At 60.0% G+C, this 230,686-nt stretch carries 204 protein-coding genes and 4 pseudogenes (2 of these 208 only partly in view); 112 read left to right on the top strand and 96 right to left on the bottom strand.

Features of this window, described 5'->3' with window-relative positions; all coding sequences use genetic code 11:
* A protein-coding gene (locus BLU01_RS07985) for a dermonecrotic toxin domain-containing protein (protein ID WP_092273110.1) crosses the window boundary here: on the top strand, positions 1-97 show its 3' portion. 2,306 nt of this gene lie to the left of the window's left edge; 97 of the gene's 2,403 nt are visible here — the last part of the coding sequence; its start codon lies off the left edge, out of view; the stop codon is at positions 95-97.
* A gap of 33 nt (positions 98-130) precedes the next feature.
* On the opposite strand, the gene BLU01_RS07980 is transcribed toward BLU01_RS07985, so the two are convergent.
* Positions 131-925 (bottom strand): IclR family transcriptional regulator, encoded by a 795-nt coding sequence (locus BLU01_RS07980; RefSeq protein WP_092273107.1) that lies wholly within the window; start codon positions 923-925, stop codon positions 131-133.
* A gap of 165 nt (positions 926-1,090) precedes the next feature.
* Between BLU01_RS07980 and hmgA the strand changes: the two genes are divergently transcribed.
* The 4 genes from hmgA to BLU01_RS07960 all read left to right on the top strand — a co-directional run bounded on the left by hmgA (position 1,091) and on the right by BLU01_RS07960 (position 5,871).
* The gene (gene hmgA, locus BLU01_RS07975; protein WP_092273104.1) at positions 1,091-2,395 is read left to right on the top strand and encodes a homogentisate 1,2-dioxygenase; all 1,305 of its coding nucleotides are present in this window, start codon (positions 1,091-1,093) and stop codon (positions 2,393-2,395) included.
* 3 nt (positions 2,396-2,398) lie between these two features.
* Positions 2,399-3,703 (top strand): fumarylacetoacetase, encoded by a 1,305-nt coding sequence (gene fahA, locus BLU01_RS07970; protein ID WP_092273101.1) that lies wholly within the window; start codon positions 2,399-2,401, stop codon positions 3,701-3,703.
* A 12-nt stretch (positions 3,704-3,715) separates the two neighbouring features.
* Positions 3,716-4,351 (top strand): maleylacetoacetate isomerase, encoded by a 636-nt coding sequence (gene maiA / locus BLU01_RS07965; protein ID WP_092273098.1) that lies wholly within the window; start codon positions 3,716-3,718, stop codon positions 4,349-4,351.
* A gap of 158 nt (positions 4,352-4,509) precedes the next feature.
* On the top strand, positions 4,510-5,871 hold the full coding sequence (locus tag BLU01_RS07960) for an MFS transporter (RefSeq protein WP_092273095.1): 1,362 nt from the start codon (positions 4,510-4,512) through the stop codon (positions 5,869-5,871).
* A gap of 170 nt (positions 5,872-6,041) precedes the next feature.
* On the opposite strand, the gene BLU01_RS07955 is transcribed toward BLU01_RS07960, so the two are convergent.
* Positions 6,042-6,845 carry a SirB1 family protein gene (locus tag BLU01_RS07955; protein WP_092273092.1) on the bottom strand — a complete coding sequence of 268 codons (804 nt, stop codon included), beginning with the start codon at positions 6,843-6,845 and terminating at the stop codon, positions 6,042-6,044.
* A gap of 182 nt (positions 6,846-7,027) precedes the next feature.
* Between BLU01_RS07955 and BLU01_RS07950 the strand changes: the two genes are divergently transcribed.
* Positions 7,028-8,047, top strand: coding sequence for a Glu/Leu/Phe/Val dehydrogenase family protein (locus BLU01_RS07950; protein WP_092273089.1), 1,020 nt, complete (start codon positions 7,028-7,030; stop codon positions 8,045-8,047).
* Positions 8,048-8,229: 182 nt separating this feature from the next.
* Here BLU01_RS07950 and BLU01_RS07945 read toward each other — a convergent pair.
* A pseudogene (locus tag BLU01_RS07945) lies at positions 8,230-8,469 on the bottom strand (YebG family protein); the annotation flags it as partial.
* A gap of 307 nt (positions 8,470-8,776) precedes the next feature.
* On the opposite strand from BLU01_RS07945, the gene BLU01_RS07940 reads away from it, so the two are divergent.
* The 3 genes from BLU01_RS07940 (at position 8,777) to BLU01_RS07930 (ending at position 11,385) form a co-directional block, all read left to right on the top strand.
* Entirely contained in the window at positions 8,777-9,277 is a 501-nt protein-coding gene (locus tag BLU01_RS07940; protein WP_092273082.1) for a phosphate-starvation-inducible protein PsiE, read from the top strand.
* 138 nt (positions 9,278-9,415) lie between these two features.
* The gene (locus tag BLU01_RS07935; protein WP_092273079.1) at positions 9,416-10,483 is read left to right on the top strand and encodes a type IV toxin-antitoxin system AbiEi family antitoxin; all 1,068 of its coding nucleotides are present in this window, start codon (positions 9,416-9,418) and stop codon (positions 10,481-10,483) included.
* Positions 10,483-11,385 (top strand): hypothetical protein, encoded by a 903-nt coding sequence (locus tag BLU01_RS07930; protein ID WP_092273076.1) that lies wholly within the window; start codon positions 10,483-10,485, stop codon positions 11,383-11,385. The genes BLU01_RS07935 and BLU01_RS07930 overlap by 1 nt, the downstream gene beginning before the upstream one ends.
* 112 nt (positions 11,386-11,497) lie before the next feature.
* Here the strand turns inward: BLU01_RS07930 and BLU01_RS07925 are convergent, their stop codons facing one another.
* The 3 genes from BLU01_RS07925 to BLU01_RS07915 all read right to left on the bottom strand — a co-directional run bounded on the left by BLU01_RS07925 (position 11,498) and on the right by BLU01_RS07915 (position 14,934).
* Complete coding sequence (locus BLU01_RS07925; protein WP_092273073.1) at positions 11,498-11,815, bottom strand: DUF3509 domain-containing protein; 318 nt, start codon at positions 11,813-11,815, stop codon at positions 11,498-11,500.
* Positions 11,816-12,193: 378 nt separating this feature from the next.
* Positions 12,194-13,495, bottom strand: a complete 1,302-nt coding sequence (locus BLU01_RS07920; protein WP_092281521.1) for a serine/threonine transporter — start codon at positions 13,493-13,495, stop codon at positions 12,194-12,196.
* A 62-nt stretch (positions 13,496-13,557) separates the two neighbouring features.
* Positions 13,558-14,934, bottom strand: coding sequence for an L-serine ammonia-lyase (locus BLU01_RS07915; RefSeq protein ID WP_092273069.1), 1,377 nt, complete (start codon positions 14,932-14,934; stop codon positions 13,558-13,560).
* Positions 14,935-15,069: 135 nt separating this feature from the next.
* Between BLU01_RS07915 and BLU01_RS07910 the strand changes: the two genes are divergently transcribed.
* Both BLU01_RS07910 and BLU01_RS07905 read left to right on the top strand, forming a co-directional pair.
* Positions 15,070-16,017 (top strand): LysR substrate-binding domain-containing protein, encoded by a 948-nt coding sequence (locus BLU01_RS07910; RefSeq protein WP_092273066.1) that lies wholly within the window; start codon positions 15,070-15,072, stop codon positions 16,015-16,017.
* A gap of 213 nt (positions 16,018-16,230) precedes the next feature.
* Positions 16,231-16,638 (top strand): HPF/RaiA family ribosome-associated protein, encoded by a 408-nt coding sequence (locus tag BLU01_RS07905; protein WP_092273064.1) that lies wholly within the window; start codon positions 16,231-16,233, stop codon positions 16,636-16,638.
* Between the two features lie 79 nt (positions 16,639-16,717).
* Here the strand turns inward: BLU01_RS07905 and fecA are convergent, their stop codons facing one another.
* The 3 genes from fecA to BLU01_RS07890 form a co-directional block, all read right to left on the bottom strand.
* Positions 16,718-19,054: a TonB-dependent Fe(3+) dicitrate receptor FecA gene (fecA, locus tag BLU01_RS07900; protein WP_092273061.1), complete on the bottom strand. Its 2,337-nt coding sequence runs from the start codon at positions 19,052-19,054 to the stop codon at positions 16,718-16,720.
* Between the two features lie 128 nt (positions 19,055-19,182).
* The gene (locus tag BLU01_RS07895) at positions 19,183-20,112 is read right to left on the bottom strand and encodes a FecR domain-containing protein (RefSeq protein WP_092273058.1); all 930 of its coding nucleotides are present in this window, start codon (positions 20,110-20,112) and stop codon (positions 19,183-19,185) included.
* Positions 20,109-20,597: a sigma-70 family RNA polymerase sigma factor gene (locus tag BLU01_RS07890; RefSeq protein WP_092281519.1), complete on the bottom strand. Its 489-nt coding sequence runs from the start codon at positions 20,595-20,597 to the stop codon at positions 20,109-20,111. The genes BLU01_RS07895 and BLU01_RS07890 overlap by 4 nt, the downstream gene beginning before the upstream one ends.
* Before the next feature lie 176 nt (positions 20,598-20,773).
* Between BLU01_RS07890 and BLU01_RS07885 the strand changes: the two genes are divergently transcribed.
* The 6 genes and pseudogenes from BLU01_RS07885 (at position 20,774) to BLU01_RS07860 (ending at position 27,202) form a co-directional block, all read left to right on the top strand.
* Positions 20,774-21,079 (top strand): DUF3649 domain-containing protein, encoded by a 306-nt coding sequence (locus tag BLU01_RS07885; RefSeq protein ID WP_092273055.1) that lies wholly within the window; start codon positions 20,774-20,776, stop codon positions 21,077-21,079.
* Positions 21,004-22,655, top strand: a pseudogene (locus BLU01_RS07880) (PepSY-associated TM helix domain-containing protein). The gene BLU01_RS07885 and the pseudogene BLU01_RS07880 overlap by 76 nt, the downstream one beginning before the upstream one ends.
* Positions 22,655-22,978, top strand: a complete 324-nt coding sequence (locus tag BLU01_RS07875) for a DUF3325 domain-containing protein (RefSeq protein WP_092273052.1) — start codon at positions 22,655-22,657, stop codon at positions 22,976-22,978. Before BLU01_RS07880 ends, BLU01_RS07875 begins: the two are co-directional and overlap by 1 nt.
* Entirely contained in the window at positions 22,978-23,541 is a 564-nt protein-coding gene (locus BLU01_RS07870; RefSeq protein ID WP_092273050.1) for an RNA polymerase sigma factor, read from the top strand. The genes BLU01_RS07875 and BLU01_RS07870 overlap by 1 nt, the downstream gene beginning before the upstream one ends.
* The gene (locus tag BLU01_RS07865; RefSeq protein WP_092273047.1) at positions 23,538-24,527 is read left to right on the top strand and encodes a FecR family protein; all 990 of its coding nucleotides are present in this window, start codon (positions 23,538-23,540) and stop codon (positions 24,525-24,527) included. Before BLU01_RS07870 ends, BLU01_RS07865 begins: the two co-directional genes overlap by 4 nt.
* A 245-nt stretch (positions 24,528-24,772) precedes the next feature.
* Positions 24,773-27,202 (top strand): TonB-dependent siderophore receptor, encoded by a 2,430-nt coding sequence (locus tag BLU01_RS07860; RefSeq protein WP_092273044.1) that lies wholly within the window; start codon positions 24,773-24,775, stop codon positions 27,200-27,202.
* Positions 27,203-27,411: 209 nt separating this feature from the next.
* Here the strand turns inward: BLU01_RS07860 and BLU01_RS07855 are convergent, their stop codons facing one another.
* Complete coding sequence (locus BLU01_RS07855; RefSeq protein WP_092273041.1) at positions 27,412-28,287, bottom strand: helix-turn-helix domain-containing protein; 876 nt, start codon at positions 28,285-28,287, stop codon at positions 27,412-27,414.
* 307 nt (positions 28,288-28,594) lie between these two features.
* Between BLU01_RS07855 and BLU01_RS07850 the strand changes: the two genes are divergently transcribed.
* The gene (locus tag BLU01_RS07850; protein ID WP_092273038.1) at positions 28,595-29,515 is read left to right on the top strand and encodes a DMT family transporter; all 921 of its coding nucleotides are present in this window, start codon (positions 28,595-28,597) and stop codon (positions 29,513-29,515) included.
* Between the two features lie 29 nt (positions 29,516-29,544).
* Here the strand turns inward: BLU01_RS07850 and BLU01_RS07845 are convergent, their stop codons facing one another.
* From BLU01_RS07845 to BLU01_RS07835, 3 genes are all read right to left on the bottom strand, one after another.
* On the bottom strand, positions 29,545-30,054 hold the full coding sequence (locus BLU01_RS07845; RefSeq protein WP_092273035.1) for a DUF2165 family protein: 510 nt from the start codon (positions 30,052-30,054) through the stop codon (positions 29,545-29,547).
* 180 nt (positions 30,055-30,234) lie between these two features.
* Entirely contained in the window at positions 30,235-31,209 is a 975-nt protein-coding gene (locus tag BLU01_RS07840) for a 2-hydroxyacid dehydrogenase (RefSeq protein WP_092273032.1), read from the bottom strand.
* Positions 31,210-31,390: 181 nt separating this feature from the next.
* The gene (locus BLU01_RS07835; protein WP_092273029.1) at positions 31,391-32,359 is read right to left on the bottom strand and encodes a LysR family transcriptional regulator; all 969 of its coding nucleotides are present in this window, start codon (positions 32,357-32,359) and stop codon (positions 31,391-31,393) included.
* Positions 32,360-32,684: 325 nt separating this feature from the next.
* Here BLU01_RS07835 and BLU01_RS07830 point away from each other — a divergent pair, with 325 nt between their 5' ends.
* The 4 genes from BLU01_RS07830 (at position 32,685) to BLU01_RS07815 (ending at position 37,673) form a co-directional block, all read left to right on the top strand.
* Positions 32,685-34,208: an efflux transporter outer membrane subunit gene (locus BLU01_RS07830; RefSeq protein WP_092273026.1), complete on the top strand. Its 1,524-nt coding sequence runs from the start codon at positions 32,685-32,687 to the stop codon at positions 34,206-34,208.
* 190 nt (positions 34,209-34,398) lie between these two features.
* Positions 34,399-36,594 carry an FUSC family protein gene (locus tag BLU01_RS07825; RefSeq protein ID WP_092273023.1) on the top strand — a complete coding sequence of 732 codons (2,196 nt, stop codon included), beginning with the start codon at positions 34,399-34,401 and terminating at the stop codon, positions 36,592-36,594.
* The gene (locus BLU01_RS07820; RefSeq protein ID WP_092273020.1) at positions 36,584-36,784 is read left to right on the top strand and encodes a DUF1656 domain-containing protein; all 201 of its coding nucleotides are present in this window, start codon (positions 36,584-36,586) and stop codon (positions 36,782-36,784) included. The genes BLU01_RS07825 and BLU01_RS07820 overlap by 11 nt, the downstream gene beginning before the upstream one ends.
* 25 nt (positions 36,785-36,809) lie before the next feature.
* A complete protein-coding gene (locus BLU01_RS07815) occupies positions 36,810-37,673 on the top strand; it encodes an efflux RND transporter periplasmic adaptor subunit (RefSeq protein WP_092273017.1) in 864 nt (287 codons plus the stop codon).
* 147 nt (positions 37,674-37,820) lie between these two features.
* Here BLU01_RS07815 and BLU01_RS07810 read toward each other — a convergent pair whose 3' ends face one another.
* Both BLU01_RS07810 and BLU01_RS07805 read right to left on the bottom strand, forming a co-directional pair.
* Positions 37,821-38,219, bottom strand: coding sequence for a DUF4440 domain-containing protein (locus tag BLU01_RS07810; RefSeq protein WP_092273014.1), 399 nt, complete (start codon positions 38,217-38,219; stop codon positions 37,821-37,823).
* Positions 38,216-39,586 carry an MFS transporter gene (locus tag BLU01_RS07805; protein WP_092273011.1) on the bottom strand — a complete coding sequence of 457 codons (1,371 nt, stop codon included), beginning with the start codon at positions 39,584-39,586 and terminating at the stop codon, positions 38,216-38,218. Before BLU01_RS07805 ends, BLU01_RS07810 begins: the two co-directional genes overlap by 4 nt.
* Before the next feature lie 109 nt (positions 39,587-39,695).
* Between BLU01_RS07805 and BLU01_RS07800 the strand changes: the two are divergent.
* A pseudogene (locus tag BLU01_RS07800) lies at positions 39,696-40,576 on the top strand (LysR family transcriptional regulator).
* 110 nt (positions 40,577-40,686) lie between these two features.
* On the opposite strand, the gene BLU01_RS07795 reads toward BLU01_RS07800, so the two are convergent.
* Both BLU01_RS07795 and BLU01_RS07790 read right to left on the bottom strand, forming a co-directional pair.
* Positions 40,687-41,511 (bottom strand): SDR family oxidoreductase, encoded by an 825-nt coding sequence (locus BLU01_RS07795; protein WP_092273008.1) that lies wholly within the window; start codon positions 41,509-41,511, stop codon positions 40,687-40,689.
* Between the two features lie 32 nt (positions 41,512-41,543).
* The gene (locus BLU01_RS07790; RefSeq protein ID WP_092273005.1) at positions 41,544-42,008 is read right to left on the bottom strand and encodes a multidrug transporter; all 465 of its coding nucleotides are present in this window, start codon (positions 42,006-42,008) and stop codon (positions 41,544-41,546) included.
* A 167-nt stretch (positions 42,009-42,175) separates the two neighbouring features.
* On the opposite strand from BLU01_RS07790, the gene BLU01_RS07785 reads away from it, so the two are divergent.
* A complete protein-coding gene (locus tag BLU01_RS07785; protein WP_092273002.1) occupies positions 42,176-45,019 on the top strand; it encodes an RHS repeat domain-containing protein in 2,844 nt (947 codons plus the stop codon).
* A gap of 95 nt (positions 45,020-45,114) precedes the next feature.
* On the opposite strand, the pseudogene BLU01_RS28255 reads toward BLU01_RS07785, so the two are convergent.
* Positions 45,115-45,204, bottom strand: a pseudogene (locus tag BLU01_RS28255) (alginate biosynthesis protein AlgA); the annotation flags it as partial.
* A 216-nt stretch (positions 45,205-45,420) separates the two neighbouring features.
* On the opposite strand from BLU01_RS28255, the gene BLU01_RS07780 reads away from it, so the two are divergent.
* Complete coding sequence (locus tag BLU01_RS07780; RefSeq protein ID WP_092272999.1) at positions 45,421-48,222, top strand: RHS repeat-associated core domain-containing protein; 2,802 nt, start codon at positions 45,421-45,423, stop codon at positions 48,220-48,222.
* A 110-nt stretch (positions 48,223-48,332) separates the two neighbouring features.
* On the opposite strand, the gene BLU01_RS07775 is transcribed toward BLU01_RS07780, so the two are convergent.
* From BLU01_RS07775 to yaaA, 13 genes are all read right to left on the bottom strand, one after another.
* On the bottom strand, positions 48,333-49,784 hold the full coding sequence (locus BLU01_RS07775) for a mannose-1-phosphate guanylyltransferase/mannose-6-phosphate isomerase (protein WP_092272996.1): 1,452 nt from the start codon (positions 49,782-49,784) through the stop codon (positions 48,333-48,335).
* Positions 49,785-50,036: 252 nt separating this feature from the next.
* Positions 50,037-50,690: an alginate O-acetyltransferase AlgF gene (locus tag BLU01_RS07770; RefSeq protein ID WP_092272993.1), complete on the bottom strand. Its 654-nt coding sequence runs from the start codon at positions 50,688-50,690 to the stop codon at positions 50,037-50,039.
* 14 nt (positions 50,691-50,704) lie between these two features.
* Positions 50,705-51,880: an alginate O-acetyltransferase gene (locus tag BLU01_RS07765; RefSeq protein ID WP_092272990.1), complete on the bottom strand. Its 1,176-nt coding sequence runs from the start codon at positions 51,878-51,880 to the stop codon at positions 50,705-50,707.
* Positions 51,881-51,891: 11 nt separating this feature from the next.
* Positions 51,892-53,457 carry an MBOAT family O-acyltransferase gene (locus tag BLU01_RS07760; protein ID WP_092272987.1) on the bottom strand — a complete coding sequence of 522 codons (1,566 nt, stop codon included), beginning with the start codon at positions 53,455-53,457 and terminating at the stop codon, positions 51,892-51,894.
* Positions 53,458-53,670: 213 nt separating this feature from the next.
* Entirely contained in the window at positions 53,671-54,801 is a 1,131-nt protein-coding gene (locus BLU01_RS07755) for a mannuronate-specific alginate lyase (protein ID WP_092272984.1), read from the bottom strand.
* Positions 54,802-54,811: 10 nt separating this feature from the next.
* Entirely contained in the window at positions 54,812-56,269 is a 1,458-nt protein-coding gene (locus tag BLU01_RS07750) for an alginate O-acetyltransferase (RefSeq protein ID WP_092272981.1), read from the bottom strand.
* Between the two features lie 10 nt (positions 56,270-56,279).
* Complete coding sequence (algG, locus tag BLU01_RS07745) at positions 56,280-57,869, bottom strand: mannuronan 5-epimerase AlgG (protein WP_092272978.1); 1,590 nt, start codon at positions 57,867-57,869, stop codon at positions 56,280-56,282.
* Between the two features lie 26 nt (positions 57,870-57,895).
* The gene (locus tag BLU01_RS07740; protein WP_092272975.1) at positions 57,896-59,383 is read right to left on the bottom strand and encodes an alginate export family protein; all 1,488 of its coding nucleotides are present in this window, start codon (positions 59,381-59,383) and stop codon (positions 57,896-57,898) included.
* Positions 59,380-60,885, bottom strand: coding sequence for an alginate biosynthesis TPR repeat lipoprotein AlgK (algK, locus tag BLU01_RS07735; protein WP_092281517.1), 1,506 nt, complete (start codon positions 60,883-60,885; stop codon positions 59,380-59,382). Before algK ends, BLU01_RS07740 begins: the two co-directional genes overlap by 4 nt.
* A 15-nt stretch (positions 60,886-60,900) precedes the next feature.
* Entirely contained in the window at positions 60,901-62,073 is a 1,173-nt protein-coding gene (locus BLU01_RS07730) for an alginate biosynthesis protein Alg44 (RefSeq protein ID WP_092272971.1), read from the bottom strand.
* A gap of 36 nt (positions 62,074-62,109) precedes the next feature.
* Complete coding sequence (gene alg8 / locus BLU01_RS07720) at positions 62,110-63,591, bottom strand: mannuronan synthase (RefSeq protein ID WP_371918768.1); 1,482 nt, start codon at positions 63,589-63,591, stop codon at positions 62,110-62,112.
* Between the two features lie 105 nt (positions 63,592-63,696).
* On the bottom strand, positions 63,697-65,013 hold the full coding sequence (locus tag BLU01_RS07715) for a nucleotide sugar dehydrogenase (protein WP_092272965.1): 1,317 nt from the start codon (positions 65,011-65,013) through the stop codon (positions 63,697-63,699).
* 803 nt (positions 65,014-65,816) lie between these two features.
* Complete coding sequence (gene yaaA, locus BLU01_RS07710; protein ID WP_092272962.1) at positions 65,817-66,596, bottom strand: peroxide stress protein YaaA; 780 nt, start codon at positions 66,594-66,596, stop codon at positions 65,817-65,819.
* A gap of 252 nt (positions 66,597-66,848) precedes the next feature.
* Here yaaA and BLU01_RS07705 point away from each other — a divergent pair, with 252 nt between their 5' ends.
* From BLU01_RS07705 to BLU01_RS07680, 6 genes are all read left to right on the top strand, one after another.
* A complete protein-coding gene (locus tag BLU01_RS07705; protein ID WP_092272959.1) occupies positions 66,849-67,973 on the top strand; it encodes a polysaccharide deacetylase family protein in 1,125 nt (374 codons plus the stop codon).
* A 358-nt stretch (positions 67,974-68,331) separates the two neighbouring features.
* Complete coding sequence (locus BLU01_RS07700; RefSeq protein WP_092272956.1) at positions 68,332-69,726, top strand: PhoH family protein; 1,395 nt, start codon at positions 68,332-68,334, stop codon at positions 69,724-69,726.
* A 236-nt stretch (positions 69,727-69,962) separates the two neighbouring features.
* Complete coding sequence (gene moaC / locus BLU01_RS07695; protein WP_092272953.1) at positions 69,963-70,436, top strand: cyclic pyranopterin monophosphate synthase MoaC; 474 nt, start codon at positions 69,963-69,965, stop codon at positions 70,434-70,436.
* Positions 70,433-70,675, top strand: coding sequence for a MoaD/ThiS family protein (locus BLU01_RS07690; RefSeq protein ID WP_092272950.1), 243 nt, complete (start codon positions 70,433-70,435; stop codon positions 70,673-70,675). Before moaC ends, BLU01_RS07690 begins: the two co-directional genes overlap by 4 nt.
* A gap of 2 nt (positions 70,676-70,677) precedes the next feature.
* Positions 70,678-71,130, top strand: coding sequence for a molybdopterin synthase catalytic subunit MoaE (gene moaE, locus BLU01_RS07685; protein WP_092272947.1), 453 nt, complete (start codon positions 70,678-70,680; stop codon positions 71,128-71,130).
* A 266-nt stretch (positions 71,131-71,396) separates the two neighbouring features.
* Positions 71,397-72,173, top strand: coding sequence for an ABC transporter substrate-binding protein (locus BLU01_RS07680; protein ID WP_092272944.1), 777 nt, complete (start codon positions 71,397-71,399; stop codon positions 72,171-72,173).
* Positions 72,174-72,281: 108 nt separating this feature from the next.
* Here the strand turns inward: BLU01_RS07680 and BLU01_RS07675 are convergent, their stop codons facing one another.
* The 5 genes from BLU01_RS07675 to BLU01_RS07655 all read right to left on the bottom strand — a co-directional run bounded on the left by BLU01_RS07675 (position 72,282) and on the right by BLU01_RS07655 (position 77,675).
* Positions 72,282-72,923 (bottom strand): helix-turn-helix transcriptional regulator, encoded by a 642-nt coding sequence (locus BLU01_RS07675; RefSeq protein ID WP_092272941.1) that lies wholly within the window; start codon positions 72,921-72,923, stop codon positions 72,282-72,284.
* A gap of 100 nt (positions 72,924-73,023) precedes the next feature.
* A complete protein-coding gene (locus BLU01_RS07670) occupies positions 73,024-74,151 on the bottom strand; it encodes an NAD(P)/FAD-dependent oxidoreductase (protein WP_092272938.1) in 1,128 nt (375 codons plus the stop codon).
* A gap of 148 nt (positions 74,152-74,299) precedes the next feature.
* Positions 74,300-75,247: an ornithine cyclodeaminase family protein gene (locus tag BLU01_RS07665; protein ID WP_269457999.1), complete on the bottom strand. Its 948-nt coding sequence runs from the start codon at positions 75,245-75,247 to the stop codon at positions 74,300-74,302.
* 149 nt (positions 75,248-75,396) lie between these two features.
* Positions 75,397-76,884, bottom strand: coding sequence for an ATP-dependent RNA helicase RhlB (gene rhlB / locus BLU01_RS07660; protein WP_092272932.1), 1,488 nt, complete (start codon positions 76,882-76,884; stop codon positions 75,397-75,399).
* A gap of 134 nt (positions 76,885-77,018) precedes the next feature.
* Positions 77,019-77,675: an alpha/beta hydrolase gene (locus BLU01_RS07655; protein ID WP_092272929.1), complete on the bottom strand. Its 657-nt coding sequence runs from the start codon at positions 77,673-77,675 to the stop codon at positions 77,019-77,021.
* Positions 77,676-78,143: 468 nt separating this feature from the next.
* Here BLU01_RS07655 and BLU01_RS07650 point away from each other — a divergent pair, with 468 nt between their 5' ends.
* The 9 genes from BLU01_RS07650 to BLU01_RS07610 all read left to right on the top strand — a co-directional run bounded on the left by BLU01_RS07650 (position 78,144) and on the right by BLU01_RS07610 (position 86,479).
* Entirely contained in the window at positions 78,144-79,175 is a 1,032-nt protein-coding gene (locus tag BLU01_RS07650) for an amino acid ABC transporter substrate-binding protein (protein ID WP_092272926.1), read from the top strand.
* A 65-nt stretch (positions 79,176-79,240) separates the two neighbouring features.
* Positions 79,241-80,422: an amino acid ABC transporter permease gene (locus BLU01_RS07645; protein ID WP_092272923.1), complete on the top strand. Its 1,182-nt coding sequence runs from the start codon at positions 79,241-79,243 to the stop codon at positions 80,420-80,422.
* A gap of 10 nt (positions 80,423-80,432) precedes the next feature.
* The gene (locus BLU01_RS07640; protein ID WP_092272920.1) at positions 80,433-81,530 is read left to right on the top strand and encodes an amino acid ABC transporter permease; all 1,098 of its coding nucleotides are present in this window, start codon (positions 80,433-80,435) and stop codon (positions 81,528-81,530) included.
* 11 nt (positions 81,531-81,541) lie between these two features.
* Positions 81,542-82,306, top strand: a complete 765-nt coding sequence (locus tag BLU01_RS07635; protein ID WP_092272917.1) for an amino acid ABC transporter ATP-binding protein — start codon at positions 81,542-81,544, stop codon at positions 82,304-82,306.
* A gap of 237 nt (positions 82,307-82,543) precedes the next feature.
* Complete coding sequence (locus BLU01_RS07630) at positions 82,544-83,203, top strand: FadR/GntR family transcriptional regulator (protein WP_092272914.1); 660 nt, start codon at positions 82,544-82,546, stop codon at positions 83,201-83,203.
* A 58-nt stretch (positions 83,204-83,261) separates the two neighbouring features.
* Positions 83,262-84,533, top strand: a complete 1,272-nt coding sequence (locus BLU01_RS07625; protein WP_092281515.1) for a CynX/NimT family MFS transporter — start codon at positions 83,262-83,264, stop codon at positions 84,531-84,533.
* Between the two features lie 111 nt (positions 84,534-84,644).
* A complete protein-coding gene (locus BLU01_RS07620) occupies positions 84,645-85,115 on the top strand; it encodes a nuclear transport factor 2 family protein (protein WP_092272911.1) in 471 nt (156 codons plus the stop codon).
* Positions 85,116-85,155: 40 nt separating this feature from the next.
* Positions 85,156-85,458, top strand: a complete 303-nt coding sequence (locus BLU01_RS07615; RefSeq protein ID WP_092272908.1) for a GIY-YIG nuclease family protein — start codon at positions 85,156-85,158, stop codon at positions 85,456-85,458.
* An 85-nt stretch (positions 85,459-85,543) separates the two neighbouring features.
* A complete protein-coding gene (locus BLU01_RS07610; RefSeq protein WP_092272905.1) occupies positions 85,544-86,479 on the top strand; it encodes a glutathione S-transferase family protein in 936 nt (311 codons plus the stop codon).
* A 140-nt stretch (positions 86,480-86,619) separates the two neighbouring features.
* Here BLU01_RS07610 and BLU01_RS07605 read toward each other — a convergent pair whose 3' ends face one another.
* Both BLU01_RS07605 and yejK read right to left on the bottom strand, forming a co-directional pair.
* On the bottom strand, positions 86,620-86,970 hold the full coding sequence (locus tag BLU01_RS07605) for a glutaredoxin family protein (protein ID WP_092272902.1): 351 nt from the start codon (positions 86,968-86,970) through the stop codon (positions 86,620-86,622).
* On the bottom strand, positions 86,970-87,971 hold the full coding sequence (gene yejK / locus BLU01_RS07600; RefSeq protein WP_092272899.1) for a nucleoid-associated protein YejK: 1,002 nt from the start codon (positions 87,969-87,971) through the stop codon (positions 86,970-86,972). The genes BLU01_RS07605 and yejK overlap by 1 nt, the downstream gene beginning before the upstream one ends.
* A 393-nt stretch (positions 87,972-88,364) precedes the next feature.
* Between yejK and BLU01_RS07595 the strand changes: the two genes are divergently transcribed.
* A complete protein-coding gene (locus BLU01_RS07595) occupies positions 88,365-88,646 on the top strand; it encodes an HU family DNA-binding protein (RefSeq protein ID WP_007905514.1) in 282 nt (93 codons plus the stop codon).
* Between the two features lie 187 nt (positions 88,647-88,833).
* Here the strand turns inward: BLU01_RS07595 and rlmF are convergent, their stop codons facing one another.
* From rlmF to BLU01_RS07565, 5 genes are all read right to left on the bottom strand, one after another.
* Positions 88,834-89,856, bottom strand: coding sequence for a 23S rRNA (adenine(1618)-N(6))-methyltransferase RlmF (rlmF, locus tag BLU01_RS07590; protein WP_092272896.1), 1,023 nt, complete (start codon positions 89,854-89,856; stop codon positions 88,834-88,836).
* Positions 89,857-90,088: 232 nt separating this feature from the next.
* Positions 90,089-92,935 carry a valine--tRNA ligase gene (locus BLU01_RS07580; protein WP_092272893.1) on the bottom strand — a complete coding sequence of 949 codons (2,847 nt, stop codon included), beginning with the start codon at positions 92,933-92,935 and terminating at the stop codon, positions 90,089-90,091.
* Between the two features lie 275 nt (positions 92,936-93,210).
* On the bottom strand, positions 93,211-93,618 hold the full coding sequence (locus tag BLU01_RS07575) for a DNA polymerase III subunit chi (protein WP_092272890.1): 408 nt from the start codon (positions 93,616-93,618) through the stop codon (positions 93,211-93,213).
* An 8-nt stretch (positions 93,619-93,626) separates the two neighbouring features.
* Positions 93,627-94,055, bottom strand: a complete 429-nt coding sequence (locus BLU01_RS07570) for a DNA polymerase III subunit chi (protein WP_092272887.1) — start codon at positions 94,053-94,055, stop codon at positions 93,627-93,629.
* A 60-nt stretch (positions 94,056-94,115) separates the two neighbouring features.
* On the bottom strand, positions 94,116-95,606 hold the full coding sequence (locus tag BLU01_RS07565; RefSeq protein ID WP_092272884.1) for a leucyl aminopeptidase: 1,491 nt from the start codon (positions 95,604-95,606) through the stop codon (positions 94,116-94,118).
* A gap of 319 nt (positions 95,607-95,925) precedes the next feature.
* Between BLU01_RS07565 and lptF the strand changes: the two genes are divergently transcribed.
* From lptF to pdxJ, 8 genes are all read left to right on the top strand, one after another.
* Positions 95,926-97,044, top strand: a complete 1,119-nt coding sequence (lptF, locus tag BLU01_RS07560; protein ID WP_092272881.1) for an LPS export ABC transporter permease LptF — start codon at positions 95,926-95,928, stop codon at positions 97,042-97,044.
* Positions 97,037-98,098, top strand: a complete 1,062-nt coding sequence (lptG, locus tag BLU01_RS07555; protein WP_092272878.1) for an LPS export ABC transporter permease LptG — start codon at positions 97,037-97,039, stop codon at positions 98,096-98,098. The genes lptF and lptG overlap by 8 nt, the downstream gene beginning before the upstream one ends.
* Positions 98,099-98,270: 172 nt before the next feature.
* Complete coding sequence (gene lepA / locus BLU01_RS07550) at positions 98,271-100,070, top strand: translation elongation factor 4 (protein ID WP_092272875.1); 1,800 nt, start codon at positions 98,271-98,273, stop codon at positions 100,068-100,070.
* 5 nt (positions 100,071-100,075) lie between these two features.
* Positions 100,076-100,930: a signal peptidase I gene (gene lepB / locus BLU01_RS07545; protein WP_092272872.1), complete on the top strand. Its 855-nt coding sequence runs from the start codon at positions 100,076-100,078 to the stop codon at positions 100,928-100,930.
* A 185-nt stretch (positions 100,931-101,115) separates the two neighbouring features.
* Positions 101,116-101,805, top strand: a complete 690-nt coding sequence (gene rnc / locus BLU01_RS07540; protein ID WP_092272869.1) for a ribonuclease III — start codon at positions 101,116-101,118, stop codon at positions 101,803-101,805.
* Positions 101,798-102,700: a GTPase Era gene (gene era, locus BLU01_RS07535; RefSeq protein ID WP_092272866.1), complete on the top strand. Its 903-nt coding sequence runs from the start codon at positions 101,798-101,800 to the stop codon at positions 102,698-102,700. The genes rnc and era overlap by 8 nt, the downstream gene beginning before the upstream one ends.
* Before the next feature lie 172 nt (positions 102,701-102,872).
* Positions 102,873-103,562, top strand: coding sequence for a DNA repair protein RecO (gene recO / locus BLU01_RS07530; RefSeq protein WP_092272862.1), 690 nt, complete (start codon positions 102,873-102,875; stop codon positions 103,560-103,562).
* A 47-nt stretch (positions 103,563-103,609) separates the two neighbouring features.
* Positions 103,610-104,356: a pyridoxine 5'-phosphate synthase gene (gene pdxJ / locus BLU01_RS07525; RefSeq protein ID WP_092272859.1), complete on the top strand. Its 747-nt coding sequence runs from the start codon at positions 103,610-103,612 to the stop codon at positions 104,354-104,356.
* Positions 104,357-104,483: 127 nt separating this feature from the next.
* On the opposite strand, the gene mltF is transcribed toward pdxJ, so the two are convergent.
* Positions 104,484-105,944 carry a membrane-bound lytic murein transglycosylase MltF gene (mltF, locus tag BLU01_RS07520; RefSeq protein WP_092272856.1) on the bottom strand — a complete coding sequence of 487 codons (1,461 nt, stop codon included), beginning with the start codon at positions 105,942-105,944 and terminating at the stop codon, positions 104,484-104,486.
* Between the two features lie 274 nt (positions 105,945-106,218).
* Here mltF and purL point away from each other — a divergent pair, with 274 nt between their 5' ends.
* Both purL and BLU01_RS07510 read left to right on the top strand, forming a co-directional pair.
* The gene (gene purL / locus BLU01_RS07515; protein WP_092272852.1) at positions 106,219-110,115 is read left to right on the top strand and encodes a phosphoribosylformylglycinamidine synthase; all 3,897 of its coding nucleotides are present in this window, start codon (positions 106,219-106,221) and stop codon (positions 110,113-110,115) included.
* A gap of 5 nt (positions 110,116-110,120) precedes the next feature.
* Positions 110,121-110,432, top strand: a complete 312-nt coding sequence (locus BLU01_RS07510; protein ID WP_092272849.1) for a Nif3-like dinuclear metal center hexameric protein — start codon at positions 110,121-110,123, stop codon at positions 110,430-110,432.
* A gap of 100 nt (positions 110,433-110,532) precedes the next feature.
* On the opposite strand, the gene BLU01_RS07505 is transcribed toward BLU01_RS07510, so the two are convergent.
* From BLU01_RS07505 to BLU01_RS07470, 8 genes are all read right to left on the bottom strand, one after another.
* The gene (locus tag BLU01_RS07505; RefSeq protein ID WP_092272846.1) at positions 110,533-116,259 is read right to left on the bottom strand and encodes a membrane-targeted effector domain-containing toxin; all 5,727 of its coding nucleotides are present in this window, start codon (positions 116,257-116,259) and stop codon (positions 110,533-110,535) included.
* Between the two features lie 89 nt (positions 116,260-116,348).
* Entirely contained in the window at positions 116,349-118,058 is a 1,710-nt protein-coding gene (gene nagE, locus BLU01_RS07500) for an N-acetylglucosamine-specific PTS transporter subunit IIBC (RefSeq protein WP_092272843.1), read from the bottom strand.
* A 29-nt stretch (positions 118,059-118,087) separates the two neighbouring features.
* Positions 118,088-120,634, bottom strand: a complete 2,547-nt coding sequence (ptsP, locus tag BLU01_RS07495; protein WP_092272840.1) for a phosphoenolpyruvate--protein phosphotransferase — start codon at positions 120,632-120,634, stop codon at positions 118,088-118,090.
* Positions 120,635-120,912: 278 nt separating this feature from the next.
* The gene (locus BLU01_RS07490) at positions 120,913-121,935 is read right to left on the bottom strand and encodes an SIS domain-containing protein (RefSeq protein ID WP_092272837.1); all 1,023 of its coding nucleotides are present in this window, start codon (positions 121,933-121,935) and stop codon (positions 120,913-120,915) included.
* Entirely contained in the window at positions 121,916-123,022 is a 1,107-nt protein-coding gene (nagA, locus tag BLU01_RS07485) for an N-acetylglucosamine-6-phosphate deacetylase (RefSeq protein ID WP_092272834.1), read from the bottom strand. Before nagA ends, BLU01_RS07490 begins: the two co-directional genes overlap by 20 nt.
* A gap of 33 nt (positions 123,023-123,055) precedes the next feature.
* Complete coding sequence (locus BLU01_RS07480) at positions 123,056-123,787, bottom strand: GntR family transcriptional regulator (protein ID WP_092272830.1); 732 nt, start codon at positions 123,785-123,787, stop codon at positions 123,056-123,058.
* A gap of 509 nt (positions 123,788-124,296) precedes the next feature.
* Positions 124,297-124,800 (bottom strand): L,D-transpeptidase family protein, encoded by a 504-nt coding sequence (locus BLU01_RS07475; protein ID WP_092272827.1) that lies wholly within the window; start codon positions 124,798-124,800, stop codon positions 124,297-124,299.
* 78 nt (positions 124,801-124,878) lie between these two features.
* Positions 124,879-125,430 (bottom strand): NUDIX hydrolase, encoded by a 552-nt coding sequence (locus BLU01_RS07470; protein WP_092272824.1) that lies wholly within the window; start codon positions 125,428-125,430, stop codon positions 124,879-124,881.
* Positions 125,431-125,576: 146 nt separating this feature from the next.
* Here BLU01_RS07470 and BLU01_RS07465 point away from each other — a divergent pair, with 146 nt between their 5' ends.
* From BLU01_RS07465 to purT, 5 genes are all read left to right on the top strand, one after another.
* Positions 125,577-126,176: a CoA pyrophosphatase gene (locus BLU01_RS07465; protein WP_092272821.1), complete on the top strand. Its 600-nt coding sequence runs from the start codon at positions 125,577-125,579 to the stop codon at positions 126,174-126,176.
* 50 nt (positions 126,177-126,226) lie between these two features.
* Positions 126,227-126,751: a gamma carbonic anhydrase family protein gene (locus BLU01_RS07460; protein WP_092272818.1), complete on the top strand. Its 525-nt coding sequence runs from the start codon at positions 126,227-126,229 to the stop codon at positions 126,749-126,751.
* Complete coding sequence (locus BLU01_RS07455) at positions 126,748-126,957, top strand: DUF1289 domain-containing protein (protein WP_092272815.1); 210 nt, start codon at positions 126,748-126,750, stop codon at positions 126,955-126,957. Before BLU01_RS07460 ends, BLU01_RS07455 begins: the two co-directional genes overlap by 4 nt.
* A gap of 589 nt (positions 126,958-127,546) precedes the next feature.
* On the top strand, positions 127,547-128,014 hold the full coding sequence (locus BLU01_RS07450; RefSeq protein WP_092272811.1) for a VUT family protein: 468 nt from the start codon (positions 127,547-127,549) through the stop codon (positions 128,012-128,014).
* Between the two features lie 100 nt (positions 128,015-128,114).
* Positions 128,115-129,296 carry a formate-dependent phosphoribosylglycinamide formyltransferase gene (purT, locus tag BLU01_RS07445; protein WP_092272808.1) on the top strand — a complete coding sequence of 394 codons (1,182 nt, stop codon included), beginning with the start codon at positions 128,115-128,117 and terminating at the stop codon, positions 129,294-129,296.
* Between the two features lie 100 nt (positions 129,297-129,396).
* Here purT and BLU01_RS07440 read toward each other — a convergent pair whose 3' ends face one another.
* From BLU01_RS07440 to BLU01_RS07430, 3 genes are all read right to left on the bottom strand, one after another.
* Complete coding sequence (locus BLU01_RS07440) at positions 129,397-130,713, bottom strand: MFS transporter (protein WP_092272805.1); 1,317 nt, start codon at positions 130,711-130,713, stop codon at positions 129,397-129,399.
* Between the two features lie 366 nt (positions 130,714-131,079).
* On the bottom strand, positions 131,080-132,315 hold the full coding sequence (locus BLU01_RS07435; RefSeq protein ID WP_092272802.1) for an HlyC/CorC family transporter: 1,236 nt from the start codon (positions 132,313-132,315) through the stop codon (positions 131,080-131,082).
* Between the two features lie 12 nt (positions 132,316-132,327).
* Positions 132,328-133,140 carry a cytochrome C assembly family protein gene (locus BLU01_RS07430; protein WP_092272799.1) on the bottom strand — a complete coding sequence of 271 codons (813 nt, stop codon included), beginning with the start codon at positions 133,138-133,140 and terminating at the stop codon, positions 132,328-132,330.
* A 210-nt stretch (positions 133,141-133,350) separates the two neighbouring features.
* Between BLU01_RS07430 and ffh the strand changes: the two genes are divergently transcribed.
* The 12 genes from ffh (at position 133,351) to BLU01_RS07370 (ending at position 144,438) form a co-directional block, all read left to right on the top strand.
* Positions 133,351-134,727, top strand: coding sequence for a signal recognition particle protein (ffh, locus tag BLU01_RS07425; RefSeq protein ID WP_092272796.1), 1,377 nt, complete (start codon positions 133,351-133,353; stop codon positions 134,725-134,727).
* A 250-nt stretch (positions 134,728-134,977) separates the two neighbouring features.
* Entirely contained in the window at positions 134,978-135,229 is a 252-nt protein-coding gene (rpsP, locus tag BLU01_RS07420) for a 30S ribosomal protein S16 (protein WP_045059142.1), read from the top strand.
* A gap of 5 nt (positions 135,230-135,234) precedes the next feature.
* Positions 135,235-135,771 carry a ribosome maturation factor RimM gene (gene rimM / locus BLU01_RS07415; protein WP_008014731.1) on the top strand — a complete coding sequence of 179 codons (537 nt, stop codon included), beginning with the start codon at positions 135,235-135,237 and terminating at the stop codon, positions 135,769-135,771.
* Positions 135,753-136,526: a tRNA (guanosine(37)-N1)-methyltransferase TrmD gene (trmD, locus tag BLU01_RS07410; RefSeq protein WP_178076548.1), complete on the top strand. Its 774-nt coding sequence runs from the start codon at positions 135,753-135,755 to the stop codon at positions 136,524-136,526. The genes rimM and trmD overlap by 19 nt, the downstream gene beginning before the upstream one ends.
* A 45-nt stretch (positions 136,527-136,571) precedes the next feature.
* On the top strand, positions 136,572-136,922 hold the full coding sequence (rplS, locus tag BLU01_RS07405; RefSeq protein ID WP_063322826.1) for a 50S ribosomal protein L19: 351 nt from the start codon (positions 136,572-136,574) through the stop codon (positions 136,920-136,922).
* Between the two features lie 100 nt (positions 136,923-137,022).
* The gene (xerD, locus tag BLU01_RS07400) at positions 137,023-137,919 is read left to right on the top strand and encodes a site-specific tyrosine recombinase XerD (RefSeq protein WP_092272793.1); all 897 of its coding nucleotides are present in this window, start codon (positions 137,023-137,025) and stop codon (positions 137,917-137,919) included.
* Positions 137,920-138,270: 351 nt separating this feature from the next.
* Positions 138,271-139,002, top strand: a complete 732-nt coding sequence (gene dsbC, locus BLU01_RS07395) for a bifunctional protein-disulfide isomerase/oxidoreductase DsbC (RefSeq protein ID WP_092272790.1) — start codon at positions 138,271-138,273, stop codon at positions 139,000-139,002.
* A gap of 133 nt (positions 139,003-139,135) precedes the next feature.
* Positions 139,136-140,440, top strand: a complete 1,305-nt coding sequence (locus tag BLU01_RS07390; RefSeq protein WP_092281511.1) for a homoserine dehydrogenase — start codon at positions 139,136-139,138, stop codon at positions 140,438-140,440.
* Positions 140,441-140,544: 104 nt separating this feature from the next.
* Positions 140,545-141,969 carry a threonine synthase gene (thrC, locus tag BLU01_RS07385; RefSeq protein ID WP_092272787.1) on the top strand — a complete coding sequence of 475 codons (1,425 nt, stop codon included), beginning with the start codon at positions 140,545-140,547 and terminating at the stop codon, positions 141,967-141,969.
* Between the two features lie 119 nt (positions 141,970-142,088).
* Positions 142,089-143,462: a transporter substrate-binding domain-containing protein gene (locus BLU01_RS07380; protein ID WP_092272784.1), complete on the top strand. Its 1,374-nt coding sequence runs from the start codon at positions 142,089-142,091 to the stop codon at positions 143,460-143,462.
* Positions 143,463-143,578: 116 nt separating this feature from the next.
* Complete coding sequence (locus BLU01_RS07375) at positions 143,579-143,986, top strand: response regulator (RefSeq protein WP_092272781.1); 408 nt, start codon at positions 143,579-143,581, stop codon at positions 143,984-143,986.
* Positions 143,987-144,150: 164 nt separating this feature from the next.
* Complete coding sequence (locus tag BLU01_RS07370; protein ID WP_092272778.1) at positions 144,151-144,438, top strand: DUF3509 domain-containing protein; 288 nt, start codon at positions 144,151-144,153, stop codon at positions 144,436-144,438.
* A gap of 170 nt (positions 144,439-144,608) precedes the next feature.
* Here the strand turns inward: BLU01_RS07370 and BLU01_RS07365 are convergent, their stop codons facing one another.
* Positions 144,609-145,532 (bottom strand): TIGR02285 family protein, encoded by a 924-nt coding sequence (locus tag BLU01_RS07365; protein WP_092272775.1) that lies wholly within the window; start codon positions 145,530-145,532, stop codon positions 144,609-144,611.
* Entirely contained in the window at positions 145,513-146,712 is a 1,200-nt protein-coding gene (locus BLU01_RS07360) for a CaiB/BaiF CoA transferase family protein (RefSeq protein WP_092272772.1), read from the bottom strand. Before BLU01_RS07360 ends, BLU01_RS07365 begins: the two co-directional genes overlap by 20 nt.
* Before the next feature lie 146 nt (positions 146,713-146,858).
* Between BLU01_RS07360 and BLU01_RS07355 the strand changes: the two genes are divergently transcribed.
* From BLU01_RS07355 to BLU01_RS07345, 3 genes are all read left to right on the top strand, one after another.
* A complete protein-coding gene (locus tag BLU01_RS07355) occupies positions 146,859-147,401 on the top strand; it encodes a YaeQ family protein (protein ID WP_028623872.1) in 543 nt (180 codons plus the stop codon).
* Between the two features lie 66 nt (positions 147,402-147,467).
* Complete coding sequence (gene recJ / locus BLU01_RS07350; RefSeq protein WP_092272769.1) at positions 147,468-149,177, top strand: single-stranded-DNA-specific exonuclease RecJ; 1,710 nt, start codon at positions 147,468-147,470, stop codon at positions 149,175-149,177.
* A gap of 358 nt (positions 149,178-149,535) precedes the next feature.
* Complete coding sequence (locus BLU01_RS07345; RefSeq protein ID WP_092272766.1) at positions 149,536-150,642, top strand: NADH:flavin oxidoreductase/NADH oxidase; 1,107 nt, start codon at positions 149,536-149,538, stop codon at positions 150,640-150,642.
* A gap of 207 nt (positions 150,643-150,849) precedes the next feature.
* Here BLU01_RS07345 and BLU01_RS07340 read toward each other — a convergent pair whose 3' ends face one another.
* Positions 150,850-152,487 carry a glucan biosynthesis protein D gene (locus tag BLU01_RS07340; RefSeq protein WP_092272763.1) on the bottom strand — a complete coding sequence of 546 codons (1,638 nt, stop codon included), beginning with the start codon at positions 152,485-152,487 and terminating at the stop codon, positions 150,850-150,852.
* Positions 152,488-152,900: 413 nt separating this feature from the next.
* Between BLU01_RS07340 and BLU01_RS07335 the strand changes: the two genes are divergently transcribed.
* Positions 152,901-153,086 carry a hypothetical protein gene (locus BLU01_RS07335; RefSeq protein WP_092272760.1) on the top strand — a complete coding sequence of 62 codons (186 nt, stop codon included), beginning with the start codon at positions 152,901-152,903 and terminating at the stop codon, positions 153,084-153,086.
* Positions 153,087-153,334: 248 nt separating this feature from the next.
* Here the strand turns inward: BLU01_RS07335 and BLU01_RS07330 are convergent, their stop codons facing one another.
* Complete coding sequence (locus tag BLU01_RS07330) at positions 153,335-153,487, bottom strand: hypothetical protein (RefSeq protein WP_408003129.1); 153 nt, start codon at positions 153,485-153,487, stop codon at positions 153,335-153,337.
* 202 nt (positions 153,488-153,689) lie between these two features.
* Here BLU01_RS07330 and BLU01_RS07325 point away from each other — a divergent pair, with 202 nt between their 5' ends.
* The 8 genes from BLU01_RS07325 to BLU01_RS07290 all read left to right on the top strand — a co-directional run bounded on the left by BLU01_RS07325 (position 153,690) and on the right by BLU01_RS07290 (position 163,251).
* Positions 153,690-154,436, top strand: coding sequence for a tellurite resistance TerB family protein (locus BLU01_RS07325; RefSeq protein ID WP_092272756.1), 747 nt, complete (start codon positions 153,690-153,692; stop codon positions 154,434-154,436).
* Between the two features lie 318 nt (positions 154,437-154,754).
* Positions 154,755-156,377, top strand: a complete 1,623-nt coding sequence (locus BLU01_RS07320; RefSeq protein WP_092272753.1) for a methyl-accepting chemotaxis protein — start codon at positions 154,755-154,757, stop codon at positions 156,375-156,377.
* On the top strand, positions 156,377-156,913 hold the full coding sequence (locus BLU01_RS07315; protein WP_092272750.1) for a chemotaxis protein CheW: 537 nt from the start codon (positions 156,377-156,379) through the stop codon (positions 156,911-156,913). Before BLU01_RS07320 ends, BLU01_RS07315 begins: the two co-directional genes overlap by 1 nt.
* The gene (locus tag BLU01_RS07310) at positions 156,910-158,217 is read left to right on the top strand and encodes a CheR family methyltransferase (RefSeq protein WP_092272747.1); all 1,308 of its coding nucleotides are present in this window, start codon (positions 156,910-156,912) and stop codon (positions 158,215-158,217) included. Before BLU01_RS07315 ends, BLU01_RS07310 begins: the two co-directional genes overlap by 4 nt.
* On the top strand, positions 158,214-158,897 hold the full coding sequence (locus tag BLU01_RS07305; RefSeq protein ID WP_092272744.1) for a chemotaxis protein CheW: 684 nt from the start codon (positions 158,214-158,216) through the stop codon (positions 158,895-158,897). The genes BLU01_RS07310 and BLU01_RS07305 overlap by 4 nt, the downstream gene beginning before the upstream one ends.
* Positions 158,894-161,194, top strand: coding sequence for a hybrid sensor histidine kinase/response regulator (locus BLU01_RS07300; protein ID WP_092272741.1), 2,301 nt, complete (start codon positions 158,894-158,896; stop codon positions 161,192-161,194). Before BLU01_RS07305 ends, BLU01_RS07300 begins: the two co-directional genes overlap by 4 nt.
* Positions 161,191-162,195: a chemotaxis response regulator protein-glutamate methylesterase gene (gene cheB / locus BLU01_RS07295; protein ID WP_092272738.1), complete on the top strand. Its 1,005-nt coding sequence runs from the start codon at positions 161,191-161,193 to the stop codon at positions 162,193-162,195. Before BLU01_RS07300 ends, cheB begins: the two co-directional genes overlap by 4 nt.
* Positions 162,196-162,249: 54 nt before the next feature.
* Entirely contained in the window at positions 162,250-163,251 is a 1,002-nt protein-coding gene (locus tag BLU01_RS07290; RefSeq protein WP_092272735.1) for a response regulator, read from the top strand.
* 275 nt (positions 163,252-163,526) lie between these two features.
* Here the strand turns inward: BLU01_RS07290 and BLU01_RS07285 are convergent, their stop codons facing one another.
* From BLU01_RS07285 to tssI, 6 genes are all read right to left on the bottom strand, one after another.
* On the bottom strand, positions 163,527-164,504 hold the full coding sequence (locus tag BLU01_RS07285) for a hypothetical protein (RefSeq protein WP_231987138.1): 978 nt from the start codon (positions 164,502-164,504) through the stop codon (positions 163,527-163,529).
* Between the two features lie 207 nt (positions 164,505-164,711).
* Positions 164,712-165,776: a hypothetical protein gene (locus BLU01_RS07280; RefSeq protein WP_231987137.1), complete on the bottom strand. Its 1,065-nt coding sequence runs from the start codon at positions 165,774-165,776 to the stop codon at positions 164,712-164,714.
* A 120-nt stretch (positions 165,777-165,896) separates the two neighbouring features.
* The gene (locus tag BLU01_RS07275; protein WP_231987136.1) at positions 165,897-166,961 is read right to left on the bottom strand and encodes a hypothetical protein; all 1,065 of its coding nucleotides are present in this window, start codon (positions 166,959-166,961) and stop codon (positions 165,897-165,899) included.
* A complete protein-coding gene (locus tag BLU01_RS07270) occupies positions 166,961-170,686 on the bottom strand; it encodes a toxin VasX (protein ID WP_092272732.1) in 3,726 nt (1,241 codons plus the stop codon). The genes BLU01_RS07275 and BLU01_RS07270 overlap by 1 nt, the downstream gene beginning before the upstream one ends.
* Positions 170,683-171,378: a DUF4123 domain-containing protein gene (locus BLU01_RS07265; protein ID WP_157720150.1), complete on the bottom strand. Its 696-nt coding sequence runs from the start codon at positions 171,376-171,378 to the stop codon at positions 170,683-170,685. Before BLU01_RS07265 ends, BLU01_RS07270 begins: the two co-directional genes overlap by 4 nt.
* Positions 171,375-173,441 carry a type VI secretion system Vgr family protein gene (gene tssI / locus BLU01_RS07260; protein WP_092272726.1) on the bottom strand — a complete coding sequence of 689 codons (2,067 nt, stop codon included), beginning with the start codon at positions 173,439-173,441 and terminating at the stop codon, positions 171,375-171,377. The genes BLU01_RS07265 and tssI overlap by 4 nt, the downstream gene beginning before the upstream one ends.
* 252 nt (positions 173,442-173,693) lie before the next feature.
* Between tssI and prfB the strand changes: the two genes are divergently transcribed.
* The 7 genes from prfB (at position 173,694) to BLU01_RS07225 (ending at position 180,630) form a co-directional block, all read left to right on the top strand.
* Positions 173,694-174,789 (top strand): peptide chain release factor 2 gene (prfB, locus tag BLU01_RS07255; RefSeq protein WP_101207550.1). Its coding sequence is split into 2 segments (ribosomal slippage): positions 173,694-173,765 and positions 173,767-174,789, totalling 1,095 coding nucleotides; the frame shifts between segments, so codons are not numbered across the junction.
* A gap of 101 nt (positions 174,790-174,890) precedes the next feature.
* Positions 174,891-176,393, top strand: coding sequence for a lysine--tRNA ligase (gene lysS / locus BLU01_RS07250; RefSeq protein WP_092272723.1), 1,503 nt, complete (start codon positions 174,891-174,893; stop codon positions 176,391-176,393).
* A gap of 100 nt (positions 176,394-176,493) precedes the next feature.
* The gene (locus tag BLU01_RS07245) at positions 176,494-177,210 is read left to right on the top strand and encodes a TetR/AcrR family transcriptional regulator (RefSeq protein WP_092272720.1); all 717 of its coding nucleotides are present in this window, start codon (positions 176,494-176,496) and stop codon (positions 177,208-177,210) included.
* Between the two features lie 154 nt (positions 177,211-177,364).
* Entirely contained in the window at positions 177,365-177,922 is a 558-nt protein-coding gene (locus tag BLU01_RS07240; RefSeq protein WP_092272717.1) for a hypothetical protein, read from the top strand.
* Between the two features lie 36 nt (positions 177,923-177,958).
* Positions 177,959-179,236, top strand: a complete 1,278-nt coding sequence (locus BLU01_RS07235; RefSeq protein WP_092272714.1) for a flavohemoglobin expression-modulating QEGLA motif protein — start codon at positions 177,959-177,961, stop codon at positions 179,234-179,236.
* Positions 179,237-179,383: 147 nt separating this feature from the next.
* Positions 179,384-180,304, top strand: coding sequence for an alpha/beta hydrolase (locus BLU01_RS07230; protein WP_092272711.1), 921 nt, complete (start codon positions 179,384-179,386; stop codon positions 180,302-180,304).
* On the top strand, positions 180,301-180,630 hold the full coding sequence (locus BLU01_RS07225) for a hypothetical protein (protein WP_092272708.1): 330 nt from the start codon (positions 180,301-180,303) through the stop codon (positions 180,628-180,630). The genes BLU01_RS07230 and BLU01_RS07225 overlap by 4 nt, the downstream gene beginning before the upstream one ends.
* A gap of 107 nt (positions 180,631-180,737) precedes the next feature.
* Here BLU01_RS07225 and BLU01_RS07220 read toward each other — a convergent pair whose 3' ends face one another.
* The 4 genes from BLU01_RS07220 to BLU01_RS07205 form a co-directional block, all read right to left on the bottom strand.
* Positions 180,738-182,492, bottom strand: a complete 1,755-nt coding sequence (locus BLU01_RS07220; protein ID WP_092272705.1) for a hypothetical protein — start codon at positions 182,490-182,492, stop codon at positions 180,738-180,740.
* Positions 182,493-182,691: 199 nt separating this feature from the next.
* On the bottom strand, positions 182,692-183,480 hold the full coding sequence (locus BLU01_RS07215; protein ID WP_092272702.1) for an OmpA family protein: 789 nt from the start codon (positions 183,478-183,480) through the stop codon (positions 182,692-182,694).
* Between the two features lie 55 nt (positions 183,481-183,535).
* Positions 183,536-183,949 carry a DUF4398 domain-containing protein gene (locus tag BLU01_RS07210; protein ID WP_092272699.1) on the bottom strand — a complete coding sequence of 138 codons (414 nt, stop codon included), beginning with the start codon at positions 183,947-183,949 and terminating at the stop codon, positions 183,536-183,538.
* A 375-nt stretch (positions 183,950-184,324) separates the two neighbouring features.
* A complete protein-coding gene (locus BLU01_RS07205; protein ID WP_092272696.1) occupies positions 184,325-184,669 on the bottom strand; it encodes a pilin assembly protein in 345 nt (114 codons plus the stop codon).
* Positions 184,670-184,898: 229 nt separating this feature from the next.
* On the opposite strand from BLU01_RS07205, the gene ppc reads away from it, so the two are divergent.
* From ppc to BLU01_RS07170, 7 genes are all read left to right on the top strand, one after another.
* On the top strand, positions 184,899-187,529 hold the full coding sequence (gene ppc / locus BLU01_RS07200; RefSeq protein ID WP_092272692.1) for a phosphoenolpyruvate carboxylase: 2,631 nt from the start codon (positions 184,899-184,901) through the stop codon (positions 187,527-187,529).
* A 290-nt stretch (positions 187,530-187,819) separates the two neighbouring features.
* Entirely contained in the window at positions 187,820-188,467 is a 648-nt protein-coding gene (adk, locus tag BLU01_RS07195; protein WP_092272687.1) for an adenylate kinase, read from the top strand.
* A 93-nt stretch (positions 188,468-188,560) separates the two neighbouring features.
* On the top strand, positions 188,561-189,235 hold the full coding sequence (gene tsaB / locus BLU01_RS07190) for a tRNA (adenosine(37)-N6)-threonylcarbamoyltransferase complex dimerization subunit type 1 TsaB (RefSeq protein ID WP_092272684.1): 675 nt from the start codon (positions 188,561-188,563) through the stop codon (positions 189,233-189,235).
* 277 nt (positions 189,236-189,512) lie between these two features.
* A complete protein-coding gene (locus BLU01_RS07185) occupies positions 189,513-189,821 on the top strand; it encodes a hypothetical protein (RefSeq protein WP_092272681.1) in 309 nt (102 codons plus the stop codon).
* Positions 189,821-190,681 carry a DUF72 domain-containing protein gene (locus BLU01_RS07180; RefSeq protein WP_092272678.1) on the top strand — a complete coding sequence of 287 codons (861 nt, stop codon included), beginning with the start codon at positions 189,821-189,823 and terminating at the stop codon, positions 190,679-190,681. Before BLU01_RS07185 ends, BLU01_RS07180 begins: the two co-directional genes overlap by 1 nt.
* A gap of 30 nt (positions 190,682-190,711) precedes the next feature.
* On the top strand, positions 190,712-191,533 hold the full coding sequence (locus BLU01_RS07175) for an isocitrate lyase/PEP mutase family protein (RefSeq protein WP_092272676.1): 822 nt from the start codon (positions 190,712-190,714) through the stop codon (positions 191,531-191,533).
* Between the two features lie 2 nt (positions 191,534-191,535).
* Complete coding sequence (locus BLU01_RS07170; protein ID WP_092272673.1) at positions 191,536-192,240, top strand: extensin-like domain-containing protein; 705 nt, start codon at positions 191,536-191,538, stop codon at positions 192,238-192,240.
* A 34-nt stretch (positions 192,241-192,274) separates the two neighbouring features.
* Here the strand turns inward: BLU01_RS07170 and BLU01_RS07165 are convergent, their stop codons facing one another.
* On the bottom strand, positions 192,275-192,895 hold the full coding sequence (locus BLU01_RS07165; protein ID WP_092272670.1) for an energy transducer TonB: 621 nt from the start codon (positions 192,893-192,895) through the stop codon (positions 192,275-192,277).
* Between the two features lie 94 nt (positions 192,896-192,989).
* Between BLU01_RS07165 and BLU01_RS07160 the strand changes: the two genes are divergently transcribed.
* Positions 192,990-193,772 carry a class I SAM-dependent methyltransferase gene (locus BLU01_RS07160; protein WP_092272667.1) on the top strand — a complete coding sequence of 261 codons (783 nt, stop codon included), beginning with the start codon at positions 192,990-192,992 and terminating at the stop codon, positions 193,770-193,772.
* Between the two features lie 90 nt (positions 193,773-193,862).
* Here BLU01_RS07160 and BLU01_RS07155 read toward each other — a convergent pair whose 3' ends face one another.
* Positions 193,863-194,513, bottom strand: coding sequence for a TetR/AcrR family transcriptional regulator (locus BLU01_RS07155; protein WP_092272664.1), 651 nt, complete (start codon positions 194,511-194,513; stop codon positions 193,863-193,865).
* Between the two features lie 94 nt (positions 194,514-194,607).
* Here BLU01_RS07155 and BLU01_RS07150 point away from each other — a divergent pair, with 94 nt between their 5' ends.
* From BLU01_RS07150 to BLU01_RS07140, 3 genes are all read left to right on the top strand, one after another.
* Positions 194,608-195,708, top strand: a complete 1,101-nt coding sequence (locus BLU01_RS07150) for an efflux RND transporter periplasmic adaptor subunit (protein ID WP_092272661.1) — start codon at positions 194,608-194,610, stop codon at positions 195,706-195,708.
* Positions 195,709-195,714: 6 nt separating this feature from the next.
* Positions 195,715-198,780 (top strand): efflux RND transporter permease subunit, encoded by a 3,066-nt coding sequence (locus BLU01_RS07145; protein ID WP_092272658.1) that lies wholly within the window; start codon positions 195,715-195,717, stop codon positions 198,778-198,780.
* 501 nt (positions 198,781-199,281) lie between these two features.
* Entirely contained in the window at positions 199,282-200,388 is a 1,107-nt protein-coding gene (locus BLU01_RS07140) for a Fic family protein (protein ID WP_092272655.1), read from the top strand.
* Positions 200,389-200,732: 344 nt separating this feature from the next.
* On the opposite strand, the gene BLU01_RS07135 is transcribed toward BLU01_RS07140, so the two are convergent.
* Both BLU01_RS07135 and plsB read right to left on the bottom strand, forming a co-directional pair.
* Entirely contained in the window at positions 200,733-201,422 is a 690-nt protein-coding gene (locus BLU01_RS07135; protein ID WP_092272652.1) for a DUF4197 domain-containing protein, read from the bottom strand.
* 130 nt (positions 201,423-201,552) lie between these two features.
* Positions 201,553-204,054 carry a glycerol-3-phosphate 1-O-acyltransferase PlsB gene (plsB, locus tag BLU01_RS07130; RefSeq protein WP_092272649.1) on the bottom strand — a complete coding sequence of 834 codons (2,502 nt, stop codon included), beginning with the start codon at positions 204,052-204,054 and terminating at the stop codon, positions 201,553-201,555.
* A 165-nt stretch (positions 204,055-204,219) separates the two neighbouring features.
* Between plsB and BLU01_RS07125 the strand changes: the two genes are divergently transcribed.
* Entirely contained in the window at positions 204,220-204,429 is a 210-nt protein-coding gene (locus tag BLU01_RS07125; protein ID WP_092272646.1) for a cold-shock protein, read from the top strand.
* A gap of 119 nt (positions 204,430-204,548) precedes the next feature.
* Here the strand turns inward: BLU01_RS07125 and BLU01_RS07120 are convergent, their stop codons facing one another.
* The 4 genes from BLU01_RS07120 to BLU01_RS07105 form a co-directional block, all read right to left on the bottom strand.
* Entirely contained in the window at positions 204,549-204,926 is a 378-nt protein-coding gene (locus BLU01_RS07120; RefSeq protein WP_092272643.1) for a hypothetical protein, read from the bottom strand.
* A 75-nt stretch (positions 204,927-205,001) separates the two neighbouring features.
* Positions 205,002-205,811: a putative RNA methyltransferase gene (locus BLU01_RS07115; protein WP_092272640.1), complete on the bottom strand. Its 810-nt coding sequence runs from the start codon at positions 205,809-205,811 to the stop codon at positions 205,002-205,004.
* Positions 205,811-206,962, bottom strand: a complete 1,152-nt coding sequence (gene dapE, locus BLU01_RS07110; protein WP_092272637.1) for a succinyl-diaminopimelate desuccinylase — start codon at positions 206,960-206,962, stop codon at positions 205,811-205,813. Before dapE ends, BLU01_RS07115 begins: the two co-directional genes overlap by 1 nt.
* A 198-nt stretch (positions 206,963-207,160) precedes the next feature.
* Positions 207,161-209,752 carry a glycosyltransferase gene (locus tag BLU01_RS07105; RefSeq protein ID WP_092272635.1) on the bottom strand — a complete coding sequence of 864 codons (2,592 nt, stop codon included), beginning with the start codon at positions 209,750-209,752 and terminating at the stop codon, positions 207,161-207,163.
* Positions 209,753-209,964: 212 nt separating this feature from the next.
* Here BLU01_RS07105 and tcdA point away from each other — a divergent pair, with 212 nt between their 5' ends.
* A complete protein-coding gene (gene tcdA, locus BLU01_RS07100) occupies positions 209,965-210,783 on the top strand; it encodes a tRNA cyclic N6-threonylcarbamoyladenosine(37) synthase TcdA (RefSeq protein WP_092272632.1) in 819 nt (272 codons plus the stop codon).
* A gap of 89 nt (positions 210,784-210,872) precedes the next feature.
* Here the strand turns inward: tcdA and BLU01_RS07095 are convergent, their stop codons facing one another.
* From BLU01_RS07095 to BLU01_RS07015, 17 genes are all read right to left on the bottom strand, one after another.
* Entirely contained in the window at positions 210,873-211,277 is a 405-nt protein-coding gene (locus BLU01_RS07095) for a SufE family protein (RefSeq protein WP_092272629.1), read from the bottom strand.
* Positions 211,274-212,479, bottom strand: a complete 1,206-nt coding sequence (locus BLU01_RS07090; protein ID WP_092272626.1) for an aminotransferase class V-fold PLP-dependent enzyme — start codon at positions 212,477-212,479, stop codon at positions 211,274-211,276. The genes BLU01_RS07095 and BLU01_RS07090 overlap by 4 nt, the downstream gene beginning before the upstream one ends.
* 250 nt (positions 212,480-212,729) lie before the next feature.
* Positions 212,730-213,764, bottom strand: a complete 1,035-nt coding sequence (dapD, locus tag BLU01_RS07085) for a 2,3,4,5-tetrahydropyridine-2,6-dicarboxylate N-succinyltransferase (protein WP_092272623.1) — start codon at positions 213,762-213,764, stop codon at positions 212,730-212,732.
* A 32-nt stretch (positions 213,765-213,796) separates the two neighbouring features.
* Positions 213,797-214,159 (bottom strand): ArsC family reductase, encoded by a 363-nt coding sequence (locus BLU01_RS07080; protein ID WP_092272620.1) that lies wholly within the window; start codon positions 214,157-214,159, stop codon positions 213,797-213,799.
* Between the two features lie 50 nt (positions 214,160-214,209).
* A complete protein-coding gene (locus BLU01_RS07075) occupies positions 214,210-215,319 on the bottom strand; it encodes a phage integrase Arm DNA-binding domain-containing protein (RefSeq protein ID WP_092272617.1) in 1,110 nt (369 codons plus the stop codon).
* Entirely contained in the window at positions 215,300-215,542 is a 243-nt protein-coding gene (locus tag BLU01_RS07070) for an excisionase (protein ID WP_028619149.1), read from the bottom strand. The genes BLU01_RS07075 and BLU01_RS07070 overlap by 20 nt, the downstream gene beginning before the upstream one ends.
* A 37-nt stretch (positions 215,543-215,579) precedes the next feature.
* The gene (locus tag BLU01_RS07065) at positions 215,580-215,807 is read right to left on the bottom strand and encodes a hypothetical protein (RefSeq protein WP_092272614.1); all 228 of its coding nucleotides are present in this window, start codon (positions 215,805-215,807) and stop codon (positions 215,580-215,582) included.
* 258 nt (positions 215,808-216,065) lie between these two features.
* Positions 216,066-216,308, bottom strand: coding sequence for a hypothetical protein (locus BLU01_RS07060; protein ID WP_157720149.1), 243 nt, complete (start codon positions 216,306-216,308; stop codon positions 216,066-216,068).
* Between the two features lie 67 nt (positions 216,309-216,375).
* Positions 216,376-216,807 (bottom strand): hypothetical protein, encoded by a 432-nt coding sequence (locus BLU01_RS07055; protein WP_092272608.1) that lies wholly within the window; start codon positions 216,805-216,807, stop codon positions 216,376-216,378.
* An 85-nt stretch (positions 216,808-216,892) separates the two neighbouring features.
* Entirely contained in the window at positions 216,893-217,354 is a 462-nt protein-coding gene (locus BLU01_RS07050; protein ID WP_092272605.1) for a hypothetical protein, read from the bottom strand.
* The gene (locus tag BLU01_RS07045) at positions 217,351-217,980 is read right to left on the bottom strand and encodes a hypothetical protein (protein WP_092272602.1); all 630 of its coding nucleotides are present in this window, start codon (positions 217,978-217,980) and stop codon (positions 217,351-217,353) included. Before BLU01_RS07045 ends, BLU01_RS07050 begins: the two co-directional genes overlap by 4 nt.
* A gap of 209 nt (positions 217,981-218,189) precedes the next feature.
* A complete protein-coding gene (locus BLU01_RS07040; RefSeq protein WP_231987135.1) occupies positions 218,190-219,497 on the bottom strand; it encodes a DNA cytosine methyltransferase in 1,308 nt (435 codons plus the stop codon).
* An 88-nt stretch (positions 219,498-219,585) separates the two neighbouring features.
* A complete protein-coding gene (locus BLU01_RS07035) occupies positions 219,586-220,401 on the bottom strand; it encodes a DUF2303 family protein (RefSeq protein ID WP_092272595.1) in 816 nt (271 codons plus the stop codon).
* A gap of 33 nt (positions 220,402-220,434) precedes the next feature.
* Positions 220,435-220,782, bottom strand: a complete 348-nt coding sequence (locus tag BLU01_RS07030) for a hypothetical protein (protein WP_092272592.1) — start codon at positions 220,780-220,782, stop codon at positions 220,435-220,437.
* Between the two features lie 91 nt (positions 220,783-220,873).
* Complete coding sequence (locus BLU01_RS07025) at positions 220,874-221,188, bottom strand: hypothetical protein (protein WP_092272589.1); 315 nt, start codon at positions 221,186-221,188, stop codon at positions 220,874-220,876.
* Complete coding sequence (locus BLU01_RS07020; protein WP_092272586.1) at positions 221,185-221,466, bottom strand: hypothetical protein; 282 nt, start codon at positions 221,464-221,466, stop codon at positions 221,185-221,187. Before BLU01_RS07020 ends, BLU01_RS07025 begins: the two co-directional genes overlap by 4 nt.
* A 250-nt stretch (positions 221,467-221,716) precedes the next feature.
* Entirely contained in the window at positions 221,717-222,100 is a 384-nt protein-coding gene (locus BLU01_RS07015) for a response regulator transcription factor (RefSeq protein WP_092272583.1), read from the bottom strand.
* Positions 222,101-222,515: 415 nt separating this feature from the next.
* Between BLU01_RS07015 and BLU01_RS07010 the strand changes: the two genes are divergently transcribed.
* Complete coding sequence (locus BLU01_RS07010) at positions 222,516-222,836, top strand: DUF1654 domain-containing protein (protein WP_092272580.1); 321 nt, start codon at positions 222,516-222,518, stop codon at positions 222,834-222,836.
* Positions 222,837-222,897: 61 nt separating this feature from the next.
* Here BLU01_RS07010 and BLU01_RS07005 read toward each other — a convergent pair whose 3' ends face one another.
* The gene (locus BLU01_RS07005; RefSeq protein WP_092272577.1) at positions 222,898-223,752 is read right to left on the bottom strand and encodes an XRE family transcriptional regulator; all 855 of its coding nucleotides are present in this window, start codon (positions 223,750-223,752) and stop codon (positions 222,898-222,900) included.
* A gap of 88 nt (positions 223,753-223,840) precedes the next feature.
* Between BLU01_RS07005 and BLU01_RS07000 the strand changes: the two genes are divergently transcribed.
* Positions 223,841-224,020 carry a Cro/CI family transcriptional regulator gene (locus tag BLU01_RS07000; RefSeq protein WP_092272574.1) on the top strand — a complete coding sequence of 60 codons (180 nt, stop codon included), beginning with the start codon at positions 223,841-223,843 and terminating at the stop codon, positions 224,018-224,020.
* A 193-nt stretch (positions 224,021-224,213) separates the two neighbouring features.
* Here BLU01_RS07000 and BLU01_RS06995 read toward each other — a convergent pair whose 3' ends face one another.
* Entirely contained in the window at positions 224,214-224,444 is a 231-nt protein-coding gene (locus BLU01_RS06995; protein WP_092272571.1) for a hypothetical protein, read from the bottom strand.
* Positions 224,445-224,793: 349 nt separating this feature from the next.
* On the opposite strand from BLU01_RS06995, the gene BLU01_RS06990 reads away from it, so the two are divergent.
* The 10 genes from BLU01_RS06990 to BLU01_RS06945 all read left to right on the top strand — a co-directional run.
* Complete coding sequence (locus BLU01_RS06990; protein ID WP_092272568.1) at positions 224,794-225,501, top strand: helix-turn-helix domain-containing protein; 708 nt, start codon at positions 224,794-224,796, stop codon at positions 225,499-225,501.
* Positions 225,494-226,864 carry a replicative DNA helicase gene (dnaB, locus tag BLU01_RS06985; protein WP_092272565.1) on the top strand — a complete coding sequence of 457 codons (1,371 nt, stop codon included), beginning with the start codon at positions 225,494-225,496 and terminating at the stop codon, positions 226,862-226,864. The genes BLU01_RS06990 and dnaB overlap by 8 nt, the downstream gene beginning before the upstream one ends.
* Positions 226,864-227,082 carry a DUF3310 domain-containing protein gene (locus BLU01_RS06980; protein WP_092272562.1) on the top strand — a complete coding sequence of 73 codons (219 nt, stop codon included), beginning with the start codon at positions 226,864-226,866 and terminating at the stop codon, positions 227,080-227,082. The genes dnaB and BLU01_RS06980 overlap by 1 nt, the downstream gene beginning before the upstream one ends.
* Positions 227,079-227,381, top strand: coding sequence for a nuclease domain-containing protein (locus BLU01_RS06975; protein ID WP_092272559.1), 303 nt, complete (start codon positions 227,079-227,081; stop codon positions 227,379-227,381). Before BLU01_RS06980 ends, BLU01_RS06975 begins: the two co-directional genes overlap by 4 nt.
* A 106-nt stretch (positions 227,382-227,487) precedes the next feature.
* Positions 227,488-227,919 carry a VRR-NUC domain-containing protein gene (locus BLU01_RS06970; protein ID WP_092272556.1) on the top strand — a complete coding sequence of 144 codons (432 nt, stop codon included), beginning with the start codon at positions 227,488-227,490 and terminating at the stop codon, positions 227,917-227,919.
* The gene (locus BLU01_RS06965) at positions 227,916-229,202 is read left to right on the top strand and encodes a tyrosine-type recombinase/integrase (RefSeq protein WP_092272553.1); all 1,287 of its coding nucleotides are present in this window, start codon (positions 227,916-227,918) and stop codon (positions 229,200-229,202) included. Before BLU01_RS06970 ends, BLU01_RS06965 begins: the two co-directional genes overlap by 4 nt.
* Positions 229,203-229,207: 5 nt before the next feature.
* A complete protein-coding gene (locus BLU01_RS06960) occupies positions 229,208-229,525 on the top strand; it encodes a hypothetical protein (protein ID WP_092281503.1) in 318 nt (105 codons plus the stop codon).
* 3 nt (positions 229,526-229,528) lie between these two features.
* Entirely contained in the window at positions 229,529-229,882 is a 354-nt protein-coding gene (locus BLU01_RS06955) for an antiterminator Q family protein (protein WP_092272550.1), read from the top strand.
* 213 nt (positions 229,883-230,095) lie between these two features.
* A complete protein-coding gene (locus BLU01_RS06950; protein ID WP_092272547.1) occupies positions 230,096-230,419 on the top strand; it encodes a phage holin, lambda family in 324 nt (107 codons plus the stop codon).
* Positions 230,416-230,686, top strand: the 5' portion of a protein-coding gene (locus BLU01_RS06945) for a hypothetical protein (protein WP_092272545.1). Its footprint extends 107 nt past the window's final position; only the first 271 of its 378 coding nucleotides appear in the window; it begins with the start codon at positions 230,416-230,418; the stop codon falls past the right edge of the window. Before BLU01_RS06950 ends, BLU01_RS06945 begins: the two co-directional genes overlap by 4 nt.

Genomic DNA, 230,686 nt, shown 5'->3' with positions numbered 1-230,686 from the left:
CAGCGGTCTGCCGCAATTGCATGAGCGGGCATGGGAGGAAATCCAGGAACTGCTCGCCGACCCCGACAGCGCCAGCAGCAAAACTACCTTGGCGTGATAACCGCCACTGCCCGCCGAGGTGTCGCGCTGTTCAACGGCTGACATCGTCGGGCTGATAACCCATCCGCCAACTCACGGCCCGGGTCGCTGCCAGCAAGCGCTGCGCCGCCGGGCCATCTTCATCGGCGTGGAACAGTGACGTCGGGCCGACGATGGTCAACACCGCCGCGACGTTGCCGACCGCGTTGAACACCGGCGCGGACAACGCATCGACGCCGGGCATCAGCAAACCGTGAACGTGGTGCAAGCCGCGTTGGCGAATCTGTTCGCGTAATGTCTCGTAGGCTTGATCGTCGGCCAAGGCGTGCGCCTCGCTGGCCTGGACCTCCAGTTCGCGCAACTCGCTGGTTTCCCGATCTGGCAGAAAGGCACTGAATACCAGGCCTGTCGACGATGTCAGCAACGGCAACACCGAACCCAATTGCGTGACCACCGTGACCGCGCGCACCGCCGGTTCGATGTGCACCACGGTCGCGCCCTGATTGCCCCACACCGCCAGAAAACATGTTTCGTTCAAGTCATCGCGCAGCTCGGCCAAGGGCAGGGCGGCGACTTTCAGCACGTCCATGCTGTTGAGCGCGGCGAGGCCCACGCGCAGGGCTTCGCGGCCGAGGCCATAGTGGTTGGTGGCGGCGTTCTGCTCGGCGAAACCGCTGGCGATCAACGCCTGCAAATAGCGATGGACCTTGCTCGCCGGCATCTGCACGTGTTCCGCCAGGCGCGATAACGAGGTCGCTGGCGACAGTTCGGCCAGGGCTTTGAGAATATCGGTGCCGACCTCGGCCGAACGGACTTTCTGTTTATCGGTGCTGCGCGGCTTTTCCATGGAGGCGGTGTGATCCCGGGACGAATGGGCGTCTTTATAGCTTGACGGTCAATCCCGATCAAATTACGTTATGCGTAATTTGATTACGATAAAAATAACCCGGGCGTGCCGAGACCTCTGCAATAGAGCGATGGGCCATTGCCTACTCCCCGTTCAGGAGGCTCCATGAACCTCGATTCAACGGCGCCAGCGCTGGCTTATCAGTCAGGCTTCGGCAACGAATTCAGCAGCGAAGCGTTGCCCGGCGCACTGCCCGTCGGCCAGAACTCCCCGCAAAAAGTCCCTTACGGTCTCTACACCGAACTGTTCTCCGGCACGGCGTTCACCATGGTCCGCAGCGAAGCGCGGCGCACCTGGATGTACCGCATTCAGCCGTCGGCGAATCACCCGGCGTTCGTCAAACTGGAGCGGCAATTGGCCGGCGGCCCGTTGGGTGAGGTGACCCCCAACCGGCTGCGCTGGAACCCGCTGGAGATCCCCAGCGAACCGACCGATTTCATCGACGGGTTGGTGAGTATGGCGGCCAATGCCGGCGCCGAGAAACCAGCCGGGATCAGCATCTACAGCTACCGCGCCAACCGTTCCATGGAGCGCGTGTTCTTCAACGCTGACGGCGAATTGTTGCTGGTGCCGGAACTTGGCCGGCTGCGCCTCGTCACGGAACTCGGCGTGCTCGAAATAGAACCGCTGGAAATCGCCGTGCTGCCGCGCGGTCTGAAATTTCGCGTGGAATTGCTAGATCCGCAGGCCCGCGGCTACATCGCCGAAAACCATGGCGCGCCGCTGCGCCTGCCGGACCTGGGGCCGATCGGCAGTAACGGCCTGGCTAACCCGCGGGACTTTCTGAGCCCGGTGGCGCATTACGAAGACCTCAGGCAACCCACCACGCTGGTGCAGAAATTCCTCGGCCAGTTGTGGGGTTGCGAGCTCAATCATTCGCCGCTGAACGTGGTCGCCTGGCACGGCAACAACGTGCCGTACAAATACGATCTGCGCCGCTTCAATACCATCGGCACGGTGAGTTTCGATCACCCGGATCCGTCGATTTTCACCGTTCTGACTTCGCCGACCAGCGTCCACGGTTTGGCTAACCTGGACTTCGTGATTTTCCCGCCGCGCTGGATGGTCGCCGAGAAAACCTTCCGGCCGCCGTGGTTCCACCGCAACCTGATGAACGAATTCATGGGCCTGATCAAAGGCGAATACGACGCCAAGGCTGAAGGCTTCGTGCCCGGCGGTGCGTCGTTGCACAGCTGCATGAGCGCCCACGGCCCGGACGGCGAAAGCTGCACCAAAGCGATCAACGCCGAACTGGCGCCGGCGAAAATCGACAACACCATGGCGTTCATGTTCGAGACCAGCCAAGTGCTGCGCCCGAGCCAATACGCACTCGAATGCCCGCAACTGCAAAGCAACTACGACGCCTGCTGGGCGACGTTGCCCGTCACTTTCGACCCGACCCGGAGATAACCCATGACTCAGACTTCCAACACTCGTAGCTGGGTTGCCTCCGCCAACGGTGACACTGATTTCCCCCTGCAAAACCTGCCGCTCGGCGTGTTCAGTGCCAACGGTTCGGCAGCGCGCAGCGGTGTGGCCATCGGCGAACATATCTTTGATCTCGAAGCGGCGCTCGACGCCGGCCTGTTTGACGGCGCGGCACGCACGGCAGTCGAAGCGACCCGTGGCGGTCAGCTCAATGCCTTCTTCGAACTCGGCCGCGATGCGCGCGTTGCGTTGCGCTCGCGCCTGCTGGAACTGTTCGCCGAGGACAGCACCCTGCGCGGCAAGATCGAAGCCCAAGGTGCGAAATTGCTGCCATTGGCGGCGGATTGCGTGATGCACCTGCCGGCGAAAATCAACGACTACACCGACTTCTATGTTGGCATCGAGCACGCGCAAAACGTCGGTAAATTGTTCCGTCCAGATAACCCGTTGCTGCCGAACTACAAGTACGTACCGATCGGTTATCACGGTCGTGCCTCGACCATTCGCCCGTCCGGCACCGACGTGCGTCGGCCGAAGGGCCAGACCTTGCCGGCCGGTCAGACCGAGCCGACTTTTGGCCCGTGCGCGCGCCTCGATTACGAACTGGAACTGGGGATCTGGATCGGTCAGGGCAACGAGATGGGCGATTCGATTGCCATCGGCGACGCGGCGGATCACATCGCCGGTTTCTGCTTGCTGAATGATTGGTCGGCGCGCGACATCCAGGCCTGGGAATACCAGCCGCTGGGGCCGTTCCTGTCGAAGAGTTTCATCACCAGCATCTCGCCGTGGGTCGTCACTGCCGAAGCGCTGGAGCCGTTTCGCCGCGCGCAACCGGCTCGTCCGGAAGGCGATCCGCAACCGCTGCCGTATCTCACCGACAAGCGCGATCAGGAGGGCGGCGCGTTCGACATCGAACTCGAAGTGCTGCTGCTCACCGAAAGCATGCGCGAGCAAAATCTGCCGGCCCATCGCCTGACCCTGAGCAACACTCAACACATGTACTGGACCGTGGCGCAAATGGTCGCGCACCACAGCGTCAACGGCTGCCAATTGCAGGCCGGTGATCTGTTCGGTTCGGGCACATTGTCGGGGCCGCAAAGCGGTCAGTTCGGCAGCCTGCTGGAAATCACTGAGGGCGGCAAAAAGCCGATCGAATTGGCCTCGGGCGAGGTGCGTAAATTCCTTGAAGACGGCGACGAAATCATCCTCCGTGCGCGTTGCAACCGCGAAGGGTTTGCCTCGATCGGCTTCGGCGAATGCCGTGGCAAAGTCGTGCCGGCGCGTTAACAGGAGCGGGTCATGCAGCTCTATACCTACTATCGCTCGACCTCGTCTTACCGGGTGCGCATCGCGTTGGCGCTGAAGGGCCTCGACTATCAGGCGCTGCCGGTCAACCTGATCGCGGCGTCCGGTGGCGAGCACCGGCAAGCGCCGTACCTGGCGCTGAACCCGCAAGGTCGGGTGCCGGCGTTGCGCACCGACGACGGTCAGTTGCTGATTCAGTCGCCTGCGATCATCGAGTACCTGGACGAGCGTTATCCACAGGTGCCGTTGCTGTCCAAAGACCTCGTTACCCGCGCGCATGAACGCGGCGTGGCGGCGCTGATTGGCTGCGACGTGCATCCGCTGCACAACGTCAGCGTGCTGAACAAATTGCGCCAGTTGGGGCATGACGAAACGCAGGTGGCGGAGTGGATTGCGCACTGGATCAGCCAAGGTCTGGCGGCGGTGGAGCAGTTGATTGGCGACGCCGGTTATTGCTTTGGCGATGAGCCGGGGATGGCGGATGTTTACTTGATCCCGCAGTTGTACGCGGCGCAGCGCTTCAACATTGCGCTGAATGCGTACCCGCGGATTTCCCGGGTTGCTGGATTGGCCGCGACACACCCGGCGTTTATCAAGGCGCACCCGGCGAACCAGCCTGACACGCCCTGAAGCTTCACCCCGCCCTCTGTAGGAGCGAGGCTTGCCCGCGAAGGCGGTGTGTCAGCTACATGGATGTCTGCTGGCACACCGCCTTCGCGGGCAAGCCTCGCTCCTACAAGGGATTGGCGATATCCCCGACACCATAAGAACAATTCAGGTACCTCGCGATGCATAACCAGATTGCAAGCTTTCGGGCGGCACTCGACGCCCGTCCTGTGTCCCGTTATCAGTGGCTGATCCTTTTGTTGCTGGCGTTACTGCTGGTGACCGATGGCTATGACGCGCAAGTTCTCGGTTATGTCGTGCCCGCCCTCGCGCAGGATTGGGGCTTGGAAAAATCCGCGTTCGGCCCGGTGTTCAGCGCCAACCTGTTGGGGCTGACCGTTGGCTCGTTGGTCGTCACACCGTTGGCCGATCGCTTCGGGGTGCGGCGGATTCTGCTGTGTTGCGTGCTGATCTACGCCACGCTCACGGTGTTGATGGTGTTCGCCGATTCGCTGAACACCTTGATGGCGGCGCGCTTCATCTGCGGGATCGGCATGGGCGGGGCGATGCCCAGCGCGATGGCGCTGATGTCGGAATACTCGCCGCCCCGCCTGCGCACCTTGATGGTGACCCTGGCGGCGTGCGGGTTTTCATTCGGTGGCGCGGCGGGTGGTTTTGTCGCGGCGGGTTTTATCGACAGTTTCGGCTGGCAAGCGGTGTTCCTCGCCGGTGGCGTGACGCCGTTGCTGCTGTTTCCGTTCCTGGCGTGGTTCCTGCCGGAATCGCTGCCGCGTCTGCTGCGCGATGCACCGCCGTATACCCGCTTGCGCAAAGTCACCGCGCGGATGCTCCCGGACTGGCAGCCGCCCGCCGCATCGATTGCGCAAAACCAGAAAGAGCAGGGCAGCAAACTGACGGTCGTGGAGTTGTTCCGCAACGGTTATGCGCGGCCGACGTTGCTGATCTGGGCGACCTTTTTCGTCAGTCTGATCCTGCTGTATTTCATGATCAGCTGGCTGCCGTCGCTGTTGCTGGAAAGCGGTTTGAAACTCAATCAAGCGAACCTGGTGACCTCAATGTTCCTGTTCGCCGGCACCGTCGGCGCGATCTGCATGGCGTGGTTTGCCGACCGTCTCAAAAGCAAAGTGCGCCTGCTCGCCGCTGTCCTGGCCGGCGCGGCGCTGTGCACCATTCTGCTCGGCCTCAACCACGACAATCCGCGTTATCTGGTGGCCAGCGTAATCGCCGCCGGATTCTGCATCATTGGCGGGCAACTGACGCTCAATGCCTTCGCCAGTAACTTCTACCCGGCGCATGTGCGCGCCACCGGCACCGGTTGGGCGCTGGGCGTGGGCCGATTCGGTTCGATCCTCGGGCCGCTGTTCGGCAGCATGCTGCTGGCGATGCACATCCCGGTGCAGCAGATTTTCTTCTTCTGCGCGATACCGGCGGTGATCGCGGCGTTGTTCATCATCCAGGTGCGCTCGCCTCAAGAACCAAGCGCACCCCCCGTAGGAGCAAGGCTTGCCCGCGAAGAACGATAACGCGGTATCCCTGAAGGACCGAAGCGCCTGATTCGCGGGCAAGCCTCGCTCCTACAGGGCTGTGCAAAACACTGTGGGAGCGAGCTTGCTCGCGAAGGGGGTCTGTCAGGCGATGTAAATGGCGACCGACCTGACGCTTTCGCGGGCAAGCCTCGCTCCTACAGGTGCGTTTAGTGGACGATGGAATTCGGCGGCAGATGCCCGAGCCGTTCAGTCAGGCGAATCCGCTGGATCGGGTCTTCGCTGAGCAGCAACGCGTGTTCCAGATCAAAGCGCTCGGCATTCGGGCAATCCAGGCGTTGATAGAGGCTGGCGCGGGCGAGGTAGTCGGAGGCGCTGCCGTTGCCCAGTTCGAGCACGCGCTCGGCATCGACCAGCGCGCCGATGTAGTCATCGTTGGCCAGATGCAACTGACGCAGGTTGCGTGACAGGCGTTGCAGCATCGATAGCGGGTTGGCGGTCAGCAAGTGCTCGGCGCTGAGTTTGATGTTCGGGCCATACTGGCGCTGCAGCAAATCGCGGCAGTCGTTGGGGTACAAGCGGCGCCCGCCGCACGGGTCGAGCAGATGATCGGCGCCCTGAACCCGCAACAGGAAATGCCCCGGAAAGTTGACCCCGACCATGGGGATTTCCAATCTGCGAGCCAGCTCCAGCGCAATCAAACCCAGCGCCAATGGCTGGCCGCGCCGACGCTCCAGCACTTTGTGGATAAGCGCCACTTGCGGACGCAGCGGCACAAAATCGTCCTGGGCAAACCCGAGGTCGTTCATCCGCCGCAATAACGGTTGGGCCAGTTCGCTGACCGGCAGCATCGGCAAGCCTGAGCTGACGCGCTGTTGCAGATCCTTGAAGTTCACCAGCACGTTTTGCGGATCCACCTCGGCATCGTGTTCGGCCGCAATCCACAGCGCCGCCTCGAACAGCGCGGGCGGCGAGCGTTGCAGGCAGTCGAAGAAACGTTGGCGCGGGGTCATCAAAATCTCCGTGGGATGCCTCGTTTTAGCCCCGTCGCCGACTTTCGTCCAGTGCTGCACACATGCTGTTGCAGGTTATGTCCGAAAGCCCTGAAAGCCGCGCGCGTTATTCCGGTGCGCTCCAGCAATTTTCAGGCGCAAGCCTATACTGGCGACTACAAGACGTATTCGGGAGCCCGACAATGTTCGCTCTCATGCAAAGCACTCGCCTTGAATCGCTTTATCTAAGCGTAGACCCGGTCACCGGGTTGAAGGCAGTCATCGCCATTCATAACAGCCGCCTGGGGCCAGCCCTTGGTGGATGCCGTTACCTTGCCTACCCCAGCGACGAATCGGCGGTGGAAGACGCCGTGCGCCTGGCCCAAGGCATGAGTTACAAAGCCGCACTCGCGGGCCTCGCGCAGGGCGGCGGGGTGGCGGTGATCCTGCGACCGGTGCACGTGGAAAACCGCGCCGCGCTGTTTGAAGCGTTCGGGCGCTGTATCAATCAGCTCGATGGCCGCTACATCACCGCGATCGACAGCGGCACTTCGGTGGCGGACATGGACTGCATCGCCCAGCAAACCCGGCATGTCACCAGCACCACGTCGGCCGGCGACCCGGCACCGCACGCGGCGATGGGCGTGTTCGCCGGCATCCGCAGCACCGCCATGGCGCGGCTCGGCAGCGATAATCTCGAAGGTTTGCGCGTGGCCATCCAGGGCTTGGGCAACGTCGGTTTTGCCTTGGCGGAGCAACTGCACGCGGCGGGCGCCGAACTGCTGGTCAGCGACATCGATCACGGCAAAGTGCAATTGGCGATGGAGCAACTCGGCGCGCACCCGATTGCCAACGATTCATTGCTCAGCACGCCGTGCGACATCCTCGCCCCGTGCGGCTTGGGCGGGGTGCTCAACAGCCACAGCGTCTCGCAACTGCGCTGCTCGGCGGTGGCCGGCTCAGCCAATAATCAACTAACGCACCTGGACGTCGCCGATCAACTGGAGCGCCGCGGCATCCTCTATGCGCCGGACTACGTGATCAATTCCGGCGGTTTGATCTATGTTTCGCTCAAGCATCGCGGCGATGAATTGGCGACGATCACCGCGCACCTGTCGAAAATCAGCTCGCGGTTGACCGAGGTGTTTGCTCACGCGCAAGCGGAAAAACGCTCGCCCGCGCGGGTGGCGGATGAGTTGGCAGAGAAGGTTTTGTATCGCTGACAGCGGTTTATTCCAGCCATGAAAAAGGCCCTGAGCCATTCGACTCAGGGCCTATTCAATTCGTACTCTGCTTACTTTGCAGCCTTCGCCGCTTTCGCAGGTTTCACCGGCTCGGCTTCTTCAGCCACATCCACCGATGCTGCCGCTTCCACCGCGGCTGGCGCTTCAACCGGCGCGCTCAGCAATTCGGACAAGGCGTCCGGCTGGCTCTTGAACGCCTTGGCGAACACATCGCGATTCTTCGCCATGTAAATCCCGGCTTCTTCCACTTGCTGCTCGCTCAAGGACGGAACAGCTTTGTGCAACACTTCAGCCAGCAATTCGGCCAGTTCGAGCATTTTGTCATGACGGTCAGCTTCGGCTTTATCCATGAACAAGCGCTCCAGATCTCGGCTGCTGCGGTATACCACTTCGACGGCCATTCACCACCTCACATGCCTTCACATTAAGTTGTCTTCGCGACTACTGTATCTATATACAGCGAAAAGGATAAGCGAATCCCTGCGCTTTGGGTAGTGGCTTTTCAATGTAGACCGAAATCAGTCAGTTCGCGCACTCCCTGTGGGAACCGAGCTTGCTCGCAATGAGGCCGGCAAATCCGCCACAAAAGTGTCCAATGGCAGCCCATCGCCATCTCACCCTCCAGCCTCTGGCCTTTTTTCTGCATGCAGAACAACCGTCACGTCCAACCCGCATGATCCGCTCGAAACGAGCTAAGGAAGTATCACCGTGAAAATCAACTGGGCCGAGAAACTGCGGCAGAACGTGCACCAACTCGCCGAATCGCTGGGCAACCTGTTCGTCGAGAGCTTCCATTACCTGGCGCTGTTCGCCATCGGTGCAGTGACCGCGTGGGCAGCGGTGATGGAGTTTTTGGGGATGATCGAAAATGGACACATCAAGATCGATGACATTTTGCTGCTGTTCATCTACCTGGAACTGGGCGCAATGGTCGGGATTTACTTCAAGACCAACCACATGCCGGTGCGCTTCCTGATCTACGTGGCCATCACCGCGCTGACGCGCCTGCTGATCTCCAACGTCTCGCACCACAACCCGCCGGACATCGGCATCATCTACCTGTGCGGCGGGATTCTGCTGTTGGCGTTTGCGATTCTGGTGGTGCGTTACGCCTCGTCACAATTCCCTTCGGTGAAAATCGAACACCCGCAACGCAAGATCGGCACCGGCTCCGGTGAGCATCCTGAGGTCGAGAAGGGCGAAATTTGATGTTTCCACGCCTTGCCCAAGGAGGGGTTCGGCGCTAGATTCCTGCAAGATGATATTTCCTGCACAGTAAATATCTGGTTTTTGCTGAATATTCCGCTAAATCGGCATATTTGCTGCGCAGTAAATAATGGAGGAAGCATGGACGTAGATAACGAGAGGCTTGTCGCTGAGCTTCTGGAGACATTGGCGGGTCTTCCCAATGTGAAGCTGTCTGAAAATTCCCCTCCTGGCGATCCAGAGGCTGCGCCATCCATCGATTTGACCATCGCGTCTGATTCCGTACATCTGTTTATCGAGTGCAGGCGAACCATCTTTCCTCGTGATGTGCAGCAGATCTTATGGGCGCGACATGCCGCCAAGGCCAAAGAACCTGTCGCAGACAAATCGACCATTTCCCTATTAGCCGCGGACTCGATTTCACCCGGCGCCAGAAAGTTACTGGAAGAGGCGCAAGTCGGATATTTCGCTGGGGGAGGGAGTCTTTGCCTTCCAACGCCAAACGCTTTTTTTTATGTCGACAGACCAGCTTCCAAATCTGAAAAAAAGTCGACCAGGGATTTTTATTCGGGGCGACGCGCGCAAGTTATCCACCATTTGCTCAATCATCCTTCTCAGTGGTTCGGGGTAAATCAACTCGCTACTTTGGCAAAGGTCTCAGCGGCAACTGTATCTGCAGTGTTGACCACTCTGGATCGTCACGAATGGCTTGAAACAAGAGGGCAAGGTCCGAGCAAAGAAAGAAAGCTGTCTGCCCCCGGAGAACTTCTGGATGCGTGGAGCAAACAACTAAGTGAATTTGCCGCCCCTGCCGTTCGCCGCTATTACGTTCCGGGGTACAAGGGTGAGCAGTTAGTTGAATGGGTGGCCAAAGCGTTCGTGGACAATTGCGCGGAATATGCGATTACCCATGAAGCGGCGGCCCAGCGTTATGCGCCTTTTCTCACTGGCATTTCCCAAGTGCGTTGCCTGCTGCAGCCAGGCTGGACGGCGGATTTATCTTTGCAGCGCCTGGGAGCAAGAGCGGTGACAGAAGGCGCAAATCTGATCGTCATTGAATCGAAGAGCGACGGTGACTTTCTGGAAACACGGGATATCGACTCGGTGACTCTGGCAAGTCCAGTGCGGGTCTATCTTGATCTTCTGAAAGGCGAGGGGCGGGCGCGTGAACTCGCTGAACACTTGAGAAAAGAAAGGATCGGTTTCTGATGATGAAACCTCAGACATCAGGTGGATACAGTGCCAATTACACACTCGATTGTGAGCGAGTGCTGGTCACGCTCATGCGGGGGCTGGGGCCGTGGAAGGAATCGGTTTTTCTGATCGGCGGGTTAGTGCCGCGCTATCTGGTGAGGGCCAGGCCACCGGCGGTGCCCGCCCATGCAGGTACCAGTGACGTCGATGTCGTCATCGATTTGGCGATTCTTACCGATACTCAGACCTATCACACGCTAGAGGAAAACTTCAAAAAGAATGGCTTCGAGCGCTCAGTCAATGAGCATGGGCGAAAGTTGTCGTGGCGTTGGCAAACCAGGACCGAACACGGCGTGCTGATGGTTCTGGAACTACTTGCCGACGCGCCCGAGATTTGCGGCGGGAAAGTTCAGGCGCTGCCAACGGAGGGGACGATTTCGGCGCTGAATATTCCCCATTCATCCATGGTCTTCGACCACCACGAGCAGATCGAAATTTGCGCAGAATTGCTCGGCGGAAATGGTTTGGCGACCGAGTGGATCAAGTACGCAGACGTCGTGAGTTTCACCTGTTTGAAGTCGTTGGCGTTCGATCAGCGAAACGAACGTAAGGACGCTCATGATCTTGTGTATTGCATTGAGCATGCGGATCTTGGACTGGATGCGGTAGTAAGTGCATTGATCCAGGCGCAAGGAGGCAAATATCCACATGTAATACGCCAAGCATTCGACATTCTGCACCGGCGTTTTGTGGGCGACGATCCAACTAATGGCTATAAGTTGGATGGCCCCGTCTCAGTCGCGAAGTTTGAGTTGGGAGCGGACGAAGAATTCAAAGAGGCCAGGTCGCTTCGCCAACGCGAGGTCAGCGATTTGATCGAGCAGCTGCTGATGCGAGTTACCCAACCAAACAACTAGCCTACTTTGCGTCGACTCACTTAATCGCCGCTTACCCACGCAATGAAACGACCCCGCAACGCAAGATCGGCACCGGCTCCGGTGAGCATCCCGAGGTCGAGAAGGGCGAAATCTAAAGGCGCATCGCCGGTTGCGCGTGCTCTTTGTTGATCGGCGGCGGCAGTCTGCGGTTGTCGCTGTCGGTCATGGCTTCGAGGATGGCCACGGCGCTGTGGCCTTGTTCGATGGCGATGCCGAACTGGATGCTTTGCACCAGGCGTTTGAGGCGCTTGGGATCGTTGCGCTGTTCGGCGCTGATCATCCGTTTGGCGACCACGTGGCCGCTGTTGGACAGGGTCAGCATGATGCTGCCGTCCAGCCCCTGAATGCTCAGGTTGATCTGATAGTCCGCTGCAAAGGCATCGGTAATGAGCTGAAAAGGGTTGTCCATGATGCGTCACCGCCTGATTGAACGTGCAGTTGTTGACCGGCCATGATCGGGTTGGTTCGCATTACCAGACCATTGGCATTCCTTGTTCATGCGCTTTCGTCCATGTCGCCAAAGGGCTGTAGCAAGGGCCATGCCGGGAAAACTGTCGGACAATAAACACGGCAAAAAAGAGGTGGGCACCGTCGCTAATGCTGAGTATTCACGCTGCAACGCGATCCGTGTAGCAGCTGGCGAAGCCTGCGTTCGGCTGCGTAGCATTCGTGAAATCAGGCGATGCGGTGCCTCAGTAGGACCGAGTCCTCAGGTTTGACGACTGCTGCGCAGCCGAACGCAGGCTTCGCCAGCTGCTACAGTCCGCCTTCTTTTTGCCTGCCCGATTCAGGGCATGAACGAGTAAATGATCGCAGACAGTGCAATCACGCCGATCAACACCACGAACACGTTCGAGGCCTGGCCCGAGTACTGGCGCAAGGCTGGCACGCGGCGGATCGCGTACATCGGCATCAGGAACAACAGGCACGCGATGATCGGCCCGCCAAGGGTTTCGATCATGCGCAGGATGCTTGGGTTGAAGGTCGCCACGGCCCAGCAGCTGAGGATCATGAACAGCGCGGTGACGCGGTTCAGCCAGCTCGCCGACATGACGCGGCCACGACCGCGCAGGCTTTTCACGATCAAACCCTGAAAGCCTTCGCTGGCGCCGATGTAATGGCCGAGGAAGGATTTGGTGATCGCCACCAGCGCAATCAACGGCGCGGCGTAAGCAATCACCGGCGTCTGGAAGTGGTTGGCGAGGTACGACAGGATCGAGATGTTCTGCGCCTTGGCGGCGGCCAGGTCGGCCGGGGACAGCGCCAGCACACAACTGAAGCAGAAGAACATCACCGTCACCACCATCATGGCGTGGGCGATGGCGAGGATGCCGCTGCTTTTGCGTTCGGCCTGCGCGCCGTAGCGCTGCTTCTGCTCGACGGCGAATGCGGAAATGATTGGCGAATGGTTGAACGAGAACACCATCACCGGGATCGCCAGCCACAGCGTCTTGAAGAACAGCGGCAGCGGCATGCCTTCACTGGCGGTGGCGAAAAATGCGCCGTTCCAGTTCGGGATCAGGCTGAAACCAAGCAGCAGCAACGCCGCGACAAACGGGTAAACCAGCACGCTCATGCATTTGACGATAACGCCCTGGCCGCAACGCACGATGGCCATCAACCCGAGGATCAGCACCAGCGACAGAATCGCCCGTGGCGGGGGCGCAATGTGCAGCTGATGCTCCATGAAACTGCTCAGGGTATTGGTCAGCGCCACGCTGTACACCAGCAGAATCGGGAAGATCGCGAAAAAATACAGCAGCGTGATCAGCTTGCCGGCGCCGACGCCGAAGTGTTCTTCCACGACTTCGGTGATGTCACCCGAACGTCCGGACAAGACGAAACGCGTCAGCCCACGGTGAGCGAAGAAGGTCATTGGAAACGCCAGCACCGCCAGAATCAGCAGCGGCCAGAAACCACCGACGCCAGCGTTGATCGGCAGGAACAAAGTGCCTGCACCGATCGCCGTGCCATAGAGGCCGAGCATCCAGGTGGTGTCGAATTTACTCCAGCCCTTGTGGGCAATTTCGGTTTTGCTTGTCAGGTCTACAGCAGGATTATCGGCAGCAGGTGTACGTACATCGGTCATCGTTTTGGCCTCGTTTTTATTTTTGCTCGGGCTCACGTGTTACGGACGGTCGGGAATGCGCCTCAGCACTCCACCCAGCTCACCGCCAGGCCGCCCCGTGAAGTCTCTTTGTATTTGTCCTGCATGTCGGCGCCGGTATCGCGCATGGTGCGGATCACCCGGTCGAGGGAAATGAAGTGTTTGCCGTCGCCGCGCAGGGCCATTTGCGTGGCGTTGATCGCTTTCACCGCCGCAATCGCGTTGCGTTCGATGCACGGCACCTGGACCAGACCGCCGACCGGGTCGCAGGTCAGGCCGAGGTTGTGTTCGAGGCCGATTTCGGCGGCGTTTTCCAGTTGCTCGGGCGTCGCGCCGAGCACGTCGGCGAGCCCGGCGGCGGCCATGGCGCAAGCTGATCCGACTTCACCCTGGCAACCGACTTCGGCGCCGGAGATCGAGGCGTTTTTCTTGCACAGAATGCCGACTGCCGCCGCGCCGAGGAAGAACGCGACGACGTCATCGTCCGACGCGTCCGGGTTGAATTTCATGTAGTAGTGCAGCACCGCCGGGATGATCCCCGCCGCGCCGTTGGTCGGCGCAGTGACCATGCGCCCGCCGGCAGCGTTTTCTTCGTTGACGGCGAGGGCGAACAGGTTGACCCATTCCATCGCCGACAGCGTCGAGGTGATGACATTCGGCTTGCCGATTTCCAACAGGCTGCGGTGCAATTTCGCCGCGCGACGCGGCACGTTCAAACCGCCAGGCAAGATGCCTTCGTGGTGCAAACCTTGCTCGACGCACTCGCGCATCACCGACCAGATGTGCAGCAAACCCTGACGGATTTCAGCTTCACTGCGCCAAGCCAGTTCGTTGGCCATCATCAGCTCGGAAACCCGCAAGCCATGCTGGTTGCACAGCCTGAGCAGTTCGGCGGCGCTGGAGAAATCGTATGGCAGCACCACGTCGCTGGTCGGCGCGATACCGGATTCGGCCTCGGCCGCTTCGATGATGAAACCACCGCCCACTGAATAGTACGTTTGCTCGAACAGCTCGCCGGTTTCGCCGAAGGCTGTCAGCGACATCGCATTGGGGTGGTAGGGCAGGCTTTCTTCGAGCAACAGCAGATCGCGCTGCCAGTTGAAGGCAATCGTGGTTTGGCCGGCGAGGGACAGTTCGCCGGTTTCGCGCAGGGTCTGGATGCGTGGATCGATAGACGTCGGGTCGATGCTGTCTGGCCATTCGCCCATCAGCCCCATGACGCAGGCGCGGTCGGTGGCGTGACCGACGCCGGTGGCCGACAAAGAGCCGTAGAGGCGGATTTCCACGCGCCGGACGTCGCCGAGTAATTGCTGGTCGCTCAAGGCTTGCGCGAAGGTCGCGGCGGCGCGCATCGGGCCGACGGTATGGGAACTGGACGGGCCGATGCCGACTTTGAAGAGATCGAAAACACTGATAGCCATGCTAAAGCCTATACAAGCAATGGAAGAGAAATCGCTGCCATTTTTGTAGGACAAGCGCAATGTCGGCGATACTGGCCACCTCGGTCCGACGTGACCAACGAAACTTCCTAAGACAGCCTTTAGCAGGACTAAACGATGAGTCGTCAATTGCATGCCCAGACTTACGTCTGGCTGCACGTGTTTTCCTGTGCCGCGCGGCACTTGTCGTTCACCCGTTGTGCTGAAGAACTGCACATCACGCCGGGTGCGGTCAGTCAGCAAATCCGCCAATTGGAGGAGCGCCTGGGTTTTCGCCTGTTCCACCGCCGTGCTCGCGGCGTCGAATTGAGCGCCGAAGGCCAGCGATTGGCTATCACCGTCAACGAGGCTTACGGCAGCATTGACGCGGAATTGCGACGACTGGACGCCGGAATGATTAGCGGGATTTTGCGTCTGCGCTCAATTCCATCGTTCCTCAGCAAGTGGCTGACCCCGCGTTTGCCGCGTTTGCAGCAACGTTTCCCGGACATTCAACTGCGTCTGGTGGCGGAGGACAGCAGCGTGCCATTGCACGAGGGCGACTTCGACCTGGCGATTGACCTGAACGACGGCAGCTATCCGGGGCTGTTATCCACAGCCTTGCTCGACGAGCAGATTTTCCCGGTGTGCGCGCCGAGCCTGCTGCGCGGTCGCCCGCCGTTGCACGGTCCGGCGGACTTGATGCACTTTCCGCTGCTGCACGACATTACGGCGTGGCGCGGCAGCTATGAGTACGCGGAGTGGGAGTTTTATCTGAATGCGATCGGCTTCGAAGGCGCCGACGTACGGCGCGGACACACCTTCAATCGCAATCACCTGACCATCGAAGCGGCGATTGCCGGCATGGGCGTGGCGATTGCGCGGCGCACGTTGCTCAACGATGAACTGGAGCGCGGGACGTTGATTGTGCCGTTTGGCCTGGCGGTGCCGAACCATAAACGCTATGTGCTGCTGTATGCGCCGGGCGCGCTGAGCCATCCGGGCGTGCGCGCGGTGCATGACTGGCTGGTGGAGGAGGCGGGGATGTTTCGGAGTCTGCATCCACTGGCGGAGCAGCAGATGTGAGCAATTGTGACAGAGAACTGTGGCGACCCAACTCCCGACCTTAACAGCGCTTTTGGCGGTTGTCCGGCTTTTTTTGCGAATCCATATTTATCTTTTTTTAGGGGTTGAAATGTTCTGCGAGCAGACCGATTGTGTAAGTAAGAGGCCACGGTGATGACGCCCAAGTGCCAGCCGACAGGCCTCTCGCGAGCTAGCTGAAATAAGGGATGAACTATGCAAATCCAAGTCAACAGTGATAACCATATTCAAAGCAGCATCCGACTGGAGGAGTGGGTACGTACTACCATTGAGAGCACGCTCGAACGTTATGAAGAGGACCTGACCCGCATCGAGGTCCATTTGCGGGACGAAAACGGCGACAAGCCCGGCCCACATGACAAACGCTGCCAACTGGAAGCGCGGCCTAAAGGCCACCAACCGATTTCTGTGACCCATAAAGCCGATACCCTGGAACTGGCCATCGACGGGGCGGCCGAGAAACTTGAACACGCGCTTGAGCATTTGTTCGGCAAACTGCGGGGCAAGCCACGTGCCGCTATTGAGCCGTTCGAGCGAGTTGCAGCCGATGCGCTGCTGGAAGACGAGTTTCTGGAGAACGAACAGGCCGCACAAAACGGCTGAGGCCTGATTCCCTTATCAACCATCCACTGACCAACGGGCCTGCTTATGCAGGCCCGTTTTTGTTTGTGCTGACCAACGCTTAGAACGCGACCGAAGTCTGCACATACACCGTGCGCGGCTCGCCGACATACTTGCCCTTGTTGTTGTCATCAAACGAGCGGGTGAAGTATTGGTGGTTGAAGATGTTTTTCACGCCCACCGCCACATTCAGGTCCGACAACTGCGGCCCGAAGTCATACGCCGCGCGGCTGCTGAACAGCATATACCCCGGGATCTTGCCGGTGCTGCCATCGGCACTTTCGCGCGAGGTATTGGCGTTGTCGGCGAACTGGTCGCTCTGATAGCTGCTGTCGACGTTCAATTTCCACGCGCCTTCGGTGTAACCGACGCCAATCGTGCCTTTGTGTTTCGACGAGAACGGTACACGGTTGCCCTTGTTCGGACCGTCTTCGCGAATAGTCGCGTCGACATAGGCGTAAGTGGCGTAGACATCAAAACCGGCCAGCGCCGGACTCAAGTCGTCGAGCGCATAGTTGATGCTGCTTTCGATACCTTGATGGCGCGTTTCACCGCGAGCGATTACCGAATCGTTGGTCTGGTTGCTTTCGTACTGGTTGTCGAAGTTGATCAGGAACGCGCCGATTTCCGCGCGCAACGCGCCGTTGTCATAGCGCGTGCCGAGTTCCCAGGTGCGGGCCTTTTCCGGTTTTACTTCGCCGCTGCTCACGCGGTTGGGCATCTGGCTGTATTGCACGCTGCCGAACGAACCTTCGGTGTTGGCGTAGAGGTTCCAGTTGTCGGTGACGTGATAAAGCACGTTCAGCGCCGGCAACGCGGTGTTGTAGTCACCCTTGTACTTCACGCCGGTGAGGTTGTTGTTTTGCTGCGATTCGATCATCTCGTAGCGAATCCCCGGCGTGATGGTCCACTTGCCGATGTCGATCCGGTCATCGATGAAAAACGCATTGGCCTCGGTGCCGCCACGGGTGTCACGGTCGTTGCGACTGTTGGTGGTCGGATAGGTGTTGTTGGCAATCGGCTCGCGATAACGCAATTCATGGCCGGCCTCGTTGATGTAGCGGTAGCCGACGCCGACTTCATGGCTGGTCGGGCCGAGGTCGAAACCCTGGGCGAAACGGGTTTCCAGACCACGCACCCAATACTCGCGCGGCGACAGCGAGAGGAACGTGCCCTGATCCAGATAACCGCTGCGCAGGGTTTTGGTGAAAAAGGTGTTGGCGGTGAATTCGCGGCGATCTTGCTGATAGCGATAGCCGAAATTGAACATCGTGCGGCGGCCCCAGAACTGATCTTTCGGGCGCGTGGACTGGTACGGATCGGCATCGTAATCGGCGACATTGAGGCCGCCGGGCATCTCGGCCTTGCCTTCGTAATACTGCGCCATCGCGTTGAAGCTGTTGGCGTCGTCGAGTTGGTATTTGCCCTTGAGGATCAAGTCGTCGATTTGCGTATCGCTGTGTTCGCGCCAGTCGCCGCCGCGGGTGCCGGAATACAGAATCGCGCCGCCCAAACCGTTGTCGGCGGTGCCGCCGGCCAGCAGGTTGCCGGTGGTTTTGAAGCCGTCGTGGCTCGACGAAGGAGCGGTTTCAGTTTGAAAACCACCCTTGACCGTCGGCTCATCGGGAATCGCGCGAGTGACGAAGTTGACCACGCCGCCGACGTTCTGCGGGCCATAACGCACGGCGCCGCCGCCACGCACCACGTCCACCGCGTCCATGTTGCCCATGCTGATCGGCGCGAACGACAACTGCGGCTGGCCGTAAGGCGCGAACGGCACCGGGATGCCGTCCATCAACACCGTCGAGCGCGAAGCCAGGCGCGGGTTGAGCCCGCGGATGCCGAAGTTCAGCGCCATGTCGTGGCTGCCGGTGCCGTTATTGTCCGGCGCGTTGACGCCGGGGATACGGTTGAGCACGTCCTTGGCTTGGGTTGCGCCTTGGCGCTCGAACTCTTCGCGACGGATCACATCGCGCGCGCCGGGGTGCTCGAAGACGTTGATTTGCGCAGCGTCGCCGAGCCAGTCGCCGACCACCGTCGAGGTGCCCAACTCCAGCGCCGCCGCTTGCTCCACCGGTTGCAGGCTGAAGGCATTGTCGCCCTCGGCCCGAGCTTGCAGGCCGGTGCCTTCGAGCAAAGCGTTCAAGCCCTGTTCGGTGGTGAAGTTGCCTTCCAGGCCACGGCTTTTCACGCCGCTGGTGACTTGCGAGCCGAAGGAAATCAACACCCCGGCTTCACGGCCGAATTGATTGAGGGCGTTTTCCAGCGACATCGGCGCGATGTGGTACGGCTTGGCGTCGGCGGCCTGCGCGGCGGTGATTGCCGCCAGGGTCAGGCTGGCGCCGAGCAAGAGTTGGCGCACAGTACGGGCCAGCGGAGTGAGGCGGGTGGAGGGCATGGACGACGATCCTGAGAAGAGGGAATCAAGGTGGCTTTCCTTCTCTGTCACGCCAGATCTGAAAAACGGCTCACGTGTTTCGAAAAAATTTTACTGACTGGCCCCTGTGGGGAGGGGCTTGGAGTTGTTCAGACGCGGGCTTCTACCGTCACCCAATACCGGGTAAAGCGCTTGACCTTCACCGGCAAGCTGATTTCCAGCAATTGCAGAATCCGTTCGCTGTCATCCAGTGGATAGGTCCCGGAAATCAACAGGTCGGCGACTTCAGCAGCGCAATTCAATTGGCCGCGACGGTAACGTCCCAGCTCATCGAGAAAATCCCCCAGACGCATGTGCGCCGCCACCAGCATGCCGTCAGCCCAGGCGCCGCTGTTGGCATCCAGCGGCTGCGGATTGCCGATGCCGCGCGGGCCGAAACTCAGCTGTCGCGCAGTTTGCAGCAGCGTCGGCGCACCGCCCTCGGGCGTCAATTCGACACGCCCTTGAAAAACCGCAACCTGGGTGCGATCGGCAAATTGCCGGACATTCAGCCGCGCGCCTTGCGTGCTCAACACGCCTTGTGCGGTCTGCACTCGAAACGCCTGCGCGGCGCTCAGCAGCAACTCGCCCTCCAGCAACCGAATCAAACCACCCTCGCGCACATCCACGGCGCTCGCGGTGTTGAGCTGCAACTGGCTGCCATTGCCCAGCGGTATTTTGCGGCGCTGGCCAACCGGGCTGCGATAGTCGGCCAGCAACGGCGTCAACGGAATGTGCTCGCGCATGCCCCAGGTCAGCGCCGAACCGGCGCCGAGAATCAGCAGCAGCTTCAACGCCTGACGACGACTGGTGGATTTCGGCGCATTAAGTGCCGCGTGAGCCAGCGGCGAGGACAAACCGCGCAGGCGCTGATTGACGCGCTGAATATGCTCCCACGCGCGTTGATGCTCGCTGTGCGCGTCGTGCCATTGTTGCCAGGCGTGTTGCTGGCGCGGGCTCAACGGGCCTTGCTGCATTTCCATCAACCAGTGCACGGCACGCTCGGCGACCTGCGCGGGAAAATCCTGCGCGCCGTTCATAAAGCGAAATAGCAGCGCATCGCCGCTTTGTTCAGGTGCCGTTTAACCGTGGCGATGGAAATCCCCAACTCGGCGGCAATCTGTGGATAGGTCAGGCCATCGAGCTGCGCCAGCAGAAAAGCGCGTTTGACCAGACGCGGCAAGCCGTCGAGCAACTGGTCGAGCTCGATCAGCGTTTGCAGGATGATCGCCCGCTCTTCCTCGGACGGCGCGACGCCTTCGGGCATCTGCGCCAAGGCATCAAGGTAGGCGCGTTCCAGATCCTGGCGACGGTAATGGTTGAACAACACGCGTTTGGCAATGGTGGTCAGGAAGGCGCGCGGCTCGAGGATCTGCGGGGTTTCGCGGGCGGTGAGTACGCGGATGAACGTGTCCTGCGCCAGATCGGCGGCACTGCGCGGGCAGCCGAGCTTGCGCCGCAACCAGCCGGTGAGCCAGTTGTGATGGTCGTGATAGAGGATTTCGACGGTATTGGCTGGCGACAACAGAACCACTCCGACACATGCGCATACATTAGAGAACAAGAATTGTTCGCATTGTAAGGAGGCGAACTGCATCCGGCAATCGGATCTCTTTTGCGTATGAGAATATTTATCATTAATATTGCGCGCTTGTTGGTCCGTGACGCTCACGGCGCCTCACCGGGTTTCAAGGTCGAGACATGAAAGGCAAGATTTCCATGCTTCCCGTTTCCTACAGATTGGCCGTCACTTCGCGGGTTTTGGCGGCAGTGGTGGGCGGTTACGTCGTGGCCGCGCTGGCCAGTGTCAGCCTCAGCCTGTGGCTGCCGATGGCGCGCGCCGAAGCGGTGGTCACCGGGATGATGACGTCGTTTCTGGCTTATCTGGTCGCGGTGCTCTGGTGTTTTGCCTGTCGCAGCGCCTGGCAGGCATGGCTCGGCATGCTCGTGCCGAGCGTGGTACTGGGCGCAGTTTCGGCCTTGGCGTACTGGATGGGCCACTCATGAAAGAGGGATTTCGCCAAGCGATGGCGTGGCTGCACACCTGGGTCGGGCTGATCTTCGGTTGGTTGCTGTTCGCGATTTTCCTCACCGGCACCCTCGCGTATTTCAAGGCTGAAACCACGCACTGGATGCAGCCGGAAATTCCCGCGCGCGCGGTGCCTTCCGAAGCCAGTGTGAGCCTCGCGCAACGTTATCTTCAGCAGCACGCGCCCAACGCCTCGCGGTGGTTGATCGACTTGCCAACCGCGCGCGAACCGGCGCTGACCGTGCGCTGGCAGCAAGCGCCGGCCGAACCCGGCAAACGCGGCCAATTCACCACGAAAATTCTCGACCCGCAAACCGGCGCCGAAGTGCAGGGCCGCGAAAGCATGGGCGGCGAGTTTTTCTACCGGTTCCACTTTCAGCTGCAAATGCCTTATCCGTGGGGTCGCTGGTTGTCGACCATCGCCGCGATGCTGATGTTTGTCGCGCTGATCACCGGGATCATCACCCAAAAAAAATCTTCAAGGACTTCTTCACGTTCCGCCCACGCAAGGGCCAGCGCTCCTGGCTAGACGGGCATAACGCGGTCGGCGTGCTGGTGCTGCCGTTCCACTTGATGATCACCTACAGCAGCCTGGTGATTTTCATGTCGATGGTCATGCCGGCGGGCATTCTCGCGGCGTACGACGGTAATGCCAGAGGATTTTTTGACGAAGTATTCCCGGCCTCGAACACCCCGGCGGTGGCGGGCCGGGCAGCGCCATTGGCACCGTTGGCGCCGCTGCTGGAACAGGCGCGCGAGCAGTGGGCGGGCGGTCGCGTCGCGGGCTTGTCGGTGAACAATCCGGGCGATGCGAATGCGTCGGCGGTGGTGCAACGCGACAGCGGCGACAGTGTGGTCCACAGCTTCGGGCGCGCGGTGACGTTCAATGCGGTCAGCGGCGAACTGCTCAGCAAGACGGCCGAACAAGCGCTGCCGATGGCGATTGCCGGGAGTTTTTACGGTTTGCACATGGGCCATTTCGCCGGCCCGGTGCTGCGCTGGTTGTACTTTATTTGCGGCATGGCCGGCACCGCGATGATCGGCACCGGGCTGGTGATCTGGCTCGGCAAGCGGCAGCTCAAGCACGCCAAAAGCGCAGTGATGCCGTTTGAATTGCGCCTGGTGGAAGTGCTGAATATCGCCAGCATGTCGGGCTTGGTGATCGCCGTGGCCGCATTTTTCTGGGCCAATCGCCTGTTGCCGATCGGCTTGGCCGAGCGCGCGGATTGGGAAGTGAACAGCTTCTTTATCGCCTGGGGTTTGAGCCTGCTGCACGCCATATTTCGTCGGGGCCGCGCGGCGTGGGTCGAGCAATTGGCGCTGGCGGCGTTGCTGTTTTGTACCGTGCCGTTGCTCAACGCGCTGACCACCGCGCATCACCTCGGCGTGTCATTGGCGCAAGGCGATTGGGCGATGGCCGGGTTTGATCTGACGTGTTTGGGCAGCGGCCTGTTCCTTGGCTGGGCGGCGTGGAAAATGCAGCGCTCGGGCCGCACCGAAACCACCACCCGCCAGCGCGCCCGTGCTGTCACCCTTGAGCATGAGGCGACCTGATGCTGTTGGCTCTTTTGCTCTGCTACGGCGGTTTCACCGCGCTGTGTTTATCGATGGATCGTCATCACGCTGACCTGCTTGGGCGCAAACCCACCGCTCGGCGCCGCCAAGTCATGCGCGTCGGCGGCTGGCTGTTGCTGACCTTGTCGCTGTGGGCCGGCGTGTCCGCCAATGGCTGGGGCCTGGGTTTGGTGGAATGGTTTGCGGTGCTGATGTTCAGCGCTCTGCTGCTGGTGTTGCTGCTGCCGTATCGCCCGCGTCTGGCGTTGTCGCTGGCGGCGTTGGGTCTGATCGCCAGCCCGGTTTGCGCAGTGTTGACTTGATGATCGCCAGCCCGCCGGAATCCCACGACGACGAACACCGCGGCGCGCGTGCGCATTTTCTTCAGGTGTTCCTGTCCCAGCGTTCGCAGATGGAAGCGCTGGTCAGTCGGCGGGTTGGCTGCCGGGCGACGGCGGCGGATCTGGTGCAGGATCTGTTCCTGCGATTCTGGCGGCGGCCGCTGGTGCAGGTTGAGGAATTGAGCACCTATTTGCTGCGCTGCGCCGGCAACATCGCCATCGATCATTTGCGCAGCGAAGGCACGCGCGTGCGCGTCAACGAGGGCTGGATGCCGGACGAGCCGGACAGTCAGGCCAGCGAACCGCAAGCCGCGCTGGAGGCGGGCAACGATTTGCGTCACGTCGAAGCGGCGTTGCGCGCGTTGCCCGAGCGCACGCGGCAGATCTTCCTGCTCAACCGCATTCACGGGCGCAAGTATGCGCAGATCGCCCAGGCTATGGGCCTGTCCCAAAGTGCCGTGGAAAAACATATGATGCGCGCCCTCGACGCCTGCAAGGCCAGCCTGCGGGAACCCGAACCGCGCACGCCAGGGAAAGCACCGTGAACCACGCCCAACGCGTCACCCCGACGCCCGCTCAGGAACAGGCGGCTTTTGCTTGGTTGAGTCTGTTGCATGATCAGCCGAGCAGCGGCGATCAGCTGACGTTCAGCCATTGGTTGCAGGCCGATCCGGCACACGCCGAAGCGTACGCGCAGGCGCAAGTGATCTGGGAATTGAGCGAAGCGCCGGCGCGCACGCTGGCCGACGAAGACACCGTGGCGCTGCAGGGTTATCTCAACGCGATGAACAATTCGCGGCGCTCCAGCGTGCGGCGCTGGGCCGGGGCGTTGGCGATGGCCGCGTGTCTGGTGCTGATGATCGGCGTTGGCGCGGGGTGGCAACCGCTGCGCTGGGCGGATGATCTGGGCGCCGATTACGTCTCGGCACCGGGACAAATTCGCACGATCACGCTGGCCGATCAAACCCAGGTCACGCTCGATGCCGACAGCGCGATTGCGGTGGATTTCAGCCGCGGCGAACGCCACGTCGAGCTGCGCCGCGGCGCCGGATTTTTCAACGTGACGCACACCGGCGAACCGTTTGTAGTGGATGCTGAAAAGGGCCAGGCGCGGGTGCTCGGCACGCAATTCGAAGTGCGCCTGCAAGCGCATGGCGCGCGGGTTACGGTGTTGTCCGGACGGGTCGGAGTGACGGCGGAGCGCAATGCGCAGCAGCAGATTTTGACGGCGGGTCAGCAGGTCGCCTATGGCGAAGGTGCGGCGGAAAAGTTGCAGACGGTCGACAGCGACGCGCAACTGGCGTGGCGCCAGGGTTGGCTGAATTACTACAAGGCGAGCCTGGCCGAGGTGGTCGAGGATTTGCGCCGGTATTACCCAGGGCGGATTTTGTTGCTCAACGATGAGCTAGCGGCGCGGCGGGTCAGTGGGAGTTTTCCGAGCAAGGACCCGCAAGCGGTGTTGAGTTCGTTGCAGGGCGTTTTGGGATTTGAGCAGCGCGAAGTTTTGGGGCAAATCATTATTTTGCGGTGAGGCATCCGGCGCCATCGCGAGCAAGCTCGCTCCCACAGGAGATATGCGCTTGCCGCAAAAATGTGGTTCACCAACAATCCACTGTGGGAGCGAGCTTGCTCGCGATGGCGGCCGACCAGACACCCCTTCACTCGAAATAAAAATAATTTCAAATTATTGATGAGGTAAACCCGAGCCCCATCCGTGTAGTGACTGAAACTGCGAGTCATTCGCATCCCGTTGCGGTTCTACACAGGTCATGAGCAATGAAGTCCAGGGCAAAGTCGGGTTCGGTCAAACAGTGGTTCGGCGCTTCGGCGCTGAGTTTTTCGGCATTGGCGATGCTGCCGCTGAGCGTCGCGTTGGCTGCTGAAACCGCCAGCACGCAACCGCGTACGCAGTTCAATTTCGCCATGGCCGCCAAGCCGCTGCCGCAGGCCTTGAGTGATTTCAGCCGCATCACCGGCATCAGCGTGGTCTACACCGACGAAGCGCCCTACGGCCTGAATGCGCCAGCGGTCAGCGGGCAAATGAGCGCCGAACAAGCCATGCAGCAATTGCTCAGCGGTTCGGGATTCACCTTCCGCCGCACCGACGCGCACACCCTGGCGCTTGAACCGGCGCCCACCGAAGGCGCACTGAATCTGGGCGCGACCACCATCACTTCGGTGCTCGACCAGACCATGAGCTATCAGCCGCCGCCCACCAGTTCGGTGATGCGCAGCTCGGCGCTGCTGCAGGAAACCCCGCAGACGATCAACGTGATCCCGGCGCAGGTGATCCGCGATCAGGCGCCGCGCAATCTCGATGATGCGCTGGCCAATGTCAGCGGCATCACCCAGGGCAACACGTTGGCCAGCACCCAGGATTCGGTGATGACTCGCGGTTTCGGCGACAACCGCAACGGCTCGATCATGCGCGACGGCATGCCGGTGATTCAGGGCCGTGGGATGAACGCCACCGTTGACCGCGTTGAAGTGCTCAAAGGCCCGGCGTCGCTGCTCTATGGCATTCAGGACCCAGGCGGCGTGGTCAACATGGTCAGCAAGAAACCCGAACTGACGCAATACAACGCGCTGACGTTGCGCGGTTCGACCTACGGCGACGGCAAGAACGGCAGCGGCGGCGGCCTCGACAGCACCGGCGCGCTGGGCGATTCCGGGTTGGCTTACCGCATGGTCCTCGACCACGAAGACGAAGATTACTGGCGCAATTTCGGTACGCACCGCGAGACGTTGGTCGCGCCGTCGCTGGCCTGGTTCGGCGAAAACACCCAGCTGTTGTTCTCCTACGAACACCGCGAATTCCTCACGCCATTCGACCGTGGCACGATCATCGACCCGCGCACCAATCACCCGTTGGACATCTCGCGCAAAGAGCGCCTCGACGAACCGTTCAACAACATGGAAGGGCGTTCGGACCTGTATCACTTCGAAGCCGATCACCAGTTCAACGACGACTGGAGCGCGCACTTCGGTTACAGCTGGAACCGCGAAACCTATGACGCCAGCCAAGTGCGTGTCACCGCCATCGACACCAACAAAGGCACGTTGACCCGGAGCATGGACGGCACGCAAAACGCGATCAGCACCGACCGCTTCACCACCGCCAGCCTCGAAGGCAAAGTCAATGTGCTGGGCCTGCAGCACGACCTGGTGTTCGGCGTCGATGACGAGTACCGCAAAATCTACCGCGAAGACCTGATCCGGCAGAAAAGCCTGAGCACCTTCAGCTACGTCAATCCGGTGTATGGCCGCGAAGTGGCGGGTACGACTGTGAGCCCGGCGGACAGTGCGCAGACCGATCAACTGCGCAGCGATTCGGTGTTTGTGCAGGACTCGATTCACCTCACCGATCAGTGGATTCTGGTCGCCGGCGGGCGCTTCCAGGAGTACGACCAGTACGCCGGCAAAGGCGTGCCGTTCAAGGCCAACACCGACAGCAACGGGCAGAAATGGGTGCCGCGTGCCGGGCTGGTTTATCGCTACACCGATGAGTTGTCGTTCTACGGCAGCTACACCGAATCGTTCAAACCCAACTCGACCATTGCGCCGCTGAGCGGCAGCAGTGTGGTGCTCGATGGCAGCGTCGCGCCGGAGGAAGCCAAGTCGTGGGAAATCGGCGCGCGGCTGGAAATGCCTGGGCGCATCACCGGCAACGTCGCGCTGTTCGACATCAAGAAACGCAACGTACTGATCGCCAACTCCGAAGGCCCGACGACGATTTACAGCGCGGCCGGTGAAGTGCGTTCGCGAGGTCTGGAAGTCGATGTCAGCGGCCAGCTCAGCGACCGCTGGAGCCTGATCGGCAGCTACGCCTACACCGACGCCGAAGTCATCGAAGACCCGGATTACAAAGGCAAGAAACTGCAGAATGTCGCGAAGAACAGCGGTTCGCTGTCGGCGGTTTACGACTTCGGCAGCATCGTCGGTGGCGACCAATTGCGCGTCGGCGCGGGGGCGCGTTATGTCGGCGAGCGGGCGGGGAACGCGGTGAACGATTTCGACTTGCCGGGTTATACCGTGGCGGACGCGTTTGCCACTTACGACACCAAGGTTGAAGGGCAGAAGGTCAAGTTTCAGCTCAACGTGAAAAACCTGTTTGATCGCACTTATTACACCTCGGCAGCGAGCCGGTTTTTTGTGTCGATGGGTGATTCGCGGCAGGTGTCGCTCTCCAGCACATTGGAGTTTTGAGGCTGGATCAAAAGCCACCCCTCACCCCAGCCCTCTCCCCAGAGGGGAGAGGGGGGAAGGGAGCTGATCTTCATTGCTTTCAAAGCCTGAGTTCGGCTCGATTTTTCAGGTCGATGTGGCTCCAAGAACACTTCGGTCAGTCCCCTCGCCCCTTTGGGGAGAGGGTTAGGGAGAGGGGTAGATCTCAATGACACCCCACCCCCCAATGTCTACCGCAAAAACGCCAACCGATACTCCCCAGGCGTCCCACCCAACATCTGGCGAAACCGATTGGTGAAATGGCTCGCGCTGGCAAACCCGCACGCCAGGGCAATCTCGCCCAGCGGATGCGAGGTCGAGCGCAACAATTCCCGCGCCCGGCTCATGCGCCGCGCCAACACGTACTGGTGCGGTGGCAAACCAAAGCTTTCGCGGAACATTCGCGCAAAGTGGTATTCCGACAACGCGCACAACGCCGCCAATTGCCCGAGGCTGATCGGCTCTGCCAATTGATTGTCGATGAGCTCGACCAATTGCCGCCGCTGATGCGCCGCAAGCCCGCCCTTGAGCCGCAAACCCTGACGCATGCCGACCTGGCTGAGCAACGCGTGGCTGAGCATTTCATGCGCCAGGCTGCTGGTCAGCAGCCGTTCGCCGGGCTCGTTCCAGTTCAGCGTCAGCATCTGCCGAAAGCGCCGCGCCTGCTGCGGATCGTCGAGAAAAGTGCACTCGCGCAATTGCACTTCGCGCGGTTCGCGGTCGAGCAAGGTGACGCAACCGAGGGCAAATTGTTCGGCGCTGAAATACAGGTGCGCGAGGCGGATATCACCATTGATCACCCAGCCCGACTGGTGCTCGGCCGGCAGAATGCACAGCTTGTCCGGGCCGCCCTTGGTGCCGGGCTGGTCGCGGCGAAACGTCCCGGTGCCGCCGGCGATGTAGCAGGACAGGGTGTGGTGGCTCGGCGCTTCGTAATCCTGCGCGTCGTGATGATTGCTCCACAAAGCTGCAGCCATGCCGTCACCGAGCTCGGCGCTATGCTCCAGACGAGCATTCGGCGAGCGGTTGAGGGCTTGAAAAACTTGCAGGGTTTCCAGTGCGGGCATGATCGTCTCTCCAACGTTTCGCATCCTACTCCGTAGACATCCGCGTGCCAGCCCGTCCGCCGACAAAAGCGCAAGTTTATGCAAGTGCGCGTTGGTTGGGCGAAGCACACTGAAATCCTGATTCGAGATTACTGGCGAGTGCAGGACCGGTGGCAAACGCGCTTTGTGGCGAGCGAGCTTGCTCGCCACCAATATCCCTGATGCCAGAAATGCTCTGCAGTCAAACAAAACACACCTGCCACAAAGCCGTCATTGCAAAAAAAGTTTGTCGCTCACCCATCAATAACGCTGCCCCGGAGCCATCGTCATGAACCTTTCCCTCTACCTGCTCACCGTGCTGATCTGGGGCACCACGTGGATTGCCTTGAAACTGCAACTGGGCGTGGTGGCGATTCCGGTGTCGATCGTTTATCGCTTCGGCCTCGCGGCGCTGGTGCTGTTTGTAATGTTGCTGCTGAGCCGGCGCCTGCAAGTGATGAACCGGCGCGGGCACTTGATTTGCCTGGCGCAGGGCTTGTGCCTGTTCTGCATCAATTTCATGTGTTTCCTCACCGCGAGCCAGTGGATCCCCAGCGGGCTGGTCGCCGTGGTGTTTTCCACCGCAACGCTATGGAACGCGCTGAATGCGCGGGTGTTTTTCGGCCAGCGGATCGCCCGCAACGTTTTGATGGGCGGTGCGCTGGGGTTGTTTGGGCTGGGGCTGTTGTTCTGGCCGGAGCTGGCCGGGCACACCGCCAGCCCGCAAACCTTGCTGGGTCTGGCGCTGGCGCTGCTCGGAACTCTGTGTTTCTCGGCCGGCAATATGCTTTCGAGCCTGCAACAGAAAGCCGGGCTCAAACCCTTGACCACCAACGCCTGGGGCATGGCTTACGGCGCAGCGATGCTGACCGTCTGGTGCCTGGTCAAAGGCATCCCGTTCGACATCGAATGGAATGCACGCTACCTCGGCTCGTTGCTGTACCTGGTGATCCCCGGCTCGGTGATCGGTTTCACCGCCTACCTGACGCTGGTCGGGCGCATGGGCCCGGAGCGCGCGGCGTATTGCACCGTGTTGTTCCCAGTGGTCGCACTAAATGTCTCGGCCTATGCCGAAGGCTATCAATGGACCGCGCCGGCGCTGTTCGGGCTGGTGTTGGTGATGCTCGGCAACGTGCTGGTGTTTCGTAAACCGAAACCGCCGCTCATCCTTAACGACGGCAACAGCAACAGCAACGGCAAGCTGGCTTGAGTTGATATAAACATCGGGCGCTGCAACAGTCAGCGCTCGATTCTAAGTGTCAGGTAAATCAATAACGGCAATATGAAATCGACAATATGCCGCGCCCAGTCCTTGGCATTCCAGGTTGTCGATTTGTCCATGTTGAACCATTCGACGCCGATGACTTGCAGGCACAGGTAATAGACAAATATCGCGATCAACAGCCCGATAATGCACAACTTTTTTGCTTCATGAAATTCGGCTGCAGATGTCTTCAGATTTTTGAACAGGTAATAGGTGCCGATCAGGCAATACGCGGTGTAAAGAACTTCCAGGGTAATGATGATCCAGTAAATCCGGTGGTGCAGCATCGGTGAGGTAATCGCCCGATAGCTGACGCTCTCCTGATCCAATGCGGTGTCCATGCTCAAGACGTGGCCGACATATTCATAGTTTGTGGAATAGTCGGTGAAGTTGCTGAACATCACCAATAGTCCAAAAATACTGAAAAATGCCATGAGTAATACTTTGCTGTATCTGACAAGCAGATCAGTGGTCAGGGTGTTCAATGGATATGCTCTCCGTAGCCAGAACTCTATAAGTTGAGTAACGGGGCGGAGTCTATAGTGCGATTCGGTTTTTCGGTGTTGGACTGAATTTCAAAGTGTGTAGCAGGCGCTGATTAAATGTTGAAAGCAGCAGAAGTTTATATAAACGGGCAAGTGCTTAATACACTTGCCCGGCTATATTCAGCCCTTCCAGACTTGCGGGTTGACCAAGTCCTGCGGGCGTTCGCCGAGCAATGCGCTGCGCAAGTTGGCCAGCGCGCGATTGGCCATTGCGTCACGGGTTTCACCGGTCGCCGAGCCGATGTGCGGCAGGGTTACAGCATTTTTCAGCTGGAACAATGGCGATTCCGCCAGCGGTTCTTTCTCATAAACGTCGAGTCCGGCGCCGCGAATTCGCTGGGTTTGCAGTGCCTCGATCAGCGCTGGTTCGTCCACCACCGGGCCACGGGAGATATTCACCAGAATGGCGCTGGACTTCATCAAGGCCAATTCGCGATGGCTGATCAGGTGCTTGGTCTTGTCGCTGAGCGGCACCACCAGGCAGACGAAATCGGCTTCGGCGAGCAACTCGTCAAGGCTGCGAAACTGCGCGCCGAGCTCGTGCTCCAAATCGGTCTTGCGGCTGTTGCCGCTGTAGATGATCGGCATGTTGAAACCGAGCCGACCGCGCCGGGCAACCGCTGCGCCGATATTGCCCATGCCGACGATGCCCAACGTCTTGCCGTGCACATCGCAGCCGAACAGTGCCGGGCCGACGGACGCTTGCCATTGCCCAGCCTTGGTCCACGCATCCAGCTCGGCGACGCGACGGGCGCTGCTCATGATCAGCGAGAACGCCAGGTCGGCGGTGCTTTCAGTCAGCACGTCCGGGGTGTTGGTGAGCATGATCCCGCGTTCGTTGAAGTAGCCCACGTCATAGTTGTCGTAGCCCACCGAAACGCTGGAAACCACTTCCAGTTTGGCGGCGTTCTCCAATTGCGCGCGCCCCATTTTGCGGCCCACGCCAATCAATCCGTGGGCGTGGGGCAGGGCTTCGTTGAACTGGGCGTTGATGTCGCCGTTTTTCGGATTCGGCACGATAACGTCGAAATCCTGTTGCAGGCGTTCGACCATTTCCGGGGTGACGCGGCTGAAGGCGAGGACAGTCTTTTTCATGTTCGCAAGGCTCGGCGGGTCGGGAATAATGCCAAGCACGCTAACATTCTTCCGCCGTGCGGTGAACACCGGTAAACCTGTAGGCGCTGAGCTTGCTCGCGAAGTCGGCCGAACATTCAACATCATTGTTGGCTGACAAAGCGCTTTCGCGAGCAAGCTTTGCTCCTGCAGGCGTTGGGGATCAGGTGGCTACGCGGGCGCCCACCATACTTCCACTCAACTCATACGCGGCCAATTCCGCCTGATGCGCTGCGAGAATTTCCGGCAATGAGCCGCGCAAGTATTCGACCCAGGTTTTGATTTTCGCGTCCAGGTATTGGCGCGAGGGGTAGATGGCGTACAGGTTCAGTTCCTGCGAACGGTAGTTCTGCATCACCCGCACCAGCGTGCCGTTGCGCAGGCCTTCGATGGCCGCGTACACCGGCAGCACGCCGACGCCCATGCCGCTGGTGATCGCGGTTTTCATGGCGTCGGCGGAATTGACCAGGAACGGTGAGCTATTGATGGTGACCATTTCCTGGCCATCGGGGCCGTCGAAGGTCCATTTCTCCAGCGGAATCACCGGGCTCACCAGGCGCAGGCACGCGTGGTTGAGCAGGTCGCTGGGTTTTTGTGCGCAACCATTGGCTTTGACGTAGGCCGGCGAGGCACAAACGATGCTGTAGGTGATGCCGAGGCGCTGCGAGACGAAACCCGAATCCGGCAGTTCGCTGGCGAGCACGATGGACACGTCGTAGCCCTCGTCGAGCAAGTCCGGCACGCGGTTGGCCATGGTCAGGTCGAAGGTCACGTCCGGGTGCGTCTTGCGATAGCGCGCAATCGCGTCGATCACGAAGTGCTGGCCGATCCCGGTCATGGTGTGCACTTTCAGTTGGCCGGCGGGGCGGGCGTGGGCGTCGCTGGCCTCGGCTTCAGCCTCTTCGACGTAGGCGAGGATCTGCTCGCAGCGCAGCAAATAGCGCTTGCCGGCCTCGGTCAACGCGATGCGGCGGGTGGTGCGGTTGAGCAGGCGGGTTTGCAGGTGGGCCTCCAGATTAGAGACCGCGCGCGAGACGTTGGCTGTCGTGGTGTCCAGTTGCACGGCGGCGGCGGTGAAGCTGCCGGCCTCGGCCACGTAACTGAAGGCGCGCATGTTTTGCAAAGTGTCCATGGGGTGCTCTCGGGTTCGATGGCAAATTGTGACACGAAGTTGCGGGGCGGTGACCCCGACAAAGGGATTATCGCGTTAACGGTAACAAAGATTCACAGGATTCCCAGCTTATCGCCGTTCAGGCGTCCCCATAGAATTGCCGCCACCGCAGGAACTGGCGTACGGCACACACCCTGTTGGAGCGAGCTTGCTCGCGATGGCTGAGTGTCAGTCGACATCATTGTTGAATGCCAGACCGCAATCGCGAGCAAGCTCGCTTCCACAAGGGTTGCGGTGTCCGTTCCCACAGTAATTCGTACCTCCCCCTTCTCAGGAATTTGCAGCAGTGCCGCGTCGCATCAACAGAGCGCTCAAGACGCTCAGTGTTTTGGCTTTAACCCTGGCAATCAGCGGCTGCATCGGTACCCATGGCATTGGCCCGCAAGGCGCGGCACTGGAGGCTGATTCGCTGGCCACCGACGAAGCCATTCGCAACGCTGCACAAGACGCTCACTGGCCCACCGCCCAATGGTGGCAGGCCTATGGCGATGCGCAACTGAACCGCTGGATCGACCTCGCCGTGCAGGGCAGCCCGAGTATTGCCATGGCCAGCGCCCGTGTGCGCCAGGCCAGATCGATGGCCGGGATTGCCGAAGCCGCCGAGTCATTGCAGATCAATGGCGACGCTACGCTCAAGCGCCACAACTGGCCGACCGATCAGTTCTACGGCCCCGGCGAACTCTCCAACACCACCACCTGGGACAACAACGCCGCGCTGGGTTTCAGCTACGCCCTCGACCTCTGGGGCCGCGAAGCCAATGCCAGCGAACGCGCCGTGGACCTCGCGCACATGAGCGCCGCCGAAGCGCGGCTGGCCCAGCTCGAATTGCAGAACAACATCGTGCGCGCCTACATCGAACTGTCGCTGCACTACGCGCAACGCGACATCGTTGCGGCGATGCTGCAGCAACAACAGCAGATTCTCGACCTTGCGCAGAAGCGTCTGGACGGCGGCATTGGCACGCATTTCGAAGTCAGCCAGGCACAAACGCCGCTGCCGGAAACCCATCGGCAGATCGATGCGCTGGACGAAGAGATCGCCCTCAGCCGCAATCAACTGGCAGCGCTCGCAGGTTTTGGTCCTGGCGCCGGCGCGCAATTGCAGCGGCCCACCCTGGCGTTGGGCGCGGCGCTGAAATTGCCGTCGTCGCTGCCCGCGCAATTGCTCGGGCAACGCCCGGACGTGGTCGCCAGTCGCTGGCAAGTCGCGGCGCAGGCGCGGGGCATCGATGTCGCGCACGCCGGGTTTTATCCCAACGTCGATCTGGTCGGCAGCCTCGGCTACATGGCCACGGGCGGCGGCGCGCTGGAGTTCCTCACCGGCAAGAAACTCAACTACAGCGTCGGCCCGGCGATCTCGCTGCCGATTTTTGACGGCGGGCGGTTGCGCGCGGAACTCGGTGAAGCTTCGGCCGGGTACGACATTGCTGTCGCCAAGTACAACCAGACGCTGGTGAATGCGCTGAAGAACATTTCCGATCAGTTGATCCGCCGCGAGTCGATGGACAAGCAACAAACCTTTGCCGCCGAGTCGGTGGCCACGGCGCAGAAGACGTACGACATCGCGATGATTGCGTATCAGCGTGGGCTCACCGATTACCTGAACGTGCTGAATGCGCAGACGTTGTTGTTCAAACAGCAGCAGGTGCAGCAACAGGTGCAAGCGGCGCGGTTGAGTGCGCACGCGGAGTTGGTGACGGCGTTGGGCGGCGGGCTCGGTGCCGGCAGCGACGCGCCGACAGACCGCCAGACCGCCGCGCCGAAAACCCCGGCGACTATCTCCAGTGCGGTGCAGAGAATCTTGAATTGAACACCAGCCCTGTGGCGAGGGGGCTTGCCCCCGTTGGGTTGCGAAGCGAGCCCAAAACCGGCCAGCGGTTTTTTTCAGACACACCGCGTTCACGGGTTTTACGACGGCTTCGCCGCCGAACGGGGGCAAGCCCCCTCGCCACAGGTGCCCGTGATTCCACGGGATTTCGTCCGACTCAGGTTTCTTCTCAATGAACAGGACTATGCCCGCACCGCTGCGCTGGCTGCATTCCCTGGAATGGCGCCGGGGCTTTTACGACTGGGCGCGCAGCGATGGCGTGACCTGGGTTTATATTTTCAAAGTGCTGCTCGCCGCGTTCCTGACCTTGTGGCTGGCAATGCGCCTGGAATTGCCGCAGCCGCGCACGGCGATGATCACCGTGTTTATCGTCATGCAACCGCAAAGCGGCCATGTCTTGGCCAAGAGTTTCTATCGCTTCCTCGGCACGCTCGCCGGGTCGGCGGTGATGGTGTTGCTGATCGCGCTGTTCGCGCAAAACACTGAACTGTTCCTTGGCTCACTGGCGATCTGGGTAGGCCTGTGCACCGCTGGCGCCGCGCGTTATCGCAACTTTCGCGCCTACGGTTTTGTGCTCGCCGGTTACACCGCCGCGATGGTCGGCCTGCCGGCATTGGCGCACCCCGACGGCGCGTTCATGGCGGCAGTCTGGCGCGTGCTGGAAATCTCCTTGGGGATCATTTGCTCGACCCTGATCAGCGCCGCCATTCTCCCGCAAACCTCCGGCGCGGCGATGCGCAACGCTTTGTATCAGCGCTTCGGCGTGTTCGCGTTGTTCGTCACCGATGGCTTGCGCGGTCGCAGTCAACGCGAGGCGTTTGAAGCGAGCAACGTGCGCTTCATCGCCGAAGCCGTCGGCCTCGAAGGCTTGCGCAGCGTCACCGTGTTCGAAGACCCGCACATGCGTCGGCGCAACGGTCGGCTCAGCCGCTTGAACAGCGAATTCATGAGCATCACCACGCGCTTCAATGCCTTGCACCAGTTGCTCGAACGCTTGCGCAGCAGCGCCGCCGACCACGTGGTCGCGGCGATCAAACCGGGTTTGCAGGACCTCGCCGAATTGCTCGACGGCTTCAGCGGCCGCGCCTTGACCGACGCCGATGCGGCGCGGCTGGTGACCGCGCTGAGTGTTTACAAGGAAGGCTTGCCGACGCGCGTGCGCCACTTGCGGGCGACGTTCCAGGAGAGCGAGCCAAGCGACGCCGAGCAACTGGATTTCCACACCGCGTACGAACTGCTTTATCGCTTCGTCGACGACTTGCACAGTTATGCACAGACCCACGCCTCGCTGGCCGATCACACGCATGCCCGCGAACAATGGGATGAACCGTTTACCCCGCAAACCAACTGGCTGGCGTCGGCGGCTTCGGGGCTTCGTGCGTCGTTCATCCTGATCGTGCTCGGCAGTTATTGGGTGGCGACGGCGTGGCCGAGCGGGGCGACGATGACCTTGATTGCCGCCGCCACCGTAGGGCTTTCAGCGGCGACGCCGAACCCCAAACGCATGGCGTTTCAGATGGCCTGCGGCACGTTGCTCGGCGCGTTGATCGGCTTCGTCGAGATGTTTTTCATCTTCCCGTGGATCGACGGTTTTCCGTTGCTGTGCGTGATGCTGGCGCCGGTGATCGTGCTCGGTTCATTCCTCACTTCGCGCCCGCAATACGCCGGGGTGGGCCTGGGGCTGCTGATCTTCTTCAGCACCGGTTCGGTGCCCGATAACCTCACGGTCTACAACCCCTACACCTTCATCAACGACTACATCGCCATGGTCCTCGGCATGCTGGTGTGCGCCGCCGCCGGCGCGATCATCCTGCCGCCAAACAGCCGCTGGTTGTGGCGGCGCCTGGAGCAGGATCTGCGCGAGCAAGTGGTCTACGCGATCAGCGGCAAACTCAAGGGCCTGGGCTCAAGTTTCGAGAGCCGCACGCGCGACTTGCTGCACCAGGCTTACGGCCTCGCGGTCGGCCAGCCGCACGTGCAGCGCGACTTGTTGCGCTGGATGTTCGTGGTGCTGGAAGTCGGCCACGCGATCATCGAGTTGCGCAAGGAACAGGCGATTCTGCCGGTGCACCCGGCGTATGCCGAATCGCAGCCGTGGCGCCAGGCGATCCGCGTGATGGGGCGCTCGCTGGTGCGGCTGTTTCTGCAACCGAGCCAGAGCAATCTGGAGCGCGGCTTGATCGCCGTCGATCATGCGATCAGCCGCGTGCAAGCCACCGATGAGCCATTCGCGCCGCACTTCGATACCTCGGCGCTGCGCCGGGTGAAGAGTTATCTGCACTTCATCCGCACCTCGCTGCTGGACCCGCAATCGCCGCTCACCGCGTACCTGAAAACCCCCGCCAAAGGACTCGAACATGCCGCGTGAAATCGCTTTCCACGGCATTTACATGCCGACCATGACGCTGATGTTTTTCATCGCTGCGGCGCTGGCCTGGGCGCTCGACCGGTTTCTGTCCGGGTTCGATCTGTACCGCTTTTTCTGGCACCCGGCGCTGCTGCGCCTGAGCCTGTTTACCTGTCTGTTCGGCGCTCTGGCGCTGACTGTTTACCGTTGACTCTCTCTCACTGAAGAAGGCTCTGATGAAAAAGCTTTTCAGCCTGCTCGCGACTTTGCTGGTGCTGGCCCTTGCGATCTGGATTGGCCGAACCTTGTGGGTGCATTACATGGACACGCCGTGGACCCGCGATGGCCGGGTGCGCGCCGACATCATCAATGTCGCCGCCGACGTCACCGGCGAAGTGGTGGACGTGCCGGTGCGCGATAACCAACTGGTGAAAAAGGGCGATTTGCTGATGCAGATCGACCCCGAGCATTACCGCATCGCGGTCAAACAGGCGCAGTCGCTGGTGGCGTCACGCAAGGCCACCTGGGAGATGCGCAAGGTCAACGCGCATCGCCGCGCCGACATGGACGCGCTGGTCATTTCCAAAGAAAACCGCGACGACGCGAGCAATATTGCCGACTCGGCGCTGGCCGATTACCAACACGCGCAGGCGCAACTGGAAGCGGCGCAACTGAACCTCAAACGCACCGAAGTGCGGGCGGCGGTCGACGGCTACGTCACTAACCTCAACGTCCATCGCGGTGACTACGCGCGCATCGGCGAGGCGAAAATGGCCGTGGTCGACATGAACTCGTTCTGGGTCTACGGCTTCTTCGAAGAAACCAAACTGCCTCACGTGCGCGTGGGTGATAAGGCCGACATGCAACTGATGAGCGGCGAAGTGTTGAAGGGCCACGTCGAGAGTATTTCGCGCGGGATCTACGACCGCGACAACCCGGAAAGTCGCGAGTTGATCGCGGACGTCAACCCGACGTTCAACTGGGTGCGTTTGGCGCAGCGGGTGCCGGTACGGATTCACATCGATGAAGTGCCGGAAGGCGTGCTGCTGGCGGCCGGCATTACCTGCACGGTAGTGGTGAAACAAGAGAACGGCGCTTAACCCTGTGGCGAGGGGGCTTGCTCCCGTTGGGCTGCGCAGCAGCCCCTTATCTCGCAACCCGGTTCTTCCGGACGCACCTTGCAGGCAGGTTTTGCGACGGCTTCGCCGCCGAACGGGGGCAAGCCCCCTCGCCACAAAAGCGCTGTGTCAGCCCTGACAGAATGTCTCCTGCAAATGCCGCCAGACGATCTGCCCACCAGGCTGTTTTTCAAACACCACCGTCGACCTCCGATCCGAGTGCAGCCCCGTATCATCGGTTTGCTGCTCGCGGTAGCTGACCGTCGCGCCGCCCGCGTGCAAGGCAATCCCGTTCAGCTCGCTCAGCTCAATCCTGAACCCGCGTTTCTGCCCGCCCGCCATCCGAAACAGTGCCGACAGTTCGGCGAAATCCAGCACCCGACCCAACGGTGAAATCATCGAAAACTGCGGCGAGAAACGCTCCAGTAATTTCTCCAGCGCCGCCGCGTCTTCCTCCACGGCGAACCATTGTTCAATCGCCACATGGGCCTGGATCACTTCGTCAAAATAATCGGTGTAGTCAGTCATGCGGATTTTTCCTGAAGGGGAGGAGAGGTTAGCAGGGCCAGCACGTTCGTTGAGTCGAAGCGCAGGACCGCGACCATTGGCACCAGCGTCAGCAGTGCGGCGGCGATGAAGCAATCGTTGAAGCCTTGAGTGCCCAGCGCGCCGAGCAATGAGCTCAACAGCGCTGCGCCGAGGCAGAAACCCAGTTGGCGATTGATGTTCCACAGCGCACTGGCGTGGCCCATTTTTTCCGGCGTTATGCCGACAAATGCCAAGGTCTGCGCGGTGATGCTGCACAAGCTACCGCCCAGACCCATCACGGCGTAGGCAATGATCAGCAGCGCGCCGGCGGATTGTTCGATGCTCATCAGCAGCACAATGCCAAGGCATTGCAACAGCATGCCGCTGATCAGCAGCGGCTTGGGGCCGATGCGATTGAAACTGCGTTTGCCCAACATGATCGCCACCCCCGAACCGGCCGCCCACGGCAACATCAGCGCACCGATTTGCGCCGCGGCGAAACCGAGTTCGTGCAGGTACAACACGGCAATCAGGTTGGTGCCGGTGAAAATGCCGGGGACACAAAGGTAGATCAGCATCGCCAGGCGCAGTGATGGATTTTTGATCAGTTGCAGGTCAAGGATTGCCGTGGGTTTGCGCCAGCCGTCGCGCAGGTACAACGCCGCAACAGCGGCGCTGAGGATCAGCCCGAGCAGGCCGAAAATGCGCGTGGCGGGCTCGCTCAACAGGCTCACGGCAATCAACAACAGGCTCAGGGCGGTCATCGCCAGCAGCAGGCCCAAGGCGTCCAGTGCCGGGAGTTCGGTCGAAGCTTTTTCCGGTTTCAACCAAAGCGTGCCGAGCCCGAAGGCGAGCAACGCCACCGGCAAGTTCAAGTAGAAAATCCAGCGCCAGGACAACGCCTGAACAATCAATCCGCCGGCCGCCGGCGACAGGGCCGGCACCATCAGCGCCACCAGCAACACCACGCCGGTGAAATGCGCACGCTGCGCCGGTGGAAACTGTCGATAGGCCAAGGCTTGGCCGACCGGTAATAACAATCCGCCACCGAGCCCTTGCAGCAGCCGCCAGCCGATCAGGCTTTCAATCGATCCGGCTTGAGCGACCATCGCCGAGGCAATGCCGAACAGCAGCAAGGACGCGAGGATCAGCCGCCGCTCACCGATCCGCGCGCCCAGCCACACGCTCAGCGGAATGATCAGCGTCAGCCCGAGCATGTAGGCGTTGCCGATCCACGCCAGTTCGGTGACTGAAGCGTGCAACTCGCGGGCAATGTCCGGGTAGGCAATGCTCGCGACAAACATGTTCAGCAGGTCGAGGGCGAAGCCCAGCAAATACACCAGCGCGACTTTCGAGCGGTAGGTCATGGCGACATCCCTGTAATAAGGCCTGCAGGGTAGGGCGCTGACGCGGTTAGGAAAACGCTGGTTTGCCTGCTAGTTTGTCAAAATTATTTCGACAAGGAGCGCTGCGCCCATGGTTAGCCTGGACCGTTTCGACACTTTCAAAGCCGTGGTCGAGGCCGGATCGTTGACCGCTGCGGCTGATTTGCTCGGGCAGACCCGCGCGGTAGTCAGCTTCAACCTCAAGCGTCTGGAGGAGGAGTTGGGCGTGACTTTGCTTACGCGCAACACCCGGCAATTGGCCCTGACCGATGCCGGTGAGCGTTTTTATCAGCGTTGTTTGCGGACCCTCGATGAAGCGCGACTGGCGATTGAAGAAGCGCGTTCGGAGCACTCGCAGCTCAAGGGGTCGTTGCGAATTACCACGACGGTCGAGTTCGCCCTGGCGCAAGTGGTGCCGGCGCTGGCGGTGTTTCGTCAGCAGCATCCGCAGTTGCACATTCACTTGTCGACCTCATCGACGCACGCCGATTTGATCTCCGAACGCTTCGATGTGGCGATACGGCTGGGGCGCATGCTCGACTCCAATTTGCGCGCGGTGCAGTTATCTACATTCGAGATTTTTGCCGTGGCGGCGCCGGAATTGGTCGGGCGATTTGCCGCCGTCGATACGCTGGCGGCACTGGAGTCGTTGCCGACGTTGGGGCATGGGCGGGTGCCGGAGTTGGCGGTGACTGACCCGAGCGGCGCCGAGCATTTGTATCAGCCAAAACCCGGCACCACGGCCATCGTCGCCGACAACTCGGCGACGCTGCGTGCGTTTGCGTTGTCGGGGCAGGCGTGGCGATTTTGCCGCAGTGGCTGGTGCAGGAAGATTTGAATGCGGGCCGGTTGACCCGGTTATTGGCCGATCACGGTTTCGCCCGGCAAGGGGTGTACGCGTTGTACCCGGACACCCGGCATTTGCCGCTGAAAGTGCGGGCGTTTATTGATTTCATGAAGGGTTGGGGTTGAGGTTTTTCTGGTGAATGTTCGGGCCTCTTCGCGGACAAGCCTCGCTCCTGCGGCTGCAATGCAATCCCCTGTAGGAGCAAGGCTTGCCCGCGAAGAACGATGACGCGAATTCAGAGCTGCCCACCCAACCCAAACCGCTTCATCAACCCCGATTCCAGCAAGCCCTTGGGCAACAACGCCGCCAGCATTGGCAATGCCCGGCTGCCATTGCCGAGGCGCAGCAATCGTGGTGGTTTGTTCTGCTGCACCGCTTTAAGCAAACCAGCGGCGAACTCACTGGCCGGGGTCGGATTGTCCTGCGACGCCTTGGCCCGCGCGCGGATGCCTTCGCGCAGCGGCCACCACGGCGATTGTTCGCTGATCAACTGCTCGGCCTCGTTGCCGGCATTTTTCGCGAAACTGGAAGCGATGGCACCGGGCTGGACTTCCATCACGCGGATGCCGAACGGCGCCAGTTCCATGCGCAACGCATCGCTCAAGGCATGCACCGCGGCTTTCGACGCGCAATACGCGCCGGCGAATGGCGTGACCAAAACCCCGGAAACGCTGCCGATGTTCACCACCAGACCCTTGGCCCGGCGCAGTACCGGAAACAGCGCGCGGGTCACGCCGACCACGGCAAACACGTTGGTTTCGAACTGACGCTGCATCGCCGGCACGCCGCCATCCAGCAGCGGGCCCATCGCGCCGTAACCGGCATTGTTGATCAGCACATCGAGGCCGCCGTGTTGCTGATTGATGCGCTCGCTCAACTGCTCCAACGCAACGCCGTCGTTGACGTCCAGTTGCACCGCGGTGAAACCGTCCGCCGCCAGCACGGCAACGTCTTCAGCCTTGCGGGCGCTGGCCCAGACCTGGTAACCGGCGCTTTTGAACGCATCGGCGAGGGCGCGGCCAATGCCGCTGGAACAACCGGTAATCAACGCAACGGGCATGGCGCGGTCCTTGTGCAATCAGAGGAAAGGGCTTAATCGGAAAAGCTACCCTGCAAGTGTTCGGCGCGAAACTCCAGGGTTTGCGGGCGATAACCCGGGCGCAGTGGCGGCAGCGGCAAACAGTCTTGCCAACTGGCGCCGGCCTGCAATTCGCCGGGGCCGCGATAGCGTGGGGCGGCGTATTGATTGTCGGCGAGGTTGACCGTGTCGCCCGGCGCATAAGCGGCGATGCGCCAGCGCAATTCGGTAAGCGGTACGTCGTTGCCGTTGTTCATGGTCAGCTGCAACGGGCGATCCGCAGGACAGTGTTCGGGGGCGTAGGTGATCCGCAACTCCAGCCGCGCCAGTTGCTTGACCTCGCGGTTGTCCATCCAGATCACCCAGGTCGCCACCAACCCCAGGCCGATCGCGGCAGCGATGGAAACCGGCAAGGCTTTGGCCGGGTAGCGCAGCAACAGGATCAGCCAGGTAATGACCAGCAGGACGCCGATGAACATAGGGAAACGCTCCTTGAACTTATGGCGACCATCCTACCGAACGGTCGCCGGAATGGACATTCGGCGTTCAAGCACGCTTGCCGTCAGTCGCGACTGTCACTTCTGACAGTAGCCAGATGCTGCGCGGCAACGGTTAGATCATGTCTGGCTAACGGGGACGCATCGTCATGCACGCTTCAATCACGACAACGCATTACAGGACCCCCACCTTATCCGTCGTCGATCCGCGCGGACTGCCGGTGCGTTCGGTCGATTACTGGCGTGAGGATGAAAAGCTCGCGGCGCAGGCTCGGGTCAATCGAGTGGCTTACGATCTGCGCGGGCGCCCAGTCAAACAGTGGGACCCGCGGCTGTGGGCGCTGCAAGCCGAGGACCCGCTGACGCCGGCGAACATGACGAGCGTGCATTCGCTGTCCGATCACGTTGTGTCGCTGCTCAGCGTGGATGCCGGACTGCACATCAGCCTTCCAGGCACCGGCAATCAAGTAGTGCAACGTTGGGACAGTCGCGGCACGCGCAACGATATCGAATACGACGACCAGCTGCGGCCAGTGGCAATGTTCCAACAGCAAGACACGACGCCGCGCAGCTGTGTCGAACGTTTGGAATATGGCGGTTCCGAACCTGGCAATCAGGCCGTTAATCTGTGCGGGCAACTGACGCGGCACGACAGCCCCGGCGGGACGGTGTTGTTCGAGTCGTTTGCGATAACCCGTCAATGTACCCGGCACGTCCAGCACTTCACCCAGGAGCCCGTCGTCGCGGATTGGCCTGAGCCAATTGCAGATCGCCAACAGTTGCTGGAACCGGGCGAGGGCGCGCTTTCGACGTGGCGTTATGGCCCGCAGGGCAATGTACTGGAGAAAACCGATGCGCGGCACAACTGCCAGGCGTTCGCTTTTACCGTTGATGGGTTGCTGCGCGACAGTGCGTTGAAGTTGTCCGGCAAGCTCACTTGGCAAACTTTGGTCAGCGAAATCGAGTACAGCGCCGATGGCAGGATTATTCGCGAAGTGGCGGGTAATCATGTCGAGACGAAGCTCTCTTATGGCGCCGCAGATGGACTGTTGATCGAGCGGCGGGCGTTCAGCAATCACAGCGGTTTATTGCAGCATTTGTTCTACGAGTACGACCGCATGGGCAATGTCCTGAGCATCGAAGACAAGGCGCTGGAGGTTCGTTACTTCAATAATCAGCGCATCGAGCCCATCAGTTGTTTTAACTACGACAGTCTTTATCAGTTGATTGGTGCATCTGGCTGGGAGGCGGGCAGTGCGAATCAGGGACCCGCTTCGACAGGGCGAATGGATCCCGCCGCGCTCAGCAATTATCAGCAACGTTTCAGTTATGACGAGAGTGGCAACTTGCTGAAGTTGACGCACATCGGGGCGCAAAGTCCGGGACGAGAGTTAAAAGCTGCGCGCTACAGCAATCGCTGTTTGCCCTGGCGCAACGGCGTGCCACCCACCGAGGAGGAAATTGCCGCTGCGTTCGATGCCAACGGCAATTCGCTGATGCTCGATCAGGGACGCTCGATGACGTGGGATCTGCGCAATCAGTTGCAGTCGGTCAGCCCGGTGGAGCGCGACTCTGGACGCAATGACGTTGAGTCCTACCTCTACGATGGCGGTGGCCAACGGGTACGAAAAACTCGCTCGTTGCAGACCAATGCCCGGACCGTGGTGGCTGAAGTGCGTTACTTGCCGGGACTTGAATTGCGCACCGACAGCGGTACCGGGGAGGTGCGGCAGGTCATCAGCGCGCAGGCCGGGCTCAATAGTGTTCGGGTGCTGCATTGGGAAACCGATCCGCCGTTCGGCGTGAATAACGATCAGTACCGTTACAACCTGGTTGATCATCTGAACTCCTGTTCGCTAGAACTCGCCGACGATGCGCGAATCATCAGTCAGGAAACTTATTACCCCTTCGGAGCAACAGCCTGGTCTGCCGGCCCGAACGAAACCGATGGGGATTACAAAACCGTTCGTTATTCGGGCAAGGAACGGGATGCGACGGGGCTTTATTACTACGGATTCAGATACTACATAGAGTGGCTGCAGCGATGGCTCAATCCGGATCCAGCAGGCGCGGTAGATGGCTTGAACCTGTATCGGATGGTTAGAAATAACCCTGTCACGTTGATCGATGTCGATGGACGGGCGCCCACTGTACCGAGCGCACCACCCGTGCCTCCACAGCCACCTTCGCCACCGGGATCGGCAGCACTGCCACCTCCACCACCGCCTGGCGCTGGTTTCGCACCACCTCGGCCACCACTGCCAGGGCAAGTCGCGCAGACTCAGAAGCTTTTTCAGCCAATTGCATTGGCGCGCCTGCAAATGCCAGCCAATCAGGCTTCAAAGCCATGGCAAACAAAAGACTATGTCGACACGGTTCAACTTGCCAAAACGATCAATCAACAATTTGGTGTGTCGGTTAACCCTATAAGAGTAGTGGATGTAACGCACGAAGACCTTTTTGAAAAAATCAGGTCTGTTCCGGGCAATGAAACGATGCAGTTCAATCAGGAAGATCGTCGTGCCAATCCTGCCGCCTGGACGTCGCCAGACGGAACAATTTACATGGGGGTAACCGCACCGGATTATTCTGAAAACGGTCAGCTTGATGGAGATAAAATCCGTTCAACGATTGTTCACGAAGCCTTGCATGCTTCTTCGTACGGGCATGTAGGCTTTCAACCGGAGACGGATACGTCTGTAAGTAATAGTAATTATGACGAACACATTACCGACTACTTTGCCCATCAAGTCTTTAAAGACATGTATCCCGGGGCGGTGTACAAAACGGGTTATTTCACAACGAGCGTAGGTGGAGAGGCTCAACATTGGGGCGGGAACATGGCTAAATTCATGATCGATTCAGGCCATGTGACAAAGAGCGAATTACAGAGTGGTTATTTTGAAACAGGTCAATTGAATCCGTTGCCTGAGCGGTTGTTAGACAAATGGAAAACATTTGCAAAGCAAAATAGGAATCCATTGAAAATGTGACTTGCCATGACGTTGGCAAAAAAAGCCCCCGACCAACCCGCTGCGGATAGGAAAACGCGGCGGGTTGGACAGGGGCTTCTGGTGTTACAGATCAATCACTGCGCGATGGTTTTCACCGACACGCCGCGCTCGATCGGGGTGAAGCGACCGTAGATATCTTCAAAGCGCTCGATATCGTCTTCGCCCGGTTATCACCGGCGCTTCAATAATCTTGAATGGAATCTCGTGAGAGGGACTAACAACTTCTCAATTAGCGCCGGTAGGCCATTTACCGGGGGCTGCGAAAATTAACATTCAACGATCAACCGACATTACCGTTGATCTGTACTGTAATTTCTGACAGTAGCCAGATGCTGCGCGGCAACGGTTAGATCATGTCTGGCTAACCGGGACGCATCGTCATGCACGCTTCAATCACGACAACGCATTACAGGACCCCCACCTTATCCGTCGTCGATCCGCGCGGACTTGCGGTGCGTTCGGTCGATTACTGGCGTGAGGATGAAAAACTCGCGGCGCAGGCTCGGGTCAATCGAGTGGCTTACGATCTGGGCGGGCGCCCAGTCAAACAGTGGGACCCGCGGCTGTGGGCGCTGCAAGCCGAGGACCCGCTGACGCCGGCGAACATGACGAGCGTGCATTCGCTGTCCGATCACGTTGTGTCGCTGCTCAGCGTGGATGCCGGACTGCAAGTCAGCCTGCCGGGCACCGGCAATCAAGTGGTGCAACGTTGGGACAGTCGCGGCACGCGCAACGATATCGAATACGACGACCAACTGCGGCCAGTGGCAACGTTCGAACAGCAAGGCTCCGCGCCGCGAAGCTGTGTCGAACGTTTGGAATATGGCGGTTCCGAACCTGGCAATCAGGCCGTTAATCTGTGCGGGCAACTGTCGCGGCACGACAGCCCCGGCGGCACGGTGTTGTTCGAATCGTTTGCACTCACCCGTCAATGCACGCGCCATATTCAGCATTTCACCAAAGACCCTGTCGCCGCGGATTGGCCTGAGCCAATTGCAGATCGCCAACAGTTGCTGGAACCGGGCGAGGGCGCGCTTTCGACGTGGCGTTATGGCCCGCAGGGCAATGTACTGGAGAAAACCGATGCGCGGCACAACTGCCAGGCGTTCGCTTTTACCGTTGATGGGTTGCTGCGCGACAGTGCGTTGAAGTTGTCCGGCAAGCTCACTTGGCAAACTTTGGTCAGCGAAATCGAGTACAGCGCCGATGGCAGGATTATTCGCGAAGTGGCGGGTAATCATGTCGAGACGAAGCTCTCTTATGGCGCCGCAGATGGACTGTTGATCGAGCGGCGAGCGTTCAGCAATCGCAGCGGTTTATTGCAGCATTTGTTCTACGACTACGACCGCATGGGCAATGTCCTGAGCATCGAGGACAAGGCGCTGGAGGTGCGTTACTTCAATAATCAGCGCATCGAGCCCATCAGTTGTTTTAACTACGACAGTCTTTATCAGTTGATTGGTGCATCTGGCTGGGAGGCGGGCAGTGCGAATCAGGGACCGAATTCGGCCGGGCGAATGGATCCCGCAGCGCTCAGCAATTACCAGCAAAGTTTCAGTTATGACGAGGGTGGCAACTTGCTGAAGTTGACGCACGTCGGGGCGCAAAGTCCGGGACGAGAGTTAAAAGCTGCGCGCTACAGCAATCGCTGTTTGCCCTGGCGCAACGGCGTGCCACCCACCGAGGAGGAAATTGCCGCTGCGTTCGATGCCAACGGCAATTCGCTGATGCTCGATCAGGGACGCTCGATGACGTGGGATCTGCGCAATCAGTTGCAGTCGGTCAGCCCGGTGGAGCGCGACTCTGGACGCAATGACGTTGAGTCCTACCTCTACGATGGCGGTGGCCAACGGGTACGAAAAACTCGCTCGTTGCAGACCAATGCCCGGACCATGATGGCAGGCGTCCGGTATTTGCCGGGTTTGGATATCCGTAGTCATTCCGGGACCGGGGAAGTGCTGCAAGTGATTACCGCCACTGGCGGCCTCAACAGCGTTCGCGTGCTGCATTGGGAAACCACTCCGCCCACTGGAGTGGCTAATGATCAGTACCGCTACAGCCTCGTCGATCACTTGAATTCCTGCACGCTGGAGTTGGCCGATGATGCGCGGATCATCAGCCGCGAAGGGTACTACGCGTTTGGCGAGACAGCCTGGTTTGCCGGGCAGAACGAGGCCGAAGTCAGTTACAAAACGGTCCGCTACAGCGGCAAGGAACGTGATGCGACGGGGCTCTACTACTATGGATTCCGTTATTCCATCGGATGGTTGCAGCGCTGGGTAAATCCCGATCCCGCGCGTGATATTGATGGCCTGAACTTGTATCGCATGGTCAGAAACAATCCCGTGGGGCTGATTGACAGAGATGGTCTGGCGCCCGATCCGAAGGATAAACAACCAAATCGTATTTCAGCCCTGACGGCGCTCTTCAATTCGACCAGTGTCGCCGGGCCACCGTCACCACGCCCTTCGTCAACTTCGGGCGCGGCGACCCCGCGCGCCACCGCGCCGCAGTTACCCGCCAGGCCCGCGCAGGCCCCGCTCATCACGCCTGCCACAAAAGCTGCGGCGCCAGGTCGTCCACCGCCGATCAAATTACCGACGGCGGATCTTTCGGCGCGAGTGCTTCCTGCGTATGCGAGCGGCTACGTGGAGGTCGGCACGCATTCACTGATGGTCTCAAAAACAGGCAGCATCGTGGTTTTCAGGGGGGATGATCGCCCCGATCATGTCATTCGCAACGCGGGCGGGTTCTATCCTCGCGATAACAGAGGCAGTGCAATCCAGCAGGATTTCAGACGAGCAGTACAGACCGATGGTCTCAACGCCCACGCTCAGGAACACGTGAGAGCACTTAATCCCGGATACGTTTCTACGGGCCTGGATGAAGATTCTGGAGGATATGGCGATACCAGGGGTTTTCTTTATCGGATGGAAATCCCGGACTTGCAAGAAAGGGGCGTGAATGACCAGACACTTGGATTGTCGTCGCCCTACAGCTTCACTCCGAAAAACCAACTGGATACACGATTTTTTATGAATGCGAGCACGCTTGAGCAGGCAACGCTTGCCTCGATGATTCCACCCAGGACCCACGAGATGACCTTCATTACGCCGATTCCAAACGCCTACATCGTGGCTTATCGAGCGGCGAAGAGCAGTCAGTGGATGCCGTTTCATTAAAGTAGTTGCCCTGCCAAAAAGAAGCCCCCGACCTACCCGCTGCGGATGGGGAACGCAACGGGCTGGACGGGGGCTTGTCGTTTACCGAGGCACTTCTCGTTTACTGAGGCTTATTGCGCGATGGTTTTCACCGACACGCCGCGCTCGATCGGGGTGGAGCGACCGTAGATATCTTCAAAGCGCTCGATATCGTCTTCACCCAGGTAGCTGCCCGATTGCACTTCGATGATTTCGAGTGGAATCTTGCCCGGGTTGCGCAAACGGTGGACCGACGCGATCGGGATGTAGGTCGACTGGTTTTCGCAGAGCAGGAAGACGTTTTCGTCGCACGTCACTTCCGCCGTGCCGCTGACCACAATCCAGTGTTCGGCGCGGTGGTGGTGCATTTGCAGCGACAGGCAGGCGCCCGGCTTGACCGAGATGTGCTTGACCTGGAAGCGTCCGCCCATGTCCACCGAGTCGTAGGAACCCCACGGACGATAGACTTCGCAGTGGTTCTGGGTTTCGCTGCGGCCCTGTTCGTTGAGGGTGTTGACCATCTGCTTGACGCCTTGGACCGAGTCCTTGTGGGCGATCATCATGGCGTCTTTGGTTTCGACCACCACGATGTTTTCCAGACCGATCACCGACACCAGTTTGCCGTTGCCGTGGATCATGCAGTTCTTGCTGTCCTGGATGACCACGTCACCCTTGGACACGTTGCCATTGGCGTCTTTTTCGTTGACTTCCCACAGCGACGCCCAGCAACCGACATCGCTCCAGCCAGCGGTCAACGGCACGACGCAGGCGCGTTGGGTTTTTTCCATCACGGCGTAGTCGATGGAGTTGTCCGGGCAGCAGGCGAAAGTGGCTTCGTCGAATGTGATGGTGTCGGCATCCTGCTCGCTGCGCTCAAGGGTAAGCAGGCAAGTGTCGTAGATGTCCGGGTCGTGCTTTTTCAGCTCTTCGAGGAAGCGGCTGGCGCGGAACAGGAACATGCCGCTGTTCCAGAAATAACCGCCGGACTGCACGTATTCAGTGGCGCGTTTGACGTCTGGTTTTTCGACAAAATGCGAAACGCGGCTGACGCCTTCGGGCAGCAGCGAGTCATTGGTCGACTTGATGTAGCCATAACCGGTTTCCGGTTTGGTCGCCGGCACGCCGAACAGGACCATTTCGCCGTTCTCGGCGGCAACGGTGGCCAGGGCCAGCGCGCGTTGCAGGGCTTTCTGATCTTCCAGCACGTGGTCGGCCGGGAGCACCAGCATCAACTCGTCGCGACCTTCATTGACCAGCATCATCGCGGTCAGGGCCACGGCCGGCGCAGTGTTGCGGCCGAACGGTTCCATGAGGATGCGCTGCACTTCGAGCTTACGGTTGTTCAACTGCTCGTTGACGATGAAGCGGTGGTCCTTGTTGCAGACCACGATCGGGGTGTCCATGCCTTCGAAGACCAGGCGTTCCAGGGTTTGCTGGAACAGCGTGTGCTCGCCGGTCAGGGCCAGGAACTGTTTAGGGAACTGTTTGCGCGAAAGCGGCCAAAGACGTGAGCCGCTACCACCTGACAAGATCACCGGAATCATGTTGTTACTCCTTTAAAATCGATTGGTTAGAGCTACTGCGTTCTGTCGTTTCACTCTTGTTCTTATGCCGAAGTCAGACCGGATTCTGTAGCAGCTGCCGAGCCTGCGAGGCTGCGTTCGGCGGCGGAGCCGTCGTCAATCCGGACAACGCGGTCTCTCTGAAAGACCGCATTCACCGGTTTTGCGACGGCTTCGCCGACGGACGCAGGCTTCGCCAGCTGCTACAAGGGATTCACCGTTCTGACGAATTCATTAGCGTGTCGAAACCGGGCGTTTTACCCAGACTGGCGACAGGCTCGAGCCTTTACCGGTGACGTACAGCACGGCCGCTTCGCCGCGTTCCAGGGCAACCGGCTTGACGTCGCCGACCTTGGTCGCGCCGTCGTACAGGGCCAGGCTGACTTTCACCGGGTTGATTTCGCGTTCGCCACGGCCCTTGGCCGCAACCGATGGCACCACTTCGGTCTTGCCGTCAGCGGTCTTCAGGGTCAGCGCCTTGTCGCTCAGGTTCTGCACGCGAACCAGGGATTTCTGCTTGTTCTTGAACGGCGGTTCTTCGATCAGTTGTGGTGCGCCGCTGGCGTTGTTGACCAGGGTGTAATAGTGGTCACCGGCGAGTTTCACCGGCAGGGTCTGGCTGCCGACCTTGGCGCTGTAGTCGCCGCCCGGCATGAAGCTGAAATCGCTGCTGCCCAGTGGCGCAACATCGCTGAGGTTAGTGGTGCCGACGGTGGCGCTGACTTCAGCGTTACCGGCGTTGTAGACCCGCACGAAGGACGAGCCTTTTGGTGCGGTCGGGCCATACAGTGCGGCGTCACCGGCGAAGGCCGACATCGACAGCACGCTCATGCCGGCAACAAGAGCAAAAGTCTTCGCGAGACGGCGAGGAGTAGTAGTGAAAGTCATGGTGTACCTCTCTTTCAGTTTTGCGCCCGGTCGGGCGTCTCGGATTTAGTGTTTGCGGCTACGTTTTGTTGGCGAGCGCCGGCTTCTTTGAGCTCTGCGACCCACTGCGGGTCGGCGTCGCCGATTTCGTTGTTCACAGGCAGATAACGTTCAGGAAACTCCCAGATCAGCACCTGTGGCGGGCTGTTCTTGAAAGCATCGCTTTTCAGATAGCTGAGCATCGGCAGGATCGGGCCGTGGCCGTCTTCGGCGTAATTGACCACGTCGCTTTTCAGCGCTTGCTTCAGCGCACCGACAAAATTCCAGTTCGGGTTGGCGCTGTAGCTGGTGCCGATCAGGGCCACCGGGACTTCGGTGTTGGCGAACAGCGCGTCATCGGCGGCAGGCTGATCGTCAGCCGCCACGGTGTTGCGCTTCTGCAGCGGCTCGGTGGCCGGCATCAGGTTTTCGAACAGCGGGTCCAGCGGCAGGAACAGTCGCAGATCGCCTTTGTGGGTGACTTTTTCCGCAGGAGCAGTGACGAATTTTTGCGGTTCGCCGCTCAGCGGAGTTTTCTCGGCAATCGTCTTGGCCAGGGTTTCGGCGGCGATTTGCGCGCCTTCCGGCGTCCAGTGGGTGTCGGTGCGCAAGAACATCTGCTGACCGTTGAGCTTGCCCTGATTGAACGGGCCGAGCAGGTCGGGAGCGAGGATCTTGTCGGCCGCTACACGAGCGTGGAAGTCCTGATACAGGTTGGCGTGAATGCTCGAAGGCTTGACGTCACCGAGGTGCTCCGGGTACAGGCGCGCCTTGGCTGGAACAATCGCCATCACCAATTTCACGCCTTTTTCTTTCAGCGTCTGGCGTACGCCTTCGACCAGCGCGTAGTTGCCTTGCAGGTTCAGCTCTTCGTTGACGATCGGGTTGAATTCCTCATCGCTGTACAGCCACTGGTCGCGACCGAGCACGACGCCCGGACGACCTTCGTTGAACAGTTTGAAATCCAGCGCGGCCCAGAGGTTGGTGCCCAGGCGCTTGATCGGGAATTCTTCGTCGTAGTGCGTCTCTACCGCTTTCGTCCAGCGCCCGTTGAGCACGGTGGTTTCGGCACTCGTGGTGAAACCGAAGAAGCTGCGCGTGGACCACACGCCCAGGACCAACAGCGTCACCAGGAACAGGCCGATGTAGAGGATGCGTAATGAGCGGGTCATGGTCAGATCCCTCAGAACTGGAAGTAAAGGAACGGCGAGAAGCTTTGCGCCGAGAGTTTGAAAATCGAGGCAATGAACAACGCCAATACCAACGTGCGCATCACGTAGCGGGACCAGTCAGCGGTCCAGTAGGCCGGTTGCACAGTCGCTTCAGTACCGACGGTGTAGCCCGGTTCGTGAATCGCGCCAGGGTTGTCGCCCGGTACCGCTTTGATCATTCCCGGGGTCGCGGATGCCGGGCCATCGGCCTCGACGTTGACCGCAGGCTTGGCCTTTTCTGGCGGCAGGTTGGCGTAGAAATCACGAATGCCGAAGAACGCCAGGGTCATGTAAGCGACGACCAGAGTGGCCACTTGCAAGCCGGTGAGGCTGGCCTGGTTGAGTTCCGACAACGACCATTCACCGAAGCTGAACATGGCGTGGTACATGCGACCGGCGACGTGGAGGTTTTCCGAGCGGAAGATCACCCAGCCCATCACCACCAGCAGGAACGTCAGCGCCCAGCGGATCGGGTTGATGCTGCGTGGCGAAGTGTTCAGGCCCAGGGCCTTTTCGATCGCCAGCCACATGCCGTGCCATGCACCCCAGACGATGTAGGTGATGTTCGCGCCGTGCCACAGACCACCGAGCAGCATGGTCAGGAACAGGTTGCGATAGGTCATCAACGTGCCTTTGCGGTTACCGCCCAGCGTGATGTACAGGTAGTCACGCAGCCAGGTCGACAGGCTGATGTGCCAGCGACGCCAGAACTCGGTGATCGACTGGCTGATGTACGGCTGTTTGAAGTTTTCCATGAAGCGGAAACCCATCATCAAGCCCAGACCGATGGCCATGTCGCTGTAGCCGGAGAAGTCGAAATACAGTTGCGCGGTGTAGGCCAGGGCGCCCAGCCAGGCATCGCCGGTGGTCGGGTTCTGCAAGGCAAAACAATGGTCGGCGACCACCGCGAGGGTGTCGGCAATGAACACCTTCTTGATGAAACCCTGCATGAACCGCGTGGCACCTTCGGAGAACTTGTCGAGGGTGTGGGTGCGGTTGTTGAACTGGTCGGCGAGGTCGCGGAAACGCAACACCGGGCCGGCGATCAAGTGCGGGAAGATCGCGACGAATGCAGCGAAGTCGATCAGGTTGCGCGTTGCCGGGGTGTCACCACGGTAGACGTCGATGATGTAGCTGATGGACTCGAAGATGTAGAACGAGATCCCGATCGGCAACAGCACGTGGGTCAGGATGAACGGCGACAGACCGACCGAGGTCATCATCGCGTTGATGCTGTCGACGCCGAAGTTGGCGTACTTGAAGTAGCCGAGAATGCACAGGTCGACGGCCACGCCCAGGAGCAACCAGCGTTGGGCCGGTTTGGTCCGAACGCCGGCGGCGCCTACCTTCAGGCCAATCCAGTAGTTCCACAGCGTGACGGCCGCGAACAGCGCAAGGAAGTCCACGCGCCACCAGGCATAAAACACATAACTGGCGATCAGCAGCAGCAGGTTGCGATAGCGAATCCCGCTCAAGTAGTACATGCCGAGAAAGATCGGCAAGAACAAAAACAGGAACACATTGGACGAAAATACCATCCCGATCTCTCCATGTTTAACCAACAGTCAAGGGCCAACGGCCCCCCCAAACCCCCCATGGAAAACTGGCGGGCTAACACACAAAAACTTGCATCTTGCACAAACCCTGTGGGAGCCGAGCTTGCTCGCGATGAACGATGACTCGGTTCATCTGTTGCACCGCGTTACGGCCATCGCGGGCAAGCCTTGCTCCTACAGGTTTTGCATTCGGCTCTAGGAGCCTTTTTTGCCTTTTTCGTTGGCCGGGTCGTAGACCTTGGTCAAGTCGCCGCCGAGGCGGAAGGTCTTGAACGGCTGCATGTCGTGCTTCATTTCAAGCACGTCCGGCGGGCAGGTGTAGAGCGAGCAGAACGGTTCGAGCCAGGCAAATTTCGAGTCGACCTTGAGGTCGGTCATGTCCTGTTCCTTGCCATTCTTCTTCTCGAATTCATCCGGATCTTTCACCCCGGACAGCACGCGATCACCCAGGCGTTTCAGCGCGCCGTTGTTTTCCTGACGCAGATCGACACCGTTGACCAAGGCAAAACTGGCGATCATCGACAGTGGCGGCAGGGCGTAGTTGTGATAGGCGAGGGCGCGTTGCTGACGCTTCAATTCGTTTGGCAGGAAGCCTTGCGCATCAACTTGATTGGCGCCGACTTTGTATTCCTTCACCGACCAGTCGAACAGGTCGCGGCGGTTGGTGGCGATGGACGTTGCCATCACCGACCAGGCGGACCAGTACGAGTGATTGTTGGTTTTTTCCAGCGGCAAATTGTCCCAATCGCTGACCACTTGATCGGCCATTTTGCTGAACCAGGCTTCGATCAGCTGCGACTCTTGCTGGTGGTTGGCCAACGGGTGCGAGTCGGAGAACTTCAGGCGGATGTACGCCGACGCCATGCTGCCCAATGCCCATTTGCGCATCGACTTGCCGGTGTGGTTGAAGTCCTTGGACATCAACGCATCTGCCTTGGCCCAGGCCGTCAGCCAGTTGAGCGTGCATTCGAGTTGTTCCGGACGACCGTCGCGCATGTACTGCATCACGCGCTTGCTGGTGCCGCGCTCAATCTTGGTGATGTCGGCAGTGGTGTCGCGGAAAGCTTTTTCCGACTGCTTGTTCAGGGTCGAACGCGCCTTGTCGGAGCCTTCGTACTTGCTGCGAAATTGCAGCGAGCCGGTGTACGGCGTCGGCATCGCGTCACAGCCTTCGCTGTTGTCGCCGGTTTTGACTTTTTCGATCGGTGCGAAATAACCCTGTGGCGGACGCAGTGGCGCGGCGGCCTGCGTGGCGCCGGCGAACATCGCCAGCGTCAGCAACGAAGGGGCGAGTAACTTTTTCAAAGTGCGGGTGTGCAATGTCATAGAGGTAACCTCATTGCCCGGCTTGAGCGGTACGTTGCCCAGCGCCCGGGAATACGTTGCGTTTGCAGATTTTCGCTTCGACTTTTTGTGGCGCGGCACCGGCTTCAGGGCCCTGGACTTCGACGGCCAGCAGATTCTGCGAGGCCCAGTCTTCGTCCGTGCGCAACTCAAAGGCAAAACGCCCGTCAGTGTCGGAGGTTTCCGGTTTTTCGATTTTGATGTCCTCGTGGCGACCGTTCATGTACCAGAGGGTGGCTTGCAGGACTTTCACCGACGCATCGGCAAACTGGATGTCGACCTGGTGGCTGCCGTTTTGCAGGTTCAGGTTGTTGCTGTTGACCATCAATTCGTTTTTGCCTGGCTTCAAGGTTTTGCTGCCGGTCATTTGTGCTTCTTTGCCTTCGCAGCCGTTGTCGAGCAACGCCATCATTTGGCGATAGATGGTTTCCTGGTCGAGGCGATAGAGCGGCGAGAATTCCCAGATGAGGATTTTCGGCGGCTTCTTCTGGAACTCTTCGCTGCCCAGGTACTGCAGCATCGAACCTTCCAGGCCACCGCCAGGGAATGCCACGTTGAGGATGTCGGCACCGATCGCCTCTTCGAGGAAACCGGCGAAGTTGTAGTTCTTGCCACTGTGGCTGGTGCCGACCAGGGTGATCTCGGGATTACCGGAGTCACCGAACAAGTCGCCATCGGCCGCTTCGCCCTTGGGCTCCGTGGTGAACTGGTCCATGTACTGGACCGCGTAGCTCGTGCCACAGAGTTGACCGGCCATGTTGTGTAATGTTCCGGTCTTGCCCATGCGACCCGACTTGTGGCTCTCGAATTCGCGTTTCGGAATGTCGGCAAAGGCCGGCATTTGCTTGATCTGCTCACCGACGATTTTCGCCGTGCGCTGGGCGCCGTATGGCGTCCAGTGTTGGTCGCCGCGGAAGTAGAAATCGTGCGCCGGCAAGGTGTCTGGCAGCGACTCATTGGTCAGCGGCGACAGGTCCGGCACGGTGTAGCCCATGGCGGCGAAACGGCCGAGCATGGTCTTGTAATTCTTCAAGGCCTTGTCGAAATCGAACTTGGCTTTGTCTTCAGGATTGAGCTTGTTGCGGTTCACCAGACCACGCGTCGGTTGATAAACCACCACCAACTCCACGCCTTTGCTCTTGAACGCATCGTGCAGTTCTTTCATGCGTTTGTAGCCGGCAGGGGAGGTGTCGAACTCGGTGCGCAAGTCTTCTTGCGTACGGAACAACCAGTCACCCTGAGCCTGTACCAGCGTGGTGAAGTTCTGCTGATAACGGGTGGTGTAGTTTTTCGCGTCGTGGGCTTCCGGGCACAGGTTGCAGCACGGGTCGGCGGTGAAGTTCGGTGCTTTGACCGCCTCGCCATCGTCGGCACGGGCGCCGCCGCTGGCCGCGAGAATCCCGGCGGTCAGGGCCGACAGGCTGAGTAATTTGATCAAGTGTGGGTGCATAAAATTATCCTCAGTCCTGCAATTCGGTCTGGCGTTCGACAGGGTCGATCAGCACGGCTTTCTGCTGGCGCACCAGCAGGTCGAGAATTTCATCCTGGCGCTCGCCAAGAATCCCGTTGAAGCTGATGCCGCTGGATTTGGTCGGCGCGAGCATGGACACGCGATACAACTCGACGCTCAGCGGCGAGTCGATGGACAGCGGTCCGCTGCCATTGCCGGCCAGTTCGCCGCCGACCACGATCAGTGACACTTGGGCGTCGAACGGATCGAGCTTGATGTCGCGGTCGGTGTCGCTCAGGTCCTTGATGTGCCCGTAGACGCCGGTCAAGCCGTTGGCCATGGCGAGGTTTTCGTAGAGGCGAATGTTCACGCTGTTACGAATGCGGATGCCGTGGCGCTTGTTGCTGATCACCTTGTTGCCCCACAACAGGTTGTCGCCACTCTCGTAGAGGGTGATGCCGTCGGTGTGGTTCTTGTAGATCTCGTTGTAGGCAATGATGTTGTTGACGCTGTTACGGTCGATCACCAGGCCCGACAATTTGTTGTCGTAGCTGCGGTTGTTGAAGATGAAGCTGTCGTTGACCTCACGGGAAATGATGATCCCGTGCTTCTTCTTGGTCCCGTGAACGGTGTTGTCAGCGATGATCAGCCCGTGCGAACGGTCGTGCGGGTCAATGCCGTAGACGATGTTGTCTTTGTAGGTGTTGCCCTTGACCACGAAGTCGCGGGTTTCGTAGCAGTAGAAGCCGTACCACATGTCCGAGAACTCGGAGCCGACGATCCAGCCAGTCGGTTCAGGACGCTTGAGCACCTTGGCCATGTTCGGCGTGTACTGCGAAATACTCACGCCGTAGGACTTACTGTTGGCGTAGCCGAAACTGGCGATCTTGCTGTTGGCGATGTAGGTTTCGGTGCCGCCCCAGGACAGCAGGAACGGACGGAATTCCTTCGGCGACTTGAACGCCGCCGGGCCGTTGTTCTTCTCGCTCCACCCAGTGATTTTGGTGTCACGCACGAACAACTGGCCGTCGTTGACCAGGAACGAACCGGCTTCTTGCGACAAGCGCAGTTCCTGGGTTTTCTGGTCGATTTCGAGGATGCCTTTGCGCCCTACGACAATCGGCAACTTCGCCAGGAAGACGCCCGGCGAGGTTTCGCTGAAGTACTGCTTGGGCAGCTTCTTCGCCAGGTCTTGCAGGTTCATGTAACCGTCGTCGACGAAGATCGCCTGCGGGATGCCGTGCTGACGCACCACCCACTCGGCCATCTTGTTATCGCCGCCGATAAAGTCCTTCAACGCGTCTTCCTGCATCATCCGGCGCACGCTGACTTTGCCCGGCTGGGTGCGCACGACTTTCGCGGCAATCGCTTCGGCGGTGTAGCCGGAAGTGTCCGGCAATTTTGGCTTTTCCAAGTCCAGCGGCGCGGTCGGGGCGCTGCTGACGGTGTAGGTCTTGGCTTGCTGAAGTCCCTTGGCCACGGTGCTCGGTTGGCCTTTTGCAGCAGGCGCAACCGGCTCGGCGTTGGCAAAGGCGACCGAACTGGCCAGCAGCATCGCGCCGGCCAGCAACGTGATCGAGCCTCTCTTCGGATGGGTCATGTCGGGCACTCCTTTCGCGGCTCGCATCAGAAGCGCCAGATCACGTCGACAAACGCGCGGTGCATGTACGAATCGACTTCTTTGCCGTAGGCATCGCCGGGCTTGAACACACCGCCACGGAAACGCACGAGGGCCGAAGGCTCATCGATGGATTGGCTCAAGGCGGCTGGCAACAGGCCTTGTTTGAAGTACTTGGTGACGACCAGGTCCATTTCCTGACCCAGGTCCTTGTTGCCATCCTGCAGCGGCAGCGAGGTGCTGGAGAGGATCGCGCCAGTGACGTCGTCAGTGTCGTTCTCGACGGCGTTGATGCCGTTGCTGCCGACCGGCTTGCTGCCGTCGACACGCCAGAACTTGTGGTACACGAGGCTGGCGTCGTATTCGTCGTTGAGCATCCACGAACCGAACAGGGTCGCGGTTTGCATGTTGTTCATTTCGCCACGGAAGGCTTCGCCGAAACGGTGAACCCGCGAGCGAGTACCGGTGTAGTTCGAGCGGTTGCTTTCCAGGCCGTTCTGTTCGTAATCGGCGCTGGCGCGGGCATAGGCTGCACCGACTTGCCATTGCGGATCGAGGCGCAGACGCACGCCGACATCGGTGGCCCAGCCGTTAAGGTCTTCACCGGTCTTGGCTTCGGTCGGGCGGGTGCCGTCGGCATTCAGCGCGTTGACCGTGTCGGTATCACCGCTCATGCCGGTGATGCTGCCCCAGTAGTTGACGGTATTGGTGTTGCGCCAGTTGTAGGCGTCGCTGTCGGCGGTGAGGCCGAGCCAGCTGATGTCACCGTTCTGTTTCTTGTCCAGCGAGTCGCCGGCGACACCCGGTTCCGGGTAATCGAGCTTGCCGTCATCGTGAGTGTGATGACCGCGAATCCCCACCCAGTTGCCCGGTGTCCACTGATACGCTGCATCGGCGTAGGCGTGCAGGCGATCCTTGTCTCTCGGCGAAAGCTCTTTCAAATCGGTGCGGTATTCGCTGAAGCGTTCGGCGATACCGGCGTTGGCGCGCAACAGGGTGGTGTCGAAGGTCCAGTTCAGCGCTTCGATGTTGGAGTCGCGCCATTGCCCGTCGTCATTGCGCAGGCGTTGGCGACCGAGCTTGAGCATCTCGCCAGGGTATGGCGTGAGGCCGCTGTAGCCGACCCAGAATTCACGCATGGCCAGGTAGTTTTTCCTGGTCTTGCGGTCACCGTTGTCGGTGGTCTGCGCGCCGTCGTTATCGGACTGTTGCAGGGTGTCGGTTTCGATGATGTCGGTGGACGTCACCGCTTGACCCATCGCGTAGGCGCTCCACGCGCCGCTCTCGCCATAGACCCACGGACGCAGGTCGAGGCCGACGCCGTTGACGTCGCCGCCGTCGGCAGTGCCGAGGTCGCGGTCGTCTTCAGACTGGCCGGTAACTTTCACTTCCAGACCGTAGTTCTTGGCTTCGGTCAATGCTGCCAGGGTCGGGCACGACCACAGCAGGGCGAATGTCAGGCCAATGCCGGCCTGAACAAATGGATTCAGCTTCATAGTGTTTCCTCGCCGTCTTCTTCTTGCAGTGCATGCAGATCCAGCTTGTTCTGGCTCGAGGCGCCACGAACGGCCTGTTCTTGTTTCAACAGGCGTTGGGCCTCGGCGAGCTGGGCAGGCGGCAGTTGGGCTTCTAATGTTTGCGCAAGCTCGGTGGCTTGCGGGGTGTCCTGAGCCTTGGCCAACTGGCTGAAGACATACGCGTTAAGCGGGTTGGGCTTGGTGCCCTTGCCTTGGGAAAACAGCTGGGCGATGGCGAAGTCGGCGCTGTTCTGGCCGTTGCGCGCAGCGGTCAGCAGGTGATCCAGAGCTTTCTGCGAATAGACCTGGCCAAGGTAACCACGACGGTAGATCTGGCCGAGGTAGTAATCGGCAGCCACTTCGCGGCCCACAGCTTTCTGGAAATGCGCTTCGGCGGCTTTGGCGTCAGCCGGCACCCATTTGCCTTCGTAGTAAAGCTTGCCGAGCAACAGTTCGGCGCGCGGTTGATCCGCGGCGCGGCCGTTGTCGAGGTACTTCATCATCATGTCGACGTCGCCCAGTTCGGGGAAGTCGTAGAGCAATTGCGCGAGGCTGACCCAGGACGCCGGGTAGCCCGGGGCGATGTCTTCGAGCAGCGCCTGCGCGGTTTTCTCGTCGGTTTTGCCGAGGCTGGCATCACCGAGCACACGGGCGACGCTGTCGACACGTTGAGCGGAAACAGTGCCGCGCGAATGTGCCGCTTGCATCTGTTTGATCAGCTCGGCGGTTTGCTCAGGCTTGGCTTGTTTCTGATAAACCGTGGCCAGCTCGACGTAGCAGATGTCGGTGGTGTTGAGCGCGGCTTTGCAGATGGTTTCGACTTCGTCCAGGTGCTGGTCGTAAGTGCCTTGCGTGCGGTACAGCAGCACTTGGGCCAGGCCCGCTTCCGGTTTGCCTTCGGCGCGCCAGTTGCTGATTTGCTGCTGTGCATTGATGTTCGGGAAGCTGTGCGGGTATTGCAGGTACAGCATGGCCAGCGGGATCAGCGTGTTGCCTTCGCCATTGGCCGAGGCTTTTTTCAACAGGGTTTCGGCTTCGTGCTGTTCGGCTTCGGTCGAACCCGGCTTGGCGACCAGCAGGCGACCGAGACGGGCTTGAGCGCGCGGCGAAACGTCAGCCGCGGCGCGGTAAGTCGCCTCGGCCTGTTTCATCTGCGCCGGGTCACGGCTGTCGACCTGGATATCGGCGAGGCCGACCTGGGCTTCGCTGTAACCGAGGTCTGCCAGTTGCTGATAATTCTGCTGCGCCAGCGCGGTGTCGCCGCGCTTCAAGGCTTCGTTGGCCAGGCGTTGGTCGGGCAGGCCGACGCAACCGCTGAGGCTGACCGCAAGGGCCAGTGCGCAAAACGCATAACCCTTGGGCGAGCGAGCATGCTCGCGCTGCTGGCGGCTCGGTGCATCAGACAGACCGCGCTGATCCCATCGCGAGCAAGCTCGCTCCCACAGGGACTGCGGTGTACTGAGGATATTTGGAGTCGTCACGGGCATGTCCTCTGCTTAAATACCGGCGGCCATGGCTTTGTCGATCAGCCAGTTCAGGCTCGGGCCACGATCGCTGTTCACTTCTACCGGGCGACCGGCGAGGGTGCTGTCGAGCGGCTCGTCAGGCTTGATCAGGACACGGATATCGGAGGACAGGTCAGCGCTTTTCAGGCTGGTGCTGCTGACGATCTTGCCGGTGCGAGTCTTATCTTCGCCGGCGATTTCGAACGTCACTGGAGCGCCCGGACGCACGTCGGCGAACTGGCGATAGGAGAAGCGCGCTTCGATGTTGGCTTCGCTGTTGCGCGGCACCAGGTTGAAGATCACATCACCCTTGCTGGCGTACTGACCGTTGCCGACCAGTTGCTGCGCCACGGTGCAATCGCACGGCGAGGTCAGGGTGCCGGTCATTTGCTTGCCGAACAGTTCTTCAACCTTGGCCGGTTGCAACTGGTCTTCGTCCAGATGGCCCTTGAGCACATCCAGCATGCTGGTGCTGAAGGTCGCCAGTGGCGCGCCTTTGGCGGCAACGCCGTCGTCTTTAACCAGGCTCTGCACGGTGCCGTCACGCGGCATGGTGATGTTCATGCCTTGCACGCTGACCAGACCGGCCTGCGCATGGCTGACGAAGTACATGCCGTACACCGACTTGAAGATGAAACCGAACGCCGCGAGGCCGACGAGGAAAATCGCGAAGCTGAACGTCACTGCCCGCAGACGCCCGAACGGCGTCATGCCGTGGCCGCCATCCTTGACCTTGCGCGCCTTGGTGAAGTTGTCGCGCTGCAGGGTCGCCAGCACTTCGCCCATGCTGACGATGTCGCCGGCCAGGTGCGAGGTGATCAGGTGACGCAGGGTCGAGATGTCTTGCGGTTCGAGGTTCTGGAACTGGCAACCGGCGCGGCCGGTCTGGCGATCGTAGGAACGGATCTGCAACTCGACGTCCATCGCCAGGCCAAGGTTATCGATCACGAACTGCAGGCGAGCCTTGTGCACTTCACCGATGGTCAGGGCTTTCTGGGTGCCGGCGTTAAAGCACAGGCCACCGGCGGAAAGGTCTTCGACCCGTGCTTCGACCGGCGCGCCGGTGGTTCCGAAAAAGCGCAGCTTGGCCGGGATTTTCACGCGGGCGTGTTGGCGCTGGGCTTCGGATTCGTGCACTACGTTGGTGTTCAGGGCGGTATTCATATGGGCGATTTCCTGGTTAATTCAATAAGGGGGCGGTCAGACCATCATCAGCAGCACGGCGACAAAAATGCTGCCGGCGGAGAAGGTCATGGTCCGAGACGACCAGGTGTTGAACCAACGTTGAAAGCTGGCGAGATCACGGGTCAGTTTGGTGTCCTGGCGAGTCCAGGACTGTTGATCGAGGCGGAAGAACACGTAGATTTTCACCAGCGCGCCGACGATCTGGTTGTAATACAGAATGATCGGGTAAGCCGGGCCGATCCGGTGGCCGGAGCACGACAGCAGCAAGGTCAGAATCAGGCGGGTGAGGCCGATCCACAGCAGGTACGCGAGGATGAACGCGCCGCCGTACTTGACGCTGGCGATGATCGCGACGGTCAGGCCGAGCAAGGACGTCCACATCGACACCCGTTGGTCAAACAGCACCACCGAGGTGAACAGACCGAGGCGTTTCATCCCCAGGCCGAGTGCGCGGGAGTTCTGGCGCAGGTTGTTGCCGTACCAGCGGAACATCAGTTTGCGGCTGGCCTTGATGAAGCTCTTTTCCGGCGGGTGTTCCACGGTGTGGATTGCCGCGTCGGGCACGTAGAACGTGTCGTAACCCAGACGCATCAGGCTGAACCAGCTCGACTTGTCGTCACCGGTCAGGAACTTGAAGCGGCCGAGGCGCCAGTGTTGCAGCGAGTCGCTTTCGACGTCGGCGATGAAGTCCGGGTCGGTGACCACGGTGGCGCGGAATACCGACATCCGCCCGGTCATGGTCAGCACGCGCTTGGACAGGGCCATCGAGCACATGTTGATGTGACGCTGAGCGAAGCGCAGTTTGTGCCACTCGGCCATGACGTAGCCGCCGCGCACTTCGCAGAACTCGTTGGTGGTCAGGCCGCCGACGTTGCCGAACAACTGGAACCACGGCACGGTCTTGAGCACGACGCCTGGGGCCAGCACCGTATCGCCATCGATCACCGCAACCACTGCGCGGTCGTCCGGCAGGTGGCGGGAGATGGCGCGGAAACCGTAGGCCAGGCCGTCACGCTTGCCGGTGCCGGGGATACGCACGAAGTCGAGTTTGACGCGATCCGGCGGGTTCATCCGGGCCCAGAGGCTTTTCACCAGCAGCTCATCGGACATTTCGACGATGGAGCAAACCATGGTGGCCGGCAGGCCGCAGTCGATCGCTTCGCGGATCACCGAGCTGTACACCTGGGCGGTGGTCAGCGCGTCGATACGAAAACTGGTAACCATCAGGTACACGTGCGACGGGTCTGCCGCTTTGCCCAGCTTGCGCACTTTGCGCCGCAGGTGCGGGTAGACCACGTACAAAAACAGCATGCCGCGCAGAAAGTGCGTGGCACCCATCGAGTAACGCCAGATCCCGATGAAACCGATCAGGAAAATAAAGTCCTTCGACTCGGAGTCGAACGTGGACGAAGGCAACGCCATGGCGATGCCCATTAATAAACTTAGGTAAAACAGCCAACCGGCGGCCTGAAGTAGGCCGTGCTTTAGCCTGTGCATAATCTGCATCCGTCTCGATCTCGGGCGAGCCTGTTGGGTGGCCCGATGGGGTTAAGGCAGGCGAAAGTCCGGCCGGGGGTTGAATCCCCCGGCCGGAAAATTGACTTACCAGCAGATGCCTTCGGTACGACCGGTGACGCTGGTGGCTTGGGACATGAAGCCGACCAGGTCGATCACTTGCTTGCCGTGTGGAGCCTGTTGCGCCAGGGCACGGAATTTCTCGTCACGGTTGCCGAGGATGATCACGTCGGAGTTGTTGATCACTTCGTCGAAGTCGGAGTTGAGCAGCGACGAAACGTGCGGGATCTTCGACTCGATGTAGTCGCGGTTCGCGCCGTGGACACGGGCGTACTCGACGTTGCTGTCGTAGATGCTCAGGTCGTAACCCTTGCCGATCAGCATTTCTGCCAGATCAACCAGCGGGCTTTCGCGCAGGTCATCGGTGCCGGCCTTGAAGCTCAAGCCGAGCAGGGCGACTTTGCGTTTGTCGTGGCTGGAAACGATGTCGAAGGCGTTCTGCACTTGCGACACGTTGCTGCGCATCAGCGAGTTCAGCAGCGGTGCATCGACGTCCAGCGAACCGGCGCGGAAGGTCAGCGCACGCACGTCTTTGGGCAGGCAAGAACCGCCGAACGCGAAGCCTGGGCGCATGTAGTACTGCGACAGGTTCAGCGTCTTGTCCTGGCAAACCACTTCCATCACTTCGCGACCATCAACGCCGACCGCTTTGGCGATGTTGCCGATCTCGTTGGCGAAGGTCACTTTGGTGGCGTGCCAGACGTTGCAGGTGTACTTGATCATCTCGGCGACCGCGATGTCCTTGCGGATGATCGGTGCGTCGAGTTCTTCGTACAGCGCTTGCAGGACATCGCCGGAAGCCTTGTCGAATTCGCCGATGACGGTCATTGGCGGCAGGTCGTAGTCGGCGATCGCGGTGCTTTCACGCAGGAACTCAGGGTTCACTGCAACGCCGAAGTCGACGCCAGCCTTTTTGCCGGAGCAGTCTTCGAGGATCGGGATGACAACGTTTGCGACAGTGCCCGGAAGCACGGTGCTGCGAACCACGATGGTGTGGCGGGTTGTCTTGTCACGCAGAACAAAACCGATCTCGCGGCACACAGCCTCGATGTAGTTCAGTTCCAGATCGCCGTTCTTCTTGCTCGGCGTACCGACGCAAATCATCGACAGGTCGGTGTCGCGAATCGCCTCGGCGAAGTTGGTCGTGCCGCGCAGTTTGCCGGTCTCGATACCCTTCTGCAGAAGCTCGCCCAGACCCGGTTCAACGATCGGCGATTTGCCGGCGTTGATCATATCGATCTTGTCTTTGGCGACATCTACGCCAACGACGTCATGGCCACGTGCAGACAGGCAACCGGCACATACTGCACCGACGTAACCCAAACCAAATATGCTGATGCGCATCGCATTTACCTCTGTAATTATCAAGCCATTAGATGGCCGGAGTTAATGGTGTTCAGCGGTCGTAGTGCACTCGAAAGTGCGTGCTTACAGGCACTGCAATGCAGCGCGCAGGCGGACTAAGTTCGAGTGACTAAATAAGTGCACTCAAGATGTGCGCAACTAGGCCTTATTATTATGGTGTGCCCTGTTATGCATCCGGCCCCGTGTGGTGGGGTCGTTGGCGCAAGGATCTTGCGCGCTCAATACCAGGCGATATGCCTGTAAATCAAGCGGTTGGGTGCTCGGTGGAGCACGTTTATAGGGGCGCTGCCTTGGCCGTGTAGGGGACACTAATGGTGCGTATCTCCTGTCCTTTAGGTGTTGCCCAAATAAGAGCCCGTTAGGTGGAAGTTAATATGACAACTTCGCTACATGGGTCTCGTCTCTGCGTAAGTTATCTCCTACAGCATCAAGGAAATTCGTTACCGGTGGTATGAACGACGCATTTGGACATAGTTCCGATCCGCCCATCGCCAATTCGGAAATTTCTTGAAATATTGGCAAAGATGGCACTGCTCTCATATTGATAGCACTTAGCATTTGGGCCTTTATATAAAGGGACATAATCCAAGTGGATGGTTAAGTGCCACTACCGAGAAAAATTTTCGGTGCCACTACGGAGAAAATTGGTAATTGTCGAGTGAAACAAAAGTTAGTAAATGCGCTGTTGAATTTTTGGCGCCAAGAGTTTGGCGAAAGAGGCGGGGATTGTTCGACGATCAAACAGCGGCGCACGACCGCAGGTCGTGCGCCGAATCAGGGCATTACTCGGGCGCGTGATCGCGCAGGAATACCAGATTGTCAGGTTTCGATTGTTCGGCGCTGTAGCGATAACCCTGCACATCAAATTGCTTGAGTTGGGCCGGGTCGTTGATACGTTCTTCAATGACAAAACGGCTCATCATCCCGCGCGCCTTTTTGGCGTAGAAGCTGATGATCTTGTATTGGCCGTTCTTCAAGTCCTTGAAGTCGGTGTTGATGATCCGCGCGTTCAACGCCGGGCGTTTGACCGCCGAGAAGTATTCGTTGGACGCCAGGTTCAACAGCACGTCATCGCCCTGATCGGCCAATGCTTCGTTGAGCCATTCGCTGATGCGCGTGCCCCAGAAGGCATACAAGTCCTTGCCGCGCGCATTCGCCAGTTTGGTGCCCATTTCCAGGCGATACGGTTGCATCAGGTCGAGTGGGCGCAGCAGGCCGTAGAGGCCGGACAACATGCGCAGGTGTTGCTGGGTGTAATCGAAATCGGCTTCGCTGAAGGTTTGCGCATTCAGGCCGGTGTACACGTCGCCCTTGAACGCCAGCAGCGCCTGCTTGGCGTTTTCCGGGGTGAAGTCGGGCGTCCAGCTGCCGAAGCGCGCGGCGTTGAGCCCGCCGATCTTGTCGGAGACGTGCATCAATTCGCTGATCTGCGCCGGCGTCAGGTCGCGCAGCTGCATGATCAGCTCCTGCGAATGGTCGAGGTATTGCGGCTGGGTAAAACGCTGGGTCGCCGGCGGTGTTTCGTAATCGAGGGTCTTGGCGGGGGAAATCACCATCAGCATGAAGTCGTCTCCTTTAATCGTGGGGGCGATTCTAGGGGGTTGGGCGGGCTGACTCCAGCTATCAAGTCCATAGGTGATCGGTGGTTTGCGCAAAACCTGTGGGAGCAAGGCTTGCCCGCGATGACGGCGGGTCAGTTGCCAATGATGTCGACTGAAACAACGCCATCGCGGGCAAGCCTTGCTCCCACGGACCTCGGCATTGCCACGGGATCAGCTATAGTGCCGCGCGGGTTTTGTTATGGAGACATCCCTTTGCGTATCGCTTTTCTACTATTCGCCTGGCTGTTGAGCTTCGGTGCCATGGCGGCGCCCGGTGACGCCGCCACGCTGGACCGCAGCACCTGGCCAGAGCCGCTCAACAGCCCGACGCTGTTCGACGTCGCCTCGCGCGCGGAAATTCTCATGTTCGCCAAAGTGCTGCTGGGCACCGAGTCCCTCGACGAGGTGACTCTGGCCCAACGTCTGGGCCTGCGCACGATCAATGTCGATTCTATTAACCAGCTGCGCGATCGCCTGTGGCAGCGTTTGCTGAGCAACTACAACTTCGCCCAGCAGAGCTGCGATCAGGATGCGTCGTTCTGTTTTCTCGTCGAAGACCTGGCGACCTTGCGCGAGCAAGCGGCGAAATTCGTCATCAGCGAAGACAGCTTCTATATCAAGTGGTCGGAACCGAGCCGGTTATTCCACTTGCAGTATCTGGACGAACTGTTGCGCAAGGCTGCGCTGTTCCCGCAGACCAGCAGCGAAGTCGATCGTTTTGGCGACTATGAGCGCAACGGCGATGCGATGAATGACCGGCTGTTCCTGCTGACCTTCGACACCGCGGCGAACGCGATCCCGGACAACACCGGGTGGCTGACCGAATACCTGCGCAAGTCGAATCTGAACGGGACGTTCTTTGTCCTCGGCAAAGACATTCAGGCGCGTCTGGGCGAACGCTCGGTCGCCAGTTTGCAGGCGACGTATTCGCAGCAATGCATCGGCGTGCAGGGCTGGGAGTTTCGTTCGCACAGTTACTGGCAGGATTGGCAGGACTCGGTGCGCCGCAGCGCCGATCTGGTCAAATCGAAGTTGCCGGAGAATTACGTGCCGCTGTTTCGTCCGCCGGATGGCCAGCGGCGTGCCGACGCGCAGGGTTTCTTCGAGGCACAGGGTCTGCAAGTGGCGCTGTGGGACATCGACGCCCAGGACGGCGCCGGCAAGCTCAAGGGCAGCCAGAGCGGGCAGCGCGTGCTGACGCTAATGCTGTTATGGCGCCACGGCGTGATCAATTTCAATGTGAAGCAGGACGCGGTGAAAACGGCGATGCCGTGGATTTTCACGCAAACCGCGCAAAGCGGGATCGGTTGGGAAGACTGTCAGAACGCGTTTCGCTGAAATCGTCAAAGGCACGCAAACATTGGGGCAGAGGGCAGGGTGGGGCGAATTTGCAAGATATTTCGGTGCAGGCGGACTTCCGACTTTAACGGCACATTGCCTGCACGCCAAGGGCTATTCGTCACTCTGAAAAATAAACTTCAAAAAAACGTCAAAGTGCTTTTTTCTGTCATGGGTTTTGGAGTATTACGAAGACAGACCGCCGAAACCTGCAACACAGGTGGCGTCTTCCAAGACCCAATTTGTGTGCAGTTCAACCGTCGCTTCCCACGAGCATCGCGGCTGAATTCGGTAGTCACTTCGAGGCGCAGCACTGTCAAGGTATTGCGTCGCCTGGCTCCCACAAAGGTGACCGAGTATGGATGATCACGGACGTAGTTCTTCCTCCAACCAGCCAATCCTTTATGTACTCGATACCAACGTATTGATCCACGATCCAAACGCCCTGCTTAACTTCGAAGAACACCACGTCGCGATCCCGATGACCGTGCTTGAGGAGCTGGACAAGCTCAAGAGCGGGCATCACAGCGTTGCGGCCGAATGCCGTCAGGCAATCCGCCTGATCGACAAGACCCTGGGCGATGCCAGCCCCGAGGATGTCGAACTCGGCGTACCAATCCAGCGCGGCAAGAGTGGCTCCAAGGGTTTGCTGTCAATTCTGATGAGCAAGCGCGCCGAGCCGAACATCATTCTTCCCGAACACCTGAACGACAACATCATCATCAATCAGCTGATTGACCTGCACGCGCGGGAGCCCAGTCTGCCGGTGGTGCTGGTCACCAAAGACATCAACATGCGCCTCAAGGCCCGCGCCTGCGGGATTGCGGCCGAGGATTACAGCACCGACCAACTGGTCGACGACGTGTCGATGCTGCCCAACGGTTATCACAACATGACCGGCTCCTTCTGGGACCGTGTGAGCAAGGTCGAAACCCGTCAGGACCACGGCCGCACGTGGCATCAGGTGCAGTTGACCGATAACCTGCCGGCGGTGCACATCAACGAGTTCATCATCGACGAACAGGGTTTTGTCGGCTGGATCAAGGAGATTGAAGAAGACCGTCTGCTGATTCTCGACCTGCATCAGGAACCGCTGCTGCACCAGGAAGCCTGGGGCCTGAAACCGCGTGACATCTACCAGAGCCTGGCGCTGTACGCCTTGCTCGATCCGGACATTCACCTGGTCAACCTGTCCGGCGCCGCCGGTTCCGGCAAAACCATTCTGGCCTTGGCGGCGGCGATCGAGCAGACCATGGTCAGCAAGCGTTATCGGCGCATCATCGCGACCCGTAGCGTGCAGGGCCTGGACCAGGAAATCGGCTTCCTGCCCGGCACCGAAGCGGAAAAAATGGAGCCGTGGCTGGGCGCCATCACCGACAACCTCGAAGCCTTGCACATGGATGACGAAAACACCCATGGCAGCGTCGATTACATCCTCAGCAAAGTGCCGTTGCAGTTCAAATCCCTCAACTACATCCGCGGCCGCAGCTTCCAGCAGAGCCTGATCCTGATCGACGAATGCCAGAACCTCACGCCGCACCAGATGAAAACCATCATCACCCGTGCCGGCGCCGGTTCGAAAGTGGTGTGCCTGGGCAACCTGGCGCAGATCGACACTCCTTACCTGTCCGCGACCAGCTCCGGGCTGACGTACCTGACTGAACGCTTCAAGGATTTCCCCAACGGTGTGCACATCACCCTGCAAGGGGTGCCTCGCTCGATCCTGGCCGAATACGCCGAATCGCATTTGTAACCGCTTTACCAAACCGGGCGGCCCAACAGCCGCCCGGTTTTTTTATGCCCAACCCAAATCTGTAGGAGCAAGGCTTGCCCGCGATGGCGTCGTGTCAGTCAGCATCACCATTGACTGATCTACCGCCATCGCGGGCAAGCCTCGCTCCCACAGGGGGATGTGGTGATCCGACAATCAAGCGTGCGGAAATTTGACCCGCAGGTTTACAATCGACGCTCCTGATCAGGAGTAACCCTGTGCTGACTCATCTCGATTCCCAAGGTCGCGCCAACATGGTCGACGTCACTGAAAAAGCCGTGACGTTCCGTGAAGCGACCGCCCAGGCGCTGGTGCGCATGCAGCCTGAAACCCTGCAAATGATCGTCAGCGGCGGTCACCCCAAGGGTGATGTGTTTGCCGTGGCGCGGATTGCCGGCATCCAGGCCGCGAAGAAAACCAGCGATCTGATTCCCCTGTGCCATCCGCTGATGCTCACCGGCGTCAAAGTCGAGCTCAGTGCCGAGGGCGCTGACAGCGTGCGCATCGTCGCGCGTTGCAAGTTGTCCGGGCAGACCGGCGTCGAGATGGAAGCGCTGACGGCCGCCAGCGTCGCGGCGCTGACGATCTACGACATGTGCAAGGCTGTCGACCGTGGCATGACCATCGAAAGCGTGCGCCTGCTGGAGAAACTCGGCGGCAAGAGCGGGCACTTTCAGGCGGATCCGTCATGAACGTCACCGTGAAATTTTTCGCCCGTTACCGTGAAGTGCTGGGGGGCGATTCTCTGAAGGTTGAGGGCGACTTCGCCACGGTCGAAGACGTCCGGGCATTGCTGGCCCAACGTGAAGGCGCCGAGGTATTGAGCGAGCAGAACCTGATGTGCGCGCGCAACGAAGACCTCTGCCAGCTCGATGAGCCGCTGGTCGATGGCGATGAAGTGGCGTTCTTTCCAACCGTGACCGGGGGCTGACCATGGCGATTCGGGTGCAGCCTGCGGCGTTCGACCCGGGCGCTGAAGTCAACGCGATGCATGCGGCCAATGTCGGTGTCGGCGCGGTGGTGAGTTTTGTCGGTTACGTGCGCGACTTCAATGACGGGCTCGACGTCGCCGGAATGTTTCTCGAGCACTATCCGGGCATGACCGAAAAGGCTTTGGGCAAGATTGCGCTGGAAGCCGAGCAACGCTGGCCGCTGCTCAAACTGGAAGTGCTGCACCGCATCGGCGCGCTGGAACCGGGCGAGCCGATCGTCTTCGTCGGCGCCGCCAGCGCCCATCGCCAGGCTGCGTTCGATGCCTGCGCGTTTGTCATGGACTACCTGAAAACCCGCGCGCCGTTCTGGAAGAAAGAACTCACCAGCGACGGCCCGCGCTGGGTCGAAGGGCGCGCCAGCGACCACGCGGCGGCGGATCGCTGGAAGAAATAACTCAGCAGCATGATCGTTCCCACACTGGATCTCCATGCGACACAGATCTCCTGTGGGAGCGAGCTTGCTCGCGATGAGGCCCTGCGCATCACCTAATCCCCAATGTTTCACCGCCCGACCACCGGCCCCCCACCATCCCGCTTGCCCAATTGACCATTTATACGTAAAAGTCCAGTATGGATTTCCAAGTACAAAAAGGTCATTGCACCACGTTCCAGCTCTTCTTCTGTCTTGCCAAACCAACAACAACCCGCGAGAGAACAAACATGAAGAAATTCCCCCTCATCACCGGTCTGGCCCTGAGCCTGTTGGCGTGCAGCGCTGCGTTTGCCGCCGACAAGACCCTGCGCATCGGCATCGAAGCGGCTTACCCGCCATTCGCCTCGAAAACTGACAAAGGTGAAATCGTCGGTTTCGACTACGACATCGGCAATGCCCTGTGCGCGCAGATGAAGGCCAAATGCGTGTGGGTCGAAGGCGAGTTCGACGGTCTGATCCCTTCGCTGAAAGTGAAGAAAATCGACATGGCGTTGTCGTCGATGACCATCAACGAAGACCGCAAGAAGTCGGTGGATTTTACCCACAAGTATTACTTCACTTCATCGCGGCTGGTGATGAAGGACGGCGCTGTGGTCGACGATCAATACGCGAGCCTCAAAGGCAAGAATGTCGGCGTGCAACGCGCGACCACTACCGACCGTTTTGCCACCGAGGTGTTTGAGCCGAAGGGCGTCAACGTCAAGCGCTACAGCAACAACGAAGAGATTTACATGGACTTGGCGGCCGGTCGTCTTGACGCGATTTTTGCCGACACCATTCCGCTGAATGACTTCCTGTCGATGCCGCGCGGCAAGGGTTACGCGTTTGTCGGGCCGGAACTCAAGGACCCGAAATACGTCGGCGAGGGCGCCGGGATCGCCGTGCGCAAAGGCAATAGCGAGTTGGTCAGCGAGCTGAACACTGCGATTGATGGCATTCGCGCGAATGGCGAATATCAGAAGATTTCCGACAAGTATTTCAAGACCGACATCTACGGCGATTGATAGACCGCCTTCGCGGGCAAGCCTCGCTCCTACAGATGGAATGCGTATTCCTGTAGGAGCGAGGCTTGCCCGCGAAGAGGCCCGATAAAACAACCCACCTCTGAAGGGCTACCCCTTCAACTCCTTCAAATGCTTGTAAACCGTCGCCCGGCCCATGTTCAGCACGTTGGCCACATAGTTGGAGGCGCTTTTGCCCTTGAACGCGCCTTCTGCATGCAGCGCCAATACCAGCTCGCGTTTGTGGTCGCGGGTCAGCACGCTCAGGCTCAACTGACGCTCGCGCAGCCAGGCATGCAGGAAGGTGTTGATGCGCTCCTGCCAGTCATCGCGAAACAGTGAATCGGGTTGCGGGATCAACTTGCTCGGCGACAGGAACAAGTCCAGCGCAGCCTTGGCGTTCTCAAACAGCGAAATATTCAGATTGATGCACAGCACCGCCAGCGGATGACCGTCGCTGTCGCGCAAGACGCTGCTGAGGCTGCGAATCTTCTGACCGTCCCAATTGAGCTTTTCGTACGGCCCGATGTTTCGTTCGCTGACTTCCTCGCTAAGCATGTCTTCCAGCGACGAGTCATCGCCGATCTCGCGTTTCGACAGGTTGTTGGCGATGTAATCGACTTTCTGCGTGCGCAAATCGTGCAGCACCACCTCGGCGTGAGGGAAGAACAGCGTGGCGATGGCGTCGGCAATCGCCCGATAGTTGTCGAGAGACGAAGCAGCCAGGGCCGAGTCTGTTTCAGGTGCATTCATACAGGTCACTCCAGGCATCGTCAGCGCCCCATCGAGCAGGGCGCTGGAAGTTTGCCGCAATCGTCTGTGGACGTCACTCAAGTCTGACGCAGCAGGCGCTTCAACCCAGCCGGGCGGGGGAGAGCATCGCCGCGTCGAGGCCGAAGCGGCTGAGTTGTTCCGGCAGCGCTTCACCGCGAACCAGCGCGGCGCTGGCCAGCCCCATCGCTGGCGACGTCTGAATGCCATAACCGCCCTGCGCCGCGACCCAGAACAACCCCGGCACCTGACTATCGAAACCCGCGAGCAGATCACCGTCGCGGACAAAACTGCGCAGCCCGGCCCAGGTCCGTGTCGGTCGGCGGATGGTCAGCGTGGTGGCTTCCTCGATCTGGTAGATGCCCATGGCGATGTCGAGTTCTTCGGGCTGCACGTCGTGCGGTTCGACCGGGTCGGCGTTGGCCGGCGAGCCGAGGAACACCCCGGCGTCGGGCTTCATATAGAAGGATTCGTCGAGCGCCACCAGCATCGGCCAGTGATGAATGTTCACCCCTTCCGGACCGGCGAAGATGAACGCCGCACGGCGTGTCGGTTGCAGCCCCAGCGCCTGCGCGCCGGCCATCTGGCCAATCTTGTCAGCCCAGGCGCCAGCGGCATTGATGATCACTGGCGCGCTGAAACGCTGTTCGCCGGTTTCCACCTGCCACTGGCCGTCCGCGTCGCGGGTCAGGCTCAGCACTTCGCTGTTGGTGTGAATCTCGCCGCCATTGCGTTTGATTCCGCGCAAATAACCTTGATGCAACGCGTCGGTGTCGATGTCGCTGGCAGTCGGGTCGTACAGCGCGCCGTGGACTTTTTCCCTGCGCAGAATCGGCAGGCGGGCGCAGGCTTCATCGGCGGTGAGCAACTGCATTTGCGCCACGGTGGCTTTGGCGCTGAGGTATTGATTGGTCAGCTCGGCCGGGTCGCCGGTGAAATCCACGGTCATTTCGCCGCGTGGCGTCAGCAACGGGTGATCGCAGAAACCACTCGGCGGTGCATCGAAGAAGTCGCGGCTGGCCTGGGTCAGCGCACGCACTTGCGGCGTGCCGTAAGCGGCGGTGTACAGCGCCGCCGAACGTCCGGTCGAGTGATAAGCCGGATGGCTCTCGCGCTCCAGCACGATCACGCGCGCGTGCTGCGACAGCCAGTAGCCAGTGGAAGCGCCGCCAATCCCGCCGCCGATGATGATGAAATCTGCCTGGCTCATGAACGTCTCCTGTGGTGCGCAAATGCTGAAATTTTCAAGATCCCTGTAGGAGCGAGGCTTGCCCGCGAAGACGTCAGCACATCCAACATCAACGTCACTGGAACGCCGCCTTCGCGGGCAAGCCTCGCTCCTGCAAGGGATCGGGGAGTTAGTGCTGGAGTTGATAAATCGCATTCGCCAGCGCTATATCTTCCAGGCCCAGGCCAATTGAGCGGAAGAACACATGGCGATCATATTCAGGGCGTTGCACCTTGCCGCTCAACAGCTCGGGCAAGTCTCCGATAATCAGATCCGAATGCCAGCCATGCTGCTCACCCGCGATCAACATTTCCCCGGCGGCGCCCGGCGTGGTCTGACGATAGTCGCAGAACACCTGCATGTCATTCAGGCGCTGCGGCGGCACCTCGTGAGCGCGCGGCGCGTTGGTGCTGATCGACGTGATCAGCGCCGGTTTGTGCACATTGGCCGGATCAATCACCGGCCCGGCGGACGAGGTGCAGAGCATGACCACGTCAGCGTCGTCGATTGCCGCCTCACGGCTGTCGACCAGCTTCAGCCGTGGATCAAGCTGCTGCAAATGCGCCCGCGCCTCGGCATCCAGCGAGTGCAAACCGGGTGAGTACAGGTTGATGCTCTGCCAGTCGCGCAGCGTTTTCACGTAATGCAGATGCGCTTGCGCGACTTTGCCGCTGCCGATGATCGCCAGTCGCCGCGCGTTCAGCGGCGCCAGAGCATCGACCGCCACAGCGGTGGTCGCCGCCGTGCGCGCCGTGGTCAATTCGCCGGCATCGCAGAGCAACAGCGGCTGGCCGGTGTGCATCGACATCAACAGCGTCCACGCGGTCACCAACGGGCCTTGATCGCGGACGATGTAGGGCGAGGTCTTGATCCCGTAAACGCCATCCTCGGCGAGCACACCCTGAAAATTGATGAAGTCGCCGGCGCCCTTGGGAAATTCCACCAATTGCTGCGGCGGCTGCACGGCTTGCCCGGCAGCGAGGTCGCGGAACAGTTTGCGCAGGATCTGCGGCACGTCGACCTGTGCCAGCAGTTCGCGGGCCTGAGGCTGATTAATCACTTGAGGAGTAGAAGACATGATCGGCTCCGAGCGCGGTGGAAAAACTTGCAGATAAACTAATTTGTCCATTATGGACATTTAGTTGTATCCGACAAGCACCGCTTGGAAGCCGGGCGAAAAAAAAGCGCAGTCCGTTGCCGGCTGCGCCTTTTTCCATGCGTCCCGGGTTACGGGCGCTTTCGCTCAACCGCGCGCAATAGATGCGTCGGCGGCGTTTCACAGCTGATCTTGCGACCCAGCAGCGCTTCGATGGACGGCAACTGGTAGGAATCGTCTTCGCCGGCGAAGCTGATCGACACGCCATCGGCGCCTGCGCGGCCAGTACGGCCGATGCGGTGCACGTAATCGTCCGGCACTTCCGGCAGGGTGAAGTTGATCACGTGGCTGATGCCGTCGATGTGAATGCCGCGACCGGCAACATCGGTGGCCACCAACACGCGAATCTTGCCTTCGCGGAACCCTTCGAGCGTCTTGATGCGCTTGTGCTGCGGCACGTCGCCCGACAGTTGCGCGGCGTTGACGCCGTCGCGCACCAGGCGTTCTTCGATGCGCCGCACCTCATCCTTGCGGTTGGCGAAGACCATCACCCGCTCCCAACCGTTATCGGTCACGAGGTTGTAGAGCAATTTGTATTTGTCGGCACCGGCCACCGCGTAGATGTGTTGCTCGACATTTTCGCTGGCGACGTTCTGCGATTCGATCTCGACGATCGACGGCTCGGTGGTCCATTGCTTGGCGAGGTTCATCACGTCTTCGGTGAAGGTCGCGGAGAACAGCAGCGTCTGGCGCTCGTTCTTCGGCGGCGTCTGACGAATGATCTGCCGCACTTGCGGGATGAAACCCATGTCGAGCATGCGGTCCGCTTCGTCGAGGACCATGACTTCGACCATGTCCAGGTGCACGTCGCCGCGCTGGTTGAAGTCGAGCAAACGGCCCGGCGTGGCGACGAGGATGTCGCAGTGGCGCGCTTCGAGGTGCTTGAGCTGCTTGTCGAAATCCATGCCGCCGACAAACGTCATGACGTTGAGGCCGGTGTACTTGGTCAGGTCGGCGGCGTCCTTGGCGATCTGCACCACCAGTTCGCGGGTTGGCGCGATGATCAGCGCCCGCGGTTCACCCATGTAGCGTTCCTTGGGCGGCGGGGTTTCCAGCAACTGGGTGATGATCGAGATCAGGAACGCGGCGGTTTTGCCGGTGCCGGTCTGGGCGCGACCGATGGCGTCTTTGCCGGCCAGGGTGAAACCGAGAACTTGCGCCTGGATCGGCGTGCAATACGGGAAACCCAGGTCCTGGATGGCGTGCATCAGTTCCGGGGCGAGTTTGAAATCGTGGAAACGGGTTTTGCCTTCCATCGGCTCGACGGCGAAATCTTCGAGCTTCCAGGGAATGACCGGCGCTTTCGGCTTCGGTTCGCGACGCGGTTTGGCAGGTTTTGGCGCTTCGCTGAGCGGCAGTTCCGCAGCGATGGCTTCGACGGGTGGGGCGGCCGGTGTGGTCACAGGCTCGTGTTTCGGTGCCGCTACAGCAGCGGTCCGGCCAGGCTGACGACCGTCGGTGCGGTGGCTGGGGGTTGGAGACGCAGCGCTGGCGACTGGCGCGAGCTGCTCAGCCTCGCTTTTACCGAACATTTTTTTGAGTGCTTTGAGCACGGTCATCTCATCGATTGGTTAAGGAATGTACGCCGGCCAGTGTAATGCAAGAATCGGGCGCGGCGTAGCGGGATGATCAAACGAGGTTCGTTTCCTATTAATAGGCAGCGCTTTGATAGGTAGCGCTGACAAACAGTCAGTTAACCCAAGCGCTCGGCGAGCCAAGTGCCGATATCGCGAATTTCTTCGGGTAACACTTCGTGGCCCATTGGGTATTCCTGCCATGTCACGGTGACACCACGCAGCTTCAAATGCTCGTAAGCGCTGCGGCCCATGGCGTTTTGCACCACCTCATCGTACTGGCCGTGCAGGCACAGCACCGGAATGCGCTGCTGACTGGCCGACAACTGCAGTTCATCGCTGAACGTCGGTGCATAAGTCGACAGGGCTAGTACGCCACCGAGCGTGCCTTCCAGTTTGAGGAAAGCACTGTGTAAAACCACCGCGCCGCCCTGGGAAAACCCGGCGAGAAAAATCCGCGAGGCGTCTATTCCGCTGGCCTTCTGCTCTTCGATCAAATCAATGACCATTTGCGCCGACTCATCCAACTGTTCGCGGCTGATCGCGCGGGCTGGGTTCATGGCCAATATGTCGTACCAGCTCGGCATCTCGTAACCACCATTAATGGTCACTGCGCGGGTCGGCGCCTGGGGCAAAACGAAGCGTGTGGTCAGGAGAGTCTCCTGCAACGCTTCGGCCACCGGAAGGAAGTCGTAGCGGTCGGCGCCCAGGCCGTGCAGCCAGATTACGCAGGCGTCTACGGGCTTGCCGGGCTGAAGAATCAAGGGCTGGGTCATGTCTGCTCCAAATGTGTGCGTGCGCTCTCATTGAGTGCGTGATTCGAGGGCGCGTCTGGTTTATCCGTTAAGAAGATGTCGCAAGGCTACAAGTTTTGCTATTGACCTGTCGCTGAATCGCTTGAGCGAGCGGTGTGGTACGGGCTTTGCTATGGGGAAACCGGTGCAACCAATCTCGCCCCTGGCGGTAACACTATCAGGGTACTGCTGGTGGCGGGATAGCAAAGAATCCGGTGATGGATGTTCGCCAGTGGCCGTTACGGGCTTCGCGAACGTGAAAGGGCTACAGCCCGTTCGGCCGATTGGTGAGAAGCGAGTGGTCCACGGTGTGGATTTTCTCCTAATAGACTCATAGCTAGGTCCTGAAGTCGGTTGACCCCAAAAAAAGCCAACACGGGTCGACAACGCCTCAAAAGGGTGCGGCTGGACTCACGCTCCGACACAACAAGAGCAAAACTGGAGGTTTGAATGAAAATGTTGAAATCCACCCTGGCTATCGTGACTGCAGCTGCAGTGCTCGGTGTCAGCGGGTTCGCTCAGGCGGGTGCAACCCTGGATGCAGTGCAGAAAAAAGGTTTCGTACAGTGCGGTGTGAGTGACGGTTTGCCGGGTTTCTCGGTTCCGGACTCCACCGGCAAGATCCTCGGGATCGACGCTGACGTTTGCCGCGCTGTGGCCGCTGCCGTATTCGGCGACGCAAACAAGGTCAAGTTCAGCCAGTTGAACGCCAAGGAGCGCTTCACCGCGTTGCAGTCCGGCGAGATCGACATCCTCTCCCGCAACACCACCATGACCAGCTCTCGTGACGCCGGCATGGGCCTGAAATTCCCTGGCTTCATCACTTACTACGACGGCGTTGGCTTCCTCGCCAACAGCAAGCTGGGCGTGAAAAGTGCCAAGGAACTGGATGGCGCAACCATCTGCATCCAGGCCGGTACCACCACCGAACTGAACGTGTCCGACTACTTCCGCGCCAACGGCCTGAAGTACACCCCGATCACTTTCGACACCTCCGATGAAAGCGCCAAGTCGCTGGAATCCGGTCGTTGCGACGTGCTGACTTCCGACAAGTCGCAGCTCTACGCACAGCGCAGCAAACTGGCTGCACCGAAAGACTACGTGGTACTGCCGGAAACCATTTCCAAAGAACCACTGGGTCCAGTCGTGCGTAACGGCGATGACGAGTGGCTGGCGATCGTTCGCTGGGTTGGCTACGCGCTGTTGAACACCGAAGAAGCCGGCATCACTTCGAAAAACGTTCTGGAAGAAGCCAAGTCGACCAAAAACCCTGACGTTGCCCGTATGTTGGGTGCCGACGGCGAATACGGTAAAGACCTGAAACTGCCGAAGGACTGGGTCGTCAAGATCGTTTCCCAAGTCGGCAACTACGGCGAAATCTTCGAGAAAAACCTCGGCAAGACTACTCCGCTGGAAATCGACCGTGGCCTGAACGCCCTGTGGACCAACGGCGGCATTCAATACGCACCACCAGTGCGCTGATGGTTCTGTCACCCGGTGGGCCAACCACCGGGTGATGTTCTGTTCCATTCTTTGCGGGGCACTTCATGCAAAAATCAATCGGCGCGCCAAAGCAGAGGCTCAGCCTCAGCGATCCAAAAGTGCGTGCGTGGCTATTTCAGATCATCACCATCGTCGCGGTCGTCGCGATGGGCTGGTATCTGTTCGACAATACGCAAACCAACCTGCAACACCGGGGTATCACTTCCGGCTTCAGCTTTCTGGACCGCAGTGCCGGGTTCGGCATCGCGCAACACCTGATCGACTACACCGAATCGGACACGTATGCCCGGGTGTTTGTCATCGGTCTGCTCAACACCCTGCTGGTGACGTTTATCGGCGTGATCCTGGCAACGCTGCTCGGGTTTATCGTCGGCGTGGCGCGGCTGTCGCCGAACTGGATCATCAGCAAGCTGGCGACGGTTTACGTGGAGGTTTTCCGTAACATTCCGCCGCTGCTGCAAATCCTCTTCTGGTACTTCGCCGTATTCCTGACCATGCCGGGGCCGCGCGCCAGCCACAACTTCGCGGACACGTTCTTCGTCAGCAGCCGTGGCTTGAACATGCCGGCCGCGTTGGCAGCGGACGGTTTCTGGGCGTTCGTCGTCAGCGTCGTCATCGCCATCGTGGCCATCGTGCTGATGTGCCGTTGGGCCAATAAACGTTTCGAAGCGACCGGCGTGCCGTTCCACAAGTTCTGGACCGGGCTGGCGATCATCATCGTCATTCCCGCGCTGTGCGCACTGATCTTCGGCGCGCCGCTGCACTGGGAAATGCCTGAGCTCAAAGGCTTCAACTTCGTCGGCGGCTGGGTGTTGATCCCGGAACTGCTGGCGTTGACCCTGGCGCTGACCGTTTACACCGCAGCGTTCATCGCCGAAATCGTGCGTTCCGGCATCAAGTCGGTCAGCCACGGCCAGACCGAAGCTGCGCGTTCGCTCGGGCTGCGCAACGGGCCGACGCTGCGCAAGGTGATCATCCCGCAAGCCCTGCGCGTGATCATCCCGCCGCTGACCAGCCAATACCTCAACCTGGCGAAAAACTCCTCGCTGGCGGCCGGTATCGGTTACCCGGAAATGGTTTCGTTGTTTGCCGGTACGGTGCTTAACCAGACCGGGCAGGCGATCGAAGTAATTGCCATCACCATGAGCGTGTACCTGGCGATCAGTATCAGCATTTCCCTGCTGATGAACTGGTACAACAAGCGCATTGCGCTGATCGAACGGTGAGGAAACGCGCATGACATCCCATACTTTCAAACCTGACATGCCACCGCCGAGCAGCAGCATCGGCGTGGTGGCGTGGATGCGCGCAAACATGTTCTCCAGCTGGATCAACAGCCTGCTGACCCTGTTCGCGTTCTACCTCATCTACCTCGTCGTGCCGCCGATCCTGCACTGGGCAATCCTCGACGCCAACTGGGTCGGCACCACCCGCGCCGACTGCACCAAGGAAGGCGCCTGCTGGGTGTTCATCCAACAGCGTTTCGGCCAGTTCATGTACGGCTACTACCCGACCGAACTGCGCTGGCGCGTCGACCTGACCGTGTGGCTGGCGGTGATCGGCGTGGCGCCGTTGTTCATCTCGCGCTTCCAGCGCAAAGCGGTCTACGGCCTGAGCTTTCTGGTGGCGTACCCGATCATTGCGTTCTTCCTGTTGCATGGCGGCATCTTCGGCATGACCAACGTGGCGACCAGCCAATGGGGCGGCTTGATGCTGACCCTGGTGATCGCCACTGTCGGGATTGCTGGTGCATTGCCACTGGGGATTGTGCTGGCGCTGGGTCGGCGTTCGAACATGCCGGCGATTCGTGTGGTCTGCGTGACCTTCATCGAATTCTGGCGCGGCGTGCCGTTGATCACGGTGCTGTTCATGTCCTCGGTGATGCTGCCGTTGTTCCTGCCTGAAGGCATGAACTTCGACAAATTGCTGCGGGCACTGATCGGCGTGATCCTGTTCCAGTCGGCCTACGTGGCGGAAGTGGTGCGCGGCGGTCTGCAAGCGATCCCTAAAGGTCAGTACGAAGCGGCCGCCGCAATGGGCCTCGGTTACTGGCGCAGCATGGGCCTGGTGATTCTGCCGCAAGCCCTGAAAATGGTGATCCCCGGCATCGTCAACACCTTCATTGCGCTGTTCAAGGACACAAGCCTGGTGATCATCATCGGCCTGTTCGACTTGCTCAACAGCGTCAAACAAGCCGCCGCCGACCCGAAATGGCTGGGCATGGCGACTGAAGGCTACGTGTTCGCGGCCCTGGTGTTCTGGATTTTCTGTTTTGGTATGTCCCGCTATTCCATGCATTTGGAACGTAAGCTGGACACTGGCCACAAGCGTTAGGAGCGTAGTTTATGAGTGAAGCGATCAAACAGCCTGTGAGCCCTGAAGGCATTATTCAGATGCAGGGCGTGAACAAGTGGTACGGCCAGTTCCACGTGTTGAAAGACATCAACCTTAATGTCAAACAGGGCGAACGTATCGTCCTGTGCGGCCCGTCGGGTTCGGGCAAGTCGACCACCATTCGTTGCCTCAATCGTCTGGAAGAACACCAGCAGGGGCGCATTGTGGTGGACGGCGTGGAGCTGACCAACGACCTCAAGCAGATCGAAACGGTGCGCCGCGAAGTCGGCATGGTGTTCCAGCACTTCAACCTGTTCCCGCACTTGACCATTCTGCAGAACTGCACGTTGGCGCCGATGTGGGTACGCAAGATGCCCAAGCGCAAGGCTGAAGAAATCGCCATGCATTACCTGGAACGCGTACGCATTCCGGAGCAGGCGCATAAATTCCCGGGGCAACTGTCCGGCGGTCAGCAACAGCGTGTGGCGATTGCCCGTGCCTTGTGCATGAAACCGAAAATCATGCTGTTCGACGAACCGACTTCGGCACTCGATCCCGAGATGGTCAAAGAAGTGTTGGACACCATGATCGGCCTGGCCGAAGACGGCATGACCATGTTGTGCGTGACCCACGAAATGGGTTTTGCGCGCACCGTGGCCAACCGCGTGATCTTCATGGACAAGGGCGAAATCGTCGAACAAGCGGCGCCGAACGACTTCTTCGACAACCCGCAGAACGATCGGACCAAACTGTTCCTGAGCCAGATCTTGCATTGATTTTGTACAGGCATTGAGAAAAAAACCCGGACTTGTTCCGGGTTTTTTTATGCCTGGATTCCAGAACATTGTAGGAGCGAGGCTTGCCCGCGAAGGCTGGGTGTCAGCTGCATATCTGTCCCTGACATGACGCTTTCGCGGGCAAGCCTCGCTCCTACAGGGGCATTGCGTTACAAAAGATTGCTGACTAACATGTCGAAAAATTCATCCTATGATTGGATGAAAGGGCGAATTCCTATGTCTGACATGTCTCCACTGATCAAACGCTCCCTGGTCGATCAGGCCCTGGAGCAACTGCGCCAACGCATCACCGCAGGCGTTTGGGCGGTCGGCGAGCGCCTGCCGACCGAACCCGAGCTGTCTGCCGAACTCGGCATCAGCCGCAACACCGTGCGCGAAGCCATGCGCGTCTTGGCGTTTTCCGGGTTGATCGAAATCCGCCAGGGTGATGGCAGTTACCTGCGCGCGATCATCGACCCGCTCGACACCATGAAGGCCCTGTCGCGCTGCTCGCTCGAACAGGCGCGAGAAACCCGGCACATCCTCGAAGTCGAAGCCATCGGCCTCGCTGCACTGCGCCGCACCGACGAAGACCTCGTGGCGTTGCGCGAAGCCCTGGGCGTCAGCGGCAGTCATTACCACGGCGATCTCGACAGCTACATCGCCTGCGATCTGGTGTTCCACCGGCGCCTGGTCGATGCCGCGCACAACCCGACGCTCAGCGAGTTGTATCGCTACTTCTCGAGCATCGTCGGCGCGCAATTGCGCCAGACTTTGAACATCACCCCGCGACGCCAGGAAGTCTTCGATCTGCACGTCGAATTGCTCGACGCCGTCGAGCAACGCGACCCGGAACGGGCCAAAGCCCTGTCGAGGCAGTTGATCAATGAACCTTGAAACCAAGCACCTTGAAACCAAGCACTTTGAAACCAAGCACTTTGAAAACGAGAACCCCATGCCTGCCAAGCACAGCCATCTCCCCGCAAACAAGCTCGAAGAGCTGCTGATCGACGCCGAGGCCGATGACGAAACGGTCCAGCGCAGTCAGCCGCTTCTGCGCCGGCCGTGGCTGTTATTGCTCGGGCTGATCCTGGTCGCGCTGAACCTGCGCCCGGCGTTGTCGAGCATGGCGCCGATGCTCAGCGACGTCTCGAAGACCCTCGGATTGTCCGCCGCGCAAGCCGGTTTGCTGACCACGTTGCCGGTGCTCTGCCTCGGTTTATTCGCGCCACTGGCGCCGATCCTCGCGCGGCGTTTTGGCGCCGAACGCGTGGTGCTGGGGATTCTTTTGACGCTGGCGGGCGGGATTATCCTGCGCAGTTCTTTCGGTGAAATCGGCCTGTTCGCCGGCAGCGTCATGGCCGGCGCGAGCATCGGCGTGATCGGCGTGTTGTTGCCAGGCATCGTCAAACGCGACTTCCCGAAACAGGCCGGGACCATGACCGGTGTCTACACCATGGCGCTGTGTCTGGGCGCGGCGATGGCCGCGGGCGCGACCGTGCCGTTGAGCGAACACTTCGACCAGAGCTGGGCGTTTGGTCTTGGATTTTGGGTGATTCCGGCGCTGGTCGCGGCGATTTTCTGGTTGCCGCAAGTCGGCCAGAAACACGGCTCGCACAACGTCGCCTACCGGGTTCGCGGTTTGTTGCGCGATCCATTGGCCTGGCAAGTAACGCTCTATATGGGCCTGCAATCGTCACTGGCGTACATCGTGTTTGGCTGGTTGCCGTCGATCCTGATCGGCCGTGGACTGACGCCGACCCAGGCCGGTCTGGTGCTGTCGGGCTCGGTGATCGTGCAACTCGCCAGCTCACTGGCCGCACCGTGGCTGGCAACGCGCGGCAAGGATCAGCGTTTGGCGATTGTCATCGTCATGTTGCTGACCCTCGGCGGTCTGTTCGGCTGCCTCTACGCGCCGATTGAAGGTTTGTGGGGCTGGGCGATTCTGCTCGGTCTGGGGCAGGGCGGCACGTTCAGCCTGGCGCTGACCTTGATCGTGCTGCGTTCGCGTGATTCGCATGTCGCCGCCAACCTGTCGAGCATGGCCCAGGGTTTCGGCTACACCTTGGCGTCGATGGGGCCGTTCGCGGTCGGCATCGTCCACGACTTGACCGGTGGCTGGAATGCGCTGGGCTGGATCTTCGGCATCATCGGCCTCGGCGCAATCGTCGCCGGGCTCGGCGCCGGGCGTTCGCTGTACGTGCAAGTCACCAGCGAAAAAGTCTGACGCGCGCACACTGTCGGCATTCGGCCCACGAATGCCGATAGTGTTTCGCGTCTTTGCAGACTATCGTGCAGCCATCCTTTCCAGCCATTCGCCGCCGCACGGAGCCTGCCCATGAGTGACGCCCACAACGCATTGATCACCCGTTTCTACGAGGCTTTCCAGCGCCTGGACGCCGAAGCGATGAGCGCCTGCTACACCGATGACGTGGTGTTCAGTGATCCGGCGTTCGGCGAGTTGCGTGGCCGCGATGCCGGCGACATGTGGCGCATGCTCACCACCCGCGCCAAGGACTTTTCCCTGACCTTCGACAACGTGCGCAGCGACGAGCGCACGGGTGGCGCGCATTGGGTCGCGACTTACCTGTTCAGCCAGACCGGCAACACCGTGGTCAACAACATTCAAGCGCGATTTGTTTTTCGCGACGGCAAGATCTGCGAGCATCACGACCACTTCGACCTGTGGCGCTGGTCGCGTCAGGCGCTCGGCACCAAAGGTCTGTTGCTGGGCTGGACGCCGCTGGTGCGCAACGCCGTGCGCGCGCAGGCATTGAAGGGGCTGAGGGCATTCCAGGCCAGTCGCTGATAAGATCGCCGCTTGTTTTCTTTCAAGCCTTGATTGCCACGTGAACACCCTCAGCGAAATCCCCGCCGACGCCCAGGCCCCGGTGAGCAAACCCTGGTTTGTTTACTTGGTGCGCGCGGCCAACGGTTCGCTTTACTGCGGAATCAGCAACGATCCGCTGCGCCGTTTTGCCACGCACCAGAGCGGCAAAGGCGCGCGCTACTTTCTCTCCAGCCCGGCGGTGGCGCTGGTTTACACCGAGCTGTGCCGCGACAAAAGCGATGCGCTGCGCCAGGAACGGCTGATCAAAAAACTCAAGAAAAGCGCTAAGGAATGCCTGGTGCAGACTTATCAATCTGACTGATAAGTTCCCATCACGCCGAGCCGTAGGCCGCCAACCAATTGCAGGCTAAGCTGCGAATTCCTTTATTCGTGCGGCGGAGCCGAGCATGTCAGAGCTGATTCTTCACAACTACCCGACATCCCCTTTTGCCGAAAAGGCCCGTCTGCTGCTGGGCTTCAAAGGCCTGTCGTGGCGCTCGGTGAAGATCTCGCCGGTGATGCCAAAACCTGATCTGACCGCGTTGACCGGCGGCTATCGCAAGACCCCGGTGTTGCAGATCGGCGCCGATATCTACTGCGACACCGCGTTGATCGCGCGGCGTCTGGAGCAGGAAAAGGCCTTGCCGGCGTTCTTCCCGGAAGGTCAGGAAATGATCGCCGCGAGTTTCGCTGCGTGGGCCGATTCGGTGGTGTTCCAGCACGCGGTGAGCCTGGTGTTTCAGCCGGAATCGATCGCCGTGCGCTTCGGCAAACTGCCGCCGGAAGCGATCAAGGCATTCCTCGCCGACCGCGCCGGTTTGTTCAGCGGTGGCAGCGCCACCAAGTTGTCGGCCGAGCAGGCGCGCCATCAGTGGCCGACCATCATGGGACGCCTGGAGTTGCAGCTGCAGCGTGAGCAGGGCGACTACCTGTTGGGTGAACCGTCGATTGCCGACTTCGCGTTGGCGCATTGCCTGTGGTTTCTCAAAGCGACGCCGGTGACTGCACCGCTGGTGGACGCGTATCCGGCGGTGTCGGCGTGGTTTGCGCGGGTGATGGGTTTCGGTCATGGCGCGTTCAGCGAGATGACCGCCGAAGAGGCGCTGGAGGTATCGCGCAATGCCACGCCGGCGGCGTTGCCGGATGAGCAGTTCGCTGAGCCGAACGGTTTTGAAATCGGCCAGCAAGTGCTGATCGCGGCGACCGATTACGGCGTGGATCCGGTGGCCGGCGAGTTGGTGTTTGCCGGACGTGAGGAATTGATCCTGCGCCGCGAAGATGAGCGCGCGGGCTTGGTGCATGTGCACTTCCCGCGGTTTGGGTTTCGTATCGAGAAACACTGAACCCGTGTAAAGCGTTGATCCCCTGTACCTGCTGGCACTGACCTCCTGTAGGAGCGAGGCTTGCCCGCGAAGCTTTTGGCGGCAGTGACGACGCCTTCGCGGGCAAGCCTCGCTCCTACAGATTTTCGGTGAAGCTTGGGTTATTTCAGGGCAGCGAGGATCTGGTCCGGGTCATAGCCGCGGATCAATGTGCCGTTCACATCAATCAGCGGAATCCCGCGTCCGCCCAGCGCTTCATACGCCTTGCGCGCTTCGGGATTTTTCTCGATGTCGAATTCCTGATACGGAATGCCTTTGGAATCGAGAAAACGCCGGGTCAGTTTGCAGTAGCCGCACCAGTCGGTGGCGTAGAGCACCACGTTAGCCTTGGCCTGCGTCTGCTCCGACACCACTTGCGTCGGGTGAATCAGCCGTTCGATCTTGCCCCAGTTCTGGTAAACCACGACCACCAGCAAGATCAGCAGGAATTTCTTCAGCGCCCGACCGAGCATCAGCGGCGCTTCAACTGATCGGTGAGTTGCGTCGGCAAGCCCTTGATGATCAGCGTGCCGGCCTCTTCGTCGTATTCGATCTTCGAGCCCAGCAGGTGCGCTTCAAAGCTGATCGACAGCCCCTCGGCGCGCCCGGTGAAGCGGCGGAACTGGTTGAGCGTGCGCTTATCCGCCGGAATCTCCGGCGACAAGCCGTAATCCTTGTTGCGGATGTGATCGTAGAAGGCTTTCGGGCGCTCCTCGTCGATCAGTTCCGAGAGTTCTTCGAGGCCCATCGGCTCGCCGAGTTTGGCCTGGCTGCTGGCGTAATCGACCAGGGTCTTGGTCTTCTCGCGCGCAGATTCTTCCGGCAAATCTTCGCTTTCGACGAAGTCGCTGAAGGCCTTGAGCAGCGTGCGGGTTTCGCCGGGGCCGTCGACGCCTTCCTGGCAACCGATAAAGTCGCGGAAATACTCCGAGACCTTCTTGCCGTTCTTGCCTTTGATGAACGAAATGTACTGCTTGGACTGTTTGTTGTTCTGCCACTCCGACACGTTGATCCGCGCCGCCAGGTGCAATTGGCCGAGGTCGAGGTGGCGCGACGCGGTCACGTCGAGTTCCTCGGTCACCGCCACGCCTTCGCTGTGGTGCAGCAGGGCGATGGCCAGGTAATCAGTCATGCCTTGCTGGTAGTGGGCGAACAACACGTGACCGCCGACCGACAGGTTGGATTCTTCCATCAGCTTTTGCAGGTGTTCCACCGCGACCCGGCTGAACGCCGTGAAGTCCTTGCCGCCGTCGAGGTATTCCTTCAGCCAGCCGCTGAACGGATGCGCCCCGGACTCGGCGTGGAAGAAACCCCAGGCCTTGCCTTGTTTGGCGTTGTAGCTCTCGTTGAGGTCGGCAAGCATGTTCTCGATGGCCGTGGACTCTGCCAATTCAGAGTCGCGAGCGTGGAGAACTGCGGGCGTGCCGTCGGGTTTTTTGTCGATCAGGTGGACGATGCAATGGCGGATCGGCATGGGCTTCTCGGCTGATTGAAGAGAGGAGGGCGCGCTCCCCAAAAAGTGCCAAGTGTACCGCAACCACTGGTTTTGGCGCGGCTCGAAGGGCAATTCGCCGGTGTGCGACGGGCCTTATGCGCTTTTTTAGCGGTTTAGAGCAATAAAGCTGACCAATTGGGTAGCTAGAGGCGGATATTTCCCCGTCTCTGTGCTAGTTTTGCCCGGTCTTACGCGAAGTCACTGCGTTAAGCGTGCATTCAGCATTTGTCAGGTCGAACCAAACCCTGATTTCGGTATCTATAACCCCGATCCCGTGGTTATTGGCCGAGGGTGCCAGATCCAGAAGATCGGGCTCGATGGCTGACACTGCACTCTGCAATCCATATGAATTTGATAGGGAAGGAACACTACATGGCTCTTACTAAAGACCAACTGATCGCCGACATCGCTGAAGCTATCGACGCGCCAAAAACCACCGCGCGTAACGCTCTGGACCAACTGGGCCAAATCGTTGCTGATCAGCTGGAAAACGGCGGCGAAATCACTCTGCCAGGTATCGGCAAACTGAAAGTGACTGAGCGTCCTGCCCGTACTGGCCGTAACCCTTCGACTGGCGCTGCCATCGAAATCGCTGCCAAGAAAGTTATCAAGCTGGTTGTGGCCAAAGGCCTGACCGACGCTGTTAACAAGTAAGAAGCAGTATTAAAAAGCCGTGCTCCGGAGCAATCCGGGCACGGCTTTTTTGTGTCTGTGATTTGGCACCAGCAGCGCTGTGTCAATGTGGGAGCGAGCTTGCTCGCGATGAGGCCGTAACATTCAAAAAAAATGTTGAATGACAGCCCGTCATCGCGAGCAAGCTCGCTCCTACAGTTGACCTGCGTTAGCCCTTGCGAACCCAGCGCTCGCGCCACACTTGCTGTTCGGATTTGGTCTGGAAGGTCCACGCGACAAAGCGGCTTTGCTTCTGCCCCTGGGACATCTCAACCACTTGGCTTTCGAGCACGCCAGCCTTTTTCAGCGCAATCTGGATCGCCGGCAGGTTCGAGGCTTTCGACACCAGCGTGCTGAACCACAGCACTTTGTGCTGGAAGTGCGCGCTCTCGGCGATCAGTTGCGTGACGAAGCGCGCTTCGCCGCCCTCGCACCACAATTCCGCCGACTGGCCACCGAAGTTCAGCACCGGCAGTTTGCGTTTCGGGTCGGCACGGCCCAACGCGCGCCATTTGCGCTCGCTGCCCTTGGTCGCTTCGTCCATCGAGGCGTGGAAGGGCGGGTTGCACATGGTCAGGTCAAACCGTTCGCCCGGCTCGAGCAAACCCAGGAGGATGTGCTTGGGGTTGGTTTGCTGGCGCAACTGAATGGCTTTGTTCAGCCCGTTGGACTGGACGATGGCTTTGGCGGCGGCGACCGCCGTCGGGTCGATTTCCGAACCGAGGAAGTGCCAGCGGTAGTCGCTATAACCGATCAGCGGATAAACGCAGTTGGCGCCCATGCCGATATCCAACACCTTGACCGGCGCACCGCGCGGGATCTCGCCGTCGTTGACGCTGGCCAGCAGGTCGGCGAGGAAGTGCACGTAGTCAGCACGCCCCGGCACCGGCGGGCACAGGTAATCGGCCGGAATGTCCCAATGCGCCACGCCATAAAACGACTTGAGCAGCGCCCGGTTGAACACGCGCACCGCGTCGGGGCTGGCGAAGTCGATGCTTTCCTTGCCGTACGGGTTGGTGATCACGAACTTCGCCAGTTCCGGCGTGCTCTTGATCAGCTCCGGGAAGTCGTAGCGACCCTGATGGCGATTGCGCGGGTGCAGGCTGGCCTTCGGACGTGGTTCCACGGCTTTGGCCGGGGTGGCGGAGTCAGGCTTCTTGCGCGCGGGGCGGGGAGTGCGGGGGGCGTTCATGGGCGTTGTCGATTCGGGTATGGCTGAAAGTGGCGGGCATTGTCCCACAGACGATGCTCGCGCGGGGATCCTGTAGGAGCGAGGCTGGCCCGCGAAGGCCGCGACACGGTTAATCAGGTACACCGCGTTATCGTTCTTCGCGGGCAAGCCTCGCTCCTACGCAGGGCAAAAAGTAGCGGGCAAGAAAAAGGGAGGCCATTGCTGGCCTCCCTGTTTTCATTGCGCGCTGCCGTTACAAGCTGGCAATCCGCGCGTGTTGCTCGGCCAGTTTGCCCAAAGCCTGTTCGGCTTCAGCCAGTTTGGCGCGTTCCTTGTCGATGACTTCGGCCGGGGCCTTGTCGACGAAACCGGCGTTCGACAGCTTGCCGCCAACACGCTGGACTTCGCCCTGCAGACGCAGGATTTCCTTGTCCAGGCGCGCCAGTTCGGCGTCCTTGTCGATCAGGCCGGCCATTGGCACCAGCACTTCCATCTCGCCCACCAGTGCGGTAGCGGACAGCGGTGCTTCTTCGCCAGCAGCCAACACAGTGATCGATTCCAGACGCGCAAGCTTCTTCAGCAGCGCTTCGTTCTCGGTGAGACGACGCTGATCTTCGGCGCTGACGTTTTTCAGGAACAGGTTCAGCGGCTTGCCCGGCCCGATGTTCATCTCGGCGCGGATGTTGCGCGTGCCGAGCATCAAGGTTTTCAACCACTCGATATCATCTTCGGCGCCCTGATCGATGCGCGCTTCGTTGGCCACTGGCCAAGGTTGCAGCATGATCGTCTTGCCTTCGATACCGGCCAGCGGCGCGATGCGCTGCCAGATTTCTTCGGTGATGAACGGCATGAACGGGTGCGCCAGGCGCAGCGCCACTTCCAGAACCCGCACCAGCGTCCGGCGAGTGCCACGCTGACGCTCGACCGGGGCGTTTTCATCCCACAGCACAGGTTTGGAGAGTTCCAGGTACCAGTCGCAATACTGGTTCCAGATGAACTCGTACAAGGCTTGCGCGGCCAGGTCGAAACGGAACTGGTCGAGTTGACGAGTCACTTCGGCTTCGGTGCGTTGCAGCTGCGAGATGATCCAGCGATCCGCCAGCGACAGCTCGTAGGCTTCGCCGTTCTGGCCGCAGTCTTCGCCCTTGTCCAGAACATAACGCGCGGCGTTCCAGATCTTGTTGCAGAAGTTGCGATAGCCTTCGACGCGACCCATGTCGAACTTGATGTCGCGACCGGTCGATGCCAGCGAGCAGAAGGTGAAGCGCAGGGCATCGGTGCCGTAGCTGGCGATGCCGTCGGCGAACTCGTCGCGGGTCTGCTTCTCGATCTTCTTCGCCAGTTTCGGCTGCATCATGCCCGAGGTGCGTTTCTGCACCAGGTCTTCCAGCTCGATGCCGTCGATGATGTCCAGCGGGTCAAGGACGTTGCCCTTGGACTTGGACATCTTCTGGCCCTGGCCATCGCGGACCAGACCGTGCACATAAACAGTCTTGAACGGCACTTGCGGCGTGCCGTCCTCGTTCTTCACCAAGTGCATGGTCAGCATGATCATCCGGGCAACCCAGAAGAAAATGATGTCGAAACCGGTGACCAGCACGTCGGTAGAGTGGAATTTCTTGAGGAATTCGGTCTGCTCAGGCCAGCCCAGCGTCGAGAACGTCCACAGGCCGGAACTGAACCACGTGTCCAGAACGTCGTTGTCCTGTTGCAGCGCAACGTCCGGGCCGAGGTTGTTTTTCGCGCGGACTTCGGCTTCGTCGCGGCCGACGTAGACTTTGCCCGACTCGTCGTACCAGGCCGGAATCCGGTGGCCCCACCACAACTGACGGCTGATGCACCAATCCTGGATGTCGCGCATCCACGAGAAGTACATGTTTTCGTATTGCTTCGGCACGAACTGGATGCGGCCATCTTCCACGGCCGCGATCGCAGGCTCGGCCAAAGGTTTGGTCGACACGTACCACTGGTCGGTCAGCCACGGCTCGATGATGGTCCCGGAGCGATCGCCTTTCGGTACTTTCAGGCCGTGATCGTCAACGCTGACCAGCAGGCCGGCGGCGTCGAATGCTGCGACGATTTGCTTGCGCGCTTCGAAACGGTCGAGGCCGGCATATTCGGCCGGGATCTTGCCGTCGATGCTTTCGTTCAGTGTGCCGTCGAGGTTGAACACCTGACAGGCTGGCAGTACGGCGGCGTTTTTGTCGAAGATGTTCAGCAGCGGCAGGTTGTGGCGCTTGCCGACTTCGTAGTCGTTGAAATCGTGGGCCGGGGTGATTTTCACGCAACCGGTGCCGAATTCAGGATCGCAGTAATCGTCGGCGATGATCGGGATGCGGCGGCCGACCAGCGGCAGCTCGACAAATTTGCCGATCAGGGCCTGGTAGCGCTCATCGTTCGGGTTAACCGCGACGGCGGCGTCGCCGAGCATGGTTTCCGGGCGAGTGGTCGCGACGATCAGGTAATCATTGCCTTCAGCGGTCTTGGCGCCGTCGGCCAGCGGGTATTTCAGGTTCCACAGGAAACCTTTCTCGTCGTGGTTTTCCACTTCGAGGTCGGAAATCGCCGTGTGCAACTTGGTGTCCCAGTTGACCAGCCGCTTGCCGCGATAGATCAGGCCGTCTTCATGCAGGCGCACAAAGGCTTCTTTCACCGATTCCGAGAGGCCGTCGTCCATGGTGAAGCGCTCGCGGCTCCAGTCCACGGACGAGCCGAGGCGGCGGATCTGCCGGCTGATGTTGCCGCCGGACTGATCCTTCCATTCCCAGATTTTCTCGAGGAATTTCTCGCGACCGAGGTCGTGACGGCTCTGGCCCTGAGCTTCGAGCTGGCGTTCCACGAGCATTTGCGTGGCGATGCCGGCGTGGTCGGTGCCCGGCTGCCACAGGGTGTTGCGACCCTGCATGCGGCGGAAACGGATCAGGGCGTCCATGATCGCGTTGTTGAAGCCGTGACCCATGTGCAGGCTGCCGGTGACGTTCGGCGGCGGGATCATGATGGTGTAGGACTCGCCCGCGCCTTGCGGGGCGAAGTAATTCTCGGACTCCCAGGTGTTGTACCAGGAAGTTTCAATGGCGTGCGGCTGGTAGGTCTTATCCATGCGCGGCGGGACCCTATTGGCAGTAATTCAGGAAAAGCCGACGAGTATAGCGGGGCATGGGACGCAGAGCGAGCAGGGGCGGACGGCGCGCAGGCTAAATGTGGGCATGAGCTTTTGTGGCGAGGGGGTTTACCCCCGTTCGGCTGCGAAGCAGTCGTCAAACCTGAGCATGCGGTCCGCCAAACACACTACGGTGGCAGGTTTTAGGGCCGCTTCGCGACCCAATGGGGGTAAACCCCCTCGCCACACAAGCTCGCTCCTACAAGGGGCAGCGGTTAGTCGTACTGACTGAGCAACCGTTCCATGCGCGCGTCGAGTCGGCGCTTGATCTCGGTTTCGATGTGCGGCGCGAAGTCGTCGATCACGTCTTGCAGGATCAATTGCGCGGCGGCGCGCAGTTCGCTGTCCAGGTGCAGCAAAGCGTCGGGGCCTTTGCTCGCGGTGTCAGCCGGTTGCGCGGCTGGGGCAGGGGCTGGGACAGGGGCAGCAGCAGCAGCAGCCTCGGTGGCTTGCGGCGTATTGCCGGTGGCCTCGAATAACATCGGAATCTGTTCCTGTTCGTCTTCACTGACCGTGTCGGTCAGCAACGGCGGTTGCAGGTTGTCATCGCCGAGCAGTTGGCGGATCGACTCGAGGTCATCCAGCAGGTGCGCGGACTTTTGTGGCGGTTTTGGCGTGTCCATCGGAATACTCAGAGTCGCTGTAAACGGTGGTCTTGCAGAGGATAGCCCTGTTCGCGGTAGAAGCGGAAACTCTCCCGCGCGGCTGCCCGGCTCGTCGGATCTTCGACCACCACTTCCGCCACACGGGCGAACTTGTTGGCAAAACCCGGCACTTTCAGGTCGAGATTGACCAGCAAATCCTGATGCGCGCCACAGTCGTCGCCGAACCCGAGCACCACCAGACTTTCCGGTTCGCTCTCGGCTGGGCCATGCGGCACGAAGCTTTCGCCCTTGAACGCCCACAGGCGCGCATCGAGGTCGTCACGCTGGGCGGCATCGCTGCAATGCAGGTAAATGCGGTGGCCCATGCGCCAGGCTTTCTCAGTGAGCTTGCAGGCAAAATCCAGACGCGCGGAAGGATCGGCGCTCGGCAGGATATAAAAGTCGACTTTGGTCATTGCGGTTCCTGAGCCAGAGGCGGCGCTGCTGGAAAACAGCGCCGCCCCGGGTCATCGGTTTCAGGCTTTGGCGCGGTCCAGCAGGTATTGGGTCAACAACGGCACTGGACGGCCAGTGGCGCCCTTGTCCTTGCCGCCGCTGGTCCATGCGGTGCCAGCGATGTCCAGGTGCGCCCAGTTGAGGTTCTTGGTGAAGCGCGACAGGAAGCACGCGGCGGTGATGGTCCCGGCTTTCGGGCCGCCGATGTTGGCGATGTCGGCGAACGGGCTGTCCAGCTGTTCTTGATATTCATCGAACAGCGGCAGTTGCCAGGCGCGGTCGTCAGCGGTCTGGCCGGCGCTCAGCAGTTGACCGATCAGCTCGTCGTTGTTGCCGAGCAGGCCGGAGGTGTGTGCGCCCAGGGCAACCACGCAAGCGCCGGTCAGGGTGGCGATGTCGATCACCGCTTGTGGCTTGAAGCGCTCGGAGTAGGTCAGCGCATCGCACAGCACCAGACGGCCTTCGGCGTCCGTGTTGAGGATTTCCACGGTTTGGCCGCTCATGGTGGTGACGATGTCGCCCGGACGCGAAGCGTTGCCGCTCGGCATGTTCTCGGCGCACGCCAGAATACATACCAGGTTGATCGGCAGTTTCAGTTCGAGCACGGCACGCAGGGTGCCGAACACGCTGGCTGCGCCGCCCATGTCGTACTTCATTTCGTCCATGCCGGCGCCCGGTTTCAGGCTGATGCCGCCAGTGTCGAAGGTGATGCCTTTGCCGACCAGCGCGTAGGGCTTCTCGGATTTCTTGCCGCCGTTGTATTGCATGACGATCAGGCGCGGTGGCTGGGCGCTGCCCTGGCCGACGGCGTAGAACGAACCCATGCCCAGGTCCTTGATCTTCTTCTCGTCGAGGACTTCGACTTTCAGCGATTTGAATTCTTTGCCGAGGCTTTTCGCTTGCTCACCGAGGAACGTCGGGTGGCAGATGTTCGGCGGCAGGTTGCCGAGGGTGCGGGTGAACGCCATGCCGTTGGCGATCGCAGTACCGTGGGCCACGGCGCGCTCGACTTCAGCCTGGGCAGCCTTGATCGTCACCAGGGTGATTTTCTTCAGCGCGCGCGGTTCGGCTTTCTGGCTCTTGAACTGGTCAAAGGTGTATTGACCGTCGACCAGGGTTTCGGCCAGCAGGCGGGTCTTGCCGTAGCTGTCGCGGCCCTTGACCACGACTTCGTCCAGCGCCAGCACGGCATCGCTGCCGCCCAGACCTTTAAGGGTGTTGAGGACACCAGCGATGATTTTGCGGAACGGGCGGTCGCCCAGTTCTTCATCCTTGCCGACGCCGACCAGCAGAACACGTTCGGCCTTGAGGTTCGGCAGGCTGTGCAGCAGCAGGCTCTGGCCGACTTTGCCGGCGAGGTCGCCGCGTTTGATCACGGTGCTGATGGCGCCACCGCACAGTTCGTCGAGCTGTCTGGCGACGGCGCCGAGCTTGCGGTTTTCGCCGACGGCAACCACCAGCGTGGCGGTTTTCAACGTTTCCGGGCTAACGCTTTTTACAACCAGTTCCATGTCGGGGTCCCTGAATTAATGGTCAACACGCAGCATTCGACAGAGTCTGCAAACGCCTGCTTATATAGATGAAAAGACAGATAGAAAGACGCAGGTCACGGCCCGCGACAAAGGCCGCAGTTTGAACCTCGCTAGCAGCGCCTGACAACCCTCGGTTCGACGATCTTCGGTGCTTTGCGCATGTGCTTGAGCTTGCGCAGTGACAGGCGCACCCAATCACAGGATAATGCGCCATCTTTTTTGGCGGCCCTGCCTTGCGGGTCGGCCGCTACGTTTGTTTGTTTGGCCGCCTTAGCCTGACAACCCTGGAGTGTCTGGTTTGATCGTCTTCCGTTATCTGTCCCGCGAAGTCCTGTTGACCTTGAGCGCCGTGAGCGCCGTGCTGCTGGTCATCATCATGAGCGGTCGCTTCATCAAATACCTCGCGCAGGCGGCTTCCGGCCAGCTCGATCCGGGTTCACTGTTCCTGATCATGGGGTTTCGCCTGCCGGGTTTCCTGCAGCTGATCCTGCCATTGGGGCTGTTCCTCGGGATCCTGCTGTCCTACGGCCGCTTGTACCTGGAAAGCGAAATGACCGTGCTGTCGGCCACCGGCATGAGCCAGCAACGGCTGTTTCGTATCACCCTTTTTCCGGCGACGCTGGTCGCGCTGGTGGTGGCGTGGCTCAGCCTGAGCCTGGCGCCGCAGGGTGCCAATCAGTTCCAGTTGCTGCTGAACAAGCAGGACGCGCTGACCGAATTCGATACCTTGGAGCCGGGGCGCTTCCAGGCGTTGCGCGACGGTACGCGGGTGACCTACACCGAAACCCTGACCGATGACCGGGTCAATCTGGGCGGCGTGTTTATCTCGCAGAAAAACTTTTCCTCCGACAAAAAAGAGCGCGGGATTTCCGTGCTGGTGGCCGAGAAGGGGCGCCAGGAAATCCGTCCTGACGGCAATCGTTACCTGATTCTGGAAAACGGCTTCCGTTACGACGGTAACCCGGGGCAGGCCGACTACCGCAAGATCAAGTACGACGAATACGGCGTGCTGCTGCCCAAGCCGGATGTCAGTGAAGAAGTCACCGACCGCGATGCCATGACCACGCTGTCGCTGGTCGGCAGTGATGACATCCGCGCGCGTACCGAACTGCAATGGCGTCTGTCCCTGCCGTTGCTGGTGTTCATCGTGACCCTGATGGCGGTGCCGCTGTCGCGCGTCAACCCGCGTCAGGGCCGTTTCCTCAAGCTGCTCCCGGCGATTCTTCTTTATATGGGTTACCTGACCATCCTCATTGCCGCTCGTGGCGCCCTCGAAAAAGGCAAGATCCCGCCTGCGCTGGGCTTGTGGTGGGTGCACGGGATATTCCTCGTCATCGGCCTGATCCTGCTCTACTGGGAGCCGATGCGCCTGAAACTGGCCAGTCGGCGCGATGCGCGGGAGGTGGCCCGTGGTTAAGCTCGATCGCTACATTGGTAGCAGCGTTTTCGTGGCGATCCTCGCGGTTCTGGGGATCATCCTCGGCTTGGCGACCTTGTTCGCCTTCATCGATGAAATGGGCGACGCCAGCGACACCTACACCTTGGTCGATGTGCTGGTCTATGTGCTGCTGACCGCGCCACGGCGCATGTATGACATGTTGCCGATGGCCGCGCTGATCGGTTGCCTGATCGGCCTCGGCAGTCTGGCCAGCAACAGCGAACTGACGATCATGCGCGCCGCTGGCGTGTCGATCGGGCGGATCGTCTGGGCCGTGATGAAACCGATGCTGGTGCTGATGATTGCTGGCGTGTTGATCGGCGAATACGTGGCGCCGGCCACCGAAGTTGCCGCGCAAGCCAAGCGCTCGCTGGCCCAAGGCAGCGGTGATGCGCAAAGTGCCCGGCACGGTCTGTGGCACCGCCAGGGCGACGAGTTCATTCACGTCAACTCGGTGCAACCGAACGGCTTGCTGTACGGCGTCACTCGTTATCACTTTGACAAAGAACGCAACATGCTCTCGGCGAGCTTCGCCAAACGTGCGGAGTTCGACACCGATCACTGGCAGTTGAGCGAAGTAACGACCACGCGGTTCCATGAAAAGAACACCGAAGTGGTCAACGCGCCGGTCGAACGCTGGGAAGTGGCGTTGAGCCCGCAATTGCTCAGCACCGTGGTGATGGCGCCCGAGTCGCTGTCGATCAGCGGTTTGTGGGGTTATATCCATTACCTGTCGGACCAGGGTCTGGCTAACGGCCGTTACTGGCTGGCGTTTTGGGTCAAGGTGTTGCAGCCGTTGGTCACCGCAGCGCTGGTGCTGATGGCGATCTCCTTTATCTTCGGGCCGCTGCGTTCGGTGACCCTCGGCCAGCGGGTATTTACCGGTGTGCTGGTGGGCTTCACCTTCCGTATCGTCCAGGATTTGCTCGGGCCTTCGAGCCTGGTGTTCGGCTTCTCGCCGCTGTTCGCGGTACTGGTGCCGGCCACGGTGTGTGGCCTCGCCGGGGTCTGGTTGCTGCGTCGGGCCGGTTGATTCCGGGGTTTTCCTGACCTTGCCAGTTGCTCAAAAACGCCCTTGTCGCAAGACCGGGGCGTTTTTGTATTCGCCGTCTGACCTGTGAACGTGACGCTTGCGCCGAGGATCAGGTACAATTCCCGGCTATTTTTCGGCGGGCTATGCCTGCAGCCTTTTTGAGTGTTGATCCGTGAGTGATTTGAGTCATATCCGCAATTTCTCCATCATCGCCCACATTGACCATGGCAAGTCGACGCTGGCCGACCGCTTCATCCAGATGTGTGGCGGCCTTGCCGAGCGCGAAATGGAAGCACAGGTCCTCGACTCCATGGACCTGGAACGTGAACGCGGGATCACCATCAAGGCCCATAGCGTCACTCTTTATTACACTGCCCGCGATGGCATCAAGTACCAGCTGAACTTTATTGACACCCCCGGCCACGTCGACTTCACCTACGAAGTCAGCCGTTCGCTGGCGGCGTGTGAAGGTGCGTTGCTGGTGGTCGATGCTGGTCAGGGCGTTGAGGCGCAATCGGTTGCCAACTGCTACACGGCAATCGAGCAGGGCCTGGAAGTCATGCCGGTGCTGAACAAGATCGACCTGCCACAGGCCGATCCGGACCGCGTCAAAGAAGAAATCGAGAAAATCATTGGCATCGACGCCACTGACGCCGTCGAGTGCAGCGCCAAGACTGGCCTGGGCGTCGATGAAGTGCTCGAGCGCCTGGTTCACACCATTCCTGCGCCGACCGGCAACTACGAAGATCCGCTGCAAGCGTTGATCATCGATTCCTGGTTCGACAACTACCTGGGCGTTGTTTCCCTGGTACGCGTGCGCCACGGCCGTGTGAAGAAGGGCGACAAGATCCTAGTCAAATCCACCGGCAAGATCCACCTCGTGGACAGCGTCGGTGTATTCAACCCGAAACACACTGCCACCGTTGACCTGAAGGCCGGCGAAGTGGGCTTCATCATTGCCGGTATCAAGGACATTCACGGTGCGCCAGTAGGTGACACCCTGACCTTGAGCTCGACCCCCGACGTTGACGTGCTGCCCGGCTTCAAACGCATTCAGCCGCAGGTTTACGCCGGTCTGTTCCCGGTCAGCTCCGACGACTTCGAAGATTTCCGTGAAGCCCTGCAAAAGCTCACGCTCAACGACTCGTCGCTGCAGTACACCCCGGAAAGCTCCGACGCCCTGGGCTTCGGCTTCCGTTGCGGGTTCCTCGGCATGCTGCACATGGAAATCATCCAGGAGCGCCTCGAGCGCGAGTACGACCTGGACCTGATCACCACGGCACCGACGGTAATCTTCGAGCTGTTGCTGAAAACCGGTGAAACGATTTACGTCGATAACCCGTCGAAGCTCCCAGACCTGTCTTCGATCGAAGACATGCGCGAGCCGATCGTGCGGGCCAATATTCTTGTGCCGCAAGAGCACCTGGGCAACGTCATTACCCTGTGCATCGAAAAGCGTGGCGTTCAACACGACATGCTGTTCCTCGGTTCGCAGGTCCAGGTGACTTACGATTTGCCGATGAACGAAGTGGTCCTGGACTTCTTCGATCGTCTGAAATCGACCAGTCGCGGCTATGCTTCGCTGGACTACCATTTCGATCGTTATCAATCAGCTAATCTGGTGAAACTGGATGTGTTGATCAACGGTGACAAGGTCGACGCCCTGGCGCTGATCGTGCACAAGGATAACGCGCACTACAAAGGTCGCCAGTTGACCGAGAAGATGAAAGAACTGATTCCGCGCCAGATGTTCGACGTTGCGATCCAGGCCGCCATTGGCGGGCAGATCATTGCGCGGACCTCCGTCAAGGCACTCAGAAAGAACGTATTGGCCAAATGCTACGGCGGTGACGTTAGCCGTAAGAAGAAACTGCTCGAGAAGCAGAAGGCCGGTAAAAAACGCATGAAGCAAGTCGGCAACGTGGAAATTCCACAAGAAGCCTTCCTTGCAGTGCTCAGGTTGGATAGTTAGGTCCTATGTCACTAAATTTCCCGCTGTTGCTGGTCATCGCCGTGTTCGTCTGCGGTCTGTTGGCGTTGCTCGATCTGGTTTTCCTGGCGCCGCGTCGGCGTGCCGCCATTTCCTCCTATCAGGGCAGCGTCAGCCAGCCGGATGTGGTGGTGGTCGAGAAACTGAACAAAGAGCCGCTGCTGGTCGAATACGGCAAGTCGTTCTTCCCGGTGTTGTTCATCGTGCTGGTGCTGCGTTCGTTCCTGGTGGAACCGTTCCAGATTCCGTCCGGCTCGATGAAACCGACCCTGGACGTTGGCGACTTCATTCTGGTGAACAAGTTTTCTTACGGGATCCGCCTGCCGGTGATCGACAAGAAAGTCATCGAAGTCGGTGATCCGCAGCGCGGCGATGTGATGGTGTTCCGCTATCCGAGCGACCCGAACGTCAACTACATCAAGCGTGTAGTCGGCTTGCCGGGCGACCAGATTCGCTACACCGCCGACAAGCGCCTGTTCGTCAACGGCGAGTCGATCGCCGAAAAACTGGTCGGCACCGAGCCGGGCACGTTGGGCAGCGCTGAACTCTACGAAGAAAAACTCGGTGCGGCCGAGCACTTGATCCGCAAGGAAATGAGCCGCTACCGCGCCACGCCGGACCATAGCTGGACCGTGCCTGCCGGCCATTACTTCATGATGGGCGACAACCGCGACAACTCTAACGACAGTCGCTATTGGGATGATCCGAGCATTCCGAAAGATCTGCTGGGCATGGTTCCCGACAAGAATATTGTCGGCAAGGCCTTCGCAGTCTGGATGAGCTGGCCAGAACCCAAACTCAGCCACCTGCCGAATTTCTCGCGGGTTGGCCTGATCAAGTAATCACTCCACGGCGCTGTTGAACACAGCGCCGAATGCATTTCTGGAGCCGCCACAATCGGCGCCAGCAGCATGAAAACACTGATATTCAGGACGTAATTTTTGAACACAGCGTTAATTGTCCCAGGCCTGCGCCGCATCACGGCGATGGCGGTGGAATCCAACCACGAACTCAGCGTGGGTAAACCGTGAGCGCCTCCTTAAGTCGTCTAGAGCGTCAGCTCGGCTACACCTTCAAGGACCAGGAACTGATGATTCTGGCCCTGACTCACCGCAGTTTTGCCGGGCGTAACAATGAACGCCTGGAATTCCTCGGTGATGCCATCCTCAACTTCGTCGCGGGCGAGGCGCTGTTCGATCGCTTCCCGCTGGCGCGCGAAGGCCAGTTGTCGCGTTTGCGCGCGCGCCTGGTGAAAGGTGAGACCCTGGCCGTACTGGCCCGTGGGTTTGATCTGGGCGACTACCTGCGCCTGGGTTCGGGTGAATTGAAAAGTGGCGGTTTCCGTCGCGAATCGATTCTGGCCGATGCCCTCGAAGCGCTGATCGGTGCGATCTACCTGGACGCCGGCATGGACATGGCGCGCGAGCGCGTGCTGGCCTGGCTGACCGGTGAGTTCGAGGGGCTGACCCTGGTCGACACCAACAAAGATCCAAAAACCCGTCTGCAGGAATTCCTGCAATCGCGGGGCTGTGAGCTGCCACGTTACGAAGTGGTGGATATCCAGGGTGAGCCGCATTGCCGAGTTTTCTTCGTCGAATGCGAAATCACCTTACTGAATGAAAAAAGCCGAGGTCAGGGTGTGAGTCGTCGTATTGCCGAACAGGTAGCGGCCGCCGCAGCACTGATTGCCCTGGGTGTGGAGAATGGCAATGACTGATACAACTGCAACTCGCTGTGGCTATGTTGCCATCGTCGGCCGTCCCAACGTGGGCAAGTCCACGCTGCTGAACCATATCCTGGGTCAGAAGCTGGCGATCACCTCGCGCAAGCCGCAAACCACTCGTCACAACATGCTGGGCATCAAGACCGAAGGCGCCGTTCAGGCCGTCTACGTCGATACCCCGGGCATGCACAAGGGTGGCGAGAAAGCGCTGAACCGCTACATGAACAAGACTGCTTCGGCCGCGTTGAAAGACGTCGACGTGGTGATCTTCGTGGTTGACCGCACCAAGTGGACCGACGAAGACCAGATGGTGCTCGAACGCGTCCAGTACGTGACCGGCCCGTTGATCGTCGCGCTGAACAAGACCGACCGCATCGAAGACAAAGCCGAGCTGATGCCGCACCTGAGCTGGTTGCAGGAACAGCTGCCGAACGCGCAGATCATGCCGATCTCGGCCCAGCACGGGCACAACCTTGAAGCGCTGGAGCGGGTGATCGCCGGGTACCTGCCGGAGAACGAGCATTTCTTCCCGGAAGACCAGATCACCGACCGCAGCAGCCGCTTCCTCGCCGCCGAACTGGTTCGCGAGAAAATCATGCGCCAGATGGGCGCCGAGCTGCCGTACCAGATCACCGTCGAAATCGAGGAGTTCAAGCAGCAGGGCAAAACCCTGCATATTCATGCGCTGATCCTCGTCGAACGTGACGGCCAGAAGAAGATCATCATTGGCGACAAGGGCGAGCGCATCAAACGCATCGGCACCGAAGCGCGCAAGGACATGGAGCTGCTGTTCGACTCCAAGATCATGCTCAACCTCTGGGTGAAAGTGAAAGGCGGCTGGTCCGACGACGAGCGCGCCCTGCGTTCGCTGGGTTACGGCGATTTGTAAAACGGGTCTGCGCTACACCGTAGATCCCCTGTGGGAGCGAGCTTGCTCGCGATGAGGGCCTGACATTCAACAGCCATGTTGACTGACGGACCGCAATCGCGAGCAAGCTCGCTCCCACATTGGTTTTGGGTGGTTTATAAATCTGTGCTGACTCATTGAGAAACTGACTTCCATGTCTCAAACCCCACCCATCGGCCAACTCGCCTACGTGCTCCACTCCCGCGCCTACCGCGAAAGCAGTGCGCTGGTGGATTTCCTTACGCCGCAAGGTCGGCTGCGGGCAGTGTTGCGCAGTGCGCGGGGCAAGGCCGGGACGTTGGCGCGGCCGTTCGTGCCGCTGGAAGTCGAGTTTCGCGGGCGCGGCGAGCTGAAGAATGTCGGGCGCATGGAAAGCGCCGGTATTTCCACCTGGCTCAACGGCGAAGCGCTGTTCAGCGGGCTCTACCTCAATGAACTGCTGATTCGTCTGTTGCCGTCCGAAGACCCGCACCCCGGCGTGTTTGATCACTACGCGGCGACGTTGCTCGCGCTGGCCGAAGGTCGGCCGCTGGAGCCGTTACTGCGTTCGTTCGAATGGCGCTTGCTTGATGACCTCGGTTACGGCTTTGCCCTGAGCAGCGACATCCACGGCGACGCGGTTGCGCCCGACGGGCTCTATCGCTTGCAGGTGGATGCGGGGCTGGAGCGGGTTTATCTGCTGCAACCGGGCCTGTTCAACGGCACCGAATTGCTCGCCATGTCCGAGGCTGACTGGACTGCCCCCGGTGCCTTGTCCGCCGCCAAGCGCCTGATGCGTCAAGCACTCGCGGTGCATTTGGGCGGTCGTCCGCTGGTCAGTCGCGAACTGTTTCGCAAGCCGTAGTCTCCCCGTATGCTGTGCGCCGAATCTTTAAATTCAGGAGCGCTTCCGTGACCACCAGCAATCGCATTCTTCTTGGCGTCAACATCGACCACGTCGCCACCCTGCGTCAGGCCCGCGGCACGCGTTACCCGGACCCGGTCAAAGCAGCGCTGGACGCGGAAGAGGCGGGCGCCGATGGCATCACTGTGCATTTGCGTGAAGACCGTCGGCACATTCAGGAGCGCGACGTGTTGCTGCTCAAGGATGTGCTGCAAACCCGCATGAATTTCGAAATGGGCGTCACCGAAGAAATGCTGGCGTTCGCCGAGCGCATCCGTCCGGCGCACATTTGCCTGGTGCCGGAAACCCGTCAGGAACTGACCACCGAGGGTGGGCTGGATGTGGCGGGGCAGGAAGCGCGGATCAAGGCTGCGGTGGATCGCCTGGCGAAGATTGGTTGCGAAGTGTCGCTGTTCATCGATGCCGATGAGCGGCAGATTGCGGCGTCGAAGCGTGTCGGTGCGCCGGCCATCGAGCTGCACACTGGCCGCTATGCCGATGCCGAAACGCCAACCGATGTCGCGGAAGAATTGCAGCGTGTGGCCGATGGTGTCGCGTTTGGTCTGGCCCAGGGACTGATCGTCAACGCTGGCCACGGGTTGCATTATCACAACGTCGAAGCCGTGGCAGCGATCAAAGGCATCAACGAACTGAACATCGGCCACGCGTTGGTGGCGCATGCTTTGTTTGTCGGGTTCAAATCGGCTGTTGCCGAGATGAAAGCGCTGATCCTCGCGGCCGCCGCAAAAGCTTAAACCGAACACAAAACAATTGTGGGAGCGAGCTTGCTCGCGATGAGGCCCAGTCAGTCACCATAATTGGTGGCTGTCAGACGGCTATCGCGAGCAAGCTCGCTCCCACAGTTTTGATGGGTGTACGGCTTTAGAGCGGCGGGGTTTCCTGATTCGGCTTGGTCTTGTCGATCCCCGGCACGTGCAGGTTGCCTTCCGCCACCTGATCACCTTCAAGCTGCGGCTGCGTGACCCAGGTCAGGATGTCGTAATAGCGGCGGATGTTCGCCACAAAATGCACCGGCTCGCCGCCGCGCGCATAGCCGTAGCGGGTTTTGCTGTACCACTTCTTCTCCGACAGACGCGGCAGAATCTTCTTCACGTCCAGCCATTTGTCCGGGTTCAAACCTTCCTTCGCCGCCAGTTTGCGCGCGTCATCCAGGTGACCGCTGCCGACGTTATAAGCCGCCAGGGCAAACCAGGTGCGGTCCGGTTCCTGGATCGAATCGTCCAGTTGGTCCTTCATGTAAGCCAGGTACTTGGCGCCGCCCATGATGCTTTGCTTTGGATCGAGGCGATTCGACACGCCCATCGCTTGCGCGGTGTTCTGGGTCAGCATCATCAAGCCGCGCACGCCGGTTTTCGAGGTGACTGCCGCTTGCCATAACGATTCCTGATAACCGACCGCCGCCAACAGGCGCCAATCGACTTTCTCTTTCTTCGCGTAATTCTTGAAGTGCTGCTCGTATTTCGGCAGGCGTTGCTGCAGATGCTGGGCGAACGTGGTGGCGCCCATGTAGCCGAGGACATCGACGTGGCCGTAATAACGGTCCTTCAGGCGTTGCAGGGTGCCGTTTTTCTGCACCTTGTCGAGGTAGGCGTTGATCTCGTTGAGCAGGCTGTTGTCTTCGCCGGGCGCCACGGCCCAGCTCTGGTTGCTCGCGTCACCGAGGTCGAAGGCCACCTGAATCTTCGGGAAGTAGACCTGGTTCATCGCCACTTCGTTGGAATCGACCAGCGTCAGGTCAATCTGCCCTTCATCGACCATCCGCAGCAGGTCGACCACTTCAACCGCGTCGGACTCCTCGTATTCAATGCCGGGATATTTCTTTTTCAGCTCCGCCAGTTGTTCGGCGTGGGTGCTGCCCTTGAGCACCATGATCTTCTTGCCGACCAGATCGCCAGCATCCGTCGGCCGCGACTGGCCGTTGCGGTAGATCACCTGCGGGGTGACTTCGAGGTAGGAGTGGGAGAAGCGCACCTGCTTTTTGCGCTGTTCGCTGCTGACCAGGCCGGCCGCTGCGAGTACCGGGCCATTCGGCTTGCCGACTTGAGTGAACAAGTCGTCGAGGTTGTCGGCGGTCTCGATTTTCAGTTCGACCCCCAGATCTTCGGCAAAGCGCTTCACCAGCTCGTATTCGAAGCCGGTTTCACCGTTACGATCCTGGAAGTAAGTGGCGGGGCTGTTGCGGGTAACCACCCGCAGCACACCGTCCTCCTTTACGCGCTCCAGCGTGTTGGGTTTATCAACACAGCCACTGAGCATCAGGAAGAGTCCGGTTGCGATCAGCCATTTGGCGTACCGCGGACGCAAAGCCGTTGGGGAAAACATCTGCGCAGTATACGCAAAGGACCACGGCCGCCATATCTCGACAGCGCAGGGCTTGTCTGCTAGGCGCCGAAAAACTGCTCGCGAGCCCGCAGGAATGGGCGTGTAGCGCATTTTGTCACAGAAAAAATAAGCGCCGATTTGTGCCGTTTGCCGGCGCAGTCAACCGCCCCGACGTTCGGGTACGGCCGCGCGTACCGTTTCGGGTGATGTCGCGGGCGGTTTAGGCTAGAATGCACGGCCTCAAAGCACACCCCTTCCCGAGGCTGTCCCGAAGATGTTGATCCTGCGCGGCGCTCCTGCCCTTTCTGCCTTTCGCCACAGCAAACTCCTTGAGCAACTGAGCCAGAAAGTTTCGGCTGTCAGCGGCTTGTATGCTGAATTCGCTCACTTCGCCGAAGTTACCGGTGACCTGACCGGCGACGAACAGCAGGTGCTTGCGCGCCTTCTGAAGTACGGCCCAAGTGTCCCGGTGCAAGAACCGACCGGCCGTCTGTTCCTGGTGTTGCCGCGTTTCGGCACTATTTCGCCATGGTCGAGCAAGGCCAGCGACATCGCTCGCAACTGCGGCCTGAGCAAGATCCAGCGCCTGGAGCGCGGCATCGCGTTCTACGTGGCCGGCCAGTTCAGCGACGCCGAAGCCCAGTTGATTGCAGATGCCTTGCACGACCGCATGACCCAGATCGTCCTCGGCAACCTTGAGCAGGCCGCCGGCCTGTTCAGCCACGCCGAACCGAAGCCGCTGACCGCGATCGACGTGTTGGGTGGCGGCCGCGCCGCGCTGGAAAAAGCCAACACCGAGCTCGGCCTGGCCCTGGCGGAAGACGAGATCGACTACCTGGTCAACGCCTTCATCGGCTTGAAGCGCAACCCGCACGACATCGAACTGATGATGTTCGCCCAGGCGAACTCCGAGCACTGCCGTCACAAGATCTTCAACGCCAGTTGGGACATCGACGGCCAGAGCCAGGAAAAAAGCCTGTTCGGCATGATCAAGAACACCTACGTGATGCACAGCGAAGGTGTTCTGTCGGCTTATAAGGACAACGCCTCGGTGATCGTCGGCAACGTTGCCGGTCGTTTCTTCCCGGACCCTGAAACCCGCCAGTACGGCGCGGTGCAGGAGCCGGTGCACATCCTGATGAAAGTCGAAACGCACAACCACCCGACTGCGATTGCCCCGTTTCCCGGCGCATCGACCGGCAGTGGCGGCGAGATTCGCGACGAAGGTGCAACCGGTCGCGGCGCCAAGCCAAAGGCTGGCCTCACCGGTTTCACCGTGTCCAACCTGCAGATTCCGGGTTTCGAGCAGCCGTGGGAAGTGCCTTACGGCAAACCTGAGCGCATCGTTACCGCGCTGGACATCATGATCGAAGGCCCACTGGGTGGCGCCGCGTTCAACAACGAATTCGGCCGTCCAGCCCTGACCGGTTACTTCCGTACCTTCGAACAGTCGATCACCACCCCGCGTGGCGACGAAGTTCGCGGTTACCACAAGCCGATCATGCTGGCCGGCGGCATGGGTAACATCCGTGCCGAACACGTACAGAAAGGCGAAATCATCGTTGGCTCGAAGCTGATCGTGCTCGGCGGCCCGGCGATGTTGATCGGTCTGGGCGGCGGCGCGGCTTCTTCGATGGCCACCGGCACCAGCTCGGCCGACCTCGACTTCGCATCCGTACAGCGCGAAAACCCGGAAATGGAACGCCGCTGCCAGGAAGTCATCGACCGTTGCTGGCAGTTGGGTGAACACAACCCGATCAGCTTCATCCACGACGTCGGCGCGGGCGGTCTGTCCAACGCCTTCCCGGAACTGGTCAACGACGGCAACCGTGGCGGTCGCTTCGAACTGCGCAACATTCCAAATGACGAGCCGGGCATGGCCCCGCACGAAATCTGGAGTAACGAATCTCAGGAACGTTACGTTCTGGCGGTCGGCCCGGCCGACTTCGAGCGCTTCCAGGCGATCTGCGAGCGCGAGCGTTGCCCGTTCGCCGTGGTCGGCGAAGCCACTGCCGAGCCGCAACTGACCGTCACCGACAGTCACTTCGGCAACAGCCCGGTGGACATGCCGCTCGAAGTGCTGCTGGGCAAAGCCCCGCGCATGCACCGTTCGGCCGTTCGTGAAAACGAATTGGGCGACGATTTCGATCCAAGCACGCTGGAAATCGCAGACTGCGTCGAGCGCGTTCTGCATCACCCGGCCGTGGCCAGCAAAAGTTTCCTGATCACCATCGGCGACCGCACCATCACCGGCCTCGTGGCCCGTGACCAAATGGTCGGCCCGTGGCAGGTACCGGTGGCTGACGTTGCCGTCACCGCCACCAGCTTCGACGTTTACACCGGTGAAGCCATGGCCATGGGCGAGCGTACTCCGCTGGCGCTGCTGGACGCTCCGGCGTCGGGCCGCATGGCCATCGGCGAAACCCTGACCAACATCGCCGCATCGCGCATCAACAAGATCTCCGACATCAAACTGTCGGCGAACTGGATGTCCGCCGCCGGCCACCCGGGCGAAGACGCGCGTCTGTACGACACCGTGAAAGCGGTCGGCATGGAACTGTGCCCGGACCTGGGCATCACCATTCCGGTGGGCAAGGACTCGATGTCCATGGCCACGCGCTGGAACGATGAAGGCGTCGACAAAACCGTCACCTCGCCGATGTCGCTGATCGTCACCGGTTTCGCGCCTGTCGCTGACATCCGTCAGACCCTGACGCCGGAACTGCGCATGGACAAAGGCACCACCGACCTGATCCTGATCGATCTGGGCCGTGGCCAGAACCGCATGGGCGCCTCGATTCTCGCCCAAGTGCACGGCAAGCTCGGCTCGCAAGCGCCGGACGTTGACGACGCCGAAGACCTCAAAGCCTTCTTCGCGGTGATCCAGGGCCTCAATGCCGACGGTCACTTGCTGGCGTACCACGACCGTTCCGACGGTGGTCTGCTGACCAGCACCGTGGAAATGGCCTTTGCCGGTCATTGCGGTCTGAGCCTGAACCTCGACGGTCTGGCGGAAACTTCAGCGGACATCGCCGCGATTCTGTTCAACGAAGAACTCGGTGCAGTCATCCAGGTTCGTCAGGACGCCACCCCGGATATCCTCGCGCAGTTCAGCGCTGCCGGTCTGGGCGATTGCGTGTCGGTGATCGGTCAGCCGATGAACAACGGCCAGATCAACATCACCTTCAACGGCGAAACCATCTTTGAAGGCCAGCGTCGTCTGCTGCAACGTCAGTGGGCAGAAACCAGCTACCAGATCCAGCGTCTGCGTGATAACGCCGACTGCGCCGAACAAGAGTTCGACGTGCTGCTGGAAGAAGACAACCCGGGCCTGAGCGTCAAGCTCAGCTACGACGTCAACCACGACGTCGCCGCGCCGTACATCAAGAAAAACATTCGCCCACAGGTTGCCGTACTGCGTGAGCAGGGCGTCAACGGTCAGGTGGAAATGGCGGCAGCCTTCGACCGCGCCGGTTTCAACGCGATCGACGTGCACATGAGCGACATTCTGGCCGGCCGTGTCGACCTGAACGAGTTCAAAGGTCTGGTCGCTTGCGGCGGTTTCTCCTACGGCGACGTCCTCGGCGCCGGCGAAGGCTGGGCCAAATCGGCACTGTTCAACAGCCGCGCCCGCGATGCGTTCCAGGGTTTCTTCGAACGTAACGACAGCTTCACCCTCGGCGTGTGCAACGGTTGCCAGATGATGTCCAACCTGCACGAGCTGATCCCGGGCAGCGAGTTCTGGCCGCACTTCGTGCGCAACCGTTCCGAGCAGTTCGAAGCGCGTGTGGCGATGGTTCAGGTCCAGGAGTCGAACTCGATCTTCCTGCAGGGTATGGCCGGTTCGCGCATGCCGATCGCCATCGCGCACGGTGAAGGTCATGCCGAGTTCGCCAGCGAAGAAGCGTTGCTTGAAGCCGATCTGTCGGGTTGCGTGGCGATGCGTTTCGTCGACAACCACGGCAAGGTCACGGAAAAGTACCCGGCCAACCCGAACGGCTCGCCGCGCGGGATCACCGGTTTGACCAGCCGCGACGGTCGCGTGACGATCATGATGCCGCACCCGGAACGTGTGTTCCGCACTGTGCAGAACTCGTGGCGTTCGGAAGACTGGAACGAAGACGCACCTTGGATGCGTATGTTCCGTAACGCTCGCGTGTGGGTTAACTAAGCGCTGTGTATAAGCTCTGCTTTTTCGTTCCGGCCAGTCATGTGGAACAGGTCAAAAATGCCGTATTCGCTGCCGGTGGCGGGCGAATCGGTGCTTATGATCATTGCGCGTGGCAAGTGTTGGGCCTCGGCCAGTTTCGCCCACTGGATGGCAGTCAGCCGTTTATCGGCGAAGCGGGGCAGGTCGAACAAGTTGAGGAATGGAAAGTCGAGTTGGTGGTGGCGGATGAGTTGATCGTGGCTGTGGTGGCCGCGCTGAAACTCAGCCATCCCTACGAGACGCCGGCGTATGAAGTGTGGCAGTTGGAAGATTTCTGATCTTCGCACCGCTTGAACTGAAAACCCGCTGATGCGAATCAGCGGGTTTTTTGTTGCCGGCGAAAATCTGTCCCTGGTAGGGGCGACCGGTTCGGCCAGCTTACGGCGCGGGCGTCAGATTGACCTCACTTTGCAGCATCTGAATCAGCTGATTGAGGTATTTGAAGGTCTGCTGTTTCTTGCCCCAGCGATCAATGAAAAACAGCCCGTTGTCGTTGATCTGGATCGGTGTCGAGACGATGTCCCCGGTGCTGGAGCGGTGCAGCAGATTGGTCTGGGCAGTCGATGGGCGTTCGACCAGGAAATGCCCGGCCTGCGTCAATTTCGACCGGTCGAGAGGCACGAACGGCGGCGGAATCGGCATCCCCGCGGTACCCACGTCAATCTTGAAATCGCTGCGTAAAGCACTTGAAGCAAACGTCGTCGGGTCGGTTTCCCAGAAACCGCGATGAATGCTTCGCGACAGCGTCGGCGCGGTATCCCTGACATTCAAACTGACGGCGCCAAGCATTTCCGCCAGCCCCGGTACACCAAGGTTGTTATTGCTGTGCGCACTGCCAACCAACGCGATCCATTTGTGCGGCCCCTGGGCCAATTGATCGGCCTGAATCACCTGCGCGGCGAAGTAGCTGAACATCGAGTTGCGCGAGACATCGCGATCGCCCAGCCCCTTGAGGTGATAACTGGCCGTGCAGTCGAGCGCCCGGACGCGGATGCCATATTTGCCGGCGGCCTGGACCACCTGCGAATAGGTATTGGGCCCGTTGTAGAACGGGCCCATGTGGCCCGAATCCTGGTTTTTCAGGTAAATCTTGAGTCCACTCGGCAGGTGTTGGGTCTGATGGAAAATATCGAGTTCGGCCTGATGCAGATCCGTCAGCAAGTGTTCGACGTACAGCGTCTTGAAACCCGCTTGTTTGATCTTTTTCATCTGCGTTCTGAGCAGTGCCTTGCTTGACTCGTGCACATGGGCCTCGCCGATGACCAGCCCCGGCAAAGCGCTATCGCCGATTTGCTTCAGAAACGCTTCCGCCGTGGTACTCGCGGTTATTTGCGGCAGCGTTGGTCGGGGTGGCGGCACATAGTCGGTAAAAAACTGTTCGGCCCTGGTCCTCAGGCTGGAGCGCAGTCGGACAAATTCAAAGAACGGTTCCTGGTTAACCGGGTTGACCGGAGCGAAACGGGTGTCGAGGCCGTGCGGCTCATTGGCGAGGCGGACAACTTGTTCCTTGAAAGAAGGTGAAATATCGAACTCGCTGAAATGCTGTAATGCCGGTTCCGGCGCGGCGACGGCCCTGGTGGCTGATGCGGGTGCTTTGTAGGGGGTGCGCAAAGTCATGCAGTAATCGGCTTTGGCCAGCGCATCACCCGGTATCGAACCTGCGACATCGACGCGAATGCCCACCGCTTGATCGACGCCGACGTCTTCGATGCGCAACGCAACCGCGTCATGCAAATCGGCGAGGCCGGGCGTTTCCTTGAAGGTGCGCAGACGCGATTGTTCGACCAACGCAATCCAGCGCTCGCCCGGCACTTCGGCGACGTCTGCGGTGATCACCTGGTGGGAATAGAAATTCCTCACGCGGTTGTCCCGAGGCACGGTCGGCGAGGCTTTACGCATGAGCAAAACATCGTCCAGTTGATAAGAGGTCGAGGCGTCGAGTGCGTGAATCTTCAGGCCTTTTTCTCTGGCCTTGCGCACCAGCGCGAGATAGGAATAGTCGGCGCCGGAGGGGAATTTGAACGAGCGGTCGATCGCCTTCAGGTGTGTTTCGATGTGTTGCCAGGATTTACCGCTGTTGAGCTTTGGCAGTTTCAGGTGGAAAACATCACCCGGCAAGTACTCCAGGTACAAGTGCTTGAAGCCCTTGTCGAGCAGCGCATCCATGTTGGCGATCAGGGCTTTTTTACTGGCGATCGAGCCCGGCACGGCACCGATGATCAGGCTTTTATTGCCGGCAAAGGCTTCGCTTTCGATCAACTCTGTCAAGGAGGTCGCTTCGATCGCCGGGACGTCGGGGCGCACCGGCAGTGGCGCGAGGTTGTCGAAGAACTGCTTGGCATGGTCCGTCAAGCGCCGGGATTGTTGAAGGTACGCAATGCGCGGAAGTTTTAGTTCGTCGGCAGCGCTTTCCAGTGTCAACAGGGGCAAATCCACCTGATCGCCCCAGGTCAGCAATCGCTCCCTCATTTGCGGATCGAGAACTTGTTCAATGCGCACCCGGTGTTTCGCCGGTACGCCGTAATCGGTGTGCGGCCCTGGTGTTTCCTGCACGGTTTCATATTTGGGCGCACCGCCCGAAACGCCGCTGCGCACCAGGTTGCCCTCGGCATTCAGGGTGGCCAGGCGGCCGGTGGACAGCCAATTGCCATGAGCATCGAGGCGATACAGCAAGTAACGACCGATCGCATCAGGTGTCTTCGGTGCCCAAAGCGGCCGACCTTCGAAAAACACCGGACGCAGATCCAGCGAGGTACGGGCCTCAGGCTCCATACGTCTGATCAAATCCATCGCTCTGTTGTGCGCTGCACCGGCAGCAACCCGGCGCGGTGTTCGACCAATGGGTTTGAGTGAACGCAGGGCCGGGCGCAGATCGGTGAACAAGGCGCCGGCGCTGTTGAGCAGATAACCGGCGAAATGCTCAAGCGCCGCCGAAGTATCACCCTGGTTGTAGGCATGCAACGCGAGCATGGCGTCCTTGAACGCCAGCAGCAGGCCGGTGCTCAGACTGAGGATAGGGAAAGGTGCGGTGGCAATCGCGCTGACCCATTCGACGCAACTCCAGACGATCTCGCTGATCATCTGGCTGCGATTGACGGTAGTCGCGTTGACGTCGTCGATCTTGCGCTGCAGCTTCATGCTGTACAGCGCCTGACGCAGGTCCGGCACTGGCGCAACGTTGCGAGTCGAGTCGTAGCGCGCCGGGCTGAGCGTGGTTGTATTCAACTGATCGGGCAATTGCCGTTGGGCTTCTTGCAGGAACGTGCGGACCCGCACCTGCGCCTGCACGCCGACACGTTCAGTGAGGTAGGCGATCATGCCGGGCTGTTGTTTGAGCAGGTAATTGAACAACCGCGCCTCGCGAAAACTGATGCCGTCGGGCGCGTGGGGCGTGTAGAGCAGCACGGGATTGTCGCCGTGGCTGAACAGAAAAGTGTCGATGACCCATTCGCCATCGATCATCAAACGATGGATGGCGTGGGTGCTGCGCGTTGCCGCGGAGGTCTCGCCGAGGCTGGCAATGCTCGACTCCAGCCATTGCAGATCGACGCTGGTGATGTGCCCTTGCAGGTGACATTCGAGCGCGGCGGCGGACATTTGCCGCTGAGTGATTGCCAGCGTGGTGTTGCGCCGCAGGGCAAAACCGGGGCTTTCGGGGCTTTGCAATTCACTGCGGACTTTGTCGATGTAGCGCTGACCGATCCACACACCGGTGACCGAACGCGCGACTTTTTGCGCGGTGAGCAGGCTCAGGTCGATGCCCGGCGGACCTTTGAACTGCGCCGAACGCGCGAATTTTTCATCGAGAAACCCCACACCATCGGCATAACCGTCGCGATACAACTGGGTGTAAGTCAGTGGCGGCGGGGTCCAGTTACCGACAATCGCCGGCGGCGAAAAGGCCCACACCGTGTCGGGGTCGACATCGTTGGCGGGGCGCTGCAACAGTTCATTCAAGCGTTTTTTCGCTTGCTCATGCAGATAAGTCTCGAAGCTTGGAAAGCGGCTTTGTGACGAAGCATGGTCGTTGAAGCCTCGCAACATGCCTTCGGCTTCTTCGGTATGCGTGGTGAGTTTTTTTCGCTGCGCGGCTGAGGCTGAGCGATACCATAACGGCGTGGTGAATTCATGGTCGTCGACCCGCGTCGCCAACACATGCTCCGCCATCGCCTTCAGGCCATCGCTATGACTGCCAACGTAATTCAACGCGACTTCCTGGTACTCGTGATCGGCCGCTTTGAAGTTCAGGCCTGCGAGAAACTGGCGCATGGTGTGGCGAAAGCGCAGGGGCAGTCGATTGATCAGGTAGTCGGTCATGCGCGTGGCAGCGTTGTCCCGAGCCCAACCCAAAATGTGTTGCTGGCACGCGATCTCGCTGTCGAAGGCTTGGAAACAGGCGCCTTGTGGTGCGTCTGGGCTGCACAGCAACAGGCGCTTGATGTCGCCGTTTTCATCATGCTCACGCAGCAGCCACAGGTCCTGAAGTTGTGCGCCATGCAGCGCAAGTGTGCCAGCGCTCAATTGTGTAGCGGCGCCCGCGCGCAGGCGCTGGATCAGTTCGAGGTCGCCCTCAAGCAAATGGCCCTGCAGAAACGCGGTATAGGCCAGCGCGTTGATGCGCTTGTCGAGCATTTCCTCAATCGCCTGCCGAACTTGCACGCGGGCATGCATTTGCGTCTGCACATAAGCAAAATCGACACGCGGTTGCAGGGTCTTCAATTGTTCCGCAAGCCACACCGGGGTCAGGTCGCTGTGCGCTGCCTGCAATGGCTGATCGCGATAGGTAATGGTGCTGTTTAGGAGGAAGTCTGATCCGGGCAATTCGTCGCCGATGTGCGCGCCGCGCAGGGCCATTTCGATCAGGTTTCGCGAGTGCTCAAACACACCAAAACCGGCGACATAACGCCGAGTGATGACGTGCAGGTGTTCAGGCTGTAGATCATCAATCTGCAAGTCATCACTCAAGCGTTCAAGCCATTGCTGCTGTGCCAGGGTTTGCGCACTTGTCGCGGGGCCGAGCAGCTCGAGGAGTTTTTGCCGGGCCTGATGATAGCCGCGCAAGTGCAGCGCCAACTCTGTGCGCCGCGCTTCATTGGCGCTGCGATACCAGTCGGGGGCGCTGTGCCGCAAGCTTCGTTCGAGCAGGGCCTGGGCGTGTAATTCGCGGCGCGCGCTGAGGTCGGGCAGGGCGGCGGTGATCGCCCGGTCGAGGGCGCCGAGCAATTGCGCCGAGTCGTGCTGCCGATTGTCTTCAAGACTCAAGGCGCGTTCGATGTCCTTGCTGCGCTTGTCGAGCAGCTTGTCGTAGAGGTGTTCAAACAATGGCTGGTTGTTGATCGGCGATAACTGCAATGGCCAGATCCCGCCGGCACTCAAGGCCTGATAACGCGTTGGCAGACGCTGCAGGAATTCGTCGCGGCCGGTGGGGTGATCCATGCTTTGCAGCAAATGCGTATTGAGTTCGCTAAGGGAATCGAAGGCTTCGATGCCTCTTGAAAGCGTGAACAGCAGCACCTGGCCGACGCTCTGCGGGTCCAGCAGATCGCTCACCGTCGGGGTGTTTTTCTCGGTGACGACGAAGGCGCCGGCCAGTTCCACAGTTTGTGATTGGTAGTCGAACTGGACGGCATACAGACCCGGGCGCAGTTCCGCGCCGAGGGTCAAGCGGTCCAGCAGATTGGCGGCTTGCGGATGCAGCAAACGGTCCTGAATCGCCAGTCGCGCCTCGTGGCCAATGGCGGTGAAACCAGCGTCAAAGGTCATGTAGCTTTTGGCCGGTTTGCCATCGATGACCTCGCGCAGGTCCAGGTCCGACAGCTGTTCGTTCAGCGTGATTTTGAGCGTGGCCAACAGGGTTTTACCTGCGTCGCTCTGCAAGTCGCTGTGCTCCAGCGCCTGATAATGCGTGCGGCACTTGCGCAGAAATTGCTCTCGATGCACCTGCAGAATCCCGTTCAGGCGATCCAGATACACCTGCTCGGCAGAAGGCCGGTGTTGCGGGCTCAGCGGTTTATCTGTTTTGAGCAAGTGCTGGCCGATCTGATTCAGATAACCTTTGATTTCTTCAAAGGACGGCGCAGGTGGGGGTGTTCCTGAAGTGCTCATCGGCTCGCTCCATGCGGGTGGGATAACCATCAGCATGGAGCGAGCGAGCGGGGCGGTGGTGGTACATAGTTATGGCTTTTTGCGTGGCATCAGACTTTCGCGCTGACCTCGTTACGGTTGACCAGTGCCTGCAGGGCGCCGCTCAAACTTGGCGCTTTATCGCCGATCAACAAGTGCCAGACGCCGCCGCCCAAGGGGCTGACGCCTTGGCAGCCCAGCGCTTGCAACTGGCCTTCGGACAATGCCTCGCCGTCCGCCAGTTGCAGGCGAATCCGCGTCATCGCGATGCAGTCCATTTGCAGCACATTGTCGCCACCGCCCAACGCCTTCAGCCATTGCTGTGCTTCGGGCAGTGCCAGCGGTTTTGCCGTTTCGACCGCGGCAACCGGCGCGGTGATGACTGCGCGGCCAAGCGCCGGCATCGCCAGGCGAATCTCATCGGCGATGCTGTCCGCCATCGGTCCGACCACCACTTGCAAACTGCCGCCCTTGCCCGGCCGCACGACCGCCATCGCGCCCAAGGCTTTCAGTTCGGCATCGTTGGCCAGGTTGCGATCAACCATGTCCAGCCGCAGCCGCGTGGTGCACGCGCCGACCGTGATCAGGTTGGCCGCGCCGCCCAAGGCCTGGATGTATGCCCCGGCGCGCTGATTTTCGGCAATCTGGACTTTCTCGGCAGACGCTACGTCCTCACGGCCCGGCGTCTTCAGATTGAAGCGGCGGATACAGAAGTCGAACACCACGTAGTAGATCACCGCGTAAGCCAGACCGACCGGGATCACCAGCCAGCCATTGGTGGATTTGCCCCAGCCAAGAATCATGTCGATGAAACCGCCGGAGAAGGTAAACCCGAGATGAATGTCGAGGAGGTTGGTCACGGCCATCGACAACCCGGTCAGCAGCGCGTGCAGCAGATACAGCATCGGCGCGAGGAACATGAAGGCGAATTCGATCGGCTCGGTCACCCCGGTCAAAAACGAGGTCAGGGCCATCGACAGGAAAATCCCGCCCATGACTTTGCGGCGCTCCGGCAACGCGTTGCGGTACATCGCCAGGCACGCGGCGGGCAGGCCGAAGATCATCATCGGGAACATCCCGGTCATGAACTGGCCGCCCTTCGGGTCGCCGGCAAAGTAGCGCGACAGGTCGCCCGTGACCACGGCGCCGGTGGCCGGGTCGGTGAAGCTGCCGAAGATGAACCACGCCATGTTGTTGAGGATGTGGTGCAGGCCGGTGACGATCAGCAAGCGGTTGAACACGCCGAACACGAACGCGCCGAAGCTGCCGCTTTCCATCATCAACGCGCCGAAGCTGTTGATGCCTTGCTGGATCGGCGGCCAGATGTAGCCGAACACCACGCCCAAACCGACGGCGGCGAACCCGGTGACAATCGGCACAAAACGCCGGCCGCCGAAGAACGCCAGGTACTCCGGCAACTTGATGTCCTTGAAACGGTTGTACAGCGCACCGGCCATCAAACCGCTGACGATCCCGGCGAGCATGCCCATGTTGATGCTCGCGTCCAGCACCTTCAGCGTGGAGATCATCACCAGATACCCGATCACCCCGGCCAGGCCAGCTGTGCCGTTGTTGTCCTTGGCGAACCCGACGGCGATGCCGATGGCAAAGATCATCGCCAGGTTGGCGAAAATCACTTGGCCGGCGTCATGGATGATCGCGATGTTCAGCAGATCGGTGTCGCCCAGGCGCAGCAACAGCCCGGCGATTGGCAGGATTGCAATCGGCAACATCAGCGCGCGGCCGAGGCGTTGCAAGCCTTCGATAAAGTATTGGTACATGGCGGTTCTCCGTGGATTCTTTTTGTTGTTCAGCTCAGGGGCCAATGTTGCTGGCAGGCCTGACGCACCGCCGCCGCGCTGCGCAACTTCAGCAGGTCATGGCTGAGGCGTTGGCATGCGCTCGCGTCGAGGCGGCGCACGCGGTCCTTGATTTCACCGATCTGCACCGGGCTCACCGACAACTCACGCACCCCCAGACCGATCAACACCGGCGTGGCCAGCGGATCGGACGCGAGCGCGCCGCACACCCCGACCCAACGCTGATGCACCGCCGCGCCGGCGCAGGTCTGCGCAATCAGACGCAGCAGCGCCGGGTGCAAGGCATCGACGCGGGAGGCGAGGCCAGCGTGGTCGCGGTCCATGGCCAAGGTGTATTGCGACAAATCGTTGGTGCCGATCGACAAGAAGTCCGCGTGTTCGGCCAGTTGCTCGGCGAGCAACGCGGCGGCCGGCACTTCGATCATCACGCCGAGTTCGGGCCGTTCATTCACTTGCAGCTCGGCGCACAGCGCGTCGAGGCGTTGGCGAATGTGCAGCAACTCGTCGACTTCGGTGACCATCGGCAAGAGGATCCGGCAACGCGACAGAGGGCTGACGCTGAGCAGCGCACGCAGTTGTTGATCGAGCAATTCCGGGCGCACCTGCGCCAGACGAATACCGCGCAGGCCCAGCACCGGGTTGGCTTCGGCGGGCAGTGGCAGGTAGTCGAGTTGCTTGTCGCCGCCGACGTCGATGGTGCGGATGATCACCGGTTTGTCGCTCATCGCATCGAGCACGGCTTGATAGGCCTGACATTGTTCCTGCTGGTCCGGCGCGGTGTGGCGATCGACGAAGAGGAACTCGGTGCGCAGCAGGCCGACGCCATCGGCGCCATTGGCCAGCGCATCGGCGGCTTCGGCGCTGGACGCAACATTCGCCGCGACTTCGATGTGGACGCCGTCGAGGGTCAACGCGTTGCCATGCGCTTGCGATTGTTGCAACGCGCGACGTTGCTGATGTTCGAGTTGCGCTTGCTGCACTTCGGCCAGGCGTTGACTGCTCGGCGTCAGTTCGAGGCGCCCGCCGTTAGCATCCAGCACCACCGACTGACCCTGTTGTTGCTCCTGCTTCTGGTCCTGTTGCTGCTCCAGTAGCGCTGAACCCAGCGCCACCAGACACGGCAGACCTTTGCCGCGCGCCAGAATCGCCACGTGCGAGGTCGCGCCGCCCGCCGCCATGCACAACCCGCCGACGCCTTGCTGGCTCAGGTGCAGCAAGTCGGACGGGGTCAATTCATGTGCGGCAACAATCGCGCCGTGGGGGATTTCGTAGTGCCAGGTTTCCCCGAGCAAGGCGCGCAGCACCCGTTGCTTGAGGTCGCGCAGATCGTTGGCGCGCTCGGCCAGCAACGGGCTACCGAGCTGTTGCAGCACCTCGCATTGCGCATCGATGGACTCACTCCAGGCGTGGGTCGCGGCGCTGCCGCAGGTGATCGATTGCGCGGCAGCGTCGAGCAGCGCCGGGTCTTCGAGCAATGCCAGATGCGCGGCGAAAATCGCTTCTTCGTCGGTGTTGCGCTGTTTTCTGGCAAGCGCCAAGGTCTGCTCGATATCGCTGCGCACCTGGCTCAGCGCGGCATCGAGGGCGTGGCGTTGCTGCTCGCAATCGTGATTGCCGGCGTCCACCGGCAGGCTGATCGCGTTCAACCGAAACAGCGGCCCGGCGACCAATCCCGGCGCGGCGCAAACGCCGTGCAGCACACCCTTTTCGGCCGGACGTTGCGGTGCGGTAATCGGCGTCGGCGCGGTGGCCGTGTGGCTGTCTTCGGCCAGCGCGGTGGACAGCGCTTGCAGCAAGGCTTGCAACGCTGCTTCCGCGTCCGGGCCGTGGCTGCTGACTTTGACTTCCTGCTGCTCGCCGACCGCCAGGCTCATCAGCCCGATCAAGCTGTCGCAGGATGCCGATTTGCCGGAGAAATGCAGCTGCGATTTGCTTTGGAAACCTTGCGCGGTCTGCCGAATCAACGCCGCCGGGCGAGCGTGCAAACCACCGCGATGGGCGATTCGAACATGCCCGTGAACCTCGATCCCGCTGATCTCGATTTCACTCGCCACGCCATGGGCCACTCGACGCACGATGTGCAGCAACGGGTCGCCGACCTTGACCGATTTCAAGGTGATTGGGCGCGCCTGAAATTCTTCGCTGTTGGTCAGGATCAGCAGGCTGACCAGGCTTTTGCATTGCAGCGCAACTTTGTCCACGTCATAACGCAACAGCGCCTGGCCATTGGCGACGCGCGCACCTTCGGCGACCAGCACCGAGAAACCTTCGCCCTGCAACTCGACAGTGTCGAGGCCCAAATGCAGGAGCAATTCAGCGCCGTTGTCGGCGCGCAAGGTGATTGCGTGACCCGTGCGGGCGACGTGCATAACCACGCCGGCGCACGGGGCGTAGAGGGTGTCGTTGAGCGGGTCGATAGCGATCCCGTCACCCATCGCGCCACTGGCGAACACCGGGTCCGGAACGTTGGCGAGCGTGAGCACCGGGCCGCTGAGCGGGGCGCTGAGGGTCAGCTCTTTATTATTGTTGTCGGGCATGGCTCGGTCTCATCAGTAAACAATTCGGTTCGGATCACTTGGTTTTCTGTAAAGGCTGGGCTTTTGTAGGCGCAGCACTTTTGTAGGCACTGGGCTTTCGTAGGCTTCACACTTTTGTAGGAGCTGGGCTTTTGTGGGAGCCGAGCTTGCTCGCGATGGCGTCGGTGAATCCGATGCATTTCCTGCTACCGAAATACCGTCTTCGCGAGCAAGCTTTGCTCCCACAAGTTGTTTCAAAAGGTTCAACAGGTTCAACAGGTTCAACAGGTTCAGTTGCTTCAATGAGTACGCGTGACTTTGCTCAGGTGCCGTGGCTGGTCCGGGTCCATGCCGCGGGCGACGGCCAGGCCGGCAGCCATCACATAGAAACTCTGAATCGCCAGAATCGGATCAAGCGCCGGATGTTCGGCACGGGTCAGGGTCAGGTCGCGTTCGCTGACGTCATCCGGCGCCGCCAGCAACACACGGGCGCCGCGTTGGCGCATGTCGGCGGCCAGGCTCAGCAGGCCGGCCTGCTCGGCGCCGCGCGGGGCGAACACCAGCAGCGGGTATTGCTCGCCGATCAACGCCATCGGGCCGTGGCGCACTTCGGCGCTGCTGAACGCTTCAGCCTGGATCGCCGAGGTTTCCTTGAACTTCAACGCGGCTTCCTGGGCGATGGCAAAACCGGCGCCACGGCCGATCACCATCAACCGCTCGCAATCGCGCAATGCATCGATGGCCAGGCGCCAATCCTGCTGCGCCGCTTCGCGCAAACCTTGTGGCAGTGCAGTGCCGGCTTCGAGCAATTCGATGTCCTCTTTCCAATGCGCGATCAACCGCGCGCTGGCGCTGAGGGTGGCGATAAAACTCTTGGTCGCGGCGACGCTGCTTTCGGTGCCGGCCAACAGCGGCAAGCTGAATTCACACGCCGCTTCCAGAGGCGAATCGGCGGCATTGACCATAGAAATGCTCAGCGCCCCGCGTTTGCGCAACAGCCGCAGACTGTTGACCAGATCGGGACTTTGCCCCGACTGCGAAAACGCGAACGCGACCTGACCGCTGACCTTCAACGGCGCTTGCTGCATGGTCACCACTGACATCGGCAACGACGCCACCGGAATCCCCAGTTGCTGCATGGTCAGGTAGGCGAAATAACTCGCGGCGTGGTCGGAGCTGCCGCGCGCGACGGTCATCGCCACTTGCGGCGGCTGACGGCGCAGGCGCCCGGCAATCTCGATCATCTGCGGGTCGAGTTGCTGCAATTGAGCCTGCACGGCCTCGAACGAGGACAACGCCTCTTCAAGCATTTTTGAAGTCAATGTCTTCTCCTTCGACCATGACGGCGGTCAATGTCAGTGAGCGGTCCAGACGCACGCAGTCGGCCCACGCGCCGGGTTGCAGGCGCCCGCGTTCGGTGATGCCGAGGTAGTCGGCGGGGAATTGCGAAAGACGTTGCGAGGCTTCGGCAATCGGCAAACCGATCTTCACCAGGTTGCGCAGCGCCTGATCCATGGTCAGCGTGCTGCCGGCGAGCGTGCCGTCGGCGAGGCGCACGCCGCCCAGGCATTTGGTCACGGTGTGGCTGCCGAGTTTGTATTCACCGTCGGGCATGCCCGCCGCAGCGGTCGAGTCGGTGACGCAATACAGGCACGGGATCGAGCGCAACGCGACGCGCATGGCGCCGGGGTGCACGTGCAGCAAATCGGGAATCAACTCGGCGTATTTCGCGTGGGCCAGCGCCGCGCCGACGATCCCCGGTTCGCGGTGATGCAGCGGGCTCATGGCGTTATACAGGTGAGTAAAACTGCTGGCGCCGGCCTCCAGCGCAGCGACGCCTTCCTCGTAACTGCCGAGGGTGTGGCCGATTTGCATGCGCACGCCGCGCGCACTGAGGGCGCGGATCAAGCCGTCGTGGCCGGCGATTTCCGGGGCGATAGTGATCACCCGAATCGGCGCCAGTGCGAGGTATTCCTCGACTTCGGCCATCAGCGCGGTGTGGGCGAAATTCGGTTGCGCGCCGAGTTTGCCGGGGTTGATGTACGGCCCTTCGAGGTGCACGCCGAGCACGCGGGCGCTGTTTTTTGGGCGCTGTTCGCAGAACTCGCCGACGGCTTTGAGCACGCCGGAAATCTCTGCGCTGGGCGCGGTCATGGTCGTCGCCAGCAGCGACGTGGTGCCGAAACGCACGTGGGTTCTGGTGATGGTTTCGAAGGCTGTCGCGCCCTCCATGATGTCTTTGCCGCCGCCGCCGTGAACGTGCAGGTCGATGAAACCCGGCAGCAGGTAAGGCAAGTCGTTGTCCGCCGGATCGCAGGGCACGCCTTCGATGGACACGACTTTGCCGTGTTGGTGAATCAGCCGGCCGCGAACCCAGCCGTGGGCGGTGAGGATATTGTCTTCGGACATTTCTGTTCTCGCTGTTTGACGACTTCGCCCGGTTTAGCGGCGCAGCTCTGCAACAAAGTCGTAGTAGTCGTTGCGGCAATAGGTGTCGGTGACTTCGATGGGCGTGTTGTCTTCCAGGTAGCCGACCCGGGTCATCAGCAACATCGCAGTGCCCGGCGCGATGCCGACCAGCGCGGCGAACTCGTCCGAGGCGTTGATCGCCTGGATGTGCTGCAAGGCGCGGACGATCGGTTTGCCGATGCCATCGAGAAATTCGTAAAGGGAATCGCCCACCGCTTGCGGCTTGGGAATGATCGAGGCGGGCAGGGTGCTCATCTCGATCGCCATCACCGTGTCATCGGCTTTGCGCAAACGCTTGAGCCGCGCCACTTTGTCGTTGGGCGAGAGGCCGAGGCGAATCAGTTCTTCGTGGGTCGGCGGGGTGATTTCGCGCTCCAGCCATTGCGAGCCGGGGACAAAACCTTTCAAGCGGAGCATCTCGCTGAACCCGGACAGGCGCGACAGTGGTTGTTCCAGGCGTGGCGTGATGAAGGTGCCGGAACCCTGATTGCGCCGGATCAGGCCTTGATCGAACAACACCTCCAGAGCCTTGCGTGCGGTAACGCGGGAAATGCCCAGCAATTCGCTGAGGCTGCGCTCGGACGGCATCGCCTGCTCGGCTTTCCACTGGCCGGCATGGATCGCCGCTTCCAGATTGCGCGCCAGTTGCAGGTACAACGGCGTCGGCTGAGAGTCGTCAGGACGTAGGGCCTGGATGTCATTCATGTAGGCTGTTTCCGATGCGGATGTTGGATTGTTGTCGCCCGGTTGTGGGACGAAAACTAATACCACTTGCATACCATGTCAATCAGGCCACTTGGCTCGATAGGCAATGAAATCGGGGCTTTCAGACGCGTCGGGAGGGTGTTGGCTTGAAATGGTATTACGGTGGGGGATTTTGCGGGCGAAGATCGCAGCCTGCGGCAATGCTTGCACCGGCAAGTGGTATCTCCACTGCCGGCGCTGCCGAGTGCTGCAATTTTTTGATTTATTTTGCGAAGGGCGACCGGAGGTAGCGTTCAGACCCTCTGTTTGAGCTGGCACAAAACTCTGTGGCGAGGGGGTTTACCCCCGTTGCACTGCGCAGCAGTGCCAAATTCTCCGGCGCAGGTCTCATCGACAAACCGCGTGTACTGACTTCACGACTGCTGCGCAGCCGGACGGGGGTAAACCCCCTCGCCACACATGCAGAGGATCTCAGGAAGAACGGATGCAAAACAACTTATGCAAAAAAGCTACGGGCGGATCTCGATCATCGTGCCATCCGGCACCAGTCCCCAGACTTCGCGCATGTCCATGTTGCGCATGGCGATGCAGCCATCGGTCCAGTCCAAGGTGTGAAAGAGGTTTTCCGGGTAGTCGTAGGTATCCGGCGTGCCGTGGATCATGATCATGCCGCCCGGCGGTACGCCTTCGCGGCGCGAGCGCTCGGTGTCGTCGCGGTTGGGGTAGGAAATGTGCATCGCCAGGTTGAAGCGGTCACTGACCTTGCGCCAGTCCACCCAATAAAAGCCTTCCGGCGTGCGCTTGTCGCCCTCCATCAGCTTCGCGCCACGCGGCTGTTTGCCCAGCGAGATGCGGTAAGTGCGCAACGGCTGGCCGTCGGCAATCAGTTGCAGTTGATGGGCCGATTTGAGCACCAGCACTTTATCGATGGTCTTGCCGTCCAGGGTGACCGTGGTGGAGGCCTGGGAAACGACAACAAACGACAGGCAAAACAAGGCAAGCAACCAGCGCATTGAAACGATATCCCTAGAGGTGTCGCGACATGATTAAGTTATAGACGGCTAATTCAAAGCTGCTTTGCGCGCAGACGCTTAAGTGATGGCAGCTTGCGCGAGCGGTGGGATCGACTCGGAACGCACCGGGTAGACCTCGGTCTGCCGGTCCGCGAAGAAGCATTCTAAGGTACGGCCCACGGTGCGGAAAGCCAGGTCGGACCAAGGGATGTCCGCCTCTTCGAAAAGCTGCACTTCGAGGCTTTCCGGACCGGCAGAAAAGTCCAGGTCGACCAGTTCGGCGCGGAAGAACACGTGCACCTGGCTGATGTGCGGCACGTCGATCAAGGTATAGATGCTCAATTCACGCACGCGGGCGCAGGCTTCTTCGGCAGTTTCGCGCACGGCGGCTTGCTCGATGGTCTCGCCGTTTTCCATGAAACCGGCGGGCAGCGTCCAGTAACCGAGTCGCGGCTCGATGGCGCGGCGGCACAGCAACACTTTTGAACCCCAGGTGGCGACGCAACCGGCGACGATGTTGGGATTCTGATAGTGAATGGTCTGACAGCTGTCGCAGACAAATCGCAGGCGCGAGTCGCCTTCGGGAATACGCTGGGTGACCGGGTTACCGCACTGGCTGCAAAATTTCATGCTTGGGTTCCTGGAGGCTGCGCCTATCTTGGCGTGCGGCGGTGGCAGTCGGCAAGTTGTCGTTTCACGACATGGCGCAGTTCGGGGGTTGGGCGGTCGGTTCGATTGGTGCATGATGCGAGGTAGCCAACAGATCGAGAGCACTCATGCTGGACGAGCTACTTCATCGGGTAAGCAACCACACGCCAACAACGCTGGAGACCGACAAGCGTTTCCCCGAAGCGGCGGTGCTGGTGCCGATCACCCGCAGCGACGAACCGGAACTGGTCCTGACCCTGCGCGCCAGCGGGCTCTCGACCCATGGCGGCGAAGTGGCTTTCCCCGGCGGGCGGCGGGACCCCGAAGACCCTGACCTGATATTCACCGCACTGCGTGAGGCCGAAGAAGAAATCGGCCTGCCGCCGGGGCTGGTCGAAGTGATCGGCCCGCTCAGCCCGCTGATTTCGCTGCACGGCATCAAAGTCACGCCTTACGTCGGGGTGGTCCCCGATTACGTCGAATACCTGGCCAACGATGCCGAAATCGCCGCGGTGTTCAGCGTGCCGCTGGAGTTCTTCCGCAAGGACCCGCGCGAACACACGCACCGCATCGATTACCAGGGCCGCAGTTGGTACGTGCCGAGTTATCGCTACGGCGAGTACAAGATCTGGGGTTTAACCGCGATCATGATCGTCGAATTGATCAACCTGCTGTACGACGCCGACATCAGCCTGCACCGTCCGCCGAAAAGCTTTATCAATACCTGAATCAATACCTGATGTGCACCCGCGGCTGCCTGAGCCTTGAGGATAACGAGATGAAATACCGCTTGGGCGATGCCCGTGTCGAAACCCATCCACAGAGCTGGGTCGCACCTAATGCCGTGCTGGTGGGCAAGGTCAAACTGGAAGAGGGCGCCAACGTCTGGTTCAACGCCGTGTTGCGCGGCGACAACGAACTGATCCTGATCGGCAAGAACAGCAACGTCCAGGACGGCACCGTGATGCACACCGACATGGGCTATCCGCTGACCATCGGCACCGGTGTGACCATCGGCCACAACGCCATGCTCCACGGCTGCAGCGTCGGCGATTACAGCCTGATCGGCATCAACGCGGTGATTCTCAACGGCGCGAAAATCGGCAAGAACTGCATCATCGGCGCCAACTCGCTGATTGGCGAAGGCAAGGAAATCCCCGACGGCTCGCTGGTCATGGGCTCGCCGGGCAAAGTGGTGCGCGAACTCACCGAGCCGCAGAAGAAAATGCTCGAAGCCAGCGCCGCGCACTATGTGCACAACTCGCAGCGTTACGCGCGCGATCTGGTCGAGCAGGAAGAATGAATCCTGCGGAAAGACCCGTGATGTCGCCGTGCGTAAGCATTTGTGCGCTGGACGAAGATGACATTTGCACCGGTTGCCAGCGCACGGTCGAAGAGATCACCCGCTGGAGCCGGATGGACAACGACGAGCGGCGCAAGGTGTTGGGGTTGTGCCATGAGCGGGCAAAATCCAGCGGTTTGATCTGGATGTTGCCTTCGAAATCCTGATTCGGCTTGAGATCGACCCCTCACCCTAACCCTCTCCCCGGGGGGGGAGAGGGGACTGACCGAGGTGTTCTTGGAGTTACATCGACCTGAAAGATTGTGCCGAACTCAGGTTCCGGAACAGCGGCTTTGGATTGAGCCGAGCACCTGAAAACACCGAAGATCGGCTCCCTTTCCCCTCTCCCCGGGGGGAGAGGGGACTGACCGAGGTGTTCCTGGAGTTACATCGACCTGAAAGACTGTGCCGAACTCAGGTTCCGGAAAGCGGCTTTGGATTGAGCCGAGCCCCTGAAAACACCGAAGATCGGCTCCCTTTCCCCTCTCCCTGGCGGGAGAGGGGACTGACCGAGGTGTTCCTGGAGTTACATCGACCTGAAAGACTGTGCCGAACTCGGGTTCCGGAACAGCGGCTTTGGATTGAGCCGAGCACCTGAAAACACCGAAGATCGGCTCCCTTTCCCCTCTCCCCACTGGGGAGAGGGCTGGGGTGAGGGGTGGCTCTTGAAGTCCGGCAACGATCTCAACATTTCCCTCCCTTGGCCCGACCTCACTCCCTGAAGTAACCTGTGCGCCAATTTCCCAGGTCGACCCCATGATTTTCCTGATTTCCTACATCAGCAGCGTCGTGCTGATCAACTACGCCTTTTCCACTGCGCCGCACCTCGACATCATCTGGTCGGCGTGGGGCGGCCTGGTGTTCGTGCTGCGCGACATGGTGCAGACCCGTTTCGGTCACGGCGCCATCGTCGCGATGCTGGCGGCGCTGGTGTTGTCCTACGTCACCTCCGATCCATCGATTGCGCTGGCCAGCGCCACCGCATTCGCGGTGTCCGAATGCATTGACTGGCTGGTGTTCAGCATCACCAAGCGGCCGTTGCACGATCGCCTGTGGATAAGTTCGGCGCTGAGCATCCCGCTCGACACCTTCATCTTTTTCGGCATGATCGACGCGTTCACCCCAGGCGTGATCCTCACCGCAATGGGCTCCAAGTTCGCCGGCGTCACCGCCGTGTGGCTGATCATGGCGTGGCGCCTGCGCAAACAGGCCGTCGCCGGCTGAAGCCAAACCCTGCAGTTCATGTAAAATGCCGCGCTTTCTCCCCATGGGAAGCGTGCCCGGCATTGCATCCCTCGATGATCCGCTTCTTTGAGGACCTGAGATGACCCGTATCGGAACTCCATTGTCGCCAACCGCGACCCGCGTAATGCTGTGTGGCTGTGGCGAGTTGGGCAAGGAAGTGGTGATCGAGCTGCAACGCCTGGGCGTTGAAGTGATTGCCGTCGATCGCTACGCCGACGCGCCGGCCATGCAAGTCGCGCATCGCAGCCACGTGATCAACATGCTCGACGGCGCCGCCCTGCGTGCGGTGATCGAAGCCGAAAAACCGCACTTCATCGTGCCGGAAATCGAAGCCATCGCCACCGCAACCCTGGTCGAACTGGAAGCCGAAGGCTTCACCGTGATCCCGACCGCGCGCGCCACCTCGCTGACCATGAACCGCGAAGGCATCCGTCGCTTGGCCGCCGAAGAGCTGGACCTGCCGACCTCGCCGTACCACTTCGCCGATACCTTCGAGGACTACAGCAAAGCCGTTGAAGACCTCGGTTTCCCGTGCGTGGTCAAACCGGTGATGAGTTCGTCGGGCAAGGGCCAGAGCCTGTTGCGCAGCGTCGATGACGTGAAAACCGCGTGGGATTACGCGCAAGAAGGTGGGCGTGCCGGTAAAGGGCGGGTAATCGTCGAAGGTTTTATCGATTTCGACTACGAAATCACCTTGCTCACCGTGCGCCACATTGGCGGCACCACGTTCTGCGCGCCGGTCGGTCACCGTCAGGAAAAGGGCGATTACCAGGAATCCTGGCAGCCGCAAGCCATGAGCCCGATTGCCTTGGCAGAATCCGAGCGCGTTGCCAAAGCCGTGACCGAGGCCTTGGGTGGCCGGGGTCTGTTTGGCGTCGAGTTGTTCATCAAGGGTGATCAGGTGTGGTTCAGCGAAGTTTCGCCGCGTCCGCATGACACCGGTCTGGTGACATTGATTTCTCAGGACCTGTCGCAGTTCGCGCTGCACGCGCGGGCGATTCTGGGCTTGCCGATTCCGTTGATCCGTCAGTTCGGGCCATCGGCTTCGGCGGTGATTCTGGTGGAAGGGCAGTCGACCCAGACCGCTTTCAGCAATCTGGGCGCGGCACTGAGCGAGCCGGACACGGCGTTGCGTTTGTTCGGCAAGCCTGAAGTCAACGGCCAGCGCCGGATGGGCGTGGCGTTGGCGCGCGATGAGTCGATTGAAGCGGCTCGCGCCAAAGCGACCCGTGCTTCGCAGGCAGTCGTAGTCGAGCTGTAACCGCGGCGCGGCCTTCGCGGGCAAGCCTCGCTCCTACAGGATCACGCCAAGGTTCGGCGGAGATCTGTAGGAGCGAGGCTTGCCCGCGAAGCTTTTTCTGTCAGGCCACCCGATTCAAATCGTTATTACGCGTCTCTTTCAAGCACAGCACCGCGATCAAACTCAGCACCGCCGCCCCCGACACATACCCGCCGACGTAGCTCAAACCACCCATCGCCACCAGTTTCTGCGCAAAGAACGGCGCCGCCGAGGCCCCGACAATGCCGCCGAGGTTGTAGGCCGCTGACGCCCCGGTATAACGCACATGCGTCGGAAACAGCTCCGGCAGCAGCGCACCCATCGGCGCAAACGTTACGCCCATCAGAAACAGTTCAATGCACAAGAACAGCGCGACGCCCCAGGTCGAACCCTGCGTCAGCAACGGCTCCATCAGGAAACCCGACAAAACCGCCAGCACGCCGCCGATGATCAGCACCGGTTTGCGCCCGTAACGGTCACTGGCCAGCGCTGACAACGGCGTTGCGGCGGCCATGAACAGCACCGCAAAACACAGCAGCGCGAGGAAGGTTTCGCGGGTGTAGCCGAGGGTCGACACGCCGTAACTCAGCGAAAAAACCGTCGAGATATAAAACAGCGCGTAGCAAACCACCATCGATCCGGCACCCAGCAACATCGGCGCCCAGTATTGGCTGAACAGCTCGACCAGCGGAATCTTCACCCGTTCCTGACGCGCCATGGCGTTGGCGAACACCGGGGTTTCGTGGAGTTTCAGGCGCACGTACAGGCCGACCATCACCAGCGCCGCGCTCAGCAGGAACGGAATGCGCCAGCCCCACGCGCGGAACTGCTCGTCGCTGAGGGTCATGGCCAGCGTCAGAAACAAACCGTTGGCCGCAAGGAAACCAATCGACGGCCCCAGCTGCGGAAACATGCCGAACCAGGCACGTTTGCCTTTCGGCGCATTCTCGGTCGCCAGCAACGCCGCGCCGCCCCATTCACCGCCCAATCCCAAGCCTTGGCCGAAGCGCAGCACACACAACAAAATCGGCGCCCAGGCGCCAATGCTGTCGTAACCCGGCAACACGCCGATCAGCGTTGTACAAACGCCCATCAACAGCAGCGATGCGACCAGCGTCGATTTGCGCCCGATGCGATCACCGAAATGGCCGAACAGCGCCGAGCCCAGCGGTCGCGCGAGAAACGCGATGCCGAAGGTGAGAAACGCCGAAAGCATTTGCGCGGTGCCGGAGGTCTGCGGAAAGAACACCGGCCCGATCACCAGCGCGGCGGCGGTGGCGTAGACGTAGAAGTCGTAGAACTCGATGGCCGTGCCGATGAAACTCGCAGTGGCCACGCGGGTGGCGGAGTTTGTCGGCGGGGCAGGCGTGGTGTCGCTATAAGCGGTGCTGGTGGTCATGCGTTGATCCCTGACAGTCATGCTCCAGTGGAGCGAATTATTATGGTCGAACACCCAGGGATGTGGGTTTGCAGCGGGGTGCGGGTAGCACAGGGGTAGGGCGGGGCTTGGGTAAGCGGATTCGATTATAGGAAGGTGGCTAATGATCGAACAAGTGACAAAGGGCTTGCGAAGACAACATGTAGCTGGCAATGCAGTTGTGGCGAGGGGATTTATCCCCGTTCGGCTGCGAAGCAGTCGCCAAGCCGGCATGCGCGGTGTATCAGGGAGCGCGCGGCGGCAGGTTTTGGCGCTGCTTCGCAACGCAACGGGGATAAATCCCCTCGCCACAGATAAATCACTTCAACAGGGGGAATGAGTCCGGCTTTAGATTAAAGCCGGGACTGAGCTGGTGTGCCAGATCAACACGCGCGTCACGCGGTTGTCTTCGGTCTCGAGAATCTCCAGCCGATAACGACCGATCTTCAGGCACACCGCGCTTTCCGGAATCGTCTCCAGCGCCTCGGTGACCAAGCCGTTAAGGGTTTTCGGCCCATCGCTGGGCAGGTGCCAACCGAGGCTTTTATTCAGATCACGAATCGACGCCGCGCCATCAATCATCAAGCGGCCGTCGGCCTGCGGATGAATGTGCGGGTTGTCGAGGCTGTGCTCGCTTTCGAATTCACCGACGATTTCTTCGAGAATGTCTTCCAGCGTGACAATCCCAAGCACTTCGCCGTACTCGTCGACCACCATGCCCAGGCGTCGCTGCTGCTTGTGAAAGTTCAGCAACTGCAATTGCAGCGGCGTGCTTTCCGGGACGAAATACGGTTCGTGACAGGCTGCCTGCAAGGCTTCCAGGGTCAGGCTCGCATCCGCCAGCAAATGGCGGATCTGCCGAGTGTTGAGCACCGCTTCGACCTGGTTGATGTCGCTGTGGAACACCGGCAAACGCGTGCGCCGGTTGCTGCGTAGTTGCTCGATGATTTCTTCGAGCGAGTCGTCGAGGTTGATCCCGTCGACGTCACTGCGCGGCACCAGAATGTCGTTGACCGTGATGTTGTCCAGCGCATGAATACCCGACAAGGCGTGTGGGCGAGTCGAAGCGTGTTCGTGTTCTTCGTGGCGATCCGTCGGCGCCTCGTCTTCGCTTTTTTGCACCACTTTCGCTTTGCGGGCGAACGGGCGCGTCAGCAATTGACTGAAGGCGTTGAGCAGCCACGCGGCGGGGTAGACCAGTTTCAGCGGCGTGCCGAGCAGCGTATTGCCCAACGCGAGGATTGCGTCCGGGTAGCGCACGGCCAAGGTGCGCGGCAGGTATTCGGCGAACACCAGCAACAGCACGCCAACCCCGAGGCAAGCGGCCCACGGACCGTTTTCGGCGAAGGTGAAAATCGCCAGCAAGGTGCTGATGATGATGGCCAGCACGCGGCACAAGGTGTTGCAAAAGATCAGGCTGTTGAGCGCGAAGCTCAGCTTCGCCACCGGTTTGTCTCTGGAGCGCGACGCCACGCGCTGCGCCAGCAAATGCTGTTGCGCGACTTCGATGGCGGTAAACAACCCCGACCACAAAATCAGCAGGGCGATCACCGCCAGCATCGGCCCTATGGGCAAGTCGTCCATTATTGCCGCCCGTCAGATGTGCAGAATGTATTCACGAACCAGCTTGCTGCCGAAATAGGCCAGCATCAGCAGGCAAAAACCGGCGAGGGTCCAGCGGATCGCCTTGTGCCCGCGCCAGCCGAGGCGGTTACGCCCCCACAGCAACACGCTGAACACAATCCACGCCAGACAGGCCAGCAGGGTTTTGTGCACCAGGTGTTGGGCGAACAGGTTCTCGACGAACAGCCAACCGGAAATCAGCGACAGCGACAGCAGGGTCCAACCGGCCCAGAGAAAGCCGAACAGCAGGCTTTCCATGGTTTGCAGTGGTGGGAAATTCTTGATCAGCCCGGACGGGTGCTTGTGCTTGAGCTGGTGATCTTGCACCAGCAGCAACAACGCCTGGAACACCGCGATGGTGAACATGCCGTAGGCGAGGATCGACAACAGAATGTGCGCGAGGATGCCGGGCTCTTCGTCGATCACCTGCACGGTGCCGGCGGGGGCGAATTGCGCCAGCAGCACAGTGGCCATCCCCAGCGGAAACAGCAGAACCAAAAGGTTTTCCACGGGAATTCGCGAGCAGGCCAGCAGCGTCAGGGCAATCACTGCTGCGGCGATCAGGCTGGCGGCACTGAAAAAGTCCAGGCCCAGGCCGATCGGCGTCAGCAAGTGGGTCAGCAGGCTGGCGCTATGAGCCAGCACCGCGAGCACGCCGAGCATGACCAGCAGGCGCTTGTTCGCCTTGGCGCCGGTGGCCAGACGAGTGCCTTGATAGAGAGTCGCAGCGGCATATAAGCAGGCGGCGGCGAGAGTGGTGAGCAAACTCGGTGACAAGGGGAGCATAAATCCTGTTAGGCAAGCCCGAAAGGCGCTGAGTTTGGCATAGAACCCACTTCACACGAAAGACCAGACAAGCTGACAGCGAGGTGTCCGCCAGACGCAGTCTTCGCTATAATCCGCGACCTGCCCACGCCGCAGGCTCGCCGAGCACATGTTTACTCCGGTCTGGGCCGCCATTATCCCGGTCTGTACAGGGCCTGAAAGGATCGCGCAATGTTTGAAAACTTAACCGACCGTCTCTCGCAGACGCTGCGCCATGTCACCGGCAAGGCCAAGCTGACTGAAGACAACATCAAAGACACCCTGCGTGAAGTGCGCATGGCGTTGCTCGAAGCCGACGTCGCCCTGCCGGTGGTCAAGGACTTCGTCAATTCGGTCAAGGAACGCGCCGTCGGCACTGAAGTGTCGCGCAGCCTGACGCCGGGCCAGGCCTTCGTGAAAATCGTCCAGGCCGAACTCGAAAGCCTGATGGGCGCGGCCAACGAAGACCTGAACCTGAGCGCCGTTCCACCTGCCGTCGTGTTGATGGCCGGCTTGCAGGGCGCGGGTAAAACCACCACCGCCGGCAAACTCGCGCGCTTCCTTAAAGAGCGCAAGAAGAAGACCGTCATGGTCGTTTCCGCTGACGTTTACCGTCCGGCGGCGATCAAGCAGCTGGAAATGCTTGCCGGGGAAGTCGGCGTTACCTTCTTCCCGTCCGACCTGAGCCAGAAGCCGGTCGAGATCGCGCAAGCCGCTATTAAAGAAGCAAAGCTGAAATTCATCGACGTGGTCATCGTCGATACCGCCGGTCGTCTGCACATCGACGAAGAGATGATGGGCGAGATCAAGGCATTGCACGCCGCGATCAACCCGGTGGAAACGCTGTTCGTGGTCGATGCCATGACCGGCCAGGACGCCGCCAACACGGCCAAGGCCTTTGGCGACGCATTGCCGCTGACCGGCGTGATCCTGACCAAGGTTGACGGTGATGCCCGTGGCGGTGCCGCGCTGTCAGTCCGCGCCATCACCGGCAAGCCGATCAAGTTCATCGGTATGGGCGAAAAGAGCGAAGCGCTCGAGCCGTTCCACCCCGAGCGTATTGCTTCGCGCATCCTCGGCATGGGCGACGTGCTCAGCCTGATCGAGCAGGCCGAACAGACCCTCGACAAGGACAAGGCCGACAAACTGGCCAAGAAGCTGAAGAAGGGCAAGGGCTTCGACCTCGAAGACTTCCGCGATCAGCTGCAACAAATGAAGAACATGGGCGGCCTCGGCGGGCTCATGGACAAACTGCCGAACATCGGCGGCGTCAACCTGTCGCAAATGGGCAATGCCCAGGGCGCGGCGGAGAAGCAATTCAAGCAGATGGAAGCCATCATCAATTCCATGACCCCGGCCGAGCGCCGCGACCCTGAGCTGATCAGCGGTTCGCGCAAACGCCGGATCGCCATTGGCTCCGGCACTCAGGTGCAGGACATCGGTCGCTTGATCAAGCAACACAAGCAGATGCAGAAGATGATGAAGAAATTCTCCGCAAAAGGCGGAATGGCCAAAATGATGCGCGGCATGGGCGGTATGCTGCCCGGCGGCGGCATGCCGAAAATGTAAAGAATTCGAGCCTGGGCTTGCCTTTGCTCCGACCCACAGGGATGTGGGATCTCCAGTAAACCCGCCATTGGCGGGAGCTGACTCGCCGTTTTCAACGACGGCTCTATAGCAAATCTTGATGGCGACTGAAAGGCCGCCGGAAAAAGTCATTTGCAAAAGTCCGGATATTCCTTAGAATATGCGGCCTTTCGGGCACCTATGCCCGCTGTGCCTTTAGATTTGCAGCACCGACTACAGGAACGATGTTCACATGCTAACAATCCGTCTTGCCCTTGGCGGCTCCAAAAAGCGCCCGTTTTACCACTTGACCGTAACCGACAGCCGCAACCCGCGCGACGGTTCGCACAAGGAACAGGTTGGTTTCTTCAACCCTGTTGCTCGTGGTCAAGAAGTCCGTCTGTCCGTGAACCAAGAGCGCGTAGCCTACTGGCTGAGCGTTGGTGCACAACCTTCTGAGCGTGTTGCTCAGTTGTTGAAGGACTCGGCTAAGGCTGCGGCCTGAGCAATATGAACGCGACGCCTGCTGTTGCTGATGATTTGATCGTTATCGGCAAAATCTACTCTGTTCATGGCGTTCGCGGCGAAGTGAAGGTGTATTCCTTTACTGATCCGACTGAAAACCTGTTGCAGTACAAAACCTGGACGCTCAAGCGCGAAGGCAATGTGAAACAGGTTGAGCTGGTCAGTGGACGCGGGAACGACAAGTTCCTGGTCGCAAAGCTCAAGGGTCTCGATGATCGTGAAGAAGCTCGTCTTCTGGCCGGTTATGAGATCTGCGTGCCGCGCAACCTGTTCCCTGAATTGACCGACGGCGAGTACTACTGGTACCAGCTCGAAGGTCTGAAGGTCATTGACCAACTCGGGCAATTGCTCGGGAAGATCGATCATCTTCTGGAAACCGGCGCCAATGATGTAATGGTGGTCAAGCCTTGCGCAGGCAGCCTGGATGATCGCGAACGCCTGTTGCCCTATACCGAGCAATGCGTGTTGGCCGTCGACCTTGCCGCAGGCGAGATGAAGGTGGAATGGGATGCGGACTTCTAAGCGTGGCTAATTTGCGCGTGGAAGTGATCAGTTTGTTTCCCGAGATGTTCTCCGCCATCAGCGAGTACGGCATCACCAGTCGTGCGGTGAAACAGGGGCTGTTGCAGCTCACCTGTTGGAATCCGCGAGACTACACGACGGATCGACATCACACTGTGGACGATCGCCCATTTGGCGGTGGCCCGGGCATGGTGATGAAGATCAAACCCCTGGAAGATGCTCTGGTTCAGGCCAAGGCAGCAGCCGGGGAGGCGGCGAAGGTGATTTACCTGTCCCCCCAAGGCCGTCAACTGAATCAGTCGGCGGTACGCGAGTTGGCGAATCTGGATGCATTGATCCTGATTGCCGGCCGTTATGAAGGCATTGACGAGCGTTTTATTGATGCTCATGTCGATGAAGAGTGGTCGATTGGCGACTATGTACTGTCTGGCGGCGAGCTGCCGGCGATGGTCCTGATCGATGCGGTTACACGACTGCTGCCTGGAGCTTTAGGGCATGCGGACTCCGCCGAGGAAGATTCCTTTACGGATGGTTTGCTGGATTGCCCGCACTACACCCGACCGGAGGTGTATGCGGATCAGCGTGTTCCCGACGTATTGCTAAGTGGCAATCACGCGCATATCCGGCGTTGGCGTTTACAGCAGTCCCTTGGTAGGACCTTTGAACGACGCGCCGATCTTCTGGAAAGCCGCTCGCTTTCTGGAGAAGAGAAGAAGCTGCTCGAGGAATACATCCGCGAGCGGGACGATAGTTAACAACGTATCGATGGTAAATCCGACGATTTACCTTAGGAGCACAGCATGACTAACAAAATCATCCTTGCACTCGAAGCAGAGCAGATGACCAAAGAGATCCCTACCTTTGCCCCGGGCGACACTGTTGTCGTTCAGGTGAAAGTGAAGGAAGGCGACCGTTCGCGTCTGCAAGCGTTCGAAGGTGTTGTTATCGCCAAGCGTAACCGCGGCGTAAACAGTGCTTTCACCGTTCGTAAAATCTCCAACGGTGTTGGCGTAGAGCGTACTTTCCAGACCTACAGCCCGCAAATCGACAGCATGGCCGTTAAACGTCGCGGTGACGTACGTAAAGCCAAGCTGTACTACCTGCGTGACCTGTCCGGTAAAGCAGCTCGCATCAAGGAAAAACTGGCTTAAGTCCAGCTTCCCGATGCAGAAAAAAGCAGCCTACGGGCTGCTTTTTTGTTGCCTGCGATTTATCTTCCCTGACTGTACTGTCAGTCTTGCCTGAGCCTTTATGCCCGCCATCGACCATCCCCTGATAGACCAATTCCTCGACGCGCTCTGGCTGGAAAAAGGCCTGTCCGATAACACCCGGGACGCCTATCGCAGCGACTTGGCGCTGTTCAACGGCTGGTTGCAGGAAAAAAACCTCGAACTGATCAATGCCGGCCGCGAGTTGATCCTCGATCACCTGGCCTGGCGCCTCGAGCAAAACTACAAACCCCGTTCCACGGCGAGATTTCTCTCCGGCGTGCGTGGCTTTTATCGTTATCTGCTGCGGGAAAAGCTGATTGCGGTCGATCCGACCTTGCGCGTCGATATGCCGCAACTCGGCAGGCCGTTGCCCAAATCCCTGTCGGAAGCCGACGTCGAGGCGCTGCTGAACGCGCCGGACTTGAGCGAACCAATCGGCCAGCGTGACCGCGCCATGCTCGAAGTGCTCTACGCTTGCGGCCTGCGCGTGACCGAGCTGATCAGCTTGACGCTGGAGCAGGTCAACCTGCGTCAGGGCGTGTTGCGCGTCATGGGCAAGGGCAGCAAGGAACGGCTGGTGCCGATGGGCGAGGAGGCGATTGTCTGGGTTGAACGTTATCTGCGCGACGGTCGGGGCGAGCTGCTCGGCGGACGCCCGAGCGATGTGATGTTTCCCAGCCAGCGCGGCGAGCAGATGACCCGCCAGACCTTCTGGCACCGCATCAAGCATCAGGCCAAAGTCGCCGGGATCGGCAAATCGCTGTCGCCGCACACATTACGTCACGCTTTCGCCACGCACCTGCTCAACCATGGCGCCGACCTGCGCGTGGTGCAAATGCTCCTCGGCCACAGCGACCTCTCGACCACCCAGATCTACACCCACGTCGCCCGCGCCCGCCTGCAAGACCTGCACGCCAAACACCACCCGCGCGGCTAACCAAAACCTGTCGCGCAGCCACCCACGACCCTTGCCACGCGGGTGCCCACGACCTATGTAGCAGCTGGCGAAGCCTGCGTTCGGCTGCGCAGCAGTCGTGAAATCATACGCCGCGGTGATTCATTTAAACCGCGAGCTCAGGATTGACGACTGCTGCGCAGCCGAACGCAGCCTTTGGCAGCTGCTACATGAAAGCGTCGTGCGCCGTGAGCGGGAGGTGTTGCATCACCCGCATTCGGCCATGCAGCCCTTATGTGGTAGGCTTTGCCGGTTTGCACGATGGGCGATTATGACCCGGTGTTTCGGCACGGGCGTTCTGATCGTCCCATTTGTCCGCCCTCAGGAGTTCTCATGCGTCTGACCCAGATTTTCGCCGCCGCAGCTATTGCGTTGGTCAGCACCTTTGCCGTCGCCGATGACGCGGCCGACAAAGCCATTCGTCACAGCCTGGAAAGCCTCCAGCTCGAAACACCAATCGAAGCCATCAGCGCCAGCCCGCTGGCCGGCCTCTACGAAGTCAAACTCAAAGGCAGCCGCGTGCTCTACGCCAGCGCCGATGGCCAGTACGTGATGCAGGGCTACATGTTCCAGCTCAAGGACGGCAAACCGGTCAACCTGACCGAAAAAACCGAGCGCCTCGGCGTGTCCAAACTGGTCAATGAAATCCCGGTAGCCGAAACCGTGGTCTATCCGGCGATCGGCGAAACCAAATCGCACATCACCGTGTTCACCGACACCACGTGCCCGTATTGCCACAAGCTGCACGCCGAAGTGCCTGAGCTGAACAAGCGCGGCATCGAAGTGCGTTACGTCGCATTCCCGCGTCAGGGCCTCGGCTCGCCGGGTGACGAACAGCTGCAAGCGGTCTGGTGCTCGAAAGACAAAAAAGCTGCCATGGACAAAATGGTCGATGGCAAGGAAATCAAGGCCGCCAAGTGCGACAACCCGGTTTCCAAGCAATTTGCGTTGGGTCAGTCGATCGGCGTGAACGGCACCCCGGCCATCGTTTTGGCTGACGGGCAGGTCATTCCGGGCTACCAGCCTGCGCCACAAGTTGCCAAACTGGCGCTGGGCGCGAAATAATTCGCATCGTCACGGTCAGCCTTTGACGATCATGGTTCGGCGGCAGCGTTTGCCGAGCCATTAATAGAGAACCGCGAGTATGCGGTTGTTTTCACGGCCGACCTTGCGTCGGCCGTTTTATGGGGAGTTCACAGTGAAACCGGTCAAAGTAGGCATCTGTGGGTTAGGGACCGTCGGTGGCGGTACCTTCAACGTACTTCAGCGCAACGCCGAGGAAATTGCTCGTCGTGCCGGGCGTGGAATCGAAGTGGCACAAATTGCCATGCGCACGCCAAAGCCTCAGTTCCAAACGACCGGTATTGCGATTACCAACGATGTCTTCGAAGTGGCCACGAACCCTGAGATCGACATCGTCATAGAGCTGATGGGCGGCTACACCGTTGCCCGCGAGCTGGTACTCAAGGCCATCGAGAATGGCAAGCATGTGGTCACCGCGAACAAGGCACTGATCGCCGTTCACGGTAATGAGATTTTCGCCAAGGCGCGCGAGAAAGGCGTGATCGTCGCGTTCGAAGCGGCTGTCGCCGGTGGCATCCCGGTGATCAAGGCCATCCGCGAAGGCCTGTCCGCCAACCGCATCAACTGGGTCGCGGGCATCATCAACGGTACCGGCAACTTCATCCTCACCGAAATGCGTGAGAAGGGCCGCACATTCGAAGACGTCCTCGCCGAAGCGCAAGCGCTGGGTTATGCCGAAGCCGATCCAACGTTTGACGTTGAAGGCATCGACGCTGCGCACAAACTGACGATCCTGGCATCCATCGCGTTCGGCATTCCGTTGCAGTTCGACAAGGCGTACACCGAAGGCATCACCAAACTGACCACCGCCGACGTTAATTACGCCGAAGCGCTGGGCTACCGCATCAAGCACCTGGGCGTGGCGCGCAGCACTGCGGCCGGCATCGAGTTGCGTGTGCACCCGACGCTGATCCCGGCTGACCGTCTGATCGCCAACGTCAACGGCGTGATGAACGCCGTGATGGTCAACGGTGACGCGGCCGGTTCGACGCTGTTCTACGGCGCCGGCGCCGGCATGGAGCCGACCGCTTCGTCGGTGATCGCCGATTTGGTCGACGTGGTTCGCGCCATGACTTCGGACCCGGAAAACCGTGTGCCGCACCTGGCGTTCCAGCCGGACTCGCTGTCGGCGCACCCGATCCTGCCGATCGAAGCGTGCGAAAGCGCCTACTACCTGCGCATTCAGGCCAAGGACCATCCGGGCGTGTTGGCCCAGGTGGCGAGCATCCTCTCGGAGCGCGGCATCAACATCGAATCGATCATGCAGAAGGAAGTCGAAGAACACGACGGCCTGGTGCCGATGATCCTGCTGACCCACCGCGTGCTGGAACAGCACATGAACGATGCCATCGCCGCGCTTGAAGCGTTGGCCGGCGTGGTTGGCCCGGTGGTGCGGATCCGCGTCGAACACTTGAATTGAAACAGTGGCAAGCGGCAAGCTTTAAGCTGCAAGTAAAAGCCGATCTGCTTTTGTCTTGCCGCTTGTAGCTTGCAACTTGTAGCTCAAACCGAAGGTTTGCCCCTATGCGTTATATCAGTACCCGCGGCCAGGCACCGGCCCTGAATTTCGAAGACGTTCTGCTCGCCGGCCTCGCCACTGACGGCGGCCTGTACGTGCCTGAATGCCTGCCACGTTTCACCCAGGAAGAAATCGCTTCCTGGGCCGGCCTGCCGTATCACGAACTGGCCTTCCGGGTGATGCGCCCATTCGTCACCGGCAGCATCCCCGACGCCGATTTCAAAAAGATTCTGGAAGAGACGTACTCTTCTTCCGAGCAAGGCGTGTTCTCGCACAGCGCCATCGCCCCGTTGCGTCAGTTGAACGGCAACGAATGGGTTTTGGAGCTGTTCCACGGCCCGACCCTGGCGTTCAAGGATTTCGCTCTGCAACTGCTCGGTCGCCTGCTCGATTACGTGCTGGAAAAACGCGGCGAGCGCGTGGTTATTATCGGTGCGACCTCCGGTGATACCGGTTCCGCCGCCATCGAAGGCTGCAAGCATTGCGAAAACGTCGACATCTTCATCCTGCACCCGCACCAGCGCGTGTCCGAAGTCCAGCGTCGGCAGATGACCGCCATTTACGGCGAGAACATCCACAACCTCGCCATCGAAGGCAACTTCGATGACTGCCAGGAAATGGTGAAGAACAGCTTTGCCGACCAGAGCTTCCTCAAAGGCACGCGTCTGGTAGCCGTGAACTCGATCAACTGGGCGCGGATCATGGCCCAGATTGTTTACTACTTCCACGCATCGCTGCAATTGGGCGGCCCGGCGCGTTCGGTGTCGTTCTCGGTGCCGACCGGCAACTTCGGCGACATCTTCGCCGGTTACCTGGCGCGCAACATGGGCCTGCCGATCAACCAGTTGATCGTCGCCACCAACCGCAACGACATCCTGCACCGCTTCATGAGCGGCAATCAGTACGTCAAGGAAACCCTGCACGCCACGCTGTCGCCGTCGATGGACATCATGGTTTCGTCGAACTTCGAACGCCTGCTGTTCGACCTGCACGGTCGCAACGGTGCCGCGATCGCCGGGCTGATGGACAACTTCAAGCAGGGTGCCGGCTTCAGCGTCGAACAGGAACGCTGGACCGAAGCGCGCAAACTGTTCGATTCCCTGGCCGTGGACGATGCGCAGACCTGCGAAACCATCGCCGAGGTCTACGCCCAGACCGGCGAAGTGCTCGACCCGCACACCGCCATTGGCGTCAAGGCTGCACGCGAGTGCCGCCGTAGCCTGGACATCCCGATGGTGATCCTCGGCACCGCCCATCCGGTCAAATTCCCGGACGCGGTGGAGAAAGCCGGTGTAGGAAAAGCGCTCGAACTACCTACACATCTTTCTGATTTGTTTGAGAGAGAAGAGCGCTGCACCGTGTTGCCAAACGACCTGAAAGCCGTGCAGGCCTTTGTCAGCCAGCATGGCAACCGCGGCAAGCCGTTGTAAGCTCAAAAAACTGTCACATTTTGAAGCCCGTCTCCTGACGGGCTTTTTCATTTCTGCGTGCACACTTGCCGTGTTTTCGCCCCTGAGGGAAGGGCGAGTTGATCACGAAGGAAGCGGCAATGTTGTTTTTCAGAAGTTTGATTCCAGCCATCTGCTGGATTTTTTTGCTGAGTACGCTGGCACTCGCGCAACGTGGTTTCGCCGCGCAGTTGGTGACTTATGAGGGCGCCAAGCCAGTGGCCGTCAACGCCATCAAGCTCAGTGCCGAGGAGCGCCAGTGGATTCGGGCGAACCCGAAGGTCATCGTCGCTTCGGCGCAGTTTCCGTTGTATCTGTTCAAGGATGAGCATGGTCACTGGAGCGGTTTGAACAACGACATGCTCAACCGCATCAGTGCGATGACCGGCCTGAATTTTGTCCATGAAGAATCGTTTTCCACCGGTCAGTTGCTCGGGCGTCTGGAGCAGGGGGGCGCGGACATGAGCACCACGCTGGCGATGAATGACGAACGCCGGGGTTTTCTCGATTTCAGCCATGCCTTCGGGGGTTCTGCGTGGATCATGGTCGGGCGCGCCGGGGCGCCGGAGTTGCAGTCGCTGGAACAGTTGTCGGAAAAAGTCCTGGTGTTACCCGCCCGGCACGCCATGGAAGAAACCATTCGCCGCGACCATCCGCGCATCACACTGCTCACGGTCAAGACCTACGCCGAGGCGCGGGCACTGGTCGAAAGCGGCGAGGCAGATGCCACCATCGAGAACGAAACCGGCTCGCAGCTTTATCCGATCGGGCAATTGAAAGTAGGGCATACGGTAGAAGGTTCGTGGGAAGCCGACCGTTTGGCCGTGCGCAAAGGCCAGCCGCAATTATTGAGCATCCTCAACAAGGCGCTTGAAGCGTTTCCTCCGGCAGAATTGCGGGCGATGCGCCTGAAGTGGCTCGATGGAATTGCCCCAAGGCCCGCGCTTTCGTTCTGGCAGCAGATTTCGCGATGGGGCTGCTGGGGCATGTTTTTCGTCAGCCTGTTCGCCCTGCTGTCGTTGCTCTGGAACCGTCGGCTCGCGGTGTTGATCAAGCGACATCGGGACGTCGAGAAAGACCTCTGCGATCAGCTCGCCTTCCAGCAAGCACTGTTTGATGCCATGCCCGATCCGATGTTCGTGCGTGATCTGCAGGGGCGTTTGATCAAGTGCAACAAAAGCTATGAAGAGGCTTTATCGAAGCGTTTCGATCAGGTTCAGGGGCTACGGTTGATTGAAGGGAACATCTTGCCGAGGGAAACCGCAGAAATGCTGCATGCCGAATTCATCGCGCAGATCGAAACCCGCAAGCCGCGTTTCACCCGGCGTCTGCTGCTATTCAACAACGGTGTCAGGGACATCGATCAATGGACGGTGCCGTTCTACGGAACGGACGGGCATGTTCGCGGGTTGCTGGGCGGCTGGACGGATATTGAGCTGCGCAAGAGTGAAGGGCGGTGCCAATGCGCGCGCTGAGTTTCGGAATTGTCCTATACGACGTGGCTACTTTTCCGATGGGCCGCTGAAGAAGGCTGGCCTAGAGTGATCGACAACTGCGGGCAGAGCCCGCGAGTGTCGTTCCAGAGGTCGCTATGCGCACGCTCAAAATCCTGATTCTTGAACACAATCCTTTCCAGATGATGGCGTTGCACCAAATGCTCAACGCCATCGGCGTCTATGACGTGCTGGCGGCGCCGTCGCTGCGGGTGGCGCAGCGGTCGCTGGCGCGCCGGGGCGCGGTCGATATTGCCTTGTGCAACCCGCAATTGCGCGGCGGCGAGGGGCTGGCGCTGATCCGTCATCTGGTCGAACAACGCGAGGCGCAGTCGCTGGTGCTGCTCGGCAGTGTCGCCTCCAGCGTCATGCCGGCCGTGAACACGCTGCTGGCCGAAAGCGAAGTGCAACTGCTCGGGCACTTGCACACGCCGGTGTCCGCCGTACTGATGCGCCGGCTGCTGGACATTTATCTGATGGAATCGATGTTGAAAGCGCAGGCCTGAACAGGCGTGTTTTTTACTTGTCATCTTTGCCGTGCATGCTCAGTCGACCGGGCACCGCGATTGCGCGCGTCGGTATTCAGAACTTTCTACTCGGGCCAGGGGTCATTTATGTAGACACGCCCTCCCAGGCACTTTGTTTCGGACTATTGAGTGGTGATTGCCAGATGGAAAGTATCAGTCTATTGCTCGGCGAGGCTTTGAGCCCGTATCAAGTGACATTGACCCCTTCGGGCGTCCACGGCGAATGCCTGGTGACGCTGAAGAATGCCGTCGGGGCAATTGTGGTGGAACGCTCATTCAATCAGGCGCAGTTGACCGACAAGTGGCAACTGACTGATGTCGTCGACGGCTTGCACCGCGATGTGCTGATTGCCGAAGGTCGCCTGGAGCCCTGCGTGATCGCGGCGTTGCGCAACGCCGCTCAGGACAAGATCCTGGCCAATCGAAATTGAATTGTTTTTTGTGGGAACCTTCCTGCGCCAAGGTCAGTCAGAGCATGTAACAGCAGGATCAAGCATTGTGCTCCGGTGCTTGTAGCTTGCTGCTACGGGTCTTTATGTAGGCCACGTTTAACCCCGAGTTGTCTCCCCACTCCTCGGGGTTTCTTTTTGCCTGAATTTCGTCATTGGCCTGCGCGCTGTTGGAAAAACGCCCGGGTTTCCTCCAGATATTCCACGCGTCGCGCCGGGTCCAGCCATTTGGCATAGGCTTGGACCAGATGATCATGGGGAAGGGTGCGCAGCACCTGGTTGATCTCGTTGATCGCCCGTCGGCCCTGAGCCGTGTTCGAACAGGCGATATACGTCGTAATGTATTTATCCGTGCCTTTGGCCGGGTAAAACGTCAGTTCGTCAGCGGCAATCTGTTCCTGTTGCGCCAGATAACGAATCTCCGGCCAGTAGCCCATTACCCCGATCAACCGCCCCAGCCGCTGCATCTGCAGCAGACTGCCGAGTGCGTCATTGCCGTAATGCTCAATCACCGAAGCGGCCGGCGCCTCGGTCAGTTGCGCATCGAGTAACTGGCCATAACTGCGTCCGGCCACCGCGCCGACTTTTTGCGTGCCACTGGCGAGCAACGCCGCCACGTCGACTTCGCCGTTCACCAGATAAGGTTCGAGTTGGCGTTTGGCATCCTGGCGCACGGTGATGCCATTACTGACGGCGCGGAACACCGGAATCGAAAACGCCATCCATTCCTCGCGCTCCTTGCTCCAGACCAGCGAAGGATCGCAGGTGAAGGATTCATCGCGCAGCATCTGCAGGCTGCGCGCACGATTGACCCGCATCTGCGTGTGATTGTATTGCGGCATGCCCGCGACCAACGACGGGATCAACTGATCGACAACACCCTTGCCCTTTTCCGGGCCTTCGAAAATGGTCAGCGGCGGCAAGTCGCGCAACAGCCAGATCAGCGTTTCTTTCGGTTGCGCGCCGGCGGGCGACGAGCCGATCAGCAGCACCAACAGCGCCAGCACGTAGCGGCCGCTGGCGCGTTGGCCGAACACTGAACGCAGGCGCTTCAGCTTAAATGGCCCCGTCTTCACGCAACCGTGCGATCTGTCCCTCGTCGTAGCCAAGTTCGTGCAATACCTGCGCATTGTGCTCACCCAACTGCGGTCCGACCCATTCAGACGTGCCAGGTGTCTCAGAGAGTTTCGGCACGATTCCCGGCATCTTGAAGTCCTTGCCGTCGGGCAACTTGGCGTGCAGGAACATTTCCCGGGCCAGATATTGCGGATCGCTGAACATGTCTTCGGCGCTGAAGATCCGGCTGGCCGGCACCTCGGCCTGATTCAACTGCGCGATCACGCTGTCGAGCGGCAGCGAATTGACCCAGCGATCGATCACCCCATAAATCTCGTCGCGACGGCTGTCGCGGCCATCGTTGCTGGCCAATTGGGGATCGTTGGCCAAGTCTTCGCGGCCGATCACCCGCATGAAACGCTTGAAGATCGCGTCGCCATTCGCGCCGATCTGCACGTGTTTGCCGTCGGCGCTGGTGTGAATCGAGGAGGGCGTGATGCCAGGCATGATATTGCCGGTGCGTTCGCGGATAAAACCGAACACGTCGAACTCCGGCACCATGCTTTCCATCATGGCGAAGATCGCCTCGTACAGCGCCACATCGACCACTTGCCCGACGCCGCCATTCACTTCGCGATGACGCAACGCCATCAACGCGCCGATCACGCCCCAGAGCGCCGCGATCGAATCGCCGATGGAAATCCCGGTGCGCACCGGCGGCCGATCCTCGAAACCGGTGATGTAGCGCAGACCGCCCATCGATTCGCCGACAGCACCAAAACCCGGTTGATCTTTCATCGGCCCGGTCTGGCCGAAGCCGGAAAGCCGCACCATCACCAGTTTCGGGTTGAGCGCGTGTAAAACTTCCCACCCCAAACCGAGCTTTTCCAACACGCCGGGGCGAAAATTCTCGATCAGGATGTCTGCTTCGCTGAGCAGTTTTTTCAGAATCGCCAAGCCGTCCGGGTGTTTGAGGTTGAGCGTCAGCGACTTCTTGTTGCGTGCCTGGACAAACCACCACAGCGAGGTGCCTTCGTACAACTTGCGCCATTTGCGCAACGGATCACCGCCGTCCGGCGATTCGATCTTGATCACTTCGGCGCCGAACTCGCCGCAAATACGCGAGGCAAAAGGCCCGGCGATCAGCGTGCCCAATTCGATGACTTTCAGACCTGAGAGCGGTTTTCCGGTGAGCGGCATGAGGGATCCTGTAGGACAAAGTGCGAACGATAGAGCGTTTTAACATAGCCGCGTGTCAGTCGCGCGAAGTTGATGGCGGTCAATTCGTTGATTGCCTACTGCATCGGTTAGACTTGCCGCCTTTCCCCGTATCAAGAAGCCCGTTCATGGCCCAGCCGTCCACGACCTACAAGTTTGAACTGAACCTCACCGACCTCGACCGCAGCGTCTACGAGAGCGTCAAGCAGACCATCGCCCGTCACCCTTCGGAAACCGAAGAACGCATGACCGTGCGGCTGCTGGCCTACGCCTTCTGGTACAACGAGCAGCTGTCGTTTGGTCGCGGTCTGTCAGACGTGGATGAACCCGCCCTGTGGGAAAAGAGCCTGGATGACCGCGTCCTGCACTGGATCGAAGTCGGCCAGCCAGACGCCGATCGCCTGACGTGGTGCTCGCGTCGCACCGAGCGCACCAGCCTGCTGGCCTACGGCAGCCTGCGCGTTTGGGAAACCAAAGTGATCCCGGCGATCAAAAACCTGAAAAATGTACACATCGCTGCGGTGCCGCAAGAAATCCTCGAAACCCTGGCCAAAGACATGCCCCGCGTTATCAAGTGGGACGTGATGATCAGCGAAGGGACGATTTTCGTCACCGATGACCGTGGTCAGCACGAAGTCCAGTTGCAGTGGTTGAGCGGCGAACGCGGCTGATCATTCAGCGTTCGCACGCGTCATCCGGTTTTATCCTACGTATCCAAGAGAAGCACCTGTCACCCCATGCGCATCGAACCTCGCCTGTTGCCCGACACCCTGCCATTCCTCGGTGACCTGCCGCCGCTGTTGACCCGCTTGTACGCGGCGCGCGGCGTGCTCAACGAGGCTGAACTGGACAAGAGCCTCGCGCGGCTGATTCCGTATCAGCAGCTCAAAGGCATCGATGCCGCAGTCGATTTGCTGGTGACCGCGCTTGAGCAGCGCCAGCGGATTTTGATCGTCGGCGACTTCGACGCCGATGGCGCCACCGCCAGCACCGTTGGCGTGCTGGGCCTGCGACTCCTAGGCGCGGCGCACGTCGATTATCTGGTGCCGAACCGCTTCGAATACGGCTACGGGCTGACCCCGGAAATCGTCGATGTCGCACTGACCCGCACCCCGCAATTGCTGATCACCGTGGACAACGGCATCTCCAGCGTCGAAGGCGTGGCAGCGGCGAAGAAGGCCGGGCTCAAAGTATTGGTCACCGACCACCACTTGCCCGGCGACGAACTGCCGCTGGCCGACGCCATCGTTAATCCGAACCAGCCAGGTTGCGAGTTTCCGAGCAAGGCGTTGGCCGGGGTCGGGGTGATTTTCTATGTGTTGATGGCGTTACGCGCGCGCCTGCGCAGCCTCGGCTGGTACGCAAGCAAACCGCAGCCGAACATCGGCGAACTGCTGGATCTGGTGGCGCTGGGCAGCGTCGCCGACGTGGTGCCGCTCGACGCCAACAACCGCATCCTCGTGCATCAAGGCCTGGAGCGGATTCGCGCCGGCCGTGCGCGTCCGGGGGTCAAGGCAATCCTTGAAGTGGCCAAACGTGACCACGCGCGCATCACCTCTACCGACCTCGGTTTTATCGTCGGCCCACGCCTGAACGCGGCGGGGCGCCTGGACGACATGAGTCTGGGCATCGAATGCCTGCTCACCGATAACGCGCAAAGTGCCCGGGAAATGGCAGTGCAACTCGACAGCATGAATCAGGACCGCAAATCCATCGAGCAAGGCATGCAGCGTGAAGCGCTGGCGCAGCTCAAGGATTTGCCGGTGGAATCGATGCCGTTCGGCTTGTGCCTGTTCGATCCCGAGTGGCATCAGGGGGTTATCGGCATCCTCGCGTCGCGAATGAAAGAACGCTATTTCCGCCCGACGTTTGCCTTTGCCGATGCCGGCGACGGTTTGCTCAAGGGCTCGGGGCGTTCGGTGCAGGGCTTTCATATTCGCGACGCCTTGAGCGTGGTCGCGGCGCAGCATCCGACATTGATCAGCAAGTACGGCGGCCACGCGATGGCGGCCGGTCTGACCTTGCCGGAAGCGAATTTTCCGTTGTTTGCCGAGGCATTCGACGCTGAAGTGCGTAGGCAATTGCGCGAAGAAGACCTGACTGGGCGTTTGTTGTCGGACGGCACATTGGCGGTCGAGGAATTTCATCTGGAACTGGCCCGCGCCCTGCGGCATGCCGGGCCTTGGGGCCAGCACTTTCCGGAGCCGCTGTTTCACGGGGTGTTCCAGTTGGTCGAGCAGCGCGTGGTCGGTGAGCGGCACCTGAAAGTGGTGCTGAAAAGTGAATGCGGTTCTGTGAAGCTCGACGGGATTGCCTTCGGGATCGATCGCGAGATTTGGCCGAACCCGACGATCAAATGGGTGGAATTGGCCTACAAACTCGACCTCAACGAGTTTCGCGGCAATGAGACCGTGCAGTTGATGATTGCCCACATCGAACCGCGCTAGAGACACAATGCTTGTGTGGCGAGGGGGCTTGCCCCCGTTGGGCTGCGCAGCAGTCCTGAAACCAGTCACTGCGGTTTATCTGGCGAACGCCGGTTAATGGCTATGGGGCCGGCTTCGCCACCCAGCGGGGGCAAGCCCCCTCGCCACAGGTTCGTGCGAACCCGAATTTGCCTCGTTTCAATTCTTGAACCCTCGCTCATCCCCCGTTGTCGACTAGGCTCTAAGCACTGCTTGATTGGCCTTGTGACGTTTCGTCGAATTTTTTACCCGCGGGGGCGGGTGTTGCGCCTTTTTCCTGTCACTCGTCGACTTTTCAAACAGAACCCTGGAGCCTGACCACTGATCCGAGAGGTGCCCCATGAGTCTGCTGCTTGAACCCTATACCCTTCGCCAATTGACCCTTAATAACCGCATCGCGGTGTCGCCGATGTGCCAATACTCGAGCGTCGATGGCCTGGCCAACGACTGGCACCTGGTCCACCTCGGCAGCCGTGCGGTTGGCGGCGCCGGGCTGATATTCACCGAAGCCACGGCGGTCACTGCCGATGGCCGTATCACCGCCGAAGACCTCGGTTTGTGGAACGACGAACAGATCGAACCGCTGCAGCGCATCACCCGATTCATCGCCGCCCAAGGCGCGATTGCCGGCATTCAACTGGCGCACGCCGGGCGCAAGGCCAGCACCCATCGGCCGTGGATCGGCAAGCACGGCAGCGTCAAACCGGAGGACGGTGGCTGGACTCCGGTCGGGCCTTCGCCGATTGCTTTCGACCCGCAACACACGCACCCGACCCAACTCGATGAAGGGCAGATCGCCGAGGTCATTCAGGCCTTTGTCGCTGCGGCCAAACGTTCCCTGACCGCCGGTTTCAAAGTGGTCGAGATCCACGCCGCTCACGGTTACCTGCTGCATCAATTCCTTTCGCCCCTGAGCAATCAGCGGCGCGACCAGTACGGCGGCTCGTTCGAAAATCGCATTCGGCTGGTCCTGCAAGTCACCGAAGCGGTGCGTGCGGTCTGGCCTGAAGAGCTGCCATTGTTCGTCCGCGTGTCGGCCACCGATTGGGTGGAAGATGGCTGGAACCCGGATGAAACCGTGGAACTGGCGCGACGCCTGAAAGACCTCGGCGTGGACCTGATCGACGTTTCGTCCGGCGGCACCGCAGCGAATGCGGAAATTCCGACAGGCCCGGGTTATCAGACGCGCTTCGCTGAGCGGGTGCGCAAGGAGTCAGGCATCGCCACGGGCACCGTAGGAATGATTACCGAGCCGGCGCAGGCTGAGCACATTCTGCGCACCTGCCAGGCCGACGTCATCTTCCTCGCCCGCGAGTTGCTGCGCGATCCTTACTGGGCGCTGCATGCCGATGATGATCTGGGTGGGCGCAAAGCGGTGTGGCCGGCGCAATATCAGCGCGCTACGCATCGCGATCAACCGATTCATGAGTCCGATTTGCGTGACTGATTGAGGCGCTGAAAACAAAAAGCCCCGGCCAATTCTGGTCGGGGCTTTTGCGTTTCTGAGTCGGGATTTTTGTTGCTTGTACCGTCCTCTTCGCGGGCAAGCCTCGCTCCTACAGAGTTTGCGGCATGTGCCAATGATGCGGACGATACAAATCCCGTAGGAGCGAGGCTTGCCCGCGAAGAGGCCCGCGCAAGCGACCCTTTAACCTCAGATGTACTTACGCTTCTCCGGCGCCGGCGGGAAGTACTGGTACAACCAGGTCTCGCTCAACGTCCGGTCATTGGTGCGGATAAACAACCGCAGCTCCACCGGCGCGACGCTGTCATTGGTCGGGTACCAGTCAAAGGTGATCCGGTAACCCTTGATGTCATCCAGCACCAGCACGTTGAAATCCTTCACTTCGCCGTTCGAGCAGGTCACTACCGGCTCAATGCCCGCACCGGCCGGCAAGCGATCGAGCCCGCCGCCGGTGAAGTCCACGGCAAAACGCCGCGCCCAGACTTCCGGGTAATGCTCGCCCGGCGCCCAGCCTTCAACAAAGCCGCCCATGCCCGAACGGGTCGCGTTGACCCGCGCCAACGGCGTGCTGACCGGCGGCAACGCGCTCCAATAGAGCTTGTAGCCGTAATTCAGCGAGTCACCGGCAGCCACCGGTTTCTTCGGCGTCCAGAACGCGACGATGTTATCCAGGGTCTCGCCGGTTGTAGGAATTTCCAACAAATCGATAGAGCCTTCGCCCCACGCGGTTGTAGGTTCTACCCACAGGCTCGGACGTTTGCTGTACCAATCGACGGTGTCCTGGTAACTGGCGAATTCGTGATCGGTCTGCACCAGGCCGAAACCTTTCGGATCAGTGTCGGCGAACGCGTTGAATTGCAGGGTCGCCGGGTTGTTCAGCGGACGGCAGATCCACTCGCCGTTGCCGCGCCACATCGCCAGGCGATCAGAGTCGTGGATTTGCGGGTGAATGGTGTCGCACATGCGCCGCTCGTGGGTGCCGCAGCTGAACATGCTGGTCATCGGTGCGATGCCCAGTTGTTCGATGGCGGTACGGGCATTGATGTGTGCGTCGATGGCCATGACCACCTGACTGGCCTGGCAGTCGATATCAAAACGGTAGGCGCCGGTAGCGCTCGGCGAATCGAGCAGGGCGTAGACCACAAACCGTGTGCTGTTCTTGTCCGGCGTTTCGAACCAGAACTTGGTGAAGTCGGGGAACTCCTCGCGCTTCTTCGCGTAAGTGTCGATCGCCAAGCCGCGCGCCGAGAGGCCATATTGGCCAGAGGCATCGACCGCGCGGAAGTAGCTGGCGCCGAGGAAAGACAACACGTCGTGCTTGTCCAGCTCAGGTGCCTTGAACAGTTTGAACCCGGAAAAACCCAGGTCGGCGCCCAGTTGCTTGGTGTCGACCGTGGTTTTTTCGTAGTTGAACAGCGACGGGCGGAAATGCACTTCACGGGCCTGACGCGTCTTCGGATCGACGCTGTACATGCGCACCGGTTGCTTGAAACCCATGCCGACATGGAAGAACTGCACGTCCAGTTGACCGTTGACGTCGTTCCACAGCGAGTGTTTGCCGTCGTACTGAATGGCGTTGAAATTTTGCGGCGTCATCGTCGCCAGCGTTGGCGGCAGCACCTGCTTTGTGTCCTGATAACGACTGGTGGCAAGCTGCTTGGCCTGGATCTTCAGCGCTTCGAAGTCGAACGCCTGAGCGTCGCCATCAGCGGCGCCACCAGTCGCGCTATTGCCGGCCCACGCGCGTGCGGCGAGCAGGCCAGTGGCCGAAAGACCGGTGTAGGCAGCGATAGCCATGGACGCTTTGAGCAAATTCCTGCGGTGCATAAGTACAACCTGTCGTGAACAATCCCGCGCCGTTCCTGGCACTGCTGGATCAAAAAAAGGGGTTCGGACATGCCTTCGGCCAAACGCAACGGACTTTAAACAGATGCCAAATAGCTTAAACCGTTCGGTCACCCAGAAAAAATGATTGGTTACACCAAGCCAGTGTGGCAATGAAACAAGACATGTCAGTGAACATTTCCCACAGCACTTTCTGATTTACAGGGCATATCTGCTTTTTTCGACTAATTACTCTAAAAACCCCTTTTCAGCGCCGATTTAATTCCTATTCTATGGACATGACCGGTTGCGGCCCTGAAGGCCGGTGGGTTCAGCGCGCACCCAGTGACTGCTGAAAGTGGTAGGGCGATGCGGTTTTCTGAAGTTTTCTTTGACGTATTAAAAGGACATCGTCCATGTCGAAAGTACAAGGCATCACCGAACTGTTAGGAATCTTCCCTTGCCTGACCACCGGTCGGCGCAGGCGTCGACTCAATTCGGAGGAAATGAAACTGGTGGAGCGTTATCGGGAGTTGTCGGAGAGCGATCGGATCGCGATGAGGTATCTGGTGGATGCGATGAGGAGTGTTTCGCGGTTTTGAGGAGCCGGCATTGGCGGTGACATGATGTCGCGGCCAAAACGCGATCTGTAGCAGCTGGCGCAGTCTGCGTTCGGCTGCGAAGCAGTCGTGAAATCAGACTGCGCGGTGCTTCAGGAAGACCGTGCGTTCAGGGTTTACGACTGCTGCGCAGCCGAACGCAGGCTTCGCCAGCTGTTACAAGGAGGGTGTTTCGACTAACCAAAAGGGGCGGACCGTAAGGTCGGCCCCTTTTCATTTTTACCCTGCCTTCAACTGCAAGTACCCATGATCTTGAACGGTCGCTGCACCTGCATCAGGTCGGGCATATCGCGCCAGTTGATCCATGCTTGATGCTGCCAGTGCAGCAGCGGCACCGAGATGCCGGCCCATTGCAACGAGCTCATGCGTGGTCTGTTATCCATGGGTGACGCGCTGGAGTTGCGCAACATGGGGACGACTTCATTGCTCAGCCAGTGGCGCAGGTCGAATGGCTGGGCGGGCGCCGGGAGGTGATGAAACAGCCAAGCAACATCTGGAAGCACTCTCGCCGCTGGGCGTTGGGCACTTTCGCTCTAGGCTGGTTGCCTTATTGATCCGGTTACCCCGAATTCGTGGAGGCAGCAAATGAACACCCGTGGATTGCTCGATCAGCTACTCAAATCCGGCCAGGACTTGTTGCAGAAAAAGGCTGGCGGTCACTCGCAGAAGTCTTCTGGCGGCTCGGTTGGCGGTTCTGTCGGCGGCGCGCTGGGCGGGTTGCTCGGCGGCAGTGGTGGCTCGGGCGGCCTCGGCGGTTTGCTCTCGGGCGCAGGCGGCGGCGCGTTGGCAGCGGGCGCGATGGGGCTGTTGATGGGCAACAAAAAGGTCCGTAACGCCGGCGGCAAAGTCGCGCTCTACGGCGGCCTCGCGGCGTTGGGCGTGATTGCCTACAAGGCGTACGGCAACTGGCAGGCGCAGCAGGGCACTGCAGCGAAGGTTGAACCGCAAACCGTCGACCGGGTGCCGCCCGCGCAGGTCGAGCAACACAGCCAGGCGATTCTCAAAGCGCTGGTCGCGGCGGCCAAGGCTGATGGTCATGTCGATGAGCGCGAACGTGCGTTGATCGAGGGCGAATTCACCAAGCTCGATAACGATCAGGAACTGCAGCACTGGCTGCACGCCGAGCTGAACAAACCGCTGGACCCGACCGACGTCGCCCGCGCCGCCAGCACCCCGGAAATCGCCGCCGAAATGTACATCGCCAGCGTGATGCTGGTGGACGAAGAGAACTTCATGGAGAAATCCTACCTCGACGAACTCGCGCGGCAATTGAAGCTTGAGCCGGGGTTGAAGCTCGAACTGGAAAAACAGGTGCGCGCCGCTTCGGTGTAAAACCTGAAATTGCCTTCGCGGGCAAGCCTCGCTCCTACACAGTTCGCGTCGGTCGCTCGCACACGACACCGATTCTGTGGCAGCGAGGCTTGCCCGCGAAAGCGTCCTCAGCCGCACAACATGTCTGCTGGCCAATCCACGGCCCACTTCTGCCAATCCCCCTCTGGCAAATACCCCCCGATCTAGCGGAAAGTCCCATCCCAGAGCCTGTCCCGGCGATTTGCGCGAGCAAACGGCGGCAACGCGCGTGCGTCTTATAAATGAAACACCCCGCTCAGCTATACTCCGCAGAATTTGAAAATGGCCCGAGGACTTACTGTGAAGAACTGGACGTTGCGCCAACGGATCTTGGCGAGCTTTGCGGTGATTATCGCCATCATGTTGCTGATGGTCGTCGTCTCCTATTCGCGGCTGTTGAAAATCGAAGAAAGCGAAGCCAGCGTCCGTGAAGACGCGCTGCCCGGCGTCTATTACAGCTCGATGATCCGGGGCGCCTGGTCCGACAGTTACCTGCGGGTTCAGGAAATGCTCGGCCTCAAGGAAGGGCAGGGCTTCAGCACCGAGGATGCCGCCGAATTCAAGACGTTCGAACTGCGCTTGCAGGCGCAGATCGACAACTACCGCACCACCGTCACCACCGAAGAAGACAAAGTCGAATTCGCCACTTTCGAAAAGATTCACGAAGAATACAAAACGCTGCTGGCCGCCGTGCTCGACTTGCATCAGCGCAACCTGGAAGTCGAATCGATCAAGTTGTTCAACGAAAAACTCACGCCGACCTGGACCGCCGGGCGCGTGAAGCTCAACGACATCCTCCGTGAAAACAAAGCCGTCGCCGATCAGGACATCATCGCCATCGACAACGCCGTGATCGCGGCCAAAGTCAGCATGGGCGTCTCGCTGCTGGTCGCGGTGCTGGCCGCCGGTTTCTGCGGTTTGCTGTTGATGCGCGCGATCATGGCGCCGATGAATCGCATCGTGCAGATCCTCGAAATCATGCGCACCGGCGACCTCAGCGGTCGCCTCAATCTGGAGCGCAAAGACGAGTTCGGCGCCGTCGAAACCGGCTTCAACGACATGATGGCCGAGCTCACCTCGCTGGTGTCGCAGGCTCAGCGCTCGTCGGTGCAAGTCACCACGTCGGTGACCGAAATCGCCGCGACGTCCAAGCAACAACAAGCCACCGCCACCGAAACCGCCGCCACCACCACCGAAATCGGCGCGACCTCGCGGGAAATTGCCGCGACCTCGCGTGACCTGGTGCGGACCATGACCGAAGTCTCCACCGCCGCCGATCAGGCCTCGGTGGCCGCCGGCTCCGGGCAGCAAGGGCTGGCGCGCATGGAAGAGACCATGCACTCGGTGATGGGCGCAGCGGATCTGGTCAACGCCAAACTGGCGATCCTCAACGAGAAGGCCGGCAACATCAACCAAGTCGTGGTGACCATCGTCAAGGTTGCCGACCAGACCAATCTGTTGTCGCTGAACGCCGCCATCGAGGCCGAAAAGGCTGGCGAATATGGCCGCGGGTTTGCCGTGGTCGCCACCGAAGTCCGGCGTTTGGCGGACCAGACCGCCGTGGCCACTTACGACATCGAGCAGATGGTCCGTGAGATTCAGTCGGCGGTGTCGGCCGGGGTCATGGGCATGGACAAATTCTCCGAAGAAGTGCGGCGCGGCATGTCGGAAGTGCAGCAAGTCGGCGAGCAGCTGTCGCAGATCATCCATCAGGTGCAGGCGTTGGCGCCGCGGGTGTTGATGGTCAACGAAGGCATGCAGGCGCAGGCCACCGGCGCCGAGCAAATCAACCACGCGCTGGTGCAGTTGGGCGATGCCAGCAGCCAGACCGTCGAGTCGTTGCGTCAGGCCAGTTTTGCCATCGACGAACTGAGCCAGGTGGCCGTCGGGCTGCGCAGTGGCGTCTCGCGATTCAAAGTCTGATGAACGAACTCACGGCCAAACGCCACGCCGTGACGGCGGCGCGGCAAGCGCTGTTTCTGGTGTTTCGCATCGGTGACGAGCGTTACGCGCTGCAAGCGATTGAAGTCGCGGAAGTGTTGCCGCGCCTGCCGCTGAAACCGATTGCGCGGGCGCCGCAGTGGGTCGCGGGTGTGTTCGCTTATCGCGGTGCCGTGGTGCCGGTGATCGACTTGAGCGCGCTGACGTTTGGCCAACCGGCGCAGGCGCGTACCAGTACGCGGCTGGTGCTGGTGCACTATCGGCCCGACGCCGCCACGCCCGCGCAATTGCTCGGGTTGATCCTCGAGCAAGCCACCGACACTTTGCGCTGCGACGCGGCGGAATTTCAGCCCTATGGCCTCGACAATCGCCAGGCGCCGTACCTCGGCCCGGTGCGCAAAGACGCGCTCGGATTGCTGCAATGGGTGCGGGTCGCCGACCTGCTCGACGACGATGTGCGCGCGCTATTGTTTCCGCCATCGCCGCTGGACCTGATGTTGCTTGAGGATCAGCCATGACCAGCGATCAGCGCTTTTTCGATTTCCTCAAGGATCGCATCGGCCTCGACGTTGCGTCGGTCGGCGCGGCGATCATCGAACGCGCGGTTCGCCAGCGCACCACAGCCTCAAAAGCGCTGAGCGCCGACGAGTATTGGCAGACTTTGCAGGGCTCGCGGGATGAGCAGCAGGCGTTGATCGAAGCGGTGATCGTCCCGGAAACCTGGTTTTTCCGTTACCCGGAATCCTTCGCCACGCTGGCGAAACTGGCGAGCAAACGCCTGACCGAGATCAACCACATGCGCGCCTTGCGCATTCTCAGCCTGCCGTGTTCCACCGGCGAAGAGCCTTATTCGATTGCCATGGCGTTACTCGACGCCGGGCTCAAACCGCACCAGTTCAAAGTCGAAGGCATGGACGTCAGCCCGCTTTCGGTGGAAAAAGCCAGGCGCGCGGTGTATGGCAAAAACTCCTTTCGTGGGCAGGACATCGCGTTTCGCGAGCGGCATTTCAGCGCCGAAGACGACGGCTACAAGCTCAGCGAACGGGTGCTGGAACAAGTGCGTTTGCAAGTGGCGAATCTGCTCGATCCGACGTTGCTGGCGAACGAGCCGCCCTATGACTTCGTGTTCTGTCGCAACCTGCTGATCTATTTCGATCAGCCGACCCAGCAGCAAGTATTCGAAGTGCTCAAGCGCCTGACCCACGTCGATGGCGTGCTGTTTATCGGCCCGGCTGAAGGCAGTTTGCTCGGGCGGTTGGGCATGCGTTCGATCGGTATTGCGCAGTCGTTTGCGTTCAGTCGGCAAAGTCTGGCCGAGCCCGAACCGCTGCCGAGCGCTTTTGCGCCGACGTCGACGCCCCTGCCAACGCCCCTGCCAACGCCCCTGCCAACGCCGCAGCCGGTGCGCCGCGTGACGCCACCGCCGCCAGTGCGCAGTCGTCCGTTCGCGGCGGTTGCGCCGTTGGCGAACACCTCGACAACGGCTAATCCCGACGCCGCCGCATTGCTGGCGAGCATTGCCGCGCTGGCCAACGAAGGCAAAAGCACCGAGGCGCGGGCGGCGTGTGAACTGTATCTGCGCAGCCACGAACCAGTCGCGCAGGTGTTTTATTGGCTGGGATTGCTCAGCGACGTGGCCGGGCGTGCGCTCGAAGCGCAGGGCTTTTATCGCAAGGCGTTGTACCTCGAACCGCAACATCCTGATGCTTTGATGCACTTGGCGGCGTTGCTGCAATCCCAGGGCGATACGGCGGGCGCGCGACGCTTGCAGGAACGCGCCGCGCGCAGCGAACGCGCGGCTGACAGTGAGCGTAAACGATGAACGGCGCGGACACCTTGAACCTCACCCACGAAGATGCCCAGGCCATCGACGACTGCTGGAACCGCATCGGCATCCACGGCGACAAGTCCTGCCCGCTGCTGGTCGAGCACATTCACTGCCGCAATTGCTCGGTGTATTCGGCAGCGGCCACGCGGTTGCTCGACCGTTACGCGTTGCAGCAGGAACACCACGAGCAAGTGGCGACGGCGCTCGAAACCGAGATCAAAACCCGGTCGCTGCTGATGTTCCGTCTCGGCGAAGAATGGCTGGGGCTGGCGACGCGCAGCCTGGTGGAAGTCGCGCCGCTGCAAACCATTCATTCGCTGCCGCACCAGCGCTCGCGAGCGTTGCTCGGCGTGGCGAATGTGCGCGGCGCGTTGGTCGCGTGCCTGTCGCTGGTGGAATTGCTTGGCCTCGACACCAGCAACAATGTCGCGTCCGGCGCGCGGGTGATGCCGCGCATGTTGATCATCGCCGCGCGCGGTGGCCCGGTGGTGGTGCCGGTGGACGAAGTCGACGGGATTCACGCGATCGACGAACGCATCCTCGACGCCGCCTCGCAATCGGGCGCGCAGGCCAGCGCCAAGTACACCCGTGGCGTGTTGCAATTCAAAGGTCGCAGCCTGCGCTGGCTGGATGAAGAACAGTTGTTGTCCGCCGTGACCCGGAGCCTCACATGACCCCCGAGCAAATGCGCGACGCCTCTTTGCTGGAGTTGTTCAGCCTCGAAGCCGAGGCCCAGACCCAAGTGCTCAGCGCCGGACTGCTGGCGCTGGAGCGCGACCCGACCCAGGCCGATCACCTCGAATCGTGCATGCGCGCGGCGCATTCGCTCAAGGGCGCGGCGCGGATTGTCGGGGTGGACGCCGGGGTCAGCGTCGCGCATGTGATGGAGGATTGCCTGGTCAGCGCGCAGGAATCGCGGCTGTATCTGCGTCCCGAACACATCGACGCGTTGTTGCAAGGCACTGACCTGTTGATGCGGATCGCCACGCCAACCCACGCGCCGTCGGCGCTGGACATCGAGGCTTATGTGGCGCTCATGGGGCGCTTGCTCGATCCGCTGGCACTGGCGCCGCCGATCAGCACGCCGATTGCGCCGTTCATGGACGAGCTGCAATTGCAGGCGCCAGCGGTCGAAGTGCCGGTGCCAGTGATCGAGCAACCGCTGGTGGCGCCGGCGGTTGCGAGTGAGCCGCCCCGGGTCAACCGCCGCACCACGGAAAACGGTGAGCGGGTGTTGCGCGTCACCGCCGAGCGGCTAAACAGCTTGCTGGATCTGTCGAGCAAATCGCTGGTGGAAACCCTGCGGCTGAAACCGCATCTGGCGACCATGCAGCGGCTCAAACGCACGCAGAGCAATGGCCTGCGCGCGCTGGAAAACCTCAACGTTCACCTCAAGGATTTGCACCTGAGCCTCGAAGCTCAGGAAGCGCTCGATGACGCGCGGCGGTTGTTGGCGGAATCCCAGCAGTTGCTGGTGGAAAAAAACGCCGAGCTGGATGAATTCGCCTGGCACGCCAGCCAACGCGCGCAGGTGTTGTACGACACTGCGCTGGCCTGCCGCATGCGCCCGTTCGCCGATGTGCTGAGCGGGCAAGTGCGCATGGTCCGCGACCTCGGGCGCGACTTGGGCAAACAGGTGCGGCTGGAGATCGAAGGCGAGAAAACCCAGGTTGATCGCGACGTCCTGGAAAAACTTGAAGCGCCGCTGACTCATCTGCTGCGCAACGCCGTCGACCACGGCATCGAAACCCCGGAACAACGCCTGCTCGCGGGTAAACCGGCGGAAGGCCTGATCCGCTTGCGCGCCTCACATCAGGCCGGTTTGCTGGTGCTTGAACTCAGCGATGACGGCAACGGCGTCGACCTCGAAAAGGTCCGCCGCAGCATCATCGAGCGGCAGTTGTCGCCGGCGGAAACTGCTGCGCAGTTGAGCGAAGAAGAGCTACTGACGTTCCTGTTTCTGCCGGGTTTCAGCCTGCGTGACAAGGTCACCGAAGTCTCCGGACGTGGCGTTGGCCTCGACGCGGTTCAGCACATGGTTCGCCAGTTGCGCGGCGCCGTGGTGCTGGAGCAGACGGCGGGCGAGGGCAGTCGTTTTCATTTGGAAGTGCCGCTGACCCTGTCGGTGGTGCGCAGCCTGGTGGTCGAAGTCGGCGACGAGGCTTACGCCTTTCCGCTGGCGCACATCGAGCGCATGTGCGACCTCGAAGCGGACGACATCGTCCAGCTCGAAGGGCGCCAGCACTTCTGGTACGAAGGCCGCCACGTGGGTTTGGTCGCCGCCAGTCAATTGCTGCAGCGCCCGGCGAGCCAGACCAGCCAGCAAACGCTCAAGGTCGTGGTGATTCGCGAGCGCGATGCGATTTATGGCGTGGCGGTCGAACGTTTTGTTGGCGAGCGGACTTTGGTGGTGTTGCCGCTGGATGAGCGGCTGGGCAAGATTCAGGACATTTCCGCCGGGGCCTTGCTCGACGACGGTTCGGTGGTGTTGATTGTCGACGTCGAAGACATGCTGCGTTCGGTCGACAAACTGCTGAATACCGGGCGCCTGGAGCGGATCGCCCGGCACAGTAATCAGGCCGCCGAAGCAGCGCGCAAACGCATTCTGGTGGTTGACGATTCGCTGACGGTACGTGAATTGCAGCGCAAGTTGCTGCTCAATCGGGGTTACGACGTGGCCGTCGCGGTCGACGGCATGGACGGCTGGAACGCATTGCGTTCGGAGGATTTCGATCTGCTGATTACTGACATCGATATGCCGCGCATGGATGGCATCGAACTGGTGTCTCTGTTGCGCCGGGACAATCGCCTGCAATCGCTGCCGGTGATGGTGGTTTCCTACAAGGACCGCGAAGAAGACCGCCGCCGTGGACTGGACGCCGGAGCCGACTATTATCTAGCCAAGGCGAGTTTTCATGACGACGCCCTGCTCGATGCTGTGGTTGAGCTCATTGGAGGAGCGCGGGCATGAAAATCGCTATCGTCAATGACATGCCCATGGCGGTCGAAGCGCTGCGCCGCGCCCTCGCATTCGAGCCCGCGCACCAGGTGATCTGGGTTGCAAGCAATGGCGCCGAAGCGGTGCAACGCTGCGCCGAGCAGACGCCGGACTTGATCCTGATGGACTTGATCATGCCGGTGATGGACGGCGTCGAGGCCACACGGCGGATCATGGCCGACACGCCGTGCGCTATCGTAATTGTCACGGTGGACCGCCAGCAGAACGTGCACCGGGTGTTCGAAGCCATGGGTTATGGCGCGCTGGACGTGGTCGATACGCCGGCGATCGGTGCCGGCAATCCTGCGGAAGCGGCGGCGCCGTTGCTGCGCAAGATCCTCAATATCAGTTGGCTGATTGGCGACAAGGGCAACCGCGTGCACACGGCGCCAAGCCCGCTGCGCGGCTCCGGCTCGCGGCAGAAACTGGTGGCGATCGGCTCATCGGCGGGCGGGCCGGCGGCGCTCGAAGTGTTGCTCAAAGGTTTGCCGAAGAATTTTTCCGCCGCGATTGTGCTGGTGCAGCACGTCGACCAAGTGTTCGCCGCCGGCATGGCCGAATGGCTGAGCAGCGCCAGCGGCCTCAATGTGCGGCTGGCTCAGGAGGGCGAACCACCGCAGCCCGGCACGGTGTTGCTGGCGGGGACCAATCACCATATTCGTCTGTTGAAGAACGGCACGCTGGCCTACACCGCCGAACCGGTCAACGAGATCTACCGGCCTTCGATCGATGTGTTTTTCGAAAGCGTGGCCAGTTACTGGAATGGCGACGCAGTCGGCGTTTTGCTCACCGGCATGGGGCGCGACGGCGCGCAGGGGCTTAAACTCATGCGCCAACAGGGTTACCTGACCATCGCTCAGGACCAGAACAGCAGTGCGGTGTACGGGATGCCGAAAGCGGCGGCGGCAATCGATGCCGCCAAAGAGATCCGTTCACTGGACACGATAGCGCCACGATTGCTGGAGATATTCTAGAAATGACGACTTTTCGCCGCAATCCTGGCCCCGGCAGTATTCAGGTGACCGCACATGAATGACCTACAACTCGACGACTTCAAGACCGACGAAAACGCCGCCATGGTGTTGTTGGTGGACGATCAAGCGATGATCGGCGAGGCGGTTCGACGCGGTTTGGCCAATCAGGAAAATATCGATTTCCACTTTTGCGCCGATCCGCATCAGGCCATTTCCCAGGCGATTCGCATCAAACCAACGGTGATCCTCCAGGATCTGGTGATGCCCGGCCTCGACGGCCTGTCGCTGGTGCGTGAATACCGCAACCATCCGGCGACCAAGGACATCCCGATCATCGTCCTCTCGACCAAGGAAGACCCGCTGATCAAAAGCGCGGCGTTCGCGGCCGGGGCCAACGATTACCTGGTGAAACTGCCGGACAACATCGAACTGGTCGCGCGCATTCGTTACCACTCGCGCTCCTATATGACGTTGTTGCAGCGCGATGCGGCGTACCGCGCGTTGCGTGTCAGTCAGCAGCAATTGCTCGACACCAACCTGGTGTTGCAGCGTTTGATGAACTCCGATGGTCTGACCGGGCTGTCGAACCGGCGGCATTTCGATGAATACCTCGAACTCGAATGGCGCCGCTCGTTGCGCGACCAGACGCAACTGTCGTTGCTGATGATCGACGTCGATTACTTCAAATCCTACAACGACAGCTTCGGCCATCTGGAGGGCGACGAAGCCCTGCGCAAAGTCGCCACGGCGATCCGCGACGCCAGCGCCCGACCTTCGGACTTGCCGGCACGCTACGGCGGCGAAGAGTTTGCACTGGTGCTGCCAAACACCTCGCCGGGCGGCGCGCGATTGGTCGCGGAGAAACTTCGGCAGACTGTGGCGGGGTTGAAAATCCCCCACGTGTTCCCGGCAGAAGGGGCGAATCTGACCATCAGCATCGGCCTGTCAACGATCACCCCGCAAGCGGGTAGCGATTGCCGGCAACTGATCTCGGCGGCGGATAAAGGGCTGTATCTGGCGAAGAACAATGGACGTAATCAGGTGGGGATTGAGTAGCGGATCGACCTGAGCCCATTTTTCCAGACTGAGATGCGCTGAGGCACGGGGCTTTTGTGGCGAGGGGGCTCCGCGAAGCGGCCCCGGCGTTTTTCCTGCCACACGCTTCGATCAACTTTTACGACTGCTTCGCAGCCGAACGGGAGCAAGCTCCCTCGCCACAGGTTACTCGAACTCGGCACCTGCGCTTCTTTCACCCTTGGTTCGCTAACTAACCCCCGGCAGCCACTCCCCATAAAGTGTTTCGCCGCAGTGCGCGGCATATCTTCTGTGGCTCAATCGACATACATCACATAAGCCGCCATCAAATTAGGCCGTTGAAACGTATCGATGTTGTCGACGCGCTGATGCATCTCCCTGACCACTTGCTTGAACGTCGCATCGTCCATATCGATCCAGAAACGCGGGTTGCGGCCGGTGCGGCGGTCGTATTCGGCAGTGGTGGGGTCGAGGGGGCGATACTCCTCGTATTGCGGCAGGTCCGGCAGCGGGCGGCTGACGTCCATGTAGTTCTGGATGAAATCCCACAGCGCGCACGCGGGTTGCACCTCGGGGCCGGGACAGAGCAGTGCGCCGAAGTTGATCACGATGTTGCGGTAGCGATGGGCGAGGTAGAGCACATTCATCGGCATGCCCTGACTGTCCGGAGAAGTGGCGATGTAGGCGTCGAACTCGTAGAAAGGGGCAGTGAGTTCACCGATGGTGCCGTTCTTTTTATATTCACCGTTGTTTTTGTAGTCGAAGACGGTGACCAGACCGGTGCGGCGGTTGAGTTCCCAGATCGGGCCTCGGGAGGGTTTTATCCACAGGCTGGGGAAGTGTTTTATGACTATTGAGCCGAGTGCCCAGCATAGGAGTGGTATGCCGAGAAGCCAGGAATAGTACTCAATAAATAAATTTTTGGTGAGCTCCCACCAAGATTCACTTACCAACGAAATTAATGAGATGTGTCCGGGGATGCTAAATATAAAACATATGTAAAAAATCCACTTCCCTAAAAGCCTCATGAATAGCCAGAAGTGGGAGCTTGCTGGGAGAAGTGCGTGCCTGAAACGCTCGTGGTCATCCCTTATATGAAAATCAATAGATTCATATGGGGTTGGCGTGTAGTTAGTATTAGCTATTTGTTCTTCGCGTTGTCTTTGGACTTTTGCCTGATGTCGAATATCTGTTGGTGAGTAATCTTCCATAAAACTCACCGGGCACACTTCATCTGTGTTGCCCCAAGGCAATCTAACTTTTGCGAAGCGCATGATCCAGGATCGTTCAGATGAACACTCTTGCTGAGGTACCTCGATAGCCCCGTAGGCAGTTTCGGTGTAATAAGATTCGTGAGCCATTAGCTGATCTTCCGTGACTTGTTTGTAAGTTCGTCAGCCCAATGAAGTCTCACCTCACTGCTGAAGTTGAACTTGTTGCCGTAGAACGATGCGGCAAATCCCGGCAACTTTTCATTTTGTTCAATCGACATACGTCACATAAGCCGCCATCAAATTAGGCCGTTGAAACGTATCGATGTTGGCGACGCGCTGATGCATCTCCCTGACTACCAGTTTGAACGTCGCATCGTCCATGTCGATCCAGAAACGCGGGTTGCGACCGGTGCGGCGGTCGTATTCGGCGGTGGTGGGGTCGAGGTGGCGGTACTCCTCGTATTGCGGCAGGTCCGGCAGCGGGCGGCTGACGTCCATGTAGTTCTGGATGAAATCCCACAGCGCGCACGCGGGTTGCACCTCGGGACCGGGACAGAGCAGTGCGCCGAAGTTGATCATAATGTTGCGGTAGCGATGGGCGAGGTAGAGCACATTCATCGGCATGCCCTGACTGTCCGGAGAAGTGGCGATGTAGGCGTCGAATTCGTAGAAAGGGGCGGTGAGTTCACCGATGGTGCCGTTTTTTTTATATTCACCGTTGTTTTTGTAGTCGAAGACGGTGACCAGACCGGTGCGGCGGTTGAGTTCCCAGATGGGGCCTCGGGAGGGTTTAATCCAGAGGCTGGGGAAGTGTTTTATGACGATTGATCCGATTTCCCAAGACAGGAGTGGTAGGCCGAGAATCCAGGAGAAAAAAACGACAAACATGGTTTTTGTGGATTCCCATATAGGCTCATTTCCTGTTAGAACTCCTAAAAAATAGGTGGGAATGCTGACTATGAAAAATAGAAAAAACAAAGCACGCCCTACTCCTGACATATATATCCAAAAGTGAGAGCTTGCAGGAAGAAGGGCATATCTAAAACGTTCGTGGTCGTCTGTCATGTGGAAATCTATAAGTTCGAATGGGCTCTGAGTATTGCTTTCTGTGACTATCTGCTCATTGCGCTCTCTTTTGGATTTTTCTTGAAATCGAAGATCTCTTGGCGAGTAATCCTCCACAAAACTAACGGGAGTTACTTCCTCGGTATTACCCCAAGGCAGTCTAATCTTGGCAAAGCGCATGATCCACGGACGTTCAATCGAACTTTCTTGTTGAGGTACCTCATTCCATCCGTAGGCGGTCTTGGCATACCACGATTGATCGGTCATTAGTCACTACTCTGCGATTTATCTGTAAGCTCATCAGCCCAATGACGTCTCACCTCACTGCTGGAATTGAGCTTGTTGCCATAGAACGATGCGGCAAATCCCGGCAACTTTTTATTTGGCTCAATCGACATACGTCACATAAGCCGCCATCAAATTAGGCCGTTGAAACGTGTCGATGTTGGCGACGCGCTGATGCATCTCCCTGACTACCAGTTTGAACGTCGCATCGTCCATGTCGATCCAGAAACGCGGGTTGCGACCGGTGCGGCGGTCGTAATCGGCGGTGGTGGGATCGAGGTGGCGATACTCCTCGTATTGCGGCAGGTCCGGCAGCGGGCGGCTGACGTCCATGTAGTTCTGGATGAAATCCCACAGTGCGCAGGCGGGTTGCACCTCGGGACCGGGACAGAGCAGTGCGCCGAAGTTGATCACGATGTTGCGGTAGCGATGGGCGAGGTAGAGCACATTCATCGGCATGCCCTGACTATCGGGGGACGTGGCGATGTAGGCGTCGAACTCGTAGAAAGGGGCGGTGAGTTCACCGATGGTGCCGTTCTTTTTATATTCACCGTTGTTTTTGTAGTCGAAGACGGTGACCAGACCGGTGCGGCGGTTGAGTTCCCAGATCGGGCCGCGGGAGGGTTTTAGCCAGAGGCGGGGGAAGTGTTTTATGACGATTGAGCCGATTGCCCAAGATAGTAGAGGTAGGCCGAGGAGCCAGGAGAATACTTGGATAAAGATAGTTTTGGTTGACTCCCATATAGGGTCATTTCCGGTTGTAATGCCTAAAAAATAGGCAGGTATGCCGGCAATGAAAAATAGGTAAAACATAAATTTTCCTCCTCCTGACATATACATCCAGAAGTGGGAGCTTGCGGGCAGAAGAGCATATCTGAACCGTTCGTGATCATCCCTTATATGAAAATCAATATGTCCGTATGGGGTCGGATCAAGGGTGTTTGTGGCTATTTGCTCTTCACGCTCTTTCTTGAAACCTTCATGGAGACGAAGTTCTTTTGGTGAGAATTTTTCGAGAAGGTTTGCAGCCGTTATGTCATCCGTATTGCCCCAGGGCAGTCTGACCTTGGCGAAGCGCATAATCCACGGACGTTCAGCCGAGGGTTCTTGTCGGGATAATTCTTTGGACCCATACGCAGTCTGGGCGTACCAAAATTCATCAGTCATTAGTTAATATCCCGCGATTTATTTGTACTTTCGTCAGCCCAATAAAGCTCGCCTATGCTTTCGAAGTTTGGTTTTTTGTGGGCTCTATCAAATCGCGTGCCATCCTTTGGCGGCGGCGCAGGAAAGTGCCAGCGTTGATTTTTTTGCTCCAGCACACACTGTGCTTTCACTTGCCATTGTCGTGTGATGCCCGGTGATCCTGTGACCAAATCGAATGCGTGGTCCGGTGGGGTTTCGAAAAATAGTTCCAGGCCTTGGGGTATCAACTTTTGTGCTCTGGGCGAGACGAGTTGAGTGTTGACCAGTTTTTTGAACGGCACGGTTTCGCTTTTTAGGCGCCAGCCCTTGAGTTCGAATGTATTGAGTCGGCAGTGAGCGTTAATGCTGAGAGTGCCAAAATTGGTAACTAATCCAGGTAAGTTACTTTCGATACGAATGCTCGTATTGGACGAAATTACTTGAAAAGGCGTTTTGGCATGAATGTCATGTTTGGCATTGGGGGCAAACTCAGGGTTGATGCCAATGTGGATGCGAATGTCGGCGAACAAACTGATCAGATAATAAAAGCTACTCTGTGGATCTAGCAGATGCATATTGTCCGAATGAACGTTCGTGCCGAAAGGGCCATTGACCAGCCATTCCTCGATAGGCTTGTCGCTTAGCCACCAAGCAATTCCGGCGCCGATTACGATCAATATCAGCGCCACCCAACCTGCCGGACCAAGGCCAAGAAAGGCGACTGTTGGGACAATCAGGTTACTAAGAGCACTAATTGCTCCACCCAGGGCCATCATCAGATATCCCCAACCGGCGTCATCGCTCCATGTCCACGCATACCAGGCGTCTGCAAGGCAAATAGCTGTAAGAATTAATCCAGAGCCAATTTGGGCAAGTATTCGAACTGTAAACTCCTTTGCTAAATACATTGCCGCTAGAGATCCTAAGGTTTTTTTTACGGCCTCCTTTGAAATAGCAAAAAGAACCTTTCGGCCAACCGCCAAAACAGATTTTGTACCGGAAATTTTTACCGTCAGCATCTCTAGCGCTATAACTAAATCTACGCTCGCGCCGACCCCAGATAGAACTACCCGGAACAACCCCTTCTCCCGTCGCACTTGCTCCGCCGCCCCTAACTCGGTCCTAACATTCCAAACCTCCAACATCAAAACCCCAGCCGCAAACGGCAACGAGCCCAACACGCGATGCACCCGGCTATTAGCCAAATCCGCATGCTCATCCACCCCGCGCTGCAACGCACCTTTAACCTTCGCGTTATCCGCCCCGCGAGCTTCAACATCCGCTTTATGCACAGCATTAATCCGCCGATTCAGCTCACTAAGGCTGCGCACCGTCGGGTGAGCCGCCGGCATCGCCAGCAATTTGTAATTGCCCACACGTGAAGCGCTCGGCGTCTCGAAAGCATCAGCGGTATTCCCCACCGTTAACGGCCGCCCTTGCGCATCCAGATATTCCCCCATCAACCGCCGTGGCCGCTGATCCCCGGTCGGCACGTCGGACAATCCAAACAGGTGATAGCGTTGCGGGTCTGCATCTCGGCGATTGATGAGGTGCATTTCACCAAAGGTATTGGGCATCAAACTGCGCAACAGCCCCACGCCTAGGCCATGTAGATAGGCGCTGGCCGGGGCAGGTGCAACTTGGGCCATCACCGCACTGCTGGCGGTTTCTAAAGAGCCGGCGAGATTTTCGTAAATGCTGATCAACGTACTGGCCGCCGCTTTCGATTGCCCCGTGAGCGTGCTATTCAGGCTGCCGTTGGCCAGCAACCCTTCCAGCAAGTGCCCGTCGAGGTGTTCGACCTGCGGGTAATAAGGCCCCGGATCGGTTTCAAATTCGGCGAGGTGTTCAGCGCGTAACCGACCATCACCTTCATTGACGGTTTTCTCGGAGGGCCGCACGTAGGGCGCATCCAGCGCGACGTCATCGACAGCCGGCCAAAGCATCCCGTGCAGCGGGTGCGCCGAGTCGTGGGCGATGTCGTTGAGCAACGTCTGGCCGACACTGGCCTGCGGGCTGTAAAGGCTTAAGCCGGTCAGCGCATCGGTGACATCACCATTGCGGGCTAGCGGATCAAGCTGCGCCGGCACGGTGGCGAGGCTGGCGAAAACCTGACTCACGGCAAACAACGCCGCCAGGTAATCAAAACCCTCCAGGCTCAAATGATCGGCCAGGGTTTGCTGGGTGACCGGTTGTTGCAGACACTCGGCAAGCAGCGCCTGCGCCATGTTCAGTTGTTGCCAGAGCAAGGCGCGTTCAGCGGTGGCGGTGAAGCGGTTGATGTCGCGGCGGCCGGCCTCTTGCACTTTGTCGAAACAGCCGTGCAGCGGGTTTTTCTGCCCGCCGATCGTCGCCGGCACGATCAGTTGCTGAACCATCACCGCACTGGCGTGGTGCGGGTGCAGGCTGGCACGCTCGGCATAACGCGTGAGCAATTGCTGTTGCTGCTGAATCTGCGAAACCAGATGCCGCACGCGGTGGCGTGGGTCTTCAAGCAGTACGCCGCAGACGCCTCGCTCGCGGGCCGCTGCAAGCACGTCGACGACGGTGGGTTGGGCTTGCCAGAGATCCGCTTCATCGGCGGATGGGGCTTTTTCACGCAATTGATCCAGCAACGCGGCGAGGCAATCAGCCCAGGCGCTGCTTTCAAACGTTGCAGGTAACGCAGGTGTGGTGCCTTGCTCCCACTGATCAAGACAGGCCTTGGCTTCAGTTTTGCGCTGCGCCGCGAATTCGCCCGAGAGGTCGCACACGTAACGGCCCGGATGCTCCAGCACGTATTCGAAACCACTTTGGCGAGCCCGTTGCGCGGCGATCAGGCTGAGGGGAAAGGCCCGTGCGGCAAGGTTGCGCCACGTGATGCTGGCCTTCGTCGCGGTATCGGACGCTTGTGCATCCCACGCATTGAACGCACTGAAAGCTTCCAGCATCGTCTGCCCATCGGGCTGCTGCTCGAAAAGCCGCTCGAAGGTCTGACTCTCGCACTGCAACGCCGGGCTCTGACACTGCTGAGCGCGCAGCTGCGGATCGTCCTCCAGACGTTTCAGGCGTGCAGCGCTCAGCTGGATTTCGCTGAAACACAGTTGCACGGCTTCGGCGGGTTGATGGTTCCAGGTCGCGGGCAGCCAGATGTCGCTGAGATCGACGCCGCTGGCCTGTCGGTAGTCGCTGCTGAGTTGCTGATCCTGTCGATAGGCCTGCAGATCGATATCGCGATAGGTCGTGAGTTCGTCGTCCTGCCGCACCTCGATCTCACGCCACAAGCGATCACGGTAAAACACATAGACATAACCGCTGCGGCACAGCACCGGCGTGCCGAGGTCGTACTTGCTGCGAGTCCCGGGCAGCGCGGCGAAGGGCAGGATCGGCACGATCTGATTCCACTGCGCTTCCAGTTGGCGCGGGGTGACACGCACGTCCTCCAGCAACGGCAGGCGAATGGGCGGGCCTCGGGTGGTGGCAATTTCCAGCCACAACTGGTGTTTGAGTTGTGCCGACCAATCCCACACAAACAGCTCGCTGTGCACGCTGGTCAAACGCTCGGTTTCGCACGCGGCCTCATCGGTCAGGGCCAAGAGCGGTTCGACGCCCGATTGATCGACCATCAGCAGTCGCTGGTTTTTCGAGTGCCCGGTGCCGATGACCTGGACAATCAGCTTGTCGCGTTCGCAGCCGGGGCCTGCGGTCAACTTGCCGAGGCGCGTCATGACAGAACCTGCGTGCAGTGGGCGTTCAGAAAGGCGCTGATGTCTTCGCTGTCGTCGATGCCCTGAGCCAGCGCTTGCTCCAGCAAATGGCTGGCCTGCATAAAGGAGTGCTGGGGATGTTGCTGCCACCAGTAATAAAGAAACTGTTCGTTGCGCTGGCGCGTCAAAGCGTCTTCCTGGGCGACGCTCAGCACCATCGCCCGGTGGGTCCATTCAATGCGCCAGTCGTTCGCGTGGGGATTGTCCAACCGCTGCCAGCCAGCTTCGCCTGTCGCTTGAGTGGCCCACGTCGCGCCGAACCAGCGCAGACGGCCGATTGGCCCGAGCCACAGGCTGAGGTCTTGCACGGTGCACGCGGCAAAAAAATAGCTGGCGACGGTCGGGTTGCTGTAGCGCAGCACGCCTTTGCGTTGCTGGTCGAAGTTGACGAACAGCATCTGGCGCAAATGCGCGAGTAGCGAGGACGTGTCGCAGGCGCTTTCGATCAGCAGGCCTGGCCATTGCGCCGGGGTTTGCTCGATTGCCTGAGTGAGCGTCGGTTGGTTGTCCAGCCGGACCAGCAGTGGGCTCTGCTCGGCAAAACCGGCGAGTGAAGTACCGGCGAACAGCTTCTGAGTGTCGGGATGTGTCGCCAGCCGATAGAGCATTTCGAGTTGCGCGGCGGGGCGCTCCAGCAAAATCCAGGTGTTCATGAGCGAGCTCCATAGCCTAGGGCTCTGCGGCATTGGCAGTCGCTCAGCGGGCAGTCCATCGGCGTGCCGCCGCTGGGCATCTGGCAGAGTTCAATCAAGGCCTCGTCGCCGAGCAGTTGTTTGAATAGGGCGGTTGAAACCGTTTCGGTGAGTACCGGCGTGCTTGCGTCGAGCGCCACGGGCGTGGCGGCCATCGGCGGCATCGGCGCACCGCCTGTCTCAACTGGCACGCTGCTGAAAATCCCTGCCGAATTAATCGTGAGCCACGCGCCAGCGGCCTGGAGCGTGACGCTGGCGCCGCCATCGATGACGACGTGTTGGCCGACGCTGACGTGGACCTGCTGTCGAGCGCTCAACCGGTGGCTGGTGGCGCGAATGTGGCGGTCGCCATGCACGGTCAGGTGGTCGTCCTGGCGGACTTCGGTCAAGCGGTTGCCGTGGGTGATGCGCTGTTCTTCTGCGTGAAGTTCATGACGGGCGTTGCCACCGACCACAATGCTGCGCTGGTTGTCGATTTGAACCCGTTCGTCGTTCAACACGTGCTGCACGTAGTCGCGCTGGGCGCGGACGGATATTTCCTCCGCCCCTTTGCGATCCTCGATGCGCAGTTCATTGAAACCTGCGCCGCCAGGGCTGCTTTGGGTTTTGAAAGTGCTGCGAGTTTTCTCGGCGGGCAGGTCGAGCGGGGGACGATTAGCGCCATTCGGCAGGCAAGCGACGATCAAGGGTTTATCCAGGTCTCCCTCATAGAACCCGACGATCACTTCCATGCCGACGCGGGGAATCAGCACGCTGCCATAACGGTCGTGAGCCCAGCCGCTGGCGACTCGCACCCAGCAACTGGAGTGTTCGTTGTGCTCGCCGTCACGGTCCCAGGGAAACTGAACACGCACGCGGCCGTATTCGTCGCAGTGGATTTCTTCGCCGGGAGGGCCGCAGACCACGGCGTGTTGATAACCGTCGATGGTGGTTTTGGGATGAGCGAGCGCGGGCCTGAAAGGGGTGTCCCACGGCGTTGCAAGAAAGGTGTTGCGGTAGCCTTGGTAAAATTCCTCGTTCGCGGCGCTGGTGATCGATTCTTCAAGCACGCTCGGCTGTTTCCCGATGTGGATGACTTCTGTCAGCAACCACAGGTCGTTCCATTCCTGGCGCGGGTGATTGATCAAGGGCAGGAAGTGGCCGCTGAGCAACATTGACTGATTGCTGCGTCCGGTCGCTTGCCGATAATCGCTGCGGTGCCGCTCCAGTGTTCGCCGGGTGCGGTGCTTGCCCTGTTCGCGATCAGTGAAATGGCCGGGGAAGCCGTAGTCTTCGAGTCGCAGCGGCGAAGGATCTTTCGCGCCACTCTCCAATTGCAGTAAAGGTTTCTCGAAGTCGTAGTCGCGGCGGGTCACACCCGTGGAGCGGGTTTGCAGGGCGAGAGTGAAGGCATTGATCACCGGATCATCCGCGACCATCGCGCTGTCCTGCAGGTAGGCGGTGGGTTGGTGGAGTCTGGGGAATACCGTTTGATCATCGCCGAAGACCAGCAGGTGCCCCTCGCGGCTGTGCTCAAAGTGGTAATGCAAGCCTTCTTCTTCGCACAGCCGCTGCAGAAAATTCAGGCAGCTCTCGCCGTACTGGACGCAATAGTCCCTCGGCCGGTAATCGGTGCCGAGGGCAAAGCGGTAGCGATCGCCGAGGATGCCGTGGCTTTCCAGGACCTGAGCGATGATCTGCGGCACGCTCAGTTTCTGGAATATTTTCTGGTCGAAACGGTGGCCCAGCCAGGCAAGGCTGGGCATCAGGCTGAGTTGGTATTGGGTCAGGCGCTTGCCTGCATCGCCCTGGCCGACGCTGTAAACCTGGCCATGAATGCCGGCGCCGTGGCCGTCAAAACTGAGATAGGCGGTTCGATGCAGAAGGCTTTCCAGGTCCAGATCAGGACGTTCGCTGACCAGTTTCAGATCAAAGCGGAAAGGTTGGCTGATGGCTTCCTTGCCGGTGAACTCGAGGACTCGCAGATCGTGGGCTGACCCCTCGATGTCCAGGAGGAAAGAGGCTTGGTTGGCAGGCCCGAACATCACACATCCCTAGTGCTGATTTAGATGGGCGGGACTGTGGATGAGTGAGTGCGGGGTTTATGCAGGGCAGTTCTGGTTCTGGTGTAGGAAGAGTCGTTTTAGTAGTTAGGGATTTTCCTGGGGAGGTTTCCCTCATTTGGGGTGGGTAAAACGGTATCGAAGCGCATTCAGTCCGCCAGGCGGGCTGCCGTCACAGCTTGATTACGTTATACTCGCCGGCTTTCAAAAGTTCGCCAACGAGTGCTGCCCGCCATGGAAATCAACCCGATCCTTAACAGTATCAAGGACCTGTCCGAGCGCTCCGAAACTATTCGGGGGTATCTTTGACTACGATCAAAAGCATGAGCGTCTGACTGAAGTCAATCGCGAGCTTGAAGATCCGGCAGTCTGGAACAACCCGTCGTACGCACAGGAACTGGGCCGCGAGCGCTCGCTGCTGGCTCAGATCGTCGACACCCTCGACGAAATGCACACCGGCCTCGCCGATGCCAAAGAACTGCTGCTGATGTCCGCCGAAGAAGAAGACCAGGGCGCCGTCGATGACGTGGCGACCGAGGTCGAGCGTCTGCGCGAATCCCTGGAAAAACTCGAATTCCGGCGCATGTTCAGCGGTGAGATGGACGCCAACAACGCCTACCTGGACATCCAGGCCGGCTCCGGCGGCACCGAGGCTCAGGACTGGGCCAACATCCTGCTGCGCATGTACTTGCGCTGGGCTGACAAACGCGGTTTCGACGCGACCATCATGGAGCTGTCGGCCGGCGAAGTTGCCGGGATCAAGGGCGCCACTGTCCACATCAAGGGCGAATATGCCTTTGGCTGGCTGCGCACCGAGATCGGCGTGCACCGTCTGGTGCGCAAGAGCCCTTATGACTCGGGCAACCGTCGCCACACCTCGTTCTCGGCCGTGTTCGTGTCGCCGGAAATCGATGACAACATCGAAATCGACATCAACCCGTCGGACCTGCGCATCGACACCTATCGCTCCTCGGGTGCCGGTGGTCAGCACGTAAACACCACTGACTCGGCCGTACGTATTACTCACGTACCGTCCAACACCGTGGTCAGCTGCCAGAACGAACGCTCCCAGCACGCCAACAAAGACACCGCGATGAAAATGTTGCGGGCGCGCTTGTATGAGCAGGAAGTGCAGAAACGCAACGCCGCTTCGCAGGCCCTGGAAGACACCAAGTCCGACATCGGCTGGGGTCACCAGATTCGCTCTTACGTGCTCGATGCGTCGCGGATCAAGGATCTGCGCACTAACATCGAACGCAGTGACTGCGACAAGGTGCTCGACGGCGATATCGACGAATACCTGGTAGCAAGCCTGAAACAAGGGCTTTAAGGCCCGCGCTACAGGGCCGATACGGCCCTGTAGGAGCGAGGCTTGCCCGCGAACCCCGGCTCACGGCCGGGGGCAACGAACCTGATGGAATATCTAAAGACATGAGCGACCAAGAACTCGACCCGCAAGCCCTGCAACAGGAAGAAAACTCCCTGATCGCCCTGCGCAAGGAAAAGCTGGCTGCCGAGCGCGCCAAGGGCAATGCCTTCCCGAACGACTTCCGCCGCGAAAACTACTGCCAGGATTTGCAGAAGAAATACGCGGACAAGACCAAGGAAGAGCTCGCCGAGGCTGCAATCCCGGTCAAGGTTGCCGGTCGCATCATGCTTAACCGTGGCTCGTTCATGGTGATTCAGGACATGACCGGGCGCATCCAGGTCTACGTCAACCGCAAAACCCTGTCCGAAGAAACCCTGGCCGCGGTGAAAACCTGGGACATGGGCGACATCATTGCAGCCGTTGGCACCCTGGCCCGTTCCGGCAAAGGCGACCTGTACGTTGAAATGACCGAAGTGCGCCTGCTGACCAAGTCGCTGCGCCCGCTGCCGGACAAGCATCACGGCCTCACCGACACCGAACAGCGCTACCGCCAGCGCTACGTTGACCTGATCGTCAACGAAGACGTGCGTCAGACCTTCCGCGTACGTTCGCAAGTGATTGCGCACATCCGCAGCTTCCTGATGCAGCGCGATTTCCTCGAAGTCGAAACGCCGATGCTGCAAACCATCCCCGGTGGCGCAGCGGCCAAGCCTTTTGAAACCCACCACAACGCGCTGGACCTGGAAATGTTCCTGCGCATCGCGCCGGAGCTGTACCTCAAGCGGCTTGTTGTTGGCGGTTTCGAGAAAGTTTTCGAGATCAACCGCAACTTCCGTAACGAAGGTGTTTCGACTCGGCACAACCCTGAATTCACCATGTTGGAGTTCTACCAGGCGTACGCCGACTACGAAGACAACATGGACCTGACCGAAGAACTGTTCCGCGAACTGGCGCAGCTGGTTCTGGGCAGCACCGACGTGCCTTACGGCGACAAAGTGTTCCACTTCGGCGAACCGTTCGTGCGTTTGTCGGTGTTCGACTCGATCCTCAAGTACAACCCTGAGCTGACCGCTGACGACCTGACCGATATCGACAAGGCTCGCGCCATCGCCAAAAAGGCCGGCGCCAAAGTGCTTGGCTTCGAAGGCCTGGGCAAGTTGCAGGTGATGATTTTCGAAGAGCTGGTCGAGCACAAACTGGAACAGCCGCACTTCATCACGCAATACCCGTTCGAAGTGTCGCCGCTGGCCCGTCGCAACGATGACAACCCGAACGTCACCGACCGTTTCGAACTGTTCATCGGTGGCCGCGAAATCGCCAACGCCTACTCCGAGTTGAACGACGCGGAAGACCAGGCCGAGCGCTTCATGGCGCAGGTGGCCGACAAGGACGCCGGTGACGACGAAGCCATGCACTACGACGCCGACTTCGTGCGCGCGCTCGAGTACGGCATGCCGCCGACCGCGGGCGAGGGCATCGGCATCGACCGTCTGGTGATGTTGTTGACCAACTCACCGTCGATTCGAGACGTGATCCTGTTCCCGCACATGCGGCCGCAAGCGTAAACGTTTCAGTTAAAAAGCCGCCTAAAACAGGCGGCTTTTTATTGCCTGTCTGGTACAAACGTATCAATTGGTTACTTTTGACGTAAGAGGATTACCTGTCGTGAATCGTGCAATCGCTCAAGAAGGTGCAGCGGGTATCGCCACTGCGGTCGCTGAAAGTGTTCAGTACCAGGGCCGCAAGGCCAGCCGACAGGGCAGCGAGCAGCGGCGACAGGATATTCTCGATGCGGCCATGCGCATTGTCGTGCGCGACGGCGTGCGGGCCGTGCGTCACCGTGCAGTGGCGGCGGAGGCCGGCGTGCCGCTGTCGGCCACCACTTACTATTTCAAGGATATCGATGACTTGCTCACCGATACCTTCGCCCAATACGTGGAGCGCAGCGCCGCTTACATGGGCAAGTTGTGGGTCAGCAATGAGGGGCTGCTGCGCGAGATGGTGGTCAGCGGCGACGGTACGCCGGAGTCGCGCTCGCAGTTGGCCGACGACATTGCGCGGCTGATGGCCGATTACGTGCATCGCCAGTTGATCAATCGTCGCGAGCATTTGATGGCCGAGCAAGCCTTCCGCCAAGAGGCGTTGCTCAACCCGCGCCTGGCGGTGTTGGTGCGTTCTCATCAGCAGATTCTGTTGCAGGGCACTTGCCAGTTATTCGAGGTGCTGGGTTCGCGCGAGCCACAACAGGATGCCAAAGTGTTGACGGCGATTATCGGCCGGATGGAATATCAGGGCCTACTCAACGACGCCGAGCCTGCGGCCGAGGCTGAAATGCTCGGCATACTGACGCGGTACATGCACTTGGTGTTGGCGTCGGTATAACCCCGTATCCCCTGTAGGAGCGAGGCTTGCCCGCGAAGGCGGATTAACAGTCAGCACATAGGTTGTCTGACACAACGCCTTCGCGGGCAAGCCTCGCTCCTACAGGGGGGCGGTGGCCGCATGAGGTCTGCGTTTGTTCATAGGGAGTTGTCGAATGAAAGCCTGGCGCGTCGTTGTGATCGCCTTGTCGTTCCTGCTGCTCAGTGGCTGTCTGGTGACCTTCAAGGAGCCGCTGCCCGCGAGCGAACCTGTGCCCAAAGGCCTGCTCGGCAAATGGACCAGCACCAATGCCTGGGGCGAGCCGATGAACCTCGAACTGACCCGCCTCGGCGATAACCGCTACCAGGCCGTCAGTTATTTCAAAGCCAAACCGCGCGAGCGCGAGGCTTTTCCCTTTACCGTGGCGCGCCACGGCAGTCGCTGGTACCTGTCAGCGCCGGTGCCGGCGCAGTTCGGCGGGCATTTCACCATTGCCGGGTTCGAGCTCAACGAAAAGCACGAACTGGTGGTCTACAACCTCGACCTCGAACAGATCAAGCAGGCCATGGCGCAAAAGGCCCTCAGTGGCGAAGGCTTGCAGACCGACGACGGCGAAGGCGTGCTGATCGACAGCGACCTGCGCAAGGTCTTCGCGTACCTCGACGACCCGGCCAACTCCGATGTGTTTATCGAAGCGGTGCGCTATCAGCGCCTGGCCAAAAACAGCAAATAACCCCAGCACGTAACGGTTTTACTACAGGAGTTTCGGGTGGACGATTACCAGCAGACGATACGCATTTTGTCCGATCGAATAGTGCTGGCGCAGACGCCGATTCGCGTCCTCGATGCCGTCAAGTGGGACGACAGCATCCGCAAGGGTTTCCTCAAGGCCAAAGGCAAGGAAATGCCCGCCGTTGACCGCGACTATTACCTCAATCGCCCACTGGCCTTCGACTCCAGCAAGGTCAAACTGGAATTCCAGAACATCGAGCGCGACATCACCCGTCAGCTCGGCCAGTTCAACCCGGTCGGCCAGATCATGCGGCGCATGTGCAAGGAATACCGCATGGTCGTGCGCATGCTCGAAGCGCGCGGCACCGAGGATTTCGGCCTGATTTCGCAGGAACTGTACGGCGCCGCGTCCGATGCGTTTCACGCCGGCGACCCGACCTTGGCCGACCTTGGCCTGATGCTTTCGGATTACCTGAACAACATCGATGGCCGTGGCGACCTCAAGGACGAGCCGAAAACCCTCACCGCCAAGGACGCCGTCAGCCTGTTGCAACATCGGCTGAACAAGGTGTTTGGCGAGGCCGAGGAAACCATTCGCGTGTTCGAATCCGACGGCATCGTCGCTGACGCAGCGGCGGGCGCCGACTACATCAAGATCCGCGCCGACGCGATGTTCAACGACCGTGACGTGCGCGCGCTCGAAGTCCATGAAGGTCTGGTGCACGTCGGCACCACGCTCAACGGCCTGAATCAGCCGATCTGCACCTTCCTGTCGAAAGGTCCGCCATCGTCCACCGTGACGCAGGAAGGCCTGGCGATTTTGATGGAGATCATCACGTTCGCCTCGTACCCGAGCCGTTTGCGCAAACTGACCAACCGCACCCGCGCGATCCACATGGTCGAGGAGGGCGCCGACTTCCTGCAGGTTTTCGAATTCTTCCGCGAGCAAGGTTTCGAAATGGGTGAAAGCTACGGCAACGCCAGTCGGGTGTTCCGCGGTTCGGTGCCCAATGGCCTGCCGTTTACCAAAGACTTGTCCTACCTCAAGGGCTTTATCATGGTTTACAACTACATTCAGTTGGCCGTGCGTAAAGGCAAACTGGAGCAAGTGCCGCTGCTGTTCTGCGGCAAGACCACGCTGGAAGACATGCGCACTTTGCGTCAGTTGGTCGACGAAGGGCTGGTGGTGGCGCCGAAGTATTTGCCGGAACAGTTCCGCGACATGAACGCGCTGTCGGCGTGGATGTGCTTCTCCAACTTCCTCAACCACCTGAGCCTGGACCGGATCGAAGCGGATTATTCCAATATTTTGTAATGACGCTTCCCCCTGTAGGAGCAAGGCTTGCCCGCGATGAACGATAACGCGGTCTTCAAGTAGACCGAGGCGCATTCATCGTGGGCAAGCCTTGCTCCTACATATTGGCGGCGTATTTCGAATCCTATTTCTGCGAGGTTTCAAAGGATGAGAATCCTCGGCATTGCCTGCCTTCTCCTGACGCTGACCTTGACCGGCTGCAGCTCACTGCTGTTCTACCCGGAACCGGGCCAGCCGTTTACTCCTGACCGGGCGAAAATCGAATTTCGCGACGTCACCCTGACCACCGCCGACGGCCTCAAGCTGCATGGCTGGTGGCTGCCGGCGGCAAAAGGCGTCGAGGTCAAAGGCACGGTGCTGCACTTGCACGGCAATGGCGGCAACCTCTCGTATCACCTCGGCGGCAGTTGGTGGTTGCCGAAAGAGGGTTACCAAGTGTTGCTGGTGGACTACCGCGGATATGGGCTGTCGGAAGGCAAACCGAGCCTGCCGGCGATCTATCAGGACATCGACGCCGCGTTCAATTGGCTCGACCAGGCCCCCGAAGTCAAAGGCAAACCGCTGATCGTTCTCGGCCAGAGTCTCGGCGGTGCGATGGCCGTGCATTACCTGGTCCAGCACCCGCAGCGCCAGCCCCAACTCAAAGCGTTGATCCTCGACGGCGCGCCCGCGAGCTATCGCGATGTCGGCCGATTTGCCCTGACCACCTCGTGGCTGACCTGGCCATTGCAGGTGCCGTTGTCGTGGCTGGTGCCGGACGGCGACAGCGCAATCAACTCGATGGCGCAGCTCAATGGCGTGCCAAAACTGATCTTCCACAGCATCGACGACGCGCTCGTGCCCCTTTCCAACGGCATTCGTCTGTATCAAGCTGCGCCGCCACCGCGCGTGCTGCAACTGACCCGTGGCGGTCATGTGCAGACCTTCGCCGACCCGACCTGGCGCCAGGTGATGCTGCGTTACCTCGAAGACCCGCAGCATTTCAACGGGCTGCGCCGGCTGGGCGAAATCCCCAATTACCCGGTGCCCCTGAATTCCAAAGATGAACCACCAGAGAGTCCGCAATGAGTGAAGAACGCAATCTGATCCCGATAATCCTCACCGGTATCGGCACCATCATCGGCACCGTCGGCGTGCTGTGGTACTACGGCTACCTGCACTTCGCCAAACCCGAAGATGCCTTGCTGCTCAGCGAATTCACCATGCTCAAAACCGTGCCGGGCGAAGACTACAAAATCTCCCTGCAACCGGCGCCGCAAGTCGCGCAATGCGTCGATGGCGTGCTGGTGCTGTTCGACACCGAACAGAAAGGCCTGACCGGCGTCTTGATCAACGCCCAGAAAAAAGCCGTGCGCTGCATGGGCCAGGACACCCCGCAAAAACTCGAGCAATAACCGCAGCCACCGCTGATATCTGTAGGAGCGAGGCTTGCCCGCGAAGAGGTCATCAGCTTCAACACCAATGTTGATTGACCCGGCGCATCCGCGGGCAAGCCTTGCTCCTACAGGTTGGCGCGCGCCTTCGCAGTCACCCAAAAGCTACGCGTCGGATTAGCCGTTGACTGCCGATCCCCGTTGTTCTGGATGAACATCACCGTGTAGTGGCCTTTCGAAGCATGCGTCTGGCTTTGCACCGACCAGTTGCCTTTTTCATCCACCGACGCCGTGGCAATAACGTCCGATGGCTGGCCGGCGACCACTTCCCTTATCAAGACCACCGCCCCGGCCAAACCGGTGCCGGAGAACGTCGGGTAAGGCGCGGTTTGTGAGTTGTTGGCGGGCATGTGGACGATGGCCGCTGGCGGTGCATCAATCACCGTGAACACCTGCGAATAGCCGCTCGCGCCATTTGTGCTGCCCGGATTGGTCGTGTACACCGCCAATCGTTGCGGACCCGCGGCCAGCGCCTGATCAACCTGCGTCGACCACTGGCCGTCCGCCCTGACAATCGCCGAACCGACAACGCCAACCATATGCCCATCGTCGATTTTCTCAACGATCACCGTGGTGCCGGGCAAGCCGGTTCCGGAAACGAATGGCTTGTGGCTGGTGCGTTCAGCCAACGTCGGATGTGCAATAAAGGCAAACGGCAGCAACGGCGCGCACGTCGGCAACGCTTGATCATCCAGAGCGACGGCAATCGTCGCGCCGCGCGTGTCGTTCGAACAGAGCTGAATTTTCAATTTCGCCGCCACATCATTGAAGACTCGCCCGACCAATAGTGCGGGATCGTCAGTCGAAACGGTCTCGGGTGTGCCATCCAGTTGCACGTTATCGACGCGCGTGGTCAGCGTGGTGTAACGCAGCCATACGCCATTCACCCGATTGTCATTGGCGGGAAAGTTATCGTAGGGCGGGCCCGGTTGGCGGTACTCAAGGGCGATCTGCAACGGTTGCGTGGCGTTGCTGCCGGGGCGATCGAGCAGATACAACTGCGGTCCGGCGCTGCCGAGAGCGCCCAGTCGATACAGGCCTGTCTGTTTGATCACGGCCATTTGCGTATCGTCGAGCCAACCGGCGTACCAACGGTTGTGCGCCGGGTACAGCGCTTGTACCGATTTCGAGCCCTGCACCGGATCGCCGGAATCGCCATAGCGCTTGGTCGCGCAGCCCGTCGGGGCATCAATGTCCAAGCCTCGGCCGGGACAGTTGATGTAAGTGTCGAAAATCCCGCCAAATTTATTCTCATGGCTGAAGCCCAGGTTATGCCCGAACTCATGCGCCCATAAGTAGTGGCCGGCATACGGCTGATCGCGCATGACGATATTGTTTCCCGGCATCGAACCTTGCGCGCCGCCGACGCCGTCGTTGTGCGCGACGAAAAAGTAGTCGTAGTCATCCGGCTCATAACCCTGGGCGCGTGCCGCCGCTTTGCCTGTGCTGATTTCACCCCAAAACCCCTCGGGCGGAACCGGCTCGGTAAATCTCGCGGAGATTGTCGTGCCTTTGAGGACCAGTTTGCCGCCGGACGCTTTCAGCAAGTAATGAGTGAGCGAGCGGGGCTTGCCGGAGAAACTGGTTTCATACAGGTCTGCCATGTCCAGTTCACGGTCCCCGGGCCAATGCGCCGCGAGCAGTAGCGCGGTTTTCACTCCAGTGATCGGCCGCTGATTGATCCCCGCACGCGGCAAGGGAGTGTCGGTCGCAACCGCGTCGCTGGAAACAGGCGCCGCTGCCGGCGTAAGGGAAGGCGAGGGGATACACGCTGCCAGACTGGCGGCGATGACAAGTAACCAAAATCCTTTCAGGTATTTCATCGGTCAAGCTCCGTCACGCCGTTGGGTCAGGCGCTGCGCGATTAACTGCGCAAGTGGGCTCGTTTGCCTACTGTCACACTTGACAGGTGCCGATCATCGCTACAAAACCAGCACCCACGAAAAAGCCCCGCCTGATCACTCAGACGGGGCTTTTGCGTTACAGCGTAAGGCTTGGTTCGACGGATTTACTTCGAAGGTCTTACTTCGAGGTCACTGCCGAACGTGGCACTACAGGCTGGTTGTCGTTGGAAATGGTCACTTCCACACGACGGTTCATCGCACGACCCGAGGCGCTGGTGTTTTCAGCAACCGGGTATTCCTTGCCATAACCCTGAACAACGATGCGCGCTGGATCCACGCCCATTTTCACCAGAGCAGTGCGCACAGAACCGGCACGGCGCTCGGACAGCGACTGGTTGTGGCTCGCAGTACCGGTGCTGTCGGTGTAACCCTCGACGATCACTTTGCGATCAGGGTTTTCCTGGAGGAATTGCGCCAGTTTGTTGATGTTCACCAGACCGCTGGATTTCAGGTCAGCACGGTCGGTAGCGAACAGCACGTCACCGAAAGTCACCAGCGTACCGCGATCGGTCTGCTTGGCATTCAGGCTGTCTTGCAGCTGCTTGATCTGCTGATCGCGAGCGTCCAGACGGGCCTGGGCACGTTGGGCAGCGGCGTTCTTCAGGTTGTTTTCAGCGGTGCGCAGAGCGATGGTCTGCTTGGCCACTTCAACGCGCTGATTGGTCAGATAAGCCAGTTGGTCAACTTTGGCCTGGTCTTGTTTGTCCTGGTAAGCCTTGTCGGCCTTGTCCAGGTAATCGCTGGCGTCTTTGGTTTCCAGCGCGGCAACTTTGCTTGCTTGCGGGTTGGCTTGCAGGCCGGAATAGTTGACGCGAGCCTGTTCCAGGTTAGCGTTTGGTGGCGTCGAGCAGGCTGCCAGTGCAACGCTTGCGGCCAGGAGAGCGGGGATCATCAATTGTTTACGCATAATAATTCGTCCTTTCTATCGATAAGAGCTTCAGGCGTGTGGTCCGGATGCGCGCTTACTGCACAGTGCGCTGACTTTCCTGACGCAGTTCCTGAACACCTTTCTGGGAATCCTTGACTGCTTGCTCGGCTTTCATCGCCTGAGCTTTGCGCTCGGCTACACGAGCGTCCCACTCGGCTTGTTCGGCCAGAGTGCGGGCTTCTTCATACTTCTTGTCGTGCATGGCGATTTCAGCTTGTTTCAGCTTGTCCTGAGCGGACTTCATTTCCACAGCTGCGAATTCAGTACCACCGGCGCTGACAGCGCTGTTCACGGCAGATTGGGTCACGGCGTATTGCTCGGTCGGCGGGTTCCCGGCGCAACCGGCGAGTACGAAGGTGCTGCCGATAGCCAGTGCAGCCAGTTTCAGACCGCGCAGGTTGGTAAACGAGGATTTGGCAGTGCTGGTCTTCATGGTCTTCAACTCCATTGGATAACTCCTGAAAAACTTCTAATCCATCCTGGTTTTTGGAGCCGTAACCGAACTTTCAAAAGCTTATTTGAAACGGCCGTACCAGGCGTGGTTACAGGGTACGACCCGAGCGCTTTTTCAAAAGTTCAGAGAAGATGGCCCATTGCCTAAAAAAAATTTGACTGAGCGGACAAGGCTCTAGATCGGGAACTTTCGAGGTGCGCAGTGGTATGGCCAGACTTTTCGAGCCCCGGCAACCCACGTTTTTGAGGGGATACAAAAACCAATGCAGGAGTGAGCCTGCTCGCGATAGCGCTGTGTCAGTCGACAATATTTCGACCGATCCGCCGCTATCGCGAGCAAGCTCGCTCCCACAGTTTTACCTACGCTGAATCAGTGTTTCTGCTCGTCCTCAACCGACGCCAGATCATGCAAATGCCGACGCGATAACGCCAGAAAACGTGGGGTTGGACCGACGTCCTCGTACAACGGATCGCCTTCCTCATCGGTGGCAACCACGGTCTGCCCTTTCACGTACGGAAAGCTCGCTTCCAGCTCTTCCAGCGCCGCGCCGATCAACTCGCCCAGCAGCTCTTCGGGATGCCGTTTCGGGTACATTTCGGTGATTGCCGCCAGGCGGGCGGCAGCTTCCACGTCCAGATGAATCGTGTAGCCAGTGTCGGTCAGGCGACCCTTGGCGTTTTCTTCCCAATGCTGGGCTAGCTCACGGATTTTCATAATGACCTCATGACATGCCTGCGGTCGGCAGGCAGGGTGAATGCCGCAATCGTGCGCGGCGGCAGCCGTTGTGCGGCTTACTCTTGAGACTAGCTTTTACCCACAAGGTTTAAAGTCACTTGGTCGTTTGCTTGTAAGAAGCGTTCTACAACGGCACTCTCTAAGTCCAATGCACTAACGCCAATGCATGGCGCTAAGGTCACCCGGATTTTTTGCTGGAGAACTGCTGATGACCGATATTGATGCACGCTTGCGCGAGGACGTTCACCTGCTGGGTGAGCTGTTGGGCAACACCATTCGTGAACAGTACGGTGAGGGTTTTCTCGACAAGATCGAGCAGATCCGCAAGGGCGCCAAGGCCGACCGTCGTGGTTCGATGGACGCCGAACTCAGCGCCAGCCTCAACCAGTTGAGCGAAGACGAATTGCTGCCAGTGGCGCGGGCGTTCAACCAGTTCCTCAACCTGGCCAATATCGCCGAGCAATATCAGCTGATTCATCGCCGCGAAGAATCGCAACCGGCGCCGTTCGAAGCACGGGTTCTGCCGGAACTGCTGGCGCGCCTGCGCGGCGAAGGTCACAGCGCCGAATCACTCGCCCGACAACTTGGGCGACTGGAAATCGAACTGGTCCTGACCGCGCACCCGACCGAAGTCGCGCGGCGCACGCTGATCCAGAAATACGACGCGATCGCCGCGCAACTGGCCGCGCAGGATCACCGCGACCTGACCAGCGCCGAGCGCGAGCAGATCCAGGCAAAATTGCAGCGCCTGATCGCGGAAGCCTGGCACACCGAAGAAATCCGCCGCACCCGTCCGACACCGGTTGACGAAGCCAAATGGGGTTTCGCGGTGATCGAGCATTCGCTGTGGCAAGCCATTCCGAATTATTTACGCAAGGCAGACCAGGCGCTGCACGCCGCGACCGGCCTGCGCCTGCCGCTGGAAGCCGCGCCGATCCGCTTCGCTTCGTGGATGGGCGGCGACCGCGACGGCAACCCGAATGTCACTGCCGCCGTCACGCGCGAAGTGCTACTGCTGGCACGCTGGATGGCCGCCGATTTGTACTTGCGCGATGTCGATCATCTGGCCGCCGAATTGTCCATGCAGCAGGCCAGCGACGCCCTGAAAGCCAAGGCTGGCGACAGCGCCGAACCGTACCGCGCGGTGCTCAAGCAATTGCGTGAACGCCTGCGCGCCACGCGCAATTGGGCGCATGCGGCGCTGAGCCAAACCACCCCGGCCCCCGCCGATGTGCTGCAAAACAACCGCGATCTGCTTGAGCCGCTGGAGCTGTGTTTCAACTCGCTGCACGAGTGCGGCATGGGCGTGATCGCCGACGGGCCGTTGCTCGATTGTTTGCGCCGGGCAGTGACGTTCGGCTTGTTCCTGGTGCGCCTCGACGTGCGTCAGGACTCGTCGCGGCACACCGCAGCCATGACTGAAATCACCGATTACCTCGGCCTCGGTCGCTACGAAGACTGGAGCGAAGAAGAGCGCATTGCGTTCCTGATGCGCGAACAGAGCAACCGTCGGCCACTGCTGCCGGCGCACTTCAAACCGTCCGCCGACACTGCCGAAGTGTTGGCCACTTGCCGCGAAATCGCCGCCGCACCGGGCGCGTCCCTCGGCTCTTACGTGATCTCCATGGCTGGCGCCGCGTCCGACGTGCTCGCCGTGCAACTGTTGCTCAAAGAGGCCGGCGTGTTGCGGCCGATGCGCGTGGTGCCGCTGTTTGAAACCCTCGCTGACCTCGACAATGCCGGGCCGGTGATCGAAAAACTTCTGCTGCTGCCGGGTTATCGCGCGCGCCTGCACGGGCCGCAGGAAGTAATGATCGGCTATTCCGACTCGGCCAAGGACGCCGGGACCACGGCGGCGGCGTGGGCACAGTATCGGGCGCAGGAGCGTTTGGTTGATATCTGCCGCGAACAACAAGTGGAACTGTTGTTGTTTCACGGTCGCGGCGGCACGGTGGGTCGTGGCGGCGGTCCGGCGCACGCGGCGATTCTGTCGCAGCCACCGGGTTCGGTGGCCGGGCGTTTCCGCACCACCGAGCAGGGAGAAATGATTCGTTTCAAATTTGGCCTGCCGGACATCGCCGAGCAAAACCTCAATCTGTACTTGGCCGCCGTGCTCGAAGCGACCTTGCTACCGCCACCACCGCCGGAACCTGCTTGGCGGCATCTGATGGACGAATTGGCCGCCGATGGCGTCGCTGCTTACCGCGCCGTGGTGCGCGAGAATCCGCAATTCGTCGAGTATTTCCGGCAGTCGACGCCGGAGCAGGAGCTGGGTCGGTTGCCGTTGGGCAGCCGTCCGGCCAAACGTCGCGCTGGGGGGATCGAAAGCCTGCGGGCGATTCCGTGGATTTTCGGCTGGACCCAGACGCGGCTGATGCTGCCGGCCTGGCTTGGCTGGGAAGCGGCGCTGAGCAAGGCGCTGGAACGCGGCGAAGGCGAGTTGCTGGGGCAGATGCGCGAGCAGTGGCCGTTCTTTCGCACGCGCATCGACATGCTGGAAATGGTCCTGGCCAAGGCTGACGCCGACATTGCGCAATCTTACGATGCGCGTCTGGTCGAGCCTGATCTGCTTCCTTTAGGTGCGCATTTACGCGACCTATTGTCGCAGGCGTGCGCCGTGGTGCTTGGCTTGACTGGCCAGTCGCAACTGCTGGCACATAGCCCCGACACCTTGGAATTCATCCGTTTGCGCAACACCTACCTCGACCCGCTTCATCTATTGCAGGCCGAGTTGCTGGCGCGTTCACGGCAACAGGAAGTGGCGCAGGGCAGCCCGGTAGAACAGGCGCTGCTGGTGTCTGTGGCGGGGATCGCCGCCGGTTTGCGCAATACCGGCTAAGGTTTTTGCTGCGGGCTCAGGCACCTGGCGCGGGGAGCGGGTGCCTGCCGGCGAACCGCGCCAGATGTCCGGCAGGCGACAGTTAATGACGGGGTTGCGACTAGGGTCACCTCCGCGCAAGGTCGCGATGGCCGCGGGTTTCTCCGACTTTCGGCGGCTTGTGTGGGCAAGGCCTGCTGTGTATCTTGATCAGCCTTTGGCCGTTTGGGCGGCCACACGACCCTATTTTTGAGATTGGCCCCAAGAGGCGAATCTGACGTTATCCATATAAAAATTTGAGGAGCACATCGATGCGCGTCATTCTGCTGGGAGCTCCGGGGGCCGGTAAAGGTACTCAGGCAAAGTTCATCACCGAGAAATTCGGCATTCCGCAAATCTCCACTGGCGACATGCTGCGTGCAGCGGTCAAGGCCGGCACCGAGCTGGGCCTGGTCGCCAAAAGCGTCATGGACAGCGGTGGTCTGGTCTCCGACGACCTGATCATCAATCTGGTCAAGGAACGCATCAGCCAGGCTGATTGCGCCAACGGTTTCCTGTTCGACGGTTTCCCGCGCACCATTCCTCAGGCTGAAGCCCTGGTGAAGGCTGGCGTAGAGTTGGACCACGTTCTGGAAATCGACGTCAAAGACGAAGACATCGTGCAACGTATCGCTGGTCGTCGTGTTCACGAAGCTTCCGGCCGCGTTTACCACGTTGTTTACAACCCGCCGAAAATTGCCGGTAAAGATGACATCACCGGCGACGAGCTGGTGCAACGCAAAGACGATACCGAAGAAACCGTGCGTCATCGTCTCTCGGTCTACCACGCGCAGACCGAGCCACTGGTGAAGTTTTACCAGGAGCTGTCCACCGCTCAAGGCAAACCGAAGTACAGCCACGTCGAAGGTGTTGGCTCGGTTGAAGCGATCACTGGCAAGGTGCTTGAAGCGCTGAGCTGAAAAGTCTGAATCGCTTCATCTTCTACGGCCCGCTTGCGGGCCGTAGTTGTTTATACTGGCGCCCCTTTTCTGATCTCTCTTACGGAAACATCGATGAGCACCTTGCTGGCCCTGGACACCGCGACCGAAGCTTGCTCCGTTGCCTTGCTGCATGACGGCAAGGTTACGAGCCATTACGAGGTGATCCCGCGCCTGCACGCGCAGAAGTTGTTGCCGATGATTCAGCAACTGCTCGCCGACGCCGGCACCACGCTGCAAGCGGTCGATGCCATTGCGTTTGGCCGAGGGCCGGGCGCGTTTACCGGTGTGCGCATTGCCATCGGCGTGGTCCAGGGTCTGGCGTTTGCGCTGGAGCGCCCGGTGTTGCCGGTGTCGAATCTGGCCGTGCTGGCCCAGCGTGCTTACCGCGAACACGGCGTAAGTCAGGTCGCGGCGGCCATCGATGCGCGGATGGATGAAGTGTATTGGGGCTGCTACCGCGAGACGGCGGGGGAGATGCGGCTGGTCGGCAACGAAGCGGTATTGCCGCCGGAAGTAGCGGCATTGCCGGCCGATGCCAGCGGCGAATGGTTCGGCGCGGGCACTGGTTGGGGGTATGCCGAGCGTATTGGCGTCAGCCTGAGCGGGCAGGACGCGACGATGTTGCCGCACGCCGAAGACTTGCTGACCCTGGCGCGATTTGCCTGGGAGCGCGGCGAGGCCATCGTCGCGGACGAGGCGCAGCCGGTTTATCTGCGCGATAAGGTTGCGACCCCGAAAGCACGTTGACCGAGGGGCTTTTGTGGCGAGGGGGCAAGCCCCCGTTCGGCTGCGCAGCAGTCGTAAAACCTGCTTACGCGGTGTGTCTGAAGGAATTTGGGGCCGCTTCGCAGCCCAACGGGGGCAAGCCCCCTCGCCACAATTGGTATTTCAGCATTAGCCAATCGTCAGTTTTACCCCTTCGCTTTAAACCTTTTTGCTTTTATGTGTTCTAGTTATCACTCGGCTGTTTGCGAAGTGGTCCGCGCGCCACTAAACTGCCATCATCGATACCGAGCATGTACTTATGCGTATAGACGGCCTTTCCTCTCAGTCCTACCCCATCAAGCGCAAGCCTCGCAAAGGCAATGTCGTGGTGGAAGAGTCTGTCGATGACATCGACGGCGAGCTGGAATTTCCGTCCGAAGAGCAAATGGCCGCTCGCGCCGCCAAAGCCTCCGCGCAACGCTTGAGCAATCTCCCCGCCCGTCAGCAAGACATGCTTTACCACCGCGCCATGAGCAAAAGCGTCGCGATGGCGCTCGCCAGCTACCTTAGCACCGCCGGTTTTGTTGATTGGGATGCCGATGTGTTGGGCCTCGACCTCTACATCTGATGCTGCTGCCTTACTACCTCGGTTGCCCGTCCTGGAGTGAAAACGCCTGGCGCGACCACCTCTACCCGCAAGACGCAAAACCCGGCGAATTCCTCAGCCTCTATTCTCAAGTGTTCAACGCCGTTGAAGGCAATACGACCTTCTACGCCAGCCCGGCTGCCGGCACCGTGCAGCGCTGGGCCGAAACCATGCCTGAACACTTTCGCTTCACCGCCAAATTCCCCGGCGACATCAGCCACAGCGGCGACCTGCGCGAGCAACTGACTGCGGTCGAGACCTTCCTGCAACTGCTCAGCCCGTTGGGCGAGCGGGTTTCGCCGATCTGGCTGCAATTGTCGAAAAGCTTCACGCCGCAACGCCTCGCGGAACTGGCCGGGTTTATCGACGCCGTCGACCGACCGTTGGCAATTGAAGTGCGTCATCGTGAATTCTTCGCCAAGGGCGACGCCGAACGCATGCTCAACCGGATGTTGCTTGACCGCGGTGTCGAGCGCATTTGCCTCGATTCGCGCGCGCTGTTCAGTTGCACCTCGACCGCGCCTTCGGTGCTCGAAGCGCAGGCGAAAAAGCCCAACGTGCCGACGCGCCCGGCAGCGTTCACGCAGTTTCCGCAGGTGCGTTTTATCGGCCATCCGCAACTGGAGGCCAACGATCCGTTCCTGGTGCCGTGGGTCGAAAAAATCGCCGCGTGGATCGAAGAGGGGCGCACGCCGTATATCTTCCTGCACACCGCCGACAATCTGCTGGCGGCGAAACTGGCGCAACGCTTTCACGCAAAACTGATGACGCGTTTGCCTGGCTTGCCGCCGCTGCCTGAGCTATATAGAGAGCCCGCCGCCGAGCAACTTGGCCTGCTCTGAAGCGGATTTCCCTCTTCTCAGGAGCTGCCAATGGATGCGCAAACCCTTCGAGCCCAGGCGTTCAAAGCACTGCATGAACGCGCAGAGGCCTTTGTCATTCCCAACCCGTGGGACGCCGGCTCGGCGAAAATGCTCGCCAGCCTGGGCTTCGAGGCGCTGGCCACGACCAGCGCCGGTTATGCGTTCTCCAACGCCCGCCCGGATGGCGCGTTGACCCTCGACGACACCTTGGCCAACGTCCGCGCGATTGTCGCGGCCAGCGATCTGCCGGTCGCGGTCGATCTGGAAAACGGCTTTGCAGATGATCCAGCGGAATGCGCGCAGAGCATTTTGCGCGCGGCGGAGGCGGGCGCGGTTGGCGGCTCGATCGAAGACGCCACCGGCCGAGCGGAAGCGCCGATCTATGGTTTCGACAATGCGGTGGCGCGGGTCAAAGCTGCGGTCGCCGCGGCGCGCAGTTTGCCGTTCCCGTTCACCCTGACGGCGCGCGCCGAAAACTTTTTGCACGGCAATCCTGATCTCGACGACACCATTCAACGCTTGCAAGCCTTCGCCGAGGCCGGCGCCGACGTGCTGTATGCGCCGGGCCTGCGCAGCGCCGAAGACGTGTTGGCGGTGGTCCGCGCGGTGGCGCCGAAACCGGTGAATGTGTTGATGTCCGGCGGGCTCCAGTTGACCGTCGCGCAACTCAGCGAGATGGGCGTCAAGCGCATCAGCGTCGGTTCGGCGTTGGCCTTGGCGGCGTACGGCGAGTTCTTCCGCGCCGCCGAAGAGATCAAGACTTCTGGCACTTTCGATTTCACCGCGCGCTCGATGCCTTACGCGCAGGCCAATCAATTATTCAAAGGTTGACCATGCGTTTGAGTGGGTGGCGGTTGTTGTGGTTGCTGCTGTTGTTGCTCGTCGGCGCGGCCGGCGTGAGCGTCTGGCGTGGCTGGGTGGCCGTGCCGGCGCAATGGAATCCGTGGGCGCCGCTGGACGTGAAAGCTGCGCCGAATTTTCTCACCCGCTACAAGCTGATGCGTCTGCGCAGCGATGCGCAATTGTGCGATCAGGCGTTGAGCAGTTCCGGATTGCGCACCAGCCGTCAGGCCGACAGCCCCGACGCGACCTGCCCGCTGACCAACACCCTGCGCGTGCAGGGCGGGGAGGTGGCCCTGAGCAGCAGTTTCCTCGCCAGTTGTCCGTTGGCGGTGGCGTTTGCCCTGTTCGAGCGCCACGCCCTGCAACCGGCGTCACAGGCGGTTTACGGCCAAGCCGTGACGCGGGTCGATCACCTCGGCAGTTTTGCCTGCCGCAACATGTACAACCGCGAGAACGGCGCGCGCAGCCAGCATGCCAGCGCCAATGCCCTGGACATCGCCGGTTTTCGCCTGGCGGACGGGCGCTCGGTCAACGTGCTCAAGGACTGGCCGAAGGACAATAAGGACGCGCAGTTTCTACGTCAGGTCCGCGATGGCGCCTGCGAGATGTTCAGTGTGGTGTTGAGCCCGGACTACAACGCCGCGCATCGTAATCACTTTCACGTGGATGTCGGGGGTTGGTCGGTCTGTCGCTAGCGGATTTGCTGCTGGAGCATCTGTTGCGAGGGGTTTAGGCGGCGATGCGCAGGTTTTGCAGGACGATCGGGCGTGCCCAACCGTTATCGAAATCAAGTTGTTTCTGCTGCTCGACCAGCTCTTGCGGCGAGAACGGCGGGAACGGTTTGTCCAGCAGGTGCAGTTCGAATTCGGCAATCGGCAAGTGCAGCGGGCGCGGTTGCGGTGCCGGGCCGGCGGCTGGCACAGGCTGGCCAGCGGTGAGCACGATGGGACGCACCCAGCCACTTTCGAAGTTCTGCTGTTGCTGCTGCGCGACGATTTCTTCCGGCGGGAACGGTGGGAACGGTTTGTCGGCCAGGTCCATTTCGAACTCGGCAATCGGCAGGAACAGCGGCTCTGGCGGTTTGACCTGGGTTTCTGTCACATCGCATTCGCGCTGGGAAACAATGTGCGCGTAGAGCTCGCTGCCGACGGTTGGCTCGACCGGGCTTTGCAGATCAACCGGGGGAAAAGTCCCGCAGGCAGGCACCACACCGCTCGACTGTTCGGCCAGCGCCTGGGCAAAGAAATCTTGCCATAGGTGACTGACGCCGCTCAGTGCCTGGGAATTTCGCAGTGCATAATCGCCATGACGCGATATGTAGCCTACGGATGTGGTTTGAATGTCTGACATTTTTCTCGGTCGACGCTCAGCTCTGGCAAAATGCTCGATAGTTTTGTTATCGGACGTTTTTTGCCGATCATTAATTTTTTGAGCACTTTTCCCCATGATTGAACAACCTGCGGCCTGCCGCATCCATGTCGAGGCCTCGGCCCCGGCATTTCAGCCACAAGCCGAGCAGTGGGCCGAACGCCTGGGGTTGCCGATGCAGGTGGCTGACGGCGAGTTTGCCTTGCAAGTGGGCGAGCAGGGTTTGCAGTTGCAACAACTGGGGCCGGACGCGCCGGGGCCGGTGCGGGTCGACTTCGTTGAAGGTGGCGCGGCGCATCGTCGGTTGTTCGGCGGCGGCACCGGGCAAATGATTGCCAAGGCTGTCGGCATCGCCCAAGGCGTGCGCCCACGGGTGTTGGACGCTACGGCGGGGCTGGGCAAGGATGCGTTTGTGCTGGCGAGTCTCGGTTGCGAGATGAGCCTGATCGAGCGTCAGCCGCTGATCGGCGCCTTACTGGAAGACGGTCTGTCGCGTGCTGCAGAAGATTTCGACGTGGCGCCAATCGTTGCGCGGATGCGTTTGCTCAAGGGCAATTCGATTGAGGTGATGCGTAACTGGGAGGGCGAGCCGCCGCAGGTGATTTATCTCGATCCGATGTTTCCGCACCGTGAGAAAACCGCGCTGGTGAAGAAGGAAATGCGCCTGTTTCGCCCGCTGGTCGGTGATGACCCGGATGCCCCGGCATTGCTCGAAGCGGCGCTGGCGCTGGCCAGCCATCGGGTGGTGGTCAAGCGACCGCGCAAGGCGCCGTGCATCGCCGGGCCGAAACCCAGTCATGCGCTGGATGGCAAATCCAGTCGTTACGACATTTATCCGAAGAAAGCGCTCAAGCCCTGATACCGAGTCGCTCCATTCGCGGGCAAGCCTCGCTCCTACAGGATCTGCGCGAACCCTGTAGGAGCGAGGCTTGCCCGCGAAGGCGCCCGACTAGGCGCCAACAATCTCAGGCCGGTACGCCCGCATAAACAACTCCACCACCTCGCGCACGTGGCTCTCGGCCGCGTCGCCAACCACCGGCTCGCCGCAGCCGTACAACAAACGAAAATTCCCCGCACCCTTGAGCAGGCAGAAGAAGTGCTCGGCCGCATTACGCGGTTTGTCGATGCTCAGCGCGCCGTTCTGATTGATCCTGCCCAGCAAGCGCTCCATGCCGGTCAACATGCGATTCGGCCCGGCCTCGAAGAAGATCAGCGACAGCTTCGGATCCTGGCTGCCGAGGCTGATCATCAAGCGATGCAGGTTCACCGATTCATCGCTGTTGATCAGTTGATGAAACCCGCGCGCGATATTCAACAGCACCGTTTCTACCGAAACGCCGTCAGGCAATTCGAAAAACAGCGTAGGCAATTGCTCTTCGCACTTGGCGGCGACAGCGGCGGAAAACAGCGTTTCCTTGTCGTTGAAATGGCTGTAGACCGTGAGCTTGGACACCCCGGCCTCGGCTGCCACCGCGTCCATGCTGGTATTGGCATAGCCGTTACTCACAAACAGAATTTTCGCCGCATCAAGGATGGCCTGGCGCTTGGCCAGATCCTTGGGACGACCCGGACCATTTGAGGCTGAAAGATTGTTCGACATTCTTCGCTTTTAATACTGGACTGGTGAGTTTGCTATTAATAACATACCGGCCAGTATAATTATTCCAAGCACCATTAGCGAAAGGTCGTTTGCCATGTTGCGCTATGCCTTGCCCCTCGCGTTGCCAGTCAGCCTGGCTTTTTTATTGTCGGCCTGCGGCCACGAGGAGGTGCCGCAAGTCAGCGTGCGACCGGCCATGGTGGTGCAACCGCAGCCTTCGGCTCAGGCCATGGAAAGTTATCCCGGCGAGGTTCGTGCACGCTATGAACCGGAGCTGGCCTTCCGCATTGGCGGCAAAGTCAGCCGACGACTGGTCGAGGAAGGCCAACGGGTCAAGGCTGATCAGCCCCTCGCGGAACTTGATCCGCAAGATGTGCGCCTGCAACTGGAAGCTACGCGCGCCCAAGTGGCCGCCGCCGAGGCCAATCTGAGCCTGGTGCGCGCCGAGCGTGATCGCTACAAAACGCTGATGGACCGTCAGATGGTCAGTAAATCCGCGTACGACAATTCCGAAAACCTTTACCGATCCGGTGAAGCGCGCCTCAAACAAATCAAAGCCGAATTCAGCGTCTCGACCAATCAGGCGAGTTACGCGGTGTTGCGCGCGCCACAGGATGGCGTGGTCGCCAAGCGTTCGGTCGAAGTCGGGCAAGTCGTGGCGGCCGGGCAAACCGTGTTCACCCTCGCCACCGATGGCGAGCGCGAAGTGTTGATCAGCCTGCCGGAACAGAACTTCGGGCGCTTCAAGGTCGATCAACCGGTGTCCGTCGAGCTGTGGACGCAACCCGATCAGCGTTTCACCGGGCGCATCCGTGAACTGTCGCCAGCGGCCGATCCAAAATCGCGCACTTTCGCCGCGCGCATTGCCTTCACCGCCGGCAAAGTCCCGGCCGAACTGGGCCAGAGCGCCCGCGTGTTTATCCAATCCGCCGCCGTGGTCTCGCTGTCGGTGCCGTTGTCGGCGGTCACTGCGGAAAACGGCGCGACCTATGTGTGGGTGGTCGGCGCCAACAACATCCTGAAAAAAGTCCCAGTGCGCGTCGGCGCGTTTGGCGAGAAAAGCGTGCCGGTGCTCGAAGGCTTGAGTGCCAGCGATTGGGTGGTGGCCGCCGGGGTGCATGTGCTTCACGACGGGCAGCAAGTGCGCCCGGTGGATCGCTCCAACCGGGTCGTCGATCTGGCGGAAAAGGAGTAATCCCCGATGGGTTTCAATCTTTCCGAATGGGCGCTGCGTAACCGTCAGATCGTACTGTTCCTGATGCTCTTGCTGGCCATCGTCGGCGCGCTTTCCTACACCAAACTCGGACAAAGCGAAGATCCGCCGTTCACCTTCAAAGCCATGGTCATTCGCACCAACTGGCCGGGCGCGACGGCGCAGGAAGTCTCGCGCCAAGTCACCGAGCGCATTGAAAAGAAGCTGATGGAAACCGGCGAGTACGAGCGCATCGTTTCGTTCTCGCGCCCGGGCGAGTCCCAGGTCACCTTCGTCGCCCGCGATTCGATGCATTCAGCGCAGATTCCGGAGCTCTGGTATCAGGTGCGCAAGAAGATCAGCGACATTCGCCAAACATTGCCGCCGGGCATTCAAGGGCCGTTTTTCAACGATGAATTCGGCACCACGTTCGGCAATATCTACGCCCTGACCGGCGACGGTTTTGATTACGCGGTGCTCAAGGATTACGCCGACCGCATCCAGATTCAGCTGCAACGGGTCAAGGATGTCGGCAAAGTCGACTTGCTGGGTTTGCAGGACGAGAAGATCTGGATCGAACTGTCCAACGTCAAACTCGCCACCCTCGGTTTGCCGTTGGCCGCCGTGCAGCAAGCGCTGGAACAACAGAACACGGTGTCGACTGCCGGATTTTTCGAAACCAGCAGCGAGCGATTGCAGCTACGCGTCACGGGGAATTTTCAGACAGTCGAGCAGATAGAAAACTTCCCGATTCGGGTTTGGGATCGTACGTTCCGCATCTCCGATGTCGCCAACGTGCGCCGCGGTTTCAACGATCCGCCGGCGCCACGCATGCGTTTCATGGCCGAAGACGCGATCGGTCTGGCCGTCGCAATGAAGGACGGTGGCGACATTCTGGTGCTCGGCAAAGCGCTGGAAATCGAATTCGACCGTATCCAGAAAAACCTCCCGGCCGGCATGCAATTGCGCAAAGTGTCCGACCAGCCGGCGGCGGTGAAAACCGGTGTCGGCGAGTTCGTTCAGGTGCTGGTCGAAGCACTGGCCATTGTGTTGCTGGTGAGCTTTTTCTCGCTCGGCGTGCGCACCGGCATGGTCGTCGCACTGGCGATTCCGCTGGTGTTGGCGATGACGTTCGCCTGCATGTATTACCTCGGCATCGGCCTGCACAAGATTTCCCTCGGCGCGCTGGTATTGGCGCTGGGGTTGCTGGTGGACGACGCGATCATCGCCGTGGAAATGATGGCGATCAAAATGGAGCAGGGTTTCGACCGGATCAAAGCCGCCAGTTATGCCTGGACCAGCACTGCGTTCCCGATGCTCACTGGCACGCTGATCACCGCTGCCGGGTTCCTGCCGATCGCCACCGCGCAATCGGGCACCGGTGAATACACCCGATCAATCTTTCAGGTGGTGACCATCGCGCTGTTGGCATCGTGGATCGCTGCCGTGGTGTTCGTGCCGTATCTGGGGGAAAAACTCCTACCGGATCTGGCGAAGATTCATGCCGCCAAACACGGCGCCGGGCAACCGGATCCGTACGCCACGCCGTTTTATCAGCGCGTCCGGCGCCTGGTGGAATGGTGCGTGCGCTGGCGCAAAACGGTGATCACGCTGACGGTGGTGCTGTTTCTCGCGTCCATCGTGTTGTTTCGTTTTGTCCCGCAACAATTCTTCCCGGCCTCGGGACGTCTGGAATTAATGGTCGATTTGAAACTGGCCGAAGGCGCATCGCTGAGCAACACCGCTGAAGAGGTTAAACGCCTCGAAGCGTTGTTGAAGGATCACGCCGGCATCGACAATTACGTGGCGTACGTCGGCACCGGTTCTCCGCGATTTTACCTGCCGCTGGATCAGCAATTGCCTGCAGCGAGCTTCGCGCAATTTGTAGTCCTGGCGAAAACCATCGAGGAGCGCGAAACCCTGCGCACCTGGCTGATCGAAACCCTCAACGAACAATTTCCGGCCCTGCGTTCGCGCGTCACCCGTCTGGAAAACGGCCCTCCGGTGGGTTACCCGGTGCAGTTCCGCATCACCGGCGAACACATCGAGGAAGTTCGGGCGCTGGCGCGGAAAGTGGCGACCAAGGTTCGCGAAAATTCCCACGTGGTCAACGTCCATCTGGACTGGGAAGAGCCGAGCAAAGTGGTGTACCTGAACGTCGATCAGGACCGCGCCCGCGCGTTGGGCGTCAGCACCGCCAACCTGTCGAAGTTTTTGCAAAGTTCGCTGACCGGGTCCAGCGTCAGCCAATACCGCGAGGACAACGAATTGATCGAAATCCTCCTGCGCGGCACCGTGCATGAGCGTACCGAACTGTCGTTGCTGCCAAGCCTGGCGGTGCCGACCGATAACGGTAAAAGCGTCGCGCTGTCGCAGATCGCTACGCTGGAATATGGTTTTGAGGAGGGCATTATTTGGCACCGCAATCGCCTGCCCAACGTGACCATTCGCGCCGACATCTATGGCAAGGAACAACCGGCGACGCTGGTGCAGCAGATTCTGCCGACCCTCGAGCCGATCCGCGCCGAACTGCCGGATGGCTATTTGCTGGAGGTCGGCGGCACCGTTGAAGACTCGGCGCGCGGGCAGAACTCGGTGAAGGCCGGCGTGCCGCTGTTCATCGTGGTGGTGCTGACGTTGCTGATGCTGCAGCTGCGAAGTTTCTCACGCACGGTGATGGTGTTTCTCACAGCGCCACTGGGATTGATCGGCGTGACACTGTTCCTGATGGTGTTCCGCCAGCCGTTCGGTTTCGTCGCCATGCTCGGAACCATCGCGCTGTCGGGGATGATCATGCGCAACTCGGTAATCCTCGTCGACCAGATCGAGCAAGACATCGCCGCCGGACTGAAACCCTGGCAAGCGATTATCGAAGCGACGGTGCGACGCTTCCGGCCAATCGTCCTGACCGCACTCGCGGCGGTACTGGCGATGATCCCGCTGTCGCGCAGCGTATTCTTCGGGCCGATGGCGGTGGCGATCATGGGCGGGTTGATCGTCGCGACGGCGCTGACCTTGCTGTTCCTGCCGGCGCTGTACGCGGCGTGGTTCCGCATCAAGAAAGATCCTGCATAAGCGCGCGACGAATCCCACAGGGGTTACGCAATCCCCTGTAGGCGCGAGCCTGCTCGCGGTGGCGTTGTGTCAGGCGAATGCAATATCGACTGACACGGCCCCTTCGCGGGCAAGCCTCGCTCCCACAGTAGGTCTGCGGTGGCTGCGATATTCGGGCAAGCCACCAATCCCCTGTGGGAGCGAGCTTGCTCGCGATGGCGGTATGTCAGGCGACTGCAATATCGACTGACACGGCCCCTTCGCGGGCAAGCCTCGCTCCTACAGTAGAGTTGCGGTGGCTGCGATATTCGGGCAATCCACCAATCCCCCTGTAGGAGTGAGCCTGCTCGCGATGGCGTTGTGTCAGTCGATACATTTCTGACTGGCTAACCGCTATCGCGAGCAAGCTCGCTTCCACAGGTTTTTGTTCCTACAGCTTTTTCAGAATGCTCCGATATTGAGTCGGCCCCGGCTCAATGGTGTACTCGAGGCTCGTTTTTTGCCGCCGCCGAGACAGTCGTGATGAAAAAGCCACCCGCCCTCAAGGGCCGGACTGACCCGGTGTTTGACCTGCTGGCGCAAGCGCCGCACAAGGCGCGCCTGGCGGATTACCTGGCGCTGCTCAAGCCTCTGGATGAGCGCGGGCGCTACCTGCCGTTTGCCGAGTTGCGCTATCGCTGGGCGCCCGGATTGGACGCTCACCTCTGTTGGGCGTTGGTGAAGAAAGCGCGCGCTGCGCAGTTCGTCCGCCTGCTGGCATTGGGTGCCCCAGCGCAGTTGGCTAACTTTGTGATGACGCCGACGGCGCAAAAGGCGATTACGGCGGTTGACCGGCACGCCACTACGGCGGCACTTGATTACATGGCGAAGCAGATCGGCGAGCACGCGCATTTGAGTTATCTGCTCGCTGATCTGATCGAGGATGAGGCGATCAGCAGTAGCCAACTGGAAGGTGCAGCGACCACCACGCCGGTGGCCAAGGACATGCTCAGACGCCAACGCCTGCCGCGCACGCCCGACGAGCGCATGGTGATCGGCAATTACAAAATGATGAGTTTCGCCTGGGAGAAACGCCACGAACCGCTAAGCGTTGAACTGATCGCGGCGATGCATCGCGTCGGAGTTGAAGGAATTCATGACCAGCAGTATTCGCCGGGTATTTTCAGGTTCAACGATGAAGTGGTAGTGCAGGATGGCGAGGGCAACACCGTCCATACTCCGCCGCCTGCAGAGGGGTTGTCAGTGCGCTTGCAGGCGCTGGCAAAGTGGATCAATCAATTGCAGCACGACCCTGATCAGGCTGGTTGTCTGCATCCGCTGATCCAAGCCATCGCGCTGCATTTTGCGGTGGGTTATGAACACCCTTTTCGCGACGGCAACGGTCGGGTCGCGCGAGCGTTGTTTTATTGGGTGATGTTCAAGCATGACTATTCGGGTTTCCGTTACATCACCATCAGCACGCTGCTGCGTAATGCGCCGGTGAAATATGGACGCTCTTATCTGAACAGCGAGGCGGATGGCCTGGACCTGACGTACTTCATCGACTTCCAAAGCTCGATCATCGCCAGGGCGGTCAGCGGGTTTACCGGAGCGTTTATGGAAGCGAGTCTGTTGGCTAGGGCGGGGTGACAGATAGCGCATTGTTGACGGGTCAAATGCTATCGCGAGCAGGCTCACTCCCACAGTGGGTCTGTGGTGCCTGCGATATCCGGGCCAAGCCACCAATCCCCTGTGGGAGTGAGCCTGCTCGCGATGGCGGCTTGTCAGGCGACTGCAATATCGACTGAAACGGCCCCTTCGCGGGCAAGCCTCGCTCCTACATTAGCGCTGCGGTGGCTGCGAATTTCGGGCAAGCCAGCAATCCCCTGTGGGAGCGAGCTTGCTCGCGATGGCGGCTTGTCAGGCGACTGCAATATCGACTGACACGGCCCCTTCGCGGGCAAGCCTCGCTCCTACGGGGTTTGGCATTGCGCTTACAGCGTGCCGAAGACTTTTTTGGCGAGGCTGGTGGCGGCGGCGGCCGGGTTCTGGCGGATGGTTTCTTCCTGTTTGCCGATCATCTCGAACAAGCCGTTGAGCGCCTGTTCGGTCACGTAGCTTTCGATGTTGGCGCTCTTCGCGTCGAGCACACCCAGCGTCGCGGCTTGGCCGGCGAAGGAATTGTATTGTTTGGCCAGGCCGACCTGGTCGGTGGCTTGTTTGACGATCGGCATGAACTTCGCGCGGATCTGTTCGCGGCTCGACTTGTCGAGGTATTGCGTCGCCGAATCCTTGCCGCCGCTGAGAATGCCCTTGGCGTCGGCCACGCTCATTTTCTTCACCGCATCCACGAGGATCGGCTGAGCCTGGGTCACGGCAGTTTCCGCCGCTTTGTTCATGCTGGTTTCCAGTTGCTCGACCTGCGCGCCCATGCCGAAAGCCTTCATTTTGCTCGCGACTTTACCGAGTTTGCCCGGCAGCTCGATCTTCACCTCGGGGTTGTTGCTGAAGCCGCCCGGCGTGCCGAGTTGCTTGACGGCGAGTTGCGCGCCTTGGGTCAAAGCGTCTTTCAGGCCGCCGGTAGCGTCCTGTTGCGACAGATCACTGAGCGACAACGCCAGCGCGCTGGCGGAAATCATCAAGCCTGCACAGAGGCCGGCGAAGCGAAGGGTAGGGCGGAGCATGGCGGCTTCCTTTTTGCGAATTGGACAAAGGGTGGGAATGAGCCTGCTCGCGATAGCGCTGGGTCAGCCAAACTGTTTCCGACTGATACAGCGCGTTCGCGAGCGGCTCGCTCCTACAGGTTTTATGGCCTCAGGCCTCAGGTTGCACGGCGACCTGATCCGCCGCATCTTCACTGCGATGCAGCGCCACCTGGCGGATCGACAAGCGAATCTCCGCCGGCAACACACGTTTCGCCGCGCCTTCAGCCAGCTCGCCGAGCAATTCGTGATAGCTCAACTTGCCGGCCTCGTCGCGACGCAGCACATCGAGGTCGAGCATGGTCTGGATAAAGTGGCGGAACAGGCTCTTGTCGAAGAATTCCGGGGCGTTCAAGCCATGCAGGATCGACAGGCGCTGGGCCATGACCGTGCACAAGTCTTCCAGCTCTTCGGCGCTGATGCTGTGCTGGCCGCTGTTGAGCAGCAGCGAAACAGTCATGTAGAAACGTTGCAGCGTCTGCGCGATGCTTTTCGACAGTAGCGTCAGTAACACGAAATGGCGCGAACTCGGCGCCGGGCGCAGGTACACATTGTTCTCGAAGCGCAGCAGGCCTTGCTCGACGAAGGCTTCGAGCCATTGATCAACCACCGCGTCCAGCTCATCCATGGACCAGCGAATGAACAACTCCGATTGCAGGTACGGATACAGCGCGCGGGTGTAACGCAGGATCTGCTCGCGGCTCATGCGCGAGGCACTCTGGAAGAAACTCGCCAGCAGCGCCGGCAGCGCGAAGATATGCAACACGTTGTTGCGGTAATAGGTCATCAGGACCGCATTCTGCTCATCCAGATACAGAATCTTGCCCAAGGCATCGCTCTGTTCGGAGAGCAGATCCATATCCTTCACGTGCTCGATCAACGCGCGGCCATCGCCTTCCGGCAACGTGGTGTGCGGCGAGTAAGGAACCTTGCGCAGCAGCGCCAGATACAGGTCCAGCACCCGCGCCATCGCCCGATCGTCCAGCGCCAGACGGCTGGTGGACAGCAGCGCCAGCGCCACCAGATTGACCGGGTTGATCGCTGCCGCTTCGTTCAGATGCTGCGCGACTTTCTCGCCGAGACGGTTGGTCGTTTCGTTGAGCCACGCCGGTTTGAACTGCGGACCAAGTTCCTGCGAGCGCCAGTCCGGCTGTTCGCCGTCGAGGAATTCCGCGAGTTTGATCGGCTCGCCGAAGTTCACCGCCACCTGACCGAAGCGCTGCTTCAGCGCGCCGATGACTTTGAAGATGTCGAAGATCGATTCTTTTTTCTTGCTCGCGCCACGCAATTCGCCGAGGTAGGTCCGGCCTTCGAGCACGCGCTCATAACCGATGTACACCGGCACAAACACGATCGGCATGCGCGACGAACGCAGGAAGCTGCGCAGGGTGATGGCGAGCATCCCGGTTTTCGGTTGCAGCATGCGCCCGGTGCGCGAACGGCCGCCCTCGACGAAATACTCGACCGGGAAACCTTTGGTGAACAAGGTGTGCAGGTATTCGTTGAACACCGAGGTGTACAGCGGATTGCCCTTGAACGTGCGGCGCATGAAAAACGCGCCGCCGCGCCGCAGCAGGCTGCCGATCACCGGCATGTTCAAGTTGATCCCGGCGGCGATGTGCGGCGGGGTCAGGCCGTTACGGAACAGCAGGTACGAAAGCAGCAGGTAATCGATGTGGCTGCGGTGGCACGGCACGTAGATCACTTCGTGACCCTGAGCGACTTTCTGCACGCCTTCGATGTGATTGACCTTGATCCCGTCGTAGATCTTGTTCCAGAACCAGCTCAGCACCACTTCGAGGAAGCGGATCGCGGTGTAGGTGTAGTCCGAAGCAATCTCGTTGCCGTAACGCAGCGCTTGGGCCTTGGCTTTTTCCGGGGAGATTTTCTCGCGCTCGGCCTCGTCCAGAATGGCTTGCTTGACCAGCGGCTGGTTGAGCAAACCCTTGACCAGATTGCGTCGGTGGGAAATGTCCGGGCCGATGACCGCCGCTTTGAGGTTGCGAAAGTGCACCCGCAGAATGCGCTGGGCCATGCGCACGGTGCGTTCGTGGCCCTTGTTGTGCTCGATCAGTTCGCGCAGGTGAATCGGCGCCGAGAACTGCACGCGGGTCTTGCGCCCCAGAATCATGATGCTGAGCAAACGGCGCAAACGCCCGGTGACCGCCCAACTGTCGGCAAACAACAGCTTCCACGGGCTCGACTCGCTGTCCGGCGACTGCCCCCAGAACACGCTGACCGGAATGATCTGCGCGTCTTCGGCGGCGTTCTGGCTCAGGGCGCTGACGAGTCGGGTCAGGGCCGGCGGCGCGCCGCGTTTGTCCTGGCGGCCGAGCCAGTCAGGCTCCGGCGTCAGGTAAAAGAACGCCGCCGGTTCCAGCAGATTGCCCACCGACACCGGCAGCACCGGGCGCGGCAGGCCGGCCTTGGTGCACTCGGTGTCGACCACGGCAAGGTCGGTCAGCGAAGGGTTTTGCAGGACGTAAAACACCGGACGGCTGCGGTCGAGGTTGAGGGTAAGGGACGACTGGTTGATCGTCTCCGAGCGAACCCAGAGGTACAACAGTCGGCGCAGGGTGCCAAACACCAGACGGCGGAACGGGGAACGGGTCATACGGCTTCTGCGTGAGTGAGTGAAACCGAGCGTTTGCTCGGGGGCGGACAGTGTGCCGTATTCGCCGAAAATCGGCAAAAAAGCACACAACCATTCTGTAGTTGAGCATTTTCGCGGCTGTCATATACTCGACCGCTCAAAATAAAAACAAAGAGGTAAAGACACATGGCAACGCGCGAAACCGGCAGTGTGAAGTGGTTCAACGACGCCAAGGGTTACGGCTTTATTCAGCGCGAGGACGGGGTGGACGTGTTCGTGCATTACCGCGCGATTCGCGGCGAAGGGCACCGTTCGCTGGCCGAAGGTCAGCAGGTTGAATACGCCGTGGTGACCGGCGAGAAGGGTTTGCAGGCTGAGGATGTTATAGGTCTGTAACCCGATCCCCGGATCACGCATGACCCGTAGGAGCGAGGCTTGCCCGAGAAGGCGTCATCACTGGCGCTAAAAGCTTCGCGGGCAAGCCTTGCTCCTACAGGTTTTTGGTGTTGCTTGTTTTACGCGGTCTTCCAGGTGATCTCTTCTTCGCCATCGGCGCTGATGCGCATCCAGCGATCGGCGGTCTCTTCACCTTCTTCCTCGACCCACGTGCCCGGCGCGCAACGCACTTCGACGTTCAGTGCGGCGAAAGCGGCGCGGGCGCAGGCGATGTCGTCGTCCCACGGCGTCTGGTCGCTTTCCAGGTACAGGCTGTTCCACTTGCCCACGGCTTTCGGCAGCCAGGTCACGGGCACGTTGCCGGCGCTGCACTTGTAAGTCTGGCCTTTTTTGACCCACTCACTGCACGGGCCGAGCGCGGCGCTGAGCCAATCAGCGACGGCTTTATAGTCGACGTCGGCGTCTTTCAGGTAAATCTCGATATCGGGTTGGCGCATGGATGTCCTCACTGCGGTCTTGAAAAATCCATTCGCGGATTTAGCCGGCCTCAAGCTGTTGCTCAAGACCAAAAATTATTGAAGTACGAAGTAATCGTAGCGCATCGAAACGGTGACTTCGAACGGCTCGACCTGCTCGATCACGGCCGCGCGGCGTTCGGCACTGGCGCGCCAGCCGTGGGGCGTCATTGCTAGCAGATTGGCGCGATCCTGGCCCTTTTCCAGCGTCAGTTTGAATGTCAGGGTTTCGCTGTGCGCCAGCGCCATGCCTTCCGGCACCAGAGCCAAATGCTTGTCGTCGGTGTATTCACGCACCTCGTCGTACAGGCTTTCGCGCAATTCCATCAGATGGCCGCTGGTCGGCCCGACTTTCATCAAGCCGCCGCCGGTACTGAGCAGGCGCTTGGCCTCTTCCCAGTCCAGCGGACTGAACACGCTCGCCAGAAACTGGCAGCTGCCGGACGCCAACGGCACGCGCGCCATGCTGGCGATCAACCAGTTCAGGTGCGGGTTGCGTTTGCAGGCGCGTTTGACCGCTTCGCGAGAAATGTCCAGCGCGTAGCCGTCAGCATCGGGCAAGGCTTCGGCGATTTGCGCGGTGTAATAACCTTCGCCACAACCGATGTCGAGCCAGCGCTGCGGCGCGTATCGCCCGGCCAGCTCGGCCAGACGCTTGGCCACCGGCGCGTAATGGCCGGCGTTCAAGAAGTCGCGACGGGCCTCGACCATTGCCAGGTTATCCCCAGGGTCACGGCTGTTCTTGTGCTGCACCGGCAACAGGTTCAGATAACCTTGGCGCGCGCGGTCGAAACGGTGCCCGGCGGGGCAGGCCACGCCATTGTCCACCGCGTTCAGCGGTTCGCTGCAGATTGGGCAGGCGAGCATCAGGCGAGCAACTTGATCAGGGTCTGATAATAGATTTCGGTCAGCACATCGAGGTCTGCGGCGAGGACGCGTTCGTTGACCTGGTGAATGGTCGCGTTGACCGGCCCCAGCTCAACCACTTGCGTGCCCATGGTCGCAATGAAGCGTCCGTCGGAGGTGCCACCACTGGTAGAGGCCTTGGTCTCGCGCCCGGTGATGTCCTTGATGCTCGATGCCACTGCGTCGAGCAATGCGCCCGGCTCGGTGAGGAACGGCAGGCCCGACAGCGCCCAATCGACGTGCCAGTCGAGGCCATGTTTGTCGAGAATGTCGGCGACGCGTTTCTGCAGGCCTTCGACGGTGGATTCGGTGGAGAAACGGAAGTTGAACACCGCCACCAGGTCACCCGGAATCACGTTGGTCGCGCCGGTGCCGGAGTTGACGTTGGAGATCTGGAAACTGGTCGGCGGGAAGAAGTCGTTGCCGTGGTCCCAATGCTCGGCGGCCAGTTCGGCCAGCGCCGGGGCGGCGAGGTGGATCGGGTTTTTCGCCAGGTGCGGATAGGCCACGTGGCCCTGGATCCCGCGCACGGTGAGCTTGGCGCCGAGCGAGCCGCGACGGCCATTCTTGACCACGTCGCCGACCAGCGTAGTGCTCGACGGTTCGCCGACGATGCACCAGTCCAGACGTTCCTTGCGCGCGGCGAGGCGTTCGATCACGGCTTTGGTGCCGTGGTGCGCCGGGCCTTCTTCATCGCTGGTGATCAGGAAAGCCACTTTGCCCTTGTGGTCCGGGTAGTCGGCGACGAAGCGCTCGGCGGCCACGGTCATCGACGCCAAGCTGCCTTTCATGTCCGCTGCGCCACGCCCGCAGAGCATGCCGTGTTCGTCGATCAGCGCGTTGAACGGGTCGATCTGCCACGCCGTCACCGGGCCGGTCGGGACCACGTCGGTGTGACCGGCGAAGCACAGCACCGGGCCGTCGTGTTTGCCGTGGGTGGCCCAGAAGTTATCCACATCCTCGATGCGCATTGGCTCGAGTTGGAAACCGGCATCGCCCAGGCGCTGCATCATCTGCTTCTGGCAATCGGCGTCGACCGGCGTCACGGACGGACGGCGGATCAGGTCGATGGCGAGTTGAAGGGTCGGCGAAAGGTCGGCGTGGGCCGTCATGGAAAACTCCGGAAGCTTAGTGTGTAGGAGCAAAGCTTGCTCGCGATGAACGATGATGCGGTCTTTCTGCTACACCGAGTCGCGTCAATCGCGAGCAAGCTTTGCTCCCACAGGAATTGGTGCTGGGGCGCGCAAAATGGCGGTTATCTTAAAGCAAAACGGCGGCCATTGGCCGCCGTTTAGTGCATCCGGACTGATTTAGACGGCCGGCACCGGCGCAGGCTCCGTCGCTGGTTTTGGCAGCGAAGACAGGAACGCCATGATCAGCGCCGCCAGGTACGGCAGCGATTGCACCAGCAGCATGATCACCCAGAAGCGCATGTCGTTGCTCGGCAGGCCGTTGACCAGGAAGATCCCCAGCGCCGCGCCCCACAGCAGCATCATGATGAACACCTCTTCGCGCGCTTCCGAAATTGCCACCCAGAAGCCGTGATTGTCGGCGTTTTTCGGGGTGCGGAAGAACGGAATGCTGGTAGTGAAGAAACCGTACAGCACCGCTTTGGCGATGGTGTGCGACAACGCCAGCCCGGCCAGCGCCGCGCAGAATGCATCCTTCAGGTTGACCCCGACCGCACGGCGGTAGAGGAAGATGATCTTGCCCACCTTGAACACAAACAGCGCCAGTGGCGGGATCGCGAAAATCAACAACGGCGGATCGACCCGTTGCGGCACTATGATCATCGCCGCCGACCACAACAGCGCGCCGACGGTGAAGAAGATATTCATGCCGTCCGCGACCCACGGCAACCAGCCCGCAAGGAAGTGGTAACGCTGGCCACGGGTCAGCTCGGTGCCCTTGCCGCGCAGCAGGCTGGCGGTGTGCCGTTTGATGATCTGAATCGCGCCATAGGCCCAGCGGAAACGCTGTTTCTTGAAGTCGATAAACGTATCCGGCATCAGGCCTTTGCCGTAGCTGGTGTGGTAGTACGCCGCCGACAAACCTTTCTCGAACACGCGCAAACCCAACTCGGCGTCTTCACAGATGCACCAGTCGGCCCAGCCGAGTTCCTCGAGCACCGAGCGCCGAGTCATGGTCATGGTGCCGTGCTGGATGATCGCGTCACGGTCGTTGCGGGTGACCATGCCAATGTGGAAGAAACCTTTGTATTCGGCGTAGCAGAGCTTCTTGAAAGTGCTTTCGTTCTGGTCGCGATAATCCTGCGGCGACTGCACCACGGCGATTTTCGGATCGGCGAAGTGCGGCACCATGTGCTTCAGCCAGTTCGGCTCGACGCAGTAATCGGAGTCGATCACCGCAATCACTTCGGCGTCCTTGGCGGTGTGCGGAATCAGGTAGTTCAGCGCGCCACCCTTGAAGCCGGCCAGCGGCGCGACGTGGAAAAACTTGAAGCGCGGGCCGAGGGTTGCGCAGTAATCGCGCACCGGTTCCCAGACGGCTGGGTCCTTGGTGTTGTTGTCGATGATCAGGACTTCGAAGTCCGGATAGTCGAGGTTGGCCAGGGCATTGAGGGTCTGTTTGACCATCTCCGGCGGTTCGTTGTAGCACGGTACGTGAATCGAGACTTTCGGGCGGTAGTCCGAATCCCCTACGACCGGCAGGAATTCTCGCCGGCGCTTGTGGGTCCAGACCGCTTCGGCCAATTCATGCGCCTCGGTCAGCAACACGATAAACACCCCGAGCGCACCGAGCGCGAGGAGGAACCCCACGGTCAGGCTGAACCAGGTGCTGTATTGCTGGCTGTAGTCGTAGCCGATCCACACCAGAACCGAACCGCACAAAAACGCAATAAACGTCAGGAACGTGCGGCCACGTTGGCGCAGGGCCGAGCCGTCAATCATCAGCAAGGTCAGCGACAGCAGCGCCAACACCGCCGAGCCGATGGCCAGCACGCGCCATTGCGGGATCGCCACGACCGGGCCTTCGAAGTTGAATTTCTGCTGGCGCGCGGCGTTGAACACGCCCCAATACGCGCCCACCGAGCCTTCGTCGCTGGCCTTCCACGGCTGGTCAAACGCTTCGATCACGAAGTAGTTGAAGCCTTGGCGGTTGAGCTTGTTGACCAATGTGCGCAGGTAAATCGCCTGATCGGCGGGGCTTGCATCGGTGCCGCCGCGCATGCGGCCGTTGCTCGGCCAGCCAACCTCCGACAGCAGCAGCGGTTTTTTCGGGAACATCTTTTTCAGGTCGCGGGCGCGGTCGAGAACGAATTGACCGGCCTTGTCCACCGGGACAAATTCCCAGTACGGCAGAACGTGCGCGGCGATCAGGTCGACGTGCTTGGCCAGTTCCGGGTGTTCTTCCCAGACGTGCCATTGCTCGGACGTGGTCACCGGCACTTTCACCGCCGCGCGCACGCGGTCGAGGATCACGCTGAGCTCGGCGGCGGTAATTTCCTTACGGAAGATTGCCTCGTTGCCGACCACCACGCGAACCACGCTGCGCGAGGTGTTGGCCAGTTCGATGGCGCGGAGGATTTCGCGTTCGTTGCGCTCCTGATCCGGGCTGATCCAGATCCCCAGCGTCACGCGCAAGCCGAACTCTTCGGCAAGTTTCGGGATGTCTTGCAGGCTGCCGTCGACCGAGTAAGTACGGATGTTGTCCGTCAGCTTGCTCATGATCTCCAGGTCGCGACGCATTTCGTCGTCGGACGGGTACTGGTCTCTCTGCGGGTACTGGCCTTGTTGAAACGGCGAGTAAGAAAAACCGGAGATTTGTTCAGGCCAGTTGGGGGCGGTGACCGGGCGATTGATCAGCGCCCAGAAGCCGGTAAACAAAGCGGCGATGGCGAGCACCACAACCAGGTTGAGTCCAAATTTACGCGATGACATAGCTTTTTCAGGTTCCAGAGGCTGTGGAACGAAGGAACGGTCGGCGGTTGCCAAGGGGCGCGCATCCTACACCGTGCTTCCGCTTACCGTACAGGCGATAGCGAAAAGCCTCACATTTGGCAATCCGGTTTCACATAAGTTCTTACACTTGTCGCTTGTCGCTTAGAACTTGTGGCCGCGTAGCCCTATAATGCGCGCCGGTTTTTGGGGTAATGGTCATGAGTACAGAAGATCCGCGGTTTGCCGGCATCGCTCGGTTGTATGGCATTGAAGGCCTGGAGCGTTTGCGCGCGGCCCATGTGGCGATTGTCGGCGTCGGTGGCGTCGGTTCCTGGGCGGCGGAAGCCGTGGCGCGTTGTGGCGTCGGCGAGATATCGCTGTTCGACCTCGATGACGTTTGCGTGAGCAACGCCAACCGCCAGTTGCACGCGCTGGACAGCACCGTCGGCAAACCCAAGGTCGAGGTGATGGCCGAGCGTCTGCGCGGGATCAACCCGGATTGCACGGTGCACGCGGTGGCGGATTTTGTGACGCGCGAGACCATGGCCGAGTACATCACGCCGAATATCGATTGCGTGATCGACTGCATCGACAGCGTGAATGCCAAGGCTGCGCTGATTGCCTGGTGCAAGCGCCGCAAGATCCAGATCATCACCACCGGCGGCGCGGGCGGGCAGATTGACCCGACGCTGATTCAGGTCTGCGACTTGAACCGCACGTTCAATGACCCGCTGGCCTCGAAAGTGCGCTCGACCCTGCGCCGCGACTACAACTTCTCGCGCACCGTGACCCGCCATTACAGCGTGCCGTGCGTGTTTTCCACCGAGCAACTGCGCTATCCGAAACCGGACGGGAGCATTTGCTTGCAGAAGAGTTTTGTCGGCGACGGCGTCAAGCTCGACTGCGCTGGCGGGTTTGGCGCGGTGATGATGGTGACGGCGACGTTCGGCATGGTCGCGGCGACCAAGGCTGTGGATAAGATCGTCGCGGGCGTGCGGCGACCGGCGGATCGGGTTAAACCTGGGGTTTGAGCGGTGTGGCTGATGGCCTCATCGCGAGCAAGCTCGCTCCCACAGGGGAACGCATTCCAAGGTGGGAGCGAGCTTGCTCGCGATGGAGATTAACCAGCCAACTCATTCATTCGCTGTAACACGGCATTGAGGCCATTACTGCGCGATGGGGATAGCTGTCTGCTCAGTCCAAGCTGGTTAAACCACTGCGGCAAATCCACCTGGCGCAGCTCATCCGCCGACAACCCGTTGACCCGCGCCAGCAGCAACGCGACCAACCCGCGAATCAATCGCGCATCGCTGCTCGCGGCGAACTGCCAATGGCCATCGCGCAACGCACCGACCAGCCACACTTGGCTTTCACAGCCATGCACGCGGTTGGCGTCGACTTTATCCTCATCACTCAACGCCGGCAGGCGCTCGCCCCACTGCATCAGCAAGCGTGCGCGTTGCTCCCAACTCGCGGCGTTGTGAAAGGTTTCGAGGGCGACGGCGGCGTCGTCAGGCAAATTCATCGCAGCAACTCCAGCGCCTGGTCTAGCGCTTCAAAGAAGCGCTCCAGATCCTCCGAATCGTTGTACAGCGCCAGCGAAACCCGGATCGCCCCGGCCAGTTCGAAGCTTTTGAGCAACGGCATGGCGCAGTGATGGCCGGCGCGCACGGCGATGCCCTGTTCAGTCAGCAAATGCGCCAGATCCGAGTTATGCACACCCTCGACGACAAAACTGGCCAACGCGAGCTGCGGTTTGCCCAGCAGCCGAATGCCATTGCGCGCCTCGAGACCTTTGAGCAAATAGGCATGCAGCGCGGCTTCGTGGGCTGACACCGCGTGCTGATCCAGCCCGGCGAGGTAATCCAGAGTCGCCCCCAGACCAATCACGCTGGCAATCGGCGGCGTACCGGCCTCGAAACCCAGCGGCGCCGGGCGGAATCGCGCGTCGTGGTAATTGGCGTCGAGCACCATTTCGCCGCCGAATTGCCACGGACGCAGTTGCTCCAGCGCCGCGTGACGGCCGAACAACACGCCGAGGCCATCGGGACCGTAGAGTTTGTGACTGGAAAACACGTAGAAGTCGCAACCAAGCGCCTGCACGTCATGCCGGCCGTGGACCACGCCTTGCGCGCCATCGACCACGGTCAGCGCGTTGTGCGCCTTGGCCATGGCCAGCAACTCGGGCAGCGGTTGCCAGACGCCGAGCACATTCGACAGCTGACTGACCGCCAGTAATCGGGTGCGCGGGCCGATCAATTGCGCGGCGGCGGCGAGGTCGATCACGCCGTCGGCGTCCAGTGGCAAAACCACCAGTTTCAGCTCGCGACGCAGCGCCAGTTGCTGCCACGGCAGCAGGTTGGCGTGATGCTCCAGAGCGCTGATGACAATTTCATCGCCTGGATTGAATAAGTGTTCCAGGCCATAGGCCAGGAGGTTCAGCGCGCTGGTGGCGCCGTGGGTGAAGATGATCTGCCCGCAATCGCCCGTATTGAGCCATTGCGCGACTTTGCTGCGGCTGTCCTCGAACGCCTGGGTGGCGTGGGCGCCGGGCAGGTGTTGCGCCCGATGCACGTTGGCCGCGCCGTTGGCGTAGTAATGCGCCAGGGCATCCAGCAGGGCGTGAGGTTTTTGCGTGGTGGCGGCGTTGTCCAGATAGGTCTGGTCTTGCCGTTGCAGCGCGGCGATGGCCGGGAAATCGGCGCGCCAGGGAGACGGAATCATCATGCAATCGGGCCCTGTTGAACATGGGCTGGGGGAACGCCTGACCTTGCCCGTGACCTTGATCTTGTAGGAGCGAGGCTTGCCCGCGAAGCTTTTGGCGGCTTCAAGGGCCTCTTCGCGGGCAAGCCTCGCTCCTGCATTGATCCTGTGGGAGCAAAGCTTGCTCGCGAAGCTTTTGGCGTCAGTGATAACGCCATCGCGGGCAAGCCTTGCTCCCACAAGGGCAAGGTGCAGGGGTCGTCGAACGTTTTGCTTAGTTGTGAGCGTGCAGCGCTTCGTTCAGTTCGATGGCCGATTTGTGGGTTTTGCATTCCACCGCGCCGGTCTCCGAATTGCGACGGAACAACAGGTCCGGTTGACCGGCCAGTTCGCGTGCCTTGACCACTTTGACCAGTTTGTTGTGCTCGTCCAGCAGCGCCACTTTGGTCCCGGCGGTCACGTACAGGCCCGATTCGACGGTGTTGCGGTCGCCCAACGGAATGCCGATACCGGCGTTCGCGCCGATCAGGCAGCCTTCGCCCACCTTGATCACAATGTTGCCGCCGCCCGACAGGGTGCCCATGGTCGAGCAACCGCCGCCCAGGTCCGAACCCTTGCCGACGAATACGCCGGCCGAGACGCGACCTTCGATCATGCCCGGGCCTTCGGTGCCCGCGTTGAAGTTGACGAAACCTTCGTGCATCACCGTGGTGCCTTCGCCGACGTAAGCGCCCAGACGAATACGTGCCGCGTCAGCAATACGCACGCCGGCTGGCACTACGTAGTCGGTCATTTTCGGGAATTTGTCCACCGAGAACACTTCCAGCAGCTCGCCACGCAGACGCGCTTCGAGTTGATGCTCGGCCAGTTCGGCGAGGTCGATTGCGCCCTGGCTGGTCCACGCCACGTTCGGCAGCAGCGGGAACACGCCGGCCAGATTCAGGCCATGCGGCTTGACCAGACGGTGCGACAGCAGGTGCAGCTTGAGGTAGGCCTCAGGCGTCGAAGTCAGTTGTGCATCTTCAGCCAGAATGGTCGCGACCAGCGGTTTGTGGCTTTCGGCCAGACGGGTCAGCAATGCAGCCTGGGCAGCGTCGACGCTTTTCAGCGCTTCGGCCAATTGCGCAGCCTGGGCGGTGGTGAACGTGATGGCCTGGTTGCCTTCGCTGTAACCGAGTACCGGCGCAATCGCGGCAACCAGCTCGGCCGAAGGATTGAGCAGCGGCTGGGCATAGAACACTTCCAGCCAGGTGCCTTGACGATTTTGCGTGCCGACACCGAAGGCCAGGCTGAACAGGGTATTGGACATGTTGGGACCTCTAACAAAAAAGAACGGGCTGCTTACTTGAGGGCGGCCGCGTAGATATCTGGCTTGAAGCCAATCAGGGTTCGGTCACCGAGATCAAGCACCGGGCGCTTGATCATCGAGGGTTGTGCGAGCATCAGCTCGATGGCTTTGGCTTGGTCGAGATCGGCTCTGCGTTCGTCGTCGAGTTTGCGAAAGGTCGTGCCTGCACGGTTCAACACCACTTGCCAACCGTGCTCGTCGCACCATTGGGTCAGATGTTCACGGTCGATTCCGGCCGTTTTGTAATCATGGAAGTCATAGCTGACAGCGTGTTCATCGAGCCAGGTGCGCGCCTTTTTCATGGTGTCGCAGGCTTTGATACCGTAAAGCTGTAAGTGCTTGATTCCATTGGGCATAAAATCCTCCCCAAAACTTCCCCAATATCTCCCAAAAATTCAGCCGCCGATTATGCCACGTCGATCCACTCTGCGCCTCGACTGTCGCGGTACAGATCCGTCATTGAGGCCGAACGGTGACCGAGCAGTTTCTGGGCATCGCGGCCTTCGACTTCGTGCAGCCTTGCCGCGAGCGACCGCTGTTCGTGAAAGGACGGTGGCTGCCGCCCGAAAGTTATCCCCAGCTTCGCGCCGGCTTTGTCCCGAGCTTCGGCAAAAGCAGAGCTCAGCGTGTCGAGTACCACGGGCTGGCCAGCTTTGGCCCGGCCCGGAGCTTGCGCATGATGCACCAGGTGTTGTGACAGAACGCTATCGCGGCATTGCTTGACCACCTGGGACAGTTCCAGCCCGACCGACTCCAGTCGGATACCAGTGCTGATTCGCAACCGTGCGCCGGTTTTTGACTGCACGACGTGTAGGAAGCCGTCGTGCACATCCTTGAACAGCATCGAGGCGATATCGTCACGGCGCTGCCCAGTGAGCACCGCCAGCTCCATCGCCCGGCGAAGCCACGGCTTCGTGGCTTCCTCATAGATTGCTTTCCACAGCTCCAGCGTCAGCCGTTCGCGCTTGATGTTCACCCGTGCTGCCTTTGTCACCTCGACCGGGTTGGCACCGACCCAACCCCGCGCCTGAGCCTCCGCGAACACGTCTCGCAATAGCGAGCGCATCGCCCTGGCCATCTGCGCCTTTCCCTCTTTGGCCATGCCTGTCAGGTAATCGGCCACATCCATCGTTGTGATGTCCTTTATCCCCTTCGTCCCAAAGATGTCGTTCAGGCGGTTTATCCGCATTCCCACGTTTTTGTTGCTGCTGGCGGACAGCTTGCGCTCGGCGAACAACTCGCGGTATTCGACGAGCCATTCGGAGAATAGCTTGCCCGGCCCTGGCGCCGGCGCCGGCTCGCTGATCCTGTCGGTGAGCGTTGGCTTGATGGCGTCGGCATGGTTGGCGGTGACGGCCTCGCGAATGGCCGCCTCCTTGTCTTTGCCCAGGCCGAATACGCGACCACTAATCGGGTCGCGGTAGGTGTAATAAGTGACGCCGTTGCGGGCGTCGGTCTTGCGGTAGAGATTGGGCGGAAGATCCTTTGACCCGGTATTACGCGGCCTGGGCGCCATTGCGTGCTCTCTCTATTCTGCTGATCAGGCTGCCACCGACGATCCGGACGGGCTGCTGGTCAGGTTCTTGGTAGTGGGCGTCGGACTCTACATAGTAGTTGCGACCGTGCTTGACCGGTACCGGAGCAATCCGGCCTTCTCGCGCCCATTTGCGCAAGGTGTTGGGACTTGGCGGCGTCTTGAACTCGGCCGCCGCCCATTCATCCAGGGTAACTTTTGCCATGATGATGCTCCATGCCGCGCGTGGCGGCAGAAGGTGGTTATTCGGTAGGGTCTGCAATGCAGTGCGAGATGGAAACTGTTCGGCGCTCGGCGCTTCCGAGGTAGATGCCGCTCATAACGTTGTCGTGCTGAGCTGACACGTCATCGGTGGCGCGCTCGTCATCGCCAAGCTCTGACAGGGCAAGCTGTCGAACCCGAAAGATATCGACGCCTTCCGGGACTTCAAAAACGGTTGTGATCGCGCTGGTGATCATGATCAGAGGCATGACGAATCCTCGCCCTCCGTTCACCGGCAGGCTGGTAGGTGGAAGAGGGGTTACTTGCGGCGTTGAAAGTCAGTGCAGCGGACGATCACGGTCTCGCCTTCGCAAGAAAGCGGCGGCATTGCGCTGAAGGGGAGGTGGCTGCAATTGCGGTGGGCGTGGGCGCAGGTGGCGCACATGCCGCCTTTCGGTTGGTAGGTCATCACCGTGGCCCCGAGTAGATGAGCCAGGCCATGTAGGCGAGGGCAGAGAATGGGATGATCATGGCGCCACCTTCGCTTTCTCTGGAAACGATGCCTCGGCCTCGGTGCGGAATTTAATGTCCTCTCCGTCTCCGTGACGCCCCTCCGACCAAGTGATGCGCTTGCCGCAGTAACATCCGGTGCGCTGTGACAGGTCGAAGTTCTGCCGGAACTCCATCGAAATTCCCGTCATGCCATGCTGGCGCGCCAACGCGACAACGGCTTGCGCGAACTCAACATCGTGATCAGTAATTGCGCTCATGCGGTCACCCATAGGGTAAGTGGAAGCCAGAAGAAGAGGGCGCAGCCGGCGAGGCATTTCAGGATCATCAGCACTCGCTCCAGTTCATGGCCTGGATGTATTCGCACGGAACCACCAGCACGTCCGGGGGTACGGTGTTTTCGATCCTGGCATCGCCGAAATAGCCTATGGCAGCCTTGGCGCGCTCAAGCGCCAGCTGGGCATGGCGCATTTGCCAGGACTTGCGCTGCTTGTACGAGCGCAGCGCCAGGGATTTATCCGTGTACGCGAATCGCCGGCCATGCTCGCCACCATCCTTCAGCACCCGCTTGCGGTACTGCTTCAGCAGGGACTCGCGCTGCGAACCACCGAAGAGGTTGTTGTGGAATTCATCGACGATGTACCAGCACTGCTCGGTTTCACCGATGACCACATATTTTTTGCAGGTAACTTCAAGGCCTTGTGGGTCCATGTCGTCGACATAGCGGTAATGGTCCGGGCCGAGGTTTTTCTTTTCCATGGTCGAGCTCGTCCTTGCCGCTATAGCGGCTGACTTTGAAGGGGGGGGTTACAGGTTTTGCGAGAGGAGTACGGATGTACTCCTTTCAGGATTGGGGCACTTCGGTGTGGCGGCGGAAGCCCATCGAGTAGATCAATTCGGCGCGCGCTTGCCCGATGCCATCGATACGCTTGAGCCAGGCTATCGACTCTTCGCGGGATGCCAGCGCTATCGGCGCGGGCTGCTCGACGCCGAGCGCCAGATACGCAACCCACAGACCCTGCACATACTCATCGGCGTAACCGGTGCGATCATCGCCACGGGCCAGGGATCGGCCATCCAGAAAGCCGAACACGGGGTGATTGGTCGCCATTACCCACTTTTCAAAATATTCGCGCTTGCCTTCTGGGTTTCCGCGCGGCCGTAAGCCAGGCGTTCCGAATTGCTCGCAGATCGCCTCCCAGATATCGAACGCACCGCCACCACAGACCCTGGCCTTCTCGGCGATCAGCTCGCCCAACTCATCGCTCAGCTCTCGCGGGAAGCTAATCGTTTGGTTGGTTGTCATACAGCCTCCCTCGTTACCAGATCATGGGCATTCACAGCCGGCTTCGGCGTGAACGTCAGCGTGCCGTCGAGGATCGCTTCCTTGATGGCGTTGAACTCCCACGCGTAGTACTGCGATTCGACGTAGACCCGCATCCCATCGCGGTAGTCGTGCTTCTTGCGCTTGATGAATGCTTCGGCGGCAGCGTGGGTGAAGTGGGCGTTGATGTATTCCCAGCGATCATCCCAGCCGGTCACGGAGTGTTCCGCCAGCTCACCGAGCACATACCACTGATCGTCTTCGCTGGCTTTCATGAACTGGCATTCAGACCAGGCCTGCATCTTTTTATTGAGCTGGCTTTTCTGGTAGCTGGACAGGCCATCCCAGTATTCCTTTACCGAGTACGCCACTGACTCGCCGCTGTCCCAATACACCAGGCGCTTGTCGGTGTAGTCCATGTCCAGTCCGGCGACGATGCGGCGGGCTTCGACAATGAAGATGGCATCTGCGGTGCAATGATCGTGGACCCGCTTCCCCTTGCAGTCATGGCGCAGGCGCTGGACGAAGTCAGACCAAGTCGCAGCGTCGAGATGGTGACCGGTTGCTAAGCTCGGCACCGGCTCAGCGATTTTGTTTTCTGTGGGCATGGGGCGTCCTATCCGGGTCATGCCCGGGCGGTGGAGTGGTTGAGTTGGAAAAAGCCCAAGAGGAACAGCGGGGCGGGCTCTGGCTAATTGGGCACGTATAGACTACGAAGCCAATCCTGGCTCCGGGTCTGCCGAGGAAGCCCGAATGAAATATCTGATAAAGCTGCTTGACCTGATTGCCGCCGGTGTTCGATTGGTTGAAGCAATCATCAGTACGGGCTGGGTGTGATCTGGCGAACGATCCGCTGGCCGATCCAGCGAACGACGGTGACAGCCTTGCTGTTGCCGATCGCCTTGTAGCGGGGGCCGTCCGGGCATTCGCTGGCTGGCTTGCCGCGCCAGGGGATCATGGTGTAGTCGTCGGCCATGCCCTGTAGGCGCTCGCACTCGACGGGAGTGAGGCGGCGCACTGCTGAGCCGCCTACCAACATGGAAATCTCCGTCGCTGGATTGCTGTTGTTACGCATGTTTCCGGAGCGAAGGGTTGGCGAAATATCAGCGACTAAAGGCGCGGCGCGCGACCTGTCGGCGCTAGTGGTGAGTGGCCTGGATACATCTGAGACGGAGAATGTTCCCTCCTTGTAATCGTCGGCCACGAAGCTCTGCATAAAGAAGGTCTCGCTTTCGATGTCGAGTCGGCTGTCTTTGGCGGTGAGCGTCGCTGATCTCTCGATCGATCCGCCCAGGCTATGCCCGCCGAATGCCGGGATGCCGCCGAACATATCAACCGCGGGTCCTTCATCACCTTCGCAGTTCGGGCAGCCGTATTGGCCTAGCGATTCAGCGAAGACGGATCCACATCCGCACTGGAGCGCAGGGCCGAAAGGAGCTGTTCCGGTAACGTCCTGCCCCTGGCCTCGGCGCGGCGCAGAATCCCTGCGCATGCCTTCTCGCTCAAAAAGTACCTCGGTGGGATCGAATCCGTCTCGAGCACTTGCGACAACGAACACACGGCGGCGTCGTTGGGCCAGGCCGAAATATTGGGCGTCCAAGATCCGCCATGCGATTGTTCTTTTGGGTCCATACACACAACCAGCGTCCTGCCATTTTTTCCCTGGAGGCTGCAGCTCGCAGTCTTCCCCAGCAAGCGCGCCAAGAAAGCATCCGAAGGCGTTGCCTTTGTCGCTGAGGACGCCGGGGACGTTTTCCCAGACGATGACGCAGGGCGGCTTTCGCTGGCCTGCTCGAACATAGTCAACTGCATCTGCGAGCTCCACGTATTTGATGGTGAGGGCGCCGCGCGGGTCGAGTAGACCTTGGCGCATGCCGGCGACGCTGAACGCTTGGCAAGGTGTTCCGCCGACAAGAACATCCGGTGCTGGAATCTTCCCGGCCAGGACCAGGGCCCCGAGCTTTGTCATGTCGCCGAGGTTTGGCGTTTTCGGGTAGTGGTGGGCCAGCACCGCGCTAGGGAACGCTTCGATCTCGGCGAACCAGGTAGCGCGCATCCCGAGAGGCTTCCAGGCTAGTGTTGCCGCCTCGATGCCGGAGCAGACCGAGCCGTAAGTGATTTCCATGGGGGGATCCTCGCCGGCTGGCGTGATTCAGAGAATTTGATGTCTTGCAGATGAAGGTGAATCAGGCCGGTTTCCCGGCCTGTATTGCTTACTTCGGATCGAACGATCCCAAGGACAGCGTGGCGGCATCGCCGATATTGCGCTGGAGCACCGCCTTGAACTCCTGCCCGATATCCTCGCGTTGGACTTCTTCCCCAACCCAACGCAGTTTCAGCACCGGTTGTGCGCCACTGGTGATGACCGAAAGTCGCAGCGTGATTTGCTGTTCGGTCAGGCCTTCGAACGGGATCGTGCGGAACTGCAGAGCGACCGGAAGGGTTTCTTTGCTGCGGGCCTCGATCTGGTCCATGGCGCTGCGGCTTGCGCTGGTCTCGCCCACCGTAGTTTCCGATTCGCTGGTGGCCTTTATGGTGATCGTTCGAACGGCGGCGATGGCCTTGGCCACAGGAATGGCAGCGCCTGCATCGTCAATCGGGGTCAGGTACTGGTGCCAGTCTTCGATCCAGTCGCTCAAGTCCTTCTGGCTGATGCCGCGTCCACCGATGTTCTGTGCGGCGGTGTATCCCGCGGTTGCCTTCAGCTTGAGAATGGCGCGGTCATCCGCATGGCCCGGCTCGGCGACAGTGCCCAAGTTGAACAGCAATATGCAGCTCATTTCATCCTGATTGATGAAGCCTTGGGCTCCAGGTGCTGCACGACCGGCCACGTAAGCGCTGAAGTCCGCCAGCGAATGAGTGGCGTAGGAACCGCGAAAGCGGCTGCGGCCCAGTTGGAACTGCTCAAGATTCACGATCTTCGCGCCGTCCGGCAGCACCACGGTAGGAATCAACGTAGACAGAGTCTTACCGGCAGCTTCGAGCGCGGTATCGGTGATGAGTTGAATTGCTTCTTTCGTGAGGGACATAGTTCAGGTCTCTATGGGAAGGGTTGCGGAAGATCAGGTGCGGCGCGGGATTGGTGCCTCATCTCGGGTGAACATTTGGTCGTGCTTCTCGGCGAACAGCGAGATTTTGCCGCCGCTGCCGACGTGCATGGGCGTGTCCAGGCTGGTGTTCTCGCTGCGGGTACCGCGCTTGGTCGGTACCTTGTAGTCGAGCTTGTGCTTGATTTTCACCTGGCTGGATTCGCCGATCTGGCTGAAGTCCAAGGTGATCACCAGCTTGCCGACCTTGCCGTGATCCACTACGCCAGCGGCGACTTCGGAAAGGGCGTGGCCGATTTGGCTGGCGAAAGCGCCGCCGTTGAGCTCTTCGAGGAACTCGGCGGTATCTGTAGGGGTGGACATGGCTTTTTCTCCGGGATGGCCAAGAGGCCGCTGGGTGGAAGGTCAAAATGCGATTGGTGTCGGCGCTGGCGCACCTGGTTGCTGAGTCGCTTCACTGCGGCGCCTGGAACTTGATGCTGTTCTCTGCGGCAATCACCCTGGCGCGTTTCGTTTCGATGCCCATCTGCTTCGCCGCTTCGATGACGGTGATGCCGGACTCGGCGAGTTCTTTGAGCCGTGGCGCCAGTTTGTCGCGCTCGGTGCGCAGCTTGCTGCTGTGGGCGCAGCCGAAACCGGCCACCTTCTCGCCACTGACGCCGGAGGGGATTTCCTGCACCGCGTGACCGGCGCCGAAGTACTGATCCAGTTGCTGGTTCAGGTTGGCGATGATCGAGTCTCGCGGGTTGACGATTGGCACGCCGATCATTTGCGCTCACCCGAAAGCGAGAGCTTGATGCCATCGGCGCGCGCTTCGAGTACCTGCGCGAAGTTGATCGCTTCTTTCCACGTCCAGCGGAAGCCCTTGGTAAGACCGCTGGAGCGCTCGACGATGTGATACGCGTTGCCCTTCGTGACGACCTGGTAGCGAATCTGTTGCACGGGTTGCTCCCTGCCGATCAATTGATAGAAGGCGGCGGTGGCGATGCTTGCGCGGGCACGCAGGGCGGCAACCCCGTCGACTCGCTGTTGAAGTAGTTGGTGCATGGCGATTCCTCGATGGGGTTGCGTTTATTCGTCAGCACTCTGTGAAGGGAGAGTGCTCACGGGTAAGCGCGGCTCAAAAGAAAGGCCCGTGGACGTTCGGGCCTTTCACAGATGCAGCGATCATTCGAATTGGTCTATTTCATAGCGGTCATCCTCCATTGCGCGCCGTTGGCATCTTGGCGGGCGCTCGCCGCTCTCTGGTGTTGCCTGCAGGTGTCCAGCGTCTGCTGGGTTGGCTTCCGCATTCGATTTACGCGGTCTGTTCGTGAGCCTCGGCGCGCTTGACCATCCGCACCTCCGCAAGACGCCTTTCTGGCGCGCGGCGATCCCTGCGCATTTGCTCATCGTCGATCATTGAATGCATTGCGATGAAGCCTGCGAGGATGAAGCACAGCGGCGAGATGATCTGACGTCGCATCGCCTCGGCCACCAGCGCGGCCCGGCGGGTGACTCCAAGTTTGAACATCGCGTTGGTGAGTCGCTTTGCGACAGTGGCTGGGGAAATGCCTACCTCTCGCGCAATTTCTTTCGCTGTAAGGCCAATTGCTACGAACAGAAGAAACTGCAGCTCTCTCGGTGCAAGACCTCGCCCGAGGTGACCCTTCCATGCGCCATTCGTGATTGCTGCTTCCATCACAAGTACTCCCGGTTGTTTTCCCAATGCACCCGGCCAACCAGGTGCATCAGTGAAAATGTCCGTCCTATTACCGCCGGAAGGGGCGGGGCGCATTGCATGCCGGGTCATTCGTGCCTACTGGGCATACACGGTTCTGGCGTTTCACCATCGATCAGCCGTACAGGGTGCTCCTGTCGTTGGCAGGCTTTCGGGCCTGTCTGCTCGCCGGTCGCCGGTAGAGGCAATGCGGTCTGTTGTTTGTTGCGCGGACTGTTAAAGAGCGGTTGGTCCTCGGAAGGCCCGTGCCAACTCTGCTTGTGTTTAAATATGCAAGTCGGCTTGCATTAATAAAAGCATGCTGGTGCTTTGAATGCAAGCACGCTTGTATTTATTTTTTGTACTGTATGGATGTCCAGTATCGAAAGGAGGCAATATGAGCAAGCCGCAGAAGAAAAAAAATGAAGTTGCTAAGCCGGTGATGACTGGCCTCGATCGCTTAGGGTTAAGAGTTTCTTCGATGATCAATCACCCGACTGCGCAGTTGCAGTGCTGGGTGACTGTCCATCGCCTAGACGACGACGGCGATCGGGAATGGGAGGAAGTTATGGGGCTTCTATCCGAGACAGATGATCTTGAAATGACTTTCAACGACGAAGATGAGTCCGTGACATTGAAGTGGAAGAGGGCGGCTGAAGACGATCCGCGAGTTGAAGCCGGAGATTTCGAGGTGGCGGAGGAAGCGGCGCCTTTTTAAAGGCCAAGAAAAGCCCGCAACGAGGCGGGCTTTTTCATGTGCGTTAGCGGTGCACCATTGCTTACGCTTTTTTTGCATTCCAAATCAGCAGGACTTTCGCGTGGATCCTCACGTCTTCGATCAACGCCTGCTGGTTTTCATAGTGCTTGTTGTCCGAGATCAAAAGGTAATGCTCGGCGTCGATCATCTGCAGGCGTTTGATGTAGAGCAGATCGTGCCAGGTGATGACGTAGATACCTTCACCGATGAATTCGGACACGCCACGATCAACAACGACAGGGTCCTTGTCGTTTATCGTGCCTTCCATGCTCTGCCCCCAGCCCGTGATCAGCGCGAGTGCAGCCGCCGAAGTGTAGGTCACCCCTTTTTCACGAAGCACATCCTCACGAACTACCAGATTCCTGATTGCCTCATTGTAATCGGCCGGGACCTGTCCGTGGCCCATCGCTGCGCGGATGTCGTATTGCGGTATCAGTATTTCTTCGGCGGTCGCTTTGATGCCAGAGAAGTCGGCCGCAATCACGTTGCCGGACTTCACTTCTAAAGCCGTCTCTTGAACTGCATCCGCAATTTTTTGCCGGGCATCATCAGGAAGATTTTTCCCATGCTTAGCCAGCATCTGGCGAACGATATCGGCAGAAGACTTTGCCTCCACGGCTGCCTTAAGTGGCGTGCCTTCCTTGCGTGGCGGCGGCTCGCCCTTGCCTGACAGAAGCCAATCAACGGTCGTGTCGTAACCCTCGGCGATCGCGATCAGGTTTTCGTTCTTTATGTTCTCGGTATCCCCGGCAAACCACTGGCGAACAGCTTCATAGCTGACTCCGCAGGTATTCGCCAAGTCACGCTTGAACCCGCGAACGCCAATTTCGGGCTTCCTCGCAAGCACAAGTTTAGTAATTCGATCAGTTGTCTTCATGTGAGCAATCTACAAGTTAGCTTGGCAAGCATGCTTGCTTAGTAAACACAAGCATGCTTGAATTGCCGCATACCCCAAGGAGTCAGCCATGAACCGTGCCGACGCAATTAAACATTTCAAAGGGATCACCCCTCTGGCCAAAGCGCTCGGCATCACATACGAGGCTGTCCGTCAGTGGGGTGACGAGATACCGCAGTTGCGCCAATACCAGCTTGAGCTGTTAACGAATGGCCAGTTAAAGGCAGACACAAAGCAATCCGCGGCATAAGTCATCCCAATAGTCGATTCCCCGTTGAAGACAGTATCGCGGGGATATGGAAGTAGCGGCAGAACCACGGTTTAGCTGTGAATTCATCCAGTACAAAGGAAGGGCATAGAAATGGCGAACAAGAATGTTAAGTCAGGATTTCCAGTAGATGGCAGGGCAGACGAGAAGCTCGACTACCTCGCCAGCTTGATTACTAACGTGAAACTTTCTCAATCCCCGCTAGCAGGCTCTCAATCCCCGCATGGTGAATGCTCTTGCCGCCAACCCATTTCGGCTCGGCCGGAAGGCTCTCCAGTAGGCGCTGAGCATCTTGCTTCAGCTCTTCCACATTCAGATGTGGATTCGACGCAATCGCCTTCCCAACAAGCATAAGAGCTGCAGTAACACCTGCTTCAAATGGCGTGAACACTGTTTGATCTGTCATGTCCGGCCTCCTAGGCCTTTTCGAGTGGAATCAAAAAGCTACCACAGATGCGCCGGACACCTATAACGCCTGAATCGCAGGCATAAAAAAGCCGCCTGGCAGGGCGGCTTCTTCAACAACTTGTAAAACAAAGTGGGGCCATTATGAACACGAACACCGCTCCAGGCAATACCCGCCATGTCGCGACATCTTTTGCGAACTCTCCAAACGTGTCGCGACACCAAACCGCCGCAATGCACGCCGCTCTGATGGTGCGTTCTCAGTACTCGCGCGCGGCCAAGTCTCAATTCAGTCGTGAATGCCTTGATCACTTGAAGGCATCACTGGCTGCTGTCCAGGATGTTTCTGCATGAGCACCATTATTATGAGTTTGTGCTGGCCACTGCAGGGCATGAGCGGCCCGCAGAAGGCTGTGCTCATATCGCTGGCTGACAACGCGAACGATGAAGGCGTTTGCTGGCCTTCCGTTGCTCGCATCGCGGAAAGAACCTGCCTTGCTGAGAGAACAGTTCAGACGGCAATCAAGTGGCTTGGCCAGGTCGGATTGCTGTCCGTTCGTGAGCGTATGGGTCGCTCGACAATGTACACCCTTACCCCGGCAGCATATGCACCCCCGCAAACGTCGCACCCCGCAGCAGCCGCACCACCACCCCCGCAGCTCACGACAGAAACCCCCGCAGCAGCCGCACCCAGAACCGTAATAGAACCATCAAGTGAACCGTCACCTCTTGTTGGCGATGAGCAGCCGCCGAAAGTTTCGAAGCCGAAATGCCCAACTCAGGCAATCGTCGATTTGTTCAACAAGACGATTCCAGAGTTTCCTCGAGTCGTGATGTTGACCAAGGATCGGATCGCCAAGATCGGCGCTCGCTGGAGTGAAAGCGATGTGCATCAGGATCTCCAGTTCTGGGCTGAGTACTTCGCTCTTGTGCGTTCGAGCAAGTTCCTGATGGGGGAGGTGTCCGCTTCCGGGGGTAATCCTTTCCGCTGCAACTTCGACTGGCTGATTGCACCGAGTAACTTCGTCAAGGTCGTGGAGGGAAACTACCATGCGTGATCCCTATAGCGTTGAGGCCGAACACGGCGTTCTTGGGGCAATGTTCCTTCGTCCTGAACTGATCGACATTCTCAGCGCCGACCTGACCGTCGATGACTTTTACTACGACGACAACGCCGCGCTTTACCGTGGAATTCTTGCCCTTCATAGCGAAAACAAACCCGCTGACGCCGTCACGGTTGGTCTGTTTCTCGGCGAACTGCCCAGTGGCGACAATGCGGTGGCCTATGCGGCCGAGGTAACCAAGAACACTCCTGGTGCAGCCAACGCAGCCTCCTACGCCGCAACTGTTCGCGAGCGCAGTCTTGACCGGGCCATGATCGAGTTGAGCGTCCGGATCAACGAAATCGCTCATAGCAGCCAGCCTACTGCCGACAAGGTCGCAGCGGTGCAGGCCGAAGCCCAAGCAATCGACGGTCAATCGGCAACCTCTGAGGTGCTGAAGGCGGCGGATATTCTCGATGATTACATTGAGGTGTTGCAGGCCCGAGCGGATCGCGGGGAGGGTATCGACGGCCTGCCCACTGGAATTCCGGATCTGGACGAAAAGCTGCAGGGGCTCAAGCCGGAGCAGCTGATCGTCATTGCTGGTCGTCCGGCGATGGGCAAAACAACTTTGGCCATGAACATCGCTTCTAACGCCGCTATCCGCGAAGCGGCAAGCGTGATGGTGTTCAGCCTTGAGATGCACAACACCGGACTGATGGATCGCTTCATGGCGTCCGAAGGCCGTGTTCCGCTGCAACTGATCAAGAACGGAAAAGCACCCCACAGCCACGGCGCCGAGTTGATGAGCGCTGCTGCAAAACTCAAGCATTCGAAGCTGTACATCTCGGACCGGCCAACGATGACTATTAACCGGATCAGATCGGCTGCCCGCCGCCACAAGCGCCGCCACGGCCTGGATCTGATCGTTATCGACTATCTGCAGCTCATGGAATCTGACTCGCGCACCTTCAGCCGTGAGCAGGAGGTCAGCCACATGACCCGCAGTGCCAAGAACATGGCTCGGGAGCTGGGTGTGCCGGTGATCCTGCTCAGCCAACTTTCGCGCAAGTGTGAGGAGCGTCCGAACAAGCGGCCGCTGAACTCGGACCTTCGCGAGTCCGGCGCCATCGAGCAAGACGCCGACATCATTCTGTTCGTGTACCGAGACGAGGTTTACCACGAACACAGCGAAGCCAAGGGTATCGCCGAAATAATCATCGGCAAAGGCCGGGACATCGAAACCGGCACCGTGCGAACGGCATTCCTCGGCCAATACAGTCGATTCGAGCAGTTGGCAGCGGGCTGGGTAGAGCCGCCAAAGGCCGCGAAAGTCACCAGCATGGCCGATCGCTATGCGAGCAAGGAGAGGTTCTGATGAGCGCACTCGAAAAGCAGGTATCGGGCGGCCATTACAAGTCGCTGAAGATTCAGCCGATTGAATACATCCACGCCAACGGCATCCCGTTCGCTGAGGGTAGTGTCATCAAGTATGTGACGCGGTGGCGAGACAAGGGCGGTATCGCCGATTTGGAGAAGGCAAAGCACTTCCTCGAGCTGTTGATCGAGCTTGAGCAGGCGAGCGCGCCGGAATGAAGGTGACGTCAAAGAAACTCCGCGCCTCGGCGAACGGCCAAGACTGCACGGTCCGCCTGCCTGGCGTCTGCAACTTCAACCCAGCCACCACCGTGCTCGCGCATCTACCTTGCGGCCAGAAGGGCATGGGCATGAAGGGCTTCGACACTGTCGCGGTTTATGCCTGCTGCGCATGCCATGACGTCATCGACGGTCGCGGCGCCGGCGACGTGGATTGGCAGGACATGCCGCGCGCGATCGCCGAAACACATGAGGCCTTGATCCGGGCCGGAATTCTGACCGTAAAGGGGGCAACATGATCGAGCCAAAGTCTTTTCTTCTAGTTTTGGTCCTGGCCTGTTGGGCGATCCGGGAGCTGTGCGGCCTGATTGATCGCCGGTACCGGAAAGCGCGTGGTGAACACCGATGAATCCCGCAGCCATGCGACTGTTCAAGACGAAGCCGGTTCGCGCCAAGTCCATCGACCGCGAAGGCCTTGAGCAGGCAGCGCTGATTGCCGAACTCCGCGCGCGGATGCCGGCCGTCGCCGACCTGATCTATCACGTCCCAAACGGCGGGCACCGGCACAAGGCAGTAGCCGCGAAACTGAAGCAGCAGGGCGTGGTGGCCGGCATCCCTGACTTGGTGCTGACGATGGCGCGCGGCGGGTACTTCGGCTTGTACATCGAGTTCAAGGCCACGCCGCCGAACGATGCTGCCATCTCGGCCAGCCAACACGAGCGCATTCGCAAACTCAACGAGCAGGGTTATCTCGCCGTGGTTTGCCGTGGCCACTTCGATGCGATGGAGCAGATTCGCGCTTATCTCCGGCTCGCTCCTACAGTGGTGGCTGCATGACTTTGGCCGTTGCCTTCTCCGACGCTGAGATTCGTCGCCGTGCCGATGATCCGTCAGCCGTGCTGATGCGCGACCCTCGCCACCCCGGCCTGTACTTCCGTTTCACCGAGGCGCGGCCACGCGGGACGTGGAGTTTGGTGGTGCGCAAGAAGTGGAACCGGATCGGGGCCTATCCCGATCTGTCGGCAAAGGCTGTGCTGGCCGCACTGCCTGATCTGCGCATGCAACTGGCTGCGGATCCGCAAGCCGGGGCGACCGTATCGGCATGGTCGACACTGGGCGAGCTGCTGAAGTGGTACGCCGACCGCATGAGCCGCGACCGCAACCTCTCCGACAAGCGCAAGGCCACGGGCAAGTCCGCGATCGCCTGCCACCTTATCCCGCGCGTGGGTGATTTGCCGCTGGCGGATGTGCGTCATGGCACCCTGGACACTCAGTTGATGTGGCCGCTTCAGGAGACGCTATCACTTGAGTTCGTCCGGCTGATCTTCGGCCTGCTTGTGGTCGCGTGCCGCCAGGCGCATACGCTGTGCCTGATCCCTTCCAACCCGATGACGGGCATCAAGTTCAGTGACTTCTCCAAGACCAAGATCAAGGCCAAACCGGCACGCCTTCGCGGTGTGCAGATCGAGGCGTTGCTCAGCCAGCTGCAGGATCTGTGGGGGAGGGAGCCACAACCGGCCATGCTCGCCTTGATGATGCTCTGCCACGGCACGCGCATCGGTGAAACCCGCAAAGCACAGTGGTCGCACATCAGCCTTGCCGAGCGCACCTGGTATCTGCCGGTGGGCAATACCAAGACCCGCGTCGAGCACTCGCTCCCACTGACCGATCAGGTCTGCACCCTTCTAATCCGGTACCGCGAGACGCAGCAGGCGAACCATTACGACGGTGATTGCCTGTTTCGCTCCCACAGCGGAAAACCGCTGAGCGAAGGCCAGGCCAGCGCCGTGTTCACCGGGCTAGGGAAGGGAGAGTGGAGCAGTCACGACCTGCGCAAGTTGGCCCGCACTGGCTGGGCAGACCTCGGCATCGACTTCCTGATCGGCGAGATGCTGATCAACCACGCCATGGGCCACAACGTGCAGGCCTACATCCACACCACCGTTGAGGAGCGCAAGCGCGCCGCCCTCGAACTGTGGCACGCCCATTTAGACCAGAAGGGTTTTGCCCTGATTCACGGGTTGGAGGGCGGTAGAAACGAAAATTCGGTAAATGCTCTACAAGCCACGGAACATAAGGCTTGCGACCCTATTCAAGAATCAACCATAGGCGAGGTTTAAAAATGATGAAAAAGCAGCATGGCCCCGCCTTCAAGGTCGATCAAGTCGACTTGGCTCAGTGCCTGGCATGCAAGGGCAGGGCGGTTGTGAAAGGCGTTTTTCATGATCTGGCCTGCATCCAGTGCAACGCCTCCGGCTGGGTTACTGCCGACACTGGCGAGGTGCTGCCGCTGGATGTGCTGGTAACTCAGCTGAGCATCCGCCTGCAGGCCGCAGATCATCAACTTGCGCAATTTCGCAAGTTGGAGGTATGCGGTGCTGGCCGGCAGTACGAACAGAACAACCGCCGCGGTGCCGGCGGCACTAATTACACAGGGGATTGATCCATGGCATTCACACCGACATTTAAAGAGCGTACCGCCGAGGATCTGCTGGAGCATTGGGGCCGCTGGGTTGTCCTGGGCTCCGGAGTTTCCTGCTGTGCGTCTCGCGAGAACACGATCCTTTCACCGATGATCACCGACGACGACGCGCTGATGATCGATGGCTTGATGGGCCGGCTGCTCAAGCGCTACCCGGAATGCGGCCAAGTGCTCATGCGGTACTACACCAGTCGAGACACCTCGCTCATGGAGGTTGGCAAGAAAATGAAGTTTGGCGAGGAGAAGACTCGGCAGCTCTGGAAGGCTGGAGTTGCGTGGATTGATGGAGCTCTCGATATTCGTCGCGAAGCCGCTTGACAGGGCCGGGGACGAACTATAGATTTCAGTTACTTTGCGGTTTTTCCGCGTGCAAAGCCCGTCTCTGAGATGGGCTTTTTGCTTTCTACAGTTATTTGAGCCTCGGCATTTGCCGGGGCTTTTTCGTTTTCGGCTCCGCCACACCCATCGCTCTGAGCTGGGAGTGCTGTTGGAGCTGAATCTATTTTGCTCCCCGAGAGGGAGGATTCCGAGATGCCGGCCATGCCTGATAAGCCAGACACGTGGGCCAAGTTCTTGGAGGCCTTGAGCAATCCGCTATGGCAGGGCGCAATCATGGCCGTCACCGTCTCCCTACTGCGCATCATGTATGACGCAAAAGAAACCAGTAAGCGTCGAATCTTCTTCGAGTCGCTGATCTGTGGAGCGCTGAGCCTGGTTGCGTCGAGCCTCATCGAGTGGATGGCCTGGCCTCCTAGCCTTTCAGTTGCCGCCGGCGGAACGATCGGTTTCCTTGGCGTTACAGCGATACGCGAACTGGTGACCCGGTTCCTCGGTCGCAAGGCGGATGCCGCATGAAGGCAGTAGCCGCAGCAATCATCATTGCCCTGGTCGCATTCCTGCTCATCGGGATTCAGCAGTACCGCGTTGTCGCTCTGCGCGGCGAGGTGGCTGTCGAAACCCGCAGCAAGGATGACGCCATCAAGGCCAACACCGAAAGCCAGGCCACCATCACCACGCTCCTGGCCGAAGCCCAGCGCAACGCTGACTACCTGAAAGACCTGAACAAGCGAATCAAGGCCAGCGAAGACAAAGCCAAAAAGGCGAGGAAAGACTTTGAAGATC

The organism is Pseudomonas prosekii (assembly GCF_900105155.1).
Lineage (GTDB): Bacteria > Pseudomonadota > Gammaproteobacteria > Pseudomonadales > Pseudomonadaceae > Aquipseudomonas > Aquipseudomonas prosekii.
This window is presented reverse-complemented; position numbering and strand designations above follow the sequence as displayed.

Bases quoted from the DNA above. Each gene is read 5' to 3' on its own strand.
- BLU01_RS07980 (WP_092273107.1), bottom strand. From the start codon at position 925: ATGGAAAAGCCGCGCAGCACCGATAAACAGAAAGTCCGTTCGGCCGAG.
- hmgA (WP_092273104.1), top strand. From the start codon at position 1,091: ATGAACCTCGATTCAACGGCGCCAGCGCTGGCTTATCAGTCAGGCTTC.
- fahA (WP_092273101.1), top strand. From the start codon at position 2,399: ATGACTCAGACTTCCAACACTCGTAGCTGGGTTGCCTCCGCCAACGGT.
- maiA (WP_092273098.1), top strand. From the start codon at position 3,716: ATGCAGCTCTATACCTACTATCGCTCGACCTCGTCTTACCGGGTGCGC.
- BLU01_RS07960 (WP_092273095.1), top strand. From the start codon at position 4,510: ATGCATAACCAGATTGCAAGCTTTCGGGCGGCACTCGACGCCCGTCCT.
- BLU01_RS07955 (WP_092273092.1), bottom strand. From the start codon at position 6,845: ATGACCCCGCGCCAACGTTTCTTCGACTGCCTGCAACGCTCGCCGCCC.
- BLU01_RS07950 (WP_092273089.1), top strand. From the start codon at position 7,028: ATGTTCGCTCTCATGCAAAGCACTCGCCTTGAATCGCTTTATCTAAGC.
- BLU01_RS07935 (WP_092273079.1), top strand. From the start codon at position 9,416: ATGGACGTAGATAACGAGAGGCTTGTCGCTGAGCTTCTGGAGACATTG.
- BLU01_RS07930 (WP_092273076.1), top strand. From the start codon at position 10,483: ATGATGAAACCTCAGACATCAGGTGGATACAGTGCCAATTACACACTC.
- BLU01_RS07925 (WP_092273073.1), bottom strand. From the start codon at position 11,815: ATGGACAACCCTTTTCAGCTCATTACCGATGCCTTTGCAGCGGACTAT.
- BLU01_RS07920 (WP_092281521.1), bottom strand. From the start codon at position 13,495: ATGACCGATGTACGTACACCTGCTGCCGATAATCCTGCTGTAGACCTG.
- BLU01_RS07915 (WP_092273069.1), bottom strand. From the start codon at position 14,934: ATGGCTATCAGTGTTTTCGATCTCTTCAAAGTCGGCATCGGCCCGTCC.
- BLU01_RS07910 (WP_092273066.1), top strand. From the start codon at position 15,070: ATGAGTCGTCAATTGCATGCCCAGACTTACGTCTGGCTGCACGTGTTT.
- BLU01_RS07905 (WP_092273064.1), top strand. From the start codon at position 16,231: ATGCAAATCCAAGTCAACAGTGATAACCATATTCAAAGCAGCATCCGA.
- fecA (WP_092273061.1), bottom strand. From the start codon at position 19,054: ATGCCCTCCACCCGCCTCACTCCGCTGGCCCGTACTGTGCGCCAACTC.
- BLU01_RS07895 (WP_092273058.1), bottom strand. From the start codon at position 20,112: ATGAACGGCGCGCAGGATTTTCCCGCGCAGGTCGCCGAGCGTGCCGTG.
- BLU01_RS07885 (WP_092273055.1), top strand. From the start codon at position 20,774: ATGAAAGGCAAGATTTCCATGCTTCCCGTTTCCTACAGATTGGCCGTC.
- BLU01_RS07875 (WP_092273052.1), top strand. From the start codon at position 22,655: ATGCTGTTGGCTCTTTTGCTCTGCTACGGCGGTTTCACCGCGCTGTGT.
- BLU01_RS07870 (WP_092273050.1), top strand. From the start codon at position 22,978: ATGATCGCCAGCCCGCCGGAATCCCACGACGACGAACACCGCGGCGCG.
- BLU01_RS07860 (WP_092273044.1), top strand. From the start codon at position 24,773: ATGAAGTCCAGGGCAAAGTCGGGTTCGGTCAAACAGTGGTTCGGCGCT.
- BLU01_RS07855 (WP_092273041.1), bottom strand. From the start codon at position 28,287: ATGCCCGCACTGGAAACCCTGCAAGTTTTTCAAGCCCTCAACCGCTCG.
- BLU01_RS07850 (WP_092273038.1), top strand. From the start codon at position 28,595: ATGAACCTTTCCCTCTACCTGCTCACCGTGCTGATCTGGGGCACCACG.
- BLU01_RS07840 (WP_092273032.1), bottom strand. From the start codon at position 31,209: ATGAAAAAGACTGTCCTCGCCTTCAGCCGCGTCACCCCGGAAATGGTC.
- BLU01_RS07835 (WP_092273029.1), bottom strand. From the start codon at position 32,359: ATGGACACTTTGCAAAACATGCGCGCCTTCAGTTACGTGGCCGAGGCC.
- BLU01_RS07825 (WP_092273023.1), top strand. From the start codon at position 34,399: ATGAACAGGACTATGCCCGCACCGCTGCGCTGGCTGCATTCCCTGGAA.
- BLU01_RS07820 (WP_092273020.1), top strand. From the start codon at position 36,584: ATGCCGCGTGAAATCGCTTTCCACGGCATTTACATGCCGACCATGACG.
- BLU01_RS07815 (WP_092273017.1), top strand. From the start codon at position 36,810: ATGAAAAAGCTTTTCAGCCTGCTCGCGACTTTGCTGGTGCTGGCCCTT.
- BLU01_RS07810 (WP_092273014.1), bottom strand. From the start codon at position 38,219: ATGACTGACTACACCGATTATTTTGACGAAGTGATCCAGGCCCATGTG.
- BLU01_RS07805 (WP_092273011.1), bottom strand. From the start codon at position 39,586: ATGACCTACCGCTCGAAAGTCGCGCTGGTGTATTTGCTGGGCTTCGCC.
- BLU01_RS07795 (WP_092273008.1), bottom strand. From the start codon at position 41,511: ATGCCCGTTGCGTTGATTACCGGTTGTTCCAGCGGCATTGGCCGCGCC.
- BLU01_RS07790 (WP_092273005.1), bottom strand. From the start codon at position 42,008: ATGTTCATCGGCGTCCTGCTGGTCATTACCTGGCTGATCCTGTTGCTG.
- BLU01_RS07785 (WP_092273002.1), top strand. From the start codon at position 42,176: ATGCACGCTTCAATCACGACAACGCATTACAGGACCCCCACCTTATCC.
- BLU01_RS07780 (WP_092272999.1), top strand. From the start codon at position 45,421: ATGCACGCTTCAATCACGACAACGCATTACAGGACCCCCACCTTATCC.
- BLU01_RS07775 (WP_092272996.1), bottom strand. From the start codon at position 49,784: ATGATTCCGGTGATCTTGTCAGGTGGTAGCGGCTCACGTCTTTGGCCG.
- BLU01_RS07770 (WP_092272993.1), bottom strand. From the start codon at position 50,690: ATGACTTTCACTACTACTCCTCGCCGTCTCGCGAAGACTTTTGCTCTT.
- BLU01_RS07765 (WP_092272990.1), bottom strand. From the start codon at position 51,880: ATGACCCGCTCATTACGCATCCTCTACATCGGCCTGTTCCTGGTGACG.
- BLU01_RS07760 (WP_092272987.1), bottom strand. From the start codon at position 53,457: ATGGTATTTTCGTCCAATGTGTTCCTGTTTTTGTTCTTGCCGATCTTT.
- BLU01_RS07755 (WP_092272984.1), bottom strand. From the start codon at position 54,801: ATGACATTGCACACCCGCACTTTGAAAAAGTTACTCGCCCCTTCGTTG.
- BLU01_RS07750 (WP_092272981.1), bottom strand. From the start codon at position 56,269: ATGCACCCACACTTGATCAAATTACTCAGCCTGTCGGCCCTGACCGCC.
- algG (WP_092272978.1), bottom strand. From the start codon at position 57,869: ATGACCCATCCGAAGAGAGGCTCGATCACGTTGCTGGCCGGCGCGATG.
- BLU01_RS07740 (WP_092272975.1), bottom strand. From the start codon at position 59,383: ATGAAGCTGAATCCATTTGTTCAGGCCGGCATTGGCCTGACATTCGCC.
- BLU01_RS07730 (WP_092272971.1), bottom strand. From the start codon at position 62,073: ATGAATACCGCCCTGAACACCAACGTAGTGCACGAATCCGAAGCCCAG.
- alg8 (WP_371918768.1), bottom strand. From the start codon at position 63,591: ATGCACAGGCTAAAGCACGGCCTACTTCAGGCCGCCGGTTGGCTGTTT.
- BLU01_RS07715 (WP_092272965.1), bottom strand. From the start codon at position 65,013: ATGCGCATCAGCATATTTGGTTTGGGTTACGTCGGTGCAGTATGTGCC.
- yaaA (WP_092272962.1), bottom strand. From the start codon at position 66,596: ATGCTGATGGTGATTTCCCCCGCCAAGACCCTCGATTACGAAACACCG.
- BLU01_RS07700 (WP_092272956.1), top strand. From the start codon at position 68,332: ATGGATGATCACGGACGTAGTTCTTCCTCCAACCAGCCAATCCTTTAT.
- BLU01_RS07690 (WP_092272950.1), top strand. From the start codon at position 70,433: ATGAACGTCACCGTGAAATTTTTCGCCCGTTACCGTGAAGTGCTGGGG.
- moaE (WP_092272947.1), top strand. From the start codon at position 70,678: ATGGCGATTCGGGTGCAGCCTGCGGCGTTCGACCCGGGCGCTGAAGTC.
- BLU01_RS07680 (WP_092272944.1), top strand. From the start codon at position 71,397: ATGAAGAAATTCCCCCTCATCACCGGTCTGGCCCTGAGCCTGTTGGCG.
- BLU01_RS07675 (WP_092272941.1), bottom strand. From the start codon at position 72,923: ATGAATGCACCTGAAACAGACTCGGCCCTGGCTGCTTCGTCTCTCGAC.
- BLU01_RS07670 (WP_092272938.1), bottom strand. From the start codon at position 74,151: ATGAGCCAGGCAGATTTCATCATCATCGGCGGCGGGATTGGCGGCGCT.
- BLU01_RS07665 (WP_269457999.1), bottom strand. From the start codon at position 75,247: ATGTCTTCTACTCCTCAAGTGATTAATCAGCCTCAGGCCCGCGAACTG.
- rhlB (WP_092272932.1), bottom strand. From the start codon at position 76,884: ATGACCGTGCTCAAAGCACTCAAAAAAATGTTCGGTAAAAGCGAGGCT.
- BLU01_RS07655 (WP_092272929.1), bottom strand. From the start codon at position 77,675: ATGACCCAGCCCTTGATTCTTCAGCCCGGCAAGCCCGTAGACGCCTGC.
- BLU01_RS07650 (WP_092272926.1), top strand. From the start codon at position 78,144: ATGAAAATGTTGAAATCCACCCTGGCTATCGTGACTGCAGCTGCAGTG.
- BLU01_RS07645 (WP_092272923.1), top strand. From the start codon at position 79,241: ATGCAAAAATCAATCGGCGCGCCAAAGCAGAGGCTCAGCCTCAGCGAT.
- BLU01_RS07640 (WP_092272920.1), top strand. From the start codon at position 80,433: ATGACATCCCATACTTTCAAACCTGACATGCCACCGCCGAGCAGCAGC.
- BLU01_RS07635 (WP_092272917.1), top strand. From the start codon at position 81,542: ATGAGTGAAGCGATCAAACAGCCTGTGAGCCCTGAAGGCATTATTCAG.
- BLU01_RS07630 (WP_092272914.1), top strand. From the start codon at position 82,544: ATGTCTGACATGTCTCCACTGATCAAACGCTCCCTGGTCGATCAGGCC.
- BLU01_RS07625 (WP_092281515.1), top strand. From the start codon at position 83,262: ATGCCTGCCAAGCACAGCCATCTCCCCGCAAACAAGCTCGAAGAGCTG.
- BLU01_RS07620 (WP_092272911.1), top strand. From the start codon at position 84,645: ATGAGTGACGCCCACAACGCATTGATCACCCGTTTCTACGAGGCTTTC.
- BLU01_RS07610 (WP_092272905.1), top strand. From the start codon at position 85,544: ATGTCAGAGCTGATTCTTCACAACTACCCGACATCCCCTTTTGCCGAA.
- BLU01_RS07605 (WP_092272902.1), bottom strand. From the start codon at position 86,970: ATGCTCGGTCGGGCGCTGAAGAAATTCCTGCTGATCTTGCTGGTGGTC.
- yejK (WP_092272899.1), bottom strand. From the start codon at position 87,971: ATGCCGATCCGCCATTGCATCGTCCACCTGATCGACAAAAAACCCGAC.
- BLU01_RS07595 (WP_007905514.1), top strand. From the start codon at position 88,365: ATGGCTCTTACTAAAGACCAACTGATCGCCGACATCGCTGAAGCTATC.
- rlmF (WP_092272896.1), bottom strand. From the start codon at position 89,856: ATGAACGCCCCCCGCACTCCCCGCCCCGCGCGCAAGAAGCCTGACTCC.
- BLU01_RS07580 (WP_092272893.1), bottom strand. From the start codon at position 92,935: ATGGATAAGACCTACCAGCCGCACGCCATTGAAACTTCCTGGTACAAC.
- BLU01_RS07575 (WP_092272890.1), bottom strand. From the start codon at position 93,618: ATGGACACGCCAAAACCGCCACAAAAGTCCGCGCACCTGCTGGATGAC.
- BLU01_RS07570 (WP_092272887.1), bottom strand. From the start codon at position 94,055: ATGACCAAAGTCGACTTTTATATCCTGCCGAGCGCCGATCCTTCCGCG.
- BLU01_RS07565 (WP_092272884.1), bottom strand. From the start codon at position 95,606: ATGGAACTGGTTGTAAAAAGCGTTAGCCCGGAAACGTTGAAAACCGCC.
- lepB (WP_092272872.1), top strand. From the start codon at position 100,076: ATGTCACTAAATTTCCCGCTGTTGCTGGTCATCGCCGTGTTCGTCTGC.
- era (WP_092272866.1), top strand. From the start codon at position 101,798: ATGACTGATACAACTGCAACTCGCTGTGGCTATGTTGCCATCGTCGGC.
- recO (WP_092272862.1), top strand. From the start codon at position 102,873: ATGTCTCAAACCCCACCCATCGGCCAACTCGCCTACGTGCTCCACTCC.
- mltF (WP_092272856.1), bottom strand. From the start codon at position 105,944: ATGTTTTCCCCAACGGCTTTGCGTCCGCGGTACGCCAAATGGCTGATC.
- purL (WP_092272852.1), top strand. From the start codon at position 106,219: ATGTTGATCCTGCGCGGCGCTCCTGCCCTTTCTGCCTTTCGCCACAGC.
- BLU01_RS07505 (WP_092272846.1), bottom strand. From the start codon at position 116,259: ATGAGCACTTCAGGAACACCCCCACCTGCGCCGTCCTTTGAAGAAATC.
- nagE (WP_092272843.1), bottom strand. From the start codon at position 118,058: ATGTACCAATACTTTATCGAAGGCTTGCAACGCCTCGGCCGCGCGCTG.
- ptsP (WP_092272840.1), bottom strand. From the start codon at position 120,634: ATGCCCGACAACAATAATAAAGAGCTGACCCTCAGCGCCCCGCTCAGC.
- nagA (WP_092272834.1), bottom strand. From the start codon at position 123,022: ATGTCCGAAGACAATATCCTCACCGCCCACGGCTGGGTTCGCGGCCGG.
- BLU01_RS07480 (WP_092272830.1), bottom strand. From the start codon at position 123,787: ATGAATGACATCCAGGCCCTACGTCCTGACGACTCTCAGCCGACGCCG.
- BLU01_RS07475 (WP_092272827.1), bottom strand. From the start codon at position 124,800: ATGCGCTGGTTGCTTGCCTTGTTTTGCCTGTCGTTTGTTGTCGTTTCC.
- BLU01_RS07470 (WP_092272824.1), bottom strand. From the start codon at position 125,430: ATGAAATTTTGCAGCCAGTGCGGTAACCCGGTCACCCAGCGTATTCCC.
- BLU01_RS07465 (WP_092272821.1), top strand. From the start codon at position 125,577: ATGCTGGACGAGCTACTTCATCGGGTAAGCAACCACACGCCAACAACG.
- BLU01_RS07460 (WP_092272818.1), top strand. From the start codon at position 126,227: ATGAAATACCGCTTGGGCGATGCCCGTGTCGAAACCCATCCACAGAGC.
- BLU01_RS07455 (WP_092272815.1), top strand. From the start codon at position 126,748: ATGAATCCTGCGGAAAGACCCGTGATGTCGCCGTGCGTAAGCATTTGT.
- BLU01_RS07450 (WP_092272811.1), top strand. From the start codon at position 127,547: ATGATTTTCCTGATTTCCTACATCAGCAGCGTCGTGCTGATCAACTAC.
- purT (WP_092272808.1), top strand. From the start codon at position 128,115: ATGACCCGTATCGGAACTCCATTGTCGCCAACCGCGACCCGCGTAATG.
- BLU01_RS07440 (WP_092272805.1), bottom strand. From the start codon at position 130,713: ATGACCACCAGCACCGCTTATAGCGACACCACGCCTGCCCCGCCGACA.
- BLU01_RS07435 (WP_092272802.1), bottom strand. From the start codon at position 132,315: ATGGACGACTTGCCCATAGGGCCGATGCTGGCGGTGATCGCCCTGCTG.
- BLU01_RS07430 (WP_092272799.1), bottom strand. From the start codon at position 133,140: ATGCTCCCCTTGTCACCGAGTTTGCTCACCACTCTCGCCGCCGCCTGC.
- ffh (WP_092272796.1), top strand. From the start codon at position 133,351: ATGTTTGAAAACTTAACCGACCGTCTCTCGCAGACGCTGCGCCATGTC.
- rpsP (WP_045059142.1), top strand. From the start codon at position 134,978: ATGCTAACAATCCGTCTTGCCCTTGGCGGCTCCAAAAAGCGCCCGTTT.
- rimM (WP_008014731.1), top strand. From the start codon at position 135,235: ATGAACGCGACGCCTGCTGTTGCTGATGATTTGATCGTTATCGGCAAA.
- trmD (WP_178076548.1), top strand. From the start codon at position 135,753: ATGGGATGCGGACTTCTAAGCGTGGCTAATTTGCGCGTGGAAGTGATC.
- rplS (WP_063322826.1), top strand. From the start codon at position 136,572: ATGACTAACAAAATCATCCTTGCACTCGAAGCAGAGCAGATGACCAAA.
- xerD (WP_092272793.1), top strand. From the start codon at position 137,023: ATGCCCGCCATCGACCATCCCCTGATAGACCAATTCCTCGACGCGCTC.
- dsbC (WP_092272790.1), top strand. From the start codon at position 138,271: ATGCGTCTGACCCAGATTTTCGCCGCCGCAGCTATTGCGTTGGTCAGC.
- thrC (WP_092272787.1), top strand. From the start codon at position 140,545: ATGCGTTATATCAGTACCCGCGGCCAGGCACCGGCCCTGAATTTCGAA.
- BLU01_RS07380 (WP_092272784.1), top strand. From the start codon at position 142,089: ATGTTGTTTTTCAGAAGTTTGATTCCAGCCATCTGCTGGATTTTTTTG.
- BLU01_RS07375 (WP_092272781.1), top strand. From the start codon at position 143,579: ATGCGCACGCTCAAAATCCTGATTCTTGAACACAATCCTTTCCAGATG.
- BLU01_RS07370 (WP_092272778.1), top strand. From the start codon at position 144,151: ATGGAAAGTATCAGTCTATTGCTCGGCGAGGCTTTGAGCCCGTATCAA.
- BLU01_RS07360 (WP_092272772.1), bottom strand. From the start codon at position 146,712: ATGCCGCTCACCGGAAAACCGCTCTCAGGTCTGAAAGTCATCGAATTG.
- BLU01_RS07355 (WP_028623872.1), top strand. From the start codon at position 146,859: ATGGCCCAGCCGTCCACGACCTACAAGTTTGAACTGAACCTCACCGAC.
- recJ (WP_092272769.1), top strand. From the start codon at position 147,468: ATGCGCATCGAACCTCGCCTGTTGCCCGACACCCTGCCATTCCTCGGT.
- BLU01_RS07345 (WP_092272766.1), top strand. From the start codon at position 149,536: ATGAGTCTGCTGCTTGAACCCTATACCCTTCGCCAATTGACCCTTAAT.
- BLU01_RS07340 (WP_092272763.1), bottom strand. From the start codon at position 152,487: ATGCACCGCAGGAATTTGCTCAAAGCGTCCATGGCTATCGCTGCCTAC.
- BLU01_RS07335 (WP_092272760.1), top strand. From the start codon at position 152,901: ATGTCGAAAGTACAAGGCATCACCGAACTGTTAGGAATCTTCCCTTGC.
- BLU01_RS07330 (WP_408003129.1), bottom strand. From the start codon at position 153,487: ATGGATAACAGACCACGCATGAGCTCGTTGCAATGGGCCGGCATCTCG.
- BLU01_RS07325 (WP_092272756.1), top strand. From the start codon at position 153,690: ATGAACACCCGTGGATTGCTCGATCAGCTACTCAAATCCGGCCAGGAC.
- BLU01_RS07315 (WP_092272750.1), top strand. From the start codon at position 156,377: ATGAACGAACTCACGGCCAAACGCCACGCCGTGACGGCGGCGCGGCAA.
- BLU01_RS07310 (WP_092272747.1), top strand. From the start codon at position 156,910: ATGACCAGCGATCAGCGCTTTTTCGATTTCCTCAAGGATCGCATCGGC.
- BLU01_RS07305 (WP_092272744.1), top strand. From the start codon at position 158,214: ATGAACGGCGCGGACACCTTGAACCTCACCCACGAAGATGCCCAGGCC.
- BLU01_RS07300 (WP_092272741.1), top strand. From the start codon at position 158,894: ATGACCCCCGAGCAAATGCGCGACGCCTCTTTGCTGGAGTTGTTCAGC.
- cheB (WP_092272738.1), top strand. From the start codon at position 161,191: ATGAAAATCGCTATCGTCAATGACATGCCCATGGCGGTCGAAGCGCTG.
- BLU01_RS07290 (WP_092272735.1), top strand. From the start codon at position 162,250: ATGAATGACCTACAACTCGACGACTTCAAGACCGACGAAAACGCCGCC.
- BLU01_RS07285 (WP_231987138.1), bottom strand. From the start codon at position 164,504: ATGCGCTTCGCAAAAGTTAGATTGCCTTGGGGCAACACAGATGAAGTG.
- BLU01_RS07280 (WP_231987137.1), bottom strand. From the start codon at position 165,776: ATGACCGATCAATCGTGGTATGCCAAGACCGCCTACGGATGGAATGAG.
- BLU01_RS07275 (WP_231987136.1), bottom strand. From the start codon at position 166,961: ATGACTGATGAATTTTGGTACGCCCAGACTGCGTATGGGTCCAAAGAA.
- BLU01_RS07270 (WP_092272732.1), bottom strand. From the start codon at position 170,686: ATGACGCGCCTCGGCAAGTTGACCGCAGGCCCCGGCTGCGAACGCGAC.
- BLU01_RS07265 (WP_157720150.1), bottom strand. From the start codon at position 171,378: ATGAACACCTGGATTTTGCTGGAGCGCCCCGCCGCGCAACTCGAAATG.
- tssI (WP_092272726.1), bottom strand. From the start codon at position 173,441: ATGTTCGGGCCTGCCAACCAAGCCTCTTTCCTCCTGGACATCGAGGGG.
- lysS (WP_092272723.1), top strand. From the start codon at position 174,891: ATGAGCGACCAAGAACTCGACCCGCAAGCCCTGCAACAGGAAGAAAAC.
- BLU01_RS07240 (WP_092272717.1), top strand. From the start codon at position 177,365: ATGAAAGCCTGGCGCGTCGTTGTGATCGCCTTGTCGTTCCTGCTGCTC.
- BLU01_RS07230 (WP_092272711.1), top strand. From the start codon at position 179,384: ATGAGAATCCTCGGCATTGCCTGCCTTCTCCTGACGCTGACCTTGACC.
- BLU01_RS07225 (WP_092272708.1), top strand. From the start codon at position 180,301: ATGAGTGAAGAACGCAATCTGATCCCGATAATCCTCACCGGTATCGGC.
- BLU01_RS07220 (WP_092272705.1), bottom strand. From the start codon at position 182,492: ATGAAATACCTGAAAGGATTTTGGTTACTTGTCATCGCCGCCAGTCTG.
- BLU01_RS07215 (WP_092272702.1), bottom strand. From the start codon at position 183,480: ATGCGTAAACAATTGATGATCCCCGCTCTCCTGGCCGCAAGCGTTGCA.
- BLU01_RS07210 (WP_092272699.1), bottom strand. From the start codon at position 183,949: ATGGAGTTGAAGACCATGAAGACCAGCACTGCCAAATCCTCGTTTACC.
- BLU01_RS07205 (WP_092272696.1), bottom strand. From the start codon at position 184,669: ATGAAAATCCGTGAGCTAGCCCAGCATTGGGAAGAAAACGCCAAGGGT.
- ppc (WP_092272692.1), top strand. From the start codon at position 184,899: ATGACCGATATTGATGCACGCTTGCGCGAGGACGTTCACCTGCTGGGT.
- adk (WP_092272687.1), top strand. From the start codon at position 187,820: ATGCGCGTCATTCTGCTGGGAGCTCCGGGGGCCGGTAAAGGTACTCAG.
- tsaB (WP_092272684.1), top strand. From the start codon at position 188,561: ATGAGCACCTTGCTGGCCCTGGACACCGCGACCGAAGCTTGCTCCGTT.
- BLU01_RS07185 (WP_092272681.1), top strand. From the start codon at position 189,513: ATGCGTATAGACGGCCTTTCCTCTCAGTCCTACCCCATCAAGCGCAAG.
- BLU01_RS07180 (WP_092272678.1), top strand. From the start codon at position 189,821: ATGCTGCTGCCTTACTACCTCGGTTGCCCGTCCTGGAGTGAAAACGCC.
- BLU01_RS07175 (WP_092272676.1), top strand. From the start codon at position 190,712: ATGGATGCGCAAACCCTTCGAGCCCAGGCGTTCAAAGCACTGCATGAA.
- BLU01_RS07170 (WP_092272673.1), top strand. From the start codon at position 191,536: ATGCGTTTGAGTGGGTGGCGGTTGTTGTGGTTGCTGCTGTTGTTGCTC.
- BLU01_RS07165 (WP_092272670.1), bottom strand. From the start codon at position 192,895: ATGTCAGACATTCAAACCACATCCGTAGGCTACATATCGCGTCATGGC.
- BLU01_RS07160 (WP_092272667.1), top strand. From the start codon at position 192,990: ATGATTGAACAACCTGCGGCCTGCCGCATCCATGTCGAGGCCTCGGCC.
- BLU01_RS07155 (WP_092272664.1), bottom strand. From the start codon at position 194,513: ATGTCGAACAATCTTTCAGCCTCAAATGGTCCGGGTCGTCCCAAGGAT.
- BLU01_RS07150 (WP_092272661.1), top strand. From the start codon at position 194,608: ATGTTGCGCTATGCCTTGCCCCTCGCGTTGCCAGTCAGCCTGGCTTTT.
- BLU01_RS07145 (WP_092272658.1), top strand. From the start codon at position 195,715: ATGGGTTTCAATCTTTCCGAATGGGCGCTGCGTAACCGTCAGATCGTA.
- BLU01_RS07140 (WP_092272655.1), top strand. From the start codon at position 199,282: ATGAAAAAGCCACCCGCCCTCAAGGGCCGGACTGACCCGGTGTTTGAC.
- BLU01_RS07135 (WP_092272652.1), bottom strand. From the start codon at position 201,422: ATGCTCCGCCCTACCCTTCGCTTCGCCGGCCTCTGTGCAGGCTTGATG.
- plsB (WP_092272649.1), bottom strand. From the start codon at position 204,054: ATGACCCGTTCCCCGTTCCGCCGTCTGGTGTTTGGCACCCTGCGCCGA.
- BLU01_RS07125 (WP_092272646.1), top strand. From the start codon at position 204,220: ATGGCAACGCGCGAAACCGGCAGTGTGAAGTGGTTCAACGACGCCAAG.
- BLU01_RS07120 (WP_092272643.1), bottom strand. From the start codon at position 204,926: ATGCGCCAACCCGATATCGAGATTTACCTGAAAGACGCCGACGTCGAC.
- BLU01_RS07115 (WP_092272640.1), bottom strand. From the start codon at position 205,811: ATGCTCGCCTGCCCAATCTGCAGCGAACCGCTGAACGCGGTGGACAAT.
- dapE (WP_092272637.1), bottom strand. From the start codon at position 206,962: ATGACGGCCCACGCCGACCTTTCGCCGACCCTTCAACTCGCCATCGAC.
- BLU01_RS07105 (WP_092272635.1), bottom strand. From the start codon at position 209,752: ATGTCATCGCGTAAATTTGGACTCAACCTGGTTGTGGTGCTCGCCATC.
- tcdA (WP_092272632.1), top strand. From the start codon at position 209,965: ATGGTCATGAGTACAGAAGATCCGCGGTTTGCCGGCATCGCTCGGTTG.
- BLU01_RS07095 (WP_092272629.1), bottom strand. From the start codon at position 211,277: ATGAATTTGCCTGACGACGCCGCCGTCGCCCTCGAAACCTTTCACAAC.
- BLU01_RS07090 (WP_092272626.1), bottom strand. From the start codon at position 212,479: ATGATGATTCCGTCTCCCTGGCGCGCCGATTTCCCGGCCATCGCCGCG.
- dapD (WP_092272623.1), bottom strand. From the start codon at position 213,764: ATGTCCAATACCCTGTTCAGCCTGGCCTTCGGTGTCGGCACGCAAAAT.
- BLU01_RS07080 (WP_092272620.1), bottom strand. From the start codon at position 214,159: ATGCCCAATGGAATCAAGCACTTACAGCTTTACGGTATCAAAGCCTGC.
- BLU01_RS07075 (WP_092272617.1), bottom strand. From the start codon at position 215,319: ATGGCGCCCAGGCCGCGTAATACCGGGTCAAAGGATCTTCCGCCCAAT.
- BLU01_RS07070 (WP_028619149.1), bottom strand. From the start codon at position 215,542: ATGGCAAAAGTTACCCTGGATGAATGGGCGGCGGCCGAGTTCAAGACG.
- BLU01_RS07065 (WP_092272614.1), bottom strand. From the start codon at position 215,807: ATGCCTCTGATCATGATCACCAGCGCGATCACAACCGTTTTTGAAGTC.
- BLU01_RS07060 (WP_157720149.1), bottom strand. From the start codon at position 216,308: ATGAGCGCAATTACTGATCACGATGTTGAGTTCGCGCAAGCCGTTGTC.
- BLU01_RS07055 (WP_092272608.1), bottom strand. From the start codon at position 216,807: ATGGAAAAGAAAAACCTCGGCCCGGACCATTACCGCTATGTCGACGAC.
- BLU01_RS07050 (WP_092272605.1), bottom strand. From the start codon at position 217,354: ATGACAACCAACCAAACGATTAGCTTCCCGCGAGAGCTGAGCGATGAG.
- BLU01_RS07045 (WP_092272602.1), bottom strand. From the start codon at position 217,980: ATGCCCACAGAAAACAAAATCGCTGAGCCGGTGCCGAGCTTAGCAACC.
- BLU01_RS07040 (WP_231987135.1), bottom strand. From the start codon at position 219,497: ATGGAAATCACTTACGGCTCGGTCTGCTCCGGCATCGAGGCGGCAACA.
- BLU01_RS07035 (WP_092272595.1), bottom strand. From the start codon at position 220,401: ATGTCCCTCACGAAAGAAGCAATTCAACTCATCACCGATACCGCGCTC.
- BLU01_RS07030 (WP_092272592.1), bottom strand. From the start codon at position 220,782: ATGTCCACCCCTACAGATACCGCCGAGTTCCTCGAAGAGCTCAACGGC.
- BLU01_RS07025 (WP_092272589.1), bottom strand. From the start codon at position 221,188: ATGATCGGCGTGCCAATCGTCAACCCGCGAGACTCGATCATCGCCAAC.
- BLU01_RS07020 (WP_092272586.1), bottom strand. From the start codon at position 221,466: ATGCACCAACTACTTCAACAGCGAGTCGACGGGGTTGCCGCCCTGCGT.
- BLU01_RS07015 (WP_092272583.1), bottom strand. From the start codon at position 222,100: ATGGAAGCAGCAATCACGAATGGCGCATGGAAGGGTCACCTCGGGCGA.
- BLU01_RS07010 (WP_092272580.1), top strand. From the start codon at position 222,516: ATGAGCAAGCCGCAGAAGAAAAAAAATGAAGTTGCTAAGCCGGTGATG.
- BLU01_RS07005 (WP_092272577.1), bottom strand. From the start codon at position 223,752: ATGAAGACAACTGATCGAATTACTAAACTTGTGCTTGCGAGGAAGCCC.
- BLU01_RS07000 (WP_092272574.1), top strand. From the start codon at position 223,841: ATGAACCGTGCCGACGCAATTAAACATTTCAAAGGGATCACCCCTCTG.
- BLU01_RS06995 (WP_092272571.1), bottom strand. From the start codon at position 224,444: ATGACAGATCAAACAGTGTTCACGCCATTTGAAGCAGGTGTTACTGCA.
- BLU01_RS06990 (WP_092272568.1), top strand. From the start codon at position 224,794: ATGAGCACCATTATTATGAGTTTGTGCTGGCCACTGCAGGGCATGAGC.
- dnaB (WP_092272565.1), top strand. From the start codon at position 225,494: ATGCGTGATCCCTATAGCGTTGAGGCCGAACACGGCGTTCTTGGGGCA.
- BLU01_RS06980 (WP_092272562.1), top strand. From the start codon at position 226,864: ATGAGCGCACTCGAAAAGCAGGTATCGGGCGGCCATTACAAGTCGCTG.
- BLU01_RS06975 (WP_092272559.1), top strand. From the start codon at position 227,079: ATGAAGGTGACGTCAAAGAAACTCCGCGCCTCGGCGAACGGCCAAGAC.
- BLU01_RS06970 (WP_092272556.1), top strand. From the start codon at position 227,488: ATGAATCCCGCAGCCATGCGACTGTTCAAGACGAAGCCGGTTCGCGCC.
- BLU01_RS06965 (WP_092272553.1), top strand. From the start codon at position 227,916: ATGACTTTGGCCGTTGCCTTCTCCGACGCTGAGATTCGTCGCCGTGCC.
- BLU01_RS06960 (WP_092281503.1), top strand. From the start codon at position 229,208: ATGAAAAAGCAGCATGGCCCCGCCTTCAAGGTCGATCAAGTCGACTTG.
- BLU01_RS06955 (WP_092272550.1), top strand. From the start codon at position 229,529: ATGGCATTCACACCGACATTTAAAGAGCGTACCGCCGAGGATCTGCTG.
- BLU01_RS06950 (WP_092272547.1), top strand. From the start codon at position 230,096: ATGCCGGCCATGCCTGATAAGCCAGACACGTGGGCCAAGTTCTTGGAG.